Source organism: Ruficoccus sp. ZRK36 (assembly GCF_019603315.1).
Taxonomy (GTDB): Bacteria; Verrucomicrobiota; Verrucomicrobiia; order Opitutales; family Cerasicoccaceae; genus Ruficoccus.
The window spans coordinates 115,343-346,028 of sequence record NZ_CP080649.1; the positions used below are offsets into that span (position 1 = coordinate 115,343).

Consider the following 230,686-nt stretch of genomic DNA (forward strand, 5'->3'; position numbering starts at 1 on the left):
GTTCCGCGACGAGTCGAACTTCGCCGACGGGGCCGGAAGCCTCCTCGCGGGCAAGACCGTGGTGGTGGACTATCCCTCCCCCAACACCGCCAAGCAGATGCACATCGGCCACCTGCGCCCGATGGTGATCGGTGAGGCCGTGGCCCGCCTGATCGACTTCTGCGGCGCCAAGACCATCCGCGACAACCACATCGGCGACTGGGGCACGAACTTCGGCACCCTTATCATGGCTATCAAGCGTGAGGGCTACGACCTCGACGCCGCCGGGGATGACGCCCTCGCCCAGATCGAACGCCTCTATAAAGAAGGCACCTCACTGGAAAAAGCCGACGAGACCGGTGCCATCCGCGATCAATCCCGCGCCGAGCTGGTCAAGCTCCAGGAGGGCGACACCGAGAACACCGCGCTATGGGAAAAAATCGTCGCCACCAGTAACAAGGCCTTTGAGCGCATCTACGCCATGCTCGGCGTGCACCCCGACGTCACTCTTGGCGAGAGCTTTTACCGCGACAAGGTGCAGCGCATCTACGACGAGCTGAGCGAGTGCGGCCTGGCCGAGGAGAGCGACGGCGCACTAGTGGTCTTCCACCCCGAGCACCCGCGCTTCAATGAGCAGCCCTTTATCGTCCGTAAAAAAGACGGCGCCAGCAACTACGCCGGGACCGACCTGGCCACCCTGCTCTACCGCCGCGAGCACTTCGGCGCGGACGAGGTCGTTTACCTGACCGACGGCCGCCAGCGCGACCACTTCGAGCAGCTCTTCCTCACCGCCAGTAAGTGGTTCGAGAAAAAGGGCTACGAGCTGCCCAAGCTCTCCCACGTCTGGTGGGGCGCCATCCTCGGCAACGACGGCAAGGCCATCAAAACCCGCTCCGGCGAGCCAATCTACCTGGAGGCTCTCCTCAACGAGGCCACCGAGCGCGCCCGCGCCATCGTCGACGAAAAGAGCCCCGACCTCTCCGACGAGGAAAAGCAGACCATCGCCCGCGCCGTCGGCCTCGGAGCCGTCCGCTATGCCGACCTTTCGCAGAACCGCACGCAGGACTACGTCTTTGCGTGGGACAAGCTGCTGGCCTTCGAGGGTAACTCCGCCCCCTACCTGCTCATGGCCGTGGCCCGCGTGCACTCGATCTTCCGCAAGGCTGGGGCCGCCCCCGGCGACCCGGCCACTGAGGCTGAGGCCTCCTGCCTGGAAACCGAGGAAGAGCTCGCCCTCTCCCGCAAGCTGATGGGCTTCCCGGAGGCGATCACGCTGGCCGTCTCCGACCTGCGCCCGCACCACCTGTGCACGTACCTGTACGAGCTGGCCGGGGACTTCAGCACGTTCTTCAACGCCAACCGCGTCGTTGTCGATGAAGCCGATGTGCGCGCCCGCCGTCTCATGCTCTGCGCCCGCACCGTGAGCACCCTGGAGACCGGCCTGCGCCTCCTCGGCATCACCCCGCTGGAGCGCATGTGATAGGCAGGACAGAGTCCTGCACCTGTGATCCTCCGGATCACCCTGGCATTTTCAGGAGAAAATGCCATGACGCAGTTTTGGCGCCCTACGCATCATAGATTACAATACACTTTACCCAGATCAGGTGAGAGCGCATACTCGTGCCCATGCCTGTCTTCGAGTTGAAAGACCCCGCCGCCACTCCGCTCCCCGAGGACCCCTTTGAGCGTGATGCCCGCCTGCTCTGCGAAGGAAAGCTGATCAAAGACCTCCGCAAACGGAAGTACACCGAGCCGCTTATCTATGCAACCTATGCAGCGGTCGCTCAAGCCGTAGCCGATATCGAAAACGCATCTACTCCACACCTACCCGCTCATACGGCCACCTGGCGAAAGACCTACGCCGGAAAAAGCAGTAATATCTCCACGCTGGTCAGCCTATTCTCTCCGTTGGGCCTCCTCTTGGCAGCCAGTAAAAATGAAACGTACGAGTGTGAAACCATACACCATTTAGATCCACGACACAGTCATAACTACTGGCTCAGACGCCTGTGCACTCAGGCGGGTGCACTTATATTTGGGACTTCAACTATCCTATCAATAATCTTTGCCTTAATCGTACTTTTATCCATGGGCATTGAAGAGCAGATGAGCAGATACTCCGCTTCGGATGTCATTAGCTTGCTACTACTCAGCATATTAAGCGCCGTGGCTTATTATAAAATTCGCATACTGGCCCCACCCTCTCCTCTGCGTATGTACGCAGGAGGCACCTTCGAGTTGGTTAAGCTGAAGCGTGTGAAGGTGCCACAGGAGTAAACTGCCATCAGGCTCTAACCATCGCGCGCAAAAACATGAGAGCTCTAGGCAACCTCGTAAAGTTTATCTGGGGCGTCCTGTTGCCGTTTATCTTAGCCTACTTTATCTGGCTAAGCGGATTTTTCGTGACCGCATTCCTCACAGATTGGGTGCCCATGCGCGTACCTCCGGGCGCTCAGGGGATCAACTTCGGTTTCGTCTTTTACGTTCTGTTCGCTGCGGTCGCACTCCTATTGATTACCAGACTCACCATGAGCTGGATAACCCGCTACGCCACGGCATTCATCCTTGCCCTGCATATCTTTGCCTTGCCCTGGTTGGGCAGTGCAAATCCCGACTCGCTTGGGTATGCTGGTCTCACACATTCCGAACTCTACTGCTCGATGGCGACTACCTTTGCCGTCGTGCTGGGTCTTTTTCTGCTCGTTCTAAACCTGCCTTGCTGGCTTAAGCGTAACCCCACGAACTAACTCTTCACCCTCACGCACGACTGGGGCGGGCGTAGGCCTGGCGGTACTCGGAGGCGGACTTGCCGAAGAACTTGCGGAAGGCGCGGCAGAAGTTTTCCGTGTTCAGATAGCCCACATCGGAAGCGATAGCCTTGATCGGGTCATCCGTCGTGACCAGCGTGTGCCCGGCCACGCGCATGCGTTTCTGGATCAGGTACTGGTGCGGAGTTTCGTCCAGGTGCTGCCGAAAAAGCATGTGCAGGTGCGAGACGCTCACCCCCGCCGCCTCGGCCACCTCCTCGATTCCGATGGGGTCGGCGTAGCGGGCGTTCATAAAGTCCGTGGCTGCGCTCAACTGCGGGTTAAGCCCGTGCCCGCGCTCATGCATCCGGTATTGCTCCAACTCGAAGCACAAACGGCTCCACACGAGATTACCGATCACACGTGAGTCCATCCCGGCGTAGTGAAAGGAGTGGATCATCTCATCGGTAAACTGGTGCATGGCCTTGCGGTCACGCCACTGAAAGCACCGCGGCCAGTCCATGACATCGGCGCCGCTGCTCATCTGAAAGCGCGGCACCACGCAGTGGTAGTAGCTGTTTTGCGGGCTCCTGAAAATGGTTGAGTGCCCGGCCCGGTGACAGAAAACCGTAGCCTCTCCGTATAGCTGCTGCGACTCGTCAGGCCCGTAAACAGAGCCCTCGGTGATGATCTCAAAGTAGATCATACCCGGCAGGATTTGAGCCGGTTCGCGACAGCCGCCGAGTCCACTTTTAAACGTACCTATGCCGACCATCGCAGGGGGCAGTTTTTGCTCACACTTCATAGGTTTAGTCAATATACACCGAGGCCAACTGCATGTATACTAGCACATTCTTAGTTTTAGAAAAGTTTTTATCAAAACAAAGCTAACCCATCCCACCTATGAAACCTCAGATCACTGTCCAACTCTTTAGCGTCCGCGAGAACGCCGAAAAGGATTACGAAGGCACTATCCGCGCCATCGCTGACATGGGCTTCGGCTGTGTCGAACCGGCAGGCTACCCCGGCTCCAGCCCCGAAAAGGCCGCCAAGCTCTTCGCCGAGCTCGGCCTGCAGGCCCCGACCGCACATATCGCCCTGCCCATCGGCGAAAACAAGAACGCGATCATCGAGCAGGCGCTCCTGATGGGGCACAAGTACCTCATCACCGGCTGCCCTCCCGGGTTCAAGGAAAACTACACCTCCATGGACAAGGTCAAGGCCATGACCGAGCTGTACTGTGAAGCTGCTGCCAACGCTGCTCCCCATGGCCTCCAGGTCGGTTATCATAACCATGACTGGGACCTCGCCGTGATCGATGGCGAAAGCGCCTACAAGTACTTCCTGGCCAACACCCCCGAGAGCGTTCTGTGGGAAGCCGACCTGTTCTGGGTTGCCAAGGCTGGCCTCAACCCCGCCGAGTTCGTCGAGGAAATCGGCCCGCGCGGCCTCGCCCTGCACTTCAAGGACGGCGTCGTCTCCGACAAGGACACCTTCCGCGAAGCCAAGACCGAGAGCGGCAACGTCATGCTCGGTGACACCGCCCCCTTCCGCCCCGCCGGTGCCGGCGATGTCGATCTGCTCAGCGCCGCCAAGGTCTACAAGTACACCCAGTACGTCGCAGTCGAGCTCGACCGTTACGACGGCGACATGATGCAGGCCGTCAAGGAAAGCTACGACTACCTCACCGGCCAGGGCATCGCCCAGGGCAAGAAGTAGTCCGCGCTTCAGGCACGTTTTTATGCACCAGCGTCCGCCCTTACCGGCGGACGCTTTTTTGTCTTTTGATAAGGCACATTGGGGCTTCTCGCCCCAAGCCCCAGCTCAAGGCATAGCCTTGAGGATCCTCGATGCTGCGCATCGTGTCAGCGATTTAACATTGCTAGCACGTTCGTTGGCCAAGAAAACCGCGTTCATGGCATTTTCCCCTGAATACACCAAGGTGATCCGCAGGATCACGGGGGCAGGACTTAGGCCCGCCTATGCCAGCGTGGCCACGAAGGCGGCCAGATCAGCGAAGACGGCGACACCGTTTTCGTCGATATAGGTACGAGCCTTTTCGTCGAAGTCCTTCCCCGTGCGCACAGCGACGGGGTGGATACCGGCGTTGACGCCCGCTCCCCAGTCGCTCGTGCGATCACCCACCATGTAGCATTGCTCCGGGTCGAGCGCGTGCGCCGTGGTCATCTCGTGGATGAAGCGCGGGGACGGCTTACGGTACGCGCTGTCCTCCTCGGGATGCTCAGGCGCGATGCAAATATCGGTAAACAGGTCCTCCCCCAGCCCGAGCTGCTCCAGCATGTAGGCATTGCAGATATGCACGTCCTCCAGCGTGTAAATACCGCGCCCCACCCCGCTCTGGTTGGTAAAGAGAAAGAGCAGGTAGCCCAGCTCGCGCGCCTGCTTCAGCGCGTCCACCGCGTTGGGCAGCAGGTGGACATCCTCCGGCTTGTGCGGATAGTGGGTATCCTCAATGATCGTCCCGTCCCGGTCCAGAAAGAGTGCTTTGTTCATGTCAGGGGCTTATCCAACGCCTTTTCCAGAGGGTCGCAAGCATAGCCAATGAAAAACAACTCCGGCTGGAGCAGCCTAAGCCATCCGCAGGATCACAAGTGCAAGGAGTTAGTCCTGCCCTGCTAAGCGATTTCCCACTCGTAGGGAGCCTCGGAGAGCAGGTCGTAGCCGTCATCCAGCACCTGGACGACGTCCTCGATGCGGCAGCCACCCAGCCCCGGATAGTACAGGCCAGGCTCGACCGTGACGACGACGCCCTTTTTCAGCCGGTCGCCCACCGGGCTCATGCGCGGAGACTCGTGGATCTCCAGCCCGAGACCGTGCCCGGTACTGTGGATAAAGCCTTCCCAGACACCACGCGATTGGCCGGTGACGTAGCCCGTCTGCTTAAAGATCCGGTCCACTTCGGCATGGATCGTCTTGCCGTTGACGCCAGCCTTGATTCCCGCGAGCGCCGCCCGTTGTGCCTTGTGCACGGTATCGACGAGCTTCTTCTGCTCGGGCGAAGCCTTGCCCTTAAGAAAGGTGCGGGTCATGTCACCATGATAACCGCTGTGCATGATGCGCGGAAAGACATCCACGATGATCAACTCGTTGGCCTTGAGTGGGCCCTCGCCCACCGCATGCGGATCGCATGCCTGGTCTCCACCGGCCGCGATCACGTGGTTGGCCAGGCCGCCTTCCTCCATACACGCCAGCTGGATCAGCGTGCGCAGACGCTCCGAGGTGAGGCGCTTGCCCTTCAGCCACAGCTCGTCTCCGCGAATCTCCGCAGCTTCCAGCGCCTTGCGGACCGCGTCGATACCGACGGCGGCCACGCGGTTTCCCTCGCGGATCGCCTCAGCTTCGGCCTCGGTCTTGGTCTCGCGTTGCGGGAAAAACGCGCCCTCGATCGGCTGAATATCGAGCCCGGCCTTCATGAGCTTGAGTGCGAGCCCGGCCGGAAAATTCTCCGGCACGTGAAAGCTCTTCAAGCCACGGTCCTCCGCCAGCAAGCGGATGATCTCTGCCGGTCCCGGGCGGGTCGACTTGTAGATCTTCTTGGCGCGGGCCATCAGATCCTCATAGGGCAGGAGCGCATCCAGCGCAGATTGCTTTTCGGCACGGCCGAACTCCAGCCGGGAAAAGACGCCCAAACGTGTGCGCCCGACCTGCATAAGGATCACCGGATCGGGAACGAAGAACCCCGCGAAGTAAAGCGCATCGGCGCTTTCCTCGGTCGAGGCGTACAAGAGCTTTGCATTCGTCGCAGTCATATCTTCAGCTTGGCGGTGATTGCGGGAATCCCTCAATCATCGCCTGCCTCCTGTATCGCACGCCCGAGGCAAAACGCCAAGGCTAGAACGTGCGGATTTGTGCAAATGCAAGGTTAGCATAGCCCATACCCGAGGCACAGACAGGACGCTGGAAAACAGTCCGCGCACCAACTATAAGAGCAGGGCATTTCACGCATCGCTGTCTGTGATAGATAGGTGAGACCGGATACCTCGGGCGCTGGCATCAGCAGCATCTACCGATGCGACTCCGCACTTGCCGCCAGCGAGGCACATGGCCAGAGTCGTGTGCGTGAAAAACCTGCTTCCGATCCTGCTCATCGTGCTGGCCGCTCTCACCCTGGGGGCCTGCCAGGAGGACACAACCCAGCCCTCCGCAAACCTTTCCCAGCCCTCGCCGGTCTCGACGTGGTATCCGCTCACCCTTGACGACCAGATCATCCAGGCACAGTTCGCCGTCGATCGCCGCGAGCAGTCACACGGCCTGATGGACCGCGACAGCCTCGGCCAGAACAACGGGATGCTCTTTGTCTTTCCGGAAACTCAGCGCATGTCATTCTGGATGCGGCGCACGCGCATCCCACTCGACATCGGCTACTTCACCCCGGACGGCGTGCTGCGCGAGGTCTACCAGATGCAGCCGTACGATGAGACCGCCGTCCCCTCCATCCGCAGCGACCTGCAGTTCGCCCTGGAGATGAATCAGGGGTGGTTCGCGGCGCATGGCGTCAAGCCCGGCGACAAGCTCGATATGAACCAGGTCAAGGAAGCCCTCCGCGACCGTGGCTACACCCCGGCCAAGCTCGGCCTGTAGCGGCTCCGCTACATACTGAGCGGGACGTCCTCGTCCTCCAGCTCAGAGGGATCGAGCCAGCGGAAAGACACCACCTCGAACGCGCGCCCAAAGCCGCCCGGCACCGTCGGCTCCATCGGGTCGGTCCCGTCCATCTGCTGCGGCAGACGACGCACTGTGGCCTCACACCAGGCCCGCGTGACGGCCCCTCCCAGCACCGATCCAGCCTCACCGTAGGCACGCACGACAAAGGTGTCCGAGCGCACGGTGAGCATAGGAGCAAGGGCCTCCATCACATCCCCCTGGGTGAGGTACAGGTTTGAGCCTTCGGGGACACCTTCGTTGATCGCAGGCAGGTCCGTACCGCGTATCACCCCGACCTCGTCAATCGCCTCCTGCAGGAGCCCGGTGTTCACAAACTCAGCCACAGTGCCGAAGGGGCCGTGCGCCTTAACCTTGTCCACCACTGCCTGCACGACACAGTCCAGCTGAGCCTCGGCAACATCCGGGTCGAGTACGCGGCCACCGCAGGAGAAGGCACTCTCCAGGCTCGCTGCGTCTTCAGCGGTCCCCAAGGGGGTATCTGCCCACGCCCCGTAAAAGGGCAAGCGGAACCAGGCCGGAGGCGTTTCGGGTGCGCCACCGGCAACTCCCCACCCTCCATCCGGCTCTTCTGCGACTGCCGGCACCAGCCGCGAAGCTCCCAGCACCGAGCGCCACGCTTCGGTGGAGGTCGAGTTGAGGTTAAAGGCACCAGCCAGGCAAAGCTGCGCGGCATCATCCTGCTGCGGCAAGCCCCCAGAGGCAGTCAGGCGACGACTCCACTCACCCGTGCGCACGGGCTCCAGCCAGGGGTTCATCAATCGGCGAGAGGAACCCATCACAGAGGACAGCGGGCTCATGTAGTAATAATCGAATACACCATTGTAAGCTGCCGCACGCGGCGTACCGATGGCAAGCGCGGGCAGCCCGGGCACCTGTGCGAAGCGCAGCACCCCGACTGAAACCGGCTCTGCCACCGGCAAGTCAAACATTACGACCTGCCGCAGATCTTCATCTTCGTGTGAGCGCGCTTTCGGATCGTGAAACAGCTCATCATCATCAAAGGCGTTCAGGTGGTCGTCCGGATCGGTGCGGGTAAAAACCTCGTAGTCGACCAGGTCTTTGACTTTGCGCTTCTTTCCCTCTCTGTCGGTGTACGTCCCATCGCAGTCCAGCACGGGCGCACGCGGATCAAGCGCAGCTAGTAAGTCAGCCATCTCGTCCCCATCAGCCTTCAGTCGGTAGTGGTAGGCGATCGTGTACAGGCCGATGTTATAGTAGTCCATATTGTCATATGGATTCGAGAAAGGCAGGATTCCTTTACCGAGCGTCTTCTCAAACTCATCGAGTTCATAGCTGACCTCCTTGCCCTTCGTGGTCTTGCCGGGATTCGATTTTGAGCGGAAGTACTGCTTGTATTTAAAGTCGCCGAAATCCAGATCCTTGATTTCAAAAAACGGCGCTACCTCGCGGTAATCCGTATCTGCGCCACTGAAGGGAACGAACGAAATACTCACCCCTTTGGAGGGTGCGTCGGCCTTGACCTGGATCTTCGTGTTGTAGTCCGGGCGCGCCCCCCGCGAGTCGGACCAGCGCAGCCCATCACTTTGCCCCTGCAGAGACACTCCAGTCTGAAAACAAAACCGGCGGGCCACACCCCGCGGCTGTGAGCCAGGGTTTGGGGCCATCGCACGGTAGACCTCACCCGGTAGTAACACAGGGATATTCCCATCCTTACTCGGGGGGCTGATATCCAGCCAGCCGTTGATGTATCTTGCGTTGGTGTCTTCAGCCGCCCCTTTAAAGTTATCCAGATCATCCTCCAGATCGGGCACCTTGGAATCCCCGATCGCCTTGACCTCGATCTCGGGCATATTCTGGAAGACCACGACAATCGAGCGGTTCTTGTTGCCCTCCTCATCCCCGGCATCAGCCGGGAACGTGATCGGCACCGGATACGGGTTCCAGAACTCGACCTCGACGTGGTAGCGGATGCGCACGATCCCGTCCGACCATCCGTGAAAGAGCCCCATATACAGTACCACTTCGGTCGGGACGGGATAGAGGGCGTGGACGGGCTCGCCGGTCTTGATCTTATGCGCGGAGAGGTCGGCGGCGGGTCCGCTCGCGGCTGATATCGGGGTCAGGAACTGCTGGAGGGCATCGTTGACAAATCCGTCCCGGTAGGCGTCGTCGGAGAGGTTGATTTTGAGGCCACCGGTGGTGGGATTTTCCAGCACCGCGTAGGCACACGGCGTATAATCGTGAAAGGCCGCACGCGCGCGATGCGGCGCCACGCCCGCGCCGGAAGCGTTACTCAGCAGAGGGATTTCCCCGCGCGTGACAAGCTTGGTCAGATCCCCTTTCAAGGCATCGTCTACCAGGACATCTGCGCCGAACAGCTCCCTCAAATCAACCCCGGCAGGGGTCTGATTCTGCAGGGTAAGGGTTTCAAGATCCGAGAGCCCCGCCGCGCGTTTACGGCCCGCCGAGAGCGAGGCTTTTACGCCCTCATCGCCGACCCACCAGGCAAACGCGTGGGAGCTTCCGTCATCCTGCTGGAAGTGGACTTTTTCCACCCTCACAGCGGGAGCGCCCGCATCAGCATAGGCGGGCACGAGTACGACCGTATCGGCCGCTATCGTGGAGGCATTCGGTGCCTGCCCGGAGACGAGCCAGACCGGTGCCTGAGTGGGCATCGCAGCATCCCATACGCCGGTCCAGTAGCGATTCGACGCCGCTGTCGTACTCCCCAAGATCTCGGCCCTGGCCGTGAGGCGGCGATCGGGCCCCGCCGTCCGCTGGAGCGTCGCCAGCGCCTGCATCAGCCCCAGGCGCGCATTTTCGCGGGCGATCAACTGCCTTTTCGGCGTTGAAACCGCCGCGAGCTCGACTTGGCTCAGCGACGATAACGCGAGGCCCAGCGTCAGAATGAAACTCAGGAGCAACAGCGCTACCACCAGGGCAAAACCCTGCGCCCCGGCAGACACACCCTGCCGGTGAGCACCGTTTTCGCCAGTTGCGCGTAACATGATCCCCCCCGTTGTATTCGACGGCAGAGCCTAGGCTGTTAACCTCAGTTCCGTCGAGCGGGAAAGCCAGTCACTGGAAAATTTACATTATTTGAGACATAAAATCTCCCAAATACCGACAGTGACCGCCCTCAGCATCACTTCGCAGACGCCGGTTGCACACAGAGGCGCAGACGCTTCTGCGGGTCAAAGGTACGGCTGGCGAAGTCCGTCAGCTCATCCGCAGAAATCGCACGGATACGCTCGGCGTAATCACGCCAGCTGTTGACCGGCTGACCGTAGAGCGTATTCAGTGAGGCCTGCATGGCCCGCGATCCGATGGCTTGCAGCCCCTGGCGCTTCTGCACGATGAGCCGCGTGCGGCAGGCCGCGAGTTCCTCCGCCGTGACGCCGCCCGAGCGCAGCCGCTGCGTTTCCTTGTCATACTCGGCCTGCACCGCGGCGACAGCTGCCGGGTGCGTGCCCGCATAGAGGCTGAACAGCCCGCCATCGAGGCCGGGGGTGCGGGCCGCGCCCACGTAGTAGGCCAGGCCGGCCTTTTCACGGACGGTCTCAAAGAGGCGGCTCGACATCCCGCTGAGCAGCTCGTCCAGCAGCTCTCCGGTGTGAAAATCTTTCGAGCGCACACCCGCGTCGGGATAAGCCTCCAGCACGACAGCCTGCTCGCGCGGCAAATGCTCCACCACATCCCCCACCTCGGCGGGAACACCGGGCAGCGCGGGAACGAGCGGCGCAGGCTCACCCGAAAGCTGGGCCAGCAGAGGCTCCAACCTATCGCGGACCGCCGCCTCCTCAATGGCACCGCTGACAGCGATCACCACATTCGGACCACGCACGAGCTGAGAGCGCAACGTCTCGACTTGGGCCAGGGTGAGGGCTTCGAGTCCCTCGCGGGTACCCAGATAGTCATTGGCAAAGGGATGTACCCCGTAGAAACGACGGCGCAGACGGCGGCGTCCGTAGTCGAGGATTTCATCCTCATCCTCCAGTAGCGAGGAGAGCTGACCCTCCCGCTCGAGTGCGAAGGAGGAACCGGTCGGACGCAGGGCGAGAAGCGCATCCGTTATCCATGAGGCTGCCAGCGAAAAATCAGCCGGGAGCGCCTCCGCAGAAAGGCCAAAAGTGTTGTTACCGATAAACTCGCCAAAGGTGCCGCCCACGCGATCGACTTCGGTTGCCAGCTCGGCCGCACTCCGTCGCTCTGTATCGCGGGTCATCAGCGAGGCTAGCACCCCGCAGGCACCGGGAGCACTGACCGGGTCAAGCCCCGGTCCACCCAACATCGCCAGACGCAGATGAACCTTGGGCAGGGTTGGGTCCGACTGCACGAGGAGGCGGGCGCCGTTGGATAACGTCGTCTCGGTAAAGTCCGGCTGCGCGCGCACCGCCGAGGTTTTCTTTGAGAGGTTCGCGGCTTTCGGCTTGGGCTCCAACGTGACTTCACACAAGCCCGGCTCCACCAGATAGCGCCGGGTAGCCGCCTGGAGGTCATCCACACGCAGCGCCGAGAGGCGCGTAAAGTACAGGCGCGGGTAGTCCAGCTCACCCACCACAACCTCGGCCACTCCCAGCCGCGAAGCCTGCCCGGACATGGTCTTGCGGCCATTGACCTCACCGACGACAGCCTGCCGCACCGCCTTGGCCAGCGACTCAGCTGTAATGGCCTTGGGTAAATCCTTGGCCAGCACACGGCGGATCTCGGTCTCGACCTCCTCGCGCTTACCCGGTTCGCAGAGGTAGGACATCCACAGAAGCCCCTGCGAGCCAGGGTTCCAACAGCTGGCGTCGATGTGCTGGACGAGGCGTTTTTCCTCGCGCAGTTTCTGCCACAGGAGCGAGCTTTTGCCGTTACCGAGGATAAAGGCGAGCATGTCCAGCGCCGGGGCCGCCGGGTCCGCCAGACCGGGGATCTTGTACCCGGCCAGACCGCGCACGATATTGTAGTCGCCGCTCAGGCGCTCGGCCCGGGGAGCCAGCTGCGGAGGCTCGGCCGCGACAACCGGAGACGGGCTCAGACCCGGCAGCGCCTGCGCGAAGTATTGCCCCGCCAGCTCGTCCACCCGCTCTGTGGAGAGCGCTCCCGTCACCACCAGCACCATGTTACCCGGCTGGTAGCGGGCCTTGTAGTAGGCATAGAGGGCTTCGCGGGTCACCTGCTCAAAGAGTGGCCGCAGCCCGATGACCGGGAAGCGATAGGGATGCTCACGAAAGGCCGTGCGGGTAAAGGCCTGGAAAAGCTCACGGTCGGGATCGTCGAGCCCCATATCGATTTCGCGCAGGATCACATCACGCTCGGAGGTAAACTCCTCCTCGGGCAGCGTCGCCCGCAGGCCCATGTCAGCCAGGATATCAAAAGTTGCTTCGGCACCCTCGACTGGCGCATCGATATAGTAAACGGTTCGGTCGTAGGTCGTGTAGGCGTTGATGTGCCCTCCGATAGCGTGAGCCTCATGGCTGATGTCGAGCGGACCACGGGTCGGGGTCCCCTTGAAAAGCATGTGCTCCAGAAAGTGAGACAGACCGGCGCCGGTCCAGTCTCCCTCATGGACGCTGCCGGTCTTCACCCACAGCTGGACAGAGACCAGCTCCGCGGAGAAGTCCTCCCGCGAGACCACGGTGAGCCCGTTGGGTAAGGTGCGGCGGTTCACCGGTTGGCGGAAGAGATCGCGGAGAAGCGCCTGGTCGGGCGAAAGATTACGGGCTGGCTGACTCATGGTTACTCAAAAAATAAAAATGGGAGTGGCGCGGGCACATCCTTCAGCGCCCCGGTCTGGCCGATCAAACAAAAACCGCCGGGTGGCTTAAACCCGGCGGCAATAGAGTGGTAACTTAACTAACTGAAACTCACAGGGAGCTCCGGCTCATTAGTCAAATATCACGTGGCAGAGTTCCCTGCATAGAACAAGTTTTGCGTTTCACGCCATCTGTAACGACGGCTTCGTTAACCAGCACTCAGTTCTTGGGCTGTGCCATGTCGGGCGGAGGCGGGAAGAGCTTCAGGTATTCGCCGTAGCCCTCTTTCTCCAGATCGCCCAGCGGGATGAATCTCAGGGAAGCGCTGTTGATGCAGTAGCGCATGCCTTCCGGGCCGGGGCCATCGGGGAAGACGTGCCCCAGATGCGCATCCCCGGTTTTAGAGCGCACCTCCGTGCGGACCATCCCGTGCGAAGTATCCTGCACCTCGACGATCTCCTGCCCATCGACAGGCTTGGTAAAGCTCGGCCAGCCCGTGCCCGAGTCAAACTTATCCGTGGAGGCGAAAAGCGGCTCCCCAGAGATAACATCGACGTACAACCCCGGTTCGTGGTTATCCCAGTAGGCGTTCTGGAAGGGCGGCTCGGTCCCGCCCTCGCAGGCTACCGCGTATTGGACAGGAGTGAGTTTGTCGCGCAGAGAGGATTTATCGGTCATGGTCGAGGTTTCCGTTGAGGATGAGAGCGTACCCGTGGCGGGTATCGAAAGTTTTTCGGCCTTGGAGGCCGTTTCGTCCGAAGAGCCCCCGGTAAAGGGGCAAGAACCGGTGCCGCAGGTGCGGTTGGAATACCCGTAAGTCAGCCAGGCGGCCACACCCAGTATGATCAGGGGCCAGATAAGTTTACGCATGGTTTTTCCTGTGTCGCACAGCCAGGCATAACCTTACAAGCCAAACTCACGCCGAGGGGGTATGGACTCTACCGCTTGCGCTTGACGTGGAAACACCCCTGCTGATTAGCTGTCAGCCTGTGTTATGGAAAAGAAACGCGTCACTCAACTGGATGTGGCCAAGGTGGCCGGCGTCCATCGGGGGACGGTTTCGCTCGCCCTGAAGCACCACCCCAGCATCCCGCAGAAAACACGGGATCGCATAATAAAAATTGCCGAGGAGCTCGGCTACCAGCCCGACCCGCTGCTCTCCGCCCTCGCCGCCTACCGGACGCACTCCAGGCAGCAGCGCTCGTTTAAGGGGACCCTGGCCTGGCTCTTGATCCAGGACCCCGACAAGCCCATGGGCTGGAAGCACTCCCCCATCTACTCCCAATACTACGCAGGTGCCAAAGCACGGGCCAGCCAGTACGGCTACACACTGGAGGAATTCGAAACCCCCAAGAGTAAAAGCAGCCTGAAACATATCGCCTCCGTCTTTCGGGCCCGGAACATCTCGGGCGTGCTCATGTGCCCGCAGGCTCGCCCAAACGCGGCCGTGGACTTCGAGTGGGACGATTTCTCGTTCGTCACTTTCGGCTACACACTCAGCCAGCCAGCCCTGCACACCGTGTCAGCCACTCAGTACCGGGCCACTGTCCAGCTCATCAAAAAGATGCAGGCCTATGGCTACCGCCGCATCGGGCTGGTTTTCGATCACACCCACAGCGAACGCACCGACAACAACTACCTGGCCGGATACCTCGCAGCCCAGTATTCCAGTAAAGAAAAGCCGATTGTCTTTGATAACTACCGGGTGGAAGACTCGAAATTCCTGAAAATGCTACACAGCAAAGACCGCCCGGATGCCATCGTGTCAGGTAACGAGTCGTTGCATGAGTATTTGAAGAAAAATGGCATCCGCGTCCCCGAAGACATCGGCGTAGCCTGCCCGGTCCTAAGCAAAAAAGACGGCGATATGTCCGGCATCTTTGAGGACTCCTTTCACATCGGCGAGGTCGCCGTGGATAAACTGACGAACATGATCATGCGCAGCGAGCGGGGCATCCCCGAGCAGGTGCAGCGCACCCTCATCGAGGGTAAGTGGATCGAAGGAAAAACGCTCCCCGACAAAAACAAAAAAGCCTCGCGCAAGCCGCGAAAACGCGCCGCGAGCAAGACCCCAAAAGCCTGAATGCAGGCGTGGGAGATTCCATCACAGGTCGGATAGACGGACCTGAAAGAGTTTTGATCAGTCAACCCAATGATTTGACAGGACTTTTCCGAGATTGGCCTAGCCATCCCCAGTTAACATCGGCAACGTCGGCTTTTTAACCCAACGCATACAATTATGCCCCAGATTAAAAAAACCGGTATCGGAATCATCGGCTGCGGGAACATCGCCCAGGCCTACTTCAACGGCGCCAAGCTGTTTCAGAACCTCAACGTCGTCTCCTGTGCAGACCTCAACATGGAGGTCGCCAAGGCCAAGGCCGAGGAAAACGAGTGCACGGCACAGACCGTTGATGAGCTGCTCGCCAACCCGGATGTCGAAATGGTCGTCAACCTGACCATCCCCGCCGTCCACGCCAAAGTCAGCCTTGCCGCCCTCGAAGCCGGCAAGCACGTCTACAGCGAAAAGCCGCTCGCCATCGACTTGGATGAAGCCAAGAAGGTCATGGAAACGGCCGAGGCCAAGGGCCTCATGGTCGGCTGCGCTCCGGACACTTTCCTGGGTGGTGGTTACCAGACCTGCCGCAAGCTCGTCGACGACGGCTGGATCGGCAAGCCCATCGCCGGTACGGCGTTCCTCATGAGCCGCGGCCCCGAAGGCTGGCACCCGAACCCCGCCTTCTTCTACGAGCGCGGCGCAGGCCCCATGCTCGACATGGGCCCCTACTACATCACCGCTCTGGTCAACCTGCTCGGCCCGGTCAAGCGCGTCAGCGCCTTCGCCACCAAGGCCTTTGACGAGCGCATGGCCACCTGCAAGGAGCAGTTCGGCAAGATGCTGCCGGTCAGCGTCCCCACGCACAATGCCGGCCTGCTGGAGTTCCACAACGGTGCCGTCATCACGCTGACCGTGTCCTTCGACGTGTATAAGCACAACCACGGCCCGATCGAAATCTACGGCACCGGCGGCTCCCTCAAGGCTCCGGACCCGAACACCTTCGGCGGCCCGATCGAGCTGTGGACCCCCTCCACCAAGGAGTGGACCCCGCAGTCCTTCAGCCACCCGTACCTGCAGAACTCGCGCAGCATCGGTGCTGCCGACATGGCTGCCTCCATCGCCTCCGGCGGCAAGCGCAAGCACCGCGCCAGCGGTGCCCTCGCCTACCACGCCCTGGAGGTCATGCTCTCCTTCGAGAAGTCCTCGCTGGACGGCAAGCCGGTCGATATCGAGTCCCGCCCCGAGCAGCCCGAAGCCCTGCCGATGTATCTGCCCGAAGGCATGATCTAAGCAGCCCGGCGACTCGTACGGACATTCTTTGACGCCAAGAGCCTGAGGTGAGAAACCTCAGGCTCTTTTTTGTACTCAAATCCCTCGCCCAGACACCTGAACAGTCCCCCGCCTGAGCAAGTTACTGAAACAATTCAGCACTTCGCCCTCATACGCCTCCCCCAAAGCTACTGTAACAGTTCAGCACGCGTGTTTTTTATCAGTGAACACGTCTCCTCAAAGTCGCCCGAAAGCCAGCCCCTACACGAAAAAGCTGCCACGGTGAATCCCATGGCAGCCTGTAGCCGTACCTGAACAGCTAGGTCGAAGTGCCCTTAACTAAAGCCGCTCGATATAGACGTAGTAAGCGCCCTGCAGGAGTTGACCAGCCTCGTCGAGGAAGTACGCCTCCAGCACATCCTCACCGGCTTTCAGCTCAGCAGTGATCTCGGCAAAGACCTCACCGGATTTGACGGGGACGGTAGCCTCGACATCGCCGAGACGGATCTTTGCCGCCGAGGGGGCGATGATCTCGCAGGGCGCGCGGTCATCGTTGGCGACCGGAGCGTCGATGGACAGGTCGAGCTCTTCCGGCCAACGCTGGAGCTTGAAGCGGTACTTGCCGTCGGCCACGACCTTGACGTTCCAGCGGCCCGAGCAGGTCTGCGCGCGGATGATGTTCTCCTGCCGCCAGACCATATCGCCCATCACATCCATGGCATCCAGCCGCACCGGGTTCTCCTCCGGGCACCCCAGATACAGGGGGCAAAAGACCTTCAGCCCCTCCTCGACCTCGGCCCAGTAGGCCTCGTAGTCCGCCAGCATCTGCGCGGCCAGCTCGGGATGCTCGGCGGCCACATCTTTGCGCTGACCGGGGTCCTCGCCGATATGGTACAGCTCCCGGCCCTTAACCAGACGCCAGGGGCCGCGCATCATCGAGGTGTCCCACTTGCGGGGCGGCTCGGTATTCTGGCGAAAGTTGACGAAGATGTTGCGCTCCTCAGGGGCCGGAGCGTCCGGGCTGAGCTGTGCGCGGAAGGACTGGCCGTCGAAGGCGGTATCGGCTGGCGGCTCCAGTCCAAACAGCTCGATGAAGGTCGGCAAGAGGTCGATATAGTTGGCGGGCGAGGGAATATCCACCCCACCCTGCATGCCGCCCTGAGGCCAGCGGATGAAGAACGGCACACGGTGCCCGCCCTCGTAGACCGAGGCCTTTCTGCCGCGCATACCGGCGTTGTAGCCGCTGACACAGAACTCGTCTTCGTCCATCTGCATGCCGCCGGAGGTACCGTTGTCGGTCATGAAAATGAGCACCGTATTTTCAGCCAAGCCAGTTTCCTGCAGCATTCCCTCCAGGCGACCGACATTCTCGTCGATGTTCGTGATCATCCCGTAGAACTCCGGGTTGGCGATCTCGGGGTTACCCCGGTAGGGAGCGGCATAGCGGTCAGCTACCCGGTAGGGATCGTGCGGGGCGTTCGTCGCCAGGTAGCAGAAGAAGGGACGGTCCGCATCCTTGTTTTCGCGGATGTAGGCCATCGCCTCGTCAAACCACACGTCCGTACAGTAGCCGTTGTGCTCGACCGGATCGCCGTTGTGGAAATACGTGTCGTCGAAGTAGCTGTTACCCCAAAAGTCCGGCACCTGGCCGACGCCGCCACCCCTGTGCGCCACGACCTTTTCAAAGCCCCGGTCCTGCGGGCGGTACGGGTAGCTGTCCCCGAGGTGCCACTTACCGAAGAGGCCCGTCGCATAACCACTGGCACGGAAGACCTCGGGCATCAGCACCTGATCGGCACGCAGGATGGAGCGGCCCCAGGCGGTGGCCCAGGCTCCGTTGCGGGCCGGATAGCGCCCGGTCATCATCCCGCCGCGGGTCGGCGTACACAGCGGAGCGACGTGGAAGTCCGTCAGCCGGTAGCTGTCTCCATGGAGGCGGTCGATATTGGGCGTGTTGATCCACGGGTTACCGGTGCAGGCCAGGTCACCGTAGCCCTGGTCATCCGTCATGATCAGGATCACATTAGGTTTCTTCGCGGGGTCGGAATTCATACAAAAAAAATACCCCACGGCAAAGTTACCCGACAAATTGTTTTCAACCGTCGGGCATGCCGACCCGCCCACACACCTGTGTAAGCCCGTCAAAACTTTTTTATCAGGAGCCGCCTTGATCAGGGGCTGAAGAAAATTTTTCTGGGCAACCGCGGTCGTGTCTTCAAATTACGGAACGAGTCCGCGAAGGTTGGTTTTGAGGTCGTTTTTCGGGCTTCGAGGCGAGGCAATTTGCCGAATTGTCGAGCCGAGGACACGAAAAAGGAGCCAAAATCCAGCCAAGGGGACGACATGAGATAATTTGAAGACGCGACCTAGTCCAGCCGACTTACCTAGCTGAAGCCCCGCACGCACACCCCGTCCACCGTACCATCATGACACCCGCACCCGATACCTCCGCCATTAACGCCTTTCGCCAAGCCCGCTTCGGGATGTTTATCCACTGGGGCCTCTACGCGCTGCCGGGTGGTCGCTGGAAGGGCGAGATCATGGACTACATCGGGGAGTGGCTGCAGGCACGATTCCGCATCCCCAACGCCGAATACGCCCGGCTGGCCGAGCGCTTCGATCCGGTAGACTTCGACGCGGACGCGTGGGTACGCCTCGCCGCCGAGGCTGGCATCCGCTATCTGGTTTTCACGACGAAGCACCACGACGGCTTTGCCATGTACCACAGCAAGGTCAGCCCCTTTAACATCGTGGACGCCACGCCCTTTGGCCGCGATGTGCTAAAGGAACTCGCCGAGGCCTGCGCCCGCCACGGCGTCAAACTCGGCCTGTACTACTCGCACGCGCTGGACTGGGAAGACCCCGACGGGGCCGACCCCGGCCCGGACATGCACTCCAACTTCGGGATGAGCTGGGGCAATGACTGGGAGTATCCCGAGCGCAAGGAAAAGGACTTTGCCCGCTATCTGGAGCGCAAGGCCAAGCCGCAGCTCAAAGAACTGCTCACCGGCTACGGCCCGATCTTCACCCTCTGGTTTGACTGCCCGCTGGTCATCACCCCCGAGCAGTCCGCCGAAATTCGCCAGTGGGTGAAAAGCTTCCAGCCCGATTGCCTGATCAACAGCCGCATCGGACACGGGATGGAGGACTTCGGCAGCCTTGGCGACAATCAGCGCCCCACCGGTCGCTCCGAGTACCCACTGGAGTCACCCGTCACCCTGAACAAAACCTGGGGCTTCAAGTGGGACGACGACAACTGGGTAGAGCCACGCAAGATCGCCTGCGAGCTGGCCACCCTCATGGACAAGAACGTCAACTACCTCGTCAACGTCGGCCCTCAGCCCGATGGACGATTCCCGGAGGCGAGCGTGGACATCCTCCAGCAGCTCGCCCAGTGGCGCAAGGCCGAGCAGGTCACCATCCAGGGTGCTGGCCCCAACCCCTTTGCGCAGGACTTCCCGTGGGGCTGCTGCACCACGACTGACAGTGGCCTGCAGCTGTTCGTCACGAACTGGCAGCCGATCTTAAACATCCACGGGCTTCTCAGCCCCGTGCGTAGTGCCAGCGTGCCCTTTACGCAAGACGGCGACTCCCTCACCCTCACCCTCCCGCAGTCACACAGCCTGCTGCCCGTGATCCATATTGATTGCGGCGAACCACCCCGCGTGGACACACGCCTCATGCCGCAGCAGGGACGCCTCGACCTCATGCCCTCCCTGGCCGACATCCGCCATGGGGAGCCCACCAAGCTGGGCAAAGGCGCTAACCTCCTGGGGGCCGCTGCGGAGAAATTCGATGTCGATGCGCCCTGCTCGCTCGATGCCGGGGGTGCTCTCATGCACTGGCACCACCCCGGCGATAAATTAATCTGGCGCATCTACGTCCCCGAAGGCGGACGCTACCGCATCAGCGTCATAACGGAGAACCAACTGCACAGCGCCCCGTGGGTGGGCGGACGCGAAGTCGCCATCGGCTTTGACAACCAGACGCTGAAGGGCTGTCTCGGGGAAGACTCGGTCCTGAGCACCGAGTTTTACGCCAGCAGTCTCTCACAGGTGGGAGAGCTGGAGATCAGCGCCCGCACCGAGCACGTCATTAGCTTGGAGAACCTCGCGATCAGCACGCCTCAGGAGGCTCACATGAATCTCGTCGCGCTCCGCCTGGAGAAAATCGGAGACTGACCTCACCTGCCTTAGCGCGCACTCGCGTAGCCCGTGGCGGCAAAGGCTTCCTCATAAAAAGCCACAATCGGAGCCGGATCCGGCAAACCATGCGGGTGGTGTTTACCGCCGGGGATGGTGATCTCCCGGTAGTTGCCTCCCAGCGCCTTAAAGGTTTCGCGCAGCACGCAGGTGTTTTCCTCGTAGGGGACGGTCTCGTCACTGTCGCCGCACACATGCAGGACCGGGATTCCCGCCTGCACAATCGGGGCCAGCACGTCCTTTGACAGCGGTTGGCGTGCGTAGTTGCGGGCCTCGGCATCCGTCAGGCCATAGACAGCGAGCAGCTTGGCCCAGTCTCCGGGACCGCCGGGGCCAGCCCCCATGCCGCCCGGCCAGGTCCGAAAATCGCAGACCGGATTATCCGCGTACAAAGCGAAGACCTTCTCCGGGTGGGCCGAGGTGTAATTGTAAGCGGAGAGACCAGCCCGGCTCATGGCAAGAATCCCCATGCGGGGAGACAGACCGAGATCGGTGGTCGCCATCGTGTGCATGCGGTCAAAAGCCGCCACCGCGCGTGGGCAGCCGTAGTGGTCCGGCAACTCCAAAAAGGCCAGCACCCAGCCACGCTCCAGCAGCGCCAACTGCGTATTCGGAAAAGCCTCGAAGAACTCCGGCTTCCAGACCCACGGGTGTCCTGCCGCCAGCTCACGCGGCAAAACGAAGCGGCAGGGGATGCCCCCACACTCCAGCTTCCATTGTTCAAAACCTTCCCACTCGGAGCACTCGGCTCCGCGGGATTGAAAGAATTCACGCATGGCTTTCATCGGTCGAAGCCCATCTCGATACACCCCACACAGCTCATTGACAACCCCTCTCTTTAACTGAACCACATCTCCGCACAAAGAGATCAAACCTTAGCGCAAAAAGGCACTCAGAACGGCAGTACGCCCATCCCTGAGACAGAGAACCATACAATCCGCTGAGAATTATCCGCAGTTATGAGTTGAATCAAACGACGGAGGGCAGACAATAGGCCGTTAATTCTCTCTGTCCCCGGACGCATGACTGCTGCCCGCAAGAAACGCAAGTACGCTCACTTCAAGGCCGCCAACAGCCCGCGCGATGAACTCATCCATCCCGCCGCTGGCGAGGCCTCGGCCTATGCGCCTGTCCTGGACATTGTAGAATCACTCAGCCCCGCCGAGCTGCGTGAACGTCAGGAGCGCCTGGAGCGCTCGGCCCGCGACGTGGGCATCCACTTCGGGGTCGTCGAGGACGGTAAGCCCCGCGAAGCCGATTGGCGGCTCGATGTGCTGCCACGCATCATCGCCCGTGGCGAGTGGGAGATGCTGCGTGAAGGCATCCTCCAGCGCGCCCGCGCCTTTGACGCCTTTATCCGGGACATGCACAACGAGCAGGACATCCTGCGGCAGCGCGTGCTCCCACACGGACTCCCTCTGGGGGACCCGGCCTTTCAGCGCCCCTTGACCACCATCGATGTGCCCGGCGGCCAGTACTGCCACATCGGAGCCTTTGACCTCGTGCGCGGGGAGGATGGCCAGTGGCGCGTACTGGAGAACCACATGGCGACCTCCTTCGGGATGTCGCTGGCCATGCAAAATCGCCGCATGCTCGCGCAGGCCTTTCCGGAGCTGTTCCAGTCCATGGACATCAGCCCGGTGGCCCCCTTCATCACCCAGTTTTCCGAAAACCTCCGCGCCGCCTCTGGCCAGTCAAACCCGCACATCGTCCTGTTGACCCGGGGTGAGACGAACCAGGCGTACTTCGATGAGAGCTTTCTGGCCCGCCAACTCGGTATCGCCATGGTCCGCCCGGCGGACCTGCTCATCCGCGAGGGCCGTGTATTCCTGAAGACCATCCGCGGGCTGGAGCAGGTGGACGTCATCTACCGGCGGCTGGCCAGCGCTGCCATCGACCCGATCGCCTTCGCCGAGTCGGGCATCCCCGGCATCCCCGGCATCGTCAACTGCGTGCGCAACGGCACGGTACGCTTCGTCAACGCCCTGGGCTGCGGCGTGGCCGACAACCGCTCGCTGCTGCGGCATTCGCGTCAGCTCATCGGCTTTTACCTCAAAGAGCACGCCATCCTCGACTCGGTCCCGACCTACAACTGCGCCGACCGCGACCAGTTCGACTACATCCTCTCGAATAAGGATGACATGGTCCTCAAGCCGATCCAGGACTCCTACACCCTGTTCCGCTACTTCGGGGGCAAACAGCTGCCCGAGAAACGCAGCCGCCTGCTGCGTCTGGCCCGCAAGTGGCCGCACCTGTTCGTCGCCCAGCCTTATCTGCACCCTTCGCAGCTACCCTGCTACGGGCCGGACGGGTTCAAGTCGCACAGCGTGTACCTGCGAGTCTTTTTCCAGCTCGGAGAGAAACCCTCCGTGCTGCCCGGCGGGCTCACCCGCCAGAGCTGGGGCATGCACCGAGACAACCCGCTGACCATCATGTCCGAGGGCATGAAGGACACCTGGGTCCCCGCTCAGCCCTTTGAGTACGCCTCCACCCCGGACCGCGTCACACTCAACCCCGACGAGTACTCCATCAGCTCCCGTCTGGCCGAGGGCCTTTACTGGACTGGCCGCTATCTGGAGCGCATGCAGAACACCGCCCGCCAGCTCAACATCCTGGAGACCCTGCGCTGGGATCAGCTCGGCCGCGCCGCCCAGCGCAGCTACTGGCCACTGTGGAAAGCCGTGGCCGCCGCCAACGGCCAGAGCCAATGGTCCAAGCGCAAGAGCCCGCCCAAGGATACACTCGCCATGACGCGGGCTCTGGTCCTCAAGGCCGACGAGCCCTCGTCCATTATTTCCAGTGCCACCGCCGCCTTCCTCGGAGCCCAGCACATCCGCGACTCGATCAGCCCGGAGGTCTGGCAGGTATTGAGCGAGTTTTACTGGTTCCTGCAAGAGGCCGCGCGTACGCCCAAGGCTTCCCGCACCCGCCTGCGCGAAATCTGCCAACGCATCGTGGACGATGCGGCCCGCCTGGCCGGGACCGCCGACCGCACCATGCTTCATGACGACTCCTGGCAGTTCTTCCGGATTGGTTCCTTCATCGAGCGGGCTCAGGGCACCGCCACTGTGCTGTGCGAAGTGCTCTCCTGGGTCGCCGCCAACCGCGCCGAGGGTAACACCGACGAGGCCGACCTGACCTCCCTGCTGCGCCTGCTCACTTCTCTCGATGCCTACCGGCGTGAGTTCCGCTCCCGCGCCTACCTGGAGCGCGTGGTGAACCTCCTGCTGCAAAACGCCTGCAACCCCAGCTCGGTCAGCCACTGTCTACGCCAGCTGCGCTACGCGGTGAGCACCCTCTCCATCTCGGATGCCACCAATGCCCCCACCGCGCTGGATGAGTCGGTTAATAAACTCATCGCCAAGGTCGAGGGCCTGCCCCTGCAGAGCTTGATGCCCTCCTCCGTCCAGGAGCTGGACTCTGGACTGCTCGAATCCGCTGCCGGACCGCGCCCGGAAATGAAATTTATCCTCGAATCTCTCACTCGGGAACTAGAATTGCTGCATGACCGCTTCGAAGACACGTTCTTCAGCCATCAGACTGAGTTCTATCCCGATCGCCAGCTCCCGCTGGACTGGCAACCCGACGAGTAATGCGCTTCAAGGTCACCCATACCACCCGCTACCGGTACAAGACTCCCGCCTCGGAGTCTTACGCGGAGCTGCGCGTGTGGCCCCAAAACGGGCCGACGCAGAAAATACTCAGCCATAAGCTGGAGATCACCCCCGCTGTACCGGTGGACCACTACACCGATTACTTTGGTAACAAGGTCGAGTACTTCTCCATCCCTTTCCGGCACAACGAGCTCTCCGTCGACGCCGTAGGCGAGGTCGAAACCCATGAAGGGCCTGATCTGTCCCGCGTTCTGGAGACACGCGTCGGGGATGCCCGTCAGATCCTGGCCAGCCAGGCCATCAACACTTTTGACTTCATCCAGAACACCGAGCTCGTCCCCTACTACCGCATCAAGGACGAAGTGGACCGCCCGAACTTCCGCGATGCCGAAACCATCGGCGAGGCCATCCACGGGCTTAACACCTGGATCTACGAGAACTTCGCCTACTCGCCCGGCAGCACCGACATCGGCACCCCCCTGCCCACCGTGCTCGAGACCCGCCAGGGCGTCTGCCAGGACTTCGCTCATTTGATGCTGGCCATCCTGCGCATGCAGGGCATCCCGGCCCGCTACGTCAGCGGCTACATCGAGCCCTACGACCCGACCAAGCCCGGGGCCGAGATGACCGGGGCTGCCGCCAGCCATGCCTGGGTCGAGGTGTACCTGCCCGGCGGGCACTGGTACGGGCTCGACCCGACGAACAATCAGGCCGCCGGTCTGCGGCACGTACGCGTGGCCTCCGGGCGCGACTACAACGACGTAGCCCCGATGCGTGGTGCCTACAAAGGCGCTCAGGACCAGCGCCTGCAGGTTATTGTCACTCTTAAACGCCGCCGTCCCCGTAAAACCGTTTCTTCCCGATCATGATCCAGGTCGAAATCGAACACACCACCCGCTACCGGTACGACAAGCCGGTCAGCTTCGGCCCTCATCAGTTGTTCCTGTATCCGCGTGAAAACCAGGTTGTCCGCGCGCAGGACTTCAAGCTGGAGACCTATCCGGCCGCTCCCACCCGCTGGGTGCGCGACTGCTTCGAAAACGTGGTCGCGCGTACGGACTTCGGAATTCACGTCTCCGAGCTGCTGGAGTTCAGCGCCCTGATTCAGGTACGGCTGCGCATCGAGAACCCCTTTGACTTCATCCTCGACCCCCACGCCATGGCCTACCCCATGCGCTACCAGCCCAAAGAGGAGACAGCCCTCGGGGCCTACCTGCAGGAAGGTGTCAGTGCCGGAGCCAACCGCGTGCTCGACTGGTTCTACCACGCCGTCAGCAACCCCATGCGCTCGGACAACATCGTTTCCTTTCTTTCCGAGATCAACACGGCCATCTTTAAGGACATCACCTACCAGCGCCGGGATGAAATGGGCATCCAGACGCCGGACGAGACGCTGGAAACCCGCTCCGGCTCGTGCCGGGACATGGCCGTGCTCATGATCGCCCTCGTCCGCCAGCTCGGCCTGGCCGCCCGATTCGTGAGCGGCTATCTCTACGATCCGCCCCCCAAGGAGGGTGAGGAAGACCACTCCTTTAACCGTGCCCGCGGCTCCATGCATGCCTGGGTCGAGATCTACCTGCCCGGCGCGGGCTGGAAGGGCTTTGATCCGACCAACGGCATTCTCGCCAACCATTATTTCATCCCCACCGCCGTCTCCAGCGACCCCTACTGGGTCAACCCGATCCAGGGCCGCTACTATCATGACGAGGCGGTGGAATCTCACATGGAGGTAGAACTCAACATCCGGGAAATCACATGAAAAACACGCCGCAGACTCTCGCCGCCGCCCTCGAAGCTTTTTTCACTGCCCGCGACATTCACCTGACCATGGGCGGCGAGCCCACCTTCGTGCCCCTCCAGCCGGAGGCAGCCGAGTGGAACACTGCGGCGATGGGCGAGGAAAAACTCGGCTATGCCCGACGCTTTACCGGCGAGCTGCTCAAGCAGGCCTATCCCGGTGGCCTCGCCATGCAGGTCTTTGGCAAGCACTACCCCGGCGAACCTCTGCCGCGGTGGAACATGCTCACCCTCCACCCCAAAAAAGGCCCCGCTCTGTGGCCCTCACCCGAGCGCCTGCTACTGGACGATGTAGAAGGGCACAACGAGCCTGAGGCTGCCCGCGATCTCGTCAAAGCCCTTGCCGCCGAGCTCAAGCTCTCCGACTTTGCCCTGCCCTGCGCCGAACAGGGCGAGCGCAAAACCGCCGCATGGGTGCTCCCCCTCGACCATGAGGACGGCAAATGGATTTCCGCCACCTGGCCCTTCACGACACGCCAGCCGGTCAAGCTCATCCCGGGGGACAGCCCCGCAGGCTTGCGCCTCCCGCTTTCCGAGCTGTCCGAAGATACCCTGAAGCGTGCCCTCACGGTTGAAGCACGCCACGGCGCCCTGGAGGTGTTCTTCCCGCCGCTGGAGTGGAAGCCTTTCCGCGAGCTGGCCGGGATGATTTTTTCCATCGTGGAGAAGCAGGACCTGCACGAGCTGGTCTTCTGTGGCTATGCCCCCTCCGGCTGCGGCCCGACCGTGGAGAAGTTTTCCCTCGCCGCCGACCCCGGCGTACTTGAGGCTAATCTCCCCCCCTGCCCGGACTGGGAGACGTACCAGCGCTGTCTGGACCAGATGTATGACACCGCCGAGTCCACTGGACTGCGCGCGGTCAAGTACCACCTCAACGGCTCTGTCCAGGCCACCGGCGGCGGCTCGCACCTGTGCTTTGGCGGTCCCGACGAGAAGCGCAACCCCTTCCACCGCGACCCGGCCCTGCTGGCCTCCATCCTGCGCTACTGGCAGCACCACCCCGCTCTCGGGTACTTTTTTACCGGGCAGTACGTCGGCACCGGCTGTCAGGCCCCCCGCATCGACGAGAGCGGCACCCATGCCGCCTACGAGCTGGAGCTCGCCTGCGAGGCACTGGAATCCTCCCAGCCCGACCCCGAGCAGATCGACCGGCTCCTGCGCAACCTCCTGACCGACTCCAGCGGGAACACCCACCGCGCGGAAATCTGCGTGGACAAGTACCATAACTACGCCGCCCCCAACGGCAAGACCGGCATCATCGAGCTACGCGCCTTCGAGGTCTTCCCCACCGCCGAGATGCTTGGGCTGGCCGGGCTCTTTATCCGCACCCTTATCGCCCGCCTCGTAGTAGAGCCTTTCCGGGAACCGATGCACCGCTTTGGCCCCGAGCTGCACGACAAGTACTTCCTCCCCGCCGCCCTGTGGGCCGATCTGGGAGCGATCTGCCGCGACCTTAAAAAGCACGGCTTCGACTTCAAGCTGGAGTGGCTGCGCCCGCTGCTGGACTTCCGCTTCCCGCTGCGCGGCGAGCTCGATCTGGGCAAGGACGCGACACTGACCGTCCGGCAGGCCCTGGAGGCCTGGCCGCTCATGGCCGAGGAAAACATCGGCGGGCCCACCGTGCGCATGGTGGACAACTCCACCGACCGGCTGGAGCTTTCGCTCTCCGACAAGTCCCTGCTCGAAACTCACGCCCTGCTCTGCAACGGCGTAGAAATCCCCTGGCAGCGTATCGGTGGTCAATCCGTCTGCGGCCTGCGCTACAAGTGCGCCAGCGGCTGGCCCGCCCTGCACCCGCATGTGCCCATCCAGGCGCCGCTGCTTTTCCAGTGGATCAACCGGAAAACCCGCCGCATCGCCAAAGCCGCCCACTACTACTACTGGAATCCACACGGCCCCGTCTACCACGGCCGCCCCAAAGATGCCGAGGAGGCCACCAAGCGCTCGACCGAGCGCTGGCGCATCCTGCCCCCGACCGACGAAAAGGCTGACACCCGCGAGGCCCGGAGTTTCCCGGAAATGCGTTTTACCCTCGATTTGCGGCGGCACGCGCATTGACCCCGGCCCGGATGTGCGTTTTGATCTGCGCCCATTGATGCGGTTCCTGCTCCTCATACTCGCCCTCACGCTGCTTGCTGGCTGCGGTCGCCACCGTACGCCGGTGGAAAAAGCCAACGAGGAGGGCATCCTGCTCATCGGTAATGGCACCGACCCGAAGGACCTCGACCCGCAGATCACCACCGGGCTGCCCGAGTTTGTCGTGCAGACCTCGCTCTTTGAGGGGCTGACCACGCCCAACCCAAAGACCTCCGCCCCCGAGCCCGGCGTCGCCGAGAGCTGGACCGTCAACGCAGACAGCACGGTCTTCACCTTTCACCTGCGCCCCGAGGCCCGCTGGTCCAACGGCGACCCCGTCACCGCGCAGGACTTCGCCTTCTCCTACGAGCGCATCCTCAGCCCGGCCTTTGCCGCCGAGTACGCGATGCTGCTCTTCCCGATCAAAAACGCCCGCGCCTTTAACGCCGGGGAGGTCACGGACTTCTCAAAGGTCGGCGTCAAGGCACTCGATACGCACACCCTGGAGCTCACACTGGAGGGCCCGACGCCCCACCTGCCCACCGTTATCAGCCACAACGCCTACTTTCCGGTCCACCCGCCCACCATTTTAAAGTTCGGCAAGATGACCGACCGGCACACCCGCTGGACCAAGCCCGGCAACCTCGTCTCCAACGGCCCCTTCCAGCTCGAAGACTGGAACCTCAACGAGCGCGTCCTGGTCAAGCGCAACCCCTACTACTGGGACGCCGACACCGTGCGCCTCAACGGCATCGCCTTCCTGCCCATCACCAACCAGAACACCGAGGAGCGGGCCTTCCGCTCCGGGCAGCTCCACGTCACCAACTCCGTGCCCCTGAGCAAGCGCGACGCCTACCGGCTCGCGGACTCGCCCGACCTGCACATGGACCCCTGGCTGGGCACCTACTACTACCTGCTCAACACCGCACGCCCCCCCTTTGACGACCCGCTCGTGCGCGAGGCCTTCAACGCCGCCATCGACCGGCAGGCGCTGGTGGACACCGTCACCCGCGGCGGAGAGACCATAGCCTTCTCCATTGTCCCCCCCAACATGGAGCCCTACCAGCCCCCCGCCAGCCCGATAAGGGAAGACGTGGCGCACGCGCAAAAGCTCCTCGCCGAGGCGGGCTACCCCGGCGGCAAGGGCTTCCCCACGGTCGAGCTCCTTTACAATACCTCCGAGACACACCGCCCCATCGCCGAAGCCCTCCAGCGCATGTGGTACGACAACCTCGGGGTCGAGGTCGATCTGGTCAACCAGTCCTGGCCCGTCTACCTCGACCGCCGCAAAAAGGGCGACTACGACATCGCACGGGCCGGGTGGTTCGGCGACTTCAATGACGCCAGCACCTTTCTGACCATGTGGACCGCCGACTCCGGCCTCAACCACTCCGGCTGGGCCAGCCCGGAGTTTGACGCGCTGATCAAGCAGTCCGAGATGACCGGCGACCCCACCGAGCGCTTAAACATCCTCCGCGAGGCCGAGTCGGTCTTTCTGCGCGACATGCCGATCATCCCGCTGTACTACTACAACCGCATCTACCTCAAGCGCCCCGAGGTCAAAGGCTGGTACCCGAACCTGCTCGACCTGCACCCCTTCAAGTATGTGTATCTGGAAACGGATACACCGGCCAAGAGCGAATCCGGCAACTAAACAGTAATCCTTCATGCTAACCTTTGTCCTTAGACGTTTCCTCGAAGCCATTCTGGTGCTCTGGCTCATCGTGACGGCGACGTTCTTCATGGTGCGACTGGTGCCGGGTGGGCCGTTTGATGGCGAGAAGGACATCCCCGAGGTCACCCGCCAGCAGCTGGAGGCCTACTACGGCCTCGATAAACCGCTGCCCGTGCAGTACCTCAACTATCTCGGTAACCTCGTGCAGGGAGACCTCGGCACCACCTTTAAATATCAGGGCTGGACGGTGAACGAAATCATCGCCCGCAAGCTGCCCGTCTCCTTTGAGCTGGGGGCGCTCGCCATGGGCATCGCGCTGGTCATCGGCATCGGCGCCGGTGTACTGGCCGCCTGGCGGCCCGGTACCACAACGGACACCGCCCCCATGTCGCTGGCCATGCTCGGTATCTGCCTGCCCACGTTTGTGCTGGGGCCGCTGCTCATCCTTGTATTCGGATTAAAACTACACCTCGTCAATGTCATGGGCTGGAACCTGCCGCAGGACCGCATCCTGCCTGCGCTGACGCTGGGCCTGTTCTATGCCGCCTATGTGGCCCGCCTCACCCGTGCCAGCATGCTGGAGATTCGCCGTGAGGACTACATGCGCACGGCCCGCGCCAAAGGGCTGCCCGAGGCGCGCGTGTACCTGCTGCACGGCCTGCGCAACGGCCTCTCCCCCGTCGTCTCCTATCTCGGCCCCGCCCTGGCCGGGCTGATCAGCGGCTCCTTTGTGGTGGAGACTATCTTTAACATCCCCGGACTGGGCCGGTTTTTCGTGCAGGCCGCCCTCGACAACGACTACACCATGGTCCTCGGCTGCGTGCTCTTTTACGCCGCTCTCATCATCGTCTTTAACCTGATCTCGGACATCCTGCTGGTTTGGCTCAACCCCCGGAGGAAGCTCTCGTGAAGAACTTCGGGGAAAAAGCCGCGCCGGTGGCCGGACGCTCGCTGGGCGCCGATGCCTGGCGCCGCCTCTGCGCCAACCGCATGGCCATGGGCGGGCTGGCCTTTACCGTGCTGGTCACGCTGGCCTGCATCGTCGGCCCGTGGCTGCTGCCGCACGCTCCCGAGACGCAGGACCTCGCCCTCGGTGCCAGCGGTCCAAGCGCCACGCACTGGCTGGGCACGGACACCCTCGGGCGCGATCTGCTGGCGCGCATCCTCAGCGGCGGGCGCGTCTCGCTGATGGTGGGAGCCGTCGCCACGACAGTGGCCCTCGTCATTGGAGTCAGCTACGGGATCGTCTCCGGCTACGCCGGAGGCCGCACCGATCGCCTCATGATGCGCTTTGTCGAGATCATCTACTCGATGCCCTTCACGGTCTTCGTCATCATCCTGATGGTGGTCTTCGGGCGGCACCTGTGGCTGATATTCGTCGCCATCGGGGCGGTCGAGTGGCTGACCATGGCCCGCATCGTGCGCGGCCAGGTCCTCGCCCTGCGCGAGCAGGCCTTTGTCCAGGCCTCGCGCAGCCTCGGGCAGGGTCCCTTAAAGATCATGACCCGCCACCTGCTGCCCAACCTGCTGGGCGTGATCATCGTCTACGCCACCCTGACCGTGCCCGGTGTCATGCTGCTGGAGGCCTTTATCAGCTTTCTCGGGCTGGGCGTGCAGCCGCCGGACACCAGCTGGGGCGACCTCATCCGCGCCGGAGCCGAGAGCATGGAGGAGTACCCCTGGCTGCTCATCTATCCCAGCCTGTTTTTCTCCGCCACCCTCTTCTCGCTCAACTTCCTCGGGGACGGCCTGCGCGACGCCCTTGACCCCAGGGCTTAGTGTTCATGGGGGCTATGCGCCCCCATACCCCGCAGCAGGCGAAGCCTGCACTTTCGATGCTACGCATCGTGTCAGCGATACTAGTGTTTGGAATTGTCTGTTAACCGGGGCAGCGAACGCAGTGAGCGATGGGGCAGAGCCCCATCAATGCCACCGGGTGCAACCCGGGGGGCGCAGAGCCCCCAACGCAAAACTACTACCCCCACACAAGGCGGCAGCGGCAGATGGCTTCGGAGCCGCGGAGGGTTTCGACCACGGTCTCGTCCTCGGAGAGATCGTGACGCGTCAGGCGCAGCGCGTCCCCGAAGTAACCCTCGGCCAGATAGGTAATTTCAAAACGCCGGATGGCTTTCTCCCGGTACTCAGACAGGTCGAACACATCGAGGCTATGCTCGATGTACTTCACGCTGTTGAGGTGGCCGTTGATATCGATGTCGCTGTAGCCCACCGTGTAATCGCGCGCGGATACACCATCAGGTGTGCCAGCCGGGATCTTTTTCATGCGCGCAATCGGGCACTCGGTCTCTTCGCAGACATAGTCCGCGATGTCCGGACGCCAGGACGGGATGTTGACCGGCCGGCGGGTCTCCATATTGAGGGCGACCCACACGCTGCGGGCGTAGCCGATGGGCTGCCCCTGCTCACCCAGAAAGCGGAAGCAGCGCTGCGTGTAAAAGCGGGCCACCGCCTCCACCCAGGTTTCAATCGTCAGCGACTGATCCCGGTGCGGCGGCTCCAGCCACTCGATCGCCATCTTTGTCAGTACCCAGGCGACGCCGTCGCGTGAAATATGCTCGTACCCGAACCCGCGCTCGTGCGCGTGGCGGCTGGCTGCATGCAGGATCATCCCGCCCAGCAGCGGCATCGGAGCCCGCCCCTGAAAATCGCACATGTAGGACTGGATGTGAAAGGGGAAGGAACCGACTTTGGATGACATGGGGTGCAAAAAATAGAATGAGCGGCTGCTAAATCCTGGCCGGGACCCGGAGCTGGCGCAGGGCCTCGTAGGTCGCGATGCCCACGGCCGTGGAGAGATTGAGCGAGCGCAGTTCGGGATTATACTGCGGCAGGGTAACGCGGTTCTCACCGACCTCGGTATGAAGCCACTCGGGGCTGCCGTGCCCCTCGTTACCGAAGACTAAGCCGTCACCCTCCTCAAACTTCGCATCCCAGTAGACCTGTGTGGCCTTGGTGGTAAAAAGCCAGAGTCGCTTCGGGGCGTGTTCGCTGGCCCGGAATGCCGTCCAGTCGGCGTGGTGGTGAACATCGAGCGAGTACCAGTAGTCCATGCCGCTGCGCTTGAGGTGCCGGTCGGTGATCGTGAACCCCAGCGGATGGATCAGGTGCAGGCGGCACTTTGTAATCGCACACATGCGCCCGACATTACCCGTGTTTTGCGGGATTTCTGGCTGAAATAGGACGATGTGCAGCATCACGAAGAAGTTTGGGAAGTCCGACTGGACCAGTCAACAATAGCGTGCCTCATGGATAACGAGTCTTGTTTTTATCCACTGATTTCACAGATGAGCACAGATTTTTTCTTCATAAAAAATATCCGTGTTTCATCCGTGGCTAATTCGTCGTCTCAAAACAAATGAGAAGAGTATTGGCAGGGTAAGGCAGTACCGGGGCAGCGAGCCTTTGCGAACGATGGGGCGGAGCCCCATCGGCGATGCGAAGCATCACGCGTGCAGGGCTTAGCCCTGCCTACCGGCGGTAGCTGATGGCGCGCTCGGCCTCGCGCATCTGGTCCTTCTTCTTGATGTCCTCGCGCTTGTCGAAGAGCTTCTTGCCCTTGCACAGGGCGATCTCGAGCTTGATCAGGCCAGATTTAAAATACAGGCGCAGCGGGATCAGTGCCTGCCCACCGGCCTCCATCTCGAGCTTGAGGCGGTCGATTTCCTTTTTATGCAGGAGCAGGACGCGGGGCCGGGTCGGGTTGTGGTTCTCCCGGTTGCCGAACTCGTACTCCAGGATATGCGAGCCGTAGAGCGTGGGCACATCCCCACGGTCGATGCGGACAAAGGCGTCGTTGATCTGGCCCTTACCGGCGCGGATAGATTTGACCTCGGTGCCGGTGAGTTTGATCCCGGCCTCGAACTTCTCACCAATAAAGAAGTTACGCCCCGCCTTGGAATTGCGGACCTCGCGGTAGCGCTCCTGTTCTTTCTTTTTGGCTGCCATCGGTCAATCCGGGATGCAGAGGCCGCTCCGCCCAGTCGCCCAGACGGAAGAGTCTTTACGGGGTGTGCGAGGCCTCAGCGGCCCGTCATCAAGCTTCGCTTTCGGGGCGATACAGCTCGTAGTCGATCTTGCCCTCGATGACTTCGCGCAGCGCAATGTCTTCGGGTTCAAGCTTTTCAAGCGACTCAACCAGGGGCTTCATCCCGTACTTGAGCTGCTTGACACGGCGTGACACGACATTGATCAAAACGTTCGGATCGTCGATGACCTTCTGGGCCTCTATTAAGTATTCGTCTCTCAAACTAGTCCTCCTGTTGGTACCTGACTGGGGAAAAGCGGGAAAAAATGAACCCGCCACGCGATAGGCGCAAGCAAATTCTCACACCGTCCGAATTGCCCCTCAATCACTTTTGGCGTGAACTTCTGCCCACGGGCATCTATACCCGTCTCCGTATGAAACAATTGATGATTGGCTGGACCACCGCCCCCAACGATGTCGATGCCCGGCGTCTGGCCGAAGGCTTGACCCGTGAGCGGCTGGCGGCCTGCGTGCAGGTCGAGGGCCCCATCATGTCCCATTACCACTGGGAGGGCCGCGATGAAATGCAGCCCGAGTTCCGCCTGGCCATTAAATTTCCCGAAGAACGGGGGCAGGACCTCGTCGAATGGCTTCACGAAAACCACCCCTATCAGGTTTTTCAATGGGTCGCCCTGCCCGTGCCCGTCTCCACTCCCGAGTACATCCAATGGGCCGATGAAGTAACGCGCCCGCCCCGCCAGCAGCCACCTTTCCCGCCCCGCAGGTAAATTTTTGTTTGCCTTTGCCGCAGGAAACGCTTTGCTCCCTCTCTTTTTCAACGAAAGACCAGTCATGTCCCAGCATCCCAGCTTTATGAAAGGCGCTGCCGCCGCCCGCAAGAAACGTTCCGTGCTCAAGCGCTTTGAACGCGTAGACCTGCTGCGCGAACGCGGTGAGTGGAAAGAGGGCGACCGCGTCCTGGGCCTGAAGAAGACCAAGCCCGACGAATAAGCCAATACGCTTTTCAGCATTTTGCCCAAGCCCTTCCAAACGGAAGGGCTTTTTTCATGCATAAAGTTGAGCCGGGCCCGGCGGGGTCTTTTTCGTTTTGCCAGCTGCCAGCAGACAGCCCTGAATAAAGGCCAGATGGCCTTTATCCAATGCAACCTGCACTCTGAGGCGCTCGGCATGGCCAGCGCCATTAATGTTATCCTGCCCCAACAGACCACCTCGCAGGTCGGCCTGAAGGGCCGCAGCGGTAAAGGCCCCCACCCCACGCTGTGGCTGCTACACGGCCGCAGCGACGACCACACGATCTGGATGCGCCGCACCAGCATCGAGCGCTACGCCTCCGAGCTCGGGCTGGCCGTCGTCATGCCCAATGTCCATCTGAGCTGGTATCAGGACATGGCCTACGGGCCGCGCTACTTCACCTACCTCTCCGAGGAGCTGCCCCGGCTTTGCCGTGAATTTTTCCACCTCTCGGACCGCCGGGAGGACAACTTTATCGCCGGGCTTTCCATGGGCGGGTACGGCGCCTTTCTCCATGCCCTGCGCAATCCCCAAAACTACGCGGCTGCGGCCAGCCTCTCCGGCGCCCTCGACCTGCCCAGTCGCATCGCCGCCAGCCGTACCGATGGCAGCACCGTCCCCGCAGACATGCGGGCGGCATTCACAGATCCCGACGCCATCACCGGCACCGATGCCGATTTGCTCGCCCTCATCCGGCAGGCCAAGGAAAAAGGCACGGACCTGCCTGCCCTCTACGCCTGCTGCGGTACGGAGGACTTTCTCTACGCCGACAACCAGAGCTTTCGCCAGCACGCCTCTGATCTCGGCCTGCCCCTCTCCTACGAGGAAGGCCCCGGCACCCACGACTGGGGCTTCTGGGACCAGTGGATCCAGCGCGTGCTCGCCTGGCTACCGCTCTGCAGCTAGCCAGGGGGAACCGTTAGGTTTTATCGAGATACTGCCCGATCGCAGCGCGAGCATAAGAAACCACCGAGCATTCAATAAGACGAACTTATCAACCCGAGGCCCACCTGCCTCACCTTATTGAGACTTGGAATCGTTTAATTGCCTATTATTCAAGCCATCCGGGCAAGTCCGCCTGAAAGTGCGGAGATAAAAATATTGGTGCCTTTTTCCTTGTCGGCTCCATTTTATTCATTACTTTTGCTAATTAGCATTTTTAATCATGGAGGTGCTTTTCCTCACCCTCTTACTGAGCCTGATTCTGGCCGCGGTTTTTATTATTTTATTTTATCGCGACCGGAACCGTAACCGCTTCGCCTCCCCTGAGAGCGATGCGTTAATTCCGTTTGAGGAGGAGAAGTCCCGCCCGGCCAAGCCGAAATCTCCACCACAGAATCCGCCTGGGCCAACGCCCCCGGCCCACTAAGCCGAGCAATCTGTTTCTCTCTCCGCAATCATGCCCGCTAAGACCGTTACCGTAGAATACAACGACCGCATCGTCCGCTACTTCATGCTCGCCTCCATTTTCTGGGGGATCGTCGGGATGGCCGCGGGTGTCTTCATCGCCTGCCAGCTGAGTTTCTGGCAGCTGAACTTCGACACGTCGTTTCTGACTTTCGGGCGCCTGCGCCCGCTGCACACGAATGCCGCCATCTTCGCCTTTGTGGGGAACATGATGTTCGCGGGCATCTACTACTCCACGCAGCGGCTGTGCCGGTGCCGTCTGGCCTCGGATTTCCTCTCCAACCTGCACTTCTGGGGCTGGCAGCTCATTATCGTAGCGGCTGCCATCACGCTGCCGCTGGGCTTCACGCAGGGTAAGGAGTACGCCGAGCTGATCTGGCCGATCGACATCGCAGTAGCCGGCATCTGGCTGGTCTTTGCCGCCAACTTTTTCTGGACCCTCGGCATCCGCCGCGAGAAGAGCCTCTACGTCGCGATCTGGTTCTACATCGCCACCATCGTGACGATCACGATGCTCTACGTGGTCAACAACCTGGCGCTGCCCACCGGCTGGCTGCACAGCTACTCGATCTACGGCGGGTTTAAGGATGCACTCGTGCAGTGGTGGTACGGACATAACGCCGTGGCATTCTTTTTAACGACGCCGATCCTCGGTATCATGTACTACTACATCCCGAAGGCCGTCAATCGCCCCATCTACTCGTATCGTCTGTCTGTCGTTCACTTCTGGTCGCTGGTCTTCATTTACATCTGGGCCGGGCCGCACCACCTCCTGAACACCGCGCTGCCAGGGTGGCTGCAAGGCCTCGGGATGCTCTTCAGCCTCATGCTGTGGGCACCGAGCTGGGGCGGCATGCTGAACGGCCTGCTCACCCTGCGCGGGGCCTGGGACCGCCTCCGCACGGACCCGGTGATCAAGTTTCTCGCCGCAGGTGTCACCTTTTACGGGATGGCTACCTTTGAAGGGCCGCTCATGGCGGTCAAAGCCGTCAACTCCCTCAGTCACTACACGGACTGGACCATCGGCCACGTCCACGCCGGCACCCTCGGGTGGAACGGTTTCATGGCCGCGGGCATGTTCTACTGGCTGGCTCCTCGCCTGTGGAAAAACCGCCAGGGCAACGAGAGCGACCCGAAGTACTCGGGCACGAGCTGCGCCGGACTGTGGTCACCCGGCCTCGCCAACATGCACTTCTGGGTCGGGCTGGTCGGCATCCTTCTTTACATCGCAGCCATGTGGGTCGGCGGTATCGGCTCAGGCCTGATGTACAACGCCACCACCCAGGAAGGCACCTTGCTGGCCTACCCGAACTTTGTGGAAGTGCTTGAATCGGGCATCGTGCAGAACGCCTACATCCTGCGTGCCATCGGCGGGTTCCTCTACCTCAGCGGCTTCGGCATGCTGGCGGTGAATATCATCATGACCGTCCGCGCAGGCATGGCTGTCAACGGCACTATCGAGGTCACTGAGGAAGCCCACGGAGACGCCAAGGGCCGCTTCGCCACCTACCTCAACGCTCCGGTCCTGTACACCTTTGCGATGATCATCTGCTCGCTGCTCTGGATCTTCGGTGAGGGGCTGGTCCTGCTGGCCGGGCTTTTCGGCACGGCGTTCTTTGTCCTGATGGCGATTATCCACTTCGAGGTCAGCGGCGCCAAGTGGAGCCAGTGGTACGATCAGCTTCTGGAGCACACTTTCGGGTTTACGATTTTAACCATCATCGCGGCCGCCATCGGCGGAGCCGTCCAGATCATCCCGACCCTCTGGGTCGATCCAGCCCATAACCGCGAGGGGCGTATCCAGATCGAGTACACGCCACTGGAGCTGGCCGGGCGCGACATCTATGTATCCGAAGGCTGCTACAACTGCCACTCGCAGATGATCCGCACGCTCGTCCCGGACGTGATGCGCTACGGACGCGACCACGGGTACTCCCGCCTCGGCGAATCCATTTACGACCACCCCTTCCAGTGGGGCTCGAAGCGTACCGGCCCGGACCTCGCGCGTGAAGGCGGACCCATCGCCAAGGATCACCAGTACATGCGCATCGGTCTGCGCGACAACACCTGGCACTACCGGCACTTCCTCAACCCGCGCGATCCCTCACCGGGCTCGAATATGCCCAAGTACCCCTGGCTGCTTCAGCAGGACTACAGTAAGTCCGCCCTGCCGATGAAGATTAACGCCATGCGTAAGCTCGGCGTCCCCTACCCGCTCGACTACGGCGAGTCCGAGATCTACGAGCAGGTAAAAATCCAGGGCACGGAAATCGCTTCCAACATTATCGAAAAGGACCTGCGCGACCTCAACCCGGACTGGACCGACGAGCAGGTCAAAGCCCGCACCGCAGAGCTTGCTCCCGATCTGGCGGATAAGAAGATCATCGCCCTGATCGCCTATGTGCAAAAGCTCGGTGCCTTCCGCATGAAGGGCGAGGAGCCGGTCGAACAGGACTTTGAGGCCGTGGACGTCGTCTCCGAAATCACCGGTGAAGACGACCTCGACCCCACCGGCGACATCAAGGCCGACACCAAGAACTGAGAACAGCGAACGGAGAACCGAACAACAGGTAACCGCTAACCGGCTTCACCCATGTTTCACCGCATCACCTACGAGGACTGGACCAGTATCGTGCCGATCATCGGCTTCGTGCTGACCTTTAGCGTGTTTCTGGTCATCGTCGTGCGCGCCATCCTGATGAAGAAAAAGAAGCGCGACCACATGGCAAACCTCCCGCTGGAAAACGAACATTCTTCCCCCGATCATGGCTCAAAAGAAACCTGACATCACCCTGCGCGACCACGTCTACGACGGCATTCAGGAGTACGACCAGAAGCTCCCCAACTGGTGGCTGTTCACGCTCTACAGCGCCATCATATTCTCCGTGGGCTACTGGTTCTTCTATTTCCAGAGTAACGTCGGCATGACAGACGGCGAGCGCATCAACGCCGCCATGAACCGCATCGAGCGCATCAAGCTCTCGAACTCGATCGACGTCACCGACAACGACCTGTTCTGGAAGATGGAGGCCAACCCTGAGTTCGTCGCCGCCGGGGAGGCCACCTTTATGGCCAACTGCGCCGCCTGCCACAAGTCCGACCTCTCCGGGGACATCGGTGAGAACCTCGTGGACAACCAGTGGAAGCACGGCCACCTGCCCGAAAACATTTACGCCACCATCTACGACGGCGTTCCCGAAAAGGGCATGCCCACCTGGGGCGGCCTGCTGGGGCAGAAAAAGATCACCGAGGTCGTAGCCTTTATCCTCTCCAAGCACGGTGACCGCGAAAAGATGGAAAGCGAAGCCGTCGTCAAAACCGACTAGGCAGGGCCGAGTTCTGCACCCGTGATGTTGGTACAGCATTCTTTTGCAGAATGGCCTGCCCAAGAGCAGCTTTCATGATAGAGTAACCCCGTGGCTAAAGCATCCCCAGTCCGAGAATCCGTCACGAGCATCAACGTCGATGGCTCGCGCAACTTTCTGCGCCCGGCGGATGTGTCGGGGAAGTTCAGCCTGTGGCGGCGGATCAGCGGCATCGCTCTGATCCTCTTTTATGTGTTGATGCCGTGGATACCGATCAACGGCTACCCGGCGCTGTTCTTCGATGTCGCTAACCGGCGCTTTCACTTTTTCGGGTATACGCTGGCCGCGCAGGACATGTGGATGGCCTTCTTTTTTATCACGGGGTTGGGCTTCACACTGTTTTTGGTCACCGCGCTCTTCGGGCGACTCTGGTGTGGCTGGGCCTGTCCGCAGACGGTCTTCATGGAGCACGTGTACCGGCGTATCGAGCGCCTGCTGGAGGGCGACGCGCTCAGCCAGCGCAAGCTCGACAAGGTCTCGTGGGCCGACCCGGTAAAAATCCTTCGCCGCGGCACCAAGTACGTCTTTTTCGCCATCGTCTCGGTCCTGATCACAAACGTCTTCCTGGCCTACTTCGTCTCGGTCCCCCAGCTGTGGGGCTACATTCTGGATGGGCCGCTCGAGCACTGGGACAGCTTTCTGTTCGTCGTAGTCTCGACCCTGCTGCTGTTTTTCAACTTCACCTGGTTCCGCGAGCAGCTGTGCATCTTTATCTGCCCCTACGGGCGGCTGCAGTCCGCACTGATCGACGACGACACCCTCGTCATCGGCTATGACGACAAGCGCGGCGAGCCCCGCGGCCCGCCCAAGCGCGAGGGCGTGGGCGACTGCATCGGCTGCAACCGCTGCGTACAGGTCTGCCCGACCGGGATCGACATCCGTCAGGGGCTACAGATCGAGTGTATCGGCTGCGCCAACTGCATCGACGCCTGCAACACCGTGATGGACAAGCTCGGGCGCGAGCGCGGACTGATCCGCTACGACTCGCTCAACGGCCTCGCCGGAAAGGCCCGCAAGATCATCCGACCCCGCCTCTTTGCCTATCTGGCCCTGCTTGCGCTGGGCGCGGGGGTGATGACCTTTGCCGCCAGCCACCTCAAGCCTGGCAGTGTCAGCCTCGTGCGCATGCCCGGCTCCCCCTACGTGGTCGACCAGAACGACGTGCGCAACCAGTTCCTCATCCGCCTCATCAACAAGCGCAACGCACCGGTCGCCTACACCCTCACCATCGAGAGCAGCGCGCCGGGAGTGAGCTTCGCCGGGTTCGACCAGGCCGTCGAGCTGGCCCCCATGGAGGAGGTCCAGCGGCCGCTCGTACTCATGCAGCAGCGTGCTGACTATAAGGGCGAAAGCACCGTGACGCTGCACTTCAAGGGCGAGCCGGGAGAGTTTGAAGTGACCAAACAGGTAAACTTCCTCGGCCCCGACCCGCGCCTGATCTCTCCCTAGGGCCTGTTCAGGCAAACGGAAAAGATGGAAAAATGAGGGATTTTTCGAGGCTGGATTGCGGTTTTGAGACGAGGTGAATCCAGATTCATCGAGTCGAAAAACCTCGATTCCAGACCGAAAAGACTCATTTTCTGCCGCTTTGAGCGTTTACCTGAACAGACCCTAGGGAAAACGCTTTTGCCAAAGCCCAAAGAGGCCATCATCATTTCGTCCATGAGCACCGCGCCCACCCCCACAACCGCACGCCGCCGCAGCCTGCTGCAATCACTCTGGTTCTGGGTCGTGCTGGCCTTTCTCCTCCTGATCGGCGCATGGACCACGATCATCATGATCGCCACCAAAAACCGGCCTGCCAACGTCGAGCTGGAACAAGTGGAGCACACAGAGCAGACCGCCAGCAGCGCGGCGCCATAAGCACCCAAGGGGGCTGAAGGCCGATGGAGGAAGTCCACACAGCCAGCAAATCCCAGCGCCCCTGGCCGCTGCTACCCACGCTATGGGTGTATCTGGGCGGGACGCTGTTGTATAACGTCTTGGTCTATGCGCTCGATGGGCGCAATGAACCCCGCATGGTGTTGTTCCTCGGTCTGTCCCTGCTCTACTGGGGCCGCTTTGCGCTAGCCAGCGCGCTGCATGAGAAAAAGAGCCCGTACAAACTGTACTGGACGGTCATGCTGCTGAGCGGACCGATCGAAATCGTCGCCGAAATGTTGCTACTGCGCTGAAACTTGCGCTAAGGTGCGTCTCATTCGACCATCAGGGTCCTTTTAATTTCTCTCTGACGCATGGATATCTACGTCATCGACGGAGCGGCCACGGCCTTTGTTGCCGGGCTGCTGACCAGTCCGCACTGCCTGGGCATGTGCGGGCCGATCGGCTGCGCCGTGCTCCCGATGGGTAAGGCCGGAGGCGGATTGACGCCCGCCATCGCCGGTTACCATGCCGCGCGCGTCGTCGCCTACGCGCTCTTCGGGGCCGTCGCGGGTTGGATTGGCTCGGCCGCCCTCAACGTCTTTTCGGCGCAGGCGGCACGGATTTTCCCGTGGGTGATGGTCGCACTGCTGCTCACGCTGGCCTTTAGGCTCGACCGCTACATCCCCAAGCCCGCCATCTGGCACCGCACCTATGCCCGCGTGACCGCTAAGCTCCGCCAGTGGCCGCGTCCGCTGGTCGGCGTCGGGCTGGGGCTGTTTACGCCCTTCATTCCCTGCGGCCCGCTTTACCTGATCCTGACGCTGTGCCTGTTCAGTGGTTCTTCGGCCGTCGGCGCTCAGCTGGGGTTCGGGTTCGCGCTCGGGACTATCCCGCTCCTGTGGGCCGGGCAGAGCGGCTACTTCTGGCTGGGGAAAAGACTCCCGGCCAGCGGCCTGCGCTGGACGCAGTGCGGGATAGCCCTGGCAGCCGCCGCGCTCATCAGCTGGCGCATGCTTGCCAGCTCCGACGGCCTAAACGGCATGATCTGCCACTAGCAGGGCGCAGCCCTGCACCAGTGATGCTCCCGCATCACTGATGCCGCCGCCAACGCGGCTGTATGGGCAACAGAAGTTGACTCAACCCTAGCGGACTTTTCTGACCACATGGCCAAGCATAGATGTCGCTGCCAGTTTGCCTTTCCGATTCCAGTGGACACGCTGAAAAAGCCTTTGTGATCTTCGTGTTTATTTGTGTTCTTCGTGACCCATCCAGTTTATTAAAACACTCTCACCGTGAACGACTCCCCTAAGACTCCTGCCAGCCGCGAATGCACGCACTGTGGCACGCATTTTCGTCCGCACACACCGGATGAGCAGTATTGCTGCAAGGGCTGTGAGTTCGTGCACGGGCTGATCGAGGGACAGGGGCTGGATCAGTTTTACCAATTGCGGCGTGGGGCCTCAGACCCGGTCAAGGGCGTACCCTTCCAGCCCCGCGACTATGCCTGGCTGGAACCCCTGATCACCGAGGCAGAGACAGAGAACCCGCAAGAGCCTGCCCTCGTACTCGACGTGCAGGGCATCTCCTGTATCGGCTGTGTCTGGCTGATCGACAAGCTCTTTGACCGGCAACCCGGCGGACGCGGGATCGAGGTCAACGCCCAGCGCGGGCAAATGCGCCTGAGCTGGCAGGCCGGAGCGTTTGACGCGGTCGGGTTCTTGCGCGAGCTGCAGCAGTTTGGCTACCTGGCCGGACCCGCTACGGCCCGACGCGGGCACGACACGCACCGGCTGACCTCCCGGCTCGGCCTGTGCGGGGCCTTTGCCCTCAACGCCATGATGTTCACCCTGCCCCGCTATCTGGGCATGGAGGACGACTTTCCGCTGGCCCGCTGGCTCGACCTGCTCACCGTACTCTTCGCCACCCTGTGCATGGCCACCGGGGGCACGTACTTCATCACGCGAGCGGTAGCCGCCCTGCGTCGGGGTGTGCTGCATATCGACCTGCCCATCGCGCTCGGGGTCAGTGCTGCCTATCTCGGCTCCCTGGCTGGTTGGCTCAGCGGGCACCCGAGCCTGATCTACTTCGATTTCGTCGCCATCTTCATTTTTCTCATGCTGCTGGGGCGCTGGACCCAGGAGTATGCGCTGGAAAAGAACCGCAACCGCCTCCTCAGCGCCGACCATCGACCTGAGAATGTTACCGTCGAAACTCCCGGCGGTGAACGCGCCCCCGAACCTCTGGACAAGCTCCGCGCCGCGCAGCGGTTCTTCATCGAGCCGGGCGGGCTGGTGCCCGTCTGCGCCCGACTGGAGGGCTCGGAGGCGACCTTCTCGCTGGAGTGGATCAACGGCGAGTCCGAGCCGCGCATCATCCGTGCGGGTGAGCTCGTGCCTGCCGGCGCGCTGGCCAGCGGGATGACCGAGCTCTCGCTGGTGGCCGTAGAGACCTGGAAGGACTCGCTCCTGCGCCGCCTGCTCCTGATCAGCCAAAACTCTGGACGTCACGCTGTCCTCGAACGCGTCCTGAAGGTTTACCTCATCGCGGTGCTCACCCTCTCCGTCCTCGGCGGGCTCGGCTGGATACTGGCGGGCGCTGGCATCGTCAACGCGCTTCAAGTCTTCATCTCCGTGCTGGTCGTTTCCTGCCCCTGCGCTCTCGGGGTTGCCTTCCCCTTGGCCGGGGAGCTGGCCGTCTCCCGCCTGAGGCGCGAGGGGGTCTTCGTGCGCGAGGACAGCCTCTGGCAACGCCTTGGCCGCGTGCGGCATATTCTTTTCGACAAGACCGGCACCCTCACTCTGGAGGCACCACGCCTGCGTAACCCCGAAGCCCTCGCCACGCTCGATACGGAGGCGCGTGCAGCTCTCGGGCACCTGATCGAGCGTAGCCTGCATCCCGTCAGCCGTGCGTTGCGGGAAAATCTCGGGCAGGCCCCTGCCACGACGGCGGTGGATGACGTCGTCGATCACGCCGGGTACGGGCTGGTCTGGCATAGCGGTGATGACCGCTGGTCGCTCGGTCGGCCCGGCTGGAGCGGCGAAGCCAGCACGGCGGGCACCATCCCGCCGGATGCCAGCAATGCCTTTGACTGTGAGTTTCGTCGCAATGGCGCCATCGTCGCGGCCTTTGCCTTTGAGGAGGAGGTGCGCCCCGACGCCATGGAGGAGATAGCAGCGCTCCAGCAGAAGGGTTTCCAACTGCATGTGCTCAGCGGTGACCGCCAGCAAAAGGTCGGCAGCCTCATGGCCAAGCTCGGCCTGCCCGAGGCCAGCGGACTGGGCGGCCTCAGCCCCCAGCAAAAGGCCGACTGGATCGAGACCCATGCGCCTGACTCCTCGCTGATGATCGGCGATGGTGCCAACGATTCGCTGGCTTTCGATGCAGCCGCCTGCCGCGGCACCCCCGTGGTCGACAAGGGTCTGCTGGAGCAAAAGGCGGACTTTTATCTGGTCGGGCGCAGTCTGCGCGGGCTGGCTCGGCTATTCGAGCTGGCCCGGAGGCGTCGCCTGGCCGTCAGAAACGTTTTCGGGTTCGCCGTGGTCTACAACGCCCTGGCCGTCCTGCTGTGCCTGGCTGGCCTCATGAACCCCCTCATCGCGGCCATCATTATGCCACTGAGCTCGCTCGTTACCCTGAGTATCGTGGGGCTGCAGCTCGGTCGTGCCTGAGGTCCCGGCGGAGTCAGAGTCCTCGTCCTCATCCTCCATCCACTGCGGGGCCAAGGGCTTGGGGTCGGGATCGCTTTTACGGAAAAGCCCGTCCACAGCCTGCTCCTCAAGCTCTTCCTTGGAGACCTTTGCGCGACTGTAGCGCTCCTCGATCTGCTGGGCCGGCTGCGGCAGCGAGCCGACAGCGTTGGCGAGGTTGGCGATGGAGTTGGCCAGCTTGGACTCGGCATCGATCAGCAACTGCCGCTCGGCGTCGAGGTCCTGCTGCGCGGTGAGCAGGTCCAGCAAGCTGTTGATACCGGTCTCGTAGCCGATGGAAATCGCATCATAGGCCTGCTGCTGGGCGGCCACGGCCTCCTTGCGGGCATCGACCTGCTTGATGGCGGAGCGGAAGGCAAAGTAGTAGGTCCACACGTTTGAGACCACCTGAAGCTTCTGATTGATCACCGCCTGCTGCTGGGCGCGCAGGTCCGAGCGGGCCTTTTCGATGGCGTACTTCTTGTTAAAGCCCTGGAAAACATCCCACTCCAGCACGAGCGCCGCCTGGGCGTAAACCATCGGGTTATTGTACTGGTTGATTGCGTGCTGATAGGAACTCTCGGTCTGCAGGCTGAGCTCGGGCCAGAGGTCGGCCTTGGCCGCCTCAAGGTCGTACTCCGCCGAGCGCGTGGCCGCGTAGGCCTGAAGGATCTCGGGGCGCTGCTGGAGGGAAAGCGCGACCAGCGTGCTCACGCCCTCGTCGATCTCCGCAAAGCTGGGCGGCTCGTCGGGGGCCTGAATTTTCAGGTATTCGCCGACCTTGATCCCCATGGAGGCCGCGAGCTGGGCTCGGGCTTGCTCGATGCTCGCGTAGTCCTCTTCCAACTGCGCCTCGACGGCCTTCACTTCAGCCAGAGAGCGAAGCATGTCCTGCTTGTTCCCCAGGCCGGTGTCGAGTTTCGTTTTGGCGGCCTGATAGGTGGCCTTGGCGTTCTCCAGAGAAGCCTCCGTCGCCGCCAGCGAGGAGTTCGCAGCATGCAGATCGTAGTACGCGATCACGACCTGCTGGACGATGTCCTGGTAAGTCTGGTTGTAGGAGAAATTCGCGGCGTAGAGGGACTCGCGGGCGGAGTCTGCCGTGGCCGAGCGCTTGCCGAAGTTGAACAGCAGCCAGTTCATGGTCAGCGAAGGACCATAGGTGGTGGCGCGCTCCGTACCGGGCACGAGGTAGTTCTTCAGGTACTCGCGGCCGATGCTGCCGCTGACCGTTACCGTCGGATAGTAATCACTCTGGCTCTGCCCATAGGCGGCGGCTGATGCCTTGGCCTGGTACCAGGATGTCCGTGTCTCGGGGTTGTTCTCCAGCGCCACATCCAGCAGCGAGGGCAGGTCCATGGGCTTCGTGCCGAGCTGGGCCGAGGCCGATGTCGGACGGGGGCCGGGCACCGTCACCACACCACTGGGCAGGGCTTCGGAGGGCGGTTTCCACAGCTCACTGGGACGTCGTGAGACCTCCTCGTCAACATTCACACAGGAAGTCAGCAGGAGGCCGGCTCCAAGAGCGAGGACCCCGGCACTGAGGGGGAATCGGGTAAAACGCGTGCGAGTCATGGTCGTCACTGGCTGGGAGGAACAAAGGTGCGGATCGGGGCGGCTCATGCGTCCCCCTTCTGCTTATCGGTCTCGGAGGCATGCTCCTCGTCCGGCTCGGGAGGTACCGAGGTGTTGATGCGCTCGCCACGGTGGAAGAGCGGGATCTTGTCGGTCACCTTCTCCTGGAAAGCATCAAAGTACAGATAAAGCGCCGGGGTGATGTAGAGCGTGATCAACTGCGAGATGATCAAACCACCGACAATGGAGGAGCCCAGCGGCTTACGGGCGGCGGCGTCAGCGCCCCAGCCCAGAGCAATCGGAACCGCACCAAGCAGGGCGGCAGCCGTGGTCATGATGATGGGGCGGAAACGCTCCATACAGGCCTCGTGGACAGCCTCGCGGCGGTCCATGCCCTCAGCCTGACGCATGATGGCAAAGTCGATCATCATGATACCGTTCTTTTTCACGATACCCATGAGCATGAACATCCCGATCCCCGCGTAGAGCGAGAAGGTCTGGTCCAGCAAGAGCAGCGTACCCAGGCCACCGACGACAGCGACCGGCAGCGAGGTCAGCACCGTAATCGGGTGGATGTAGCTCTCGTAGAGAATACCGAGGATCACGTACATGACGAAGATGGCCACGATGGCCATAATCCCCATGCTCACGATCGTCTCGCGGAAGAGCAGCGCCTGCCCCTGGAACTGGGTCATGACGTCCTCAGGCACAACCTGATCCGCCGTCTTCGATATAAAATCGGTGGCGGAGCCAATCGGAACCGAGGGCATAAGGTCAAAGTAGATCGTGACCGAGCTGAAGTTGTTGAAGTGGTTAACAGCCAGCGGGCCGACATCCTCCCTGTAGCTGGCGACCAGATCCAGCGGCACCAGATTGTTATCGATGACAAAGTCCTGTGACTGGCCGATATACAGATCGCTCTGGTTGAGGGCACTCGGCATGTACAGTGCGCTGAGCTGACCGGGCTCGGCACGCCAGTCCGGAGCAGCTTCCACAATGACCTGATACTGCAGGAACGGGCTCTTGATCAGGTAGCTGTAGTTCAGCGAGTAGGCGTCCTTCAGGATCGTGGCGAAGTCCGTAGCGGTGACCCCGTAGACGGAGGCAATATCACGGTTGATATCCATCTCGATCTGCGGGTTGTTCAGGTACAGGTCACTCTGGACGCTGCTGAACATACCGCTCTGGTACATCGCGCCAACCAACTGCTGGGAGGCCTTGTAAATGCCGTCAGTGTCCAGACCGGAGAGCGTATAGGCGTAGGCACCGAGATTAGTGTTGGTGGCACCCGTACTGATTTCCAGCGAGGGCTGCGCACGCACGGCCGGGATGATCCCCGGGATCGTGGCCAGACCACCGTTAATCATCTGGGTGACCTCCTCAATCGGAGGGCGCTTGTCCGTGTCTACGAGTGAAATAAAGGCGATCCCGTAGTTGCTCTGGATAAACTGCCCCACCCCGGTCACGGTCACGAAGTTCTTGATGTAGGGGTTGGTGCGCAGGACCTCTTTCACCTTTTTCTGGTAATCCTGCATCATGTCGTCCGAGGCACCGGACTTGGCGATAAACACCCCCTGGATAAAGCCGCTGTCCCCGGTCGGGATAAAGGTCTTCGGCACCAGCATGAGGAACCAGACCACACCCGCCATACAGGCCACCCAGCACAGGGCGGAGATCCAACGATGCTTGAGGAAGAAATGCAGGGACGAGCCGTAGTACTTGAGCAGCCACGCCTCCAGGTGGTGCGCCACGCGCTCCATTGCTGTCTGGCTGTTCTTGTCGTGCTGCTTGAGCATGCGCGCGCACATCAGCGGCGTCAGCGTGAGCGAGACCAGACCGGACATGAGCACGGCCACCACAATCGTGATCCCGAACTCGCGGAAGATGCGCCCCATCAGCCCGGCCATAAAGACCAGCGGGATAAACACCGCCGCCAGCGACAGGGTCATCGACAGAATGGTAAAGCTGATCTCCTTGGCACCGTTGAGGGTCGCCTTTAGCGGCGTCTCACCGTAATCCTGCATACGCCGCACCATGTTCTCCAAGAACACGACCGCGTCGTCCACCAGGAAGCCGATGGAGAGCGTCAGGGCCATGAGGGAAAGGTTATCCAGCGTGTAGCCCAGCAGGTGCATGACCACGAAGGTCAGCAGCAGGGACATCGGCAGGGCCACCACCGGGATCAGGGTATCACGGGCGCGCCCGAGGAAGAGGAAGATGACCCCGCAGACCAGCACAAAGGCGATGATGAGCGTTTCCTGCACATCGTCCACCGAGGCCTTAATCGTCGTCGAACGGTCGTAAATCTCCTCGATGATGACCGAATCCGGGATCAGCTCCCGCAGCTCCGGGTAGAGCGCACGGACATCCTCAGTGATGGTCACGGCGTTGGCACCGTCGGCCTTCTGCACGGCCAGAACGACCACAGCGGCACCATCCGGGACGCCCTCCTGCCAGTAGTCCAGGGCGAGGTCTTCATCCTGGATACCATCCACAGCCTCGCCGATATCACGCAGAAAGATCGGGCGCCCGTCCTTGACGGCGACAATCAGGTCACCGTACTGCTCGGCATGGTCGAGCTGGGCATTGGGCTGGATGGTGTAAATCATCGTGTTGCCCTTGATCTGGCCAGCCCCGAGGCTATTCGTCCCCTGCTGGATGGCCGTCGTGATGTCGCTGAAGGTCAGCCCACGCTGATAAAGCTTTTCCGGGTCGAGCTGGATACGCACAGCACGGGGCGAGGCGTACACATTAACCTGAGAAACCCCCGGCACGATCTGGATGCGCTGGGCCACCTGCATGAATGCGAGGTCGTACAGGTCGCCCTCGGTCATGGTGTTCGAGGCCAGGCCGATATAGTAGATCGGCTGCTCGTTCGGGTTCGTCTTCTGGTAAGTCGGAGGGCTGGGCAAGTCCTGAGGCAGGTTACCCTGAGCGCGGTTGATGGCCGACTGCACGTCGGTGGCAGCCGCGTCGATACTCTTATCCAGCGAGAACTGCAGCACGATGCTGGTGTTCCCCTGGGTATTCGACGAGGTAATGATCTCGATCCCGTCAATCTGGAGGAACTGCTGCTCCAGCGGGGAGGCAACGTTCGCGGCCATGATCTGCGGGCTGGCGCCCGGGTAGCTGGCCTGAACCTGGATGACCGGGTAGTCAACGTTGGGCAGGTCACTGACGGGGAGCTGAGTGTAGCTCCAGATGCCAAACAAGAGGGCCGACAACGCGCAAAGCAGCGTCATCACCGGACGTTTGACGAAGGGTTCGGAAATGGATGCCATGGCTTAGAGTCTCAGGGCCGGGTTTACTTGGAGGTTTGCCCGGAGGCATCCTGCGAGGTTTTCTGTCCTGGCTTGTCCTTGCCGGCGTCACCGTAGCCTTCCAGTTGCTCGATAAAGGCGGCTTCTTTGGTGGAAAGTTTGTCGTGCTTCTTGAGCCCCTCGATCAGGTCGAGCGGCAGCTGCCCGGACTCTTCGATCTGCTTGTAGAGCTCGGGAGAGCCCTTGTCGTACTTCTTGAGGATCTCAATAACCCCGTCCAGCGTGGACTTGGGGAGGCGGTTTTGCTTCGGGTTGTCGCTGGCCACGATGACCTCGTTACCCGGCATGAGAAATACCTGCCCCTCGACGACCACGCGCTCGCCCTTGTTCAGGCCCTTGCTGATAACCATCGTGTTATCGGCCTGGAGCTGCCCGACCTCGATCGGTCGCTGCTCGACGGTGTTGTCGGACTTGATGACAAAGGCGTAGGCGCCCTGCTGGCCGTAGGCCACGGCCCCCTTCGGGACAACCAGTGCGTCCTGAAGGACCGTCATGATGATGCGTACGGCGATGGGCTGATTCGGCCAGAAGGCGTAATCGCTGTTCTTCATCGTGGCACGGAGGTTGATCGTCCCGGTGTTGGAGGCCACGAGATTACCGAGGATGGTCATGTCCGCGTCGCGCACGATTTTCTTCTCCATCGTGCCGCTACCGAGCGGGCTGACCTCGATGGTGAGCTTACGGTCGGCCTTGTCGTAATATTCCTGAATCTCCGGGAAAACCGTGATCGGGACGATAAAGTCCACGTAAATGGGGTTCATCTGCTGGATCGAGGTCAACTGCGTGTTCGCAGAGGCGTAGACCACGTTGCCCTTATTGACCTGATAAACGCCGATCATGCCGGAAACCGGCGCGGTGATCGAACAGTAGTTCAGGTTGATCTGGGCGGCTTCGAGGGCACCGGTGTTCTCCTGGACCTGCCCCTCCAGCTGGATGACATTGGCCTCCATCTGCTCGAAATTCTGCTCAGCGACGAGTTTCTGGGGCACGAGGGGGCGGCTACGCTCAACCTCGAGCTTGGCGATCTCCAGAGCGGCAATCGACTGCTGCAGGCGGCCTTTAGCCTCGGTCACCATGGCCTCATAAGGCGGCTGGTAGATCGTGTAGAGCAGGTCGCCCTCCTTGACGATGCTCCCCTGCTCGAAATGGATGTCCACGATCTGGCCATCGACCTGCGAGACGATGTTGACGCTCTGCAGGGCGGTGATCTTACCCAGCGAATCGTAGTACAGGGGTACGTTTTTAGCCTCTACCGTGGCGGCCGTTACCGTGCGCGCGTGGGACTTCTGCTGCGGGGGAGCCTCATCAGCGCAACCGGCGAGCAAAAGAGAAAGAGTAGTTAGAGAGATGGCCAGTCCTCCCAGGCCGGACCCGAACGTTTTTGACAGGTTCATAGATAGTGGAAGTTGTTAGTTCGCAGAACACCGCTCCCCTGTCAACATCAGGTATCTACTGGGGGTGAACAGTCCAGTTGTAAAAACTGCAATACGCCATAAGTTTACCTTGTCATTACGAAAATGCACTGTTAGCTCTACTAATGAATCTATGACGCAGTCACTCTCCATCAAGGACGCCAACGAAGCGGTAGCCCAAGTTGCCTACAAGTTGAGCGAAACAGTCTCCATCTACCCGATCACCCCTTCTTCGCCGATGGCGGAGCATTGCGATGAGTGGTCGAGCCAGGGTAAGCCCAATTTGTGGGGTGTGGTACCCGAGGTCACGCAAATGCAGAGCGAAGGCGGTGTCGCCGGTGCCGTACACGGCGCATTGCTCGGCGGGACGCTGACCACGACCTTTACCGCATCGCAGGGCCTGCTGCTGATGATCCCGAACATGTACAAGATCGCTGGCGAGTTGCTGCCGTTCTGCATGCACGTGACCGCCCGCAGCCTGGCCACCCAGGGCCTATCGATTTTCGGGGACCATAGCGACGTCATGGCCTGCCGCCAGACCGGCTTCGCCATGCTCGCCTCCAACAGTGTGCAGGAAGCCCACGACCTGGCCGCCGTCGCCCATGCCGCGACGCTGAAGTGCCGCGTGCCCTTCATGCACTTCTTCGACGGGTTCCGCACCTCGCACGAGATCAACACCTATGAGCCCCTCCCCGAGGAACTGCTCAAGGATCTGATGGACGAGCAGGCCATCTCCGGCTTCCGCCAGCGCGGGATGAGCCCGGACGATCCCTTTATCCATGGTACCGCCCAGAACCCGGACGTGTACTTCCAGGGCCGCGAAGCCTCCAACCCCTTCTACCATGCCCTGCCCGAAGCCGTCTCCGAAGCGATGGAGACTCTCGGTAAGACCACCGGCCGCCACTACAGCCTCGTAGACTATGTGGGCGACCCCGAAGCCGACCACGTCGTCGTGGTCATGGGCTCGGGTGCCGAAACCTGCGAGCAGGCCAGCGAATGGCTGAACAAGAACGGCGAAAAGACCGGCGTGATCAAGATCCGCCTCTACCGTCCCTTCCCGCTGCAGGCTTTCCTCGACGCCATCCCGGCCTCCGCCAAGTCCATCGCTGTGCTCGACCGCACCAAGGAGCCCGGCTCCCTGGGCGAGCCGCTTTACCAGGACGTCATCACCGCCCTGGCCCAGAGCAACATGCGCCGCGAGATCACCGTCATCGGTGGCCGCTATGGCCTCGGCTCCAAGGAGTTCGACCCGGCCATGGCCAAGTCTGTCTTTGACAACCTCAAGCAGAAGGAGCCGAAGCACGGCTTCACCGTCGGCATTATCGACGACGTGACCAACACCTCCCTGCCGATCGACGAGCACTTCGACCTGGAGTCGCCGGAAGTCTTCCGCGCGGTGTTCTTCGGCCTGGGTTCAGACGGCACCGTCGGCGCCAACAAGAATTCCATCAAGATCATTGGGGAAGAGACCGACAACTACGCACAGGCTTACTTCGTCTACGACAGTAAGAAGAGCGGCGCCATGACCGTCTCGCACCTGCGCTTCGGTCCCAAGCCCATCCAGGCCCCGTACCTGATCAAGAATGCGCGCTTCGTCGGCTGCCACCAGTGGCAGTTCATGCGCCAGTACGACCTGCTCAAGTACGCCGCCGAGAACGCGGTCTTCCTGCTCAACTCCCCCTATGGCCCCGAAAAGGTCTGGGACCACCTCCCCCGCGAGGTGCAGGAGACGATGATCCGCAAGAACATCCAGCTTTACAGCATCGACGCCTACCACGTCGCCAAGGAAGCCGGTATGGGTGGCCGCACCAACACGATCATGCAGACCTGCTTCTTCGCCATCTCGGGCATTCTCCCGAAGGACGAAGCCATCGCGCAGATCAAGAAGGCCATTCAGAAAACCTACGGCAAAAAGGGTGAGTCGATCGTTAAGAAGAACTTCGACGCCGTGGACGCCGCCGTGGCCAACCTTTACGAGATCCCGCTGCCTGCCTCAGCCAGCTCGGAGGACGTGATTCCGCCGACCGTCGCCAACGAGGCCCCGGACTTCGTCAAGAACATCACCGCCATCATGATGCGCGGCGAAGGCGACCGCCTCCCCGTCAGCAGCATCCCGATCGACGGCTGCTGGCCCACCGACACCGCCCGCTGGGAAAAGCGCAACATCGCCACCGAAATCCCGATCTGGGACCCGGAAATCTGTATCCAGTGTGGCAAGTGCGCCATGATCTGCCCGCACGCCACCATCCGTGCCAAATACTTCCCTGAAGATGCCGTCGAAGGCGCTCCGGAAGGCTTCCGATCTACCAAGTTCCGCAGCCGCAACAATCCGGGCAACAACTTCACCATCCAGGTCGCCCCGGAAGACTGTACCGGCTGCGGACTGTGCGTGACCATCTGCCCGGCCAAGGACAAGGCCAACCCGCGCCGCAAGGCCATCAACATGGAGTCCCACGAAGAAAACGTGGATCGCGAACGCGAGAACTACGACTTCTTCCTCGACCTGCCGGCCCCGCCGCGCTCCGAGCTGAGCCTGACCGTCAAGGACAGCCAGCTGCGCGAGCCTCTGTTCGAGTACTCCGGTGCCTGCGCCGGCTGTGGTGAGACCCCGTACCTGAAGCTGCTCAGCCAGCTCTTCGGTGATCGCCTCGTCATCGCCAACGCCACGGGCTGCTCCTCCATCTACGGCGGTAACCTGCCCACCACGCCTTACGCCAAGAACGCCGACGGACGCGGCCCGGTCTGGGCTAACTCCCTGTTCGAAGACAACGCCGAGTTCGGCTTTGGTCTGCGGCTGGCCACCGACCGCAAGGGCGACATCGCCCGCCACTACCTCAAGCTTTGCTCCGAGGAACTGGGCGACAACCTGGTGCGCGAAATCCTGCACGCCCCGCAGCAGACCGAAGAGCAAATCTTCGCTCAGCGTGACCGCGTCGCAGTGGTTAAAAACCGCCTCAAGACCGTTAACACGGACAACGCACGTACGCTGCTCGACCTCGCCGACTTCCTCGTCAAGAAGTCCGTCTGGTGTGTCGGTGGTGACGGCTGGGCCTACGACATCGGTTTCGGTGGGCTCGACCACGTGCTGGCCTCCGGCCGCAACGTCAACATCCTCGTCCTCGACACCGAAGTGTACTCCAACACCGGTGGACAGTCCTCCAAGTCGACCCCGCTGGCCGCAGTCGCCAAGTTCGCCGCCGGCGGTAAGGCCACGCCTAAGAAGGACCTTGGCATGATCGCCATGGGCTACGGCAACGTCTTCGTCGCCAGCGTCGCCATGGGTGCCAAGGATAGCCAGGTCGTACAGGCCATGGCCGAGGCCGAGAGCTTTGACGGGCCTTCGCTCATCATCGCCTACAGCCACTGTATCGCCCACGGCTACAACCTGAACTTCGGCCCCGAACAGCAGAAGAAGGCCGTCGCCTCCGGGCACTGGCCGCTGTACCGCTACGACCCGCGCCGCGCCTTCACCGGCGAGCCTGCCCTCAAGCTCGACTCGCCCCCGCCGAAGATCCCGCTGCGCGAGTACATCGAGAACGAGGTGCGCTACCGCATGCTCATGAACAGCGAGCCCGACCGTGCGACCGAGCTGATCCGCCAGGCACAGGAACGCGTGCAGGAGAAGAGCATCCGCTACCAGCTGCTCGCTTCCGCCTCAGCCGATAACGCCGAAGAGAATTAACCGATGAACCTGAAAACCACTTATCTGGGCTTCGAGCTGCCGCACCCCTTCATGGTCGGTGCCTCGCCAATCTCCGCCAAACTCGACCGGGTTCGCCTGGCTGAAGACGCCGGTGCCGCCGCCATCGTCATGAACTCTCTCTTCGAAGAGCAGATCGTGCACCATGAGGCCGGCCTGGAGGAACACGTCCTCAGCCACACGGAGTCCTTTGCCGAGGCCACCAGCTACTTCCCCGCCGCTCAGGACTTCCACCTGGGCCCGGACGAGTATCTGGAGCGCATCCGCGAGATGAAGCAGGCCGTGGACATTCCGGTCATCGCCTCCCTCAACGGCACGAATCTGGGCACCTGGATGGAGTACGCCAAGTACATGGAAGAAGCCGGGGCCGACGCTCTGGAGCTGAACCTGTACTACCAGCCGCGCTCCGAAGAGGAAACCAGCGAACAGGTCGAAAGCGGCCTGATCGAGGTCGTTGAAAAGGTGCGCCAGAGCGTAAAGCTGCCGCTGGCGGTCAAGCTCTCGCCCTTCTTCTCCTCGCTGCCGCACTTCGTCAAGCAGATCGAGGAAAAGGGCGCGAACGCCGTGGTGCTCTTCAACCGCTTCTACCAGCCGGACATCGACATCGAGAACCTCGAAGCCGTGCCCTCGCTCAAGCTCTCCGACTCATCCGAACTGCTGCTGCGCCTGCGCTGGCTCGCCATCCTGGCTGGCCGCTACGAGAAGCTCAGCCTCGGCATGACCGGCGGTGTCCACACCGTCGAGGACGCAGCGAAGGCGATCATGGCCGGTGCCGACGGTATCCAGCTCGTCTCCACCCTCCTGCGCCACGGCCTGCCCCAGCTCACCAAGCTGCGCGGCGACCTGTCCTCGTGGATGGAAGAGCACGAGTATGAGTCCCTCGAGCAGATGAAGGGCAGCATGAGCTATCAGCACGCCCCGAACCCAGAGGTGATCGAGCGCGCCAACTACCTGCGCATCCTCCAGAGCTGGGACGTCGAAGCCTAAGGGTTCATCCAAGCAAACGTTTTCCAATCAACGCCGGGCCTAACCGCCCGGCGTTTTTTTATGCGGGCATATGTGGCCGCACTCGCATGGATGGGGCTCGACCCCACAGGCCTTACATCGCCTCTAAGGTCTTCAACACGATAGCTTCGTCCGGGGCGAGAGTTTCGCGAATGCGGTAGAGCGTACGCGCGGTCTGGGCGTAGTCGGCCTCTTGCCCGGTGCGGCGGTGGTGCAGCTCGCGGATATAGCGCACCGCACGGTCGATGAGCTTGTTATTGGAGGGCTTGACCCAGGTCATGAGATTGCCCTCGTAGCGGCCGAGTCTGCCCATCACGAGCGTCGAGTGGGTGTTGAGGATGAGCTTGAGTAGCAGGTGCCGGTGCAGCAGCGGAGCCCCGGCAACGGGCAGGGTGTGGCGCAGTCCACCCAGATGCAGGGCAACGCCTTTCTCATCCGTGGTGACGCGGAATCGGTCAAAGGTCTCGCTGGCGCGGTGGAGGCGGGCCTTTAGGGAAATGTCAAAACCCAGCAGCGTCTCCAGTCCGGCCACAGCGCGGCACTCGTCCCACTCCAGACAGCGCGGCGCGCGATGCAGGAGCGTAGCCCATGCCTCGTCCGCGCTACGGGTCTGCGGCAGACACAGGTAGCAGAGGCTGGGCGGCTGATCGGGCAGACGGGTGTTCTCAAAGGCGGGCAGCGAAAAGGTCGGGGCGCGCTCAGTGGTATCGGTCAGCACGGTGATCCCGTAGTCGTCAGTCTCGTAGAGCACTTGTTCGCCCTCGGCGTAGCGGCGGGCTTCCTCGGCGGTAAATTCCTCAATAAAGCTCCAGTCCGTTTCCATCGCCAGCCGGGTAAATGCCGCCAGCGCGGCGGGAATCTTTTCCGGTGCGGCGTGATGCTCCAGGGCAAGGCCGGCGGCGAGCATCTGCACGGTGCTGGCCTGCATGCGGGTGCTTCCGGCCAGCGCCATCGGGCCGACGGTGAGGTTGAGTTTGCGAATGGTGGGGTTCTCAAGCACACGCCGCGAGCGTTCGGCCACGCGTGCAAGGACCGTATCCGGATTACAATACAAGAACCACGGCGCATGCCGCGAGAGCGTAGCTGCAGCTTCACAGGCCCCGATGACGAACGGCGTCTCACCACCCTCGGTGATGGCCAGCAGCAGGTCGTCTTCGGTAAAGCCCAACTCGCGCAACTGGCGCTCACCGTAGCCGGGGAAGTCCTCGAAGCCCTCCAGAGAGCGGATGAGCGCGGCGTCACCCCCGGCCATAAATCCGACCACGCGCCCGGCCAACTCCGGGAGCAGCATGCCCTCGCGGGAGAGGGTTTCGAGCGAGAGGGAGAGCCGCCCGGTAGCGCCGCAACCACACAGGTAAACGCTGCCGCCAGCGGCCAACACTTCGCCCACAGCAGTGGCCAGCTCGGTGATGCCACCTGCGTACTCGGCCATTTGCTCCAGGGCGAGCCGGTCCACTTCCTTGAGGGTGGCGATGGCGCGGGGCAGGTCGTGCTGAGCCTGCTCGGAAAGCGTCTCGGTGAGCGGATGCGGCTGCTCGGTCACGAGCTCGCCCAGTTTAAACTGATCCGCCATGGACAGGAATTCGTCTGCGTTCGCCGCTGTCTTCATGGAGTGTTGTGATTAACCACAAAGCCCTAAAGACACAAAGCAATATCTGCGTCCGGGGATTGATTCCCGGCGAAGGACACACCCAGAGGTCCCAGGCGTACCAGTATGATGAGGCAGAGGCCCATCATTGCTGCTCCAGCCGGAGCGTCCTGTGCGGTTACGCACCGCCGGACTGGACCGAGCGCTTGACGGCCTCGGTGTGGCGCACGTCGTCGCCCTCCAGCAGGTAGATGACGTCCTCTGCCACATTAGTGGCATGGTCGCCGATACGCTCCAGGGCCTTGGAGATAAAAATCATTTCGATGAGCTGCTCGGTCAACTCCGGCGTCTTGCGGATAGCATCGGTCAGCTCGCGGTAGTTCTGGCGGTGCAGGTCGTCGATCTCGCGGTCCTGCTTCGGCACCGAGTAGGCGACTTCGGCGTCCTCGCCGATAAAGCTGTCCATCGCGTTACGCAGCTGCTCGATCACCTTCTCGGCCATCTGAGGCACAGCGTAGAGGTTACGCGGCGGGTAGTTCTCGTGCATACGGCGGGCGTACTTGGCGATGGTGGTGGCTTCGTCACCGACCCGCTCCAGATCGTGGCAGGCCTTCATCGCCATAGTCAGAAGCCTCAGGTCAGAGGCAACCGGTGAGCGCAGCGAGATATAGCGGATAGCCTCACTGTCGATCGAGAGCTCCAGCTCATCGATACGGTCATCCATCTCGATAACCTTATCCGACAGCGAAGGGTTTCCCTCAACCAGGGCCTGGACAGAGAAACGGACGACCTCGATCGCACGCTCGCCCATCAGGACAAGGTTTTGCCTGATCTGTTTAAGTTCTACCTGATAAAAAGGGTGCATGAAGGTGTAGATTGCGGGGAGGATGGCGATGGACCACGCGGAAACAAAGTGAGAGGTGGCCGTACAGATCCGGCTCAGTCTCACAGTGCAAAGCAAAGCTGATGCCGGGTTTTAGGTAAAGATTCAACGAAATAAAGATGCACGGCCCGTAAGTAAACGCAATGGCCGTAATGTGAAATTGCCGTAACAATCAGGGATTCAGCCGGTTTTGTATAAAAGCGGACCGGGCAAATCTTAACGCCATATCCCTCGCGACAACAACCCCTCGCACACTGCAAAAGCCGGGGCGCTATTCCCCACCCTTGTCCGGGAGGAGATCGATCAACTCGTGCAGGGAGTGGAAGTACTGGGTGAAGTCCGCCCCACCCGGCGCAGCCCGCATTGTCTCCTCAAAGATGAAGCGCTTGCTGTTCTTGAGCTGCTGGACGCGGTCCTCGACCGTGCCTGCGGTGACCAAGCGGTAGACAAAGACGGTCTTGCGCTGGCCGATACGGTGGACACGGTCGATGGCCTGATTTTCCACGGCGGGGTTCCACCACGGATCCAGCAAAAAGACATAGTCCGCACTGTGCAGGGTGACCCCGGTGCCCCCTGCTCGCAGGCTGACGAGCATGACCGCGGCGTTTTTTGCCGTCTGGAAGGCCTCGACGGGTTTGGCGCGGTCAGCGGTCTTACCGGTCAGGGTGTACAGGTCCAGGTCGGGCAGCTCGATATCGAGCATATGCTTCACCCGGTCGAGGAAGGTCACAAACTGGCTGAAGACGACGGCCTTGTGTCCGTTGGCAACGACTTCGCGCAGACGATCAACGAGCGTGAGCAGCTTACCGCTCTGCTGCCAGTCGGTCTGCTTCATCCACGGCAGCAGCCCCGGATCACAGGAGACCTGCCGCAGACGCGTGAGCAGCGTCAGCAGGCTAAATGTATTCTCCGCGGTGTAGGACTGGAGGTTGTCGCCCATACGTGCCACACCCTCTGTCGCCAACTGCTGGTAGAGGCGGCGCTGCAGCTCGGTCATGGAGCAGACGAGGTCTGTCTCGACCTTGCCGGGCAGCTCCTTGAGGACCTTGTCCTTGGTCCGGCGCAGGACAAAGGGCGCGATCTGGACGCCGACCTTCTTCATGAAAGCCTCGGGATCGGCGGTGTACTGCTCCTCGAAGCGGCGGCGGCTGCCCAGCAGCCCCGGCATGAGGAATCGGAAAATCGTCCACAGGTCCAGGAAGCGATTCTCCAGCGGCGTACCGGTCATTGCCACACGGTGCTCGGCACGGATATTCATACATGCCTGGGTGACCTTCGCCTCCGGGTTCTTAATGTACTGGGCCTCGTCGAGCACCGCGTACCCAAACTCGATCTGATCGAGCTGCGACTTGTGGCGGCGCAGCTGCGTGTAGCTGGCGATCCAGAGGCACGGCTCCTGCGAGCTGCTGAAATCCTCGCCCTTGCGCAGGATGCGGCAAAGCTGGTCCGGGAAAAACTTGCGCAGCTCACTCTGCCAGACCGGTACGACACTGGCCGGGCAGACGATGATTGAGCGCTTCCCAGCTACCGGGTGGGCAACCAATAGCGAAAGGATCTGGAGCGTCTTACCCAGCCCCATCTCGTCGGCAAGGAGGCCGTGGCAACCGTTGCGGCACAAGTGTGCGAGCCAGTGGCAGCCGTAGCGCTGGTAGGGGCGCAGGATGGGCAGCAACTCGTCCTTGGTGGAGCGCGGCGAGCTCAGGCGCTTGCGCCAGCTCTCTAGCCGTTCGCTCAGGTCGAGTTTGACCTCATCACGCCCGAAAAGGGAACAGAGCAGGTAAAGCGGCAGCACACCGTTACCCTGCTGCATGAGAGAGGAACGCCAGTCGGCGAGGGCCTCGCTCTGACGCTTGGAGAGGCGGACCAGCCCCTTACCCTTGAGAAAGACCAGGCTCTCGCCACGGAAGAAACGCTGCTGCGCCTCACGCTCGGCGATGCGCTCGCCCTCGATCTCGAAGCGCCAGTTCAGCTCAAAGGCGCCGTTGTTGAGCTCGTGTGCCTCGGCGGCGATGTTCAGCTCGCGGATGCCGTTTTTCAGCGCCAGCGCGTCCGGCGTCAGCAAGCAGGCGAAGTATTTACGCCAGCGATCGAGCTCGTTCTTAAAGAAGCTGGGGACCTCGTCCAGGCGGCCCAGCTGGTAGCGGTTGGCGGCACTGGAGAAGCGGAAGCCCGCCTTGCGGGCGAAGTTGGCCAGACGAATAAGCTTTTCGCGGTCGGCGACGGAAAGAGCGTCGCCGCTGAGGGCATTCTCCCCCAAGGCCGCAACCTTGACGCCGTTATCGAGCCAGTGGACGGAAAAATCCAGCCCCTGCTCAGACGCACTGAAGTCGAGCTGGAGTTCACGCGTGGCACTGATACCCGGCGCGGGAGCATCGTCCTCCTGGGCGCTCTCCGCAGCAGGCTCGGTGGCGTTTGACTCGCCGTCGCCTTCGGGCTGCTTCTCGGGGGCTTTGCGCTCAGTCGGCAGGGGCGATATCTCCTCGGCAATCAGCTCCTCGATCTCGTACAGACCGGCGGCAGCCAGGCAACGCCCACGGATGTTATCCTCCGTCGAGCTGCGCACCTGAAGCTTGTTCTTGTGCCACTCGACAACGGCGTAACTCTCCTGATCGCGCCAGTTACCGTGGATAATAGCGTCATCGGCGGTGAGCTCGATTTCGCGGATGCCACCGTCGCGGTAACAGGCGCGCCCCTCACGCAGCTGGCCCTCGCTGAAGGTCCGCTCCCAATCCTGACAAAGCTTGCCAAACCAAGCCTCAAGGGCATCGGCAGAGTACAGGCGTTTGGCGGAGCGGCAATCCATGAGTCACATTCCAGCTATAAGGAACCGGGAATGGTAAGCCAGCTAACCGAGGCGAGGCAAGCGAAACCGGGGCAGTATTTTCGCACAGTATAACCATTCGTGCGGTTAATCGCCGATCAGCGTACGCGCTCCCCCACTAATCAGGGATGAGGCGTGCGATCCAGAATCCCCATGCCCCGCAGGCGAGCGTCCTGCGCCCAGTGGTAGACATCGAGATACTTATCAGCCGACTGCGTCCAGCTCAGGTCCGTACGCATGGCGTTTTGCTGGAGCATGCGGTAGTCATCGGGACGGTCGTACCAAGTCGAGCAAGCCCAACCAATGGCGTAGTAGAGCGCCTTGGCGCTGGCCTCATCAAAGCGGAAACCTGTACCCCGCTCGCGACCCTCCACGTATTGCTGGACGCTATCGACCAGGCCCCCGGTGGAGCGCACGATGGGCAGCGTACCGTAGGCCATCGAGTACATCTGGTTCAGCCCGCAGGGCTCGAAGCGGCTTGGCATCACGAAAAAGTCGGACCCGGCCTCCATCAGGTGGGCCAGCTGGTTATTGTAGCCGATGTAGACCCCGACCTTACCATGGAAACGCTCCTGCAGAGCCAGGAAAGACTGCTCCAGACCACCATCACCGGCTCCCAGCAGGGTGATTTGGACGTTCATCTCGCTCATGATCCATGGGACGATCTCGGCCAGCAGGTCGAGCCCCTTTTGATCAAAGAGGCGCGCGATGGCGCAGAAGATCGGCACCTTGGAGTCGTGCTCCAGACCCATGCGCTCCTGCAGTTTGCGCTTGCACTTGGCCTTACCGGAGAGGTCATCGGCGGAGAAATTGGCGGGCAGGTGCTTATCGGTGGCGGGGTTCCACTCGTCGGTGTCGATCCCGTTAATAATCCCGATCAAGTCCCCGGCGCGGTACTTGAGCACATGGTTCAGGCCGCAGCCATACTCAGGCCCCTGAATCTCGGCCGCATAGTTCGGGCTGACCGTGGTGATCTTTGTGCTGTTGTAGATCCCTCCCTTCATCATGTTCACCAGGCCCATCGACTCCAGATTATCGGGGCGGAAAACCTCCGGCGGCAGCCCGGCGAACTGGAGCACCTCGCGCCCAAAGATACCCTGGTGCATGAGGTTATGGATGGTAAAGACCGTGGCAGCACGCCCGAGCGGTGTGTTGTACTCCGTGGTGTTCAGGTAGACCGGGACAAAGCCCACCGTCCAGTCGTGGCAGTGGATGACGTCCGGGTACCACTGGCGCGAGTGGCAGTAGTCGATCGCGGCACGGCTGAGGAAGGCGAAACGCTCGTGGTTGTCGCTGTGGCCACCCCAGGGACCGGTGTAAATCTCGTGGCGGTCGTAGTACTTGCCGTACTCGATGAAGTAGACCTGCGCGTCAGAGCCGGGGTACGTCGTCTTCCACAGGCGAGTAAACTCCTCCTTGTAACCACCCAGATGGACCGAGAACGCGCCGGGCTCGGCCGTCCAGTCCTCCTTCGGCTCCAGAAAGCCGTACAGCGGTGTGATGACGCGCACGTCATGCCCGGCCCGGGACATTTCCTTGGTCAGAGCTCCAACGACATCGGCCAGGCCTCCGACTTTGGAGAAAGGGGTCACCTCAGGGGCGACTTGCAGGATTTTCAAAGGAGCTTTCGGCATTTAGGCGTAAAGGTTTCAGATTAATACGCTTAAGCCCCACGCTCGGCAAGTCTGTCTTCCTTGGATTTCATAAAGGCTAGAAAAACAGAATAAACGAGCGATATTCCTGGAATCAAAAGAAGTATGAGCGACCATTTTGACATACCAGTGTCTTGACAGCGTCCGTTTGCCAATACCGCCATAACGGCTACGATGCCGATAATACCGAGCGCCAGACCAACATGCACTCCAGACGTTGATTGAATCCCTAGTTGAAGGATAAGCAGGACAAAGTTGCACACCGCAATCGCACCAATATACGGGCCTCGCTTAATCCGATAAGAGAAGACCGAACGATCCTGTTCTGTTTCGGAATCGTTTGTTTCCTGAATTTCAAAATCTTCCGCTTCTTCTTCATCCTCATCGGGGGGAGCGATCTTAAAATTGAAGATCGGGAGGAGCACCAACAACGCGATAAAAGTCAGGCCCATGACCGAATACCCGGCAATGTCATGCACCGAAGCGAAGACGAAGTCCGGGTTTTCCGAGCCATCAGGAAGGGTGTGGGGATTGCGGAAAATGTCACCGTCGATAGCCCCCGAGCCGTATGCATAGGCCCAGCCGGTCAGGAAGATACTGCGGAAGATATTCGTGATAACCGCGAGGATCATCGACACGAAGACCATGAGCACCTTTTTCCAGAAGCGATCCAGAAAGACCGCCGCCATAAAGGAGCCCACGAAGATACAACCCGTGAGCGAACGCACGCCCGAGCAGGCATCGGCCACCCCGACTTCGCCCTTGGGGAGTTCGAGGATGTTGCCATTACGGATGACCGTGTAGCCGAGGAAATTAAACAGCGTGTAGACGATCTTCGTGACCCACTCCAGCAGGACGAGCTTCACGGTGGAGTCCATGTACATCACCATCGGAGCCGAGATGAGCCACGCCAGCGCCGGGAACAAAAACAGGAAGGTAAAGCCCAGTCGCTCCTTCCAGGACAGGATGCGGCCCTTGGAGTCGTCCCGCGCCACCATAAAGGCCAGCCCCAGCACGATGCCTCCGAGACCTGTGGCCATGAGCATACTGCCTTGGTTCGACGGTCCCTGTGAGGCCAGAATCAGCCCACCGAGCAGGAACATGAGCAGAGCCATCGTCAGCCCCAGATAAACGACCAGCTCGGTCAAACGCATCAGGAGCGAGGGTGGGGTCGAGGTCAGCTGATCATCGTTATCCCCCAGCAGGAGCGCCCGGATCTTCGGCCAGCGGTCATAGATGACATAACCCACGAAAATAGGCACGAGATAGCCGAAGCTATAGTCCTCCATCGTAGACCAGTAAAAAAGCTGATCGTAGATAACCAGTCCGACAAAAACCAACCCGAGCCAAAAGGCGAATTGGGTTGTCCGGGGCAGAGAGAAGAAATCGGCTTTCTTGGGCATGGGGATAAGACTTTATGATCACAGGATTTCCTCGCCTGGGGCAACCCGTAAATAGCGGAAGAAAATAACCGGAGGACGCAAAAAAGCTGTCCTCGGTCCGAGCCATGGACAAGATGAAAGCGTTTTGGTTCACAACGATATCGTCATCGCCGGAGGCGGCCTGGCCGGGGCCATGGCTGCCATCACCGCCGCCGAGAAGGCCACAGGTCAAGTCACCTGGCTGATTGCAGAGGAAGCCCCGCTGGCCGAGCTGCAACGCACCGGCAGCGATGCGCGGCTGGTCACCTGCTCCTGCGCTGACCCCTCCGAACTGCTCCCCTCCTATCCACGCGGTGGCCATGACGCCCTGCCCGAGCTCTACGCCTTTGGGCCAGAGCAGACCCAGGAGTGGTGCCACCACCACAACATCGACCTTTACGAAACAGCCGAGGGCACCCTGCGCCTTCCCGACGAAGCCCCCGACCTCCCTGCCCGCCTGATCGAGCTGGCCCGTAAAGCCGGAGTCGACATTCGCACGGGCGAAAAGCTCGTTGCCGTCGAGGCCAAGCCGCAAGGCGGGTTTTGGCTCACGGTGACCGCCGAGCGCACCGTACAGTGCGCACAGCTCGTGCTGGCGGGAGACCCGGAGAACATCCCGCAGGTGATCCGGGCGGCGACCAGTCTGGGCCACAGCGTAGAGCGACCGGTCCCCAGCCTGTTTCATTTCCTGATCGACGATCCCCTCTTCAAAGGCATGCGGGCCGAGCATGTTTCAACCGTCCGGCTTTTTCTACCTGCCCTCGGGCTGGAAACGACGGGGCCACTGCTTCTGGAGCCATGGGGACTAGCCGGGGAGAGCGTGCTGGAGCTTGCCTGTCTGGCCGCCCCTGAGCTGGCCAAGCCAAACGACCAGGCCCTGCGCATTAACTGGTGCGGACGCCTCAAAGCCTCTCGCCTGCTGGAGGAGCGTGTACGCCTGCACCCGCGTCAGCGCTTGATCTCCGAGCCGCTGGCCGAGCTGCCAGCTCCGCTCTGGAGCTACCTGCTCGAAGCCGCCGGGCTCGACCCCGACCGGCACTGGGGGCAGCTGAAAAAAGGCGAGCTGCGCAGCCTGCAAGACCATCTGGAGAACACTGAGCTGCACCTCGTCCGCAAGAAACTTGCCGCCTCCGAGCGCGCCCTGTGCGGAGGCGTTGCCCGCACCGAGATCGACTTTGAGACGATGGGCAGCCTCCTCGTCCCGGGCCTCTATCTCGTGGGTGATCTGGTCGATGTGGATGGGTTTGCCAACGGCCCGCACCGCCAATGGCTCTGGACCAGCGGCCACGCAGCAGGCAGGGCATGCCCTGCACCCTAAGTGCTTCGCGCCTGGATGGCATTTCAGGAGAAATGCCATGGAGAGAACCACCCCTACACAGAGGATAACCGCCTCTGCCCATGTCGCCGCGTTGGCGGCGGCATCAGTGATCCATAGGATCACGGGTGCAGGACTGTGTCCTGCCAGGTGCAACCTGGTGACGGAATTGTCACAATATCGCCCTTGCGGCCCAAGCCTTCCGCAGTCAGGAGTTTGTGACAATCCTCTGACATGCGCGCGGTCCTCACATCCCACGGCTCCACTGGAGATATTTACCCAATGATCGCCCTCGGCAGAGCCCTGCTTGAGGCCGGGCACGAGGTGGTCTTTGCCACCGCTCCCCTCTACCGGGCAGCCATCGAGCGCGCCGGTCTGGAGTACCGCCACCTGCCCCCGGACTGGGAGAAGGAGATTTTCATCGAGTTCATGCGCGAGCTCAACCGCGCCCCGCTGCCCCTGCTGCAACTGCGCTGGATCTATAAGGGTGCCCTCCCCTTCATGGGTGAGCTCATCGACGCCATGGACGAGGCCCTCAAGGGCGCGGACCTGCTGGTGAGCTCGTACTTCTTCCCGCAGTATCGCAAGCTCGCTGAACGCCACGGCATCCCCTTCGCGACTTTCGCCTTCTGCCACAACCTCGTGCCGACGTCGGACTATCCGCCCGAGGGCACCCCGGCGCTGTATAATTTCCCCCGACGCCTCCAGCAGCGCTGGAACCGCTTCCTGTGGCGCATCTCGAACCAGGTGGTGGACTTCACTGTCAACCGCACCGTGGGCGAACTCTATCAGCAAAAGGGACTCGGACGCTCCGAGGGCTTCCTGCTCACCCCGGCCGAGCTGTGCATGGTCGCTGTTTCTCGGGAGCTGATGGGCGGGATCGAGCACGACCCGCGTTTCAAGTTCACGGGGTTCCTGCGCTGGCAGTCCGAGGAGGCCCCCGAAGTGCAGGCCGAGCTGGAGGCATTCTGCGCGGGCGAGAAAGTGCCGATCATGACCTTTGGGAGCGTGGCTTTCGACGACACGCACACCATCATGAGCCGCTTTCTGAAGAACTGGCCACGCGGCAAAAAGATCATCCTGCAAAGTGGCTGGGCGGGTCTTTCGGTCGAGCTGGAGAGGCCCGAGATCAAAGTCGTCCACCAGATGTCTCATGACCAGCTTTTCCGCTTCGCCTCTATGGTCATCCATCATGGTGGAGCGGGTACGACGGCCTCTGTGCTGCATGCAGGGGTGCCGAATATCATCATCCCCCACATCGCCGACCAGCAATGGTGGGCAAGCGAGGTCGTCCGCCTCAAAGCTGGGCTCTGTCTGGGCAAACGCAAGTGGCCCGAGAAACTCCCCTCCTACGTGCGCAAGATCGAGAAACACGCCGAGTACGCCGAGCGCGCCCGTGAAGTAGCCGACACCCTCGCCCACGAGAACGGCCCCACCTACTCCGTACGCCTGCTGGAAGACTTCGTCCGCACCCGTGCCGAGCGCGCCGCCCACGGCAAACGCACGGCGTTTGATCCGAACTAGGGGCTCCCGCCCCTACGGCACTTCGTGCCTACCCCATCAACAGACGAGCCAACCACAACAGCAGGATAAAGTCCTGCACCTGTGACCAAGGCTCGCCCTGCACCTGTGATCCTACGGATCACTCATGGGTTTACCGGAGCCAACGAGGGAGACACTGTGCACCCCCTGCCAATACTTGGTTCTTTAGGCTCTGGCGGGCAGTTGCTGGCCTTCGAGGAGCTCGTCGAGGTGGCGCAGGGCGTGGTTGATCTCGCGACGCCACTCGGCGATCTTTCCCTTCGAGAACTCGACGCGCTCGGTCACGCCTTTCTGCACCTGGTAGTAGCAGCTGGCGAGCTCCTCCTGCTTGGTGTGCAGGTAGTCGAGCGAGGAGCGCATCTTCGCGCAAGCAGCCTCGGTCAGGTCCGGGCTCTTAAAGTAGGCCAGTCCCTTGTCCATCCGGCGACGGGCCTCGGACAGCTCGGCCAGGAGGATTTTCGCATCGGACACCCGGCGGAGATTATAGGTCATACCGACCTTTGAGAGCAGCCAGATGGCCCACTTCGTCGGGTCAAACTGCCAGGGCTTTACGCCATTACGGTAGTCATGCTGAAACTCGTGGTGGTAGTTGTGGTAGCCCTCCCCGTAGGTAATGAAGGCGATCCACCAGCTATCGCGCGCGCTGTGCTTGCTGGAGTACGGCTGCTTACCGAAGTAGTGGCAGGCGGAGTTGATGCAGAACGTGGCGTGCTGCACGATAACCGTGCGCAGGACACCGACCACGAGAAACCCGCCCAGCGCGGCCATCCACGAGCCATAGTAGAAGCCGCAGAGCGCCGCAGGCAGGATAATACCGACGACCAGCGCGATCCAGTGCACATTACGGTGCTGCCAGAGAACCCACCGGTCCTTGCGCAGGTCGTTCACGTTGTCCATCGGGGGCTCAGGGCTGAGCTTGAAAAGCAGCCAGCCCACGTGCGCGAAAAAGAAGCCGTTGTTGATGTTGTACGGGTCGTCGTCGTGGTCTACGTGCTTGTGGTGACGGCGGTGGTCCGAGACCCAGTCCAACACGGAGTTCTCCCAGGCGGCCGCGCCAAAGAGCAGCACAAACATCCGCACCGGCCACTTAGCACCAAAGGACAGGTGCGCAAACAGGCGGTGGTAGCCAAGGGTGATGCTAAGACCCGTGGCGATCAGGTAAAAGGCGAACAGCGCGGCCATGAAGCCACCCATCCCCTGGAGGATGAGGTAGGCGGGAGCAGCCGTCACGGCCAGCAGGAGCGTAAGGCTCAGAAAGACCGTCGTCGGCCAGGAGACACGCTCAAGGGGGATGTGCTTAAAACCCATCATAGGATGTCAGAGATCAGAGTGTAAGAATAAGGGGGAATGCGAGGGATCGCTGGGGATGCTAAGCGCCTCGCTACAAAAGAATTTATAAGCAAAGCTCAAAAACGTCATCAGCGCAACTCAAACCGACCGCTTGCCGGGCTGGAAGTTGCCAAAAATCGAAGCGACCGGACACAAAAAACCTCCGTCCCAGAGTGGAACGGAGGTCTTGGAAATTGTTTAACTCGCTGAGCTTAAACTTCTTTGAAGACCAGAGTGACGTTGTGGCCACCAAACCCGGAATTGTTGCTGATGGCAACCTTGACCGGGGCCTCACGCATGGCGTTGGGCACATAGTCGAGGTCACAGTCAGGATCCGGCGTGGTGTAGTTGATGGTCGGAGCAATCTTCTTCGTCTGAAGCGTCTTGCAGGAGACCGCAGCCTCCACACCACCAGCGGCGCCCAGCAGGTGACCGGTCATCGACTTCGTCGAGCTGATCATCAGCTTGTTGGCGTGCTCACCGAACGCCTTCTTCAGGGCGATGGTTTCAAACTTGTCGTTATACGGCGTCGAGGTGCCGTGCGCGTTGACGTAGTCCACCTCTTCCGGAGTAATACCGGCGCTCTTGAGCGCATTGGTAATGCAGCGGGCCAAGCCCTTACCCTCAGGGTCAGGCATGGTGATGTGGTGGGCGTCACAAGTGGAAGCGTAACCGGCAACCTCAGCGTAGATGCGGGCACCGCGGGCCTTGGCGCTTTCCTCGGTTTCGAGGATCAGCACACCGGCACCGTCACCCATGACAAAACCATCCCGGTCCTTATCGAAAGGACGGCTGGCCTGCTCAGGGCAATCGTTGTACTTCGTGCTCATGGCGCGCATGGAGCAGAAACCGCCGAAACCAAGCTCGGTGATGGCCGACTCGCTACCGCCTGCGATCATGATGTCCGCCTCGCCGCGCTGAATCACGCGAAGGGCCTCGCCGATGGCATGAGCCCCCGTCGAGCAGGCGCTCACGACCGACATATTCGGGCCGCGGGCCTTCATCTGGATCGCTACAATGCCGGAGGCCATGTTAGCGATCAGCGAAGGAATCATGAAAGGCGAGAGCTTGCGCGGACCCAGCTCAAAGAGTCGCTTGCTCTGCTCCTGAATGGTAATCATCCCACCGATGCCGGAGCCGATGATGACACCGGCACGGTCGGGGTCCCAGGACTCGGGATCGAGCCCGCTGTCCTTGACGGCCAGGCACGAAGCAGCGACCGCGAAGTGTGTGTAGCGGTCGTTGCGCTTGGCTTCCTTGCCGTCCATGTAGTCCTCGATATTGAAATCGCGGACTTCGGAAGCGACTTGGGAAGAATAGGTGGAGACGTCGAACTGCTCCAGACGACGCACGCCGCTTTTACCGGCGAGCAGGTTCGTCCACAACGTTTCGATGTCGTGGCCGAGCGAGGATACAACCCCCAGCCCGGTCACCACTACTTTGGAGACTGGTTTATCCGATTCCATTCAGGGCAATAACAACTGGATCCTAGGGAAGGGTCCGTGTGTGCGAGATGGGCAGCCTCAGGAGGCTTGCTTTTCCTTGATGTAAGCGACGACGTCGCCCACCGTGCGGAGCTTTTCCGCGTCGGACTCGGGGATTTCGCCCTGGATCTCGTCCTTGAATTCTTCCTCAAAAGCCATGACGAGCTCGACCTGGTCGAGTGAGTCGGCACCGAGGTCTTCCATAAAGGAAGCTTCGGGAGTCACCTGCTCTTCATTCTTGTTGAGCTGGTTGACGATGATTTCCTTAACGCGTTCTTCGATCGTTTTGTCGGCCATATTCTTGATGGTATAAGTAAGTTAGCAGTTGTTTACATCGCCATGCCGCCGTCAACCGTAAAAGTTTGACCGGTGATGTAGCCAGCCTCCCCCGATGCGAGGTAGGTGACCATGCTGGCGATTTCTTCGGGTTGTCCAAAGCGTTTGAGCGGAACAAGCTTTTTAGCAGCTTCAGAGACTTCCTCGTTGAGCGCGGCGGTCATGTCCGTGGCGATAAAGCCGGGCGCAACCGCGTTGACCGTGATGCCCCGGGAGGCAACTTCGCGGGCCATGGACTTGGTCAGGCCGAAAATACCGGCCTTGGCGGCGGCATAATTGACCTGTCCAGGGTTCCCCATGATCCCGACGACCGAGGAAATATTGATCACGCGGCCCCAGCGCTTCTTCGTCATCGGACGAAGCAGCCCCTTGGACCAGTAGAAGCAGCTGGAGAGGTTCGTGGAGATGACCTCGTTCCAGTCCTCGTCGCTCATGCGCAGCATGAGGGTATCGCGGGTGATCCCGGCGTTGTTGACGAGGATATCTACGTTTTCGTGCTCCTTGATGAGCGATTCGCAGGCGTCGGCTACCATGGCGCCGTCGGAGACGTCCACGGCCAGTGCGGAGGCCTTGCCCCCCTGGGCCTTGATGGCGTCGGCAGCAGCGCCGCAGGAGGATTCGTTGCGGCTGACGCACACCACGTGCACGCCCTCGGCCGCAAGGCCTTCGGCGATTGAGCGGCCAATTCCACGGCCTGCTCCTGTGACCACGGCCACTTTGTTGTCAAATGTCAGCTTCATTCAGCAAAAGGGTAAACAGGCGACTGTGCCCGAGCCGCCCGTCAAAGCAAGCAAAAACCTGCCACGAAAACCCCGCGCACGCATGCAAGGCGCATCAGGGCTCACAAACATCCGCATGCCAGAGCCTTACGAGCACACATCGCCGGGGTCGATAAGGATTGATTTGTCACACGCCGTGCCCATAAATCGGGGGCGTGGACAGCCAACCGGATTACGTCGTCGATGTGTTTTTCCTGATCCACTGGATGCTGGCCATTGTCGTCACGCTCCGGATCATCATGCGCCGCAACTCGGTCGGGGTCGCCCTAGCCTGGTTGACGTTAGTTTTCTTCCTGCCGATGGCTGGCTCCATCCTCTATATAATCTTTGGGGAGATCAGTGTCGGCCGTGCCCGTACCCGGCGAGCCTTGCAGCTCATCCAGCCCTTTAAGCAGCTGATCAACGACCGGCAAAAGCGCTTCACCCTCGACTGGTCGCAGCAGAGCGAAGCCTCCCGGCTGCTCGCCCGCCACGCCTACAATACGACCAACCTCCCCACCCTGCCCGGTAACGACCTCGAACTGCTCGACAACTGCCAGGACATCCTGCGCCGCATGATCGATGACATCCAGCAGGCCACCCACCGCGTGCACATGGAGTTCTACATCTGGCACCTCGGGGGGATCGCAGACGAGGTCATGGCCGCCGTCATTGAGGCCCGCAAGCGCGGTGCGCACTGCCGCATCCTGCTGGACTCCATCGGCAGCCACGATTTCCTGAAAAGCGAGCTGTGCAAAAAGGCCCGGCAGGCCGGGGTCGAAATCGCCGAGGCCCTCCCCGTGCGCTGGCTGCGCAACTTTTACCGCCGACAGGACCTGCGCCTGCACCGCAAGATCGTCTGCATCGACGGAGAGATCGCCTACACCGGCAGCCTCAACCTCGTCGATTCGCGCCACTTCAAGACCAAGGCCGGAGTCGGCCAGTGGGTGGACAGCATGGTCCGCGTCAAAGGCCCCGTCGTCGAGGCGCTGGCAGTCGTCTTCCTCGCCGACTGGAGCATCGAGACAGGCATGAGCTTTGACCAGATCACCGAGGAAGGCGGGCTCAAGGAGCTCGACGAGGCCGGCGAATCTTTCGTCCAGGTCGTCCCCTCGGGGCCGGGCTTCTTTAACCAGTCCAGCTACCAGAGTATCCTGACCGCCATTTACCTCGCGAAGAAGGAGCTGGTGCTGACGACCCCGTACTTCGTGCCGGACGAGGCCGTGCAGATCGCACTGGTCTCGGCCGTCATGCGCGGGGTCAACGTCACCCTCATCATGCCCGAAAAGGTGGACTCAAAGCTCGTCCACCACGCCAGCCGCGCCTACTTCGAGGAGCTGCTGGAGGGCGGCGTACGCATCGCGCTCTTTACCGGCGGGCTCCTGCACTCCAAGACCGTGACGGTGGACAACGAGATCGGCCTCATCGGCTCGGTCAACCTCGACCAGCGCAGCCTCTGGCTCAACCAGGAGGTCACGCTCTTCGTGTACGACAGCGAGTTCGCGCAGCGCCTGCGCAAGGTCCAGCAAAGCTACATCGACAACGCCGATATCCTCCACCTCGCCGCCTGGAAGAAGCGCCGCTTCCACCAGCGCCTGCTGGAGAACGCCCTGCGCCTGACCGGGCCGCTGCTGTAGGCGAAAGATTTTGTTTTAACCGCAAAGACGCAAAGAGCACAAAGGTAAGAGCCTAATATTTAAGCAGGAGGGATCAATGAGCAACAGGCTAAGTTTTCCGGGCATACTGATGTTTGTGCTGCTGGGAATGAGTTTACCTCTTAGCGGGGCGGCTCCGCGCGAGGAATTCATTTCGATTTCCTTGTACACGATGAACGTCAAGCTCGACCTTCGACAGTACAAGAACGTTTTGGATGAATCCAAGGCAGGCTTCTTGTTACTCGATGCGGATGTTGTGAACAAAAAGGCCCTGCTACTGCTGTACGATGAGTCCAATAAACAGACTTATTGTGGTTGGGTCGACGAAGCCATGTTTGTCAATTCCGCCCCGGCGCTCAAAGGCCGCTCCGGCCTCAAATTATTAAAGGTAACAGAGAACTCTGCGACCTTTGAGATACGTTTTGCGCGTTAGTGGAGACCGTTGGCTAATAAGGTATGCAGGCCGACATCATGAGCGGGCAACCGCGGTAACGGTTATCGTACAGTAACAGCATTTGCTTTGCGCCTTTGCGTCTTTGCGGTTAATTAATCCCCTTTTCCATGTCCACTGAACCGACACCGCTTTTATCCGTCGAGGGCTTGGCCGTCATGCGCGGCGACACCCACATCCTGCGCAAGATCGACTGGCGCGTCGAACCGGGCCAACACTGGGCCATTCTCGGGGCCAATGGCTGCGGCAAGACCTCTCTGCTCTCGGCCATCACCGCCTACCTGACGCCCTCCTCCGGCGAGATCGTCTTCGACGGCGACGCCTACGGCGAGACCGACTGGAACGATGTGCGCCTGCGCATCGGGATCGTCAGCAACGCCCTCACCCGCCGCATCCCGCCCGGCGAAAACGCCCTCACCACCGTGCTCTCCGGACAGACCGCGCAACTCGGCTTCTGGACGCGGGATAAAAAAGTCCCCGTGGACAAGGCCCTGCGCTGCCTCGGCAAGCTCGGGGTGCGCCATCTGGCCGAACGCCCCTGGGAAGTCCTCAGTCAGGGCGAACGGCAAAAGGTCTTCATCGCCCGCGCCCTCATGGCTGACCCCCGCCTGCTCATCCTCGACGAGCCCTGCGCCGGGCTCGATCCGGTGGCTCGGGAGAACTTTCTCGTGCGTCTGCGCAAGCTCGCCACCCTCAAGCGTGGACCGGCTATGATCCTCGTCACCCACCACGTGGAGGAGATTTTTCCGGAGATCAGCCACGTGCTCGTCCTGAAGAAGGGACGCGTGCTGGCCGCTGGCCCCGTCGCGGAAACCCTTTCCTCTGAAACGCTCAGCGCGGCCTTCGGGGCCCCTCTCACGCTGGAGCGCGACCGCTACGAGCGGCTCAGGTTGCAGTTCGCTCAGAGCTAAGGGCTGCTCCGATACGGCATTTTTCGCACAACGCAGGCGGACGCAGCGTTCCCGCGCGCTCGTTCATTATTTTTACTAATTTAAAGCAGACTATTAATTAAATAGACTTTTCGTCGATTTTTAGTGAACCTAAACGGTTTAATATCGCTCTAATAGCTAAGATGAAAACGACCAAAGTCATCGTCCCCTGGAAAGGGGGCCTGCACTTAAGACCGGCGGCGGACATTGTGAACACCGCCAAGCAGAGCCGTTCGTCCATGACCCTGCGTCTTGGCGAAAAACGCGCCAGCCTGCGCAGCATTGTCAGCCTCGTCATGCTCTGCGCCACGATGGGCACACCTCTCGTGCTTGAAGCCCAGGGCGAGGACGAAGAACGCGCCTCCAAGGCGGTGGCCCAGCTCTTCGCCAAGGATCATATCGAAAATTGATCGGACCGCACGGGGGACTGGGTCCCTCGAAGCTCCATCAACACCTCAACGGTGGAACGGGCAAACCTGCCCGCTGGCTTGCGTGTGTCAGGAAACGGGATTGATTACGACTGAGCAGGCATGTCCCTGATCCGTTTCGCAGTTCTCACCCTGCTGGCCGCCACCCTGAGCGCCGCGTGCGCCCGTGAGCAGTCCGCGCCCACCCGCCAAACCGTTTCCGATATGACCGATCTCCCCGCCCATGCCCAACAAGCGATCTTTGCCGGTGGCTGCTTCTGGTGTACCGAGGCCATCTACGCCCGCATCGATGGCGTGCTTAAGGTCGAGTCCGGCTACATCGGGGGCGACGTCCCCAACCCGACCTACCAGCAAGTCTGCACCGGTACCACCGGGCACGCAGAAGCCATTCGCGTGAGCTTCGACCCGGAAAAGGTCAGCTACGAGCAACTGGTGAGGCTGTTTTTCGCCGCCCACGACCCGACCACCCTCAACCGCCAGGGAGCCGATGTCGGCACCCAGTACCGTTCGGCCATCTTCACGCTGGACGACGCCCAGGCCGACACCGCCGAACGCGTCAAAAAGGAAATCGACGCCTCCGGGGAATTCTCGCGCCCCATCGTGACCGAGATCACCCCCGCGACGACGTTTTATCCCGCCGAGGATTACCATCAGGACTATTTCGAGCGCAACAGCTCGGCCCCCTACTGCCAGGTCGTCATCGCCCCCAAGCTCAAAAAGCTCGGACTGGAGTGAGTGGTTTGCTTGGGGGTTATGCACCCGCAGCAGCCACAGGCTGCACTTTCGATGCTGCGCATCGTATCAGCGATTACTGAAACCAGCTACGCTGGTTTCAGTAATCGCTGAGCAAAGCATCCAAGCCGCGTTGCCACCAGAACAAGTCCTGGACCTGTAATGCTGTCGCATCACCTTGCCTCTGCTAAGGCAGAGGCGAGAGGAGGCCAAGTGGTTGATTAACCCGTTGCCGGGGCAGCGAACGCAGTGAGCGATGGGGCAGAGCCCCATCAATGTCCTGTGCGGTCACGCACCCCGGCGCAGGATGAGCGAGAGGAGGGCTTTGCGGTCCTCGAAGCCACTCAGCCAGAGCAGTCCAAAGTACGCGGCAGCCGAGACCGGGATGATCACGAGCACGGTGATCACATCCGCCCATTTACCGGGCGCTATCCACTGACTCAACACCTGTGCGAGCTCCCAGGTCAGCACTCCCATAACCACTGCTGCCAGAACGATCCGGACAAGGCCGTTGACCAACCTGGCCCCGGAAAAGACCGTCAGCTTGCGGGGCAGAACAGCAGCCAGCCCGACGGCCTGCACACCGGCTGAGACGAGGTTCGCCACGGCGAGGCCGACCGTCCCCAGCGGCCGCATCAAGATCAGGCTGAGCACGAGGTTGACCACGAAGGACACGACCGCGATGCGCACCGGCGTACGCGTGTCTTTCATCGAGTGGAAGCCGCGCGTGGCCATGGTTGCCAGTCCGTAGAAAGGCAGGGCGCAGGCAAAAACCGCCAGCACCGGCACCGTCTGGTCCACGTCGAGCGCGTTGAAGCGCCCCCACTCAAACAGCAACCCCAGCACCGGCCCGGCCAGCACGGCCAGCCCGACAGCTGCAGGCACCGTGATGGCGAGAATCAGCCGCAGGCCCTCGCCATAGAGGCGGGCGATCCCGGGCTTGTCATCGGTGGCGGCCATCAGCGCCAGATTTGGAAAGATCACCGTCGCCACCGCGATGGCGAACACCCCCAGCGGGAGCTCGACGAGGCGGTTGGCCAGGTACAGGGCGGTCACACCCGTTTCGTTCAGGCCAAAGGCAAGCAGACGCGAGACGAGGACATTTACCTGCATCACTGCTGCCCCGGCCACGGCGGGGAGGAAAATTTTGTTTAGCTCGGTTAAACGCTCGGCGGGAGAAAAATCGAAACGCGCGCGCCAACCCTCACGCCTCAGTGCCACCCACGGCACAATCAGCTGCACCGCACCGCCGACCAACACCCCCGCGCACAGCGCCAGCGCCAGCGGGTAGCCCTTCAACCCCATCCCCCAGCCGCCGATGGCCAGGGTCGCAATCATGGCGAGGTTGAGCCAGACCGCCGTGAGCGCATGCACGGCGAAGCGCTGGAGCACATTGAGCAGGCCGCCCATCAGCGCCGCCACACAAACCAGCACCATATACGGCAGCAGCACCACGCCCATGGCGCAGCCCTTTTCCCACTGCTCGTGGTCGACCTGCAGCGTCTCGGCCAGCCCGGCGTGCCGGATCAGTACCCAACCGATCCCGAAGCCGAGCATCCCGACGGCGCTCAGCCCCAGCAGGACGACCAACGCACGCGAGAGCACCCGATTCGCAAACCCGAAGGCCGGCCCCTTGCCCTCCTCTTTCAGGGCCCCGGAAAAGATGGGGATCAACGCCGAGCTGAGTGCCCCCTCCCCTAACAAACGGCGGAATAGGTTTGGCACAGTAAATGCAAAAATGAAAGCTGAGGAGGTGGCCGACAGCCCTAAAAAGCCCATCATCAGGATATCACGCAAGAGCCCGAGCAGTCGGGAGCCAAGCGTCGACACGGCGACGATGAGGATATTTTGCAGGTTTTTCGCCATTGATCCGCAGAGTCTAGCACATTAGTGATAAACACTTTCCCAAACAGAATTTCCTCATCATGTCACTGATTAACCGCTTATCCGTCCGCTTGCAGAACCACCCCAAGCGCGTTGTATACCCCGAGGGAACGGACCCACGCATCATTCAGGCCGCCCGGCAGTACGCCACCCGCGGCCTTGGTGTACCGATCCTGCTCGGAGACCGGACCCGCATTAAAATCAATGCGGCCCGCCTCGACATCAAACTCGATGGCGTCAAGATTATCGAGCCCGGCCGTTCCGACGAGCTGGAAGATTTTCTCACCAAGTTCCAGGGGCTACGCCGCTTCCGGAACCTCGACAAGCAGTCCGCCAAGGACTACATCGTCAACAACAACTACTTTGCCACGCTGATGCTGGCCACGGGCCGGGCCGATGCCATCGTGTCCGGTGCCACCATCAACGCCTCCAGCGCCCTGCGTCCGCTCTTCCAGATCATCCCAACGCAGGACGACGTGCAGACGGCCTCCTCCATGCTCATCCTGGAAAAGGAAGACTCGCGCCTGGGCATCGACGGTGCGCTCTTTATGGCGGACTGCGGTGTCATCCCCGAGCCGACCTCCGAGCAGCTGGCGGACATCGCCTGCACCACAGCCGGCCTCGCCTGGCACCTGACCAACGAGCGTCCGCGCGTGGCCATGCTCGCTTTCTCCAGTAAGGCCAACAAGGACAAGCACGCCTCCATCGCCCGCATGAAGGCGGCCACCTCTCTGGCCAAGGACAAAGCACGCGACCACGACATGCCGGTCGAAATCGATGGTGAGCTGCAGGCTGACGCCGCGCTGGACCCCTTTGTGGCCGAGCAGAAAGAAATCGGCGGCTCCGTCGCCGGTCAGGCCAACGTCCTGGTCTTCCCCGACCTGAACAGCGGTAACATCGCCTCCAAGCTCGCCCAGATGGTCTCCGGTGCGCGCTCTTACGGGCAGATCATTACCGGCCTGTCCAAGCCCGCTGCCGAGATCAGCCGCGGTGCCAGTGCGCACGACATCTTTGGGGCCACGGTCATTGTTGCCGCTCAGGCGGTGGACAAGAAGTACCTCTACCCCACGGATTAACGCTCACACCGCGGACCCGATGTTTGCGCCCGCTGCGGGCACAGACGACTCTCCAACTATTCTGCCATGGCCAAGAAGAAAATGACCCACTCCCCCTTCGTGGAACCCGACGAAACCGAGCTGCTCGCGCGCCCGCGCAACAAGAGCACCAAGCGTATCTTTGTCGCGGCCACCCGCCAGAACGACGGTAAGACCACGACCTGCCTGGGTCTTTTCGCCGCGCTGCGGCAGTTCTCCGACCGGGTCGGATTCATCAAGCCGGTGGGCCAGCGCTTCATCGAGGTCGAGGGGCAAAAGGTGGACGAGGACTCCGTCCTGCTGGAGAGCATTTTCCATGTCGGCCTGCCGCTCATGGCCATGAGCCCGGTCGCCATCGACGGCACCTTTACCCGCCGCTACCTGAAGGACCCCGACGACTCCCTCAAAGTCATCGTGGACAAGATGAGCCGCGCCTTTGACCGCACTGCCTACGAGAAGGACTACGTCATCATCGAGGGCAGCGGGCACGCCGGCGTAGGCGCAGTCTTTGACATGTCCAACGCGCAGGTGGCCAAGCTCATGGGCGCCAAGGCCATCATCGTCTCTCAGGGCGGGATTGGCCGCCCCGTGGACGAAGTCGCCATCAACAAGGCCCTCTTCGACAAGTACGGCGTCGAGGTCATCGGAGCGATCCTGAACAAGGTCATGCCCGACAAGATCGACCTCATCCGCGAATATGCCGGGGCCGGACTCAAGCGTCTCGGAGTGCCGCTGCTGGGCGTGCTGCCGCTGCAAAAGCGTCTCGCCGCTCCAAACCTTTCCCAGATCGTGGACGAGATCGGTGGCCGCTGGCTCAACGGTCGCGAACAGGCCGCCAACGAGCGCATCCTGCGTGTGGTTATCGGTGCTATGACCGCCAAGGGCGTCATCGACTACCTGCAGCCGGGCGTGCTAATCATCACCCCCGGTGACCGCGACGACATTATTTTCTCAGCCATTGCCAGCGCCGGACTCTCCGGCAAAAAAGTGGTCTCGGGCATCGTGCTGACCCGCAACATCCTCCCTCATCCCAAGCTGATGGAGATGCTCGCCCGCACGAATATCCCGACGGTTATCTGCAGCGAGGAGAGCTACGCGGTCGCCTCACGGATCAACTCCATGACGGTCAAAACTCAGCCGCAGGACCACGACAAAATCCCCATCATCAACAACCTGGTGATGGACAACGTGGACATGAAAAAGATCATCGAGGCCTTCGAGCCCGGCCGCGCCTAACAAACGCCCGGCGTTTGATCCGACTCCGGCTGAAGCAGCAATGAGGACTTCGCCCATCTCAGGACCGCGGCCAAAAACCTCTTTTTGTAACATTTTTTAGCTTCAGGTCAGGGGCACATGTTGTAATAGTTAGAGCATGCGCCGTCTCCTCCTCTGCCTGCTTGCATTAGCAGTTCCCCTGTCCGTCTCTCTGCGGGCCGACTTTACCTATTCCGGAGCCGAGATGGAATTCTCTGGTGGAACAGTCACCGCATCTGACTATGTATTAGGCCCAGATGTAGCACTGAATATCGACCTTGAGGAACTTGGCTGGGTCTGGGACGAAGAAACCGGGACCTGGATACCTCCGGAAACATACGCAGACGGATCGGTTTGGTTCACTTATTCTGAGGGAGAAGGCTACCTTAAAGTGGAAGGAGGTCACCTCATTTTCGTCATTGGCTCAAACGACGAAGAGGCCCCCTCCGACGATACGAACTCAACCAGCAGCGGCGCTTACCTGCCCGCCGATAACAACCCGGCCGACCACCATGTCAGCGATGAGGAATTCGACGCCTACTGCGCCGCCTGGCAAGCCGGTGAGGACTGGCCCGAGCATGGCGGACTGATCCCGATCGACTTCGTCACCCGCACCGCCTGGATCTACTGGGAGTACGATGGGGACTACACGACCAACACGAATACCGACCCCAACAGCTCCGGCTCGTACCAAGGTGTTTACGCTGAGACCACCGATTGGGACTCTGTGTGGAACAATCTGAATTTCACTGCTATCGGGGGAACCATAGTCGACTGGACCGCTACCCGCGTGCTGTGCAACTTCGATCTGCCGGAAGGGGCCACAGCCTGCGCCATTGAGCTGTCACTGCCGGAGGGTTGGGTTGCCCTGCCAGAGGGCGATGGGGGCCTGAGCGTGATCAGCCTGAACGAGATCACAACAGGAACCGTCAATGCACAGCAGCACACCGTGCGCTGGGGCCCGTACCGCACAAGTGAAATCCCGACCAACATCGGGACCTTCCTCATTTCGATGAACGGCGATGTTCTCCCCGAGACCGATGATCTGGACGGCATTGCCTCCTTTGACGGCACGGACACCGCGCTCACCAGCTACGAACTGGTCGAGCCGTCGCTTTACGTTTACTGCAATACCGATGAAGCAGCCGGGCGGGACCCCGCCCTGCATGCGGGTGGAGCCTTGCTGGAAAAAGCTCTCGCGGGCCGGGGCAATCGCCCTTCCGAAGATTTCTCTCCGGTCTTCAAACCATTCATCAACGACGAAGGCCAGCTCAGCATGCGCTGCACCTTAACCCGCGACGTTATTTACCCGGAAATGGGCTTCGTCATCGAGCGTAAGACCAGCCTGGGAAGCACCGAGTGGGACGAGGTCCCGGTGGAGTGGACCCTTATCGAGCAGGATGGGCGTAAGCTGGTATTTGAGACGACCTTTGCCTGTCTTGACAGCGGCCAGCCTGAATACCATCGAGTCCGCGTGACTGAAAACGCCGAAGTGGCCGTCAGCCTACCTCGCACGTTTGAGTAAATCACTCACCCCAGTGTCACATGGGGTCACCTCATGGCACCATCAGTGATCCGCAGGATCACAGGTGCAGGCTTTGCCTACCGCGAGGTTTGGGGGCGCGCAGCCCCCATCATCACGCGCCCAGTGCCGCGAAGGTACCGCGCAAGCGCTCGGCGATTTCCGGGATGGGGGTCTCGGCGATTTCCTCCAGCGGGATGCGTACGGCGGGCGTCTGCGGCAGCTCGGTCAGGGGCTCACTGATGCACAGGTCGCGGTTGGCGGCCACCTCGTCGATGCGCCCGGTAGGCGTCGTCAACGGAGCGCGCTTGAGCAACTCGGGCTGTTCGCGAACCAGCTCCAGAATGGCCAGCGTGGCGTCGGCCAGACGGTCGAGCTCGGCGCGCGTATAGCTCTCGGTCGGCTCAAACATGATACCGAGCATTTCCGGCCAGGCGACGGTTGGCGCGTGGAAGCCAAAGTCCAGGAAGAGCTTGCCGAGGCTGGGCATGATCGATGTCTTCGCGACACCGGCAGCCTCCACCGTGGCGAAGTCCTCCGCCGTGAGCGTGAGGATAAACTCGTGCATGCGAGGCAGCTCTCCGGTCCCGGCGGGCAGAGTGGCGTACTGGCCACGGGTGCGCTCAAAGAGGTAGCGGGCCGCCAGCACGGCGGTAGCCGACATACGGCGGATGCCCTCGCCACCGAGCCGCAGCAGGTAGGTGTAGCAGCGGATCTTGTGGCCGAAGTTCCCCCAGTGCCGATGGAAAGAACCGATCGAACGCGGGGCCTTGACCGGCGCGTAGCGACCATCGGGCGCGCACTCGACCTGATGGCCCGGCAGGTACGGCAGCAGACGTCCACTGACGGCGACAATCGCATCACCCGGACCCCCTCCACCGTGCGGGATCGTCCAGGTCTTGTGCAGGTTGTTGTGGACGGCGTCCACGCCCATCGCCCCGAGGTTTACCCAGCCGGCGATGGCGTTCATGTTTGCTCCGTCCATGTAAACTAGTCCGCCAATGGCGTGGATCTTGTCGGCGATAGTTTTAAAATGCGTCTCGAAGATGCCACTGGTGTTCGGGTTGGTAATCATGACCCCGGCGATACGCTCGCCGTAGGTGCCGATGACCTCGTCGAGCTGGGCCAGGTCGATCTGGCCGTCGTCTCCGGCCTCCAGCAGCACGATTCCACCCTTGGGGGTCACACCGGGGCGCGGCGTGTAGCCCGCCATGGCGGCGGTGGCAAAGTTCGTCCCGTGGGCCGAACGGGGGATCAGGATGACATCGCGGCGGTGGTCGGAGTGGTCGCGGTGGTAGGCCTGAAACAGCTTTAAGCCGACCAGCTCGCCCTGCGCACCGGCCAGCGGCTGCGTGGTGAGCCCGGCCAGACCGGTGATACCCTTGAACCATTCCTGAATCTCAAAGAGCAGCTTGAGGCAGCCCTGCACATCGTCGATGGGGGCCTGCGGGTGCGCCTGGGTAAAGCCCGGCAGCGAGGCGGCCTCGTCGTTGACGAAGGGGTTGTACTTCATCGTGCACGAGCCCAGCGGGTACGGGCTGTCATCGGGGCTGACGTTGAGAGCGCCGAGCTTTTTATAGTAAGCGAGCACCTCATCGTAGCCAAAGCTGGGCAGGCCAACGGCACCTTCGCGCAGCGCGGAGGCGGGGACGTCGGGAAGCTCGACCGACTTTTTAGCCGGGCCAAACTGCGACTCGAAGAACGCCACCAGATTTGTGATCCCGGCGTGGATGTCCGAGAAGGAAAGTTTGAGCAGATTCTGCCCACCCTTGACGCGGCGGCTGGCATCCACGCCCAGGTGCAGCCCGGCCTCGCGACCAGCACGGAGCACATCCTGCACGGGGCGGTCGAGCTTGAGCGTAAACTCGTTATAGAATGGGCTCTCCGGGTAAAGCAGCTCCACCCCCTCCAGCGCGCAGAGTGCGCGGGCGGCTTCGCGGGCACGTTCGCGGGCAGCCGAAGCAGCCTCGGCCATCCCCTCTTCACCGCGCTCCAGCACGGAGGCACCGGCCACCGTGGCGATAAAGGCCTGATTGGAGCAAATGTTCGAGGTCGCCTTGTCCTTGCGGATGTGTTGCTCGCGGGTGGACATGACAGCCACGCGGCAGTCACGCCCCTCGCCGTCGCGGCCCTTGCCCACGTAGCGGCCCGGCGTCGCACGCACGTGGTTGGAAATCTCGCTGTTGTGGCGCACGGCGAACAGCCCCAGACCGGGTCCGCCGAAGTTCGGAGCCAGCGCCAAATGCTGGGCCTCGCCTACTACGATATCCGCCCCGGTCTCGCCAAAGGCCGTCGGAGGCTTCAGGCCACTCGTGCCCAGCAGCATCGGGTCGATCATGGCAATGGCGAGCACCCCGGCCTCGTGGGCCAGGTCGGTCAGCGCGTCCACATCCTCCAGGAGGCCCAGATCATTGACCTGCGGGAAGGCAATCCCGGCCAGCGCTTCACCGGTCTCGGCGACAAGGCTTTTCAGGGCTTCGATGTCGAGGGCACCGGTCTGCACACTGCGCGGAGCCCAGCGGATTTCGACTTCGGTGTCGGCGGCGAGGGTTTCCAGCACCTCACGGTCGCCGGGATAAATGGCCTCGGAGACGATGACCACGCTGCTCTTGCGCTTCAGGCGGATGGCCGCACAGGCAGCCTCAAAGAGCGCGGTCGAGCGGTCATAGAGGGAGGCGTTGACGGCCTCAAAGCCGGTCAGCATCCGCATCAAGCATTGATAAATCCAGTGGCAAAGCAGGGTTCCCTGGCTGCGCTCCGGCTGGTAGGGCGTGTAGGCGGTGGTCAGGTTACGGATCGCACTGACCTCGGCCACAATCGGCATCTGGCGAAACTGCGGCAGCCCGTCCCCAATGTACGACTCGCGGATCAGGTTCATGTCGGCCAGCTCACCCAGGCGGTCGAGCAGGTTCTCGTGGGCCTCGGCCTCGGGAAGCAGCAGCGGGCCGGAGAATTTCACATCCGTAGAAATGTGCCGAAAAAGGTCGGCAAGGTCTTTGGCTCCAACAGATTCCAACATTCCCTGAATGTCGGCTTCGGAGGCGGGGATGTAGTCGCGGGCGTGTTCGCGGTCAGTTTTGGCCATGGAAAAAGGAAAAGAGCGGTTTCAGGATTGTCTGACAATCAGACAATCTCCAGCATGGGTGATAGCAACCCTATTCTGCGCAGAGCGGGCGGCGTTTGCGTAAGCCTCCGGGCGGCAACGAAATATTTTTGCCGTCGGAGATGAGAACGAACGATGCGGACGCTGCGCAGGAGCCGGGAAGCGAGAAAACTGAAATCCGACTTTGCCTTTGCCCAGCGGCTGGGCCACAACACTGACACACACTTGCCATGTCCGACCTGAAGCAGACTCCGCTCATTGATTTTCACAAGAAACTGGGAGCACGTTGCGTGCCCTTTGCCGGCTGGGAAATGCCCGTCAGCTATGCCGGGATCATAGAGGAGCACCTCGCCGTGCGCCAGGCCTGCGGGTTCTTCGACGTGTGCCACATGGGCGAGTTTGTTGTGAGCGGGCCAGAGGCCGAGAAATTCCTCGACGAGGCCCTGACCAACCGCATCGCTGGCACCCCTGCGGGTAAGGCCGTGTACTCCCCCCTCTGCGCCGAGGATGGCGGCACGATCGACGACCTCATCGTCTACCGCGAAAGCGAGGAGGACTTTATCGTCGTGGTCAACGCCTCGAACATCGACAAGGACTTCGCCCGCTTCGAGGAGCTGGCTCCCAGCTACGCGGTGACGCTGACAAATATTTCCGACGACACCGGGCTCATCGCCGTACAAGGCCCCAAGGCCACCGCCCTCGTACAATCCCTTGCTCCGGAGCTCAAACTCCCCGGACGCTTCCGGCACATTCAGACCACCCTCGGCGAGATCAACTGCCGCATCTGCCGAACCGGCTACACCGGTGAGGACGGGGTCGAGATCATGTGCGCGGCCCAGGACGCCGTCGCCCTCGCGGAGCTGCTGACCGCGACCGGAGAGAGTTTCGGGGCGCAGTGGTGCGGGCTGGGTGCCCGCGACAGCCTCCGTCTGGAAGCGGGCTACCCCCTCTACGGCCACGAGCTGAGCGCGGAGATTTCCCCCGTCATGGCCGGGCTTGGCTGGGCGGTCAAGCTCGACAAAGAGCGCTTCAGCGGGCGTGAACCTCTCGCCGCTCAGGCCGCCGACAAGGCGCTGGCCGGGGTTAAGTTTTTCACCCTGGAAGGTCGCCGCATCGCCCGCGAAGGCACCCCGGTCCTCGATGCGACCAATAAGGAAGTCGGCAAGGTCCTCTCCGGCACCATGTCCCCGGTCCTGAGCAAGCCCATCGGCTCGGCCCTGCTAGAGGCCGGAGCGCAGGCTCCGCTGCGGGTTGAGCTGCGCGGTCACCGGGCCGAGCTGGCACTGGCCAAACCGCCCTTGTATAAGTAAACCTCACCGGCGGCTTGGCAGCATTAACGGCTGCCGACATATCTCGCTCCTTGATCGGGGAGCCGCGTTCGCGCGCCCACTTGAACAGTTCCAATAAAATAAGCGGGCTGAACTTAACTGTGAGAGTATCTGTCGTGGGTTTTTCCATTGCCATTACGACTGCAAACGAATCGGTTTCCCGGACCAAACCAACGCAATGAAAGACGCTACCCGTATCTTCAAGCGCCACGAAGGTGGCCCCCTCCTGCACATCAAGGACTTCCCCGGCAAGGCCCAGATCTACAACCCGGCCCCGGTCCAAGTCGGTGACGAAACAGTCCTGCTTGTCTCCGTGGTCGAGCACGCCGCCACCCATGGCTTCGGCCGCGATGTAGGGCAGACCCGCGTCGCCCGCTCCAAGGACGGGATCAACTTCGAGCTCTCCGAAAAGAACTTCATCGACACACAGGCGGTCGGTGAGCCCTGGGAGCGCTACCACCACTTTATCGACAACCGCGTCACCAAGATCGACGACTGGTACTACATCATCACCCCCGTGATGGTAAACGGCTACGATGCCCCGGTCGGCATGCTCGGCCGCACACAGGACTTTGTCTCCTACGAGCGCATCGAGATCATCACACAGCCGAAAAACCGCGGCGCCTCGCTTTTCCCGGAGAAGATCAACGGCAAGTACTACAAGCTCGACCGCCCCGGCGGGGGTGACGGCGGCGACGGCGACATCTGGATCAGCGCTTCGCCGGACCTCGTCCACTGGGGCGAGTTCAAGCCCGTGCTGGCAGCCGGTTACCGCTTCTGGAACGTGCAGAAGATCGGCCCCACCCCGCCCATCAAGACGGAGCACGGCTGGCTCGACATCATCCACGGTGTCTTCACTCCTGCGGGCGGCACCTACTACTATATCGGGGCCATGCTGCTCGACCTGGACGAGCCGTGGAAAGTCATCGGCAAGACCAACAGCTACCTGCTCATGCCCGAGGAGCCCTGGGAACAGCACGGCAACTGCGACAACACGGTCTTCCCCTGTGGAGCCATCGCCGACTACGATCAGGACCGCATCCGCCTCTACTACGGGGCCTGCGACTTCGCGATCTGTCTGGCCACCGGCTCCTTGAGTGAAACCGTCGACGCCTGCCTGAAGGGCCTGTAAACACACCAGCTCTCATACAAGGGGCATAGCCCCGCCCAGCGATGAAGCATCCGGCCTGCAGGGCTTGCCCTGCACTTTGGTCTTCACGCCGGGGCGATTTTGGTTAATCTGGGCGGTTTCCCATCTTTTCCATGCACAAGAGCACCCGCATTGTTATCACCGGCCTGGGGCTGACCGCCCCCAATGGCAATACCCTGGCCGAGTTCCGGCAGAACCTTCTTGGCGGCGTCGCCCGCCTGCAGAACATCGACATCCGCCACATGGGCCAGGTGCACGCCGGGGTGTGCGACTTTGATCCGCTCAAGTACCAGAAGCGCAAGGAGCTACGCAACGGCACCCGCGCTGGCAGCGTCTCGATCTACTGCGCCCGCGAAGCCATTGCTGACAGCGGCCTGGATCTGGAGAGCCTGGACAAGAGCCGCGTCGGCGTCTACCTCGGCATCACCGAGCACGGCAACGTAGAGACCGAGAACGAGATCTTCAACATCTCGCAGTTCGACTACGACACGAAGTTCTGGACGCACCACCACAACCCCCGCACCGTGGCCAATAACCCCGCCGGGGAAGTCACGCTGAATCTCGGCATCACCGGACCGCACTACACCATCGGTGCCGCCTGCGCCGCCGGCAACGCCGGCCTCATCCAGGCCGCCCAGATGCTCATGCTCGGTGAGTGCGACCTCGCCCTGGCAGGCGGCATCAGCGAGAGCATCCACACATTCGGGATTTTCGCCGGGTTTAAAAACCAGGGCGCCCTCGCCGTCAATGAGGACCCCAACAAGGCCTCCCGCCCCTTTGACCAGGACCGCAATGGTATCGTGGTCTCCGAAGGCGGCTGCATCTACACCGTTGAGCGGCTGGAGGATGCGCAGGCCCGCGGCGCAAAGATTTACGGTGAAATCGCCGGTTGGTGCATCAACTCCGACGCTACCGACGCCGTTCTGCCCAACCCCGAACGTCAGGCCCAGTGCATGCGCTCCGCGCTCGCACGCGCCGGGATGGAGCCGGGGGACATCTCCATCGTTAACACCCACGCCACCGCCACAAAAATGGGTGACATCCAGGAAATGACGGCGGTCCGCGAGGTCTTCGGGGGATGTGAAAACACTTGGGTTAACAACACCAAAAGCTTTATCGGACACGCCATGGGCGCTGCCGGGGCACTTGAGCTGGCCGGAAACCTGCCTGCCTTCGAGGACGGCGTCGTCCATCCCACGATCAATGTGGATAATCTTGACCCGGCATGCGAATTTCCCACGCTGGTCCTGAACGAGCCGAAAAAAATCGGCAGGGTTGACAGCATCCTGAACAACTCTTTCGGTATGCTCGGTATCAACTCCGCCCTCATTATCAAACGAGTTGCGGCCACCCAGTAAATTGACCAAGGAACATGACCAAAGACGAAATCAAGCAGATCGTGCTGGATATTATCGCTGAAATCGCGCCCGACGAGGATCTCTCGGACGTCAAGCCTGACGTGCGTCTGCGCGACCAGCTCGACCTGGATTCCATGGACTTTCTCGACATCGTGATGGAGCTGCGCAAGCAGCATGGCATCGAAGTGCCCGAAGAGGAGTACCCAAAGCTGGCCTCCCTCGACAGCTGCGCTGACTACCTTGAGCCGAAATTCGCGGCTCTGAAGGCCTAGTCGCGCTTTCCCCCGCCTCCCGTTAAGCGGCCACCAGGCCGCATGACGGGAGTTTCACGTTTATATCCCCCAATCGGAACCAGCGCTTGGCTGAGCGATACGACACGATCATTATCGGCGCGGGCTTTGCCGGACTCTCCGCGGGCATTCGGCTGGCCCAGTTCCAGCAGCGCGTGCTCATTCTGGAGGCCCACACGCTGCCCGGTGGGCTCAACTCGTACTACTTCCGCGGCAAGGGGAATCTCTACAACAGCGGGCTGCACACGGTCACCAACTTCAACGCGAAGAACCGCCGTTGGGGCTTTGGGCTGATCTGCCGTAATCTCGGCATCGATCCGGCGGACTTCCGGCTCGTCCCGCCCAAGCACCCCTCCGCCCTGCAAATGCCGCAGGGGGAGCTGCTCTTCGGTAACGACCTGGAGCTGCTCCGCAGCTCGATCCGGGATAAATTCCCTGATGAGATCGACGCCTTTGACCGCTTCTGTGCGGACCTGAAGACACCCCGCGACCCCGCCGAGCTCCAGCGCGCAGGCAGCCGGGAGCTTTTAGACGGATACTTTTCCGACCCCCTGCTGATCGACCTGCTGGAGCTGCCCGTCTACATCTACGGCGGCTACCGTGAGGGGCAGATCGACGCCGCCACCTACGGCACGGTCTTCCGGTCGATCTTTCTGGAGGGCTGTGGCTCACCGCCCGACATCAAGCACGTCCTCGACCTGCTGATTGCCCGCTTTAAATCGCTGGGCGGCACCTTGAAAACCCGACGCCGCGTGGCCCGGATCGTGACCGAGGATGGAGCTTTCCGTGGGGTCGAGTTGGCCGATGGCACTCAGATCGAGGCCGACGCCTGCCTCTCCTCCGCCGGTCTGGCCGAAACCGGGCAGCTGGCCGGGCAAGCCTGGGGCAAAAGCGGCGATCTGTCCGTCTTTGAAACGGTCGTGGCCATGAACCGCCCGCTGGACGAGCTCGGCGTTGACCGCACCCTGCTCATGGTCTGCCTGGAGCCGGAGTTTCACTGGCGTGCCCCTGAGGGCCGTCAGGAGTACCTGCACCTCACGCTCGCAGCGTCCGACAACTACCTTTTTACCGACACGCCTGATGCGCACCATCTGAAGATCGGGTGCTTCCAGAAAGGCTCGCTCTGGCTCGGCCTGGATGAGGAAGGCTACCGGCGCGAAAAGCTCCTGCTGGAAGAAAAGATGCTCAACGAACTGACCAAGCGCTTCCCGGCGCTGCTGGACGAGCCGGTCCTCCACCATGAGTCTCTCAGCCCCAAAACCGTGGTGGACTACACCAGCCACCTCAACGGCGGCATCTACGGCGGCAGTGTAAAAACTTTTGATGGTTCGACCCCGATTCAGGGTCTGTACGCGATCGGTAATGATCAGGCCGGGATCGGTATCATGGGCGCGCTCACGAGCGGCGTGATCGTAGCCAACTACAAAGTGGTTCTGGCCGGACAATAGTTGAAAAAAAAGGCCTCGGGCCGGAATTTTTTAGGGACCTAAGCCTCTAGTGAGCAGTCATCTAGTTTGCGAGGAGCAAATATAGATTGAAACCCACCATAAAAATGACTATTGCTATCACAATGTAACGCATGGGCCACGACTTAGGCGCCTTCTTTTTACTGGAATCGTTTGGCTTCTCCATAAATTGCGATTAATTAGCTTTATGAGCAGTTTTACTAGAAGGGTTTTCCTTCCAGAAAATGGCAAGAAAAAGGCTTAAGGGCATTTGATGTATTACGATAAGTAGGGTATAAATCCTAGAAAAATAGCTCAAGGCATGGGCCTATTTGATGAACGCAAACTCGCTGGACTATCCAAGGTTATGCCTTGGCCGTACTTGCTGTGCCAGCGTTCAGGGGAGATCGTCTATGCCAACCGCCATTTTCAGCGCCTGCTGAACGCCTCATACCCCCTCAGAAACGGCCCATCCGTACCGGAACTTTTCGAGTGCGTAGGCGGCGGAAACAGCGTGGCCGAGGAGTTGGCATGTACCATCCCGGGACGCGCCAGCCATGGTAAGTGGCAGCTCATCGACGAGCAGGAGAAGCTGATTTTCGAGGTCATGGTCGAGCAGGACCCTGACGATGCGGACCTGCTCTGGGTCATCGTGATGGAGAACCCGGTCATCAACGACCAGATCGTCCTCGGCAGCCAGAGCGAGCTGCGCCTGCTCCAGATCCTGATGGATCACACCCTGGACTACGTGTACTTCCAGGACATCCGCGGGCACTTCATCATCGCCAACCGCGCCTTTCAGCGGCTGATCCGCACCCCCCACCCCGGCTACGAGATCGGGCGCAAGCTCTCGGACTTCGTCAACGAGAAGACCGCCATCGCCTCCGAGGAGGTGGACCACGAGGTGCTGACCAGCCTGCAGCCGATCATTAACAACGTCAGCTATTTCCAGCTCAAGGACGGGCCGGGCCTCTGGCTGCAGTCTACGAAGATGCCGGTCTTCGACAGCAACAACAAGCGCCTCGGCGTCGTCTGCGTGAGCCGCAATATCTCCGACTCCGTCGAGCAGGAGCGCAAGCTGCGCGAGGCCATGACCCGCGCCGAGCAGGCCAGCCGCGCCAAGAGCGACTTCCTGGCGAACATGAGCCACGAGATCCGCACCCCGATCAACGGCATCATCGGGATGGCCGAGCTTTCGCTCGATTCCGACCTGGGCCCCGAGCAGGAGAAGTACGTCCAGACCATCGTTAATTGCAGCAACACCCTGCTCTCCCTCATCAACGACCTGCTCGACTTCTCGAAGATCGAGTCCGGGCAGCTTGAGCTTGAGGAGATCAATTTCAATCTGGTCACGCTCATGGAGGAGTGCCTCGACCAGTTCGTCGCCCAGACCCGCGAGAAGGGCATCGAGCTGGCACTCCAGATCAGCCCCGACCTGCCCGCCCATGTGCGCGGCGACCCCACCCGCTTCCGCCAGATCCTCAGTAACCTGATCAGCAATGCGGTCAAGTTCACCGACGAGGGCGAGATCGTAGTCTCGGCTCAGCCGACGGGAGAAGAGGACGGCTTGTCACGCCTCAGCTTCACCGTAGCCGACACGGGCATCGGCATCCCCGATTGCCGCAAAGACGCGATCTTTGACAGCTTCACCCAGGCAGACTCTTCGACCACCCGTAAGTACGGGGGCACCGGGCTGGGCCTGTCCATCTGCCGCCAGCTGGCGGAGATGATGGGCGGCATGATCAGCGTGGACAGCTGCCTGGACAAAGGCTCGGCCTTCACGGTGGAGATTCCTTTCCAGACCTTCAAGCGCCGCGATAGCGTCCCCCGTAAGCAGTTGAAAAAGCTGCAGGGGATGCGCGTCCTGATCATCGACGACCACCAGACCAATCGCACCATCCTCTCGGAGCTGTGCAAGAACTGGGGGCTCGATGCCCAGGAAGCTCAGGGCGGCCTGCAAGCACTCGAAATGCTGGAGCGCGCAGTCGAGATCGGTAAGCCCTACCAGCTCATCCTGCTCGACCAGCAGATGCCACACCTGAGCGGGCTCGAAGTCGCCGGGCTGATCGTCAACCGCCAGCAGCTGGCCGGTGCTAAGATCGTCCTGCTGTCCTCCTCGCTCAATCAGGACGAGACCCGACGCGCCACAAAGCTCGGCATCCAGCGTTTCCTGAGCAAGCCCATCAAGCAATCCGTATTACTGGAGGCCCTGCTTGAGCTTTTCGAGCTCTCGACCCCGATGCGTCAGCATCCCTCGCGCTCGGTCAGCACCCAACTGCAGCAGCAGCCGCAGACCGAGAGTGCCATGAAGCCCATGCGCATCCTGCTGGCCGAGGATAACCCGATCAATCAGGAGGTCACCCTCCGACGGCTGAAAAAGATGGGGCACGACGTCACCCTGGTGGAAAATGGACGGCTCGCTGTCGAAGCCTGCCAGGCCGTGCGCTTTGACCTCGTTCTCATGGACGTGCAGATGCCCGAAATGGACGGCATCGAGGCCACCCGGCGAATCCGCGATCTGGAGAAACACCGTGGCTCACGCACCGTAATCGTTGCCATGACAGCACGGGCCATGTCCAGTGACGAGGCCCTGTGCCTGGAGGCGGGCATGGATGCCTACATCGCCAAACCCTTCCGCGCGGCCAAGCTCCAGGCGGTGTTTAACTCCATCGCAAACGGCCTCGGGCAGACCGCGAACGATGCCGACCAGTGTGCGCCCTCGCAGGCTTGCGATCTGGACCAACTCTTTCAGGAGCTCTCCCCCGAGGATCGGGAAGACCTCCACTCGGCCGCTGAGATCTTTCTACAAAATTACCGCACGGACTGGGACCGACTCCAGCACGCCTGGCAGAAGGGCGAGTTCCCGGAGATCAATCACCTCGCCCACAGCATCAAAGGGGGTGCCTTGATTTTCCAGGCCCGCCGCCTGAGCAAACTGGCGGAAAGCCTGGAGCTGGCCGCGCTCAACTCTGAGTCCGAGACCATCGTGACCCTTATGCCCGCCTTGGAAAAAGAGCTGGAGAGCTTTGCAAAACTTCTCCGCGCCTACCTCGGCAAGCGTAAGGTCTGATCCCTTCCGAATAAACGGCAGCGGAGGGGGAATTTCGGCTTCTGACTTGCGGGGCCACGGGGTGCCCGTAGAGTGATGAAAGTGGCTGCAACACTCGCCACGATACACTTATGGCCGACCCGACAAATCCACTCGCCGCACCAGTTACCCAGACGGAAACTGAGGTAGAGTTGCCATGGCTGGTCATCGTGCGTAACGACCCGGTCAACCTCATGGAGTATGTCGTCATGGTCTTCCGGCGTGTCTTCGGATACGATCTGGAAAAGGCCCGCAAGCACATGCTCGAAGTCCATGAGCTCGGGCGCTCAGTCCTGTGGTCCGGGGAGCGCGAGCAGGCCGAGTCCTACGTCTACCAGCTTCAGGAGTGGCAGCTCAGTGCCTGCCTCCAGCGCGACGAGGGCGAGTAAAACGCCCCCACTCTGGCCCGGCGACTGCTCAACTCCGGCTGAGCCTTGCCATCGGGCATGATCTGCTTTCAGTATTCATAGCCTGACACGCTACGTCCCGCACCATGCCTGAAATCCATCTGCACGTCAGTCCCATCTTCCTTACTACCTTCCGCGACCTCGTGGAGGGCTTCACTCGCCATGTCGGCGTGCAGCTCGCCGTGCAGGCAGATGGTCCCGACCCCGATGATGAAGACCTGATGGAAGCCTGGCGGGAAGGTCTGCTGGAGACCGTCCGCGACGACTGCGCGCAGCTCATGCTGCTGCTGAACGACTCCGGCCTCGGGCAGGATAAGGTCGTGCTCTCAGAAGAGGCCGCGCTCAGCGTCTTGCGAGCCTGCTCAGCCGTCCGCCTGAAGATCCAGCAGCTGTTCCTCAAGCCCTACGGGGACGAGCAGCTCGAAGAGGGCGAACTGGACTTTGACGAAATGAGCATCGAGCTGCAGCAGGTCTACGCCTGCTACATCTTTCTGGCTGGACTGCAAGAGGTACTCATCCAGGAGCTGTAGGGGCGAGCGCCCCTCATTGTCCTGCGCTACCGTGCCCTGCGCGCCGACTCACCCGAAGGAGGCCATCAGGCGCTCAAGCTCGGCGGCCTTGGCTTTGTTTTCAGCTAAAGTCTGGCGGACGCCCTCGACCACTTCGGCAGGAGCCTTACCGGTGAACTTCTCGTTCCCGAGCTTCGCCTCTGCGCCACGGATGGCACCCGCGAGCTTTTCCAGCTCCTTACCCAGACGCTTCTTCTCGGCCTCGGTGTCCACACTGCTGGCCAAATCCAGATAGAGCGTGCCGAGCGCCGTGACGGAGGCCGGAGCATCCTGCACATCATCGCGCGGCTCGATACCAGCTGCCCCGACGAGGCGCTTGAGCTTCTCACCGTGGCTCTCAACCACCGTGCGGTTGGCTGCGTCGCCGACGATGTAGAAGGTCACGTCGCGCTTGGCGGCGAGGTTGTACTGGGCCTTGAGGGCGCGTGCCTTTTGCACGAAGTCACGCAGCGCCTCGACCTCCTCCATCGCGCTCTGATCGAGCGTGACGTTAGCAGAGAGGAGCTTGGCCTTCAGTTCCGTGCCGGTACCGGGAGCATAGTTCTGGATGAAGTCATCTTCGCCTGCCGCGTAACCCATGTCGTGCCAGAGCTGTTCAGTGATGAACGGCGTCAGCGGGTAGAGCATGAGCAGCAGCTGGCGCAGGCACAGGTCCTGGATGGCGAGGCAGTTGGCCTTCAGCTCGGGGTCCTGCATCTTGGTCTTGGAGACCTCGACGTACCAGTCGCAGAAGTCCGACCAGAAGAATTTGTAAATCTGCTGCGTGACGGCGTTGAACTCGTACGCGGACAGGTCCTTGTCGTAGGCGTCGAGCGTTTCGACCAGCGAGCCAAGGATGGCGTGGTCGTCTGCATCAAACTTCGCCGGCTCGAGGCGAGCAATAATGTCCTCCAACGAACCAGCCGCGGATGCCCCCTCCTCCTGTTGCATGAGGCGGAAGCGGCAGGCGTTCCAGAGCTTGTTGCAGAAGTTGCGGCCCTGCTGCAGCGGCGGGCACTCGGTGACCGCGCCGGTCTGCGGATCGGTGGTGAAGTCGAAGAGCACGTCCTGGCCCTTGGGGGCGATCATGAGCATGCCGAGGCGCATCGAGTCGGCGCCATAGAGGGCGATCAACTCCAGCGGGTCGGGCGAGTTACCGAGCGACTTGGACATCTTGCGGCCCTTGCCGTCGCGGATGATGCCGTTGAAGTACACGGTCTTGAACGGTACATCGCCCATGAACTCCAGACCCGCCATAATCATGCGCGCCACCCAGAAGAAAATAATATCCGGCCCCGTCGCCAGCGCGGCGGTCGGGTACCAGAAATCCAGTTCCTTCTTTTGCAGCTCGCTACCCTCCGGCCAGCCGAAAGTCCCAAACGGCCACAGCCAGCTGGAGGCCCAGGTGTCGAGCACGTCCTCCTCCTGATCCCAGTTTTCGGGGTCGGCGGGGCCGTCCACGGAGACGTGGACGAGCTCGGGGTTTTGAAAGTCTTCGTCGGTGAGCTTGGAGCGGTCGAGGCCCTTCTTGTACCACACGGGGATGCGGTGGCCCCACCACAGCTGGCGGCTGATGCACCAGTCCTGGATGTTGTCGAGCCAGTGCAGGTAAACCTTTTCCCAGCGTTGCGGGTAAAACTTGATCGCCCCGGAGCGGACGGCCTCCTTGGCCTCTTCGACCTTCGGGTACTTGAGCCACCACTGGTCGGACGGGCGCGGCTCGATCGGCACATCGGCGCGCTCGGAGAAACCGACATTGTTCTCGTACTTCTCGGCCTCGATGAGCAGGCCCTGAGCCTCCAGCAGCTTGACGGCGAGCTTGCGCGCCTCAAAGCGGTCCTTGCCGTGCAGCTCGGGTACCTCGGGGCAGTCCACCTTACCATCGGCGGTGATGACGATCGGCGCGGGCAGGTTGTGGCGCTTGCCGATGTCCCAGTCCGCCTGGTCGTGCGCAGGGGTGACCTTCAGCACGCCGGTCCCAAACTCGCGGTCCACGTGCTCGTCCGGCACGAAGGGGATCTCCGCGCGCGGGAACGGCCGCACCGCGTGCAGCCCGTGCAAGTGCTTGTAGCGCTCGTCCTCGGGGTGGATGGCCACGCCGGTATCGCCCATGATAGTCTCGGGGCGGGTGGTGGAAATCTCGACGTACTCGCCGGGGCGCTCGGCGATCTCATAGCGCATCTTGTAGAGGAAGCCCTGCTGCGGCTTCATGATGACCTCCTCGTCGGAGAGGGCGGTCAGGCTGACCGGGCACCAGTTGACCATGCGCTTGCCGCGGTAGATCATGCCCTTTTGGTAGAGCTCCACAAAGGCCGTCAGCACGGCGCGGCTGTAGCCCTCGTCCAGTGTGTGGACGGTGCGCCCCCAGTCACAGGAGGCTCCGAGCTTACGCAGCTGCTTAAGAATAATGCCCCCGTGCTCGTCGCGCCATTCGCAGGCCTTTTCGACAAATTTCTCGCGCCCGAGGTCGTGGCGAGTCTTGCCCTCCTTGCGCAGTTCGCGCTCGACGCGGGCCTGCGTGGCGATCCCGGCGTGGTCGGTGCCGGGCACCCAGACGGCGGCCTTACCCTGCTGGCGCGCGCGGCGCGTGAGGATGTCCTGGATGGTGTTGTTCAGGATGTGCCCCATGTGCAGGACGCCCGTCACATTCGGCGGCGGAATCACGATCGAGTGCGGCTCAACGGCGGAGGTATCCTCCGGCAACACTCCCTTGAAGCACTTGGCTTCCTCCCAGGCGGCATCCCACCGGGCTTCGACTTCCTGCGGTTCGTAGGCTTTGGCAATCTCGGACATCTTTTCTGTTCCTTACGAAAAATTGAAACCGGCCATTGTGCCCGCCAGCCGCTCTGGGGCAAGCGCGGTTTTTGGACAGGTTACACCTGCTGGAGGGCTTCGAATACCGTCCGTCGCTTCGCAGGGACTAGAGTCGTCTAGAGCTGAAAGTTCGACTTGATCGGTACGTCGATGTCGGTGGGGTGCTCGACGGCGGCGATGATACCCGCCTCCAGCCCGGCGATTTGCGTCTCCAGCGCCATGCTGGGCAGGCCGAGGTTTTCGTCGAGTGCGGCAGTGGCCGGTAGCGAGGGCAAGTGGACCCACCCGGCGCGGATAGGCAGCTTGTTGACCGCGATGTGGTGCAGCACGCCGTACATGAGCAGGTTACAGCCAAAGGTGCCGCCCGTATCCGAAATGTCTGCCGGGATGCCCGCCTCCCGCATGGCCTTGACCATGGCGCGAATGGGGAGCGTGGCGTAGTAGGCGGCGGGACCACCGGGCACAACGGGCTCACCCTGGGGGCGCTCGCCCGCACTATCCCCCATCCCGTAGCGGGTCGCGTCGATCAGGTTCTGGCCCAGGCGCTCGACCGTGATCAGCCCCCGCCCGCAAAACTCCCCCATCATGATCACGACGTCCGGCTTGAGCCGGTCGATCTCCGCCGCGGTAAAGGGGATCATCTCCTTAAAATAGTTCGGCGGGGTCACCACCGAGACTTGCGCCCCGGCGAGCGTTTTTCCTTCAAAGGCGTGAGCGACGAGGCCGGAGGGGTTGGCATCGCTACCGGCCCAGGCACCGAATCCGGTGAGGAGAACCTGTGTCATGAGTGATCCTTGGCAGAGGTGAGAGAGGTTGAGAGACCCCAGATGAGTAATCTTCAGCCACCTAAAGGGCAAGATTTATGCGCCTGCACGATTTCCCCGTTGAAATCAGGCATGCCATCTGCGTGATTAATCAGGTTTTGAGCACAACCTCGCCAGATCCACTCATCCGCCGCATCCGACAGCACGCCGAGAAGCGTCTGCAGTTTGTACCCGGTTCCGGCGCTGGAGAGCGTTTGCCCAAGCTCAAGGAGTACGCCCGACTGGAGCGCGAGATGCTCCAGCGCTACCACCGCAAGGGGGACTCGGGGCTGCGCGTCGCCAAGGCCCGCTCCATGATGGTCGATGTGCTGCTGCAGCAGCTTTTCAAATACGCGACCGAGACCTACAAGCTCGAGCACGGCAAGCTGCCCTGCGAGGTGGCACTCGTCGCGCTCGGTGGCTATGGCCGTGAGGAGCTGTGCCCGTTCAGCGACATCGACCTGATGTTCCTCTACCCCAAGCGGGTCAACAAGGACCAGATCAAGCCCCTCCAGGAGGCCCTCACCAACGACATCCTCTATCCGCTGTGGGACCTCAACCTGAAAGTCGGCCACTCCTCGCGCACGATCAAGGAGACGCTTGAGGAGGCCAAGGTCGAGGACCAGTCCAAGAACGCCCTGCTGGAGGCCCGCCTCATCTGCGGCTCCGAGCGGGTCTTCAGCAAGTTTACCCGCGAGTATAACAAGTTTCTCGAGCACGAAGACCCCACCCCCTACGTACGCCTGCGTCTGGAGGACCAGGCCGAGCGCCGCAAAAAATATGGCGGCACGGTCTTTTTGCAGGAGCCGGACATCAAAAACGGTGTGGGCGGGCTGCGCGACTACCAGAACATCCTCTGGATGGCTCGTGTCCGTCTGGGCGAAGGCTCCCTCGATGCCCTTGAGCGGCGCCACTACCTGAACGCCCAGGAGCGCAAGCACCTGGAGAACGCGTACAATTTCCTGTTGCGGGTCCGCAACGAGCTGCACTTCGAGAGCGTCCGACCGACCGACCTGCTGAACCTCGAAAAGCAGCCCTCCATCGCCTGGGCACTGGGCTACCGCCGCGAGAACATCTTCCGCCGCGTGGAGTGGTTCATGCGGGACTACTACTCACACGCCAACCGTATCTATACCCTCTCGCGCCTGCTGGAGCAGCGGCTCGCCATCACCGGTATGCCCGGTAAGGAAAAGCTCACCATGCGCGATGTCATCCACTCGCGCCAGATGAGCCGACAGAAGCACTTCGACGGCTTTATCCTGCGCGACGGCGTCATCAGCGCCGAGCACAACGGAATCTTTACGGAAGATCCGGACCGCCTGATCCGCGTATTCCGCTACAGCCAGCAGCACCGGGCCCAGCTGGAGATCGAGCTACAGAGCCTCATCTCAAACTCCACGCAGCTCATCACGCCCCGGATCACCCACGCCGAGTCCCCCAACCGCACCTTTCGCTCCATCCTGCAGGAGCGCGGCCAGGTCCACCCCACTCTTTCGCTCATGCACGAGCTGGGCGTACTCGGGCGCTTCATCCCGGAGTTCGGCGAGCTGACCTGTCTGGTCCAGCATGAGTTCTACCACCGCTACACAGCGGACATCCATGTGCTCAACACCATCCATGAGCTGGATAAGGTCTTCGAGGGCGAAGGCGAGCTGGTCGCCCCCTACCGGGAGGCCATCCGCCAGGCCGAGACACCCGGCCTTCTTTACCTGATTTTACTGCTGCACGATCTGGGCAAAAGCGACGGTGTGGAAAATCACTGCGATCGCGGAGTAACACTGGCCAAACCCATCCTCAAACGCATGGGGGTTTCCGAAAAGTTCAGACCGTTAGTTTTATTCATAATAAAAAATCATCTCGAAATGGCACGATTCTGGCAGCGGTTCGATGTAGATGACCCGAGGACGATCGAATCGTTTGCCGAGTTGGTGGAAAATGAGGAGGCGCTGCGACACCTTTTCGTCTGTACCTACTGTGATGCACGCGGGACGGCCGAAAGCCTCTGGAACGAATACAAGGACTCACTCCACCGCCCACTCTATCGGGCGAGCCTCGACCTTCTCCACGACGAGGAAGCCGTGGCCCGCAAGACCAGGGAACACATCGAGATGATACACAAAAAACTCATTGCTGACAGCTTACCCGACATCCCGGAGGACCAGATCGAAGCCCACTTCAACCTCCTTCCGGAGCGATATTTCCTGCATAACAGTGCCGCCGACATAGAGCTGCACCTGCGTATGATCAACAACCTTCTGGGCCAGATCACCGAGGCCGAGTCCGTCGGCTCGCTCGTGCCCATGGTGGACTGGAGAGACGACATCGACCAGGGCATGAGCATCGTCAATGTCGTGACCTGGGACCGGGCCGGACTTTTTTACAAGCTCGCCGGTGCCCTCACCGTGGCAGGGGTTAACATTCTCAGCACCAAGGCCATCTCCCGTGGTGACCATATCACGATCGACACCTTCTATGTGGTTGATCCCTCCGGCGGCGTTGTCACCAACCCACACGCACGCGAAGTTTTCGAGAAAGAGCTCAACGACGCCCTCCTGACTAACAAGGACCTGATGACCGGCATCCAGGAAAAGGCTCGCCAGGCCAGCCGCGCCAAGATGTACGAAACAGACTCGCGCCTGCGCGCGCCCATCCCGGCCACCGTTGACATCTACCACGAGCTTTCCCTCCACCGTACGATTGTCGAGGTCCAGACCAATGACCACATCGGTCTGCTCTATCAGCTCTCAAAGGCGATCTTCGACCATGGGTTCGACATCACTTTTGCGCGTATCTCCACCGAGCGGACGGCCGCATTGGATACCTTCTATATCGAGCGCATCAGCCCGGAGAACAAGTCGGACACATCCAGTCTCGTCGCGCTGCGCGAGACGCTCAACCGCATCATCTCCTGCGAAGACTTCCAGGCGGTGATCTGAGAGATGCCGGGTGACATCCGACAAGACTGGCCCCGGGAATTGGCATTGCCCCACGCATGATTTCTCTCATGCTGAACCCGCATTGAAGACCGCTCAGGAAGACCGCTCCGTGCTCGACTCACTCTATCGGATCAGCAGCCTCGTCAGCCAGACTGAGGACCCGCGTGAAGCGCTGGAGCTCATAATCAAGAACCTGCTGGAAACACTCGGGGCCACCAGCGCATCCATTGCGCTGATCAACCCCGACACCAACCGCCTTGAGATCGAGGTCTACCGTGGCCTGCCCAAGTCCTCCGAGGAGATCAAGCTCGCGCTGGGCAGCGGTGTGACCGGCTGGGTCGCCCTGCATGGCCAGCCCGTGCTGATCGAGGATGTGCGCTTCGACCCGCGCTACATTACCCTCAAGCCCTCCATCCGCTCCGAGATGGCCGCCCCCATGATCCTGCAGGGGCTCACCGTTGGCGTCGTCAATGTGGACAGCGAGCAGGTCGCCGCCTTTGACGAGGAGGATCTCAAGCTACTGGTCCTCCTCACCTCCGAAGCCACGAAGGTCGTCAGCCGCCTGTGGCTCATCAACCAGCTCAAGGAAAAAGCCGGCCAGCTTCAGGCCCTGATCAGCGCTGGGCAGCAGCTCGTAGCCACCCGCGACCAGCCCACCCTCCTTCAGGGCATTGCCCGGGAAGCACGCCGCCTGATGGACTGCCGCTACTGCTCGATCATGCTGCTCTCCGACGACATGAAATCCCTCAAGATGGAGGCCCTTGAAGGGCCAGGGGGCGAAGTCGACTACCGCGAGACACTTGATCTGGAGCAGAGCACACTCGGCGTTGCCCTTAAGCGCAACAAGCAGATCAGCGTGGGCGACCTGGCCCGCACCGAGGAGCACCACTTCGTGCGCTTCGTGCAGCAGGACAAGCTGCGCTCCATGCTCAGCACGCCCATCGTCGTAGGCGAGGAAGTGATTGGCGTCCTCAACGCCTACACCGACATTTCCCACCGCTTCAACAACGACGAGAAACGTCTTTTCGCCACCCTCGCCTCCCTCGGCGGTGTGGCCATGGAAAACTCCCGCTTGTACGCGCGGGTGTTTGCCACCGAGGAGAGCCTCCGCCGTAATGACCGCCTGACCACTCTCGGGCTGCTGGCTGCGGAGATCGCCCACGAGATCCGCAACCCGCTCACCGTGATCAAGCTGCTCTTCGAGGCGCTCGACCTGCAATTCCCGCAGACCGACCCACGCCAGCAGGACGTTGCCGTGATCGGGGAGAAAATCGTCCAGTTGGAGGAAATTGTCAGCCGTGTGCTCAACTTTGGTAAAAGCCGCTCCGAGATGCACGCCCCGCAGGACCTGAAAAAGCTCGTCGAGGACAGCCTCGTCCTCCTGCGCCTGAAGCTTGAGCAGTCCAAGGTCCACCTGGCCTATCAAACACCCAACGAGCCGCTCATGGTCGAGGTCCACAAGGGCCAGATCCAACAGGTCATCCTCAACCTCGTCATCAACGCGGTCGAGGCCATGCCCGGTGGAGGCATCATCAGCATCCACATGGAGGTCATTGACACCCCGGAGCGTCCTCTGGCCGCGGTCACCCTCAAGGATACCGGCGGGGGCATCCCCGGCCCGATCCGGGAGCGCATTTTCGAGTCCTTCCTCACCGGCAAGTCGCAGGGAACGGGCCTCGGGCTGGCCATCTCCCGCCAGATCCTCAAGGCCCACCGGGGCGAACTCGAACTGGTCGAAACCGGCTCAGAGGGTACGATTTTCCGTTTCACGCTGCCCCTCATGCACAAGCATTGAATCGCTGAACGGCAACAACAAGCCCCCCCCTTAGCTTATGAGTAAGATACATCTGAAGCATCTCTGTTTACTCTTGGTACTCATCTCTGCCGCTCTCTCCGGCTGTCAAAATACGGAGGAGCTAGACTGGCTAGAGGGCTCCGGCAGTCACAGCGACCCGCTGAGTCCAGACTACCCTGGGGGCATTAACAACCCCAACAATCCAGCCAACCCGAACAGCCCGCTGAACCCGAACAACCCGGCAAATCCGGACAGCCCGGAAAATCCGATGAATCCAATGAACCCCGCCAGCCCGACCTATAATAACGGGCTTTAACAGCCGGTAAAGGGAGGCGGCCTCTTAAGCCCCATCCTTGCCTTTTAGCCGGGATCAACTACGGTATGAGAATGGTGTTAAGCCAAGCATCCAGATCTACCCGCAGCCTCTTGCTCATCCTGACCGTCAGCCTGATTGGCGGGCTCACAGCTCATGCACAGGATGTGACGGGTGCGTTTTCTGCCAACACCCGCCCTGCCTATAAAGAGGAGCTGACCGGTGTCTGGGAAATGACCTTTCAGCGCTTCACCCATCCGGTCGAGGACGACCCGCAGATGACGGCCCGCTATCAGGTCTTCTCCTTCGGGGAAGATGGCGTCTTCAAAAACATCACCGCGACCCGCCGCGTCAGCAATGAAGACCGCGAGACCTTTCTCGCCATCATGCCCGAGAATACCCACTGGGAGATGCCCAAGGATGGCCTGCTGGTGATCCGGCGCTCCCAGCTCGATGCCGACGGCGTCCAGGCCTTTGTCGTAACTCAGGGCTTCACCGATGAGCTCCTCTCCGGCTCTCCCGCCCTCAAGCGCGGAGACGTCGTGCTCATCTATCAGGACAAGTACGGCAACCCGTACCTGCGCCGCTACCTGCGCCTCATGCCGCTGGAGCAATAGCCCGCAGGCTACGCTTTTTGCAACCGCTGGGCGACGTCCTTGGCGAAATAGGTGAAAATGATGTCGGCTCCGGCACGCTTGATCGAGAGCAGCGACTCGTCACGGCAGCTTTCCAGATCGAGCCAGCCTAGCTGGGCGGCGGCGTGGATCTGGGCATACTCGCCGGAAACCTGATAGGCGGCCACCGGCAGATGAGTGTTACCGCGAAGCTCACGGATAATGTCCAGGTACGGTCCAGCGGGCTTGACCATGAGCACGTCCGCACCCTCCAGCTCGTCCAGCTCGGTTTCGAGCAGAGCCTCACGGCGGTTGGCCGGGTTGAGCTGGTAGGTGTGCTTGCCCAGCAGGTTCGTCCCGGCAGCAGAGGCGCTGCCCACCGCATCGCGGAAAGGCCCGTAGTAGGCCGATGCAAATTTAGCCGAGTAGGCCATGATCGCTGTCTCGATCAGCCCGGCATCGTCCAGAGACTCGCGGATCGCCTCCACACGGCCATCCATCATGTCGCTGGGGGCGACGAAGTCCGCCCCCGCCTCGGCACACAGCACGGACATTTGACGCAGGATCTCGACCGTCCCGTCGTTATCCATATCGGTGCCTTCTTTATTAAAGATACCGTCGTGGCCGTGGTCGGTGTACGGGTCCAGCGCAATATCGGTAAAGATAGACAGCTCGGGCACGGCCTGCTTCACCGCGCGAATGGCGCGCAGCACGAGTGTCTCCGGGTTGAGCGCCTCGCTACCGGCAGCATCCTTGAGCGCGGGCTCGATACTCGGAAACAGCGCAACGCCACGAACCCCCAGACGGTGAAGCTCCTCGCACTCGCTCACGAGGTCTTTAATAGACAGACGCTGCTGCCCCGGCAGTGAGCCGATGTCCTGCGGCGTGCCCTCTCCATCGATAACGAAGAGCGGGTGCACCAGGTCCGCCGTGGTAACAGCGGTCTCGGTGACCAGTTCGCGAATAGCTGCCGTGCGGCGTAGGCGACGGGGGCGGCGCGGGAGATTAAGTCGGCGCATGATAGAGCATTCAAACACTTGCATCCCTCACGGGGCAAAATCATTTTTCACCCCTGTGCAGGTAACATCCCCTCGGCCCACACCCGCACACGTCTATTTATAAAAGATGTACGCCCCCCAAAAGATCCCTGCACGTAGAAACACATAGCTAGCCGCGAGGCCCGGCAGACAGGTTACTGAACACGTACAAAAAAAAGACGAAAAATGTACGCATTTCCCGCCTTGACTCCAGCGACCCGACCCCTACTATTTCGCGCTTCCTGTGTTCTTATACAGTTTCATTGTTGATCCTCGCGTGCTGCGGGAAACGCTCGCTGTCCTTTGACAGCCGAGAGCTTCCAGACGGCCACCACACCTCGCGCGCACCGCTTGCAGAATCAGCACAAATCATTCATTTTCAAACCCTTGCCAGAGTAGCTCAGTGGTAGAGCAGAGGACTCATAAGCCTTTGGTCGGCAGTTCAAATCTGCCCTCTGGCACCAATTTTTAAGTGGGCTCCGCCCGAGCGGATGTTCCCACCGCGTGACAAAGTCCCCCCCGACATGCAGCTTCCTGACCAAGCCCCCTTCAGTCTTGAACAACGGCAGGCCATCGAAGGCGCGATCAGCGCCCTCTCCTCCGAGCAAAATGCCTGGCTGAGCGGCTACCTCGCAGGCGTCGGGGGTAATGCACCCGCCCAGCAGACCGCTCCAGCCCCTGCCGCTGCGGTCGCAGCTGCGCCCAGTAAGGGCATCCCGCTGACGATTCTGTTCGGCACCGAGTCCGGCAACTGTGAAGAGCTGGCCGACCGGGCCCGCGACATGGCCCAGACCAAGGGATTCCTGCCCACCGTCAAGGACATGGGCAGCATCACACCCGAGCAGCTGGCCAAGGAAAGCAATGTGGCCGTCATCGTCAGCACTTGGGGTGAGGGCGAGCCGCCTGACGGCGCCAGCACTTTCTACAAAGCCGTGATGGACGACAGCTGCCCGCGGCTTGAGAAGCTCCGCTTCGCGGTACTCGCTCTCGGTGACACCTCCTACGAGCATTTCTGCAAGATCGGGCGCGACTTCGACCAGCGCCTCGAAGACCTCGGCGCCAAGCGCTACCACTCCCGCACCGATTGCGATGTGGACTACGAGGAGCCCTACCAGAAGTGGATCGACGGCGCCCTCAAGGCCCTCGGTAAAGTCGCCCAGCCTGAGCCGGCACGGGCCGTCGTCATGAACGGCACCTCCTCCAGCAATGGAGCAGCCGCCGCCCAGACTGCACCGACGCCCAAGCCTGCCGCCAACGGCCAGATCTACGGCAAAAAGAATCCTTTCCCCGCTCGCCTCAAGGAGCGCATCCTCCTCAACGGCACCGGATCGATCAAGGAGACCTGGCACCTCGAGCTCTCGCTCGAAGGCTCCGGCCTCAGCTATGCACCCGGTGACGCCCTGGCCCTCATCCCCGCGAATCCCGCGGATGTCGTGGATCAGATCATGGATACGTGCTGCTTTGACCCGCGCGAGCGCGTCAGCGGTAATGCCGGTAGCGAAGTCACGCTTCGCGAGGCCCTCACCCGCCACTACGACATCACCGGGCTGAGCAAAAACATTCTCCGCAAGTACAACGACAAGGCTGCTTCCGAAAAAATCACCAAGCTCCTTGATGACAACAGCAAGGAAGAGCTCCACAACTACCTGTGGGGCCGCCAGATCATCGACATGCTTGAGGATTTCCCGATCAAGGGCCTCAGCGGCAGCGAGTTTGTCTCCATCCTTCGCAAGATGCCCCCGCGCCTGTACTCGATCGCCTCTTCCTTCCGGGCCCACCCGGATGAGGTGCATCTGACGATTGCAGCCGTCCGCTATGAAGCTCATGGCCGCAAGCGCAAGGGCATTGCCTCCACATTTATCGCTGACGACCTGCAGGCCGGCGGCACCGTTCCGGTCTACACCCACTCGAACAAGAACTTCCGCCTGCCCGCCGACTCCGACACCCCGATCATCATGGTCGGCCCCGGCACCGGCATCGCCCCCTTCCGCTCCTTCATCGAGGAGCGCGCCATCAACGGCGACAAGGGTGCCAACTGGCTCTTCTTCGGCGACCAGCGCTACAACTACGACTTCCTCTACCAGCTCGAGTGGCAGGACTACATCAAGAAGGGTGTCCTCAACCGCCTCGACGTGGCCTTCTCCCGCGACCAGCCCGAGAAGATCTACGTGCAGGACCGCCTGCTCGAAAACGGCAAGGAACTCTACCGCTGGCTCGACGAGGGCGCACACTTCTACGTCTGTGGTGATGCCAGCCGCATGGCTCATGACGTCCACAACGCCCTGCTGAAAATCGCCCAGACCGTGGGCGGCAAGTCCGAAGATCAGGCCCAGGAATGGTTCGAGGACCTGCGCAAGCAGAAGCGCTACCAGCGCGACGTCTACTAAACCGCGCTACAGCGTCCATTTTCCACCCCGCTCCGGGAACGGTGCGGGGTTTTTATTGTCCGTCGCGAGAGCCACAGGGCGCTCATCCGCGTCCATCCGGCCAATCCCCCGTTTGTTACCCATCCCTCCTAACCTCTCCTTGATCGAAAATAACGCCCTCCCCGAAGCAGGGAGGGCGTCAACGAAAACGGTTTATGAAAAGTTAGAACTTACTGCTCCTGTACGTCAAAGACAGTCGTCAGGGTCATTTCCTTGACTGGCTCGGCCGACTGCAGGACCAGGCATTGGTGATCACCTTGCTTGAAGTCTAGCGTGCGATCCATAAGCGGCTGGAGGCTCTGGTCCAATTCGCAATCCGCCTCAAAGGTCACGGTCAGATCACCGGCGACCAGCTTTCCGGGCGTCAGGACAGCCTCATCACCGGGGGCGATGATACCACTCATATCATTATATTTGTCTTTGAGTTCGCGCAGGGGCAACCCCAGGTGCCAGCGAAATAAGGCGATCTCGGGCTTGGTGAGGACGACTTCATCACGGACTTCCAGTGTATTCTTCGTCCAGATAATCGTACGGATCCATTTCTCGGCTGTCGGGTAGACCTGGCTCATGTCAGCCTCGGCCTCACCGCCATTTTCATCCATGTAGATCACTTCCAGCGGTGCTGCCCGGAACTCGTCCTTCTTCGGCTGTCCGACGGCCTCGCGCTCTTCAATCGTGGCCTTCATCGGGTCAATAATTCCCACCTGCAGCACGTTGTGCCCTGTGATGGTGCGGAAATACTGGAGCACGTCCTGGTAGCTATAGCTGATCAATGCCGCCTCAATGAGCACCGCACGGCCATTGACGATAAAGTTCACACCCCCACGGTCCATGTGGTCGTGAAAGTCCGTCTCGGCCCCTCCGCGCATCCATAGCCCTGAGGCTTTCTTGTCCCAGCTGTCGCGCCAGGTCAGCATCTGCATCTTGGGGTAGTAGGCGTAGGGGGCCGGCTCTTTCATCCCCTTATCCGACATCGCTTTTACGATCATACCGTTCAGCGTCCGCGTCATGGAGTACTCGTACACGTCTTTCTCCGCTTGTGTCTTACACACCCAGAGGGCAACCGGATCGTTCAGCAGAACGGCCAGATCCGCAAAGATATCGATGTAGTTTCTGAGCGAGAAACGATAGCCGTAAAAATTGTCGAAATTGTTGATCGTGTAGTCATTGGGCTGGATGTGGTGCGCCAGCCACGTCCCATAGTTACTCATGAACGCATTATCGGCCAGGCGGCGATCCCCTACCATCAGAGAACTGCGAACAGCCGGCATCAGCAGTTTCATCGTCGCGATCGAGTACGACATCCCCTCGACAAACTCACCCTGTTCGCCCTCGGCGTTAAAGGTTTCAAGCAGACGCTGGATACCGTATTCGTACTCTTCGCCATACTCATCCAAACCGAGGTACGCCGTAGCACCGACCAACCCGGAGAGCGGGATCACCCACTGGTTGCTGAAAACTGCCTTCGCCTTGACGAACCAGCCCTTTTCGGACTTCCAGTCGTCGACGACATACTTGATCTCGCGCTTGAGCAGCGCGTCCATCTTCGCCTTGAGGTCGGCCGGTATCGCCTCGGGGGGCAGTGAGTCGATGAAGACTACGCAGGCCAGCATACCGCGACCGGTCGCCATCCATACCCCATCATCAGTATACTTACCATGCTTCCCATAGGAGCTCCATCCGGGGCGCTGCAGCGGGTCCCAGGTAGTCAGCTCCTCCATCTGCTCAAGGGCATGATCAAGGAAAGCTTTGTCGCCACTGAGCACATACGCTGAGGCCATACGCTCGCATCGCGAAAGCACGGCAGCGGTAACCATGATATCCGTCCGTGCCAGCGAGAACTGCAGATACTCCTCCGTGTAGCGGTTATCCCAGCCCAGCTTGTTATCCTTAATATCCGCCAATGTCATCGGACGGCGGATGATCGGCTTCTCCAGGAGCCAGCGGCTCTTTTTGACAAACTCATCGCGCGCCTCAGCCATGGCCGGATCATCGTGGATGCGCTTGAGCAGCTCATAGCGGGAGACCAGCTTATTATCTTCTCCCAACGGCTTGGCAGGGGCAACGCCCGGCGCTTCATTCACATCATCTGCGACCGCTTCAGGGGATACCTTTACAGGCTGCGGGGGAGCAGCTTTGGCTTGCCCGGCTTCCGCAGGAGCGTCGCTGGTCGTTGGTGCCGCATTGGCAGCAGCAGGACGTGTACATTGAGGAAAAACAAAGCCGGCAGCGGCTACCAAACAAAGGATAAGAAGTTTACGGGGCATGGGCCATTCGGGTGTGGGTTAATCTGGGTGCGTTCCCTGCATAGGCCGCCGCATACATATCCATCGCCTCAGCCTGCACCTAAGACAGGCGGGCAATGGTCGCACGCAAACGAGATCGGGGTGAACACAACGAGTATAGCGTCTCAAAACGCTGCTAACCCGACAAAACAAACATATACGAACGCGTTCAAACGCAAAATCTCCACGCACGTAGCCATTTCTCGTGAACCTGTTCAGCGACGCCGGGATGTTCACTCACGCGAAGTGGACCACCGCATCGAATCTCAGCAGTTGTTGGAGGTATCGGGGTGCATCCACCACAGTTGCTCCCAGGCGGTGCCGTTCGTGTTCTCACACTTTGGGCCCGGTGTGCTCCGCCCGTTCTCGACATACTGCGTCAACAGCGCGCGGAGGCGGTCGATGACCACCGGGTTTTCGGCATAGACGTTGCGGCGCTCACCGATGTCGCTTTGCAGATCGTAGAGTTGAACAGGAGGCAGACCTTCGCAGTCCGAACCCGGCTTGGGATCACTCCAGCCGCCGGAGCCAGCGCACATTTCGAGCTTCCACTGCCCATAGCGAATCGAGAAAGAGCCATCAATGGAGTGATGAACCGTCGCCTCACGCAGCGAGCCGTCCAGTGGCTTTCCCTCCCACAGCGGCAGGTTACTTACGCTATCCTCCCCCGCTCCTCCGGGCAGAGTCACTCCGAGGATGTCCGTGCATGTCGCCAGAAAGTCTACCAGACAAATCGTCTCGCCACACGTCGCCCCCGAGGCAATGCGTCTGGGCCATCTCACCAGCAGGGGGATACGATGCCCTCCCTCGTAAATATCCGCCTTGTGCCCGCGGAAGATATAGCTGGGGTTGTGTCCCGCAGTTGCCAACTCCTCAAAGTTAGCCTGCGGAGAACACCCATTATCGGACGTGAAAACCACGATGGTATCTTCAGCCACACCGCAACGCTCCAATGCATCCATCACTTGCCCGACGACATCGTCCACATCCAGACAAAAATCCCCGTAGGCATTGGTCCCGGATTTTCCCTGAAACTCGGGCCGTGGCAAAATCGGTGTATGCGGAGCCGGTAACGAGAAATACAGGAAGAACGGCTGTTCGCCGGCAGACTTCTCTTCGATATATCGGATGGCTTTCCGGGTAAACGCCGGCATCACCTCTTCATGCGCAAAGTTCGGGGCGATGGGGCCTTCACGCCAAAAAGCAGGCGCCGGGCTATCGGGGGTCACACGATCGGGAGCCGCCGTCACGTATTCGTTTTTCAAATACACATACGGTGGCATATCGAGAGATCCGCTAATGCCGAAAAACTCGTCGAACCCGACATCAGTCGGGCCACCGCTGATAGGCTGCGTATAGTCCACGGTTCCATCTTCACCCCGAGCCCAGTCCCAGCCCAGGTGCCACTTACCGATACAGGCAGTCGCATATCCCTGCTCCCGCAGGCATGAGGCTACCGTCATGCGATCAGATTCGATCAAAGGGCGATCATAGCCGTCTGTGACACCACGTTTGAGCCACGAGCGCCAATTGTAGCGACCGGTCAGGATGCTGTAGCGCGAGGGCGTACACACTGCTGAGCTCGAGTGAGCATCGGTAAAGCTCATGCCATTCGCAGCCAGCCGATCAAGGTTCCGGGTGCGGATCTTACTGTGTTCGTTCAGGCACGACAGATCGCCATAGCCCATGTCATCCACGAGGATGTATAGAATATTTGGTTTCTTCATGTCAGGGGCATGCGCACAGGAAAAATCACAAACCCCAGTGCACCAGTCCTCGTTTATAGTTCACGCCTTCACAGGTATAAAGCCAGCACTCATGCACACATACTAGTCACATTAACAAAAGCATACAGCGCCACGACGCCCGCCTCGTTTCCGACAATACCCTTGACGAAATAACCCGCCCAGACTCTGTTTACACAGACTAGTTACCATGCAAAAAAAGCGTGTTACCCAAAAGGACGTTGCCTACGAGGCAGGTGTGCACCGGGCCACGGTATCGCTCGCAGTCCGTAACCACCCCAGCATCCCGGCAGAGACACGAGAGCGCGTCATGCGTGCCGCCCGTAAGCTCGGCTATGCCCCGGACCCAATGCTGTCCGCTCTGGCCATGTACCGGAGCACGATGAAAGATCACACCTTTCAGGGGACACTCGCCTGGCTCGCATTTACCGACAAGCGCTTCCCCTGGAACAAGGAAGGCCTCTTTTGGAACTATTACCAGGGAGCCCTTTCGCGCGCCAAAGAGCATGGTTTCAAGCTGGAGCGTTTTGAGTTTGATCCCCACGAGATTAAAGCCGAACGCCAGGCATCCATTCTCAGGGCCCGTAATATCCGAGGCATCCTGCTCGCCCCACAGACTGAGCCACGGAAGGTCGTGGACTTTATCTGGGATGATTTTTCGTTCATCACCTTTGGCTACTCACTGCTGAAACCCGAGCTGCACACCGTCTGCACGACCCAGTACCGCGCCATGGCACAGATCATGAGCACCCTGCACGAGCGAGGCTATCGGCGGATTTCGCTGGCGATCAACATGGAGCACAACGAGCGGACCGATAACAACTACCTCTCGGGCTACCTGACTGCGCAGTACCGCATCGGGGAGCCCCCACTCGTCCACGATGAAATCTGGAGCGATACCGATGCCTTTATCAAACGGCTGCGCGAAGAGAAACCGGAAGCCGTCGTCATCGGTAGCCCTAAAGTTCTCACGCTGATGAGGGAAAACGGGTTTCGAATCCCCCGCGACTGCGCGGTCGTTTGCCCCGGTCTATCATCCGACGAAAGCAAAATCGCCGGTGTCGTCGAAGACGCCTATCACATCGGTGAAGTCGCGGTGGATCACCTCACGCGTATGATCATGCGTGGTGAGCGAGGCATTCCCCAGAAAGTTCAACGCGTCCACATCGAGGGCATCTGGAAGGACGGCCCAACCATAGCCCCCGCCAAGAAGCGAACCAGGCGTAAAACGACCTCCCCTGCCCCCTTACGCTGATAAATCGTCCGCACGGGCTGACTCTCATCCCCGGTAGATACTGATTAGTCTGTGTAAATACCCATACCCTTCCATGCCTCTCTCCATGAGGGTAGATTATGGGGGATGCCAAAGATTTCCCCAGAGCACGAATCTGCGATAGCTCTCGAAACCCCTGCCGATAAATCACGCGTCCTGGTTGCCATCTCTCCGCGCGACTACGACCGGTTTTTTCCCGGAGGGATGACACTCGATGCGGGCAGCTGCGACCTGCGCATTGCTGCCCCTCAGCAGCTGGAACCGGGCAACTGGGTGCAACTGCTTCGGGAGTATCAGCCGGAAATCTTGATGACTGCCTGGTCCACGCCTCCCCTGACGCGTGCCATCACAGCCGAGGAGTGGCTCAGTATCCGCTACGTCTGCCACTTATCCGGATCGGTTAAGAAGCTCTTGGACATCGACCTGATCGAGCGCGGCATCAGCGTGACAAACTGGGGCAGCATGATCACCCCCTGCGTGGCGGAGCATGCACTCCTGCTCATCCTCGCCTGCTGTCGCAAGGCCACCCTGTGGCAAAACTTTCGGCAGTTCTCGGGTCCGTCCCCGGAACGCGCGCGCTATCTGGATGACTTGCAAACGATGAGCCTGCAAGGTCGGCGAGTCGGCATCCACGGATTCGGAAAAATCGCCCGGCATTTAATTCAGCTGCTCAAGCCCTTCGGAGTACGCATCTCGGCCTACTCCACCCCTTTTCCTGCTGAGACCATGCAGGCACTGGGTGTGCAGCCGCAGCCTGACATTGATACCCTTTTCGCTAACAGCGACGTGCTCGTCGAGTGCGAGGCCCTGACACCCGAGACCGCTAAAAGCGTGACGCGTGAACGCCTTGAGAGGCTGCCCGACGACGCCGTCTTCGTTAACATAGCCCGCGGCGGCCTCGTCGATGAAGAGGCCTTGATTGACGTAGCCCGCAGCCAGAGGATTCGCATCGGGCTCGACGTCTACGCACGCGAGCCGCTCGCGCCGGCCTCCCCCCTGTGGGACATCCCCGGTGCCATCCTCTCGCCCCATATCGCAGGCCCCACCCACGATGTTTACGCGCAGTGCGGCAACTTCGCCCTGGAGAATATCCAGCACTATCTCAGGGGAGAGCCGCTGCAGAGTGTCATCGACGCGAATACCTACCAGCTCTCGACCTGAAACGACTCGTTCTTTCATTCCAACTAACCCTAACGACAAAATATCCCATGAATAGATACTGCCCAAAACTCACCGCTCTCATGATCTCCGCCGGCTTCGCCGGCTGCCTCCCGCTGACCTCCAGCGCGGAGGTCCTCTACTTCGAAAACTTCGAAAGCTATACCCCCGGCAGCACCATCACGACTGCCAGCGCATACTGGTCATCTGATTACACTGGCAATGACATCTACTTCGAGGCGCGCGACGACAGCAGCGACCTCTTCGGCAGCAGCGGTAATCAGTACGGCTATCTGGCCGATACCAGCGTCACCAACAACCAGAGCTTCTCGGAGGCGATCACGCCCTTTACCGGAACGCAAACTGGGCAGCTTGACTTCTCCTTCTATGATCCCTCCGGCGACCTTTTTAACGGGCAGGGCTTCCTCGTTCGGATCGGCTCCGGTAACGGCAACAAAAAGACAAGCTTCGGCCTCTTTGTCATGGATGGCGAGCTGGTCTGGGCTTCCGGTAATGGCGTCTGGCTCAACACCAGCCAAACGACCACCTACGCCATGGATACCGCGAATACCGTGTCGGTCGTCTTTAACAACAGTAACGATCCTCTAACCTACGGAGACCAGACCGTAGCCTCGCACTGCATGGATGTCTACCTCAACGGCGTCCTGGTTGGTGACGATTGGGGCGGAGCCGGTGAAGATCCGACAGGGACTGCTATCGCAAACGTCAACTTCACCGCAAAATCCCAGGAATCCAGTGCCACGGACTTTGCGGGTACGATCTATCTGGACGACATCCGGGTGGACTCCTCCATCAACATCCCCGAGCCCTCCTCTTCAGCCATGCTGTTCGCTAGTCTGGGCGGCGCGCTGTTCGTACTGATCAAGCGCCTGCGTCGCGCCCGCGCTTGAGAACCGCTCGCCTCAGTTAACAAGGGGTAGCGTTTACCCCACCTTTTGTTGCCGCCTCGGCGACGCACAGAAAGACATCAACCCCGCCGGGTTGTTAGTTGGAATGGTTACCCGTGGCTTCGGTGCTCGCCTACCAGCGCCGAAACTTCGGGTAATACTATTTCCAGTACCACGGTGCGCATGCTACGCATAGTCGGTAGAGTGTGCAGGCGACCCCTCTCCTCATATACGATTGACGGGGCCTGGCGGCACTTCTTTAGTCAGGGCATCGCGCGCCACATCTGCTTTGCGAGCGATGAGATACGATCAAGCATACTGACCGTGCTCAAATAGCCTCCACTGATTATAATGGTCTGCGACCTGCTCCCGCTCTGCCGATGACTGCCCCGCATAAACATCCAGCACTACGCCTACTTCACGCTCCGGGTCTATGGATCTTTGTACTGGGTATCGCACTGGCGGCCTGGGTCGGGCAGATCGCCTCCCCCCACTGGTACATCCAACAGGCATCACTCGGAGACACCGAGCAGAACAGTACTGATGCGATCGATGCTTCGGACTCACTGCTGTGGGAGCTGCGCGGAAAGTCCGTCACGGAGCTTCCGACCGCCAAAGCCGAGCGCGTACGCGTCCAGCAGGCGAACGGACAAATCGAGATTTTCTCACTCAGCCCCCATCAGCACTGGGGCTACTGGTCCTTTCTGCCAGCGGTCATGGCCGTGGCGCTATGCTTTATCACCCGTGAGCCGATCACTGCGCTAACCGGCGGCATCATTACCGGTGCGCTTTTGATGTGTAAGTTCGACATCACCGGAGATGTTGTCATCCCCGCACTGGCCACCAAGAGCGGAGCGGGCATCCTCATCCTGTACCTGTGGTTTCTGGGCGGCATCATGGGCATCTGGTCGCGTAATGGCGCGGCCCAGGCCTTCGCCGAGTTGATGACGCGGCGCTTCGTGCGCGGCCCGGTCAGCGCACGGCTGGTGGCCTGGTTTCTCGGGGTGCTCTTCTTTCAGGGCGGCACGCTCAGCACCGTCCTCGTTGGCACCACCGTACGCCCTGTCGCGGACAAGGAAAACGTCAGCCACGAAGAGCTTTCCTACATCGTGGACTCGACCGCCTCCCCGATTGCCATCCTGCTCCCCTTCAATGCCTGGCCCTTTTATGTGCAGGGCCTGATCTTTCTCTCCGGAGTCGGGTTTCTGGCCACGGAGGCAGACCGCACGAACTTTTTCATGAGTTCGATTCCGCTCTCTCTGTACGCATGGGCGGCTGTGATCTTCACGCTGCTAATGTGCTTCGACAAGCTCCCCTTTCTGGGCCGCTCGATGAAAGAAGCTATCGCACGCGCACGGGAAACGGGTGAACTCGACCGGCCCGGTGCCCAACCCCTACTGGCCAAGGAACTCGAAACAAGCGATCCGCCCGCAGATTACCGCCCGAGCGTATGGGAGTTTTTCATCCCACTGGGGCTGATCATCGGTGTAGCCGTCGGAACGCACTTTCTGCTCGGTTCTCCCAACGTCCACTGGGCTTTCGGTGCAGCTCTACTGGTGGCGTTCGGGATAACACTCGCACGCGGCATGAGCCTGGAGAACGCCATCGGCGGCCTCACACAGGGCCTCAAGGGCGTCGTCTACGGCTCCGTCGTGCTGCTGCTGGCCGTGGTCATCGGGCGCGTCAGCCAGGATACCGGCGGCGGCTACTACCTGATGGACGTATTCGCAGGCTCGGTTCCTTTCTGGCTGCTTCCGGTGCTGTGCCAGGTCCTCACGATGTTTATCGCCTTTTCCACGGGGACGAGTTTCGGGACCTTTGCAGTCTCCCTACCGCTTGTCATGCCTCTGGCCTGGGGCACCGCCATGGCGGCCGACCTCGTCCACCCCCAGCTATATCTGACGATCTGCTTCGCAGCCGTGATCAACGGCAGTGTCTACGGTGACCAGTGCTCGCCCATCTCAGACACGACGGTGCTCAGCAGCATGGCCACGGGTTGCGACCTGATGGACCACGTAAAGACCCAGATCCTCCCGGCCTCTGTCGCGGCGCTGTTTGCAGCGATCGGCTGGAGCATCGCCGTCTTTTTCGCCGCTTAACCACTCTCCCTGCAGATAAAAAAAGCCGCCCACAACGGGCGGCCTGAAAAACCTTACTGTCCATCCCCATGGGGATGCAGCGTGCGGTGAAATTTACATTTTCTTCAGCTCGAAATTATCGAGCAGAAACTCACCCGTGCTCTTGCCGTAGGAGAGGATGTAGATGGCGGCAGAAGTAGCATTGGCAGGCACATCAAAGTCCAGCTTGTAGCTCTTCCACTTATTGCCGGCGACACTCAGGCCCTTGCCGACCGGGTCGGTACCCTTGGAATTACCGGGGCGGTTGATCGCCTTCTTGGAGGCATCGAAGAACACAACATACACGCCGCAGCCATTGCCGCTGACAGTCTTGCCCTGGTAGAGGAGCTGATACTTGGCACCACTGTCGACCTGGAAGCGGTCAGAGGCAATAAAGGCACCCTTAACAGCGTCAGGGTCCATGATCTGCAGAGCGGAAGAGCTTCCAGGGGCACCCTCGGACGAGTTCTTCACGGTGATGGTGTCGCGGGTGCTGGCCTTCCAGCCCTGCATCCCATCTTCAAAACCGGGGTTGTTAATGGCCGATGCAACCATCGGAATCGCCAGTGCGAGTGCCAGGAGGCACGATTTGGAGGTTTGGGTAAACATGGCAGAAGTTATTTCAGATCGGCCAACATTGATCAAGACCGGGTTTGTCACGGCACGCACGATGCGCACAAGACCCGGCTGAAAAGCCGCTCGTCAGCTAGCGTTTCGGCCACTGATCTCGCAGAGTCGGAAAGTTCAAACATTTGAACCACACATATGCATGAACCCATGCGGATTCCAAGAGGATCCTTACGCGATGGAGCAGCGGGGAGCGAGCGCTCCTCGCGCACTACTGGACAGAGCTGGGCGGGATTTCGCGCCAGCCGACCAGGGTCAACTCTCCCACTCCACTGGTCCCCGATGAGCTGTCCGAGTCGCTGTGTTCGATGTTACCCAGGTTCACGTCATAGTAGAACTCAGCACCGTTGGTGACCTCGATGTTATTAGCGACGATGGCTCCCCGGAACTGGGACTTGGGCCGTCCACCCACCCCGGCGATTCTCACGGTGGAGTTGGGGGCATTAATGACACCGGTGAAGACGTCAAAGTTGTTCAGCACCACGTCCTGGCTTCCCTTGGCAATAACCTGAAACTGCGCGGGATACTGCTGAGCGATTTCGTCGGCATTGATGTGGATATTCTCACCGGCCATGATGACGAGAGTCGCGCCCGGCTCGATCACGACGTCGGCACCCAGATTGAGATTGCGGGTCGCATCGATGACCACATCCCCGACAACCGTAATCGTCGTGTTCTGATTGGTGTTGATGCGCTCGGTATTGACCCAGGTCGCCTGATTCCAGGAGCCCAGGTTGATGCTCGAATTATTCTGCCAGTAGTTCTGGTCCATCGACTGCACAGCGTAGCCATCGGTGGTCGGATAGTCCGGGTCAGTGATTTCCGCATCAAAGTCTCTGGACATCCGGTTCGGGTCGACGCCGTAGGTCATACCCGAATCCGGCCCGATGACAGTCGCATTCTGCGTCGGGTCATGATGGTGAGAGTTTGAGTAGCCGATGACTCCCCCGCCGCTGCGGACGGAGCCATGGATGTAGGCGTTGTTGATGTTGATCGACCAGTTGTTGTTCGAGACGCTGGCGATGACCACCGCATAGCCGGTGTTCTGCCCAAAGTACGGGACGCCATAATCGTTATCGCTATCGTAACTGGCCACCTTCATGCCGGGATTATTGTGATTCAGCCGGATGCCGTTCTTGGCCACCAGTCCATAGCTAAACAGCCCTGAGCCGGTAGAAGACTCCGTAGCGGCTTCGCTGCGCACTTCTTTCACCTTCAGCTCAACAGCGCTCTGTACCAGCCGCCCATCAACCTCAATACCGGTCAGAGCGGTAATGGTGTAGACATCATCGCTGTCCAGATCGATGGATACGTCGGTATTAGCGGTGTAGCCCAGGGCGACTTCCTGGCTGAAAGTCTTTTTCCAGACATCAGTGCCCTCTGAGAGCCAGCCATCCGAGCCGAGATCATTCTTGGAGATCGCATGCATGGCCAGTTCCAGACCCGACTCGGAAAGATGGAAGGCAGACTGCCCCAATCCGTAGCTCATAGTGTCCTCGTACTCGCTGACAAGGACCTTGGTCTGGCTGACGATGATCAGTAAGGCGGCAGCGGCAAAGATCAATGTAACTAGAATAGCCGATCCGCGTCGATTGGGTAGAGTTTTCATGATTACAATGTCCTGTTTCTGAAGGTGACCATGGCCGTCTCCGTATCGACAGACTTGGTCCCATTGGCACCTTCACGTTCTGAGGTGAGTTCGAGCTTGGCGGCGTTCATATCGATCTGCGTCGTGGTTTCATCCCCGAAGCGATCGTAGTAGGTAAAGGCTACGGCTGTGACGTTATCGACTAATGTCCGACTCGTGTCGTTCGTGATGGATTTGGCCACGAAACCGCTGTTCGCGCTGTCGTACCAGTAGCGGATGCGCTCGGTGCTGCCATCCATCCGTGTCGTGGTGAATTCAAAGACGGTAGCTGTCGTCTGGTGCACATCACTAATACCCCGTACCGCCTTGTGCACGGTCTCAAAGGCGTAGAGCAGCGTTTCCGACTGGTCACGGTGCTCCAGCGAGGTCTTCATGCTCTTGTTGAAGGAGTAAAAAGTCGCGTACGACCCAGCCATCACGAACGACAGGATCGCCACAGCAACCATGAGCTCGGCCACGGAAAACCCCCGCCGCCTGCATGGGCCACCTGTGCGCCCCAGCCTAGTTGGCCGTGCTAAACTTTTTATCTGAGAGTCCATCTTCTGTAAAAACTGCCTGACTGTGGATCAGGTAGGATTCACCGTTATAGGTCCACTGGACGACAACAGTGACCCGGATCGCTCCGTCGTCCCCGTCCAGATACTGCAAAAAGGAATCCACCGTGTAGGTGACGCTGTTCTGGGCTACCTGTGAGGTGCTGTGGGCAACCGCTTCGCCGGAAGTTGCCACCGTGCGCCCGAGCAGGCTGTTCAGTTGATCTGCGTTTGCCGAGGTCCCCCCCGAGTCTATGCGGTCGTCCATCTGGTCGAAGGTCAGCGTCCGGTAGCCCTCGATCGTCGCATTCAAGTGCGTAAAGCCCATTCTCATCCCGTCCGAACGGTATGAAATCTTCCTCAGTTGGGGCAGCGCCGCGATGCAGCCGAGCAGCACCACACTCAGGATCGACATCCCGATCATCACCTCCATCAGCGAGTACGCAGAAGCCACCCCTGAAAGCAAGGGTCTGGATGCTGTCGCCTGAGCAGATTTCATAGAACAAAGATAAGGTCAAAGTCGGATTTATGACATAAGTAATTACCCCTATTCTACATTAATCGTCAATGCATATTGCGGCTTAAGCCTGTTAATAAAATGGTAAAACCGCGAAATCCTAACCGGCCTCAATCCCTTTATGTATGCCGCATCAAGGCCGTATGGCCCTACCGAGCCGGGCATGCAGAACCCCTCAGGTCGGGGCACGTCAAATGATGCAGCCCACGCAGGGGCCCGGGCGAGGCATCAAGCCCCGAGAAAAGGCTCTGCCTGCGGTCTAAAATGACCTCTCCAGTATGCGAGAATCAGGCCTGATCCGCCAGATGACGACGGGCACGGCCCATGGCCATGAGCGGGAAGTAGTGGCGGTACATGTTGTAGTTGATCATGAACCCACGGGCCAGCTCACGCCCCTGCGAGAGGGCATCGGTATTCCCAGCGAGCCGAATCCGCTCGCCCACTCCGTAGCCGGGGAAGCCGGTACCGGTGTACTCCAGCTGCTCCCAGGTCCCGTCCTTTTGGGTGCGCAGCAGGTAGTCGAGCCCGCGCTGAATCGCTGCATCGTACTCGTGCGTGTCCATCGCCAGCAGGGCCATCAGCGCCCATCCTGTCTGGCTGGGCGTGGTCGTACCCACCCCGCGCAGGGAGTCGTCCATGTACGAGCCGCAGCTTTCACCCCATCCTCCGTCCTCGTTCTGCCGTTCGAGCAGCCACTGAGCACACTTGCGGATGCGCGGGTCGTGCATGTCAAAGCCCACCGCCTTCAGGCCGGGCAGAACCAGCGCTGTGCCATAAATATAGTTCACCCCCCAACGGCCAAACCATGGGCCCTCGGGCTCCTGCTCAGCCATGATGTAGTCCACCCCGCGCTTCACGGCCGGGTCTTCCATGCCGTAGCCCATGAGGCCGAGAGCCTCCAGCTTGTGGCCAGTCAGGTCGGCACTGGGCGGGTCGAGCACTTCTCCGAAGTCACAGAAGGGAATCTGCGTGAGCGCCTTGGTATGGTTGTCCTTGTCGAAGGCGCCCCAGCCGCCATTGGTGGACTGCATGGCGCGCAGCCAGGCCTCTGCCCGGTCAAAAGCGCGGTCGATGCGCGCGCGGTAACTTTCCGGGGCCAGTTCCTTCATCTGGCAAAGCACGGTCAGGGCGACCGCCGTATCGTCCAGGTCCGGGTAAAAAGTGTTGGCGCGCTCAAAGGCCCAGCCCCCGCACTCCACGCCCTTGACGGTCATGGCCCAGTCGCCCTTGCACAGGACTTGCTTGTCGAGGATGTACTCGAGCGCGTCCTTGAGGGGTGGATAGCTCTCCCAGGTTTCTCCGCAGTCGAGAATCGCCTGCATGGCCAGCATCGTGTCCCAGATCGGCGATTCGCTGGCCTGGATAAAGATCATCCCATCACGCTCGTAGGACCAGTGGTTATTCCAGGCATTGATGCCTGCGGCCATCACCGGGTGCTCCCGGTTGTAGCCCTCCGTATGCAGCGCCAGCAGCGCGTAGATCCAGGGCGGCTGGATGCCCCCCCAGGCCCCGTCCGCATCCTGATGCTTGATCACCCACTCCAGCGCGAGCTTAATGGAGTTCTCCCGACCGGGCTTCCAGGGCAGGCCTTGCCAGAAGTGCAGGACCTTGTCCGCCGTGCGGAAAAACGTCGGCCAGAATCCCGACAGGCGCTTCGGGAAGGAGAAGTCGAAATTCTCGCGCCCCTCCGGGTAGAGCTCATCTAACCGGCGCTCCGGGGCCAGGGGCACGACCGGGCGGCGCACCGAGACGATGCTCATCGACATAAAGGTCGCGCGGGCCCACTGGGCGAACTGGTAGATATTAAACGGTGCCCAGAGCGGAATACGGATGATCTCCGGCGGGATCACGGGCAGCGTCTCCCAGGGCCACTCACCGATCGTAGCGAGCCAGAAGCGGGTAAACATGCGCGCCTTCTGCATGCCCCCGTGGGAGAGGATCCACTCGCGGGCCAAGCGTGTCGGCTCTTCATCCGGGCCCATCCCGGCACTGCGCAGGGCCGCATAGCACTCGATCGTGGTATTAATATCCCCCAACTCGGCACCATAGTAAATGTCCCACGAGCCGTCTTCACGCTGTTTGTGGATGATGCCCTTGATGATCTTGTCGTACTTGGGGTCATCGGTACGCTCCAGGAAGTGCATAGCGAGCACCCACTGCGCCTCCATGCAGCAGTTTGACTCCAGCACATCGTTCCAGAAGCCTTCAGACTTTTGTTCACGGGCCAGCCAGTCGAGTGCGCCTCGGATACCTTGATCAAGAGAGAGTGTCATAATAAATGGATACAGTTCAAAATGTTCAGATGGACCTATTTCTTTCGGGAGGCACGTGTCGCCTTAGCCGCAGGCTTGGCAGCTTTCTTGGATTTCTGTTTCGGTGATGGGAGAGTGGCCATAATCTCAGCGTAGAGCTCGGTCCATTCATCCTCCTTCATGGACATAAAGCCAAAGCTGCGCAACACGAACGCGCCCTCCATCGCCATAAATGCGATACGGGCCTGCCGCCCCTCCGGCGTGCTCAGATCGAGCGGCTGCAAATGTTCACGGTACCAGGTGCGGGCAGTCTCCATGTGCTCCGGGCTCTGCAATAGCATGGCCATGAGGCCAGCCGCTCGGGCATGAGAGTTCTTATTGATGCTCGCGGTCGCCTCGACGTAGCCGCGTACGGCAGCCACAGGGTCAGAGGCGGGAGGGGTCCGCTCATCGATCTCATCCTGAAACTGACGGCACCAGCGCTCCACCATCGCATCGATCATGCCGCGCTTCGACCCGAAGCAGTACTGTACGCCGCCTTTGGTGATCCCAGCAGCGCGAGCCACCGCGTCCATACTCAGGTCCGCTGCCCCGTGCGTGAGCACGATCTGTTCGGCAGCGTCCAGCACGGCATTACGGTCGATATTCTGTTGTCGGCCCATTTTTGATTCCGTACGTATGTATTGAAAAATAGAGTGGCAAGCAGAATTTATCGCGATGCGCCATAATTCCTGCGCCCAAGTAAAGGGACGAGAATTCGGGCTGGCCCTCCTGTGAGCCGACTCTCAGGATGCGGCTTTGTCCTGATGGCCACCTTAGCGAAAGTTCTCCGATTAAGCTCCGCCCTCCTGCTGGCGGCAGGGATGGGCACGCTGTCCGCCCAGAGTGAGACGCCCCCGCCAGCTACGACGAGCAGCCGTGCTGACAACCCACCGGCAGCCGCCACCGATCAGGTGCGTGTGGTGTACTTCTATCAGGTCGGGTGTGGTGAGTGTGAGCAGGCGCAGGCCTCACTGGAGGAGCTCCAGGCTGCGATGCCAGAGCTCGTTATCGAGAAGCACGACATACGTAACACCGCCGCCATGCGCTTAAACGAGGCGCTGTCCGAGCACTTCGGACTCCCCGAAAACCAACGCCTGCTGGCCCCGGCGGTTTTCACACGGGCCGGTGCACTCGGGCGCGAGGAGATAGACTTTGTCTCGCTGGCCGAGCTGCTGGACCGCACGCTCTCCACCCCACCCTCGGACTGGTATCCAAGCATGGATACGGAGCCCACCGCGCAGACCGATCAGAGTATCCGCCAGCGCTTTGAGCACATGACTGGCTGGATCGTGCTCGTCGCGGGCCTACTGGACGGGGTCAACCCCTGCGCCTTTGCCACCATCCTGTTCTTCCTTTCGTACCTGCATGTGGCCAAGCGCACGCCCGCGCAAATGCTGCAGGTCGGCCTGGCTTTTGCCCTGGCGATCTTTCTCACCTATCTGGCGCTCGGAGCCGGGTTCGCACAGGCCATCAGCCACGCGTCCGCCGTGCGTGCCATCGCGAATATTTTTAACTGGGTACTGGCCGCCGCCGCACTGGTGCTCGCTATCCTCTGCATCCGGGACGGCTTCCTCTGCCTGCGCGGACGGCTGAACGACACGGCCCTCAAGCTGCCCCTGTTTCTGCGTAAACGCATCAACGCCGCCATCCGTCACGGCACCCGGCACCGCCGTATCGTGCTGGCTGCCTTCGGGGCCGGTGTGGTCGTCTCCGTGCTGGAGCTGGCCTGCACCGGCCAGATCTACGCCCCGGTCATCCTCTACATGTACCATACCGGCGCAGAGAAAACCGCGGCCCTGGGCTATCTGGTCCTCTACAACCTCGCCTTCACGGTGCCCCTGCTCATCGTCATCGTGCTGGCGTTTTTCGGGCTGAGCAACGAGCGCCTGACCGCGTTTTTCCAGAGGAATGCCGCGCTGGTAAAGTTCGCCACCGGCGGTCTCTTTCTGCTCATCCTCGCCCTGCTTCTGAGCACGATGATTGCGTTTTAGAATAGCATAGCAGCCGCTCTGGAATCCGGCAGCTATTTCTCGCAACCCTTGGGCAAATCATCCTCCTCGCCCGTCACGTAGCTGCTTCCCGAGGCCAATCTCTGCGACGCATCCCCGGTCAAGTGCAGCGCCTGCGCGGGGAGCGCCAAGCGGATACCTGCCGCCTCAAAGCGGCTCAGAATCTCGCGGTTAACGCGCTGGGCATGCTCCTGAAACTCCCAGTAAGCAGGAGGGTGGTACCAGTAGATGACCAGAATGTTGAGCGAGGCAGGGTTAAACTCATTGAAGAAGATGCGAGGCGGGAAGCCCGGCTGGTTGATCTCGGTATTGATGCGGCGAGTCTTGTCCTCCAGTTCCGGGTTGGCCTCGATCTGCTCCTGACTGTGCGGCACCTCATGCACGGCGAGAACCTCCCGCAGGATGTTCACCGCCTCCTCGGCCTTCTCAGGAGAAGTGTCCAGCGGCAGCGCCAGATTTACCAGACGTCGGATATAGGGGCGCTGAGTGACGTTCACAATATCGGCCCGCGCGACATCCTCATTCGGGATAACTGCGACGAGGCCATCGAGCTGGCGAATCCGCGTCGAGCGCAGCCCGATCTCCTCCACGACCCCATCGTGCCCGCGGATCTGGATGCGCTGCCCCACCCTGAAAGGCCGGTCCAGCAGCAGCATAATGCTCCCGAAGATATTACGCAGGGACTCCTGCGCCGCCAGCGCAACAGCAAGACCCGTCACCCCGGCCCCGGCCAGAACCGTCGCCAGCGTGAACCCCATCTTCTGGAGCCCCTCAAGCAAGACGACCGCGGCCACCACGATGCTGGCCAGCCGCAGCCCGAAGCGCACGAGGTAAGCATCTACTCCACGCCTGTCGAAGCGCGGGGCCAGAAAAACGATATCGGTCAAGATGCTCCCTCCGGCGAAGATCATCGCAACTACACAGAGAAGCACCGTCCCCTGCTGGATGTAGTGAACCGTGGCCAGAACCGTTCCCGTCAGAAAAACATCCTCACTGAAGAACCCGCTCAATCTCGTGACCAGATAGATAATCAGTAACGGAATAACCAACCACAAGAGGCCCGAGAGGACACGTGGCAAGCGCCGCGACAGCACCTTGATCAAGCGGTTCACCAGCCAGACCAGCAGCACAGCGGCAAAGGTCAGCACAACCACGATCGCGAGCTGCCATACGCGCATACCCCACACGCCCCGGCGTGTCCACTCCGGCAGAGACTGGATCAATCCATCCGGGATGCCGGGACCCGGTGTGTTAAAATACGCCTCCCTCAGTCCGGCAAATTCCGGGTACACGAAGGAATGGTGGGAAACGCCCTCGTACATCTCTTTGGCGTTCAGCACCGTGTAGAGTGAGAACTGGAAGCGCCCCTCGAACTCTCCCGAATCCACATAGACAATCTCGATCGGGCTCCCGTACACGTTCCAGATACCGGGAAAACCATCTCTCATCTCCTGAATGGCTTCCGCATGATCCGGCAGGATGTCCGCGGGCGGCAGGTCGAAGCGCGCGATCGCATCACGCAGATAGACAGCAGCCTCCATCCCAGCATCTGTCCGCAGCGAAGGCGCGATTTCGCGCAGGTCGAACAGGTTGACGATCTGCTTCTCCAGATACTTCAGTCGTGGCTCGTTCTCGTAGGTAAATCCGTTTTCCTGAATCTCCTGGCTGAACTCATCCATCAGCAGCAGCATAGACTCCCAAGTCTGGCGCGGGCTCGTTAGCCGGGCAAAGTTTACGGTCTGACGGTAGTCACGCACACTCTCCCGGGCACCCGGCACAGAGATCGCGGGCCGCCGCCCCGCTGCTGGAGTCGGCGCACTGGCACCAGAGGGCTGCGCCTCCGAAGGAGCGGCCGGAGCGGCTTCCTGCTGCCCGGTATCCGTGGTATCACCCGGAGAACTCGGCTCATCCTGAGCCGCCAGACTCGCGCACAAGAGTCCCGAGAGGGCTAATGTCTGTATAAACCGCAAATATCGACTCCAAGCCATTATACGTTAGGGCTATGCAATATCCACACCAGGTCAAGCAGACCGGCGTAAAACGACATAGGCTTAAAAACAAAAAGTCGCAACAGACTCAGGATTCGCGACCGGCGGCCAGCTCCAGCAGGGAACGTTCGCCGAGGTCCTGTACGGCCCGGACAATGGCCTGTCCGACAAAATCCATCGCAGCAATCGCCTTCAGCCGCTCACGCACTTGCGGGTACTCCTCCACGGTAAAGAGCAGGCTGTGCAGCTTGCAGCCCTCGGCCAGTGCCACCAGCACAACATCGTGCGGATCGGGAATCTCCTCAGCGTCGAGCGCAAGCGCGCGGATGCGGTCCACGACGTTGTCGTAGCTCTCGCCATCGGCGATAGGATGCAGCAGCGGGCGTTTAATCCAGAGAAAGGAGTTATCGCGCTGCGTCAGCACGCCCTGATCGACAAGACGCTGCAGCGTGCGGGAAATCAGCATATGCCCCTGCAAAGCCAGACGGGCCAGCGCCTGGCGCAGCGGCACGCGATCCTCGCCCTCACGGATCGTCTGCAGGGCGGCATCGAGAAACTGGCTGCGCTTGAACTTGGTCTGCAGGATCACCACCGCGTCCGGCTCCGTATCGATCACCTCCTGGAAAGACAACTCAAGCAGGAGGGCCCCAGCCAGTGACAGCTCCAGCGACTTGCGCGGAAGCGGGTGAAACTTACCCGTGCCCGGATCGAGCGCGAGCAGGACGAGTTCTTCAGCGAAGGTCATACCTGTTCGGAGATACTATTTGCGATTGGGAGCGTTGACCTTGGAGGTGCCAGGTTCGGGCGTTTCCTCTGTCTGCCCCTCCTGCTGCGCCTTCCATGCGAGGTAGTCCTCGTAGGTCACCGGATGATCAATCGGCTGATCGGACTCGATCTTAACCCAACGGTTAGTACCGGGCACCTGCACCGGATACTCGTAGGTCGTCTCCTCGTAGCCCACCAGGAAGTTTTGCATGTCCTTGCCGTCGGTCGCGATCCCCTGAGAGATCGGGGATTCGCAGCCGCCCATGAATAAAGCCCCGGCCGCAACCAGGCCGACTATCCAGAGAGAGGGGATTTGCATATCACAGGAACTTACATAGAGGATCGTCCCCTGCAATCCTTTTGCGCTTGCCAAGCGCTCAGAGCATGCTTTTCTTGGTCCCCTTTCGCGGGTCGGTAGCTCAATCGGTAGAGCAGTGGCCTTTTAAGCCATTGGTTCTGGGTTCGAGTCCCAGCCGGCCTACCAAATACCCCCCAGTTTCCGCAAGGCCTTCCTGTAAAGGAAGTTTTAAAAACCCTAGCTTTGGGCAATCAGGGCAAAAAGCCTTTACATTACGGGTATTATACGAAACCGTTTTGCAATAACCAGAGTCGGTATACCACCGGCGAGGGTCCGCCACAGGCCCTAAAATAACTCGCCAGCAGACTCTATTTGTGCTTTTTTGTCTACCAATTGCTCTCACATGAAGAAAGTTGTAATCGTTGAGGACCAGACCGCTGTACGGGAAATGATTTCCCAGATCGTTCAGTCTGATCCGTCCTTTGAAGTGGTCGCCGAGCCCGGCGACGGTCAGGAAGCCTACAACCTCGTCATGGAGCTGAAGCCCGACTTCGTCATCCTTGACGTCATGCTTCCCGGCCTGAATGGCGCAGAAGTGCTCCGGCGCTTTGCCAAGCACCTGAAGAACACACGCGTGCTCGTCTTCTCCGGCTATCAGAACCCTTCACTCGTACGGGAGCTGCTGCAGGCAGGCGCCCATGGCTTTGTCGAAAAGTCCGCCCCCCTGAGCGAGCTGAAGAAGGGGATCGAGATCGTCGCCAACGGCGGCAGCTACTTTGGCCCCGAGGTCGCGCAGATGCTGCGTGAAGCCGTCCTGAACCCGAACTCCTCCAGCCGTAAGGGCGTCGATGTCCTCACTGCCCGCGAGCGGGAAATCCTGCAACTGATCGCCGAAAGCCACAGCACCAAGGAAGTCGCACAAAAGCTCAACATCAGCGTGAAGACTGCGGAAAACCACCGTACGAACCTGATGAAGAAGCTCGACCTGCACGATGTGGCCAGCCTGACCCGCTATGCCATCCAGCAGGGGCTGATCGAGGGCGTCGCCCCCTCCACTCCGGAAGCCTAGCGGCTCCCCCTCCCTCCCAGCACGCCGGATAAGTCCTCAGGGACCACCGTCTACTTCTGTTGACAAGTAAGCAGCGGTTGACACATCAAGCCCAGCTAGGGGCGCACGGTTTAGCACGTCTGCCGTAAACGCTCGGCAAGCAGCTCAATCAAAGCCGGATCTTCCCCCAGAAGGCGCGTCCGGTATGTCTTCAACGCGGGAGCATCTGCCTCAGCCCGCGCACAGATCTGGGCAATATCCCCACCCGAGCCCGCATGGCGACCCGGTTGTAGAAACAGCATGCTCACCACGACCGCCTCATCGCGCCAGCCCGGCCGGTGCAGCAGTTTTTCCAGTAAGGGCTCATTAAAGGCATAGCGTTCACCCTCACGCCGCTCCATCGAGCAAGGGGCCACCGCCTCGATACCTTCTCCCAATAAATCGGCCAGGCGATGGGCAATGCGATTGCGAACCTGCGTCACGACCTCGACCGGCGACCCATGATCCACGAGGGCCACCCGGGGGCTCTCCAGTTCCTCTGATTCCATTAACTCGCGCACACCGCGCGCCAGGATACCAGCCACGACATCATCCCCCGAGCCATCCTCCGGGCATAGGCACGGTGCCAGGTGAACCCGCAGATCCGGCACCTTCGCCCGCCAAGCGGAGGCCTGCTCGGGGATGTACTGCGTGATCGCCCGACTCGGCCCGAGGAACAACGGGATGACATGAAACTCCCGTGCGCCACGCGCGACGTGATGCTCCAGAAACGACAAAAATGTCCAGGCCCCCTCCCCGCCGAGGAGCTGCGGGTCGACACGATCTGCATGCATCAGGGAGACCGGATGCACCTCGGTGCCCGAGGCGTTTCCAACGGATTTTGCCAATGCACGCAGACTTAAGGTTGCCTCCGGCCGCAATGAGCCATTATCGACTAAAAGGTAAAGCGGGCTTGTCATGGTTTTTCACGTCTTTTAACATCTGCGTTACGAAATTCCTTGCCCATACATTAAGATTCAAACATCAGTAGGAATCAAATGAAGAAGGTCAGTCTTTATCTCGTCAGTCTCAGCCTCAGCGCTTTCATGTTCACCGGGTGTGAATCCGACCCCGAACCCTCTCCGGACGATACTCTCTCCGCCACCGTCGGAGGTCCCCGTGAGGACTGGATCAATCCAGACGAGATCAGCCCCGCCACCGGCGACTCCCTGGAGATGCGCGACCCGAACTTCAGTGGCATGAACGGCGGCCTCGCTCAGGGCAACATCATGGCCTCCGTCCAGTTCGGCTTCGATGAATTTACCGTCCAACCCTCCGAATACGGCAAGCTCGATCAGGTCATCCAATACCTGAACAGCAACCCCGGCGCACGCGTGATCTGCGAAGGCCGCACCGACTGGTACGGCACCAACGAGTACAACCTCGGCCTCGGTGACCGCCGCGCCAACGCGGTGAAGGACTACCTCGAGCGTAAGGGCATCGCCGCCACCCGCATCGAAGTCCTCTCCCTCGGTGAGCTCGACGCGATCCAGGACCTGCCCAAGACCGACCCGGGCGTCATCGGTGACCGCCGCGTAGACGTCATGCTGGTCGAGTAAGTTTTCACACACACACCTTTTTCAAAGAAGAACGCCAGACGAGTCCGTCTGGCGTTTTTCTTTGTCCTGAACCTTTAACCAGGCAGAAAAACTTATCTCTTATAAGAGATGAAATGGCGAACCCGAGCCTGCATGACTCAGCCCGGCCCTTAATGACTTAACAAAACCCTCAGCCTTCGGACCTACTCCCCGAAAGCCATGCGGCGCAGGATGCTCTGGTAGGCATCGATGCCCTTCATCATCATGTCGATCTCGAAGCTCTCGTTGGGGGCGTGCAGATTATCACGCGGGGTAAACAGGCCGATCATGAGCGAATCCAGCCCGGTCTTGTCCTTGAGGTCGCGGATGATCGGGATGCTTCCGCCCTCACGCAGGTAGAGCGGCTTCTTCCCAAAGGCTTCCTCGATGGAGACCTCGGCCGCTTCACAGGCGGTGGCGAATACCGGTGAAAGGTCCGGCGCGGTGTTCGGGCGACCGGCGGGGGCCACGTAATAAGGGCTACCGCCCTTGTCGACTTTGACATCGATCTTCACCTGCGGCGGGCAGCGCTCCAGCAGCGCAGTCTTCAGCTTGGCGACGATGTCGGCCTCGTCCTGGTCGGGCACGAGGCGGCAGGTGATTTTAACAAAGGCCTTGGCGGGGATGATGGTCTTGCTCCCCTCGCCCTGATAGCCGCCGCCGATACCGTTAAACTCCAACGTCGGGAAGAAGCGTACCAGCTCCAGCGCGGTCGCACCGTGGGGATGGATAAAGCCCGGCACACCGAGAATCTCCCGGTACTGCTCCTCGGTCACGGGCAGCTTGGCCAGCTCCTCACGCTCCCAGGTCAGCGGCTCGACCACGGCGTCGTAGAAGCCCGGCACGTTCACACTTCCGTCCTTGTTGTGAAGCGAGGCACACAGCTCCGTCAGTGCCTGCACCGGGTTGAGCACCGGGCCGCCGTTGACGCCCGAGTGCAGGTCCAACTCCGGACCGGTCAGGGTGACCTCCATACCGAGCATGCCGCGCAGGCCGGTCGTGATCACGATCTGCTCAGTGCCGGGGCTACCGGTGTCCGAGAGGAGGATCATGTCGGCCTTGGAGAGGCGCTCGCCGTATTTTTCCAAAAACCCGAGAAAGCTCGGGCTGCCCATTTCTTCCTCACCCTCGATCAGGTACGTGATGCGCAGCGGCAGGTCCGGGTGCTCATCGAGCAGGCGCGAGAGCGCAGTCATCTGCACTGCCTGCGGGCCCTTGTTGTCAGCGGTACCGCGACCGTAGAGTCGGCCATCGCGCACCTCCGGCTCAAAGGCCGGGCTCTTCCACAGCTCAAAGGGGTCGGCGGGCTGCACATCGTAGTGACCATAGATAATCACATGCGGCACGTCCTCGCGATCGGGACCACGCTCAGCGAGCACGATCGGGTGCTTCGGGGTGGCCACCTCCTCGACGGCAAACCCCAGCTCGGTCAGTGCGTTTTTAACGTAGTCGCGCGCGCCCTTCATGCCCTCGGCATAGGCCGAGTCGGTAGACACACTCGGGAAGCTCGCGTACTTGGAGAGGAAGGGGATCGGATCAATGGCCATAGGAAATAAAACGTTAACGTTAAGTTAACACCCCCTCCCCCGAACGCAATCCACGAAGCACGCATCATGAGTCCTACCGCAAAAAAATCCCCCACTCTTCCGAGCGGAGGATTTTTTTAAAGGACGCAAAGGCATCAGTGACCCGGAGGGTCTCTGGTCCAGGACTTCGTTCTGGCGCCCTGCCTAGTGCTTAAAGTGGCGCTTGCCGGTGAAGACCATGGCCAGGCCGCGCTCATTGGCGGCTTTGATGACCTCCTCGTCGCGGACGGAGCCGCCCGGCTGGATAGCGGCGGTGGCACCGGCCTCGGCGGCGGCGATCAGCCCGTCGGCGAAGGGGAAGAAAGCGTCGGAGGCGACAATCGAACCCTGCAGGGAGAGCCCAGCCTGTCCGGCCTTCCACACGGCGATCTGGGAGCTGTCCACGCGGCTCATCTGCCCGGCACCGATGCCCAGCGTGCGCTCGGCAGAGGCGTAGACGATGGCGTTGGACTTCACGTGCTTGACGACTTTCCAGCCAAAGCGCATGGCGGCCCATTCTTCATCGGTGGGCTGGCGCTCGGTCACGACCTTCCAGTCAGCGGGCTTGTCCGGGTAGTGGTCGCGGTCCTGAAGCAGGAAGCCGCCGACGACGGACTTGACCTCCTGCAGCGAATCGGAGCCGAGGAAATCGCGGGCGATCATCAGGCGCAGGTTCTTTTTCTTACCGAAGACCTCGCGCGCGGCGGGCGTAAACTCGGGGGCGATGATGACTTCGCAGAAAATGCCGGCAATGATCTTGGCCAGATCGGCGTCGATCGTGCGGTTGGAGACGATGATGCCGCCGAAGGGGGCCTGCTTATCCGTCTCAAAGGCCTGCTCCCAGCAGGTAACGAGCTCCATGTCGCTGGCCACGCCGCAGGGGTTGGTGTGCTTGAGGATGCCGACAGTGGGCTTCTCAAACTCGCCGATCAGGTATGTGGCGGCGGTGATGTCGATGATGTTGTTATAGGAGAGTTCCTTGCCCTGGAGCTGCTCGAAGCACTCGTGGAAACGGCCGTAGAGCGCGGCCTGCTGGTGCGGGTTCTCACCGTAGCGAAGGCTTTGGGCCAGCGGCATTTCGAGGCTCAGGCGCTCGGGCAGACCGATCTGGGCACTCTCCTCGACCTGCTTCTCCAGGTAGGAGGCGATTGCACCGTCGTAGGAGCTGGTGCGCTGGAAAACCTTGAGGGCGAGCTTGCGGCGCAGGAAGGTCAGCGCATCGCCACCGGTGGCGAGAGCTTCAAGCACGGGCGAGTAGTCGTCAGCGTCACATACCACGGTCACGCTGGCGTGGTTCTTGGCAGCGGAGCGGAGCATGGAGGGACCGCCGATGTCGATGTTTTCGATGGCTTCCTCAAAGGTGCAGTCACGGCGGGCCACGGTCTCCTCAAAGGGGTAAAGGTTCACACAGACCAGATCGATCATGTCGATACCGTGCTCCTTGGCCTGGGAGAGGTGGTCGTCCTTGTCGCGGCGGCAGAGCAGCCCACCGTGGACCTTCGGGTGCAGGGTCTTGATGCGACCCTCCATCATTTCCGGAAAGCCCGTGTACTCACTCACGTCCGTGACGGGGAGCCCCTGCTCGCGCAGAAGCTTGGCCGTCCCCCCGGTGGAGAGGATGCCGTAGCCCTGTTGCTCGACGAGGCCCTTCGCAAAATCGACGAGGCCGGTTTTATCGCTGACCGAAATTAGCGCCCATTTACTCATCCGAATTACCCTGCCCCGCCGCGCCGCCGGGGCAAGTCAAAACCGGATACTCTGACCACGCACCTCGATTTCGGCGCGCCTCTTATTTATTGGCATAAATATGCCATTTAAAACTCGACACCGAGATTTGTATGTCTAGAGTATGAAGCGGCAAAGCTCGGAAGCGGTGGTACTGCCCGTTTCCGCGCCTCCCGCCAAAACTGTAATAGCGATAGCCAATCTCCCGGGCCCGTCTTCTAGCCTGATCGACGGGTCCGGGCTTTTTTTTGGAGAATTACGCCCCAGCTCGCGTGAGAACGCCTAGGCCTTGTTCCCGCTCTGCCCGGCCAGCAGATGAGCAAAGATACCGTCCTGATCCGCCAGTTCGTCGAAGGACCCGCTCTCCTGCACACGCCCCTTTTGCAGGACGACGATACGGTCTGCGGTACGAACCGTGCTCAGGCGGTGCGCGATGGTGATCACCGTACGTCCCTTGGAGAGGTTTTCCAGTGCCGCCTGGACCTGGCGTTCGCTCTCGTAGTCCAGCGCCGAGGTCGCCTCGTCGAGGATGAGGATGCTGGGGTTGCGCAGCAGAGCACGGGCAATGGCGATACGCTGCCGCTGCCCACCGGAGAGGCTGACGCCCCGCTCGCCGACCTTAGTCTCGTAGCCCTGATCAAGCTGGCGGATAAACTCATCCGCGTAGGCCAGGCGGGCTGCCTCGTAGACCTCGTCCATGCTGGCAGTCGGACGACCGAAGCGGATGTTGTCCGTGATCGAGCCGGACAGCAGCAGACTGTCCTGCATGACGATGGCACAGCTCCGGCGGAACTTGCGCATGGCGATGCGCTGCTGCGGCATACCGTCGATCAGGATGCGCCCTTCGCGCGGGGCATACACCCCGAGGATGAGGCTGACGATCGTGCTCTTACCCGAGCCCGAGGGACCGACAAAGGCCACGTGCTCGCCGGGCTTGATAGTGAGCGAGAAGTGCGTGAGCACATCCGGCTTGTCCTTCTCGTAGGTGAAGCACACATCGTCGAAGGTGATCTCCCCGCGCATGTGCTTGAACTCATACCCGCCGTTCCACTTCTCCACGTAGCCGCTGTCGAGTAGCTCGCGGATGCTGCGGTAGCTTTCCTCTGCGAGGAAAAACTGCTGGCTGAACGCCGTTAGCTGGTTGATCGGGCGCAGGATGATCGGCAGGGAGGCCTGGAAGGCGACCAGCGTACCGATGCTCGCATGACCGGAAATCGTGAGGATCGCGCTCATGGCGATAACGGCCACGGAAAGTGCCTCGGTCAAAAAGTAGCTGTATGTGCCCAGGTTCTGGTTGAGCCGAATCTGCCGCTCGCGCCCCTCACGGAAGCCCTCACTGTGGCCGCTCATCTGGGTGTCCACGGCATGCTCCTCGCCCAGGCTGCGCACCAGCCGCAAGGCGGAAATATACTCGCTGGCCGCCCCCGTGAGGCGCTCGCGGGCCACACGTACGCTGTGGTTGGTTTGCAGGATGCGCTTCATGAAAATCCAGCGCATGGCGAAGATGATCGGCACCACGCAGACGATGACCGCCGATAGCAAGGGGTTAAGAAAAACCAGAATAATGGTCAGGCAGCCGGCGTAGGCCAGGTCGGGCATGATCGTATAAATGATCGGCACCAGCGCGCCCTCGACCTGCTGCGTATCAAAGGCGTACTTCGAGAGCAGCCGTCCCGTCTTGGTCCGGTCCAGAAACCCGAAGTGCATGAACTGCAGCTTGTGGAATATACGCGCCCGCAGATCCAGCACCATACGCGGGATGCGGCGAGCGACGAGTGAGCTGCCACTGACCGCAATCACGGTATGCAGCGCCAGCAGGCAGACAATGACCCCCGCCAACTGGAGCACGACGGTGATCTCCTTGGCGGCGAGTGCGTAGTCGATGATCGCCTTGGCGATGATCGGGATCGGCGCGATGGCCAATGTGCGCAACATCGTAAGGGCAACTACTCCTACGAGGCGCTGGCGTTCACTCCAGATAAATTCAATCAGGCCGCCCTTATTGCGACCCTGCGGGGCATTGGCTTTTGCTTTCATCGTCGGCAGCTCTTAGGCTGCCCGTCGAGGCCATTACGAGGGCGCTTAGACACAGGTTAAAGGATTTACTATCTAGCGCCGGGGAACGGTTTCGACCCTCCTTTACGGTCTTAAAATGCCTCTGCCTGCCTGTCAAAGGCAAGCCCTTTCTCCCACGAAATGCCCCTCGAACGCGTTTTATGGGCTACCGGTGCCGGACACTCAGTGGGCAGTCCACTGCCGGCAGCGCTGATTGTGAACATTCGCAAATGTAAAATCAGCGGCAACCGTTTCCGCATCTGCAAAAACGCGTTGCCGGGCGGCAGGCGGTTCTCCACACTTGCCCCATGACCCATCTGGAACGCCTGGAACACTACCTTAATCAGGAACCGTCCATCGACGATAGCGCCTTCGTACACCCGAGCGCAGTCGTCATGGGCGCGGTCACCCTCGCCCCCAAGAGCAGCATCTGGCCCTGCGTGGTCCTGCGCGGCGATATTAACACGATCGAAATCGGCGAGGGCAGCAACGTGCAGGACGGCTCCGTCGTGCACCTGGCGGATGACTTTGGGGTCAAGGTCGGCAAGTACGTCACCATCGGCCACATGGCGATGATCCACGCCTGCACGATCGAGGACGAGTGCCTGATCGGCATGCATGCCACCATCCTTGACGGGGCCGTCATCGGCGCCCGCTCCATCATCGGCGCGGGTGCGCTGGTGACCAAGAACACCCACGTACCGCCCGGCTCGCTCGTGCTCGGCTCCCCCGCCAAGGTCGTCAAGACCCTCTCCGAGGAGCAGCAGGCAGGCATCCGCCACTGGGCCGAAAAATACGTCGAGGTCGGCGCCTTCCATAAGGCGAAGCTCAAACAGCAGTAGCTTTTCCTGGGCTTACGCAGCCCAGACCTGCGGCAGGCAGAGCCTGCACTTTCGATGCTACGCATCGTGTCAGCGAATAGTGAAACCAGCTTAGCTGGTTTCACTATTCGCTGAGCAAAGCATCAAAATTGGGTACCCGTTTTTAGAGAAACTGTTGCTGAGGCAGGCACGCAGGGCCGTAGGGGAAGGGTCCTTTATCGTCCCGCGCGGTCACGCACTGGGACAGCGACGGAAAGGAGCGATGAGGCCAAGCCTCATCAGTGCCCGCGGAGACACTCCGCCGCCGCTGCGACTTTGAGGGCGGCTAGGTGAGCGCGCACGCGCACGTCGAGGTCTTGGTCGCTGGGAGCTTCCAGCGTGTAGACCTCCGGGCAAAGTCCTTCACCCAGATAAAGGGCCTCGGCCCAGCCGCCGTCCAGGTCCTCGGGAGTGACCGTGCCCGGCGCGCTCGTGATCAAACCATCATCAGCGCGGCGGTCCTCAATGACCGGGGCACGGTCGATGCCACAAATCGGCTCAACGGCATCCAACATCTTACGACCCAGGCCGGGACGGTTACCCTCAACATGTTCATAAATATAGTACCCGGCGCTTTCCCAATCCTCATGCAGACAGACCGCGAGCGCGTAGGTATGGCCCAGCGCCTGGAGGCAGTCTCGATGCGCACGCATGTGCGGCGAGTTAAATGCCCGGTAGTCGCGGTTGAGGTCGCCGTACTGCGGGTGCTCACGGGTATTGGCACGCAGGCCTTCAGGATTTAGCAGCGGAAAGGCCACCACCCCAACACGGGCGGGCAGGAGCCCTTCTTGAAGGAATGCCAGCAGCGCAAGCGCCCCCGCCGGCTCATCTCCGTGAATCCCCGCCGAAAGATACAGCCATGGTGCGCCGGGGGCCGGTTCACGCCAGGCATACGGCAGGCTTAGCCCCTCGGACTGGCCGAACGTACCCGTCCGCAAACCCGCCTTCTGGGCGGCAGGTTCCCAGTCGCGTTCAAATTCGATGAGATTAAGGGCGGGTCCGGTATAGGCCATGCTGTGTAATTTCGCGTTTGTATCTTCAGAGAAATCCTGTCCTTGTCAGTTTCAAGTCGAAGCCAACAATCCTCACCTAAGGCTCCCCTATGAGCAAACCTCTGTTTCGCTGTCCGATCCTGCTGGGGTTTACCCTGCTCGTGACCTGCGCCCTGCCCCTGCACGCACGTGAGCTGCTTGCCCAGGAAAAGCTCCAGCAAAAAGAAGGTGCCAGTACGGCTGGTTCTGTGTCCCGTACGGATGCCGATGGCACACGTATGGGCACCAAAAACCCGATGCTCACCCCCGAGCAAAAGCAGGACCTGGTCAAGGTGGCCAAAGATAACAAAACCTCGGCAAACGAAGAGCGGCTGCGCGAAATGCTCCGGGAGTACGCGGAGCGCTTTCCGGGCCTGATCGGAGCGGTCGGCGTCACTCTGCGCAACGAACCGGGCGATTTTAAAGAAAAACGCAACGCCGCCATCTGGCAGTATGCCAGCGTCTCCAACATCAGCAGCATCACCGCCCAGCCCAACCCACGCGTCGCTCTCATCGATCTGGTCACCTACACGACCCGGGCCAAGAACTACATCAGCGGGCCCGCTGGAAAAGAATTTCTCGGCACGTACCAGTCACTCTACGCCGAGGTGATGGATACCGCTGACAAGTGGGCGTGGTGGCTGGCCGACAATGCTCTGGACGACAAGAACTATGATATGTTGCACCAGGAGATCGTCCAGTGGTGCGACGAAAACCCCATGACCTACTTCATGGGACGGGAAAATATCGGCGTGCTCGCCGGGGACCGCTTTGTGACACCCCCCTCCGAAAAGCTCAGCAGCAGCATCTTTTTCAGCGGCATCGAGGACGGCCTCGACAATACCCTGAGCGAGCTTCAGCAGGCCAACCGCACCCTGCAGAACTTTTACTCTCTCATGGAGTGGATGCCTGTCTACGTCTACTGGACCGGCGAAATCGCCCTCTACAACATGCTCGAATCCGAGGGTGGCCAGTCTTTCCTCTCGGTGCTCAATGGCATGGATGAGACCCAGCTGCGCCTCAACCAGACCGCCGAGTACTTCTCCACGCTCAACGACTTCTTCCAGCCCTTCTCCGAAGAGATCAAAAAGCCCGAGTACCAGGATGCCCCTGCCAAGCTGTTCGCGTTGATCGAGGAGGCCAGTGATATGAGCGAGCGGCTGGACAGACTAGAGCAAAACCTCAACACCCTGCTCACGGACTCTGGCGGGGAGCCCCTGAGCGAGCGGCTGGCATCGATCGACGAGAGCATCGAGAACCTGTCGAGTGCCGCTGAGATGCTCCAGAAGCTGGAGCCTGTGATCGACGACATCGAGCAGCCAGAGGCAGTTGTCTCCAATATAGAGGGCATGATCCTCCGCCTCATCATCGTCTTTTTCGTCTGCCTCTTTCTCTCCCAAATCGCAGCCGCCTGGCTGGTCGAAAAAATCCGTAAAAAAACCAAATAAAACCTCGTTTGGTCATTTTTATGATACACCCTTTTCAATTGACCCAATCACAGTATAACTAAAGAATCACAGCCTATGAAACTCACACCACTGGTTATTCTCTCTCTCGCTCCGTTCCTGCTGCAGGCAGAAACGCAACTCGATAAGGAACTCGCTCAGGCCAAGGAGATCATCTCCAACTCCGACGACGTTCTGGCAACTCTGCAGTCTGATGAAAAGACCGCCATCCCCGGTGAAGTGCTCGCCGAGGCCGAGGCCGTCCTCATCGTAAAGCTGGACTCGGCTATGGTCGGGATCGGTGGCTACGGTGGTGCCGGTATCGCGATGGTCAACAACATCGACAACTGGAGCCCCCCGGCCATTTTCACCGTTGGCGGTGGTAGCCTAGGGATCGAGATTGGCGCGACCGAAACTCACATGGTCGCCGTGTGCATGACCAAGAAGGCCCTGCGCGAACTCGGCAAGGACAGCATCCGCTGGGGTGTAGGCCTCTCCGTCAAGGCTGGCCCGGTGGGCGGCACTCTCGGTGCTACCGGCTGGAAGGATGCCGACATCCTCGTCTACCGCGTGAAGAAGGGCTTCGCCCTAGGCGTCTCCTTCAACGGCGGCACGCTGGACTACAGCAAGAAGCTCAACGCTGCTCTCTACAAGGAGCCGAACATCACCGCACAGGACATCTTCGGGATGAGCGTGCCGATGCCTGCTGAGGCTGTGGACGTCACCGAGGAACTGCGTAAGCTCTCCTTCGAAGGCACCAGCCTGTCCAAGTAAGCGACCATCGCTTTGATCTTTCGACCCGCCGGATAAACTCCGGCGGGTTTTGTTTTTTACAGACCGCCATTTTTTCTCCAGCATGAGCGGTTTTCACACCACCTCAGAGATACGACCCATGTCCGACGTCCGCGTACGATTCGCCCCCAGCCCGACCGGCTTCTTCCACATCGGCAGTGCCCGCACCGCACTGTTCAACTGGCTGTATGCCCGCCACACCGGCGGCACCTTTGTCCTGCGCATCGAGGACACCGACTCGGTCCGCAACACACCCGAGGCCCTGCAGGCCCTGCTCGATGGCATGCGCTGGCTCGGACTGGACTGGGACGAAGGCCCCGAAAAGGGCGGCAACTTCGGCCCCTACTTCCAGAGCGAGCGCACTGGCATCTACGAGGAGTACCTCGCCAAGCTGACCGCCGCAGGCCGCACCTATGAGCAGGACGGCGCGGTGTATTTCAAGCTCCTGGGCGAGCGCTACACCGAGTTTGACAAGTACAAGAACGCCGAGCTGGAAAAAGTCCGCAGCGAGCCGGTCGTGGTCGAGGACGCCGTACGCGGCCGCGTCGAGCGCACGGTCGAGCAGGACTTTGTCATCCGCCGCAGCAACGGCGACTTCGGGTTCCACTTCGTCAATGTGGTGGACGACCTGGCGATGAACATCACCCATGTCATCCGCGGCGAGGACCATCTGTCCAACACCGCTCGCCACATCGAGATTTACAAGGCCTTCGGAGCGACACCGCCCGTCTTCGCCCACATCCCGCTCATCCTCAAGAGCGATGGGCGCGGCAAGATGAGCAAGCGCGAGTCCGGCGCCCTGATCGAGGAGTACGTCTCCCGGCACTTCCTGCCGCAGGCCGTGCGCAACTACCTGTGCCTGCTCGGCTGGAACCCCAAGGACGACAGCGAGGTCATGCCGATCGATGAAATCATCGAGCGTTTCGACTTCGCCGGGATCAACAAGGACGGTGCGCGTTTCGACGAGCAAAAGCTCGCCCACATCAACACCGAGTACCTGCGCGCCCTCCCGCTGGAAACTTTTGTCTGGATGGCCGCCCCCGTGCTCGAAGCCGCCAGCCTGATCTCCGAAACCACCGACGAGGACTACCTGCAAAAGGTGCTCGGCCTCTGCCAGCCCAAGGCTCGCTCCCTCGAAACCATGCCCGAGCTGGTCGTCCCCTTCTTCAAGGATGAAGTCGAGTTCGACGAAAAGGCCCGTGAAAAGATTTTCAAGAAGGGCGACCCCGCCGCCCGCCTGGCCGAGCTGCTGCCAGCGCTGGAAGCCATCGACAAGTGGGATGAGCCGAGCCTCGAAGCCGCCTACGGCGCTGTCGCCGAAGCTAACGAACAAAAGCCGACCGCGTACTTCCCGATTTCACGGCTGGCCGTCAGCGGCCAGGGTGGCGGCGTCCCGCTCTTCGGGCTGCTCGAAGTCCTCGGCCAGGAACGCGTCCTCAGCCGCATTAAAGCGTTTGTCTGACCGGCAGGACAGAGTATGCCTTATGGCCACACCGCCCCCACTGAATGGACTGGCCTCGATAATCACCGCCCCATTGGGTGAGAGTAATGACATACAACAAATTGAACTTTTGAGGGCGTCGTAGGAGTATGCTCATGAACAAGCCTGAGCTCGAGTGCTACATGACCGACCGCACATTGCAGGACGGCCTAGAAAAACGAGCCCGCGGGAAGCAAAAGCTTATCCTAATTTCACTTCTTTTGGCCATTCCGCTGGCATTTGTTTCCAAAACAATGCCCAGTAAGTTCAGTGAATGCTACACATATGGACTGATCATCTCCTATCTGGCATTTTATCTGTACCTGATATTAAGACGCAGGCCGAAGTGTAGCCAATGTAGAGAAAAGATGAGCTCTGTCAAAGTGCCTGTCCCAGGTGGAGTTGATAAGATATACTATGTTTGTGAAACCTGTAAGTCGAAGGCGGATTCCTTCATTTCAGTGGGAGACTAATCACCCATTTACGATTCACTGGGCAGAGCACCAAAACTGTGTCGTCCCAGTTTTGGGATAATCGTGTAACAGGAGTTGGCACGTAGTGCCGTAGGGCAAGGCTCCTAATTGTCCTGTGCAGTCACGCACCGCAGGTCCGGGGCACTCCGCACCGGGAACGATTAATACGTTTCTTCGGGCTCGGGGCGGGTACCGGCGATGGTGTCGATGCGCGCCATCACCTCTGAGCTGAGCAGGTCGAGCTCTTGCACGGCCTTGATGTTTTCCTCCAGCTGGCTGACCTTGGAAGCCCCCATGATCGCGGTGCTCACGTGCGGGTTTTTCAGGCACCAGGCAAGGCACATCCGCGGGAGGGTCGTCCCGAGCTCATCGGCCAGCTTCGCCAGCTCGGCCACCACCATGCACTTGCTCTCAAACTCCGGCCCTTCGAAACGCGAGCGGAGCCACTCCATGCCCTTGACGGAGAGCCGGGTGTCGCCGGGGTCACCCTCCAGGTACTTGCCCGAGAGTAAGCCCGAAGCCAGCGGCGACCAGACCGTCGTCCCCAGACCGGGGCCATCATAGAGGGGACCATACTCGACCTCGACGCGCGCGCGATGAAAGAGGTTGTACTGCGGCTGCTCCATGACCGGAGCATAAAGATTGTACTCGCGGGCGGCTGCGTGGGCCAGCGCGATGTCGCGGGCGCTCCACTCGGAGGTGCCCCAGTAGAGGACCTTGCCCTGCCGGATGAGGTCCGTCATAGCGGCAACGGTTTCCGCAATCGGTGTTTCCGCATCCGGACGATGGCAAAAATACAGGTCGAGATAATCCACGCGCAGGCGCTTGAGCGCAGCATGGCAGGCCTCGGTCACGTGCTTGCGGGAGAGGCCGCGCGTCGTCGGCAGAGACTTACCCTTACCGCCACCCCAGAAGACTTTGCTGGAGACGCAGTAGCTTTCACGGTCAAAGCCGAGATCCTCCAGCACCTTGCCCATGACCCTCTCGGCTTCACCACCGGCGTAGGCCTCGGCATTATCGAAAAAGTTCACCCCACCCTCATAGGCAGTCTTGAGGAGATTCTTGGCGGTACCTTCATCGATCTGCTGCCCGAAGGTTACCCACGCCCCATATGACAAGGCGCTCAGTTTTAGTCCCGTCTTTCCTAGTCGCCGGTATTCCATGCCTCCAGTTTCTTGGGCATTTACCGGCGAGGCCAGCATGAAAAAAAGATAGACGGCTAGGATTAAATGATTTACCCAATTACGAGATTAAGGGATATCCCCTATGCCCATAAATTTACAAATAGCGTGCTGGGAGCGAGACCGACTCCACATAGAAGCGATCCGATTCGCGGTCTATATGGTGGAAAAAGGCAATACCTCTGCGCTAGCCTCCGACCGGGAGGACAGCTGCTGCCAGCACGTGCTGGCTACCGATGATGACGGGCGCCATGTGGCCACAGGTCGGCTCGAGTGCGACGGACGACTGAGCCGCATCGTGGTGCTGCCAGAGTTTCGCCAGCACAGACTCGGCGATGATGTCCTGAGCTTCCTGATTGATCTGGCTCGGGAGCTTGGCCTCGAAACCGTTTACGCAGATGTAGACGAGCGCCACATCCCTTTTCTGTTGGAGATGGGCTTTGTCGAAAAGGCTCCTCCCACGCTACCACCGGGCGCACACCGCCGGCCTCAACGCTATATGGAGATGAACCTCGACACGTGAAGCTCAGATCCGGAGTCGTTGATTCAAACCAAGCTGATCGTGGTACCGTTGCGGCGAACGGTTCTCAGGCCTCGAAATCGTATACCAGCACGCGCTTCGCCACGCTGCCGACATAGGTCTTCAGAAAGTGCTGGTGCAGCGGATGGGTCTGGTAGGCGGCAGCCACTTCGGCGTTCTCGAAGTCCATAGAGATCGCCATGGAGAAGCTATCGTCCACCGTAGCGCGAGGGCTGGGCACCGGAGCGCCAAAGCGAAAGTTCTGAACCCCCGGGATATCGGCCAGCGGCTTTGCACCCTCCAGAAGCTTCTTCCGGCTTTCCTCCACCGGCTTATCGGACCAGAAAACAACAACGTGCGTAATCATGTCGGGCAGCAAAACCACTCCACCCCCTTCTGGCAAGGCCGGGCTTAGGAACCGGCCATGAGGGCCGATAGGCAAAGAGCGATTTCATTTGAAGAATCACGCTCACTAGATATTCTAAAATAATGAAAACTCTCTGGACCCGTCTTCTCGCTCTCGGACTTCTCACTTCCGGACTCTTTCTGGTCGGCTGCCAGCCGCCTCAAGTCCAGTACTACCCGCTGAACAACCCGGTCGGCTCAGGGACAGCCGATACCGCAGCCGTCAGCAAGGCTCCGGTAGCCGCAGCCGATGTGGTCATCTACGTGGCCAAGCAGCCTTTGCAGCCTTATCATGAGCTGGGCATCCTCGCCTTTACCAGCGCATCAACTCAGCCCAACGAAGCCAACATCTATGAGATGTTCCGCCAAAAGGCCGCTGAAATCGGCGCCGACGCCGTCATCATCCTGCCCTCGCGTGAGCAGAACGAAAGCTTCTGGCAGAGCACGGGCTACCCGTACGACTGGTACTATGGCTACGGCTATGGCAATGTCGGCTACAGCTCCGGCTACTCGACAGACTACACCACGTTCCGCGGCCTGGCGATCCAGCTGGAGAAACCCAATTCCTGAGCTTTTGCCCAGCCTGTGAGCACCACCGACTCCTTGCACTAGGCGGCAGACATAGCCCCGTCTATCGGCTTGCGCGTACCGCAAACGGCCAAAAACACGGAACAAGTGCAAGGCAGGGGCGTCTGAGCCGACACACGAATCATGCGTAGCGCGTACACACTCCTTATCTGCAGTTTGCTCTGGGTAGCACTGACGGGCTTCACCCGTCCCACGGTACCACAGCATACCCAGATCGAGCTGGTCAGTGCGGCAGAGAACCTGACGCCCGGCTCTACGACCTGGCTGGCGCTCAAGATGAAGGTCGATGCAGGCTGGCACATCTATTGGGTCAATCCCGGTGAATTCGGAGAGCGGGTAAAGATCGGCTGGAGCAACCTGCCACCGGGGATCACGATTGGAGACCTGCGCTGGCCTGCCCCCCACCTGTATGAGCAGAGCGGCATCATCAACTACGTGTTCACGGGGGAGACCTTTCTGCTCTTCCCGGTCACGGTGGGCAAAGATTTCCAGTCGGATACTGTCACGCTTCAGGGGCATGTCACCTGGCTCGAATGCGATGAAAAGGAATGTGTCCCCGGCAAGGGCAACATCTCCCTCACCCTCCCGGTAAAGCCGGGAGCATCGACGCCCTCTAAATGGGCCGCCACGCTGGAAAAAGCCCAGACCCATTGGCCGCAGGACCTTTCCCAGAACTGGGAGGTAGACGCCCACGCCACTGATAACGGATTTATCCTGACCCTGATTCCGCAGGAAAACGCGACTGCCGACCCCGGCGAGGTTTACTTCTTTTCGCGTGAGCCGGTCATCGCACCGGCCGAGCCCCAGGTCTTTGAGAAAAATCCCGGCGGCACCTACACACTGAGCCTGGTTCGCTCCGAGTATGCTCCCGACAAGGTTGACCGACTGGCCGGTGTCCTCGATGCCAAAAACGGTTGGCTGAGCGAGGGAGGCCCCACGGCGATGGCAGTCAACACCTCCGTGGATCAGGATGCTCCCATCGCGGCGACGATTCCGACCTCGCCCTCCAGCACGATGCCCTTTGCCACGTTGCTGGGCTTCGCCTTTCTGGGCGGCCTGATCCTGAACCTCATGCCCTGCGTCTTCCCGGTGCTGGGCCTGAAGATCATGAGCTTCGTCAAGCAGGGGGGCGAAAGCCGCGGGCGCATCTTCGCACACGGCGTCCTCTACACCGCCGGCGTGATGCTCAGCTTCTGGGTACTGGCCGCTGTGCTGCTCTCCTTGCGAGCCGGTGGCGAACAGCTCGGCTGGGGCTTCCAGCTACAGTCCACCGGCTTCGTGCTGGCCATGACCGTCGTGTTGCTGGCCTTTGGGCTGAATATGAGCGGCGTCTTCGAGGTGGGTATGTCCGCTGTCGGTGTGGGCAGTAACCTCACTGCCAAGCCCGGCCTGACCGGTTCGTTTTTCTCCGGCGTGCTGGCCACGCTGGTCGCCACGCCCTGCGCGGCTCCGTTTCTGGCACCGGCACTGGGGGCCGCCCTTGCCCTGCCGACCACCGAGTCCGTCCTGCTCTTTACGGCCATCGGCTTCGGCCTGAGCTCCCCGTACCTGCTATTCAGCCTGGTGCCGCAACTGGCCAAGATGCTGCCCCGCCCCGGCGCGTGGATGGACAGTTTCAAGAAGTGGCTTTCGTTCCTGCTCTATGCCACCGTCGCCTATCTGGTGTGGATTCTGGCCGGGCTGGTCGACTCGGAGCGCTTCCTCAACCTGCTGATCTCGCTGGTCGGCGTAGCGCTCGCCTGCTGGCTTTACGGCCACTACGGCGCTTTCGGGCGTAAGCTTCGCGGGCTGGGTATCGCCGGTGCTGCAATTGTCCTGGCAGGCTCACTGGCGGTCGGCTACTACAATCCGCCGAAGACACTCGAATGGCAGAAATGGTCGCCCGAGCTGGTTGAGAAACTTCGCAAGGAAAAGCGGATCATCTACGTGGACTTCACCGCCCGCTGGTGCACGACCTGCCAACTGAACAAGCGCGTGGTCTTCGGGTCGGACGAAGTGCTCGACACGATGAAGGACGATAACGTCGCCCTGCTCAAGGCCGACTGGACCTCTCAGGACCCCACGATCACCAACGCACTCTCGTCCTTTGGCAAATCCGCCGTCCCCTTCAACATCATTTACTCGCCGCATCTGGAGAAGCCCATTGAGCTACCCTCGCTGCTCACTCCGGACATCGTCCTGAAGGCGCTGGATAAGGCCGCCGCCCAGTAAAGTGTGAGTCGCATTCGCCAGCGTTGGCATGTCCTACCCTGCGCTGTAACAACGATTTAACAGGGCCACGTCATTTCATGATGGCGTGCGCAGCCTAAAAGTCTTTAATCCGGCTGCGATGGCACTGGTAAACAGCCTCGCGGGGAGAGCGACGGATACCGACCTGCCCCGCTTGGTAGGTCATAACCACTCCATTGCTTCCAACCTTGCGCTAGAGCAGGTCCAGGCAGCCTTCGCCAAGCACCGCTTCAAGTTCGCTGCGGTCACCGAAAACAACCGTGCCATCGGCCTGTGTTCACGGGACAAGATCAACGAAAAGCTCGGCTCGCGATTCGGTTTCTCCATCTACTCAAAGCGTCCGGTGCGCGACCACATGCTCTCGCACCCGGAGATCGTGCCCGTCACGGCGGACATTCCCACCGTCCTGAAGAAGGTCTTCTCCCGACCGAGCGAGCGCTTTTATGAGGATATCCTGGTCGTCGATGAGCGGCAGCACCTCGTCGGCCTCGTCTCGGTCGACACGCTCATCCAGCTGCAAAATCTGCTGCTCGGCGAGAAGATCCACCAGTTGGAGGAAAATCAGCTCACCCTGCGCGAGCAAAAGGCCAAGCTCGAGTCCCTCACCGACCAACTGGAGGCTGCGAATTCCGAACTCTCGCTCGCCCGCGATGACGCCCTTGAAGGCACGCGCCTCAAGTCCGAGTTTTTGGCCAACATGAGCCACGAGATCCGCACCCCGATGAATGGCATCGTGGGTATGATCAGCCTGCTCATGGAGACGCAGCTCAACGAAGAGCAGCAGCACTTTGCCATCACGGTGCAGAAGAGCGCCGACGCCCTGCTAAACATTATCAACGAGATCCTCGACTTCTCCAAGATCGAGGCGGGCAAGCTTGAGATCACTCTGGAAGACGCCCCCATACGCGAGCTCATCGAGGAGATCATGCACATCCTGGCTGAGGCCGCCGCGCACAAGAAGCTGGAGCTCATCCTCGACATCGACGCAGACGTACCCGAGTGGCTGCGTACCGACCCGCTGCGCTACCGGCAGGTGCTCATCAATCTGCTCGGCAATGCGATCAAGTTCACCTCCAACGGCGAGGTCATCGTAAAAGTCCGTATCGAGCGCGACCCACAGCGCGGCCTCTTTCTGCGCACCGAGGTTCATGACTCCGGCATTGGCATTTCCGAAAGCGACCAGGAGCGACTCTTTCAGGCCTTTATCCAGGGCGATGGCTCGACCAACCGCAAATACGGCGGCACCGGGCTGGGCCTAGCCATCTCTCGTAAGCTTGTCACCCTGATGGAGGGGTTGATGGGCTGCGAGAGCGTTAAAGGCCAGGGCTCGACGTTCTGGTTCTCACTTCCACTGGGTGGCACCGGCCCAGCCACACAAACGCCGAAGCACCGGCTCCCGGCGCAGCTGCGCGCACTCGTCATCGACGACCACCCTGTCGCGCGCGACGTCCTTTGCCGCCAGCTCGCCCTGCTCGGCATCAGTGCCCAGAGCGCAGAGGGCGGCACGACGGGGCTGCGCATCATACGCGAAGCCTATCAGCGCTCCGAGCCTTTCGACTACGTACTGGTAGATCTGGACATGCCCGAGATGGATGGCCTGGAAGTCTCCCGCCAGATCGCGCAGGACCCCGACCTCGATGAGCTGCGGGTTATCCTGCTGACCACCGTTGGCCAGGCGTCGAATCGGCGCAAGTTCAGCGAAAACGGCGTCAACAAAACCCTCTATAAACCGATCTGCCCCTCCGATCTGGAGAACACCCTCTTTACCCTCAAGCCAGACCAGCCCGCAGGTGCCCGGCTGGTCGAGGTGGAGCCCGACGCACACACCCATCAGCCACTCCCCGAGCTGGAGCCCATGCGCGTACTACTGGCCGAGGACAGCGAGGCCAATCAGGAGGTCACCATCCGCATCCTGGAAAAGCTCGGCTGCGAAGTCTATCTGGCGGTTGACGGCAACCAGACCCTCGACCTCATGAGGGCCGGTGAATTTGACTGTGTCCTGATGGACTGCCAGATGCCCCGCATGGACGGCTACGCCGCCACCAAGGCCATCCGGGGCGGCTTTCACGGCATCCGCCAGCGAGACATCCATATCATCGCCATGACCGCACACGCCATGCAGGGCGATAAACAGAAGTGCCTACAGGCGGGGATGAACAACTACCTGAGCAAGCCCGTCACCCTGCACCGCGTGGCCGAGGCGCTGCACAATTATCAGCTGGGACGCCTCTAGGGCACTCAAGTCATCGGGGTATAATAACACACAGGGTGTTGACCCCACCACAAACTCCCCTAACGTAGAGGTCCTCATCCCGCGTTAGAACTGATCCATTCTCTCATCTATGAAGACTCCGTTCACCCCTCTGCGCTCGCTCCTGCTCGGAGCAGCCGCCCTTCTCGCTGGGCTCTCCACCGCCCAAGCCTGCACCAGCCTGCTGGTTAAAACCTCTGACGACGATTACGTCTATGGCCGCACGATGGAGTTTGGTTTTGAGCTGGAGTCCAAGGTCGTCGTCGTGCCACGCGGTCTCAACTTCACCGGCACCGGTGCCAAGAAAGGGCAGGACGGCCTCAAGTGGACCGGCAAGTACGGCTTTACCGGCATGAACGCCGCCAACCAACCGCTGGTCTGTGATGGCCTGAACGAAAAGGGTCTCGCCGCGGGTATCCTGTACTTCCCCGGCTACGCCGAGTACACCAAGCCCGCCGATGCCGACCCGGCCAAGAGCATCGCCCCGTGGGAATTCCTCACCTGGTGCCTGAGCAGCTTTGCCACGGTCGACGAGGTCAAGGCAGCAATCAATGAGGTCCAAGTCATCGGGGTCAAGTTCCCGGCATTCGGCTTTGTAGCACCTTTCCACTACACCCTGCACGACGCCAACGGAAAATCCATCGTGATCGAGCCCATTGGCGGCACCCTGAAGGTCTATGACAACCCCTACGGCGTACTGACGAACTCACCCACCTTTGACTGGCACCTGACCAACCTGCGCAACTACACCAAGCTCTCGGACGAGAACGCGCCGCCTCTCAAGATTAACGGCAACGAGATCAATTCCTTTGGCGAGGGCTCCGGCTGGCTCGGCCTGCCCGGTGACCCCACCCCGCCCTCACGTTTTATCAGAGCGATGGCCTTTAGCATGTCGCCCGTCCCCGTGTCCAATGGCCCCGAGAGCGTACGGCTGGTCGAGCACATCATGAACAACTTTGACCTGCCCCGCGGCATCATCCGCGACAGCAAAAGCGACGTCGCCGACTACACACAGTGGACCGTCATCGCCGACATCGCCAACCGGGTCTACTACGTCAAGACGTACAACAACCAGCAGCTCCAGGCGATTGATCTGAACAGCTTCGACCTCGACGCCAAGTCACCGATCGTTGCCGCCATCGCTGATGAGCTGAAGGCTCCTGCCCTGACTTTCTCCAAGTAAGGACCGAGCGCTTACATCATTCTTTTCCCAATCAAAAGCCGCCCCTTAACCGGGCGGCTTTTTTGTGCTCCAGGCAGAAGCACATGGGCCACAGAACCATACGGCCTGTCCATCATTCACCTACTCAGCATAGGCCATCCGCTGATGCAAAGGAGAGGACAGGTGTTTCGCTGGCGTAAACAAACACGCCCAGATTCTCTTTATTGATAAACAAATGCAGACATTTCGTAAGTTTCGGAGCATGCCTAATCTGGACACTCCCGTCGGCTGTACTTACTGTTTTAGGCTTCAGTACGTGGTTCACCTATAACAAACACTGCCATGCCCCCTGCCTTGCCAGCAACTTTGCCCGCCCTCGAACAGCTTAAAAAACAGCTCACCGGCACCCTCAGCACCGGCCCCGTCCTGCGCAAGCTTTACGCCACCGATGCCTCCGAGTACCAGGAGTATCCGCAGGCGGTCGCCTTCCCCGAGAACGAGGCGGACATCGCGACGCTGATCCGCTTCGCCGCCCGGCATAAGATCGGGCTCATCCCGCGTACAGCAGGCACCTCGCTGGCCGGGCAGGTCGTCGGTGGCGGCATCGTGGTGGATGTCGGCAAAAACCTGAACCAGATCATCGCCTTCGACGAAAAGAAAGGCCACGTGCGCGTGCAGCCGGGTGTCGTCCGCAACGAGCTCAACCAGTACCTGCAACCGCACGGCTACCTCTTTGGGCCGGAGACCTCGACCGCCAACCGCGCCATGATCGGCGGCATGGTCGGGAACAACTCCTGCGGCTCAAACTCCGTCGTCTACGGTTCAGCCCGAGACCACCTGATCTCGTGCCGGGGCTTTCTCTCCGATGGCTCGGAGGTGACATTCAAAGCCTTGAGCACGGACGAATTCTACGAAAAGTGCGCCGGGCCCAAAGACTCGCTGGAGGCCCAGATTTACCGCGCCTGCCGTGACCTGTTGGGCAATCCCTCCAACCGCGAACTCATCACCCAGAACTTTCCCAAGTCCAGCATCCCGCGCCGCAACACCGGCTATGCGCTCGACCAGTTAATGGACGCAAACGTCTTCGACCCGGACTCGGAGAAGCCCTTCAACCTGTGCCAGCTCATCGCCGGCTCCGAGGGCACGCTGTTCTTCGGGGTAGAGTTCGAGATCAGCCTGAACCCGCTGCCACCCAAGCACAGCGCGCTGCTTTGCGCCCACTTTATCGACGTGGATCAGTCGCTCCACGCCGTCCTGCACGCGCTCCCGCACCAGCCCTTCGCCGTCGAGCTGCTCGACCGCCATATTTTGGAGGCCACCAAACGCAACCGCGAGCAGGCCAAGAACCGCTTTTTCGTCGAGGGCGACCCCGGCGCGATCCTCGTCATTGACATCCGCTCAGACGACGAGACCGAGGTGGACAACCACCTGACGCAGATCATCGCCGAACTCCAGCAGGCCGGGCTCGGCTACCACTACCCGGTCCTCAAGGGCCCCGACCAGGCCCGCATCTGGGAGCTGCGACGCGCCGGTCAGGGGCTGATGAGCAATGTGCCCGGTGACGCCAAGCCCCGCGAGATCGTCGAGGACACGGCGGTGGATGTACACGACCTGCCCGCCTACATCGGCGAGTTTGACGCGCTCATGCGCGACAAGTACAAGATCGAGTGCGTCTACTACGCGCACGCCGGCTCCGGCGAGCTGCACACCCGCCCGATGTTTAACCTGAAAACACCCGAAGGCCTAAAAACCTTCCGGGGCGTGGCCGAGGACATCGCCGCTCTTGTCAAAAAGTACAACGGCTCCCTCAGTGGCGAGCACGGGGACGGACGCCTGCGCGGCGAGTTCATCCCCTTTATGGTCGGCGAAGAGTGCTTCTCGATGATGCGGCGGATTAAGGAGACCTTTGACCCGCAGGGCATCTTTAACCCCGGCAAGATCATCGACACGCCGCCGATGGACACCAGCCTGCGCGTCTCCCCGGACACCCCAAACCCGCAGTACGACACGATCTTTGACTTCTCCGATACGCTCGGCGTGCTCCGCGCCGCCGAGCAGTGCAACGGCTCCGGCGACTGCCGCAAGGGCCACCTGGCCGGCGGCACCATGTGCCCCAGCTACATGGCCACGCGCGAGGAAAAGCACACCACCCGCGCCCGTGCGAACATCTTGCGCCACACCCTCACCCACCCCCGTGACGCGCTCAAGCCCTTCGACTCCGACGAGGTCAAAGAGGTCATGGACCTGTGCCTGTCCTGCAAGGGCTGTAAGTCCGAGTGTCCCTCCAACGTGGACATCGCCAAGCTCAAGGCCGAGTTCCTCCAGCACTACTACGATGAGCACGGCACCCCGCTGCGCTCTCGCATGATCGCGAACTTCACACTGTTCAACAAGCTGGTAGACGTCGCCCCCTGGGGGTGGAACCTGCTATTTGGGACCACCCCGATCCGCCGCGTACTCAACCGCATCAACGGCTTTCACCCGGACCGCACGATCCCGATGCGGCACAGCACGACCGTCACCCGCTGGCACAAAAAGCAGCCCGCGCCCGCGCCGGCCAAGCGTAAGGTGTACCTGTTCTGCGACGAGTTTACCGAGTACAACGACGTACCCGTCGGCCAGAAAGCGATCAAGCTCCTGCAACGTCTCGGCTACGAGGTAATCATCCCCAAGCATGGCGAGAGCGCCCGAACCTGGCTCTCCAAGGGGCTCATCCGCAAGGCCGCCACGATCGCCGAGGAAAACGTCAAGCTGCTCGCCCCGCTCGTGACTGGGGAAACCCCACTCATCGGCATTGAGCCCTCGGCCATCCTCGGATTTCGCGACGAGTACCCGGATCTCGTCCCTGACGAGATGAAGCCCACCGCCCGCGCCCTTTCGAAGAATTGCCTGCTTTTCTCGGAGTTTATCCAGCGTGAGATCGAGGCCGGACGCATCACCGCAGACGCCTTTACCGACGAGCCAAAGACGATCCACCTGCACGGCCACTGCTTCCAGAAATCCCTAGCCTCGGTGGAGCCGACGGTGAAAGCGTTGTCATTGCCCAGCAACTACACCGTCGAGGTCATTCCCTCCGGCTGCTGCGGCATGGCCGGGTCCTTCGGCTACGAGAAGGAGCACTACGAGGTCTCGATGAAGGTCGGTGAGCTCGTACTTTTCCCTGCCGTGCGCGCTGCCGCCGAGACGGACCTCGTGGCCGCTCCCGGCACCTCCTGCCGCCACCAGATCCACGACGGCACCGGCCGCACCGCCCAGCACCCGGCCGAGATTTTGTTCGACGCCCTCCGGCTGGAGCAGCAATAAGGGGCTCCGCCCCTACGGCACTGCGTGCCTACCCCCAGTAACATCTCATTCGTAGAAATAGTGTTGGTCCAGTTTGGATGCGTTGCTCAGCGCTTACATAGCATAGAAAGTGCAGAGTCCGGCTGGAGCAGCAATCGCCTGCCGCGGGCCCGGGCTGCGCAAGACCGGAAAATCAAGGGATAGACGGATTGAACAATCCTCGCCGGGTGTGGTCTATTATAAGCAAGACTGACGCGTGAGTAACAATAAAGGTTTCTGGAATATGCTGCAGGAGGTGCGATCATGGATCGTGCTCATGCTGCTGCTTGCCGTAATCACTGCTGCCGGGCTGGCGGGGCTCAAGCTCACCCGTGCGCAGATGGCCGAGGATATTTACCGCGACCGACTGGGTGACCTGGCCGCCGACTATGCCAAGCTGCGCGACCAGTACGAGCGCGCACTCAGCCAGTCCGTTGTGACCGAGCTGGAGGTTGACGACGGCCAACTCACGGTGCGCTACCTGCGCGGCGACGGTGAGCTCGCCACCGTACCCACCCCCCTCGATACTTCGCGGGAAATCTTCGTGGACTTTTATGTCGCTGGAAACCGCGTAGGCATCCGGAGGCTGTTTGACAGCTCCATGCCCCCCGACCAAGCCCTCGTGCTGGACGAGCCCTGGGACACCATGGCGGCCGATGCTCCGCCGACCACCTTTGGACGGGCCGTGTACCGGCGCCTCGGCGAAGGACGCTGGAGCGTGACCATGACCGGTAACGGCTCCCTAGGTCTGGAGAAGCTGCCTGCCGGGCACCGCTCATCCCTGGTTCCCCCGCCGCCACTGATCGCACCGGAGGCCCCTGTCATGGCCAGCGATGAGGCCGTGGAGGAGATCACCGTAGCGGATATGGTCGGCTGGCTCAAGGAACAGGCTGGTTTCTCTGAAGAGTAGCCAACGCCTGCTAAAACAAAACCTGTCCCTCTCATGACAAAAAAAGGCGGAGCCGTCGTGGCCCCGCCTTTGAGAAAAATAATGGTAGAGAAATACCGGGGCGCTTATTCGCCCTCGGCCTGCTGGTCCAGCAGCTCGATGAATGCCGCAGCCTGCTTAGAGACCTTATGGTCGCCATGGTAGACACTCTCGCGGGTCATGCCGGCGGTGCCGTAGTAGGTGTCGGTAGCCTCCTCGTCGTAACTGCACTGGGTGCCCTTAAAGGCGGCGGAAGCTTCCAGCCCGGTAGCCGTGACATAGTAAAAGATGTCAGCCTGGCCGAGAGCGTTGTTCTGCTTGGCAGAGGTATCCGAAGACCAGCTATCCGAGGCCGAGGCTGAGCTCGGGCCACCGACAGCCTTGGCAGTACCGCCCCAGTTCGTATCGTCGCTGCTGAGGACTTCGAGGCCTTCGTCATTCATGAGGAACATCAGGATCGTGGTCTCGCCGCCACCGATCTGCGCGCCGAAGCTACCGGAGCCCACACTGTAAAAGGCCGGTGCGCTCCATTCGCCGTCTTTGCGGATCATGCCAAAGCCTTCGCCGCCCTGAGCGCCGATGACAAAGCTGCCTCCGACCATCTTACAGAAAAAGATACCTTTGGCCTGTTGGAAAAGCTCGGGCGGGATCGCCTTTTTGTCGTCGATCTGATAACTCGTCAGCCAGCCACGGGCATCGGTGAGGAGTTTGTTCAGATCAGCAAGGCTTTCATCGGCACGAAGCGTGGATGAAGCCGAAAAACATAAGAGAAGGACAGAGAGAGAAGATAGGATTTTTTTCATAACTGCCGGAAGTATAGACAGTTTCCGCACAAAATGCAATCCGCGGCTGGTGTTTTAACCTACTTGGCCGTCTCTGTAAAACGCTGCTCCCGCACCAGGGTGATCTTGATCGATCCGGGGTACTGGAGCTCGTCTTCCACGCGCTGGCGGACCGTGCGGACGAGTGAGCGGGCCTGAATGTCATCGACCTGATCCGGGCAGACGATGATACGGATTTCGCGCCCGGCCTGCACCGCGTAGGCCTCGGCCACGCCCTCAAAGGACAGGGCAATGTCTTCCAGCGCCTTAACACGCTGCACATAGCCGTCCATCGAGTCAGTCCGTACACCGGGGCGCGTCGCTGACAGCGAGTCGGCCACCTTGAGCAGCCCGGCATAGACACTGGTGGCATCCACCTCACCGTGCGAGCACGCCACCGCGTTGACCACTGTGGCCTCTTCGCCATGGCGCTGCAGGAGCCGCGATGCCGATACGGCATGGCTGCCCTCGTACTCGTGGTCGATCGCCTTACCGATATCGTGAAAGAGTCCGCAGCGCTTCGCGATGTCGGGGTCGAGCCCCAGCTCGGAAGCCAGCAGGGAACACAGGAACGCCACCTCGATGGAGTGCTCCAGCGTGTTCTGGTTGTTGGAGAGGCGGTAGTTCAGCTTACCGATCAGGCGCACGACCTCGGGGTGTACGCCGCCCATCCGCAGCTTGACGAGGGCATCCTCACCCAGCTGGATGACATGGTCAGCCATCTCACGCTCGACCCGCTCCACCGTTTCCTCGATGGAGACCGGGTGGATGCGCCCGTCGCGGATCAGATGCTCCAGGGCTAGGCGGGCGACCTCGCGGCGCACCGGGTCAAAGGACGATACCAGGATGGAGCCAGGCGTCTCATCGATCATCAGGGTAACCCCCGTAGCCCGCTCGAAAGCTTTGATATTGCGGCCCTCACGGCCGATGATGCGGCCCTTCATCTCCTCGTTGGGGATGTCGATGATGGTCGCGCTAAGCTCATGCGAGGGGGTACTGGTCATGCGCTGCATGACATCGACGAGGATGCGGTTGGCCTCTTCACGGGCTTCCTCCTCGCTATTGAGGATCATCTCACGCTTGATCTGGCGGATCTCGCCCTCGGCCTGTGTCCGGGCCTCTTCACGCAGGAGCTCTTTGGCCTCCTCGTTGGAGATATCGGCGATGCGTTTGAGCAGGGTCTGGTAATTATCGGCGAGATTCTCGTAGCGGGCCTGCTCAGACTGGGCATCGGTACGGATCTTCTCGATCTCGGCCTCCTGATGGCTCAGGCGCTGGCGGGCGCGGTCCACCTCTCGGCGGCGTTCTTGCAGCTCCTCCTCCTCGCGAAGGATCTTCTGACGACGCTCTTGAAGGACGGCCTCACGCTCGACCCGCTCCTTTTCAAAGTTCAGGTGGGCATCATTCAGCGTCTCGCGGGCGCTCAGCTCGGCTTCCTTACGGGCGTGCTCCAGGATGTCATGTGCTTTCTCGCGGACGCTACCCAGCCAGATACGGGCGACCGTCCAGTCAAAGACCACAGCAATGATTGCCCCAATAAAGAGGGCGATGAAAATCTCCCAAGAGAACATAATCTCAGCTCAACCCCGTACGAAGAAAAGTTGATTCAAGTTCATCATTTAGCACCTGTCAACGGGGAACGTACGCTCAACGCCCAAGCGTTAGTGGGGTCAATGGCACCCCCATCCTGAAGCCCTTAGCCGGGAATTAACTGGCACAAAACGAGCCCGGCCGGTACTATTCCTCAGTGTAAGAGGCCGCCGTTAAAGCGCGCCTGTTGGCAGATTTAGGCTTTTCAGGCAGGTCGCAGAGTGCCTTATTTCCCTATGGAGCCTGTCGAGTCTCCCCTTTCCTGATGTCTTCCCTCATTTCAGCTCTCAAACGCCTGCCACTGCGCCACTTTGTACGGATCAGTGACGAACACCGCAGCGACTGGATTTCGCCGGTGTGCATCCTGCTGCTGGGGCTGATCGGGGTCTTTTTCATCTACTCGGCGCAGAGCTACAGCGGAGGTAGCTCCTGGAAGATGCAGATTCTGTGGCTGGTGGTCGGATTTATCGCCTACGGGGTCATTTCGCTCGTCAACTACAAGTTCTTCCTCGAAAACGCTCACCTCTTTTACTGGCTCGGGGTATTACTGCTGGTGCCGCTGGCCCTGCAGGCGATTATTCTGGACCTGCACAGCGCGCTATCGAGCATCCCGGCCTTCAGGCTGCCCTTCGTGCAGACACGTTTCGGGGCGACGCGGTGGCTGGACTTCGGGCCCTTCTCACTGCAACCGGCGGAGGTGGCCAAAGTCAGCACCCTGCTGATGGCCTCCAGCGTGCTGGCCCGCTCCGAAATCGGGACCCTCAAAGAATCCATAAAGGTCTTGCTAAAAGTGGGTTTTACATTTTTTATCCCCGTGTTTCTGATTTTTCTGGAGCCGGACTTGGGCTCCTCGTTGGTCTTCGCACCCATGGCCTTCGCCCTCCTTTACGTTTCCAATCTGTCCGAGAAGTTTTTCCTGACCATCTTCGGGCTTTTTCTGCTGGCCACACTGGTAATCGGTGTGGACGTATATCGTTATCAGCAGTTTATGAACGACGAGGAGCTTTCGTTCATGGAGGACAAGGGTGCCTACGAGGAACATTCCTTCGTCCCGCTCAAAGATTACCAGCGCAACCGTATCCTGGCCTTTGTCGCCCCGCAGGTCGTTGACCCCAAGGGTAACGGCGTGGCCTGGAACCTGAACCAGTCTCTCATGGCCGTCTCTGGTGGCGGCCTGTATGGGAAAGGCCCCGGCCAAGGCACTCAAGCCAAGCTGGGCTACCTGCCCCCGACGGTTGCTCCCAATGACTTCATTTTTTCCGTCTTGGCCGAGGAATCAGGATTCCTTGGCTCGATGGTTGTTATCATCCTTTTTGCCATTCTGATCGCCAACGGTATCCGCATCGCGGGTATCGCACGCGACCGTTTTGGCATGCTGCTGTCCGTCGGCGTCAGCATTATTTTCATGGTCCACATCTTCGTAAATATCGGTATGACAATAGGCCTGATGCCGATCACAGGCCTGCCTCTACCGTTCATCAGTTATGGTGGCTCCTTTGTTTTAAGCTGTTGTGTCCTGCAAGGTTTTGTTCAAAGCGTTTACCGCTTCCGCAAGGACTTCTCATGAGAAGCTCAACCTCAGACCCGCTGCGCACCCACGGACCGGTTTCCGCGCGGACCACACACCAGCCACACAAAGGGCGCCCCGCCAACCCTCAAGGCAATACGCCCAATGAAAAGTTCATCACCCACCGACAAAAACAGTGTAGATAACGAGCTGCGCTCGCCCCCCAAAGAAGAAGTCGTCGAGTCTATCCCCCGCGACCAACTCAAAAAAGAATCCGCCGCCCGCGCCAAAAAGCGCCCCGTCCTGCAAAAGATAGCCCGCGTGCTCTCCGGCCAGAAAGAAACTCCCTACCGCGAGCTCATCATCAATGCCGAGCCGCTGGAAACCCGTGTCGCCCTCCTCGTGGACGGCGTCCTGGAAAAGTTCGAAGTCGAGCGCTCCGGTGACAAGCGCATGGTCGGTGCCGTCTTTGCCGGTAAGATCCAGAACCTGGAGCCCGGCCTGAAGGCCGCCTTCGTGGACATCGGCCAGCCCAAGAACGCCTTCCTGCACTACTGGGACATCCTGCCCGCTGCCAACGACGACAAGGCGATCGAAATCGTCCGCCAGAACGAAACTGCCGAGCAGAAAAAGCGCCGCTCCCAGAAGCCCACGCTTAAGGACATCCCCAAGCTTTACCCGATCGGCACGAATATCGTCGTGCAGATCACCAAGGCTCAGATCGGCACCAAAGGCCCCCGTACCACGACGAATCTCGCCCTGCCGGGCCGTTTCCTCGTGCTGATGCCTTTCTCCGGCCAGTGCGGCATCTCCCGCAAGATCGAGAGCAAGCAGGAGCGTGACCGCCTCAAGCAGATCCTTGGCAAGCTCACGCTCCCCGAGGGCATGGGCATCATCATCCGCACCGCCGGTGAGGGCAAAAAGCTCCGCTACTTTGTGCGCGACCTGCACATGCTCCTCAAGAAGTGGGAGAAGATCGAGGAGGGCATGAAGGCCGGTAAGCCTGCCCTGCTCTACCAGGAGCCTGACATCATCGAGCGCACCGTCCGCGACTTCCTCACCGAGGACATCGACCGCGTGCTGGTGGACAGCGAAGACCGCCACAGCGCCATCCTGGACAATATCAGCGAGGTCTCGCCCCGCTCGCGTAAGAAGATCGTCCACTTCAAGGACGACATCCCGATCTTTGAGCGCTTTAACATCGAGCGCCAGATCGAGCAGACCTTCCAGCGCACCGTCCCGCTCACCAGCGGCGGCGAAATCGTTATCGACGAAACGGAGGCCCTCGTGGCCATCGACGTCAACACCGGCTCCCACAAGGGCAAGGACAAGGGCGGCAAGGACTTCATCGTCAACGCCAACCTGGAGGCCGCCTCCGAGGCTGCCCGCCAGATCCGCCTGCGCAACATCGGCGGCCTGATCATCCTGGACTTTATCGACATGAAGAACAAACGCGACCGCAAGGCCGTGTTTGACCGCATGCGCCGGGAGATGGCCAAGGACAAAGCCAAGAGCCACGTCCTGCCGATCAGCCAGCTGGGTATCATGCAGATGACCCGCCAGCGGCACGCCGAGAGCCACGCCAGCGGCATTTACACCACCTGCCCGTACTGCTCGGGCAAGGGCATCGTCAAGAGCTCCCGCACCATGAGCGTGGAGATTCAGCGCAAGCTCGTCAGCGTCATTCGCCACCTGCGTAACACCACCTTCAAGCGCGGTGAAACCATCGAAATGGCCATCCTGCTGCACCCGACCAACCTCGAACGCCTCCGCAACGAGGACGAGGAACACTTGATCGACATCGAGCAGGCGTATAACGTAAGCCTTTCATTCAAGTCCGACTACAGCTACCACGTCGAAAACTTCCGTATCGTGGATCCCACCAGCGGTCAGGAACTCAGATAGAAAGGATTTCAGCGCTATGAAACCTCGCAACCTGCGCCACCGGCTCGAAAAAGCCGCCAAACTGCTCGTGATCGTACAAAAGTACTTTCCCGAGGTGGACTGCCAGTTTGCCGATGAAAAGGGCGCCCATGGACACCTCATGCTCAGGCTGTCCATGGGCACGGACCCGGCCAAACTGGGTCGCGACCTGGAGGGCCGCGGCTTCGCCTTCACGCGTACCCGCAACCCATGGCTCGGCGCTATGACCTATCGCGGCCGCAAGGAGGACCAGCCGGACGTCATCATCGAGGTGGAAATTCACGCGAACCGGCTCAACCCGGCTACTGAAATCGCCCCTGAGCCCTGGACGTTTAAGGAGGGTTAAAGACCCTAACTTTTCAGGAATCTGAACTGAGTTGGCGCCTTAAAGCGCTAACAGGTTTGCACTTATGCACATCAAGTGATGTGTTTAGGGGAAGATTCCGCCATGCCCAAACCTACGGTTCTAGTCGTTGATGACATTGAAGGTGTCCACGAAATGCTGGACATCATACTTGGTGATGCCGGCTACCAGGTCGAGCATGCCATGAACGGCCGCGAAGCGCTCATCACCTACCGGGAGCAGCCCATCGATGTCATTTTCACAGACATCGAAATGCCCGGCATGAGTGGACTGGACTTGCTGCGCACCCTCCGTGAGCTCGATGAGGATGCGGTTGTCATCATGACGACTGCCATCAGCTCCAAGCACTACGCCATCGAGGCCCTGCGGCTGGGTGCCTTCGATTATGTCGAGAAACCCTACGATGAAGATGAGCTGACAACCATCATGGGCCGGGCCATCAAGCATCGACGCAAGCTCGTCGAAGCCGACGACAAGAACACCTCCAACCCCGGCACCCGGCGCGAGCTGGAGAGGCTCCGTCACGATTTAAAGGCTCGGGAAAGCGAGTTGGCCAACCTGGGGCGCAAAGCACAGGAGCTTGAAGAGCGTCTGCATCAGCGGGAAGAAGAGCTTAAGGATCAAAAGGATTCCCAGCGCTCCCTGAATAAGCGACAACAGGACCTCGAACTGCGGGAGGGCGCACTCAGTGCCATGGATGAAACGCTCAAAGAGCGCATGCAGGCCCTCAAAAAGATGCAGAAGGAGCGCCAGTCCGGTGGTGAGCTCACCCCCGAGGCAGAGCAGGCACTCAACCGTCTGCGTAAAGAGCTGGAAGGCCGTGAAGCCGAGCTGGAGCAGATGCAGCTCACCATGAGCGAGAGGGAGCAGTTTCTGCGTGAGAGCGAGGAGTCCCTCCTCGAAAAAGGCCAGCTACTCACAGAGATGGAGGCGGAGCTTGAGCAGATGCGCGAAGACCTTGATCAGCGCCAGCGCTCCAGCCAACACTCCCCTGAGGACCTCAAACAGATTGAAAGCCTCAAGGGTGAGCTGGAGAGTAAGCAAAGCGAGATCCTGGAGGCAGAGGAAGCGCTCAACCGACGCGAGGAAGCCGTCCGGCGCGCCTCAGCACTGCTGAAAGCCCGCGAGCAGTTCTTGCAGGAGAGTGAGGATATCCTCTTCGGAGTCGGCAAAGAATGACGGCAAAGCCCCGTTTCGGTTTGACCTCCCCCCCTCACTGACGCGCTAATACAGGCAGTAGCTCCAATTACCAGACTGCCTACCGATGCATATCCTGATCGCTTTCGATAAATTCAAAGACTGCATGACGGCGCCGGAGGCCTGTCAGATCGCTCAGGAAGTCATTCTCAAGCTCCACCCGAGCTGGCAGGTCACGATCGCCCCCCTCACTGACGGAGGAGAAGGGTTCTGCGAAATCCTCACCCGATCAGCCTATGGGAGTATTGAGCGCGTTCCGGTGCTCGGCCCTCAGCTCGACCCCCAGACCTCCCAGATCGGCTACGTGGATATCGGGCGACTAGGTGCACGCGTCCGCGACATCCTGCGCCTGCCCTCCGAGGGAACGCTGGCCGTCATCGAGATGGCACAGGCCAGCGGTCTGCAGTCCGTCCCCGAGGGACAGCGGGACCCGTGGCTCGCCTCCTCCTATGGCACTGGCCAGTTGATCGCCGAGGCCGCCGACGCCGGCGCAATGGAGATCCTGCTGGGTATCGGCGGCAGCGCCACCAATGACCTCGGCCTGGGCGCACTTGAGGCAATCGGACTCCAGCTCCTCGACGCAAAGGGAGCTCTGATCGACCACGCCACCCCGCGCGACTGGTCACGGGTCGCGCAGTTGGAGGGAGACATTTGGCAGCATATCCCCCGTATCAATATCGCCTGCGACGTGGAAAACCCCCTGCTGGGTGCCAACGGAGCCACGGCCACCTATGGGCCGCAAAAGGGCATGCGCTACGAGGACTTTACCGCACTGGAGGGAGCCGTCTCTGCCATGGCTCAGCGCATGTGCAGCTATTTTGAAAAGCCCGCATCCCTGATGGAAGCCCCCGGCTCAGGCGCAGCGGGCGGCATCGGATTTGGGCTGCAGACAGCCTGTAATTCGCGAGTGGTGAAAGGCTTTGAACTGGTCGAGTCCTGGCTCCAACTGAAGGAAAAGATCGCCGCCGCGGACCTCGTTATCACCGGAGAAGGCAAATTTGACGCCAGCTCGCTCCAGGGCAAAGGCCCCGGCTCAATCCTGCGGGAAGCCGCGCGCCAGCATAAGCATTCCAAGATCATGGCCGGGCTCGTTGAGAGCAAGCTCGAGCTGCCCCCGAAAACCACCGCGGACGTGCTCGCGCCTGCCGGTTATACCAAGGAGCGCTCGATTTCCGATGGGAAGAAACTCTTGGCCCGTAAGCTGGTCGAAGTGTTTTCCAAGTAAGGAGCCACGACCATGACTACGGACGAGCGACACGAAGAGCTCAAGCGCAAGGTGCATGAACGCATCCGCCGCGTGAAGCGCCTGCTGCGCCCCCTGCCCCGCCGCGCCACTGTCCACCGCTATCCCTTTCTGAAGTGGTTCGCCCAGACCGCACGCAAGCGCTCCTACCTGTGGTCATTCCGCCGACAGAACATTGTACCCGCGATATATGTCGGATGCATTCTCTCACTGATGCCGATCTACGGCGTGCAGATCCCCTGCGCCTTTGCGCTGGCCCTGCTCATCCGTGGAAATCTGATGATCATGGTGGCCACCCAGTTCATCACAAACCCGGTCACCTTCGTACCGCTCTACACGGCAGCCTGCTTCATCGGGCTGGAGATCCTCTTTCTGCTCGGTGTCGATATACCCGGCGGCTCCGTCTGGGAGTTCTCGGGTACGATCGCCTCGCACTTGAAGGAAATGGTCAGCGGCCTGCTCGGGCCGAACCATCCGCGGGCCACCATGTCCTCGCTCATCCAGAGTACCGGCATGAGCGGACACGCGCTGATCGCCCTCGCCCTGAAGGCGACCATCATCGGCGGAGCCATGCTGGGCACCCTGATCGGATTCGCGATCAGCCTGACCTACCAGCTCATGGCGAACTACTACGAGCGTAGCGGCCGGGCGATTCAGCTCCAGTTCGAGGAGTTTGCCCGTCAGGCTAAATTAAAAATCCACCTGCCCGGCAAAGGCAGCGACAAAGACACATCTCCCCCTGATGATTCTCAAAGTTAAACCTTTCCTCCGCCTCGCTCTCCTCTCCCTGGCCGCCCTCCTGGGGATGCCGAGCACTCACGCCGCCCCGCAAGTCCTTCTCGGCATCGACGTCCTGGAGGCCCAGGACTTTCAGGCCCTCAGCGGCATGCGGGTCGGATTACTCACCCACGGCGCAGGGGTGGACGGGCGTGGCGTGCCGACCTGGAAGGTCATGCACGAGCACCCGGCGGTCAACCTCGTCGCCCTCTATGGGCCTGAGCACGGGATCGACGGCAAGCACAAGGCCGAGAAATACGTCCCCAACACCACACACGCAGAGACTGGCCTCCCCGTGTATTCACTTTATGGCCCCACCCGCAAACCTGCTCCAGAGATGCTTCAGGGGATCGATATCCTCGTCATCGACCTGCAGGACGTAGGCGTGCGCAGCTACACCTATGTGAGCGCCATGCGCCTGGCCATGGAGGCCTGCTTTGAGCAGGGCATCCCCGTCATGGTCCTCGACCGCCCCAACCCACTGGGCGGTGAGAAAGTGGACGGACCGCCTCTGGATAAACATCTGATGTCTTACGTGGGCTCCTTCCGGGTGCCCTATGTTCACGGACTGACCATCGGTGAGCTGGCTATCATGGCCAAAAAAATACCCGGCTGGATGGAAGTCAGCGAAGACGTCCAAAAGAAGGGCAAACTCTACGTCATCCCGATGAAGGGCTGGAAGCGCTCCATGCTCTGGCCCGATACCGGCCTGCGCTGGACGCCAACCTCCCCCGCGATCCCGGACTTTTCCGCTGCCGTCGGCTACTCCATGACTGGCCTGGGCTGCCAGCTCGGCGGCTTCCGCCATGGCTACGGCGAGGGCTACCCGTTCCGGCTGATTAACTACTCCGGTAAGTCCCCTGACCAGATCGCCACCACGCTTAACTCACTCGCCATCCCCGGTCTCTACCTGCAGCCGATGCCCGAGGGCAGACAACCCGGCGCCTACGCTGCCGTGACGAACTGGGACAAGCTGCGCCCGACCGAGATCAGCTTCCAGATGATGCGCCTGGCCTGCGACTGGTCCGGCGGTAACCCCTTTGCGGAGGCAACTCCGGCCCAGCAGCGACTCTACAAGATCCATGTCGGCTCCGAGGACTGGTGGACCGAAATCTCCACCCGTGGCAGCCGTGCCCGCGTGGACAAGTTCCTCGACGAGTGGGAGGCACGCGCCCGGCAGTTCCAGCAGTGGAGCCGCAATTACTGGATCTACAAATAAGCCCTACTCGGTAAAGAGGTCGGGCAGGTCTGCCCACTCCGCGTCGGGGTCCTCGGCGATCTTCTTGATCTTGGCCTCCATTTCAGCCCACATCTGGTCGCCCTCGATCTCATAGCTGTGGCCCCAGAAGTAAAAGACCTGCGCCTCGGAAGCCTTCGCTTTCTCGTAGAGAGACCAGAAGTTTTCGCTCAGGAAGTGACAGTCAGCATGAAACTGCAGGGGGTTCTCCACCGGCATGCAGGGCGTGGCATTCTTCGTCGTACGCGCGTAGACATGCCCGGCATCGGCCACGACCTGTGAGGTCGCATCGTCATAGTCACCATATGGATACGCAAAGCCCAGAATCGGCTGCTGGAAAAGATCCTGTAGCCACTTGCGAGCATCCACCACTTCAGCCCGCCATTGCTCCAGCGGGATCTGCAGGGTATGCGGGTGCGTCATGGTGTGGTTGGCCACAGTGAAGTCCTTGTAGGCATCTTTGAGCTCCGAGAGGGCCAGGCGGTACACATCCTTCGCAGGACTCCGATGATGCCAGCCGTCACGCTCAGCCTTGTGAAGCTTGGGGTTGAGGTTAAAGGACGCCTTCGCCCCGTACTTACGCAGGATCTCCATCAGCGGAAGATCATCGTGAACACCGTCATCCCAGCACTGGACCACTTTAAGCATAGTCATCCTAAAAACACCCGTGCTCCTCTCGCCGCAAGAGCAAAACCCCGCACAATCCAGTACGGTCGTGGATACGCGAGCACCTTCTCGGGCGCATTACAGTAGGTTAACCCGCCACGATCTCGCGCCTGCGGCTCCTGTGCGCAGCAACATCCGGAGATTCAGCCCTTCAGCTTCTGCCGGGCCGGGCTATAGCAGGTGGTGCGGCCGCCGATTGTTTCGCGCACCAGCGGCTGGCCGGTCTTCGGACAGGTGCCGCCATCCTCCCACCGGTGTGTAAACAACCAACTCGGCGGCGGCTCACCCCAGTCCGTACCGATCACCTGCATGGCATCGGCACACACCTCGCGGATCGTTGCATAGAGCTTACCTACTTCACGCGCACTGAGCTGCCCGGCACGCGTGGACGGATGCAGGGCAGCCCGCCACAGGATTTCGTCCGCCATCCAGTTACCGATACCGGGAAAACGCTCCTGCATGAGTAGGACGGCCTTCAGCGGTGAGCGTGCCCGACGCTTTAAAAACTGCTGTAGCGCCTCCTGCGTAAACGCATCCGAGAGCAAATCCGGCGGCAAGGCCTGCCACCACTCCGGTAGCTCCGGCCCCTGATCGAAACGCACCCGTCCAAAGAGCCGGGCGTCATAAAAAACCAATACATGCTCGGGCAGCTCCAGCACGAGATGATCGTGCTTACCCGGCGCGTAAGGGCGGGGCTCGCAAAAAAGCTTACCCGTCATCCCCAGGTGAACCCCCAGCCACGCACCTCCACTGAAGCCGAAAAGCATCTGCTTACCGTGCGCGAGAGACTGCTCCAACACAGCCCCCGTCAACGCGCGCTCCAAAAGCTTAGTATCACAATCACGAAAAATCCGCGCGGCAGGATGCAGACGCACACGCCCGACTTCCCCCCCGATCCCGGGGTCCCACTGCTTACGGTAGTACTCGACTTCAGCCAGCTCAGGCATGGTCAAATATTATATGACTTTTCCCGCGAAGTCACGCGAAGGGACGCGAAGATTTTCCAGCCAACAAACCATTTTAACGAGTTGGCCGTTGCTGGGGTAGCGACTGTAAGGAGCGTAGGGGCGCAGCCCCTCAGTGCCAGCGGGTGCCACCCGCTACTCCATGGGGTGCATGTCGAGCAGCTCGTCCGCACTCCAGGCACCGGACTTGTCGGCGATGGAGGCGCGCACTTCGGCGACCAGCTCCTCAGAGATTGCCGGAGCTTCATTGCTCCATGATTGGCGGACAAAGGTCGTGATGGCCGAGATGTCACGGTCATCCCAGTCCAGGCCGTTCTCGCCATAGGAGGGCATGTTACCGTTGTAGGTGTTACCCTTGACCTCCACCGGGCCCTGCAGGCCGCGCATGACGATCTTCACAAAGCGTTCAGGCGCGCCGACGACCCAAGGGGAGCCGTCCAGCGGAGGGAAGGCACCGGGGACACCATTACCGTCGGCCTGGTGACAGGTCGCACAGTTATTGGAGAAAAGCCGGTCGCCACGCTTGATCGGGTCGAAGGCTACCTCACCCTGCTGACCACCCGAGCCGGGCCGCCAGTCCGCACTAAAGACGTCGGGGCGGAAGTCACCGTTGTACTTGGTAAAATACATCCCCGTCCAGAAGAACAGCACGCCAAAGCACACCATCAGCGCCAGCGGGACCGGCGTGAAGCCCTCTTCGGGCTCGCCGTTTTCACGTTCCAGCTGCTTATGGACATGGACCATCTCCTCGTCGCCATAAGCGGCCGCCTCATGCTGCTCGTGCCCGGCCCCTGGGGCCGGTTCATGGTTGTGGGAGGAAGGCTTTTCCTGGTCGCTCATGGAGGCTATTCGGAGAAACGGGATTCAGGCAGTTCGTAGTTGAGCTGGAGGCTCATCAGGTAGGCCACGAGTTGCTTCGCGCGGTCGGTCGGGACGATCTCATAGCCGGCGGGCGGCTTCTCGCCGGGGAAATTATCCGGGATATTGAGAGCGTCGGGGCTCGGCGTATCACCGACCTTGCGCGTCTCGTAGAGAAAGCGGAAAGGCGGCATAATAGAGCCGGGAGAAGTGAACTGCGGGTTGTAAAGGTGGAGGTGGTGCCACTCAGCACTGGGCTGGCGCATGCCGATGGACATCAGGTCCGGGCCGGTACGGGAGGTCCCCAGGAGCACGCGCTGCTGGAGGATGTAGTCACGCGGCACGGTCTGGCGGTCGCCCCAGCCACGCTCAAAGTCTGCCCCAAAGCCCTTACGGCGCACCTGCTGGGAGTGGCAGTACAGGCAGCCCATCGAGATGTAGAGTTCCTTACCCTGCTGGGCCAGCCCCACGCTGGGGATAGGGAAAGTCTGCTCGTCGGGCTGATTAACACCGGCCACGAGCTGGTCGGGCTTGCCGTCACCGTCCACATCGAGTTCCACAAAGGCACCGGGGATCTGCTCACCGGAGTTGGGGTCATTGACAAACTCCGTCACCGGCTCGAGGTGGCCGTACTGGATCAAGCTGCTGAGGATCAATCCACTAAAGGAAAACGCCAGGCAGAAGAAAATCCCGGCAAAGAGGAGTGGCAGGTTCTTCATTAGCGGACCTCCTCCTCGTGTTCGTCTGCCAGCAGCGTGGGGCCTTCCTGGGCACGGGAGGACTTACCGCCCGCGAGCATCCAGAAGAAGTTAACCAGAAACGCCAGGTGCCCGATGCTCAGCAGGATACCTGAAAGCGAGCGCGAGAACAGCCACGGCACCAGAGCCGCTACGATCTCCAGAAATGCGTACTTGGGCTTACCGTCGGCATCGAGAGCGATCATCATCTCACCCTGAATCCAGCCGCCCACGTGCAACACCACCATCATAATGGTGATCCCGATCGCCGCGCACCAGAAGTGCGTGCGGATGAGCGCCGCCGAGGGCCACTCACGGTTGAGGATGCGAGGCATCATGAAGTAGATACCGCCAAACATCGTCATGGTGAAAAAGGCGTAGACCCCGTGGTGAGCGTGTCCGACCGTAAACTGCGTGAAGTGCGTGATGACGTTGACGTCCCGCAGGGCCATGGCCGAGCCGGCCAACGAAGCCAGCGTATAAGACATGCCGCCGAAAACAATGAAGCGCAGTGTCGGGCTACACCAGACCGCACGCCAGTTACCCGCCGCGGTCATGTGGTGGTTGATGGCCGTGACGACCACCGGAATGACCATCATGATACTGCCGACGATACCCGCTGACACGAGCCAGACCGGAATCGGTCCGCCGATCAGGTGGTGAACACCGGCCCAGTTGTAGAACAGCGCCAACGACCAGAAACCGAGCACAGACAGGTAGTAGCTGTGAATCGGGCGGCCCAGGACCTTGGGCAGAAAGTAGTAAATCGCTCCCAGCCCCATCGGCGTGAGCCACAGGCCCAGCACATTGTGCCCGAACCACCAGTTCGTGATGGCCTGCACGGTCCCGCGCGCGGGCACCCAGAGGATCATGGTCTGGGCGATGACGTACAGCCACGGGAACCAGAACAGAGCACCCAGGATATACCACTGGGAGACATACACATGCCCCAACGCGCGGAAGCGGAACATGATCACGCCCCAGACGGCCACGAGGATGTAGGAAACAGCCAGCAGCGGAGCAACCTCCATCGGCATTTCCAGCCACTCGACGCTCGTCAGGCCACCGGTCAGGATACCGATAACCCCAGCCGTTACCCCGATATTCCAGAAGGCACCGGCCACCACGAGCAAGCCCCCGTGCTTCACGGAGACCTTACAGAGGCGTGCCATGATCCAGAGGGCCACGGCGAAGATCGCATTATTACCCCAGCCGAAGGCCATAGCGTTCAGGTGGGCAGAGCGGGCGCGCCCGAAGGTCAGCCACTCGACGTTACCGAGGAACTCAGGGTTGTGCAGCTTGATTGAGGCGACGAGTGCAAAGAGCGTACCTGCCTGCAGCCAGAGGATGGCCGAAATGACAAAGAGGACCACCGGCACGCGCATCTCGCGGTCGATCTCGCTCAACTGCACCTTGAGCGGGACCCCTGGCTTGTTCCGGGGGTCGATAGAAGTGAAAAAGGATAATAGCGGGCTCATGCTGTCCGGCTCAGTCTTTCAAAGGTGTGGCGTGGGCGTGGCCCGTTTTCTTAGCCTTGGCGCGGCTGCTGCGTTCGAGTTTGCGGCGCATCTTGTCAGCTTCGCCGGGAAAGTAATCGGTATGCACGCCCTCGGGCTCTTCTTCATCGAAGATTTGCCGTGAGGTTTTTTCGAGCTTTTTGAACTCACCGTGCTTCACGGCCCAGTACAGGGCGCCGACCGCTGAGAAGAGAAATACACATCCCAGCGCCGCGATGAAAATCAGATAACCGCTCCACTGCTCCATTTATTTAGCCTCCTGGGTGCCCTCCCCGGACGCGTTCTGGTCAGACTTTGCGTCGCCAGAGGCAGCGGCTTCGGCGTCAGCAGACTTGGCATCTTCCTTGGCCGGTTCGGACTCGGCATCCTTCGCGTCTGCCTTGGCTTCATCTTCAGTTGCAGCCTTGTCCTCACTGGCGGGGGCCGGAGCGGCGGTAGAGTCAGCGGCCGGGAAAATCCCGTCCGGCTTTTCAGCGATTTCCTTCACTGCCAGCTGCATGGCCAACTCAGTCGGCACGCGTGCGATGCCTGCCTTCTGGTCCACCCAGGCGTACTCGGTGGTCAGGGCAGTCTCCTTGGCGTTTACGTCCGCGACCTTAGCGAGGCGGTTGTCGATCGTCTGCTGATCGACGGGAGCAGGACGCTGCATGTAGACATACGCGATCAGGATGATGGCGAAGAACAGCAGCATACTAGCCAGCGCCCCGAAGATGGAGAACAGGTAGTTGGAGTGACTGGTTTCCGGTGCCGTGTTAGACATGATTACTGAACGCTGGAAATGGACTCGCGGATGCGCGGATCGTGAATGGGGATCGGGTACGTCTTGGCCATGCTGCGCAGGGCAGCCCACAGGACGATCCCGCCGACACCGATCCAGGCCGCCAGGTCGAAGAGCATGTAGCCCGTCAGGAACGGCGAGGTGACATAGCCCAGGACGTTGTCCGCAGGCTTCTGGGTCGGAGCGATGTTAAAGTACAGGTCCACGATCGCGAAGACGAGGATCCATACGCTGATAAAGACCATGTTGCGCGGGATCACCTTGTTCTTGTATCGCAGCAGGAACAGGAACGGGAAGAGGAACATGCAGAAGATCAGCGTCAGGCCGACCCACCACCACTGGTTATAGGTGCCGTCAGCGTTGAGCTGGCGCAGGTTGTACCAGAAGGTTTCCTCGGGGATGTTCGCGTTGTAGATCAAGAAGAACTGCGAGAAGCTGACGTACGCCCAGAAGATGGTGAAAGCCAGGAAGATGCACGCGAGCATGTAGTAATGGCTCTCGTTGAGGATACCCTTAAGGCCGCCTCGTGTGCTGAGGAAGAACAGCGTGATAACCGTCACGGCCAGAGCAATACGCATCGAGACCGCGAAGAACCAAACGCCGTACATGGTCGAGAACCAGTGGTAGCTCAGGCTCATCAGCAGGTCGAAGGCCGAGAAGGTCAGCGCCATCGGCACGAGGAACATACCGGCACCGGACCACTTGCGGCACGCGATGTAGTGCTTCGGGTCGGGATTCAGGTCGTTGGTAAAGGAGTGCTGACGCAGCTTGTAGGAGAACCAGCAGAAAATCCCGAAGTAAATGCACAGCCGCACGATGAAGAACGGCAGGTTTAGCAGACCGGCCTTGTGCAGGTAGAGCGGGTCGTCACCGACACGCACCGGATGAGCTCCGGCCAGCACGTTGTCCAGATTAAGCCATTTCCAGAGGACACCGGGGTTATCCCCGATGAAAAACGGAAGCGCCACCATCGGGATCAGCAGCAGGAACATCCACGGGAACGCGGCCAGGAAGTGCTCCAGCTGGCGGCGAATGATCGTGGACCAGCCCGCGTCAAAGATGTACGAGATCTGTACCAGCATGAGCATGCCGATCAGCATGCCGAACCAGAAGCTGTAGCCCAGCAGCCAGCTCATGACAGGGCGGCCGTTGGGGGTCTCTTCATTGAGGCCCATGACCATACCGATAATTGCCACGGCCAGGCCGAGGATACCGATGATCAGGAAGATCGTAGCCAGTGGCTTGCGACCGCCGGAGGTGGCCGCTGCGGCGGGCACGGATGCAGTTGCGGCTTCGCTACTCATTATAATCCAAGCTCCGGTTTAAATTGTTCAGGCACATCCTCGATGCTGGTCTGCTGAGCCAGCTGGAGGGCGCGCACGTAGGCGATGACGGCCCAGCGCTCCTCGGGGCGCAGCTTCATGCCGTATGCGCCCATCAGGTTCTTGCCGTGTGTGATGGTGTTGAAGATCTCACCCTCGGCCATGCCGCGAATGCGGGCATCGTGGTAAGTCGGGGTGGCAGCCATACCGAACTGCTTGGTCACACCGTTACCGTCACCGGCAGCACCGTGGCAGACGGCACAAAAGATGGTGAACTTCTGCTGGCCCAGCTGCATGAACTCGTCGGTGACCTCCACGGGGAAACCGCGGACCCACTCGCCGTCTGCATCCTTACCGGAGTACATGGGCGGGTTCAGGCTGACCGGGTCGACGTAGTCGGCGCTGAAGACTTCCTTCATCTGGGAGCCATAGCCACGGCCAACCGTACCGGGAACAACCGGGCGGTCATTGCGACCATCCGCGAAAAACTTGTTTTCTCCCTGGGGCAGATACTTGGCCTGCCAGTCCATGTCCGGAAAGACATAGATCGGCTGGCGGGTGCTCTTGGCCCCGCGGAAGCCCAGGATCGAGACAACGGCTACGACCCCGAAAATCCATATGGCGATAAAGTAGCGCATCAGGCTTTCAAGACCTCCACTTTGGTGCTGCCGAGCTCTTCGAGCATGGAGCGCGTCTGCTCCAGGTCGAACTTCGGGTCAGCTTTTTCAATGACCAGGAAAAACGTATCGTCCCCGCACTTGATGTAGTCCTCGTACTCGAAGACCGGGTGGTTGTGGCGCGGGAGCAGGTTGGTGGCAAACATCCCGAACAGCGTCCCGAAGGCCGAGAGCAGAATCGTCAGCTCGTACATGATCGGGAACGGAAAGATCGGGCTCCAGAAGGGCTTACCGCCGACGATCAGCGGGTAGTTAAAGCCATTCATATACCAGGTGATCAGCATACCGGTGCAAAAGCCCGTCACCCCGCCAATGGCGGTAAAGATCGGAACCTTCGAGCGGCCGATGCCCATCTGGTGGTCCAGGCCGTGAACCGGGAACGGCGTAAAGCAGTCGAACTTCTTGTAGCCGGCTTCCTTCACCTTGCCCACCGCCTCGTAGAAGGCAGGCGTCTCGGTGAACTCAGCCAGAATGCCGTACGTGTCGTGCTTGTGCTCAGCCATTAGTGGTGTCCTCCCCCGGTGGTTGAATGCGGAACGGCCTGTGTGCCGGTGCCATGCCCGTGGGCGTCGCCCTGCTTCATCACAGCCTTGATCTCACCCATGGGCATCATGGGCAGGAAGCGGAGGAAGAGCAGGAACAGCACGGAGAACAGACCGAAGGTGCCGAAGAAGGTAAAGATGTCGATGATCGTCGGTGAGTAGTAACCCCAGCTGGACGGCAGGAAGTCGTTGGCCAGCGAGGTGACGGTGATCACGAAGCGCTCGAACCACATCCCGACGTTCACGAAGCCACAGATGATCCACACCAGCGCGGTGTTTTCGCGGACCTTCTTGAACCAGAACAGGTGCGGGGTGATGACGTTGCACCCGATCATGATGTAGTAGGACCAGGCGTACTGACCGAGAGCACGGTTGATAAAGGCAAAGCCTTCGTAGGGGTTCGCACCGTACCAGGCGATGAAGAACTCCATCATGTAGGCGTAGCCGACCATCGAGCCCGTCGCCAGGATGATCTTACACATGCAGTCGATGTGGTACTGCGTAATCAGGTTGTGCAGGCCGAATACCGAACGCACCGGCAGCATCAGCGTGAGCACCATCCCGAAACCGGAGAAAATAGCACCGGCCACAAAGTACGGCGGGAAAATCGTCGTGTGCCAACCGGGAAGCTGGGAGGCCGCAAAGTCAAAGGACACGATCGTGTGCACGGAGAGCACCAGCGGCGTGGACAGACCGGCCAGCAGCAGGTAGGCCATCTCGTAGTTGCTCCAGTGGCGGTTACTCTGGCGCCAGCCCATGGCAAAGGCACCGTAGGCCCAGGACTTGATCAGCTTACCGGCCTTGGCGGCGCGGTCGCGCATCGTGCCCAGGTCGGGGATCAGCCCCATGTACCAGAAGAGCACCGAAACCGTACCGTAAGTCGAAACCGCGAACACGTCCCACTCCAGCGGGGAGCGGAACTGCGGCCAGATCCAGTTGGCATTCGGGAGCGGGAAAAGCCACCACGCGAACCAGACGCGACCGACGTGGAAAAGCGGAAAGATACCGGCACAAACCACGGCGAAAATCGTCATCGCCTCGGCCGCACGGTTAATGGACACGCGCCACTTCTGGCGCAACAGGCAAAGAATGGCGGAGATGAGTGTCCCGGCGTGACCGATACCGATCCAGAACACGAAGTTCACGATGGCCCACCCCCAGTTAATCGGGTTAGCCAGGCCCCAGACCCCGACACCGGTCGTAACCAGCCAGGTCAGGCCAAAGAGCGTGAAGGTCGCCATGAAGCCGGCCACGCAGAACATGATCCACCACCAGCGGGGCGTCTTGCCCTCGGGGATGCCGCAGATCTTTTCCGTGACCCAGTGAAAGTCCTTGCCGCCAGTGACAAGCTCCTTGCGCGGCACATCCACCGGCTGGACCTTGGCCAGCAGCTGCTCCCGCGACTCGGCGTCGGAGGCAGTGTAGGACATGTCTGGTGAGATTTCGGCCATTCCTAGAAGTTTGAGAGTTTCAAAAGTGAGTAGTGAAGTTTGTGCGAATTAGTGGTGATCGGCAGGCGGTGTTTCCGAGCTCTTGTGAGCGGCTGGTGCGCCCCCGTGCGGGACTTCCACGCCGACATCGTGCCCGGTAGGCAGTGTGTCGTGGGCTTCGCCGTGCGAGGCGTCGCCATGAGCGGCACCATGCTCGCCATGGGCATCCCCGTGGCCACCACCGTGACCGTAGCGGTGCTCATACTCAGCGCGGCTGAGCGGCTGCTTGTAGGCGTCCGGCATGGCGGGGTTCGGGTTACGCAGGCGGGCCAGGTAGGTCGTACGCGGACGCACATTCAGATAGCCCAGGACAGCGTAGTTGCGCTTGTTCTGCGTCTTGATCTTGGAAACCTTGGATTCCGGGTCGGCCACGTCACCAAAGACGATTGCCTCGGTCGGGCAGACCTGCTGACAGGCGACCTTGATCGTACCGTCGGGGACCTTGACGTCGGGGCTGGCCCCGGCTTTGACCTTCTGGTTGATCTTGGCCTGCTCGATGCGCTGCACGCAGTAGGTGCACTTTTCCATCACGCCGCGCATGCGGACGGTGACGTTCGGGTTCTTCTGCATGCGGGTGAGCTGGGAAGCCTCGGTCTTGTACCGGTCGGTCCCGAGCGGGCCCTTGTAGAGCTCGCCGCGCTCGCGCTTGTTGAAATCAAAGAAGTTGAACCGGCGGACCTTGTACGGGCAGTTGTTCGCGCAGTAACGCGTACCCACGCAGCGGTTGTAGGCCATGACGTTGAGGCCCTGCTCGTCGTGGACGGTCGCATTGACCGGGCAGACGCTTTCGCAGGGAGCCAGCTCGCAGTGCTGACAGGCCACGCCCATAAAGGAAACCTGCGGGTCCTCGGGGATCTCCGTGGTGGGGAGCTTCGGGTCGACCGAGTAGTAACGGTCGAGGCGCAGCCAGTGCAACTCGCGTCCACGCAGGACCTGGTCCTTACCGACGATCGGAATGTTGTTCTCGCTCTGACAGGCGATCACGCAGGCGTTACAGCCGGTGCAGGTGTTGAGGTCGATACTCATGCCCCACTGCTGTTCGGCCTTGAACTCCGGCGTCTTGTACATGGAGCCACCGCGCGGGATCTCGCGCACGACCTTGTCGAGCGGGTCCTTGCGGGCGTTACCCAGGACGGGCGGTGAGTGCGCCTCGGCTCCCATGCGGGAGGCGAATTCCGGGTCGTGCTCGAACTCGGTGTTCGTGCCTTCACGCAGAATGGCGCGGCCCTCCATGGACCAGTGCTGCTGGGTATTGGCCAGCGGGTAAATCTCTTCGGTCACGGCGATGCTGCCCCCCAGGGCGAGCGCGCGTGAAGCCAGTGTCGTCAGCGGGTAGGCATCGAAGCCGATCCCCGGCCCGAAGCCCGGATAGTTGGCCAGACGGGTGCCGATGCGACCGGTCTTACGGCGACCAAAGCCAAGGGCGATGACCACGGTGTTGTCAGCGAGGCCGGGCTGGATATGGATCGGACCGGTAATGGTCTTACCACCAACGGTGAGCTTACCCACCGGGGCCTGCTCCTGGCCGCGCTTGAACTGATTGGCGTCCATGTGGAGCTGGCCGATCTTGTCCATGGTGATCGGCTTCGGCGTGACGCCGAGGTGCTTGGCCAGCTTCGGGCTGATGGAAATGGTGTTGTCCCAGGTGAGCTTGCTCATCGGGTCCGGCACTTCTGCCAGCCAGCCGTTGTTATTATAACGACCGTCGTAGAAGTGCGAGCTGGGCACGATACGGACTTCGAGCGCCTCGGGGCTCAGGGCCGCAGCCTTGAGCTTGTCGCCACTGGCCGCCATGCCTACGCCGACCCACAGGTCACTGGCAGGGAGCTTGGCAGTCTTGTAGGCGCTGTCCTTGAGGACACCCTCGGTCAGCCAGGCATTGAAGGAAACGTCGTCCTTCGTGTCGGAAATGCTGGAGAAAGTCTTGCGGACACGGCCGTAGCCCTGGTCACCATTACTCTGGCCGGTGTTGATGACTTCGAGGAATTCCAGCTCGGTGAAGCCATCGAAAAGCGGCAGGATCATCGGCTGCACCGGTACGTAGACACCATCCAGCGTGCGGCCATCGCCCCAGCTTTCCAGATAGTGAGTAGCGGCCACGGTGAGGTCGGCCAGCTCGCCAGTCTCATCGGCGTAGTAGCCGTAGCGGACAACCTTGCCCGCCTTCTGCTGGAGCGTCGGCCAATCCAGATCACCCGGAGCATCGTAGGCAGGATTGCCGCCCATGATGACGAGCGTCTTGACCTCGCCCTTGTTTAAAAGCTCAGCCACGGCATCAATACCGACAACGTCCTTCTGCTCGGGCAGTTCAACGTAGCTGACGGTATGCCCGGAGGCCTTCAGAAACTCATTGATGGCGGCGACCATAGTGTGGACGCCCATCGGCAGATGCGGTCCGGCCACCACCAGCGACTGGTGCTTACCGGCATAGGCAATCAGGTCCTTCACACACTCGGTGATCCAGGAGGCATCGACCTCGAGGGAGCCTGCCTGCTCACGCAGCTTGGCAGCCACGTCTTTTTCCTCACCAGTCTGCTCGGCGACCTCTGCCAGCACCAGTGCGGTAAAGGCCGGGATTTGGCTGGTGGCGATACGCAGGCGGTGGTCAGCCTGACCACCGGTGATAGTAAAGTTCGACTCAGCCGCGTAGAGGCGGCTCATCTTTGGCGCATCTTCGGCCTCATCGACCTGACGGCCCTTGCCGAATCCACGCAGGTTACCGAGATGGCCCGGCTCTGTGCCGAGGAAATCCGAATCCAGCGCGAGCACACGCTTGGCCTGGGAAAGATCGTAAACGGGCTGGATGCGCTTGTCGGCGACCTTGGACAAGGCCCGCGAAGGAGCGGAAGTATCGACAGCCTCGTACTCGGCCCAAACGGCCTCGGGCATCTTTTCGCGCAACTCGGCGACGAGTGCGGCGCGGCTGGGAGAGGTGGAAGGCTCGACGAGGAAGACCAGCCCCTTGCCCTTGTTCTTGGTGTAAGCTTTATTCAGCTCACTCAGAGAGGTCAGCACGGACGCGCGGTCGAGCTGGCGGCCCCCCTTGGCCTGGCTCTTCTGGAGGCGGTCCGGGTCGTAAAGATCAAGCACGCTGGCCTGCGCATAGCCGGTGGTGCCGCCGCCGTAGGGCTTGTAGCTCGGATTGCCCTCGACCTTGGTCGGGCGGGCGTCATGGGTTTCCACGACAAGCGGGATATTCCCATGAGGATCGGGCTGTGAGCTGGCGTAAAACATCGGCACGCCGGGCACCATGCGCTCGGGCGACTTCGAATACGGCAGGATGTGCTGCTTGGGCTGGCGGCAACCGGCCAGGCCGAGGCCTGCCAGCGCGGCGGAGGCGCCCATCAGCTTCAGAAAGGTGCGGCGGTCGGACTCTGTGGTCTCGGAGGCTCCTTCTGGAAATTCACGCTCCAGGAGCACGCGGAATTCGGGCGTGTCGGCCAACTCATCCGGACTGCGCCAGTAGCGCGGGCCGGCCTGTTCGCGTGCGGTGGGCTCGGGGTGCTGTACTTTGCGTTTCATCGGTGGCAGCCGGAACAGCTCTCAGGCGGCTGAACCTTCCAGTCGTGGACAAATTTTTCGCCCATTTCGAGCTGGGCGGTGGCGCTCTCTGGCTTCCAGTCGAGGTTGTAAACCTCGCTGGGCGGACGGAGGAAATTCTCGGGGTTGCGGTGGCAGTCCAGGCAGAAAGCCATGCTCAACGGCTGCTGCTGTGAGACGACTTCCATCTCGTTGATCTGCCCGTGACACTCTACGCAGCTGACGCCGCGGTTCACGTGCACCGAGTGGTTAAAGTAGACGTAGTCGGGCGTATCGTGAATGCGTACCCACGGCACCGGCTGCCCGGAGTCAAAGCTCTCGCGGATGGGAGCCAGACGCGCGTCGTTTGCCAGCACCTGATTATGACAGTTCATACAGGTGTTCGCGCCCGGCACATTTGAGTGCTCCGAACGGTCCACATAGGTGTGGCAATAACGGCAGTCGAGGCCAAGCTGGCCGACGTGCAGGTTGTGGCTGAATGCGACCGGTTGGATCGGTTGAAAACCGACCTCGGTCCACTTCGGCGTCGCGTAGTAGGTGACACCACCTACTACCGTCCCCAATAACAGCAGCACACAGGCCACTATTTTCAGGGGCGCCGTATTGGTCCATTTTGGAAAAATGTTGGCCATACGTTCGTGCTAAAATAACCGTAGCGAACTCAGGCCCGGGAGCTTCCGCGGGAAACAGCCATCGGCGCCTTGCGGGCGGCCATTGGCAGTTTCACCTCGCCGTTACCCTTTTCCCGCGCCTGTGATTCGGAGCGGGGAAAAAGGGCCGCGGCTAGAGCGGCAAGTCCCAATCCCTTGAGAAAAGTCTTACGTGTCGTTGATGTGTCCCTCATTTCAACGCTGCTTATGAAAGGTGAAAGCTCTGCTTTAGCAAAGAAAAAAATGGAACAAATTCAGAAAACTTATTTTTCGGCTTTTTCATAAGTAATTGTTTTGTCGTCTATTAGAAAATTAAATGCCACGGCCCATTGCATTATCCCACATACTCCATGTCCTCCACACGGGCTGAGCGAGCAGCCCGCCATGAGACGAACAGGCTCGACCCGAGCATAAGTAGCGCAGCGGCAACTGGATGCAGGATACCGGCAGCCGCCAGCCCCATTCCCAGCACGTTATAAGAGAAGGCGAAAACAAGGTTTCCGCGGACGGCCTGACGGATACGGCGGCACGCCCGAATCGCAGCTGGCAGCACACGGAGATTTTCTCCGGCCAACACCGCCGAAGCCGTGGCCTTGGTCAGATCAGCGCCTGCGCCCATGGCAATTCCGCCCGAGCTGACGGCCATCGCGGCCGCGTCATTGACCCCGTCTCCGATAAAAATCACCGATTCGTCACGTGCTTCACAGTCTTTCACGAACTCGACTTTGTCCGCGGGCAACATCCCGCCACGCACCGTGACCCCGGCCAGTTCGGGCCAGCGGGGCTGGGGATCGCCACTGACAATCGCCAGATTAACGCCTAGCGTGCGCAGCTCGCCCATCACAGACTCCGCATCGGCCCGGAGCTTCTCCTCCAATGCGGCGATAGCCGCAGGCCGCCCATCGCAGGCGACATAGAGCAGACGCTTCGCCTGCGGGCTTTCAGCGGCTTCCTTGATAAAGGACTCCCGAACCTCGGCAGGCATCAAGTCCAGCGCACCGATCAGCAAGGCGTGGGAGACGCCGTCCGCCCCCTGCACGGTAGCGCTCAGCCCCTGTCCGGGGATGAGCTTCGAGTCCGTCACCTGACAGGCAGCGACTTCGCCCGCATCAGCTCCGAGGGACTTCAGCGGCTCGGCCACGGGGTGGCGGATGGGGCGCTCGGCGGCCTCGATCCAGGCACGCAGCCTTGCACCGTCAAAGTCCCCCAGCGTCCGGAACTCTGCCAGGGCGAGGCGTTCGCCAGAGAGCGTCCCGGTTTTATCAAAGACCAGGTGCCGCGCGCTGGCCATCGCATCGAGAAAATCCCCAGAGCCACAGACCAGACCGAGGCGGGAAAGATTCATCAACCCGCTCCACACTGCAATCGGTGTAGCCAGCCCGAGCGCACAGGGGCAGGCCACCAGCAGCACGGCCATGGCATCAAAGAGCGCCTGCTGCCACGGAGCAAAGGCTAGCCAGCCGAAGAAGGTCGCCGCCGACACCAGAATGACAAAGGGCACAAAGTAACGCGTCAACCGGTCGGCCTGGGCCTGAAGCCGCGAGGGGCGCAGGCGGGCCTGCTCGATCGTGGCGAGGATGGCATCGAGCTTGCGAGAGCCACTCAGAGCACGGGCCTCGATCTCCAGAGTCGCGTCCACCGCGTAGCTGCCCGCGAAAACATCATCCCCCACCCCACGGCGGGCCGGTTCGGTCTCACCGTTAATAGCGGTTTCGGCCACATAGCCCTCGCCGCTCAGGATACGGCCATCGACGGTGACCGGTTCGCCGGGTGCGACCCATACACGCTGCCCGGTCTGGAGCTGGGAGAGGGGCACGAGCTTACGCCCCTGTGGCCCGCAGGCGGGCACCCACGCCAGTTCAAAGTCCGTCCTCAGCCGCTGGGCCGCTTCCAGAGCCTTCGCGCGCGAGCGGGCGCCGAGGGTTTTACCGATGGTGTAGATCGCCAAGACGATGGCCACCACCTCATAGTAAAGACTACCCGTGCCCGTCAGGCTGGAGAGCAGCGAGCCACCAAAGGCCCCGAGCATGGTCAGGGTGAAAAGCGCGTCCACCGTCAGCCGCCCCTTACGAAGCGCCCGCCAGGTCTCCGCAAACAGCGGTGGCCCGAGCAGGGCCATTACGATCACGGCTGAGAGAAAGAGTGCGCCGTTCAGGAGCCAGTAAACCGGTGAGCCAAATTCCGGGCGCGGGTCGGCGGTATTATACCCCAGTCCGAAGATCATCCCCTGCCCCGCAATGACGAGTGCGATGGCGACCTTTAGCCACGTCTTGCTCCAGTTCTCATCCCCTACCGACAAGCCCGGAGCCTCGTCATCATGACAACAGCAGGAGACGTCGGAGATAGGAGCAAGCTGGGCTGAAGCTGGCAATGCGAGAGAGATGATTCGGATTATAGGTCGTTATAAAGAAAAAGCAAGCGGTCGAAAGCTTAGGTAGCGAAAAAATGCTACACATCGCTCTCAAGTGAGAGTCTCTCCTCCATGCATCAGACCGAACGCGAAGGCAAGCCCATGAGAAATTTTAGGGTCACGGGGCCTGCTACAGCCTGCCCAGTGGCATGAGGCGGGAGGCTGCTGGGTTGAGCTGGGAGTTGTGCTGGTCAGTGCGCGCATCGTAGCTGCGCAGCAGATTCCAAAAGCGCGGGCTGTGGTTCATCTCGGTGACGTGGGCCAACTCGTGCAGGATAACGTGGTCCTGCAGATTCGGACGCAGCAGGACGAGCCGCCAGTTCAGAGAGATCGTGCGGCTGCTGGAGCACGAGCCCCAACGGCTGGACTGGTCGCGCACGGTGACGCGCCCGATCGTCAGCCCATGCTCGGCGGCGAGGTCGCGCGTACGCTTCTCGACCGCTTCGGCAGCAAAGGCCCGCACGAGGGCGACCAGTTCGGCTTCCCGGTCCTTATCAGCACGCAGGCGCAGCTGGATCTCCCCGGTCTGCGTATCATAGATATAGAAAGGCTTGGCGCGGGTGAGCTGGAGGCTCAGCCGCAGGACATGCCCGAGCCCGTAGAGGCGCGGGTTGGCCTCCAGATACTGGGTGAGTGAGCAGCGCGACGGGTTTTGCTTAAAATTCTCCTCCAGCCAGGGCCCCTGTGAACGCAGGAAGGCCATTGCCTCGGCCATGGGGCAACGCCAGGGCACGGAGAGGACCGCGTGGTTGCGCAGCCCGATAGAGAGTTTGATGTGGCGCGAGCCTTTATAGCGACGCACCTCATAGGGGACCAGCACGGGGCCCTGCGAGGTCTCGACTTCGGTGAGCTTCAGATTGTCAGCTTTTAGCGGCACGGGCTTCGGTCTGGTCCTGGACGGTTTGCGTGAAACGCCGCAGAGCCGACTCCGGATCAATCCCGGACAGACGGCAGGCCGCAGCCAGCTCAAAGAGCCGTTTACCCGCCTCTTCTTCGGTAAGCTGAGCGGAAAGCGTTTCAATCGCGTGTTTATCCACGCTGGCAGGCGCGGGCAATTGCTTTTTGACGATCTGCTTGTAGACGTCGCGGGCGGTCAGCAGGGCGCTCAGGCTCGGGGGCAGATGCTTAAAAAGGCCTTCGCTCTGCACGCCGTTCTTTTTCTCCTGCGCCTTGATCTGGTCCCAGGTCGTCAGCACGGCCTCGGAATCCTTCAGATCGAGGTCCCCAAAGACATGCGGGTGGCGGCGGATGAGCTTCTCGTTGATCTCGGCAGCCACGGCTTCGAGGTCAAAGTATCCGGCCTCCTCGGCCATCTGGGCATGCATCACGACCTGCAGCAGCAGGTCGCCCAACTCTTCACGCATGTGAGGCATGTCGAGGCGGTCAATGGTTTCCAGCAGCTCGGCGACCTCCTCGACCAGACAGTCGCACAGCGACTGGTGCGTCTGCTCGCGGTCCCACGGACAGCCATCGGGAGCACGCAGGCGGGCAACGGTGCGGCGCAGCGCAAAAAGCGCGCTTTCGCCGGACGCTGTTTCCGGGGAAGGACTGGCAGAGGTCTCGCTCATAGTATGCTCCAACCTGTACGTTAATGGTGCAAAGGCAAACAAACCCGACGCTTTCATGGCTAAAGTCGCAGCCATCAACCGCTTTTTACCGACCGGAGGGTACATCATTTAGGCATTGAAAAAGTGCTTTCCGACGGGAAGGCTTCCCACTTTGCCCGGTCACAGGCCGGACTCTCCCACTCCCAGTCTTCAACCATGGACAAGTTGACCGAAATCATGGCGCATAAGCGCGAGGAAATCGCTCCCCGCCTGCGCCCCGTGAGCGACGCCGAGCTGGCCCGCTTCGGCGACCGTGCCCCCAGCGGCCCCGGCTTTATCGAAGCCCTGGCCGAGGCCCCCGGCCTGGGTGTGATCGCCGAGATCAAGCGCCGCTCGCCCTCCGCCGGGCAAATCGCCGAGCTGCCTGCCGCTGAGGAGCAGGCCCGCAAGTACCTCAATGCCGAGGCCGACGCCATCTCCGTCCTGACCGACGAGAAGTACTTCGGAGGCACCCTGAAAGACCTCTGGGCGGTGACGGACTTTATCGGTGACCACCGGCGCTCCACCCCGTGCCTGCGCAAGGACTTCATGGTCCACCCGCTGCAGGTACTTGAGGCCGCCGAGGCCGGAGCCCGCTGCATCCTGATCATCGTACGCGCCCTCAAGGACGACGAAATCAAGCGCCTGCGCGACGCCGCAGACATCGCCGGGCTGGACATCCTCTATGAGATCCATACGGAGCCAGAGCTGGAGCGCGCATTGCGCTTCGGACCGGAGATGATCGGCGTCAACAACCGCGATCTGGCGCGCTTCCGCACCGATCTGGCATTTTCCGAGAAGCTCATCCCGCAGATCCCCGATAACATCCTCGCTGTCAGCGAGAGCGGGATCTTTACCCCCGAGGACGGATACCGGGTATTCGAAGCCGGGGCCAAGGCTGTTTTGATCGGAGAAGCACTGATGAAACTCGACGAGCCCGAGGAGCTGGTCGAGGCCCTGCATAACGCGGGCTAATTGTTACAATTGTTACAATTGTTACATCTGTGTTGTTTTCGTTTCGAACCCTAAAAGTTGGATTGCTTCGTTAAAATCTCTGCCTCAAAAAGTCTTGGTCTATGACTAGAAATCTGTCGGCTGGTTTTCCTGCAAAGACAGAGAAACTGCATCCCGAGGGAGGGCGCACCCGCGCCACCAATCCCGACAGGCTGCTAACAAGAGTTCTGTTCCATGACCCGTTACGCTCTGCAGGCCATTACCAAGCAATGAACCTGATGCTTTCCAGCCTGTCGGCGCGTAGCCGTTACTACGCTCTACTATCCGCGCCTGGCGCACAACTGTCTCACTATGTCTGAATTCTTTATGATCCTCGGCTTCGCGCTGGCGGCCTATGCCATCGTCGCGAACGACTCGATCCAAACGCTCGGGACCTACCTGTCCTCGAATGCCAAACGTCCGTGGTGGATCCTCTGGATATGGATCTCCGGCATCATGGTGGTCACGGTCACCTGGGGCTGGATGGCCAACGGCGGTGACCCGGCCTTTGGGCGACTGGCTGCCAAAAAGATCGAGATGCCGGCCGCCTTCACCTGGCTCTTTGTGCTGCCGCCCCTGGCCCTCGTGATCCTGACGCGTATGGGCATCCCCGTCAGCACCTCGCTGCTCGTCTTGACGGGCTTTAAGGCCCTGGTAGCCGCCCAGCACGGCAAGAGCACCGCTGGCGCCATTGACCTCTTTGAAACCATGATGCGCAAGTCGCTGGTCGGCTACGGCATCGCCTTCGTGCTCGGTCTGGTCATCTGCCTTTTCATCATCAACCGGATGGAAAAACGGATCTATGAGGAAGGCGAACACCACAACAGCCTTCACCCATTTTGGACCGTATTCCAGTGGGGGTCGACAGGGTTCCTGTGGTCGATGTGGCTCGTCCAGGACCTTGCTAATATCTTCGTCTACCTGCCCCGTCAGCTGACATGGTGGGGGCTGGCGCTTTCGCTGGGTGGCATGGTCCTGCTGCAGGGCTACCTCTTCCGCGAACGCGGCGGTAAGATCCAGAAGATCGTTACCTCAAAGACCAACACGCTGGACGTCCGATCGGCGACGTTCATCGACTTGATGTATGGGCTCGTGCTGCTGTTCTTTAAGGTGGACTACATCCCGAAGCTCTTCGCTGCCGCCGGCCTGCAAGTGCCCTGGCCTCAGAAGATGCCGATGAGCACGACCTGGGTCTTCCTCGGTCTGCTGGCCGGACGTGAAATCGCCCTCGCCCTGCGCATACACCACCGCAAGAAAAAGAAGCTCACCAACATCGTCTTCTCCGACGCCGGTAAGGCCTTCTTCGGCTCCGTGGTGGCTATCGTGCTGGCGATGTTCCTGCCGATGCTGACCCCCTTCACCAGTGAGGGAGAGATCCCCCAGCCGAAGGCAGCCATCGAGCAGTCTGTCGATGCCACAACGGCCCCGGCGGTAGAGGTACCTGCCGCCACGCCTTCCACTGAGCCAGCGGCTAAGTAAGCCCCTCTAAACGGCGCTTTCAGGAAGCTAAATTTCTTGAGCCTGCGGACGATGGCAGAAATTGCCTGACACCCGCAGGCTCATTTTGTTTATAAAGCTACCGGTGATCCGCCTGACGCGGAAGCCGCACCACAATAACCACACCATCAAGAAACACCCATCGGGCATGCTAACCCTGTCTCAGACCCGCGAACGCCTTCAGGCGCTTGGCATGCACCCCAGCAAAAAGCTCGGGCAGAACTTCCTCGTCGACCCCAACATCGTCCGCAAATCCCTGGAGCTGGCTGAAATCCGGGCCGGGGATGCCGTGGTCGAAGTCGGCCCCGGTCTGGGCACCCTGACCGACGGGCTCCTGGAGAGCGGAGCCGAGGTCTACGCCGTAGAGCTGGACCACCGGCTCGCCCCCGCCCTGCAAGAACGCCTCGCCAACGAATCCCGCTTTCACCTGACCGAGGCAGACGCCATGGACAAGCCGCGGGCGGACTTCCCCGGCGATCGCCCCTTTAAGATCGTCGCCAACCTCCCCTACGCGATCTCCACCCCATGGATGGAGCAGATCCTCGCCGGGCCGCTGCCGCAGCGGATGGTCCTGATGCTCCAAAAAGAGGCCGCCGACCGCTTCACCGCCGAGCCCGGTGGTAAGAACATCGGCGCGGTCAGCCTCTTCCTCGCTGCCGCCTACCGCCGCCGACCCGGCCACGCCGTGGCGCGCTCATGCTTTTACCCGGCCCCGGATATTGACTCCGTGCTGCTGCACCTGGAGCTGCGGGAGGATCCCTACTGCTTCGACGCCGCCACCCGGGGCCTCATGCGCAAATTTTTCACCCAGCGTCGTAAGCAGATCGGCGCACTCGCCCGACAGGCCAAGCTACCCGCCCTCAATGGCTGGCTCGATGCGCTTGAGGCCGCCGGTACGCCCCCTAGCCTGCGCCCGGAGGCCCTGCCCCTGGAGGCGTGGATAACTCTCGACCAGACGCTACGAGAGGACGCCTGAGACAGGCTGACAAAAAAGCCGCGACCCTCGTTGAAGGTCGCGGCTGAAAGGATGTTTAAAAACGTTTAGCCGGGATTGTATCCGTCGCGCGAATACTACCGACGGCGGCGCAGGCCGAAAACCAACAGGCTAAGGGCTGCCAGACCGAGCAGGACGGAGGTGGAGCGAGACTCCGGAATCGCGACCACGGAGTCCCAACTGGTACCGACGCGCAGATCATCAATGTAGACATCGGCACCGGCGTCATTGAAGTAGGTACGCACCCCAATGCCCTGGAAACCTTTCGAGCCCTCACCCGGCGTGGTCACCGTAGCAGTGATGCTGGAGGAGGTGGTGTTTTCATCGCTGGTCGTCGGATTGAGCCAAACCGTTGTGGTTTCGTAAACACCAGCCGTAGAGTTCCAGCCGGTATACTTGACCACAGCCAGATAAGTCTGACCATAGTTGAGGACCGTCTCGACACTGCTGTCATCCCCATTATTGCGGGCCTGAGTCTTCGAGTTGGCTCCGTTGACAAAGAGCAGGTTGTCGTTGATGGCATCGTAGTTCTCGCCTTTAGCGGCCATCGTGATGGTATTATTACCACCAGCCTGACCGGAGGTTTCGCCTTCTGCGCCCACCACCTGGAAAAGGAAGCTCACGTAGTAATCCTGCCCCGAGGTATCAGCCGAGGTGAAGGCGGCACGCTGCGTGGCGTTCTGCGTGTTGCCACCGGTGAACATCAGGGAGTTACCTCCGCCCAGCGTGTGGCCTTCCAGGTCATAGGTCAGAGATTTGCTGGAGACCTCAACCGTGGCCAGACCCGAGCCATTCGTCCAGGAGTAGGCCCAGCCGGTGCCGCCGTTCTGGCCACCAATGGCGGTTCCACTGGTGTAAGAGTCGAAGTCGTCGATCGCCACCAAGTCGGCTTGAGCCGCCGGGGCAATGCCGCCCAGCAGAGCCACGGTGAGGGCTGCGGCGGAGATGAAGTGCTTTCGCTGAAGTTGTTTCGCTTTCATGGGATGATGAATCGCAGGGGTTATCTTTGTATCCTGCCGCTCAAACGGCAGACGAAATAGACGCAGGAATGATTGCGTGAGTGGAATCTCACCCATCCAGGTGTGGACTGACAACAGGCGCATAGCTCAACTCGTTGAGCCAGGTCACAATTCTCGCTTCGTTAGGAAAAACGAGTCCGCGCCGTGGGCTTGCCTTTACTTTGCAGGTGTGTCGGCAGCGTCTGAAGTACTCTCGGCCTCCGGCACCGTGAAGGTGGTCGTCATCGACAGCGACGTAATACCCTCGGGGAAGCTCAGCTCCAGGGTCGCATGCTCGCGCTTGAAGGAGCGGAACTTGATCGTATGGTCCCAACGCTGGCCAGCCGTCACCTCGAAGGGCTGGTCGGACTCGATGTCGATCAGGACCTCCGGTGTTTCCAGCACATCCGTCCCCTCCGGGCGGGGAGCATCCTGATTCTTCCAGGAGCCGATCCAGGCCGGGTACTCCTGACGGTCTGCAGGGACACGGATACGCGCGGTGCACGGGTCCGGCCGCTCAATGACAGGTGCCTGCTGCCCGGCGAAATGCCAGGTCAGCTGAGGCTTTAGCGGGGAGCCGCCCTGGGTCGTGCTAAACGCGTCGTTGACGATCAATTCGTCCACCGTCCAGGTAACTGTGCGCTCATAGTCCGGGAGGGCCGGGTAGGCTTGCCCGAGGTTCACCCGCACCTCGGCACCGTCGGCGTCGGCATACTCGACCGCGATGTCAGCGGGGGCCTTGCGCGGATTCGACTGCTCTTCCAGTCGCATCACATTGTGCCCGAGAGCTGTATCGAAATCGGTTTTCTTCTCGGGTAGGGCGTAGCCGGGCGTACCGCTTTCGATCAGCACCGGCTGGCCGCGCACGATGAAGTTCACGTGGCCACGGTCATAGTTATCGTGAAAGTCTTCGCCATCGCCACCGCGTACCCAGACACCGCTGGCGTCATTCTCCCAGCTGCTGCGCCAGACAAACATGCGCGTGCGCTCAAACAGGCCCCATGCGGGCGGCCAAGGCAGGCTTTTGGAGTTCAGGTCGATCCCCATCACCAGCAACCCGAAGAAGTCATAGGTCGGGCGGCCCGTTTCACTGATCAAAACCTTTACCAGGCCCTTGCTGCCGGAGAGGGCGGCCAGACGAGTGACCTCGGTCCGTGCGCCGGTGTAGTGCTTGCGCTGGCCGGGGAAAACGTCCGAGGCGTTGACGTAGTTGCTGCCCGGCTGGAAGTACAGGCTCAGGTAATCGGGGAAGTTCTTGAAAAACGCGCTCTGGGCAAACTCGTCATCCCCGGCCACCTCCATAAAGTGGCTGGCCAGAAAGAGAGAAATACTTGTCCAGGTCATGGCGTAGGTGTAGCCCTCGCTCATCGAGCCGTCATCGCCGACCACGGTCATGCTCTTGCGCAGGCACTCGACCCCGAAGTCGAAAATATCCTGATACTCCTCGCGCCCCAGCATGACAGCACCCGCCACCATACCACTGGCCGGAACGACCCACTGGTTCGAGTTCACGGCCTCCTTGATCATGTACCACGAGCGCTTGGCTTCCCAATCGGAGCGCGTCAGCTCGATCTCTTCGCGAACGCGTTCACGCACGGCCTGCTCCAGGTCCTCGGGCAGCGTCCCCTCGGGTAAAATCTCGTCCATGATGGCCAGCCCCTGCAAGAGGGCCCCCGTGGAAAGCCATACGCCGTCACCCTCCTCCGGGAGGCGGTTCACCCGGCTGGCGATGGTCCAGCCCGGCCGTTGAAACGGCTTCCAGGTGACGACTTCACGCAGCTGCTCGATCAAATGCTGCTTGCAGGCTTCGCTATCCGTCAGGCGAATGGCAGCCGCGAGCAGAGGCAGCTCCTCCAGCATGCGCCGGGCGGTGCCGGTGTCCGATGAGGCCAGGGCGAAACGCTCGGCGTAGTGGTTGACCTCCTCGTCCGTCGCGTCCCATTTGAGGCGGTTGCGCATGACGGCCTCCCCTTTGACGCGGGCGTCAGCCACGCGCACCTCTTCGCTCCGGCCCATGTCCTCCATGCTGTAGGAGCGGACCATGACCGGCCCTGCGGCGACAGCCTCGGCGCGCTCCAGTATCTGCTGGACCACATCGTTCGAGGCGTAGGGGCGGAGGGTATCAAGCTGCGCGCCAAATGTCTCGGCAGAAGCAGCGGAAAGAACGGGCGAAAGGGAAAGGAATGCCACGCATACGGCGGCGAGCAACGGGGACTTCATCGAGGGAAAACAATGCATGGGACAATCAGATTTGCAAATCAAGCACCCCGCAACCGCAGACCCGTTAAACTCGTTGAGTCTGGAGATGTTTTGGACAATACCGCTCCCGCCTCAGTCGCGGGGTCGCCCCCTACTCGCGGCAACCCGACTCTGCCACCGCCGTGAAGCGTCCCGTCGCCTCAGTCAGCTTCTCGCGGGCAAGCGCCCCGAAGCTGAGGCGGGCGAAGTTCTTCGGCTCGCCCTCGGCCACGCATAAATCACCGGGCACATAGAGCACGCCGTTGGCCAGACAGGCTTCGCAGAATGCCGAGCCCATCGAGAGGTCCATCCCCTCGGGAGCGCGCAGCCAGTAGTACAGGCCGCCTTCGGGCTGCTGCCAGCTCCAGCCCCTCTCCCGCAGGGTAGAGCCCTCCAGGGCCTCACCCATCAGGCGGGCCTTTTCGCGGTAGTTTGCGCGCACGCGCTCCAGATGGCCGGGGTACTCCCCGGCAGCCATCACGTCCTCGATGATGGCCTGGTTAAAGTTCGACGTGCCAAAATCCTGATGCCCCTTGAGCCAGAGCATCCGCTCCAGCCACTGCGGGTGCGAGCAGACGCCGTAGCCGACCTTCAGCCCGGTGGCGAAGGGCTTGGTAAACGTCCCCAGATACAGACGCGGCAGGTGCTCAAACTCGGGCAGGCTAAAGATACTCGGGGCCGGATACGGCTGGGAGAACCACAGCTCGCGGTAGGCCGCGTCCTCAATTACAGGCACGGAGACGGCGTGATCGATCAACGCGCGCCCGAGAGCCCGCTTTTCTTCGACAGGGACGCTGCGCGAGGAGGGGTTGCCGAAGTAGCTGTTCAGGTAAAAGGCCTTGATGCGCTCTGCGCCATACTCACGCTTGAGCTTGAGGAAAAAGTCCGGCAAGCGGCTGAAATCCGTCCCTCCATCAGGCAGGGCGGGCAGCGAAACCGGACGAATACCCAGCCCGCGGCACAGCTCCAGAAACACAAAGTAGGTCGGCTGCTGCACGAGGACGATGTCCCCCGCATCGCAGAGGCTCTGCATGGCCAGGTAGAGCGCCTGCTGGGAGCCATTCGAGATAAAGACCGACTCCGGGCTGAAGCGCTCGGATGCGACCTCGCCACGGCTGGCGTTGAGCCAGTTAGCGACCTCGATCAGCAGACCCGCACGGCCCCTGTTCGTCCCATACTGCAGGTAGTCAGGCTCGCGCAGCTCGCTCCCCATCCGATTCACCGCACACTGGACAAGCTCGACCGGTAAAGTGATATTATCGGTAAAGCCGGCCGCCAACGAGAGCAACTCAGCGTTGTCGAGGGCCCGGTGCATCAGGTCCGTGATCACCGGCTCGGTAGCCCGACGGCCCAGTTGCGAAAATGACAGGGAATGCGAACACTCTTTCACGGCCCAGACCATGACGCCCCACCCCAACCCTGACAAGCGGGAAGCTAGCCCACCCCGGAACGCCCCGGCTAAAAGCTTGCGACGCCTGCTGACATGCGAAATCTTTCCCTCTCCCTTTCGTACCCATAATCCCGTCCTCCACGCCTTGCAGACCGTCGTCGTTTTTTTCCTCGTTTTCGTGCTCGTGCTCTATGCCTGCATGGCATTGTTCGCGCTGTTTTTTGCCCACGGAATGATTTTCCGCCCACCGGCGCCGACCTATCAGGCTGACGCGCCGGGTGTATTCATGCTCCCCCTGGCCAATGGCAACCGGATCGCGGCCCGATTTTACCCCAATTCGCAAGCCGACAAGTTTCTGATCGTAAGCCACGGCAACGGTGAAGACATGGGCAGCGACCTGGAGCTGCCCGAGCGTCTGCGGGAAATGGGGTTCAACGTAGTCGTCTACGACTACCCCGGCTATGGTGCCAGCGATGGTCGCCCCAGCGAGCAGGGTTGCTACGAGGCCATCGAGACCGTCTACGACTGGCTGCTCAAGGAGCAGGGAGCCACACCGGAGCAGATTGTGCTCTTTGGGCGTTCGCTCGGGGGCGGCCCCACCGTCGAGCTGGCCACCCGCAAGCCCGTGGCAGGCGTCATTCTGGACGGGACCTTTACCAGCACTTTCCGGGTCATGACCCGCGTACGTCTGCTCCCGTGGGACTGCTTCAACAACATCGCCAAGATCGACCGCATCGGCTGCCCATTACTGATCCTGCACGGCACCGCTGACCGGACGGTGCCCTTCTGGCACGGAGAGGCACTCTTCGCGCAGGCCAGCCAGCCCAAGACACGCCTCTGGGTGGAGGGAGCCGGTCATATCAATTTGATTGAAGTAGCCGCCAAGCGTTATTCTGATGCGGTCATCAACTTCAGAGAAAGCCTGAACCATGAGTAAAACCGCCCTCATCATCCTGCACGAAGGCTTCGAGGAGATGGAAGCCATCGCCCCGATCGACATCCTGCGCCGTGGCGGCATCGCAGTCACCGTCGCCAGCCGCGAGTTTCACGCTACCGTCAAGGGCCGCAGTGACATCAGCGTAAAGGCTGACATGCTGCTGGATGAAGCGCTCAAAAGTACCTACGACTGCCTGCTGCTACCGGGTGGCCCCGGCGTGGCCAAGCTGCGGGAGGATCGCCGCGTGCTCGACGCCCTCACCCGCTACCAGCAGGAAGGCCGCCTCATCGCTGCGATCTGTGCCGCCCCGCTCTGCCTGCTCGATGCCGGGCTGATTCCCGGCCGCCCCTACACCTCCCACCCCGCCACGCAGGGCGAGCTCCCCGGCCGCGACACCTCGCGCCCGGTCGTCATCGACGGAAACATCATCACCTCGCAGGGAGCGGGCACCGCTACCGCCTTTGCGCTGGCCGTACTGGCACAGTTGACCGACAAGGCCACCGCCGACGAAGTCGCTGCCAGCATCTGCCTGTCCAACCCACAATAAACGCTCGCCCCAGCCCCGTCGTGCTCGAAGAAGAATTTCCCTCCCCAGGTCCAAAGACATCAGGCGAAAAAGCCGTCCAGTGGCACATCATCGCATTTGGCCTGCTGTCCATTCTGCTTTTCGGCGGAGCCGCCAGCTTTTCGGTCCCTTATCTGGGGGCGCTGGGCTGGATCGGCATGGTCATCTACTTCTGGCACTGCTCGGATCTGAACGACCACAGCACAAGGCCCCGGCTGACCTACCTGTGCTACATCGCCCCCGTGTTGATATGCATAGCCGTATACATCATCGGCATCTGGCACCCGCCGGTGGAGGAGATCGAAGAAGGCGGCGTCACCTATCTGCTGCTGCATGAGATCCGCAGCTGGCTACCGGTGACCACCCTCCCTCTCGAAACCTGGTCGGCCATATTTCTGGCCAGCGGGATCTATATGGCCGCGCTAAATATGCTGCTGGTCATCTCCGTCGAGGATGTCACCCGGCGCATTCTACTGATCCTCGGCATCTGCGTCACGATCCTCGCAACCATCGGCTACCTGCAAGCCATCCTGAAAAGCGACAACCGTTTGCTGGGCTTTATCTACGTCCCCACGGGCAGCTATTTCTCGGTATTTCCGCACCCGCACGGCTGGGCCTCGTTTGCGCTGCTCTGGACTGGTGCCATGATCGGACTGGGCTCGCACTACATCCGGCACATGCGCTTCCGGGTTTTCCTGGACCGCGGGGGCATCTGGTTTCTGGTGGCCGTGGCTATTCTTATCTCGTCGGTTATTTGTACCGGGACAGGGCTGCACCTGCTGTGCCTCAGCTTCCTGCTGAGCCTGGCCTGCTTCGACACCTTCAGCAATCTCCGCTCACGCAAGAAGCTGGCCAAGCTGCTGTTCTTTGTGGCGGGTTTTGCCATTCTCGCGGGGGGTGTCGCGCTCTTTGCCTATCGGCTGCCACTGGCGACACAGAGCCTGTTCTCCATAGACATGATCCCCAGCGTCGGCCTCAGCTGGCAGGAACAGTACCTCATCTACAAGGACACCTGGGAGCTCTTTATGGACAAGCCCGTCTTCGGCTGGGGCGCTGGCTCGTTCCGCACGATGATGACCTTTTATCAGGAAACCGAGCTGGGCACCAGTGTCTACCAGGCCGCCCATAATGACGCCCTCCAACTGCTGGTCGAGTATGGCCTGCTGGGCGCGCTGGCCTGGATCATTGTTCCAGCCATCGTCTTTATCCGCTTCCTGCGGCTCAAGGCACAACGGCCGCTGAGCTGGTACCTGTTCGGGACCTGCACCCTCGGGCTGATCCTTGCGATGGCCGGTTTCCCGTTCCGCTTCCCGGCCTTCGCGTTTTCCTTCCTGCTGCTGTGGTTTCTGGCCTACCGCTGGTCGGTCATCCCCCACCTGAAGACCTCCGACATCCTGCGCCCGCAACTGGTCTTCACCAGTGACCGCCTCCCGCACCAACGCGCGCACTCAGGCAAGCACCGCCGATAAGGTTTACGATGGTGAGTGAAGCGCGCAGGAGTGCCAGAGCCGCCTGAAACAGCTCTGGCGCTGCGCGGCTAAAGAAAGCCACCCTCCGGAAAATCGCGACGGGCTTATTCCGTCTTCTCGGTCTGCTGCAGGTCCTCAAAGGTAATCGCCGGAGCCTTCATCGGGTCACGGAAAAACACCGGGCGCATCTCTTTGTCGTCAATGCGGGCCAGCAGGATGCCGTGGCCCTTGACCTCGAAGTTACCGTCCGCATCGGCAAAGGTTGTGCCGAGCGCGCCCTTGTAGCAGACGACCTGCAGGTTCATCGAGTTATCCATCTGGAAACGGTCGAACTCCTGCTCGGCGGTCAGCTGACCACTACCGCCCGCACTGGATGAGCCGGATGAAGCGCTCCGGTTGGCCCGGAGAATAGCGCGGCGGCGCAGGGAGTCATAGCGACGGACAAGGCGCTGGTAATCCTGCATGTACTCGCTGAATGAAGCCAGCCAGTTAATGTCGGCCTTGGCCTGAAGGACACGCTGCTCGTTACTGGACTCGGTCTCACGCACAAGCAGCTCGTAATCGGAGCGCATGTTCTCGCCGATCTGGTTAAGCCCGGTGATCATATTTCCGAGCGTCAGCGCAGCGATGGGCTTGGCGTAGCGCTCGTAAAGGGATTCACGGCTCTCAAAATCGCGCAAGTCGCTGTTCACAGTGAAAGAAGACGTCATCCGGGGCGGCACCTCCTCCTGCAGACGGGTCAGCATCTTTTCAAGGCGCTCGCGATCACGGTCACTCATCAGGTCCAGCCCGTCGCTCTCGGTCTCACCGGGGGCAGCGGCAGGCTCTTCATCCGCCTCGGGCTCGGGCGGGGCCAGCATCTCAGAGTAGAGCTTGTGCTGCTGACTCAGGAGCATAATCAGCTCCGGCGTCAGCTTATCCAAAACAATGATCTCAACCGTCGACAAATCGACATCCGGCATATCCTCCAGGACAAGCCGCCCGCTGGTGTAGGGCACCACTTTGGGGGCCGGGGGTGCGGGCGGGGCCACTTCAACAGGGGCAGGCTGCTTTTTCGAGCAACCCGCAGGTAATACGGCCGCGGCGGCCAGGCTGACAAAACACAGGAGGCGGAGGGGTGTATTCATTTTTCGGATACGATTTCAACGTTAATTTGACCGATCAATTCAAGCAATTCGAGACCGATTTCAGAGATAGAGGTTTCCTGGAGGGATGACGTCATCAAGGCCAGGCGTGTCGGTGCGCACTCGGACTCACGCATCGCCGCGTCAAAGTCCACCCACTGACCATCCAGACGAAACTGGGTCCACATGTGGTAGCCCATGACGTTTTCGCGGGCCTTACCGTCCACATCGACCATCCGTGGCAGATAGACCAGGCCAGCGACGACCCGCGTAGGCAGCTGCCACACACGGCCGAGGGCGGCCAGCAGCACGGCATGCTCACTGCAGTCACCCTGCGGGTCGCGGGCGACCTCGCTGGCCGTGGCAAAGCCCACAGTCAGATTTTTATCCTCGATGTAATCAGAAACGAATACACGCAGGCGATCAGCCAGCGCGACCGGGTCCGCATCCGCATCCTGAGGAGCGGCCCTCTTGGCCAGCTCGATGACCTTCTCGTCGTCCGAGTCCAGGATCAAGTTCGAGCTGCGGTACTCCGCAAAGGCATTCGGCCCGAGCTTCTCCATCTTACGCGCCAAGCCCTCATGGTCAGCCCGCGTCACGGTGACATTAAACTGCCCCACGCCGAGGCGCTCCACCTTCTGGTAATCGCCCTGCGGCAGGCTCAGGTCCGGGTCGGCCCCATCCACGCTGACATGGTAGACCACTTCGGTCGCATCGGCGGGGATCGCCTTGTTGAGCTGAACCAGATTGGATTCAAAAATTTCCGCCGGGGCAAACCCTGTCAGCGCTGTTTCCTCGTCGCAGGAGATCATTTCCATCGGCATCCCCATGATCGAGGCCGAGGTTTTCAGCACCCGATAGTCTTCATCGGTCCAGATCGTCGTGCTGAAGTCCGTAGCCCCCAGCTGGATGTCCATCTGGGCTTTCCAGGCGGTAACGGTGCGCTGGCCGAGCGCAAGCTCCTCCTGACCGATCACACGATAATCAACATCGACGGCGGCGTCCGTCGTCAGGGAGGGGCTGTACATCTTTGCGCTGAACGACTGCCCGGCCTCCAGAGGTGTGTCCAGGGTGCGCAGCATGAGCCCCCATGTCATCAACGCGCCAGCGGGATAAGGCAGCTCGCGGCGTTGACCGCGCCCCTGCTGGCTAAGGGTGAGCGTCAGCGTCCCGTCCTGAATCTCACCACTCTGGACAATCGGCTGGCCTGCCATGGCGACCTCCACGCTGAATGCCTCCGGCTCTCCGGCGAGGGTTTCAGTCGTTTTCTCCAGGGTTTCAAAGACCATCGGCACGGCCCCTCGGCGGATCTCCATGTAGGTCTTTGTCTCAGTCATCACATGAGAGCCATCACGCGTCAGGCTGAGCCGGGAGTAGCCGACCTTGTTCCCCAGCAGATAGACCTCCATCCACTCTTCCGAGAACAAGCCCTCTGGTGGGTCCTGCGGATCAAAGGGCAACCCAGCCTGAGCAACAGGGGGTAGCAGGACGAGCAGGCAAACGGCGAGCAGGGCTTTCATCAAATCCATCATTGTAAGGACAAGCAGAGCCGTTAGACTAAGTGTTCGCATCCTCACCGCAATGCTTTATCCCGCCGTCACACGTCTACCTGTAACAAAAAGCCATGCCTGAACATTTTGATTATATCGTCATCGGAGGCGGCAGCGCCGGCTATGCCGCCGCACGCACCGCCCGTGAAACCCGTGAACGCGTCGCCATCGTCGATGCGGCGGACACGCTGGGCGGGCTCTGCATCCTGCGTGGCTGCATGCCCTCCAAGACCCTCATCTACTCCGCCGAGATCCTTCATCTGGCGAAGCTGGCCGACCGCTTTGGGCTGAACATCCCCGTGGCCAAGGCCGACATGCCGCGCCTGCACCAGCGTAAGCTCGACACGATCGCCGAGTTCGCCGAGTACCGGCAGGAGCAGCTCGCCTCGGACCGCTTCACGCTCTACCGCAGCAAGGCGAGCTTCACCGGTGCACGCGAGCTGACGATCGCCGATGGCACCGTCCTGACCGCAGACAAGTTCATGATAGCCACCGGCTCATCGGTCGCCTGGCCCCCCGTGCCCGGCCTGAAGGAGTCTGAGCCCTGGACCAGTGACGACGTGCTCGAGCTGGACCACCTGCCCGAGTCGGTCATCGTGCTCGGGGGCGGAGTCGTCGCCTGCGAACTGGCGCAGCTGTTGCATCGCCTGGGCTCCCGCGTCACGCAGATCCAGCGCAGCCCGCACATTTTAAAGGAGCATTCCCCCGAGGCGAGCACCGTGATCGAGGAGGTCTTCCGAGGCGAGGGCATCGAGCTGATCACTGACACGCAGCTTCAGCAGGTCGAGCGCACGGAAAAGGGCTTCCGCGTGACCTTCGAGCATGCGGGCAAGACCATCGTCCGCGAAGCCGCTCACTTACTAAACGCGCTCGGCCGCAAACCTGCCACCGATGGCCTAGGACTGGACAAGGCAGGCATCGAGCTGCGCAAGTCCGGACACATCGTGACCAACGAGCTCCAGCAGACGACCAACCCCGATGTCTATGCCGCCGGGGACGTCGCCGGGCCGCACGAGATCGTCCACGTCGCGATCCTGCAAGGCGAGTTGGCCGCACGCCACGCCACCGGGCGCACCGCACAGCCCGTTGACTACGACGCGCTCGTTTCCATCGTTTTCACCGACCCGCAGATCGCCTACGTCGGCATCCCGGAGCCCGACCTGAAGGAGCGCGGCATCGACTACGTAAGCGCGGACTACCCCTTTGACGACCACGGCAAGTCCATCCTCATGGAGGCCAAGCACGGCTTTGTCAAAATCCACGCCGAGAAGAGCACCGGGCGCGTCGTCGGTGCCGAGTGCGTGGGCAAGGACGCCTCGGAGCTCATCCACAGCCTCGCCGTCGGCGTCGCCCTCAAAGCGACCGCCGCCGACCTGCTAAAAACACACTGGTACCACCCCACGCTCTCCGAGATCTGGACCTACCCGCTCGAAGACGTGCTGGATGGATAGACTTTTATGGGAGCTACGCGCCCCCATACCCCGCGGCAGCCGAGGGCTGCACTTTCGATGCTGCGCATCGTGTCAGCAATTACCTTAAGCAGCGACGCTGCTTAAGGTAATCGCTGAGCAAAGCATCAAAACGGAGTCCCACCATTGTAGAAAGTGAAGTGGCTCATTGAATGTCAAATGGCGAACCTGTACCAGAGAACACCCCACTCTATGCCGTAGGAGTAGCCACTTTCAGGGCTTCATCGACGGTGAACTTCTTTTCGTAGAGGGCCTTGCCGACGATGACACCGTCGAGATTGGAAAACTTCTGGGCCATTTCAGAATAGACCACCAGGTCGTGCAGATCGCTGACTCCGCCCGAGGCGATGACCTGGATCGGCACGGCGCTGAGCATTTCCTCCTGCCCCTCGAAATTCGGCCCGACCATCATGCCGTCAGTGCTGATGTCGGTGTAAATGATCCGCTGCACACCGGCCTCGGCCAGCTTCTCGGCGAAGCTTATGGCGGGCATATCGGTCACCTCGACCCAGCCGCGCACGGCGACCTTGCCTTCGCGGGCGTCGATACCGATGGCGAGGTTTTCCGGCCAGCGCTTGACCAGCTCCTCGACAAAGGCGTGGTCCTTGCAGGCACGGGTACCGACCACAATGCGGCTGACACCGGCGGCCAGCAGGGCCTCGGCGTCCTCCAGCTCACGGATACCGCCTCCAAACTCGACCTTCAGGCCCAGATCGGCAATGCCCTTGACGACGTCGAAGTTCGCGGGTTTGCCCTTAAAGGCCCCGTCGAGGTCCACCACGTGCACCCACTCCGAGCCAGCAGCCTTAAAAATACGGGCCGGCTCCAGCGGGTCGTGAAAATACTCGGTTTCCTGGTCTTCAAGACCCTGTGTCAGGCGGACGCAGGCGCCGTGTTTGATGTCGATTGCGGGATAAATCCTCATAGTGTTCCGGGGTAAAGGGTTAAGAGGTATAAGGCCGTCCAGCAGATTGCCCATCAAAAAAACATTTTGCGATAGGCGTCTTTTTGGACATTTTACTCCCCTATGGCCAAAAAACAAACGACAGTCCCCTCTTTTCTCAAAGCCCTGCTCGATGCACGCTCGCCTACCGGCGCCGAAAACGAAGCTCAGGACGTGCTCGAAAAGTACCTCAAGCCCGCCGCTGACAAGTACGAAAAGGACCGCATGGGCAACCGCATGGCCACGCTCAACCCCAAGGGCGACCCCACGCTCATGCTCGCCGGCCATATGGACGAACTGGGCCTGATCATCCGCTATATCGACGACAAGGGCTTTGTCTACTTTGACGTGCTCGGCGGCCATGACCGCATCATGATCCCCGGTCGGCGCGTCGTCGTCCTGAGCAAGAAGGGCGACGTCACCGGTGTCACCGGTAAGCGCGCCATCCACCTCATGAGCCCCGAGGATCGCAAGAAGGTCCCCGAAATCCACCAGATGTGGATCGACATCGGTGCCAAGAGCCGCGATGAGGCCCTGGAGCGCGTCTCCATCGGCGACCCGGTCGTCTACCAGCACAACTTTGAGCTGATCTCCGGCACGGTCGGCGCTTCGCGCGCCTTTGACAACAAGAGCGGCTGCTACGTGGTCAGCGAAACCCTGCGCCGTCTGGCCCAGACCAAGAAGAAGCTGACCGCCAAGGTCGTCAGCGTCGCCACCACGCAGGAAGAAATCGGCACGCGCGGGGCCGTCACCTCCAGCTACGCGATCAAGCCGGACTTCGGGATCGCCGTGGACGTCGGTCACGCCACCGACCACCCGGACTGCGACCCGAAGCAGTACGGCCTGCAAAAGCTGGGCGGGGGTCCGATCATCGGCCGTGGCCCGAATATCAACCCCTTTGTCTTCGAGCGGCTGGTCAAGTGCGCCGAGAAGGAAAACATCCCCTACCAGATCGAGTGCGAGCCGCGCCCGACGGGCACCGACGCACGCGCCATCCAGATGGCTGGCGAGGGTGTCGCCGCCGCCGTGGTCTCGATCCCGCTGCGCTACATGCACACGCCCAGCGAGGTCGTGGATCTGGCTGACGTGGAAAACACCGTCAAGCTGATCACCGCCTTTGCGCTCAGCCTCAAAAAGAGCGAAAAGGGCATCTGGTAAGCCAGCCCACCAGCACCGGTTTTACTCCCCCATCTGGGGACAACAAAAGCCCGCCGAATTGGCGGGCTTTTTTATGTCGGGAAATAGAACCGGGAAAAGAAGTCCAGGCCACTCAGTTCATATTCATCTCAGGACGCGGCTGCATCTCTGCGAACTGGGGAGCGGGCTTGCTGTTGGCCATGACCTGGAGAATCCGGTGGCTGTAGGGGGCGAGATTGATCGAGATCGTGACGTTACCGAAGACACCTGAGCCGATCGTTTTCGGGCCACCGGGCTCCTTGTTCACACCGGGCTGCTCCGGGAAAAGCTTCGAAACTGTGATCATGATGCCCGCCAGCTTCCACTCACCGTTGGTTTCGGTAAAGAGCGCGCCGCCGTTGTCATAGGAAACGGCCTGCGCCTCGAAGGTCGTGCGGGTGGCCGGGTTTTCCGTAAAGTCAGTGATGATCAATGCGCCCAGCTTGGGGTGCGGCATGACGTTAGACACGAGGTTCGTACCCCAGCTGATGATGCTGCCTTCGTTCGAGAGGACCCCTCCGGCATTGGCCTCGCCACGGGTCGGGACCTCTGTCCATGTGATCGGTTGCGCCGTTTTATCCACATACCAGTAGGTCACATGGTCTTCACAATCGCGCCCGGCTCCGACCATGATGACGTTTTCACCGGGGCGCGGCGTTTGGCTGATCATCGGCAGTACCGGCATCTCCGGGGCGTTTGCCAAGCGGAACAGGCGCAGCTCCGTATCGGGAAATTTATAATCGTTCACGCCGTCCCACTCGTAGGTGACACCGTCGAGCGTGAAGGTCTTGGCGGGCAGGTGGCGGGCCGTCAGGACCCAGCCCTCGCCCAGATAAACACCTGAGGCCGAGCCATTGAAGCCAACACGATCAAAGCCCGGATCGGCGGGCTCACCATTGAGCCCGGTCGGTGCGGTGCGATTGCCCCCCGGATTTCCGCTGTTGACCAGCGCACATACAGGTAGCGCAGCGGTCAGCATAACCGCCAAGAATAGATTACAGGTACGCATACAGAATGCGCGTTCCTTCTATATGAGGCCGTCACCCCACGCAATCAATTAGTGCAAAGACAGGACGCAATAAGCCCATCTTTTATTTTGTGCGTATACGAAAAGCGTATCAGGCAGCTGGCTCGTCGGCCTCGCTCTGCTGACCACGGCGCTTGACCTGCGGCTTGCGGGTACCCCGTACGACCGGACCGCTGATGATGACCTCCTCGATGGTGTCGTCCTGCGGGATGTCGTACATGATCTCCAGCATGATCTGCTCCATGATAGCGCGGAGGGCGCGGGCACCCGTCTTGAGCTCGAGTGCTTTCTTGGCGATGGCGGCAACGGCGTCCTTGGTAAAGCGCAGCTGCACATTTTCCATCGAAAAGAGCTTGGAGAACTGCTTCACGAGCGAGTTGCGCGTGTTTTGCAGGATGTGCTCGAGGTCAGACTGGGTCAGCTCGTTGAGCACGGAAACCACCGGCAAGCGGCCGATGAACTCCGGGATCATGCCGTAGCGGACGAGGTCCTCGGGCTGAACAAGGCCCATCAGGGCATCGCGCCCCTCGACCCGCTCGGACTCAGCCTGCCGGTCGAAACCGAGGACTTTCTTCCCCGCGCGGTCAGAAACGAGTTTTTCCAGGCCGACAAAGGCCCCACCACAGATAAAGAGGACGTTAGCGGTGTTGAGCTGGATGTACTCCTGGTTCGGGTGCTTGCGCCCACCCTGCGGCGGCACGTTACACACGGTGCCTTCGAGGATCTTCAGGAGAGCCTGCTGGACACCTTCACCGGACACATCGCGCGTGATCGAGACGTTGTCGGTCTTGCGGCCGATCTTGTCGATCTCGTCCACATAGATGATCCCGCACTCGGCCTTGCGCACGTCAAAGTTAGCCGACTGCAGCAGGCGCAGGACGATATTTTCCACGTCCTCACCCACATAGCCAGCCTCGGTCAGCGTGGTGGCATCGGCGATGGCAAAGGGCACATCAAGCAGCTTGGCGAGGGTCCGCGCGAGCAGGGTCTTACCGCTGCCAGTCGGGCCGATGAGCAGGATATTGCTCTTCTCGATCTCGACATCATCGAACTCCGGGGCCAGCGAGACCTCGGACTTGTTCATGATGGACTGAAGGCGCTTGTAGTGGTTGTAAACGGCTACCGAAAGAACCTTTTTGGCGTGGTCCTGACCGATGATATAATCGTCCAGGTGCTCCTTGATGGCGACGGGCTTGACCAGGTTGAACTGCTGGCCCTGGGGCTCAGGCTGAGCACCGCCCTCTTTCAGCTCGCGGTCGATAATCGTCTTACAGACCGTGACGCACGAGTCACAGATGTACACCCCGGCCGGTCCCGCAATCATCTTGCGGACTTCGTTCTGCGACTTACCGCAGAAGGAGCAGAAGGTCATCTTTGTGGATTTAGCCATAACAACAGGGAGTCTGTTTATCGACAGACGAAAGGAAGAGGTTTAGGAAAAAACCGCGATTGTGCAACTGCAATAACCGCGGGCGGCGGAACGCCAAGCCTCGCTTACTGGGCGGGCTTATTTTCGATCACCTTGTCCACCAGGCCGTAGGAGCAGGCCTCCTGTGCGGTCATGTAGTAGTCCCGGTCGGAGTCCGCGTTGATCTTATCCTCGGTCTGGCCGCTGTGCTTGGCCAGGACAGTGTTGATCGTCTGGCGCCAGCGCAGGATTTCCTTGGCGGCGATAGAGATATCCGAAGTCTGACCGGTCGCGCCGCCGGTGGGCTGGTGAATCATCACGCGGCTGTTGGGCAGCGCGTAGCGCTTACCCTCTGTGCCAGCGGCCAGCAGGACGGTAGCCATGCTGGCGGCCATGCCGACGCAGTACGTGACCACGTCGCAGTGCAGGAAGTTCATCGTGTCGTAGATGGCCATACCGGCCGTGACACTGCCACCGGGCGAGTTGATGTAGATGTGGATGTCCTTTTTCGGGTCATCCATCTGCAAAAACAGAAGCTGGGCGACGACAGCATTAGCCACCTCGTCGTAAATCGGCGTGCCGATAAAGACGATGCGGTCCCGCAGCAGGCGGCTGTAGATGTCATCGCGACGCTCGTTACGCCCGTCGCGCTCGGTAATAAAGGGAATGATATAGCTCACTGGTATTTCGTTGCTGGGCCTTTAGGGGCTCAGTGCGAATGCGAATGAGCCTCTTCCGGTTCGGTTTCCGTAACGGTAGCCTCCTTGACCAGGAAATCAAGCGCCTTGTTAACAAGGATGTTGCGCTGCATCTCAACTACACGCTGGCGGTCCTTCTGCAGCTCCTTGACGAGGTCGTCCGGCTTCTGCTGGCGGGACATAGCCTCCATGTAGATAGCGCGGTTCAGGTCTTCGTTCTCGACCTTGAATTCTTCCTTCTTGGCCACCTCGGTGAGGAGCATCTGTGCCTTGACGCGCTTTTCAGCGGCTTCACGGGCACCCTTGTAAAGCTCGTCCTTGCGCTCTTCGAACTGCTCCTGAGTAGCGCCCTGGGCCATACCGCGCTGCATAAAATCGCGCAGGAGGTCCTGGGTTTCGCCCTCTACGAGGCTCTCGGGCAGCGGGAACTCAACCTTTTCGGAGAGCTTGGTAGCGGCCTGCTCGCGCTTGGCCTGCTCTGCCTGCTGCTCCTTCTGCGACTTGATGTCGTCGCGGATGCGGTTGTTAAATTCTTCTTCGGTCTCGACCTGGAAGGTCTTGAGGAACTCTTCGTTGATCTCGGGCAGGATGCGCTCACGCACTTCATGCACCTCGATGTGGTAGCTCACGGTCTTACCCTTGAGGGCTTCGATCTCGTACTCTTCCGGGAAAGTTTCCTCGGCGTCCTTCACGTCACCGGCCTTCATGCCGACGATACCTTCGACGACAGCCTTGACGCCCGGGCCATGCTCGGCACCGGCTTCTTCCCAGGTGTTCTTCTGGGTGCCGAAAATCGGCTGGTCAGGGGCGAGGTCGGCCACCAGTTCGTCGCCGATCTTACCTTCGTAGGAGACCTTGACGTAGTCGCCCTTCTTGGCGGGCTGCTCCACGACATTGAACTCAGCACGCTGGCCGAGGATGTGGTCGCGGGCATGCTCGACCTCATGGTCGGTCACGTCGGACTTGGGGACGCTCAGCTCCAGACCCTTATACTCGGGCAGCTCGAACTCGGGCTTGATGTCCAGGGTGAACTTGAAAGCAGTGTCGCCCTCTTCGGGGAACTCGGGATCTGCAAGCTCAACCAGGCTGATCACATTCAGGCCGGAGTCCTCAAGCGCCTTGGAATAGGCCTCGCTAACGAGCTTTTGACGGACTTCCTGCTGGATTTCCTTGGCGTAGCGCTTTTTGACCATCGCAGTGGGGGCCTTACCGGGGCGGAACCCGGGCAGGCGGGCCTGCTTGGCAAAGTCAGCCAGGAGGCTGGCTTCTTTTTCGGCGATTTCATCGCGTGTCACGGAAACCGTGACGAGCTTGCGGGTGTCGTTGATATCTTCGACTTGTATATTCACGGGAATTGCAGGATCGTTGAGCAAAAGATGCCGGATATTGCCCAGGTTTTGCTCCGGGTCAAGGCCTGAGTAACACCTGAGCGCCTTCAATTTACTATACGGCCATGACATTATCCCATAAGAAGCTGAGCACGTGGTACCTGCAACTGGCCCAACTCATGGAGGCCGGGATCGGACTGCCGACCGCCTTGGAGTCCACCAGCGGGCCACCCGCCCACGACCGCCAGCGCATGGCTGCGGCCCTGCACACCGGGCAGGACATCGAGCAGATGCTCAGTAAGGCCCCCGACTGGCTCCCCACTGCCGACCGGCAGTTTCTCGGGGCTGCGGCGCTCACTGGCCGATTCCCCCAGACCCTCGCCGGGCTGGCTGAGCGCCACCGGCGCATCGCCTCGACCCAGCAAAAATGCCTGCTCGCCTGCGCCTATCCGCTGGGTATCCTGCATCTGGGGGTCCTCGCCCACGCTATCCTGAGCCAGATCAACAAGCAGGGAGGCTTTGTTTTTAATCTCCCCCACTTTCTCATCAATTTGCTGCTCCCGCTGGGCATCCTCTGGGCACTCTTTTTCCTGGCCGCCTTTTTGGTAAAAACCGGTAGCCCGATTATCACATTCCTGATGGGGCTGTTGCCGGGACTGCGGGGCTATTCACGCTCTCAGCGCATCGCCGACCTGTCCTTTGCCCTGAAAAGCTTCGTCGAGGCCGGACTGCCCATCGGCGAGAGCTGGGCACGCGCGGGAGCTATCACCGGGGACGCCCGCCTGAACCGCGCCGCTCAAAACATCTGCGAAGCCATCCGCCGCAGTGAGCAGCCCAGCCGCCACCTAGCTTCCAGCGGCTGCTTCCCCGCAGATTTTATTTCGCTCTATACCAGCGGTGAGCAAAGCGGACAGCTCGACACCACGCTCGGTGCGATCGGCCGCCGCTATCAGGACAAGGCGAACATGGGGCTCAACGTCGCCATGATCCTCTACCCGACCCTACTCTTCGCCATCGTAGCTGTGCTCGTCGTCATCCAGATATTCAGCTTCTACGCCGGATACTTCTCTCGCTACGACGAGATTATGAGTGCGTGACCGCACTGGACAATGATGGGGCTCTGCCCCATCGCTCCTTTCAGTCGCTGCCCCGAATTAATGGTGCGACCCAGTTTTGATGCTCTGCGCAGCATCGAAAGTGCAGGCTAAAATGCTGGTCCAGCCGGACCTGTTGCGGGTCTGGGCCGCATCAGCCCAGAGAAAACTCTCCTAGCCGAGGCGCTTACGCCAGGCGGCTATCCGGGCGACGGTTTGCTCGGGCCCGGGCATACCGGGGCGTTCGCGCAGGCTGAGGGCACGCTTGAGGTCAAAGACATCCACCCAGTCGGCGTCAAAGGCCGGGTTGACCTTTTTCACCGCGTCAAAGGGGAGCTGGTTGAGCGGCACGTTCTGCTCCTCGGCCATACCAACCAAAGTCCCGATGGCGTGGTGTGCCTCACGGAAGGGCACTTCTTTCGCCACGAGGTAGTCGGCCAGATCCGTTGCCAGCAGGAGCGGGTCGGAGACCGCAGCCGTGCACTTGTCGGCACGCACCGTCATCCCGGCAAGCGTGCCAGCCAGCACCTCAAGGCTGATCATGAGCGTATCAAAGGTGTCGAAGACCGGCGGCTTGTCCTCCTGCAGGTCGCGGTTGTAGGTCAACGGCAGGCCCTTGGAGAGCGTGAGCAGCGTCTGCAGGTTACCCTGAAGGCGGGCCGATTTGCCCCGGAGCAGTTCCAGCGAGTCCGGGTTCTTCTTCTGCGGCATCAGGCTGGAGCCCGTCGTAAAGGCATCGGAGAAGCGCACGTAGCCGAACTCCGCGCTGTTCCACAGGATACCGTCCTCCGAGACGCGGGAAAGATGCACGCCGCAGATGGCCCCGGCGTTGGCGAACTCGATAAAGAGGTCACGGTCGGCCACGGCGTCCATGCTGTTGGCGGTGAGGCGCGGCTCGCCGTTCGCATCGACGAAGCCCAGCTCCTTCGCCACGAAAGCGCGGTCGATGGGCAGAGTGCTCCCGGCCAATGCACCCGAACCGAGCGGGCAGATATTGGCGCGCTCGGCCAGCGCCTCAAAGCGCTCCAGGTCACGCCCGAACATCTGCGCCCAGGCCAAGAGATGATGGGCCATCGAGACCGGTTGAGCCCGCTGCAAGTGCGTATAGCCGGGGATCACGATCTGCTGGTTGGCCTCGGCCTGCTCCACGATGACACGCAGGAGTTGCTTCAGTTGGGCGGAAACTTTACCGCAGGCGTCACGGAAAAACAGGCGCATATCCGTGGCGACCTGATCATTACGGCTGCGGGCCGTCTGCAGGCGCGCCCCGGCAGGGGTCTTTTTCGTGAGGGCCTGCTCGATATTCATATGAACATCCTCACTGGCGATATTGGGAACGAGCTCGCCCGACTCGATGTCGGCCAGCACAGCGTCGAGCCCGTCACGCACGGCCTGCAGCTCGTCCGCACTCATCAGGCCGATGTGGTTCAGCATGGCTGCGTGGGCCTTACTGACCTGCACGTCAAAGGGTGCCAGACGCCAGTCGAAGGAGATCGACTCGCTAAAGCGCTGCATCAGTTCTGCGGGGCCGTCCTTGAACCGCCCACCCCAGGTCGCCTGTTTGTTTTCGTTCGCCATAATCAAAGCTCTAGGCATGCCACAGCCACGCGCGAAAATCACGCTTTTTATCTGATTGCCCAGGAATGGTCCATACGCTCACGCACCGCGCATTTGCGGGACACAGCGGGAGCAGATGAGGCCAGCGCCCCTGACGGGTGCCTTACTTCCCGGGTGTACGAGAGCGAGGGTTGCTGGATGTGCCGCCCACGCCACCGCTGGTGGGGTTGAGCGAATCGAGCAGCTCTAGCCGGAAGTCAGCCGCGTTCGGGCTGGGAGAAACGCCGGATACATAAACGGTCTCGCGACCCTCGACCTGGCTGGTACGCCACGGCGGAGCAGCGCGGGTGACCTGCATACCGTCCTTGTCGAACCACTGGAAGCGGTAGAGGAAGCGATGGTAGCTGTTGGTCTTGTTCTTCAGCTCGACCTGGATCTTCAGCAGATTACCGCTGACCGTACTCTGGATGACGTTTTCTATCGAAACGATGTCAGCCAAACTGGGGTCGGTGACCACCTTCTTGGCAGCAACGTAGTCGGGCGTCATTTCCGGGTTGGCACGCTCGACAGTGTTAACCGTATCGCAACCGCTCAGGACGAGCGCCAGCAGTGGGAGGAGAAGGAGTTTTTTCATACAGAGAGAGCCTCGCCCCCGTGGCATAATAGCTCGCCGTTATCACGAGCCCAGCCACCACATGGAGCATTGGGTGAACGATAATGTACGCCAATTACCCTTAACGATTCTGCCCAAAACGTCAATCGTAAGGAGCGCTTGGTCCGCGGCTATTCGGAGACCTTGATGGTGACTTCAAATACCTTGGCCGGGTCCGAGTCCTTCTCCCAGGGGCGCAGATACTCAAAATGCAGGGGCGCCTCCCCGGCTTTGCTCGCGGTGAAGGTCCAGCTTTTGAGCGTAGGGGCTCCCAACATCGCGGGAGCGCCATCGTTCATCGCGGTCTGATGGTCCGAGGTCATATTCTGCGTATTACCTCCGCCCTGACGGAGCACGCTCTTGTAAGAGTCGCTCAGCTCCCAGCTGTATCCCGTCGAGGCATTGGTAGGCAGGCTGACGACAAAAGACTCGCCCACCTTGAGCAGGAGGGTGCTGCCGTTACTGCCCAGGCCAATCGTATCACCGTCGGAAAGGCTCTGGGTAGAGCCAGCACCACTTTGGCAGGCACTGAAGAAAAACGAAAAGAGAGAGAGGAGACAGAAGGAGAGGATGTACTTCATGCCGCTATCATGCTTTACCCCAGCCTTTCGGCAAGGCGAAAGCCCCATGAGCCGAACGCTCAAACAGCGCACTACTTCGAAGGACTAGCAGCCTCTTCTCCGGATTCACCCACCGGGAAATACCGCTTCAGAAAAGCCGTCACGGCCTGCCAATACCCTTCATGGTCGGGCGACTCAGCCCATAGCGCGCGTGAGCCATGGACGCCGCCGCGCTCGGGGATGTAGGCAACCCTGTCCTCGGAGTAAATCCCCTGATAGATGTGGCCCCAGAGGCGTTCCTCGTGGTGCGCTGAAGCAATAAAAACCGGCATCTCCAGCGTACGGCTACTCTCGGCGATCCAATTGTTCGGCTTGCCGAGGTGGTTAAAGTACTCTCCCGGCGAGAAGGCGATGACGCCCTGAACCAGTCGGGGACGGTCTGCGGCCATCTTTAGCGCCAGCGAGGCCGAGTAAGAGCTCCCCCACAGGATCAAGTCACCGCGTGCATAGTGGTCACGGGCATAGTAGATCGCATCCAGGATGTCCGTTATCGCGTCCAGATAGGTCGGAGATTGACGGGCCTCCACCGCCTCGCGGGCAGTTTCATTGATGACCGTTCGCACGCCGCTGCCGCTGCGCAAATCCACCGCCATGCAGTTATACCCCATGGCCACCAGCTTCGGCGCGATCTCCCGGTACTCCCCCCGGCTGTATCCGGCCTGATGCAGCAACACAATAAAAGGGGTCTGCGGGTCATCCTTGTCCGCCCAATAAACATCCGCCGTGATGTCGATCCCGTCAAAGGCATCGAATCTCACCGTCTCGTAAGCTGCCACCACCGGCAGGCACGCCAGCAGGACCACTATGGATAGAAAGGTTTTCACGGATGAGACATTTCTTACCACTCCTGTTGCCACACGCAAGCGCCGAGCCCACCAACCTTACCCCATGCTTCAGGATTAAAAAAACGACATCCAGCCCCGACCAGGAGTCTCCATGATCATTTGCAAACAGTTAGCCGTTGACACCTCGGCGGGGTTTTACGATTTCATACGCCCAATAAGCTAAGTTTATTGGATCCAATATGACACCTAATCGCATCACTCTATTCGCTATTTTTCTGGCCATCACCATCCCGGCCTCAGCTGCGGTCTACACGACCACTCTCATAGGGGTCACGAGCTATAACGGCTCAGGCTCGGCTCCCAACTTTAACGCAGAGTTCCCCGTGGGCTCTGCCTGGTCGGCCACCCTGCAGTGGGACACCGCGGCAACCCCTCTCTCCTCGACCTCGACCCAGGCGCAGTTTCGCCTGACGGAATTTGAGCTCACCCTCTACGGAGAGAACGAAAACTTCACGACAGCGGCGGTTGAGGACGCGGCCTTGTTCACCATAACGAATTATTCAGGCGGCAGTGGCGACTACCACAGCATCCAGTTCACCACCAATTATGGCACCGAATACCTCACGGATAGCACCATTTTGGATAGAACCTTCCTGAGTCTCAACATTACGCTGGAGCCGATCATCCCTAACGGTGCGGCCAGCCTGACGGCACCGCCCGCAACGCTGGACCCCTCACTCTATGACCTCGAGAACTCGCAGACCGGGCTCAAGGTTTACATGGAGAACCTTGGCTGGCAGAACCTGCCGCTGACAGGCACCATCGACGCTATCCCCGAGCCGAGCACCTATGCACTGATGGCTGGCGCCGTCATCCTCGGCTATGCTGCCCTGCGCCGCCGCAAGGCCCAGTAGTCGCCCTCTCCTTTTCCCATTTTGCAGCCGGTTGTTCCCATGCGGGGCAACCGGCTTTTTCGTCAGTAAGTCAAGCTTGTCGTCGGCGTGCGCACGGTTCACAATGTCGGCTTATGTCGATTACCCGCGAATCCTTTGGTAAACTTCGTGACGGCCGCGAGGTCGAGAAGTTCACCCTCACCAACAAGAACGGCGTGCGCCTCTGCGTCAGCAACTACGGGGGCCTGCTGCTCTCCCTGGAGGTGCCGGACAAGGACGGAAACATGGCTGACATCCTTCTGGGTAAAAAGGGCATCAAGGGCTACATCGCCGGACACCCCTTCTTTGGAGCGATCACCGGGCGCGTAGCCGGGCGCATCACCGGGGGGAAGTTCACCCTCGACGGTACCACCTATGAACTGGAGAAAAACAACGGCGAGAACGCCCTGCACGGCGGCACCGACGGCTTTGACAAGCAGGTCTGGGAGCCGACCGCTCTGGAAGAAGACGGCGCCTCCGTCCTCAAGCTCCACTATCTCGACCCGGACGGCCACAACGGCTTCCCCGGCAACCTCGACGGCACCGTCACCTACACCCTCACCGACGACAACGAACTCGTCATCGACTACGCCTTTACCACCGACAAGGCCACCCCGCTGGCCGTGACCAATCACGCCTACTTCAACCTCAAGGGCGAGGCCAACGGCAACATCCTCGGGCATGAGTTCCAGATCCTGGCCGACTCCTACGCCGTCGCCGACGGCGAAATGACCCTGACCGGCGAGGTACGCAGCGTCGAGGGCCAGGCCAACGACTTCCGCCAACCGGTGATCCTGCGTGAGCGCATCGCCGGCATGCACAAGAAGCACGGCGACAACTACTTCTTTGAAGGTGGCCGCACCGACGAGCCCCGTCTGGTGGTCCGCATCCGTGAGCCCGAGAGCGGCCGCGTGCTGGAGTGCCTGACCACCGAGCCCGGCATGCAGCTCTACACCAGCGCCATGATCGAGGAGGAGGTCGTCACCGGCAAACACGGCGTCTACCAGCTGCACGCGGGCTTCTGCCTGGAAACGCAGGCCTGCCCCGAAGGCATCAACAAGCCCGACACCCTCGGTGACATCGTCCTGCGCCCCGGACAGGACTTCACCTCGCGCACGATCTTCCGCTTCTCGGCAGAGTAAGTGCGGCAGGTGCGTGACCGCACGGGACATTGAGGGGCGTCGCCCCTACGGCACTGCGTGCCTACCCCTGTTATTAATCGAATCAAGACCAAAGCCTCCGCACATGCGGAGGCTTTTTTGTGGTCTTGAACGGTGCCGGCAGACGAAGGCCACGAGTCCGTTGATTCTGCACTGGCCTATCCATGGTCGGTCGTTCAGCATGCCCGAAACGCAGGCTTCCCGTGCTCCGCAGATTCGTCCGCCATCATCCGTTTATCAACTGGCTGATCGTCATCCTGACGCTGGGCTGCCACGGCTTTATTTGGGCGTTTATGCTGATGAAGGACGCCAACCGCCTCAACGGCGGGCCACGCATCCCCCTGAAGCTGCTGGTGTGGACCTTTCTGGCCTGTACGGCCGTGTGCCTGAGCGCGTTTTTCACGGAGAAAATCTTTATCAAGGACGAGATCGCGGGCGGGCAGGAGCATTTCTCCCTGATTTTGTTGGTGGTCGCGGTTATCACGGGCACCGCGATGCTCTTCATCGTCTGCTATGGGCTCGTCGGGGTGACCAAAACGCTCCGCGCCCACGGCATAAAGCCCCTCCCGGCACCCATAGTAACCGTCATCCTCACCTGTGCCTACATGGTCTCCCTGCCCTTACTCCAGCACCAGCTGAGACGTGCAGAGGGAATGAAGCAAGCAACCCCAGACGTCTGACGCCAAAAAACACGTTGAAGGCGACTTCCATTGCCCCAGAAACCAAGCGTAAATAAGAAGTCTAACTGCCTGGTTTGACATCCCTTGAGCAGACTTTCCCGGAAAATGCTTTTCATCCGGCGAAATTCTGCAAGGGTACCCGGTTAAACATTTCTCTGATGCCCAAGCGTACCGATATCGACACTATTCTCATCATTGGCTCCGGCCCCATCGTCATTGGGCAGGCCTGTGAATTCGACTATTCTGGCACCCAGGCCTGTAAGGCCCTGCGCGAGGAAGGCTACCGCGTCGTCCTCGTGAACTCCAACCCGGCCACCATTATGACCGACCCGGAGTTCGCCGATGTGACCTACATCGAGCCGCTCACGCCCGAGATCCTGGAAAAGATCATCGCCCGCGAAAAGCCGCAGGCGCTCCTGCCCACCCTCGGGGGGCAGACCGGCCTGAACCTGTCGCTCAAGCTCGCTGAGCTGGGCATCCTCGACAAGTACAACGTCGAGCTGATCGGCGCTAAGCAGGACGCCATCGAGCGTGGTGAGGACCGCGAGAAGTTCCGCCAGATCATGATCGAGATCGGCCTGGACATCCCGGACAGCCACACCGCCCACACCATGGACGAGGCGCGCGACGCTGCCGAGAAGATCGGCAAGTACCCGCTCATCATCCGCCCCAGCTACACCCTGGGCGGCACCGGCGGCGGCATCGCCTACAACAAGGAAGAATTTGAGCAGATCGTGTCCTTCGGGCTCGACGCCTCCCCCGTGACCGAAGTCCTCGTCGAGGAGTGTCTCCTCGGCTGGAAGGAGTACGAGATGGAGGTCATGCGCGACCACAAGGACCAGTGCGTGGTCATTTGCTCGATTGAAAATCTCGACCCGATGGGTGTCCACACCGGTGACTCGATCACCGTGGCCCCGGCCATGACGCTGACCGACAAGGAGTACCAGCTCATGCGCGACGCCTCCTTTGCCGTTATCCGCGCTATCGGCGTGGAGACTGGCGGCTCGAACATCCAGTTCGCGACCGACCCGAAAACCGGCCGCATGGTCGTGATCGAGATGAACCCGCGCGTCTCCCGCTCCTCCGCGCTGGCCTCGAAGGCCACGGGCTTCCCGATCGCCAAGATCGCGGCCAAGCTCGCCGTCGGCTACGCTCTGGACGAGCTGCGCAACGACATCACCCGCGAGACCCCGGCCTCCTTTGAGCCGACCATCGACTACGTGGTGACGAAGATCCCGCGCTTCACCTTTGAGAAATTCTCCGGCGCGGACAAGACCCTGACCTCCTCCATGAAGAGCGTGGGCGAGGCCATGGCTATCGGCCGCACCTTTAAGGAGTCCCTGCAAAAGGCCCTCCGCTCGCTGGAAATCGGCGCCCGCGGCCTCGGCGGCGGCGGCAAGTTCGGCGACACCGACCTGACCGACCTGGAAGTCATCCGTGGTGGCCTGGCCCACCCGACCTCCGAGCGCCTCTTTTACGTCCGCTACGCCTTCGTCAACGGCATGACCCTCGAAGAAGTCGAGCGCTACACCAAGATCGACCCGTGGTTCCTGCATCAGATCAAGGGCATCGTGGACCTCGAAATGCAGATGATCCGCAGCGGCTTCAACGGGCTCACCCCGGAAACGCTGCGTGAGGCCAAGGAAGCGGGCTTCACGGACAAGCAGCTGGCAGAAATCCTCGGCACCAAGATCCGCAACATCAAGAAGATGCGCGAGGACAACAAGATCAACACGGTGTACCGCCTGGTTGATACCTGTGCCGCCGAGTTCGAAGCCTTTACCCCGTACTACTACTCCAGCTACGGCGACGAAAACGAGATCACCCCCTCGGACAAGAAAAAGATCATGATCCTCGGGGGCGGGCCGAACCGCATCGGCCAGGGGATCGAGTTCGACTACTGCTGCGTGCACGCCTCTTTCGCCCTGCGCGAGATCGGCTACGAAACCGTCATGGTCAACTCCAACCCCGAGACCGTCTCGACCGACTACGACACCTCGGACCGCCTTTTCTTCGAGCCACTCACGCTTGAGGACGTCCTCGAAATCTACAAGCAGGAAGGCTGCTCGGGCGCGATCGTGCAGTTTGGCGGGCAGACCCCGCTCAACCTCGCCACTGAGCTCCAGAACAACGGCGTCAACATCATCGGGACAAACCCCGACATGATCGACGCCGCCGAGGACCGTAAACTCTTTAAGGACATCCTCAACCGCATCGGCCTGCAACAGCCGATCAATGCCATCGCCAACACCTCCGAGGAGGCCTACGAACTGGCCGGCCAGATCGGCTTCCCGATCCTGCTCCGTCCGAGCTTCGTGCTGGGTGGCCGGGGCATGTTCATCGTCTACGGCATGGACGAGCTCAAGCAGGTCGTCCGCAACGCCTTTGACGCCGCCCCCGGTAAGCCTGTCCTGCTGGACAAGTTCCTCGAAGACGCCATCGAGCTCGACGTGGACGCCATCAGCGACGGCGAGACAACTGTCGTCGGCGGCATGCTCGAGCACATCGAGTTCGCCGGTGTCCACAGTGGTGATGCCGCCATGGTGCTGCCGCCGCACACGCTGGAGCGTAAGATTCTCGAAACCGTCCGCCAGGCCACCTACGCCCTGGCCAAGGAGCTGCAGGTCGTCGGCCTGATGAACGTCCAGTACGCGATCAAGGACGGCGAGCTCTACGTCCTGGAGGTTAACCCCCGCGCCTCGCGCACGGTGCCCTTCGTCTCGAAGGCAATCGGCGTGCCGCTGGCCAAGTTCGCCTCCCGCGTCATGGCGGGCGAAAAGCTGGTAGACATCGGCTTCACCGAGGAGGTCATCCCCCACTACTGGGCGGTCAAGGAATCCGTTTTCCCGTTCGCGCGCTTCCCCGGCGCCCCGATCACGCTTTCCCCGGAAATGCGCAGCACCGGTGAGGTCATGGGCGCAGACTACGATCTGGGCATCGCTATGGCCAAGGCACAGATGGCCGCACAGCCACCCCTGCCGCTCGAAGGCAACGTCTTCATGTCCGTCAAGGACGCCGACAAGCCCCGCGCGATCAACATCGCCCGCCAGCTCGTCAGCCTCGGCTACAAGATTTTCTCCACCTCTGGCACCGCCGACATTCTGGAGGAGAACAACGTAGAGGTGCAGCGCCTGTTCAAGCTCAGCGAAGGCGCCCGCCCGAACGTGCTGGACATGCTCAAGAACGACCAGGTGGACCTGATCATCAACACCCCCTCCGGCCAGATCCCGCGCGTGGACGAGAACGTCATCCGCTCGGAGGCTGTCATGCGCCGGGTGTGCATCATGACCACCATCACCGGTGCCGAGGCTGCCCTCGAAGGCATCAAGGCTCTGATGAACCGCCCGCTCGAAGTCCGCTCCCTCCAGGAGTACGCCCGCGAGCTCTAAGGCACGACCACACGACGATTCTTTGATTCACGTTGGGGGCAGGACACTGCCCCCAATTTTTTTATATACGGAGCTGGCGAAGACACGCCCTAGCGCTCGACGCGGATATAGACAGTGTCGTTACGGCGGACTTTGTCCGGTACCGGGAGGGTGATTTCCTCGCCGGGCTGAGCTTCGGTGAGCACGCGCTCCTCCAGCCGCATCTCCGGGCAGGAGAAAGCGACCACCCCGGTCGTCGGCCCGAGCACCATCACCTCTGCCCCAGCCTTCAGGCCCTGATTCTCCACACGCACATGGGCGACCCCGGACTTGGAGTAGTAGTTGAGGACGCGCCCGATATGGAATTTCTTCCGGGAGGCTGAGCTGCCCGCAGACTCACTCCAGGCGTTAAGCGGTTGCCCATGGTAAAAGCCCTCGGAGAAGCCCCGATGGTAAACGCTGTGCAGCCGCTCCATCTCTTCGGTTTTGATAGCATCGAGCTGGGCTTCCCAGGCCTCATCAGGGGCATCGGGGCGGCTCATACAGTGGTCAAGCACCCGCCGGTAGGCAGCCGTCACCAGCGAAACGTACTCGGGGTTGCGGTTGCGACCCTCGATCTTGTAGCTGTGCACCCCGGCCTCGATGAGCTGCTCGATAAAGGGCAGCGTACACAGATCCTTCGGGCTCATGACGTAGTCACGCCCGAGGTCAAAGGCCAGATCGCCGTCCTTGGAGGAGACGCTGTATTCGCGGCGGCAAGGCTGCAGGCACTCCCCCCGGTTGGCGGACTTGCCGTACTGGTGGTAGGACATGAAGCACCGGCCGCTGATGGCCACGCACATCGCCCCGTGGGCAAAGGTTTCGAGCTCCAGATGCTCCAAGCCAGCCTCGTCGAGCTCCGTGCGAATCTGGCGGATCTGCTCCAGCGTGCATTCACGGGCGAGGACCGCACGGTTCACCCCCAGGCTGTCATGGTAAAAGCGCAACGCCGCGGTGTTGGCGACTGAGGCCTGCGTAGAGAGCATCACGGGCAGCCCATGCTGGCGCGCGGCGAGCAGGACGGCTGGGTCCCAGGCGATAATAGCATCCACCCCCGCCTCAGCGGCACGAGGAAGCAACTGGTCGAGCACACTGCGCTCGTCCTCATAGACGATGGTGTTAACGGTCAGGTACGCCTTCGCTCCGGCCGCATGCGCCTGAGAGGTGATATCCGGCAGGTCGGTATCCGAAAAAGCCGACTGCGAGCGCATGTTGAAGTTATCAGCGCCAAAGTAAACCGCGTCCGCCCCTGCCTTTAAGGCAGCCGTCAGGCAGGTGAAGTTCCCGGCAGGAGCCAGCAGCTCCAGCTCGGGACGCCGTAAGGTGGCGCCGCTATCCAATGATCCGTCCATCAGACCCATTTAAACGCGAAAACACCCTTTCTAGCAAGCGCGATGCACTGGCTGAAAAACGTCTCCGATCAACCGCTTGCCATCAAGACAACGGCCGATCCCACCAAGATCGCCTTGCGGGCGACTACTGCTGGTTGTCCTGATCCTGGATGATATTCTTCGTATCCATGTCCGGCAGGATATTCTGTGTATCCATGTCAGAGGTCGGATCGTTGCTCATGTCCGGCAAGATGTTGTTGTTCATCTTCGGCAGCGGCTTCTGGGACATATCGGGCAGGATATTCGTGTTCATATCGGCAATGATGCCGCCCACTCCGTCTTCCTGGTAGTGGTTGACCACCTTATCGAGCATCTTCTTGTCCTTGGTCACGGTCAGACGCACCGTGCTGTTGTTCGCATTGAACTGATAGAGATCGTCCTGCCCGTCCTCGATGCGCAGACCATCCTGCTCAAAGCGGACGATGAGCCAGCGCCCCTTGTCGAGGTCACTCTTGATCACACTGCTGACGTCCACCAGCTTGAGACCGGGCTCGGCGGTCTGCTCCAGCACATTGTTGGCGCGGTGGATTTCGTTTGCCTGAAACTGCTGTGTCCGGCTCTTGTCGGAGTCTTTGTCCTTAAAAGTACCGATGTACTCAACGCGTAGCGGGCGGGGCTTACCCACGACCTGCAGCAGGACAAAGCTCAGGACGACATGCTCCCCCTTCTTGGAGGCTTCCTTTAGCTCCTCGCGCAAATCATCGCTCTCCAGATCGAAGTAGGCAAAGCCCTTCATGGTGGGATTACCCGTATCACCATAATCATACGGAACGTTTGCGCTGCCTGCAACAAACTGGGAAAAATCAACCGCGCCGAAACGATCAGCGGCATTACTCTGGCTCTGCATAGAGCAGACCTCCGCAGCTTCGAAGTAGTCTGAGGCTGAGGCTGAGGCCGTGAGTCCGAGTACGAGTAGAGAGTAGAAAGACGCTTTTAGGAACATAATATCTATCGGGTTAGGTGTTCACGGACAAATAATTACCATAAGTCCCTGCCCGGCAATGCAATTTTGCCCGATCAAAAGCTGCCGTGTCGGAGCGTTGGCAAGAAATTAGCTTTACTTGACACCTCTCCTTGACAATCTTAACCCCACCGTTGTAATAGTTGCACCTTATATGGATTTGAAAGACAGAGCCAACAATGGCAACGAAGTCACCCGTGTTCTGAAGGTGCAGAACAAAATGGGTATCCATGCACGGCCCGCTGCCATGATCGTGCGTATCTCTAACAAGTACGAGAGCGTGGAAGTGTGGGTCGAAAAAGACAGCGACCAGATTAATGGGAAAAGCATTATGGGGCTGATGATGCTCGCAGCCGGTCAAGGCTCGGAGCTGAAATTCATCGCCTCAGGCCCCCAGGCCACCGAATTGCTGGATGAGCTCGAAGAGCTTTTCTCTCGCAAGTTCGAAGAAGCCTAAGCACCTGAAGATTTGAAGATTCCCCCGGCGGGAATCAGATTTTACCCTATCTGCGGCGGGCGGATGGATATTTTTGGCGTGCAAGGTGTTCCTCACTAGCAACTTCAATCACGTATTATGACGCTATTACCGATTTGATCGATAGCCATTAATCGTCTTGTCTATTTTTACTCCATAGCCATACTTAGGGCCTACAACCTAATCGGTTGCCTTCAAAACACCCACCTAAATGGAGTAACACCCCCGCCCCAGGTGATTATTTTATTTATGTTCATTGCTGAACTCAATGGCCCCCCAGTTGCGAGTAAGCACGCCGACCAAAGGCATGCCCTTTAGTGTCCAGCCACGCACCAAGTCGGCTGGTACACGACGCAAGCGACCCGGATTCACCCTGGTCGAAATCATGGTCGTTGTGATTATCGTGGGATTGTTGGCAGCGATCGCTGTCCCGAATATACGCAATGCTCGTATACGCTCGCAGAACAGCTTCATCATGAACGGGTTTCGCCAGTTCAAGTCTGCCTTCACCATCTACAACATGGAGCATGGCACATGGCCATCCGATGTTAACGAAGGGATACTGCCAGATGAAATGGAGGGGTACCTCAAATCGTACGACTTCGAAGCAGAACTCCCCGTGGGCGGTCAATGGGACTGGGAACAAGGAGTCTTCGACATCATAGCTGGCATATCGTTACGGGACGCAAATGTATCCGACGAGCAGATGACCATCATAGATCAGGCGCTCGACGACGGCGATATAGAATCAGGCAACTTCCGCGTAGTGGATGATGGTGCCTATACCCTGATCCTGGAAGAATAACCGCCATACAGGCTTTGGGATTGCCTGACACCACAATGACGGCTCAGCTTCTGCCAGTATGAAACTGGCCAGAAACGGCACAGGCCCGGAACTATTCGAGAGTCTGCAGGGCGAGGGCGTCAGCGTGGGCACCCCGAGCGTTTTCGTGCGTCTGTCTCTGTGCAATCTGCACTGCCGCTGGTGTGACACCGCCTACACCTGGAACTGGGAGGGAACGCCCTACCCTCACGATGCCGACACGGCACAGCATGCCCGTAAATATCGGCGCGAGGAGGAAATCATCGAGTTAAACACCCGCGAGGTCGTCCAGCACATCCTCAGCTATAAAGCGCGTAACATCGTGCTAACCGGGGGGGAACCCCTTGTGCAGGGACGTGAGCTCGCGGCCCTCGCCACCCAGCTTCGCGAGACAGACCCCGGCTATCGCTTCGAAGTGGAGACCAACGGCACACTCACGCCCCCTCCCGCGCTCGATAGCCTTGTCGCCCAATATAACGTCTCCCCCAAGCTCGCCAACTCCGGTAATACAGCACCCGAACGTGAAAAGTCGGAGGCTCTGGGCTTTTTCGCCAGTTGTGACCGTGCGTGGTTTAAATTCGTGGCGGCGACACCGCAGGATCTGGAGGAGATCCGCACCCTGCAGAGCCGTTACCATCTGCCCGCCGAGCGCATCCTGCTCATGCCCGAGGGAACGACCTCTGCCGCTCTTTACGAGAAAATGCGCTGGCTCGCCCCCCTGTGCCAGCAATACGGTTATCGTCTGGGCGACCGCCTGCATGTCCACCTCTTCGGCCAAAAGCGCGGGGTATAGCGGGCCCCACCCGGAGTGGCTCTGCCTTAGCGGAGCCATTAATGCCACCGGGTGTAACCCGGCCGCGTCCTGCCTACTCTTCGTCCTTGAAGAGGTCGCCCATATTCTGGGCATAGAAGGCCGATAGCGCCATAAAGATGGCCTCGGGGTCAGTCAGTCCGGCAACTTTCTTGGCCAACGCCTGAGCCTCCTTAAAGTTCATGCGGCGCAGCAGGTACTTGATCTCGGGCAGCGAGGTCGGAGCCACACTGATGGTATCCGCGCCCAGCCCGAAGAGCAGCGGCACATAGATCGGGTCAGCCGCCATTTCACCGCAGACCCCTACCGGGATGTTCTTCTTGCGGGCCACAGCCATCAACTGGCTGAGGGTACGGATGACCGCCGGGTGATTCGGCTGATAGAGGTGGGCGATCCGGTCATTGACACGGTCGACCGCCAGCAGGTACTGGATGAGGTCGTTTGTACCGACGCTGAAAAAGTCGCAATGCTCGGCCAGCAGGTCCGCCACCAGAGCTGCACCGGGGATCTCGATCATACTGCCGACGCGGACATTCTCGTCGAAGGCCGCATGCCGATGACGCAGCTCTTCCTTGGCCTCTTCGAGCACGCGGTTGGCCTGGATAAGCTCCTCCACGCTGCTGATCATCGGGTACATGATGCTCACGTCCCCAAAGGCGCTGGCGCGCAGGATAGCACGCAGCTGGTCCTTGAAAATATCGGTATGCTCCAGGCAGAAACGGATGGCCCGGAAGCCCATGAAGGGATTTTCCTCATCCTGAGTGTAATTCAGGCTGCTGACCATCTTATCACCGCCCAGGTCAAGGGTACGGATGACAATCGGATGCGGCTGGATAGCCTCCACGGTCCGGCGATAAGCCTGATACTGCTCTTCCTCAGTCGGGAACTTGTCCGCCCCGATAAAGAGCGACTCGGTACGGTAAAGACCGACGCCTTCACCCCCGTTAGCAAGGACAGCCCCGCACTCTTCCGGCCCGCCGATATTACCGCAGACCTTAAAGGTGACACCGTCCTGCGTCTTGGCAGGCATGAGGCTGCTCTTTTCAAAGGCCTTCTGGATATTCAGGCGCTCCTGCTTGAGCCTGCCATAGCGGAAAAGCGTTTCCTCGCCGGGATTGATGATGACAGTGCCGTCATAGCCATCCACCAGCACATAGTCACCGCTGGCCAGACGCTTGGTGATGTCGTGCAGGCCGACCACAGCGGGGATTTTCAGCGAACGGGCCATGATGACCGCGTGGCTGGTGCGGCTACCCGCATCGGTAACGACGGCGATGACCTTGCTGCCCTCCAGCTGGGCGGCATCGGAGGGGGAGACATCCTCGGAGGCGACGACGCGCTCCGAAGTCAGCTCGTAAAGATTCTGGGCACTCTGCCCGAGGAGGTTTTGCAGGACGCGGCGCGTGACGTCGCGGATGTCCGTCATGCGCTCCTTGATGTACTCGTCGTCCAGCGCGGCAAACACCTCGATGTACCGCTGGGCGACCTCCGCATAGCAATGCTCGACATTGTAGTGCGTATCCTGCACCTGACGGATGGTCTCATCGATGAGAGCCGTATCCTCAAGCACCAGCAGGTGCGCATCGAAAATCTTGGCCTCGCCCTCGCCCAGACGCTCGGCCACCTCGTTACGCACACGCATGATCTCCTTGCGTGTTTCCACCAGGGTTCTCTCGAAACGCTCAATCTCCCGCGGGATGAACGTAGACTCCAGCTCCAGCACGGGAATCTCCAGGTCGCGCTGATGGATAACAAAGACCTCTCCATGGGCAACGCCGGGCGAAGCGGCGACCCCCTGGATAATTTCCTCTTTTTTGTTAGTACGGTCTGTCATTACCCTTTTTCAGCGGCTCAGGTGTACAGCTATTTCCGTGCGAGAAAACCATGAAGGCAAGGAATTTCTGCACCCCACCGAGGCAGGGGCAAACGTCCCTCAGAGCGTGCGGGCCGCTTGTATAAAGGCCTCAGGTCCCCAAGCCTCCGCAATTGCCTGCCTAACCGAGGACAGCTTTTCCTCACTCACCCCGTCGGTCAGGGCAAAACAGGAGCTGCCGCTACCGCTCATCAGGCAGGTCAGTCCCAAGTCCGTCCGCAGCTGCTCCAGGAGGACCGGGAGAGCCCGATGCTTCTCAAAGGCAACGCTTTGCATGTTATTGTAAAACGGGAATTTAGACAAATCCGGGGCCGATACCCAGTCACTCAGACCCGCCTCAATCTGCGTAGCATCGGCGTAGACATCACCCCGGGCCTTCATCCTGCCATAGGCCCAGCCAGTCGCCACTCCGAAGGGGGGCTTAAATAAGAGCAACCCTATGCCACGTAACGCCTTACCGGCCTCATCCGGGAGTATTTCGAGCCGTTCGCCACGACCGCGCATGACGACTGGCCCCTCCTGCAGGAAGAGCGGGCAATCCGAGCCCATCTCAGCGGCGAGTTCAGCCAGTTCCGCATCGTTGAGCGGCTCCCCGGTGAGGCGGTTCATGGCCCGCAGCGCCGAGGCGCCGTCGCTACTGCCGCCACCGAGCCCGGCCCCGTGGGGGATCCGCTTCTCGAGGTCAAAGTCAAAGCGCCCCTTTACCCCCGTCCTGGCCCGGAAAAGCTCGGCCGCACGCAGCACGAGATTGGTGTTGTCCGTGGGGACACCGGGCATCTCGCAGCGGAGTGTGTCGGGCCCCTCCGCCTGAGGGTCGTAAATAGTTTCCAGCGTGTCGCCAAAGTCCAGCGGCGCAACCACACTGACCAGCTCGTGAAAGCCGTCCTCACGCACTCCGGTGATGGCGAGCAGCAGGTTGACTTTGGCCGGGGCAGCGAGCGTCAGTTTATCAGCAGTCATTTTTAAATCGAAAGAAGTTGGCACACTGTCGGCTATGCGTTCAGATGAAAAGCCATTTATGAGTCAGCCCAGAGAGGATTGTAAACTGATACTGGCCCTCGACGTGCCCACACGTGAGGATGCCTTCGCGATGCTCGACCGCTGCGGCGATGAGCTCAGCTGGGTCAAGATCGGCCTGCAACTGTTCGTCAAGTACGGCCCGGACTTCGTCAGGGAGGTAGCCGACCGCGGCTACCAGGTCTTTCTCGACCTCAAGCTGCACGACATCCCGAACACCGTGGCATCCGCCGTACGCAGCCTCAAGGGCCTGCCCATCGGCATGCTGACGCTCCACTCCATGGGCGGCCAGGAGATGATGAGCCGCGCCGCCGAGGCTGCCGCAGAGATCAACCCGGACCTCACCCTGCTGGGCGTGACCGTGCTCACCTCCATGAACCGCACGAACCTCGCCACGATCGGCTTTGACGATGACCCCGAGGCCATGGTCCTGCGCCTGGCCCGCCTGACCAGCGAATCCGGCCTGGGCGGACTGGTCTGCTCCCCGCTGGAGCTGCCCATGGTCCGTAAGGAGCTGGGGCCGCAGATCAAGATCATCACCCCCGGCGTGCGCCCCGAGGGCGCCAGTGCCGACGACCAGAAGCGTATCCTCACCCCCGCCGGTGCCCGCGCCAAGGGCGCGTCGTTCATCGTGGTGGGCCGCCCCATCCTGAAGGCCGACGACCCCAGCCAGGCCATCACACGGATTCTCGCTGAGCTGCGCTAATCCGCACAGCCTGCAAGTTGACCGCTTTTCCGCCATCCATTCCTTAGCCTGAACCACACTTGCTCCCATGTCTTACGCAGCCATTTTCCTGTGTGCCGGTAGCGGTACGCGCATGCGCGGGGCCGTGCAGGATAAAGTCCTGACCCCGCTCAACGGCCTGCCCGTCGTCGCCCACTCGCTGAGGGCTTTCCATCAAGCAGACATCATTGACGAGATCACCGTCGTCTACCGCGACGAAGAGCAACGCCAGGAGATCGAGCAGGTGCTCGCCGCAAACAACCCCGCCCAGTACCCGATTCACTGGGTTGAGGGGGGGCGCGAGCGCCAGGATTCGGTCTTCAATGCGCTGACCGAGCTCTCCCTGCTGGTGGACTATGTTTTTATCCACGACTGTGCCCGACCGCTCGTCCACCCCGAGGCCCTGCGCAAGCTCCGTGACGCCGTCAAAAGCGATAATGCCGCCGTACTCGCCCACAGGGTCACCGACACGATCAAAAAGGCCTCCACCAAGCGGTCCGTGCGTAAGCGTAAGCTGCGCGACGTGCCCCGCTCCGGACTCTGGGCCATGGAGACCCCGCAGGCCTTCCAGCGCGAAATGATCGTCGAGGCCTACCGCCGCCTGCGCTTCAATAACCTCTCCGTCACCGACGACACCGCCGCCCTCGCCTACCAGCACATCGGCGTCACCCTCGTCGAGAACGAGTGGCCCAACCCGAAAATGACCGTGCCCGGCGACCTCGACTACCTCGAGTTCCTCATGAATAAGCGCGGCGCGTGACCGCGAGCTTGTTTTTGCGGGCTTACGCAGCCCGCGCCCGCGGCAGGCCAGGCCTGCACTTTCGATGCTGTGCATCGTGTCAGCGATTACGGGAAACAGAGAATCTGTTTGCCCGTAATCGCTGAGCAAAGCATCCAAACTGGATCACCCCACAACCATTGGGACGGACACGTGATGGGATGAACCTCAATGACGATTAAAGGCTGAGCCAGCATTCGCTAAGAGGGCATCGGGGTAGCGACTGCAAGGAGCGTAGGGGCGAAGCCCCTCAGTCGGATCAAACGCCGAGCGTTTGCCGCGGGTGCGGGGCGCGCAGCCCCGCAAAAATCACGCCTTTTCCAGCATGACGACCGCGTGGGCGGCGATGCCCATGCTGCGGCCGAGGTCGCCGATTTTCTCGTTGGTGGTGGCCTTGAGGCCGACCTCGGTCGTTTCGATCTGCATACTGGCGGCCAGAGCGCGCTTCATGGCGTCGAGGTGGGGAGCGATCTTCGGCTCCTCGGCGATGAGGGCGATGTCGCAATTACCCACGCGGAAGCCGCGGCTGTGCGCCTCTTCGACGGCCTTGCGGAGAATATCCTGCGAGTCCATCCCCTCGCAGCGCGGGTCGGTATTGGGGAAAAAGTGGCCGATGTCGGGCAGGCCGAGCGCACCGAGCACAGCGTCGGCGAGTGCGTGAGTCAGGCAATCGGCATCCGAGTGCCCATCGAGGCCTTTGTCGTGCGGGATTTCGACCCCGCCGAGGATCAGCTTGCGCCCTTCGGCGAAGCGGTGGATGTCGTAGCCCAGTCCGATACGAAATTGACTCATGCGGCCCATTGAGGCCGAGCTCGCCCCCATTGGCAACCCTGTTCAGGGAGAGCTGCCCCGAAACTGCCCTCAGCACTTCTGTAGCAAGCCCTGATCGAGGAAGCTCAGGGCGTCATCCGGGGTGACAATGAGGTGGTCGAGCAGGGTCAACCCCACCGCATTGGCGGCCGAGATCAGACACCGCGTCAGGTGCAGGTCCTCCGAGGAGGCCTTGAGCTGGCCGCTGGGGTGGTTGTGGGCCACCACGATAAAGACCGCGTGCCGCGCGAGCGCCGCCTGCATGACCTTGCGCGGGTAAACGGTGGTACGGTCCGGCACCCCCTCCTCCAGCCGCTGCACACCGTCGGGCAGGAGCTGGTAGCGCTTGTCCAGATAGGCGACCTCGAAAACCTCGTGTCGCAGCCCGCCCAGGCGCGCTCGCCAGAAGTCAATCAATTCGTCCACCCCGTCCAGCAGTGAGCGCGCCTCGGCCCGTTGGCGGAGGTACAAACCCGCCGATTCCCGGATAATGCGCAGGGCGACAGGAGCGACTTCACCGATCCCCGCGATCTCCCGCAGCTGCTCCGGCGATGCGTCGAGGATGCCCCTGACGGAGCCGAAACGCTGAAGCAGGGCCTTGGCGGGGGCCTTCACGTCGCGCCGGGGGATGCACAGCGTCAACAGCACCTCAACGATCTCGTGGTCTGCAAATCCGTCGAAACCGGACTTGAGAAAGCGTTGACGCAATCTGGCGCGGTGGCCCTCTCCCGGCGTAGCTGGTTTCATCGGCTTCCCAGCCAAGTCCAAGCCACGCCGGAGGTCAACTGAAAGCACCTCCCCGCGCTTGCCTTTTCGCTGAAATCGCCGTAATTTCGTAATCATGTGCGGCAAGCTCTACGCCACCGCGAGTTTAGTGTTTATGCTCTGCTGGGCAACGGCAGCGCATGGGGCAGACGTTGCCCCCGGAGACAGCTACGAGGACATGATCTCCGCTCTGGGCCAACCGCAGGGCTACTTCGAGCTGGATGATAAAACCCTGTACCTTTATCGCGCCGGAAAAGTCACCGTCGTCGACGGCACCGTGGCGGTGGTTGAGCTCAAATCTGCTGATGAACTTGCCCGCGAGGAAGAGCTCAAGGCCGAAGCCGCCCGCCAATGGGAAGCTCACAAAGAGCAGAAAACCGCCAAGCGCATAGAAACCGGGGAGCGCATCAAGGCGGACAAGCTGTCCGACCCGGATTTCCTCTCGCAACCATCCGGCGACCAGCTCGCCTACTGGAAGCGCTTCCAGCGCGACTACCCCGAGGTCTCAGTGACCGAAGTCGTCAACCCGCTGGCCGAGCGCTTCACCCGCGAGCAGGAGGAGTTGGCCAAGGCTGAAAACCAGCTCAAAGCCCAGCAGCAGAAAATCGACACGCTCCAGCAGCAGGTCGCACAGGCCGAGAAAGACGCCCAGCAGGCAGAGCTCAATGCCCAGCGCCAGAGCAGCTACTCCGCTTTTTACGGCACCGAGTATCCGGCCTACTACTACCCCTACCCGCAGAACCGCGTGGTCATCGTGGGCAGTGACGGTAACGCCACGGTCATCCCCTCCAATCCCCGGCCCGTGTACCGGCGCAGTGGAGTGCAGGTCAACGGCAGCATCGGCAGCGTAAACTTCCGCTACTCTTCGGGGAATAACTACCCCTATGGCTGGTCTGCTCCCGGTGGCTCCACTGTCATCGTGCGCACTCCTCAAAAGCCCGCGCCTCCTCCCCAGTAAAGCGGTTGCAGCCTCGTCCGCTTAACGACGATATGGGTTTTCGCTCGCAGCCGGAAAGGGTCCTCCCTTAGGCTGTTCGGCAATGGAGAAAATCGTTTGCTTTGGCGAAGTTTTGTGGGATTGCCTGCCCAAGGGCCTTTTCCTCGGAGGCGCGCCGTTTAATGGCGCCTGCCATCTGCGCAAGCTCGGCTGCCGTCCGATCGTGATCAGTGCGGTCGGTGACGATTTCCTCGGCGAGGAGACACTCCAGCGCGCCCAGGCACAGGGGCTGGATACCTTCGCCTTTGGTATCAAAAAAGGCCTGCGCACCGGTGTGGCTAAAGTCGTCCTCGATGACAAGGGCTCCGCCAGCTACGTTTTCCCGGAGCCCTGCGCATGGGACCGGATCGAAATCAGCGACTCCGCCCGCGCCGAACTCTCCAGCGCCAGCGCCATTCTTTTCGGCTCGCTGGCCGCCCGTAGCGAAAGCAATGCCGAGCTGATCGACAGCATCCTCAGCGAGACCCACGCCCTGCGCATTTTCGACGTAAACCTGCGCCCACCGCATGACGACCGCAAGACCGTCCTCGCCCTCGCGCAAAAGGCGGATGTCCTCAAGGTCAACGAGGACGAGCTGGCTGTGCTCGCCGGAAAACCCTTCTCCCCCGATGATCTGGAGGACGCCGTCAAGGCGGTGATCGACAATACCGGCGTGCGCAAGCTATGCGTCACCCTCGGCTCAAAGGGCGCGGCGTTTTATGATGGCCGCCGCCTGCTCACGGCCGAGTCACCGCCGGTCGAAGTCCGCGACACCATCGGTGCCGGAGACGCCTTTACTGCGGCCTTCATCGCCGGTCTCGTGCGTGGCGATTCCCCGCAGGAGCTGCTTGAGCGCGCCTGCCGACTGGGGGCCTATGTCGCCAGCTGCGACGGCGCCACCCCGGACTACGACTCCTCGATCCTCCAGGGCTAAGATACCCAAGCGAGAGGGGCCAGCTTTCAGCGCCCGTCACCACCGAGGCGATAAATAGCCACGCCGTCAGTTCGTGGTTGAATTCGCTACCGTAGCCCGCCTTACTAGGGCCACTCGCTGCCCAGGATCGGATTGAGAATTTTACGCGTCAAAGCCCTTGCCCGCTGGCTGGTTACTCAAAACCAGCTCGATTTCTTTCCCCTGCGCAGGCACCTCCGGGGCTATGGCCCGAGTGCCCTTAAAGGCGACTTCCGGGCCGGGCTGAATGTCGCGTTGCTGGCCTTCCCGCAAGGCATGGCCTACGCCATGATCGCCGGGCTCCCCATCCAGTACGGGATCTATGGCTCCGCGATAGCCGCCATCGCGGCCACGTTCTTTGCCGGTTCGCGCTTCATCACGCTGGGCCCGACCAATGCCACCTCCGTCACACTGGCCAGTGCTTTTGCAGCGATGGAGATCATGCATCCGGAGATGCGGGCTCAGTACATGCCACTGCTGCTGCTCCTGATCGGACTCCTCCTGATCGTGGGTGCCTACCTGAAGGTGGCCAACCTCATCCAGTACATTTCGCGAACCGTGGTGGTCGGCTACATCACGGCGGCAGCGCTACTGATCATCGCCGGACAGCTCAAGAACGTCTTCGGGATCAAGTTCTCACCCGGCGAAGAGGCGATCACCTTTTTTGACAAGCTCTACCTGACGATCAAACACCTGCCTGAGCTACATCCCGAGTCGCTCATCCTCAGCGTACTGACGCTCGTCCTCTATTACCTGCTCAGCCGCAAGCTCCCAAAGCTGCCCAATGTCGCCATCGTGCTGGTAACGATGTCCGCACTGGCAGTGGGTGCCGATGCCATCGCCACTGCACGAGGGACTCCGCTTCACTTTTCCTGGCTGCAGTCCATTGATGCCTCCCAGTGGAAGTTCACCCCGCCGGAGCTGAATTTCGACGCTATTAGCCAAGTGGGTAACATGGCGCTGGCCATTGCCCTGCTGTGTGTGCTGGAAGGCACCTCCATCGGTAAGTCGCTGGCCGCCCGCGCCGGGGAGCGCCTCGACGCCAACCAGGAGATGTTCAGCATCGGTGTCTCAAACATGTGCTGCGGATTCTTCAGCGGGATGCCCGCCTCCGGCTCGCTCACCCGCTCGCAACTGAGCTGGAGCAGCGGCGGCGTCACCCCGATGGCGAGCCTGCTCAACGGCCTGATCGTGGCCGGTGGAGCCTTTGCCATCGGGCCATTCATCCGCTACGTCCCCCAATCCGTGCTGGCCGTGCTGGTCATCACGATCGGCCTCTCGCTCGTCAACCGCCGTGCGATCAAGCTTGTCTCCCGCACGACTCAGGGCGATGCCATCGTGTTTTTCTCCACCCTCATCGCGGGTCTGCTTGTCCCTCTGGATACGGCGATCTACTTCGGCGTCGGCCTGAGCATCATCCTCTTCCTCCGCAAGGCCGCCTCCCCGGAGCTGGTCGAGTACGGCTTTACCGATGAGGGGCAGCTCACCGAACTGGAGGAGAAGGCCACCCGCCGCGACCCGGAGATTTCCATCATCCATGTCGAGGGCGACCTGTTCTTTGGGGCGGCGGAAATCTTCCGCGACCAGATGCGCCGCGTCTGCGAGGACGCCAACCTGAAGATCGTCATCGTGAAAATGCGCAACGCACGCCACCTCGACGCCACCGCCGTCATGGCGATTGAGGAGCTGCTCAAGTTCATGCACGAGCACGACCGGCACCTGCTCTTTTCCGAGTGCAAAAAGGACGTCATCCGGGTCTTTAAAAACTCGGGGCTGCTCGACGAACTGGGCCGCGGCCACGGAGTCTTCCCCGACACCCCGCACAACCCGACCAAGTCCACCGCCAACGCCCTCAAGCGCGCCATGCAGATCATGGGCGGCCAGCAGGCGGACATCAAAATCTACGTCAATCCCGGCCGCAAAAAGCGCGAATAGCCGCCGTACCGATCAGGCTGGTTGCTGCGCCCTTTAGCTGAGGACGCGCTTGATCAACAGCCGCACGAGGTAGACCAGCAGGCCAATCGGCCCAAGCACCCAGCAGGCGATCAGCTCGCCGGGGATACGCAGCCCCACCCGGCAGGCATGCTGAAAGAGGACGAGCCCCAGAAACAGGTGCATAATCTGCAACTGGCACCACAGGATCAGGAAGCCCATCGGATGCAGCACCACAGACTGCGCCTCGGTGTAGCCGATGCCCCCCGGCCAGACCATCCCGCCCAGCTCCCACGTCTGGTAGTACAGATACAGCAGCGGGATCAGCAGAATCGTCGGTGCAACCATCGGGTGGCAGATGCGCCGCACGACCTGCGAGGAGGGGAAAAATATAACCGCCAGCCAAAACGGTACAGGCATCGCAAGGATCAGCCAGAAGCCCCGCGTCAGGCGCTCCCCGGCCAGTAATTCAATCGTCCACCCCGGCATATCCGTTTTTTAAATATCACTCCGCCCACCAGGGCAAGCCCTGGACCCGTGATCCTTCGGATCACCAATGACTCCACTAACATGGAGTCTGGGATAGATTTCGGGTTCTTACAGGATTAACATTGGGAGCCGAGACACGATAAACCCCAATGACGATTAAAGGCTCGTGCGGAGCACGAGCCTTTAATCGAAAGTGCAGGGTCCGGCTGGACCAGCAATCGCCTGCCGCGGGTGCGGGGCGCGTAGCCCCACAAAAAAGACATCTGCGTTAATGGGCGTACTTGACGCCACAGCCGTAGGGCTGGGTGCTGGCCTGCGAGACGGGCTCACCGGCAGTAGCTTCAGCCATGGCGGCGTTGACGTAGTTGGTGGCGGTCTTGATGTCAGCCGGATTGGTCGAGCGGACGTTGTCGATCGCCCCGTGGTAGACGATCTCGCCCTCGGGATTGATGATAAAGATCTCGGGCGTACGCTTGGCGCCATACTCCTTACCGACCTTGCCCGTCGGGTCCAGCAGCACGGCTGTCGCCTTCGACTCCATCTGCTTGGCAGTCTTCTGCGCATCAGCCGGCGTCTCATAGCCCTGCGTGCCGGGAGCGGAGGAGACGATGCTCAGCCAGACGGCCCCGTCACCGGTTTGCTTGGCCTGGGTGGCCTGCATATTGCCGGTGCCGTAGTGCTTCTTCACGTACGGGCAGCCATGGTTGAGCCATTCGAGGATGACGAACTGACCCTTGAAATCAGAAAGAGTGTAGGTTTTACCATCGGCCCCCTGGAGACTAAAGTCCGGGGCAGCATCGCCGGGCTTGGGAGCGGCGTGCGAGAGGTTGGCCATGCCCAGCATGCTGAGCAGAATCAGAGAGTAAGTGAGGATCTTCATAGTCGATTGGGTGAGTGGTTAAGCTTGGAACAGGCAGGAACGGGAAAGTTCCCTCAAAAAACTTTGCTGTCAAATCCCTTGCTCAATCCACAAAGGCGGTTTACCTAGGCGGAATGGAAAACGACCCGGTCTGGGAACAGTTACGACAGGATGCCGAGCAGGCCGCCAGCAAGGAACGCGCGCTGGCCAGCCTGTTCGAAGAGGTCGTGCTCACCCAGGACAGCCTGGAGAGTGCGCTCGCCGTGCGTCTGTCCCGTAAGCTCGCCTACCACGCCACCCCCGAAGGGTACCTCAAGGAAGTTTTCTGCGAGTGTTTCCGTGACAACCCTCAGATCGGTGAGCGCATCCGTGCCGACATCACCGCCATTAAGGAACGTGACCCGGCCTGCCGGAACTACCTGGCCCCCCTGCTCTACTT

Annotated in this window: 185 protein-coding genes, 2 tRNA genes and 1 pseudogene (2 of these 188 cut by a window edge); 101 read left to right on the top strand and 87 right to left on the bottom strand. The window is 60.7% G+C overall.

Translation table 11 applies throughout. The features are described 5' to 3' along the window. The 3 genes from argS to K0V07_RS00510 form a co-directional block, all read left to right on the top strand. Window positions 1-1,459, top strand: partial view of an arginine--tRNA ligase gene (argS, locus tag K0V07_RS00500; protein ID WP_220622577.1) — the 3' portion only. 317 nt of this gene lie to the left of the window's left edge; the window shows 1,459 of its 1,776 coding nt (coding positions 318-1,776); its start codon lies beyond the left edge, outside the window; its stop codon occupies window positions 1,457-1,459. Window positions 1,460-1,605: 146 nt separating this feature from the next. Beyond that, window positions 1,606-2,256, top strand: coding sequence for a hypothetical protein (locus tag K0V07_RS00505; protein WP_220622578.1), 651 nt, complete (start codon window positions 1,606-1,608; stop codon window positions 2,254-2,256). Window positions 2,257-2,507: 251 nt separating this feature from the next. Then, window positions 2,508-2,726, top strand: a complete 219-nt coding sequence (locus K0V07_RS00510) for a hypothetical protein (protein ID WP_220622579.1) — start codon at window positions 2,508-2,510, stop codon at window positions 2,724-2,726. Between the two features lie 10 nt (window positions 2,727-2,736). On the opposite strand, the gene K0V07_RS00515 is transcribed toward K0V07_RS00510, so the two are convergent. Then, window positions 2,737-3,531, bottom strand: coding sequence for an AraC family transcriptional regulator (locus K0V07_RS00515; RefSeq protein ID WP_220622580.1), 795 nt, complete (start codon window positions 3,529-3,531; stop codon window positions 2,737-2,739). 98 nt (window positions 3,532-3,629) lie between these two features. Between K0V07_RS00515 and K0V07_RS00520 the strand changes: the two genes are divergently transcribed. Further along, window positions 3,630-4,445 (top strand): sugar phosphate isomerase/epimerase, encoded by an 816-nt coding sequence (locus K0V07_RS00520; RefSeq protein ID WP_220622581.1) that lies wholly within the window; start codon window positions 3,630-3,632, stop codon window positions 4,443-4,445. A gap of 261 nt (window positions 4,446-4,706) precedes the next feature. Here K0V07_RS00520 and K0V07_RS00525 read toward each other — a convergent pair whose 3' ends face one another. Next, on the bottom strand, window positions 4,707-5,240 hold the full coding sequence (locus K0V07_RS00525; RefSeq protein ID WP_220622582.1) for an HAD family hydrolase: 534 nt from the start codon (window positions 5,238-5,240) through the stop codon (window positions 4,707-4,709). Window positions 5,241-5,362: 122 nt separating this feature from the next. Further along, complete coding sequence (locus tag K0V07_RS00530; RefSeq protein ID WP_220622583.1) at window positions 5,363-6,496, bottom strand: M24 family metallopeptidase; 1,134 nt, start codon at window positions 6,494-6,496, stop codon at window positions 5,363-5,365. Window positions 6,497-6,806: 310 nt separating this feature from the next. On the opposite strand from K0V07_RS00530, the gene K0V07_RS00535 reads away from it, so the two are divergent. After that, a complete protein-coding gene (locus tag K0V07_RS00535; RefSeq protein WP_220622584.1) occupies window positions 6,807-7,328 on the top strand; it encodes a DUF192 domain-containing protein in 522 nt (173 codons plus the stop codon). Window positions 7,329-7,336: 8 nt separating this feature from the next. Here K0V07_RS00535 and K0V07_RS00540 read toward each other — a convergent pair whose 3' ends face one another. The 3 genes from K0V07_RS00540 to msrB form a co-directional block, all read right to left on the bottom strand. Next, the gene (locus tag K0V07_RS00540) at window positions 7,337-10,381 is read right to left on the bottom strand and encodes a hypothetical protein (RefSeq protein ID WP_220622585.1); all 3,045 of its coding nucleotides are present in this window, start codon (window positions 10,379-10,381) and stop codon (window positions 7,337-7,339) included. Between the two features lie 137 nt (window positions 10,382-10,518). Next, a complete protein-coding gene (locus K0V07_RS00545; RefSeq protein ID WP_220622586.1) occupies window positions 10,519-13,095 on the bottom strand; it encodes a pitrilysin family protein in 2,577 nt (858 codons plus the stop codon). Between the two features lie 238 nt (window positions 13,096-13,333). Beyond that, entirely contained in the window at window positions 13,334-13,792 is a 459-nt protein-coding gene (gene msrB / locus K0V07_RS00550) for a peptide-methionine (R)-S-oxide reductase MsrB (RefSeq protein ID WP_345778165.1), read from the bottom strand. 316 nt (window positions 13,793-14,108) lie between these two features. On the opposite strand from msrB, the gene K0V07_RS00555 reads away from it, so the two are divergent. Continuing rightward, window positions 14,109-15,197 (top strand): LacI family DNA-binding transcriptional regulator, encoded by a 1,089-nt coding sequence (locus K0V07_RS00555; RefSeq protein WP_220622588.1) that lies wholly within the window; start codon window positions 14,109-14,111, stop codon window positions 15,195-15,197. Between the two features lie 156 nt (window positions 15,198-15,353). Next, window positions 15,354-16,463, top strand: coding sequence for a Gfo/Idh/MocA family oxidoreductase (locus K0V07_RS00560; protein WP_220622589.1), 1,110 nt, complete (start codon window positions 15,354-15,356; stop codon window positions 16,461-16,463). A 318-nt stretch (window positions 16,464-16,781) separates the two neighbouring features. Here the strand turns inward: K0V07_RS00560 and K0V07_RS00565 are convergent, their stop codons facing one another. Further along, window positions 16,782-18,494, bottom strand: coding sequence for an arylsulfatase (locus K0V07_RS00565; RefSeq protein WP_220622590.1), 1,713 nt, complete (start codon window positions 18,492-18,494; stop codon window positions 16,782-16,784). 374 nt (window positions 18,495-18,868) lie between these two features. On the opposite strand from K0V07_RS00565, the gene K0V07_RS00570 reads away from it, so the two are divergent. After that, window positions 18,869-20,623, top strand: a complete 1,755-nt coding sequence (locus K0V07_RS00570; RefSeq protein ID WP_220622591.1) for an alpha-L-fucosidase — start codon at window positions 18,869-18,871, stop codon at window positions 20,621-20,623. A gap of 11 nt (window positions 20,624-20,634) precedes the next feature. On the opposite strand, the gene K0V07_RS00575 is transcribed toward K0V07_RS00570, so the two are convergent. Next, entirely contained in the window at window positions 20,635-21,420 is a 786-nt protein-coding gene (locus K0V07_RS00575) for a hypothetical protein (RefSeq protein ID WP_220622592.1), read from the bottom strand. Window positions 21,421-21,666: 246 nt separating this feature from the next. On the opposite strand from K0V07_RS00575, the gene K0V07_RS00580 reads away from it, so the two are divergent. Genes K0V07_RS00580 through K0V07_RS00610 form a run of 7 tightly spaced genes read left to right on the top strand, consistent with a single transcriptional unit; the run spans window position 21,667 to window position 31,585 of the window. Further along, window positions 21,667-24,237: a circularly permuted type 2 ATP-grasp protein gene (locus K0V07_RS00580; protein ID WP_220622593.1), complete on the top strand. Its 2,571-nt coding sequence runs from the start codon at window positions 21,667-21,669 to the stop codon at window positions 24,235-24,237. Beyond that, window positions 24,237-25,127, top strand: a complete 891-nt coding sequence (locus tag K0V07_RS00585) for a transglutaminase family protein (protein ID WP_220622594.1) — start codon at window positions 24,237-24,239, stop codon at window positions 25,125-25,127. Before K0V07_RS00580 ends, K0V07_RS00585 begins: the two co-directional genes overlap by 1 nt. Further along, window positions 25,124-26,017, top strand: coding sequence for a transglutaminase family protein (locus K0V07_RS00590; RefSeq protein WP_220622595.1), 894 nt, complete (start codon window positions 25,124-25,126; stop codon window positions 26,015-26,017). The genes K0V07_RS00585 and K0V07_RS00590 overlap by 4 nt, the downstream gene beginning before the upstream one ends. Further along, window positions 26,014-28,113 carry a transglutaminase family protein gene (locus K0V07_RS00595; RefSeq protein WP_220622596.1) on the top strand — a complete coding sequence of 700 codons (2,100 nt, stop codon included), beginning with the start codon at window positions 26,014-26,016 and terminating at the stop codon, window positions 28,111-28,113. The genes K0V07_RS00590 and K0V07_RS00595 overlap by 4 nt, the downstream gene beginning before the upstream one ends. A gap of 37 nt (window positions 28,114-28,150) precedes the next feature. After that, entirely contained in the window at window positions 28,151-29,785 is a 1,635-nt protein-coding gene (locus K0V07_RS00600; protein ID WP_220622597.1) for a peptide ABC transporter substrate-binding protein, read from the top strand. A gap of 13 nt (window positions 29,786-29,798) precedes the next feature. Next, window positions 29,799-30,716 carry an ABC transporter permease gene (locus K0V07_RS00605; RefSeq protein ID WP_220622598.1) on the top strand — a complete coding sequence of 306 codons (918 nt, stop codon included), beginning with the start codon at window positions 29,799-29,801 and terminating at the stop codon, window positions 30,714-30,716. Then, window positions 30,713-31,585 (top strand): ABC transporter permease, encoded by an 873-nt coding sequence (locus K0V07_RS00610; RefSeq protein WP_345778166.1) that lies wholly within the window; start codon window positions 30,713-30,715, stop codon window positions 31,583-31,585. Before K0V07_RS00605 ends, K0V07_RS00610 begins: the two co-directional genes overlap by 4 nt. A gap of 196 nt (window positions 31,586-31,781) precedes the next feature. On the opposite strand, the gene K0V07_RS00615 is transcribed toward K0V07_RS00610, so the two are convergent. The 4 genes from K0V07_RS00615 to K0V07_RS00630 form a co-directional block, all read right to left on the bottom strand. Then, a complete protein-coding gene (locus tag K0V07_RS00615; RefSeq protein ID WP_220622599.1) occupies window positions 31,782-32,522 on the bottom strand; it encodes an acyl-ACP thioesterase domain-containing protein in 741 nt (246 codons plus the stop codon). 28 nt (window positions 32,523-32,550) lie between these two features. After that, window positions 32,551-33,018 (bottom strand): tRNA (cytidine(34)-2'-O)-methyltransferase, encoded by a 468-nt coding sequence (locus K0V07_RS00620; protein ID WP_220622600.1) that lies wholly within the window; start codon window positions 33,016-33,018, stop codon window positions 32,551-32,553. Window positions 33,019-33,292: 274 nt separating this feature from the next. Then, on the bottom strand, window positions 33,293-33,769 hold the full coding sequence (smpB, locus tag K0V07_RS00625; protein WP_220622601.1) for an SsrA-binding protein SmpB: 477 nt from the start codon (window positions 33,767-33,769) through the stop codon (window positions 33,293-33,295). 88 nt (window positions 33,770-33,857) lie between these two features. Beyond that, window positions 33,858-34,070 (bottom strand): DNA-directed RNA polymerase subunit omega, encoded by a 213-nt coding sequence (locus K0V07_RS00630; protein WP_220622602.1) that lies wholly within the window; start codon window positions 34,068-34,070, stop codon window positions 33,858-33,860. Between the two features lie 152 nt (window positions 34,071-34,222). On the opposite strand from K0V07_RS00630, the gene cutA reads away from it, so the two are divergent. From cutA to K0V07_RS16465, 12 genes are all read left to right on the top strand, one after another. After that, entirely contained in the window at window positions 34,223-34,576 is a 354-nt protein-coding gene (gene cutA / locus K0V07_RS00635) for a divalent-cation tolerance protein CutA (protein ID WP_220622603.1), read from the top strand. A gap of 64 nt (window positions 34,577-34,640) precedes the next feature. After that, window positions 34,641-34,799, top strand: coding sequence for a small basic protein (locus tag K0V07_RS00640; RefSeq protein WP_220622604.1), 159 nt, complete (start codon window positions 34,641-34,643; stop codon window positions 34,797-34,799). 135 nt (window positions 34,800-34,934) lie between these two features. Continuing rightward, window positions 34,935-35,726, top strand: a complete 792-nt coding sequence (locus K0V07_RS00645) for an alpha/beta hydrolase family protein (protein ID WP_220622605.1) — start codon at window positions 34,935-34,937, stop codon at window positions 35,724-35,726. Window positions 35,727-35,985: 259 nt separating this feature from the next. Then, window positions 35,986-36,189: a hypothetical protein gene (locus K0V07_RS00650; protein WP_220622606.1), complete on the top strand. Its 204-nt coding sequence runs from the start codon at window positions 35,986-35,988 to the stop codon at window positions 36,187-36,189. A 30-nt stretch (window positions 36,190-36,219) separates the two neighbouring features. Beyond that, a complete protein-coding gene (ccoN, locus tag K0V07_RS00655) occupies window positions 36,220-38,769 on the top strand; it encodes a cytochrome-c oxidase, cbb3-type subunit I (RefSeq protein WP_220622607.1) in 2,550 nt (849 codons plus the stop codon). 51 nt (window positions 38,770-38,820) lie between these two features. Further along, window positions 38,821-39,012 carry a cbb3-type cytochrome c oxidase subunit 3 gene (locus tag K0V07_RS00660; RefSeq protein ID WP_220622608.1) on the top strand — a complete coding sequence of 64 codons (192 nt, stop codon included), beginning with the start codon at window positions 38,821-38,823 and terminating at the stop codon, window positions 39,010-39,012. Next, window positions 38,993-39,553, top strand: coding sequence for a cbb3-type cytochrome c oxidase N-terminal domain-containing protein (locus tag K0V07_RS00665; RefSeq protein WP_220622609.1), 561 nt, complete (start codon window positions 38,993-38,995; stop codon window positions 39,551-39,553). The genes K0V07_RS00660 and K0V07_RS00665 overlap by 20 nt, the downstream gene beginning before the upstream one ends. Before the next feature lie 90 nt (window positions 39,554-39,643). Next, window positions 39,644-41,041: a cytochrome c oxidase accessory protein CcoG gene (gene ccoG / locus K0V07_RS00670; protein ID WP_220622610.1), complete on the top strand. Its 1,398-nt coding sequence runs from the start codon at window positions 39,644-39,646 to the stop codon at window positions 41,039-41,041. A 177-nt stretch (window positions 41,042-41,218) separates the two neighbouring features. Then, window positions 41,219-41,455: a hypothetical protein gene (locus K0V07_RS00675; RefSeq protein ID WP_220622611.1), complete on the top strand. Its 237-nt coding sequence runs from the start codon at window positions 41,219-41,221 to the stop codon at window positions 41,453-41,455. Between the two features lie 23 nt (window positions 41,456-41,478). Beyond that, a complete protein-coding gene (locus K0V07_RS00680) occupies window positions 41,479-41,766 on the top strand; it encodes a hypothetical protein (RefSeq protein ID WP_220622612.1) in 288 nt (95 codons plus the stop codon). Between the two features lie 60 nt (window positions 41,767-41,826). Next, a complete protein-coding gene (locus tag K0V07_RS00685; protein WP_220622613.1) occupies window positions 41,827-42,510 on the top strand; it encodes a sulfite exporter TauE/SafE family protein in 684 nt (227 codons plus the stop codon). Between the two features lie 237 nt (window positions 42,511-42,747). After that, window positions 42,748-45,123 carry a heavy metal translocating P-type ATPase metal-binding domain-containing protein gene (locus K0V07_RS16465; RefSeq protein WP_345778159.1) on the top strand — a complete coding sequence of 792 codons (2,376 nt, stop codon included), beginning with the start codon at window positions 42,748-42,750 and terminating at the stop codon, window positions 45,121-45,123. 237 nt (window positions 45,124-45,360) lie between these two features. Here K0V07_RS16465 and K0V07_RS00700 read toward each other — a convergent pair. The 3 genes and pseudogenes from K0V07_RS00700 to K0V07_RS00710 form a co-directional block, all read right to left on the bottom strand. Continuing rightward, window positions 45,361-46,761, bottom strand: a pseudogene (locus K0V07_RS00700) (TolC family protein); the annotation flags it as partial. Continuing rightward, window positions 46,758-49,994: an efflux RND transporter permease subunit gene (locus K0V07_RS00705; protein WP_220622615.1), complete on the bottom strand. Its 3,237-nt coding sequence runs from the start codon at window positions 49,992-49,994 to the stop codon at window positions 46,758-46,760. The gene K0V07_RS00705 and the pseudogene K0V07_RS00700, both read right to left, overlap by 4 nt. 23 nt (window positions 49,995-50,017) lie before the next feature. Then, a complete protein-coding gene (locus K0V07_RS00710; RefSeq protein ID WP_220622616.1) occupies window positions 50,018-51,427 on the bottom strand; it encodes an efflux RND transporter periplasmic adaptor subunit in 1,410 nt (469 codons plus the stop codon). Window positions 51,428-51,578: 151 nt separating this feature from the next. Between K0V07_RS00710 and nifJ the strand changes: the two genes are divergently transcribed. Both nifJ and K0V07_RS00720 read left to right on the top strand, forming a co-directional pair. Beyond that, the gene (gene nifJ, locus K0V07_RS00715) at window positions 51,579-55,127 is read left to right on the top strand and encodes a pyruvate:ferredoxin (flavodoxin) oxidoreductase (protein ID WP_255568054.1); all 3,549 of its coding nucleotides are present in this window, start codon (window positions 51,579-51,581) and stop codon (window positions 55,125-55,127) included. A 3-nt stretch (window positions 55,128-55,130) separates the two neighbouring features. Then, on the top strand, window positions 55,131-56,132 hold the full coding sequence (locus K0V07_RS00720; RefSeq protein ID WP_220622617.1) for a dihydroorotate dehydrogenase-like protein: 1,002 nt from the start codon (window positions 55,131-55,133) through the stop codon (window positions 56,130-56,132). 112 nt (window positions 56,133-56,244) lie between these two features. On the opposite strand, the gene K0V07_RS00725 is transcribed toward K0V07_RS00720, so the two are convergent. The 5 genes from K0V07_RS00725 to K0V07_RS00745 form a co-directional block, all read right to left on the bottom strand. Beyond that, entirely contained in the window at window positions 56,245-57,759 is a 1,515-nt protein-coding gene (locus tag K0V07_RS00725) for an SIS domain-containing protein (protein ID WP_220622618.1), read from the bottom strand. A 157-nt stretch (window positions 57,760-57,916) separates the two neighbouring features. After that, complete coding sequence (phoU, locus tag K0V07_RS00730; RefSeq protein WP_220622619.1) at window positions 57,917-58,687, bottom strand: phosphate signaling complex protein PhoU; 771 nt, start codon at window positions 58,685-58,687, stop codon at window positions 57,917-57,919. A 205-nt stretch (window positions 58,688-58,892) separates the two neighbouring features. Further along, entirely contained in the window at window positions 58,893-61,424 is a 2,532-nt protein-coding gene (locus K0V07_RS00735; protein WP_220622620.1) for a DEAD/DEAH box helicase, read from the bottom strand. Window positions 61,425-61,564: 140 nt separating this feature from the next. Then, the gene (gene glgA / locus K0V07_RS00740; RefSeq protein WP_220622621.1) at window positions 61,565-63,076 is read right to left on the bottom strand and encodes a glycogen synthase GlgA; all 1,512 of its coding nucleotides are present in this window, start codon (window positions 63,074-63,076) and stop codon (window positions 61,565-61,567) included. Between the two features lie 29 nt (window positions 63,077-63,105). Beyond that, window positions 63,106-64,497 (bottom strand): archaeosortase/exosortase family protein, encoded by a 1,392-nt coding sequence (locus tag K0V07_RS00745; protein ID WP_220622622.1) that lies wholly within the window; start codon window positions 64,495-64,497, stop codon window positions 63,106-63,108. Between the two features lie 124 nt (window positions 64,498-64,621). Here K0V07_RS00745 and K0V07_RS00750 point away from each other — a divergent pair, with 124 nt between their 5' ends. Continuing rightward, window positions 64,622-65,833, top strand: a complete 1,212-nt coding sequence (locus K0V07_RS00750) for an aminoacetone oxidase family FAD-binding enzyme (protein WP_220622623.1) — start codon at window positions 64,622-64,624, stop codon at window positions 65,831-65,833. 231 nt (window positions 65,834-66,064) lie between these two features. Further along, window positions 66,065-67,354, top strand: a complete 1,290-nt coding sequence (locus K0V07_RS00755) for a glycosyltransferase (RefSeq protein WP_220622624.1) — start codon at window positions 66,065-66,067, stop codon at window positions 67,352-67,354. A gap of 183 nt (window positions 67,355-67,537) precedes the next feature. Here K0V07_RS00755 and K0V07_RS00760 read toward each other — a convergent pair whose 3' ends face one another. The 4 genes from K0V07_RS00760 to fabG form a co-directional block, all read right to left on the bottom strand. After that, the gene (locus tag K0V07_RS00760) at window positions 67,538-68,683 is read right to left on the bottom strand and encodes a fatty acid desaturase (protein WP_220622625.1); all 1,146 of its coding nucleotides are present in this window, start codon (window positions 68,681-68,683) and stop codon (window positions 67,538-67,540) included. Window positions 68,684-68,913: 230 nt separating this feature from the next. Continuing rightward, window positions 68,914-70,167 (bottom strand): beta-ketoacyl-ACP synthase II, encoded by a 1,254-nt coding sequence (gene fabF, locus K0V07_RS00765; protein WP_220622626.1) that lies wholly within the window; start codon window positions 70,165-70,167, stop codon window positions 68,914-68,916. A gap of 57 nt (window positions 70,168-70,224) precedes the next feature. Further along, complete coding sequence (acpP, locus tag K0V07_RS00770; protein WP_220622627.1) at window positions 70,225-70,482, bottom strand: acyl carrier protein; 258 nt, start codon at window positions 70,480-70,482, stop codon at window positions 70,225-70,227. A 32-nt stretch (window positions 70,483-70,514) separates the two neighbouring features. Then, window positions 70,515-71,261 (bottom strand): 3-oxoacyl-ACP reductase FabG, encoded by a 747-nt coding sequence (gene fabG / locus K0V07_RS00775; protein WP_220622628.1) that lies wholly within the window; start codon window positions 71,259-71,261, stop codon window positions 70,515-70,517. Between the two features lie 194 nt (window positions 71,262-71,455). On the opposite strand from fabG, the gene cls reads away from it, so the two are divergent. The 5 genes from cls to msrA all read left to right on the top strand — a co-directional run bounded on the left by cls (window position 71,456) and on the right by msrA (window position 75,477). Beyond that, window positions 71,456-72,916 carry a cardiolipin synthase gene (gene cls / locus K0V07_RS00780; protein WP_220622629.1) on the top strand — a complete coding sequence of 487 codons (1,461 nt, stop codon included), beginning with the start codon at window positions 71,456-71,458 and terminating at the stop codon, window positions 72,914-72,916. A 76-nt stretch (window positions 72,917-72,992) separates the two neighbouring features. Continuing rightward, window positions 72,993-73,367 carry a hypothetical protein gene (locus tag K0V07_RS00785; protein ID WP_220622630.1) on the top strand — a complete coding sequence of 125 codons (375 nt, stop codon included), beginning with the start codon at window positions 72,993-72,995 and terminating at the stop codon, window positions 73,365-73,367. 128 nt (window positions 73,368-73,495) lie between these two features. After that, complete coding sequence (locus K0V07_RS00790) at window positions 73,496-74,296, top strand: ABC transporter ATP-binding protein (protein WP_220622631.1); 801 nt, start codon at window positions 73,496-73,498, stop codon at window positions 74,294-74,296. 161 nt (window positions 74,297-74,457) lie between these two features. Continuing rightward, window positions 74,458-74,724: an HPr family phosphocarrier protein gene (locus K0V07_RS00795; protein ID WP_220622632.1), complete on the top strand. Its 267-nt coding sequence runs from the start codon at window positions 74,458-74,460 to the stop codon at window positions 74,722-74,724. Window positions 74,725-74,946: 222 nt separating this feature from the next. After that, window positions 74,947-75,477: a peptide-methionine (S)-S-oxide reductase MsrA gene (gene msrA, locus K0V07_RS00800; protein ID WP_345778167.1), complete on the top strand. Its 531-nt coding sequence runs from the start codon at window positions 74,947-74,949 to the stop codon at window positions 75,475-75,477. Window positions 75,478-75,762: 285 nt separating this feature from the next. Here msrA and murJ read toward each other — a convergent pair whose 3' ends face one another. After that, the gene (murJ, locus tag K0V07_RS00805; protein ID WP_220622633.1) at window positions 75,763-77,340 is read right to left on the bottom strand and encodes a murein biosynthesis integral membrane protein MurJ; all 1,578 of its coding nucleotides are present in this window, start codon (window positions 77,338-77,340) and stop codon (window positions 75,763-75,765) included. A gap of 59 nt (window positions 77,341-77,399) precedes the next feature. Between murJ and K0V07_RS00810 the strand changes: the two genes are divergently transcribed. The 3 genes from K0V07_RS00810 (at window position 77,400) to K0V07_RS00820 (ending at window position 81,231) form a co-directional block, all read left to right on the top strand. After that, window positions 77,400-78,434, top strand: a complete 1,035-nt coding sequence (locus K0V07_RS00810; protein ID WP_220622634.1) for a phosphate acetyltransferase — start codon at window positions 77,400-77,402, stop codon at window positions 78,432-78,434. Between the two features lie 66 nt (window positions 78,435-78,500). After that, on the top strand, window positions 78,501-79,688 hold the full coding sequence (locus K0V07_RS00815) for an AAA family ATPase (RefSeq protein ID WP_255568056.1): 1,188 nt from the start codon (window positions 78,501-78,503) through the stop codon (window positions 79,686-79,688). A gap of 136 nt (window positions 79,689-79,824) precedes the next feature. Next, a complete protein-coding gene (locus tag K0V07_RS00820; protein WP_220622635.1) occupies window positions 79,825-81,231 on the top strand; it encodes a hypothetical protein in 1,407 nt (468 codons plus the stop codon). A 112-nt stretch (window positions 81,232-81,343) separates the two neighbouring features. Here K0V07_RS00820 and gcvPB read toward each other — a convergent pair whose 3' ends face one another. After that, entirely contained in the window at window positions 81,344-84,313 is a 2,970-nt protein-coding gene (gene gcvPB / locus K0V07_RS00825; RefSeq protein WP_220622636.1) for an aminomethyl-transferring glycine dehydrogenase subunit GcvPB, read from the bottom strand. A 248-nt stretch (window positions 84,314-84,561) separates the two neighbouring features. Between gcvPB and gcvT the strand changes: the two genes are divergently transcribed. The 8 genes from gcvT to K0V07_RS00865 all read left to right on the top strand — a co-directional run bounded on the left by gcvT (window position 84,562) and on the right by K0V07_RS00865 (window position 93,927). Further along, entirely contained in the window at window positions 84,562-85,641 is a 1,080-nt protein-coding gene (gene gcvT, locus K0V07_RS00830; RefSeq protein WP_220622637.1) for a glycine cleavage system aminomethyltransferase GcvT, read from the top strand. Between the two features lie 196 nt (window positions 85,642-85,837). Next, window positions 85,838-86,791, top strand: coding sequence for a glycoside hydrolase family 130 protein (locus K0V07_RS00835; RefSeq protein ID WP_220622638.1), 954 nt, complete (start codon window positions 85,838-85,840; stop codon window positions 86,789-86,791). A 131-nt stretch (window positions 86,792-86,922) separates the two neighbouring features. Continuing rightward, window positions 86,923-88,167: a beta-ketoacyl-[acyl-carrier-protein] synthase family protein gene (locus K0V07_RS00840; protein WP_220622639.1), complete on the top strand. Its 1,245-nt coding sequence runs from the start codon at window positions 86,923-86,925 to the stop codon at window positions 88,165-88,167. A gap of 14 nt (window positions 88,168-88,181) precedes the next feature. Then, entirely contained in the window at window positions 88,182-88,439 is a 258-nt protein-coding gene (locus K0V07_RS00845) for a phosphopantetheine-binding protein (protein WP_220622640.1), read from the top strand. Window positions 88,440-88,525: 86 nt separating this feature from the next. Beyond that, window positions 88,526-89,905: an FAD-dependent oxidoreductase gene (locus K0V07_RS00850; RefSeq protein ID WP_220622641.1), complete on the top strand. Its 1,380-nt coding sequence runs from the start codon at window positions 88,526-88,528 to the stop codon at window positions 89,903-89,905. 364 nt (window positions 89,906-90,269) lie between these two features. Beyond that, window positions 90,270-92,972 carry a response regulator gene (locus K0V07_RS00855; protein ID WP_220622642.1) on the top strand — a complete coding sequence of 901 codons (2,703 nt, stop codon included), beginning with the start codon at window positions 90,270-90,272 and terminating at the stop codon, window positions 92,970-92,972. Window positions 92,973-93,082: 110 nt separating this feature from the next. After that, window positions 93,083-93,379: an ATP-dependent Clp protease adapter ClpS gene (clpS, locus tag K0V07_RS00860; RefSeq protein ID WP_220622643.1), complete on the top strand. Its 297-nt coding sequence runs from the start codon at window positions 93,083-93,085 to the stop codon at window positions 93,377-93,379. Window positions 93,380-93,483: 104 nt separating this feature from the next. Next, window positions 93,484-93,927 (top strand): hypothetical protein, encoded by a 444-nt coding sequence (locus tag K0V07_RS00865; RefSeq protein WP_220622644.1) that lies wholly within the window; start codon window positions 93,484-93,486, stop codon window positions 93,925-93,927. 48 nt (window positions 93,928-93,975) lie between these two features. On the opposite strand, the gene K0V07_RS00870 is transcribed toward K0V07_RS00865, so the two are convergent. Beyond that, a complete protein-coding gene (locus tag K0V07_RS00870; RefSeq protein WP_220622645.1) occupies window positions 93,976-96,738 on the bottom strand; it encodes a valine--tRNA ligase in 2,763 nt (920 codons plus the stop codon). A gap of 137 nt (window positions 96,739-96,875) precedes the next feature. Continuing rightward, complete coding sequence (gene pcp / locus K0V07_RS00875; protein ID WP_220622646.1) at window positions 96,876-97,544, bottom strand: pyroglutamyl-peptidase I; 669 nt, start codon at window positions 97,542-97,544, stop codon at window positions 96,876-96,878. Between the two features lie 77 nt (window positions 97,545-97,621). Here pcp and glnD point away from each other — a divergent pair, with 77 nt between their 5' ends. The 4 genes from glnD (at window position 97,622) to K0V07_RS00895 (ending at window position 103,223) form a co-directional block, all read left to right on the top strand. Further along, window positions 97,622-100,498: a [protein-PII] uridylyltransferase gene (gene glnD / locus K0V07_RS00880; protein WP_220622647.1), complete on the top strand. Its 2,877-nt coding sequence runs from the start codon at window positions 97,622-97,624 to the stop codon at window positions 100,496-100,498. 82 nt (window positions 100,499-100,580) lie between these two features. Further along, entirely contained in the window at window positions 100,581-102,293 is a 1,713-nt protein-coding gene (locus tag K0V07_RS00885) for a GAF domain-containing protein (protein WP_220622648.1), read from the top strand. A 37-nt stretch (window positions 102,294-102,330) separates the two neighbouring features. Beyond that, complete coding sequence (locus K0V07_RS00890) at window positions 102,331-102,609, top strand: hypothetical protein (RefSeq protein ID WP_220622649.1); 279 nt, start codon at window positions 102,331-102,333, stop codon at window positions 102,607-102,609. Window positions 102,610-102,719: 110 nt separating this feature from the next. Next, complete coding sequence (locus tag K0V07_RS00895; protein ID WP_220622650.1) at window positions 102,720-103,223, top strand: hypothetical protein; 504 nt, start codon at window positions 102,720-102,722, stop codon at window positions 103,221-103,223. A gap of 8 nt (window positions 103,224-103,231) precedes the next feature. Here the strand turns inward: K0V07_RS00895 and hemB are convergent, their stop codons facing one another. Then, complete coding sequence (gene hemB / locus K0V07_RS00900; protein WP_220622651.1) at window positions 103,232-104,239, bottom strand: porphobilinogen synthase; 1,008 nt, start codon at window positions 104,237-104,239, stop codon at window positions 103,232-103,234. Window positions 104,240-104,646: 407 nt separating this feature from the next. On the opposite strand from hemB, the gene K0V07_RS00905 reads away from it, so the two are divergent. Together K0V07_RS00905 and K0V07_RS00910 are read left to right on the top strand one after the other, a co-directional pair. Then, a tRNA-Met gene (locus K0V07_RS00905) sits at window positions 104,647-104,721 on the top strand. Between the two features lie 60 nt (window positions 104,722-104,781). Next, window positions 104,782-106,644 carry an assimilatory sulfite reductase (NADPH) flavoprotein subunit gene (locus K0V07_RS00910; protein WP_220622652.1) on the top strand — a complete coding sequence of 621 codons (1,863 nt, stop codon included), beginning with the start codon at window positions 104,782-104,784 and terminating at the stop codon, window positions 106,642-106,644. A 209-nt stretch (window positions 106,645-106,853) separates the two neighbouring features. Here K0V07_RS00910 and K0V07_RS00915 read toward each other — a convergent pair whose 3' ends face one another. Both K0V07_RS00915 and K0V07_RS00920 read right to left on the bottom strand, forming a co-directional pair. Then, window positions 106,854-108,767 (bottom strand): heparinase II/III family protein, encoded by a 1,914-nt coding sequence (locus tag K0V07_RS00915; protein ID WP_220622653.1) that lies wholly within the window; start codon window positions 108,765-108,767, stop codon window positions 106,854-106,856. Window positions 108,768-109,234: 467 nt separating this feature from the next. Beyond that, the gene (locus tag K0V07_RS00920) at window positions 109,235-110,695 is read right to left on the bottom strand and encodes an arylsulfatase (RefSeq protein ID WP_220622654.1); all 1,461 of its coding nucleotides are present in this window, start codon (window positions 110,693-110,695) and stop codon (window positions 109,235-109,237) included. A 208-nt stretch (window positions 110,696-110,903) separates the two neighbouring features. On the opposite strand from K0V07_RS00920, the gene K0V07_RS00925 reads away from it, so the two are divergent. The 4 genes from K0V07_RS00925 to K0V07_RS00940 all read left to right on the top strand — a co-directional run bounded on the left by K0V07_RS00925 (window position 110,904) and on the right by K0V07_RS00940 (window position 116,151). Further along, entirely contained in the window at window positions 110,904-111,968 is a 1,065-nt protein-coding gene (locus tag K0V07_RS00925; RefSeq protein ID WP_220622655.1) for a LacI family DNA-binding transcriptional regulator, read from the top strand. Window positions 111,969-112,073: 105 nt separating this feature from the next. Continuing rightward, window positions 112,074-113,147 (top strand): hydroxyacid dehydrogenase, encoded by a 1,074-nt coding sequence (locus tag K0V07_RS00930; RefSeq protein WP_220622656.1) that lies wholly within the window; start codon window positions 112,074-112,076, stop codon window positions 113,145-113,147. Window positions 113,148-113,194: 47 nt separating this feature from the next. Then, window positions 113,195-114,055 carry a PEP-CTERM sorting domain-containing protein gene (locus K0V07_RS00935; RefSeq protein ID WP_220622657.1) on the top strand — a complete coding sequence of 287 codons (861 nt, stop codon included), beginning with the start codon at window positions 113,195-113,197 and terminating at the stop codon, window positions 114,053-114,055. Between the two features lie 377 nt (window positions 114,056-114,432). Beyond that, entirely contained in the window at window positions 114,433-116,151 is a 1,719-nt protein-coding gene (locus K0V07_RS00940; RefSeq protein WP_220622658.1) for a Na+/H+ antiporter NhaC family protein, read from the top strand. A 93-nt stretch (window positions 116,152-116,244) separates the two neighbouring features. Here K0V07_RS00940 and K0V07_RS00945 read toward each other — a convergent pair whose 3' ends face one another. From K0V07_RS00945 to K0V07_RS00970, 6 genes are all read right to left on the bottom strand, one after another. Next, window positions 116,245-116,778, bottom strand: coding sequence for a carbohydrate binding domain-containing protein (locus K0V07_RS00945; protein WP_220622659.1), 534 nt, complete (start codon window positions 116,776-116,778; stop codon window positions 116,245-116,247). Between the two features lie 229 nt (window positions 116,779-117,007). Then, window positions 117,008-118,405: a hypothetical protein gene (locus tag K0V07_RS00950; RefSeq protein ID WP_220622660.1), complete on the bottom strand. Its 1,398-nt coding sequence runs from the start codon at window positions 118,403-118,405 to the stop codon at window positions 117,008-117,010. Window positions 118,406-118,407: 2 nt separating this feature from the next. Further along, window positions 118,408-118,881 (bottom strand): hypothetical protein, encoded by a 474-nt coding sequence (locus K0V07_RS00955; protein WP_255568058.1) that lies wholly within the window; start codon window positions 118,879-118,881, stop codon window positions 118,408-118,410. A gap of 64 nt (window positions 118,882-118,945) precedes the next feature. Continuing rightward, window positions 118,946-119,476, bottom strand: a complete 531-nt coding sequence (locus tag K0V07_RS00960; RefSeq protein ID WP_220622662.1) for a hypothetical protein — start codon at window positions 119,474-119,476, stop codon at window positions 118,946-118,948. Window positions 119,477-119,781: 305 nt separating this feature from the next. Beyond that, window positions 119,782-121,767 (bottom strand): squalene--hopene cyclase, encoded by a 1,986-nt coding sequence (shc, locus tag K0V07_RS00965; protein ID WP_220622663.1) that lies wholly within the window; start codon window positions 121,765-121,767, stop codon window positions 119,782-119,784. Between the two features lie 35 nt (window positions 121,768-121,802). Next, the gene (locus K0V07_RS00970; RefSeq protein WP_220622664.1) at window positions 121,803-122,408 is read right to left on the bottom strand and encodes a TetR/AcrR family transcriptional regulator; all 606 of its coding nucleotides are present in this window, start codon (window positions 122,406-122,408) and stop codon (window positions 121,803-121,805) included. A 144-nt stretch (window positions 122,409-122,552) separates the two neighbouring features. Between K0V07_RS00970 and K0V07_RS00975 the strand changes: the two genes are divergently transcribed. Beyond that, entirely contained in the window at window positions 122,553-123,779 is a 1,227-nt protein-coding gene (locus K0V07_RS00975; RefSeq protein ID WP_220622665.1) for a cytochrome c biogenesis protein CcdA, read from the top strand. A 32-nt stretch (window positions 123,780-123,811) separates the two neighbouring features. Here K0V07_RS00975 and K0V07_RS00980 read toward each other — a convergent pair whose 3' ends face one another. The 3 genes from K0V07_RS00980 to K0V07_RS00990 all read right to left on the bottom strand — a co-directional run bounded on the left by K0V07_RS00980 (window position 123,812) and on the right by K0V07_RS00990 (window position 126,869). Continuing rightward, window positions 123,812-125,731 carry a mechanosensitive ion channel domain-containing protein gene (locus tag K0V07_RS00980; protein ID WP_220622666.1) on the bottom strand — a complete coding sequence of 640 codons (1,920 nt, stop codon included), beginning with the start codon at window positions 125,729-125,731 and terminating at the stop codon, window positions 123,812-123,814. 142 nt (window positions 125,732-125,873) lie between these two features. Beyond that, complete coding sequence (locus K0V07_RS00985; protein WP_220622667.1) at window positions 125,874-126,530, bottom strand: GPP34 family phosphoprotein; 657 nt, start codon at window positions 126,528-126,530, stop codon at window positions 125,874-125,876. A 15-nt stretch (window positions 126,531-126,545) separates the two neighbouring features. After that, window positions 126,546-126,869: a hypothetical protein gene (locus K0V07_RS00990; protein WP_220622668.1), complete on the bottom strand. Its 324-nt coding sequence runs from the start codon at window positions 126,867-126,869 to the stop codon at window positions 126,546-126,548. Between the two features lie 89 nt (window positions 126,870-126,958). Here K0V07_RS00990 and K0V07_RS00995 point away from each other — a divergent pair. Further along, window positions 126,959-127,034, top strand: a tRNA-Lys gene (locus tag K0V07_RS00995). Between the two features lie 217 nt (window positions 127,035-127,251). Then, window positions 127,252-127,917: a response regulator transcription factor gene (locus K0V07_RS01000; protein WP_220622669.1), complete on the top strand. Its 666-nt coding sequence runs from the start codon at window positions 127,252-127,254 to the stop codon at window positions 127,915-127,917. Between the two features lie 110 nt (window positions 127,918-128,027). On the opposite strand, the gene K0V07_RS01005 is transcribed toward K0V07_RS01000, so the two are convergent. Then, a complete protein-coding gene (locus K0V07_RS01005; protein ID WP_220622670.1) occupies window positions 128,028-128,783 on the bottom strand; it encodes a CbiX/SirB N-terminal domain-containing protein in 756 nt (251 codons plus the stop codon). A gap of 150 nt (window positions 128,784-128,933) precedes the next feature. Between K0V07_RS01005 and K0V07_RS01010 the strand changes: the two genes are divergently transcribed. Then, a complete protein-coding gene (locus tag K0V07_RS01010; protein WP_220622671.1) occupies window positions 128,934-129,494 on the top strand; it encodes an OmpA family protein in 561 nt (186 codons plus the stop codon). 182 nt (window positions 129,495-129,676) lie between these two features. On the opposite strand, the gene K0V07_RS01015 is transcribed toward K0V07_RS01010, so the two are convergent. The 3 genes from K0V07_RS01015 to K0V07_RS01025 form a co-directional block, all read right to left on the bottom strand. Further along, complete coding sequence (locus tag K0V07_RS01015) at window positions 129,677-131,059, bottom strand: M20/M25/M40 family metallo-hydrolase (protein WP_220622672.1); 1,383 nt, start codon at window positions 131,057-131,059, stop codon at window positions 129,677-129,679. A gap of 183 nt (window positions 131,060-131,242) precedes the next feature. Then, window positions 131,243-132,784: a bifunctional phosphoribosylaminoimidazolecarboxamide formyltransferase/IMP cyclohydrolase gene (gene purH, locus K0V07_RS01020; RefSeq protein WP_220622673.1), complete on the bottom strand. Its 1,542-nt coding sequence runs from the start codon at window positions 132,782-132,784 to the stop codon at window positions 131,243-131,245. A 300-nt stretch (window positions 132,785-133,084) separates the two neighbouring features. Beyond that, window positions 133,085-134,839 (bottom strand): ABC transporter ATP-binding protein, encoded by a 1,755-nt coding sequence (locus K0V07_RS01025; RefSeq protein ID WP_220622674.1) that lies wholly within the window; start codon window positions 134,837-134,839, stop codon window positions 133,085-133,087. A 326-nt stretch (window positions 134,840-135,165) separates the two neighbouring features. On the opposite strand from K0V07_RS01025, the gene K0V07_RS01030 reads away from it, so the two are divergent. Then, window positions 135,166-135,699 (top strand): gamma carbonic anhydrase family protein, encoded by a 534-nt coding sequence (locus tag K0V07_RS01030; protein WP_220622675.1) that lies wholly within the window; start codon window positions 135,166-135,168, stop codon window positions 135,697-135,699. 257 nt (window positions 135,700-135,956) lie between these two features. Here the strand turns inward: K0V07_RS01030 and K0V07_RS01035 are convergent, their stop codons facing one another. Next, on the bottom strand, window positions 135,957-136,730 hold the full coding sequence (locus K0V07_RS01035; RefSeq protein ID WP_220622676.1) for a succinylglutamate desuccinylase/aspartoacylase family protein: 774 nt from the start codon (window positions 136,728-136,730) through the stop codon (window positions 135,957-135,959). Window positions 136,731-136,819: 89 nt separating this feature from the next. On the opposite strand from K0V07_RS01035, the gene K0V07_RS01040 reads away from it, so the two are divergent. The 3 genes from K0V07_RS01040 (at window position 136,820) to K0V07_RS01050 (ending at window position 140,447) form a co-directional block, all read left to right on the top strand. After that, window positions 136,820-138,196 carry a hypothetical protein gene (locus K0V07_RS01040; RefSeq protein WP_220622677.1) on the top strand — a complete coding sequence of 459 codons (1,377 nt, stop codon included), beginning with the start codon at window positions 136,820-136,822 and terminating at the stop codon, window positions 138,194-138,196. Window positions 138,197-138,271: 75 nt separating this feature from the next. Beyond that, complete coding sequence (locus tag K0V07_RS01045) at window positions 138,272-138,967, top strand: lipid-binding SYLF domain-containing protein (RefSeq protein ID WP_220622678.1); 696 nt, start codon at window positions 138,272-138,274, stop codon at window positions 138,965-138,967. A gap of 118 nt (window positions 138,968-139,085) precedes the next feature. Next, window positions 139,086-140,447: a glutamate--tRNA ligase family protein gene (locus tag K0V07_RS01050; RefSeq protein ID WP_220622679.1), complete on the top strand. Its 1,362-nt coding sequence runs from the start codon at window positions 139,086-139,088 to the stop codon at window positions 140,445-140,447. 652 nt (window positions 140,448-141,099) lie between these two features. Here K0V07_RS01050 and K0V07_RS01055 read toward each other — a convergent pair. Next, the gene (locus tag K0V07_RS01055; protein ID WP_345778168.1) at window positions 141,100-142,101 is read right to left on the bottom strand and encodes an aldo/keto reductase; all 1,002 of its coding nucleotides are present in this window, start codon (window positions 142,099-142,101) and stop codon (window positions 141,100-141,102) included. Window positions 142,102-142,279: 178 nt separating this feature from the next. Here K0V07_RS01055 and K0V07_RS01060 point away from each other — a divergent pair, with 178 nt between their 5' ends. Further along, window positions 142,280-142,642, top strand: coding sequence for a GNAT family N-acetyltransferase (locus K0V07_RS01060; RefSeq protein WP_220622681.1), 363 nt, complete (start codon window positions 142,280-142,282; stop codon window positions 142,640-142,642). Between the two features lie 64 nt (window positions 142,643-142,706). Here K0V07_RS01060 and K0V07_RS01065 read toward each other — a convergent pair whose 3' ends face one another. After that, window positions 142,707-143,006 (bottom strand): Dabb family protein, encoded by a 300-nt coding sequence (locus K0V07_RS01065; RefSeq protein ID WP_220622682.1) that lies wholly within the window; start codon window positions 143,004-143,006, stop codon window positions 142,707-142,709. Window positions 143,007-143,128: 122 nt separating this feature from the next. Here K0V07_RS01065 and K0V07_RS01070 point away from each other — a divergent pair, with 122 nt between their 5' ends. The 6 genes from K0V07_RS01070 (at window position 143,129) to K0V07_RS01095 (ending at window position 153,505) form a co-directional block, all read left to right on the top strand. After that, entirely contained in the window at window positions 143,129-143,614 is a 486-nt protein-coding gene (locus tag K0V07_RS01070) for a hypothetical protein (protein ID WP_220622683.1), read from the top strand. A gap of 141 nt (window positions 143,615-143,755) precedes the next feature. Further along, entirely contained in the window at window positions 143,756-145,843 is a 2,088-nt protein-coding gene (locus K0V07_RS01075; protein WP_220622684.1) for a thioredoxin family protein, read from the top strand. A 118-nt stretch (window positions 145,844-145,961) separates the two neighbouring features. Continuing rightward, a complete protein-coding gene (locus K0V07_RS01080) occupies window positions 145,962-148,094 on the top strand; it encodes a response regulator (RefSeq protein WP_220622685.1) in 2,133 nt (710 codons plus the stop codon). A 109-nt stretch (window positions 148,095-148,203) separates the two neighbouring features. After that, window positions 148,204-149,295, top strand: a complete 1,092-nt coding sequence (locus K0V07_RS01085) for a choloylglycine hydrolase family protein (RefSeq protein ID WP_220622686.1) — start codon at window positions 148,204-148,206, stop codon at window positions 149,293-149,295. A 321-nt stretch (window positions 149,296-149,616) separates the two neighbouring features. Then, on the top strand, window positions 149,617-152,577 hold the full coding sequence (locus K0V07_RS01090; RefSeq protein ID WP_220622687.1) for an FAD-binding and (Fe-S)-binding domain-containing protein: 2,961 nt from the start codon (window positions 149,617-149,619) through the stop codon (window positions 152,575-152,577). A gap of 235 nt (window positions 152,578-152,812) precedes the next feature. Continuing rightward, the gene (locus K0V07_RS01095; RefSeq protein WP_220622688.1) at window positions 152,813-153,505 is read left to right on the top strand and encodes a hypothetical protein; all 693 of its coding nucleotides are present in this window, start codon (window positions 152,813-152,815) and stop codon (window positions 153,503-153,505) included. A gap of 104 nt (window positions 153,506-153,609) precedes the next feature. On the opposite strand, the gene K0V07_RS01100 is transcribed toward K0V07_RS01095, so the two are convergent. Together K0V07_RS01100 and rny are read right to left on the bottom strand one after the other, a co-directional pair. Beyond that, window positions 153,610-154,326, bottom strand: coding sequence for a lipid-binding SYLF domain-containing protein (locus K0V07_RS01100; protein WP_220622689.1), 717 nt, complete (start codon window positions 154,324-154,326; stop codon window positions 153,610-153,612). Window positions 154,327-154,385: 59 nt separating this feature from the next. After that, on the bottom strand, window positions 154,386-155,915 hold the full coding sequence (rny, locus tag K0V07_RS01105) for a ribonuclease Y (RefSeq protein ID WP_220622690.1): 1,530 nt from the start codon (window positions 155,913-155,915) through the stop codon (window positions 154,386-154,388). A gap of 284 nt (window positions 155,916-156,199) precedes the next feature. On the opposite strand from rny, the gene K0V07_RS01110 reads away from it, so the two are divergent. From K0V07_RS01110 to K0V07_RS01140, 7 genes are all read left to right on the top strand, one after another. After that, complete coding sequence (locus K0V07_RS01110; RefSeq protein WP_220622691.1) at window positions 156,200-157,501, top strand: FtsW/RodA/SpoVE family cell cycle protein; 1,302 nt, start codon at window positions 156,200-156,202, stop codon at window positions 157,499-157,501. 105 nt (window positions 157,502-157,606) lie between these two features. Further along, window positions 157,607-159,346, top strand: a complete 1,740-nt coding sequence (locus K0V07_RS01115; RefSeq protein ID WP_220622692.1) for an Rne/Rng family ribonuclease — start codon at window positions 157,607-157,609, stop codon at window positions 159,344-159,346. A 16-nt stretch (window positions 159,347-159,362) separates the two neighbouring features. Then, complete coding sequence (locus K0V07_RS01120) at window positions 159,363-159,710, top strand: hypothetical protein (protein ID WP_220622693.1); 348 nt, start codon at window positions 159,363-159,365, stop codon at window positions 159,708-159,710. Window positions 159,711-159,812: 102 nt separating this feature from the next. Beyond that, window positions 159,813-160,907 carry a response regulator gene (locus tag K0V07_RS01125; RefSeq protein WP_220622694.1) on the top strand — a complete coding sequence of 365 codons (1,095 nt, stop codon included), beginning with the start codon at window positions 159,813-159,815 and terminating at the stop codon, window positions 160,905-160,907. Between the two features lie 85 nt (window positions 160,908-160,992). Then, window positions 160,993-162,150 carry a glycerate kinase gene (locus K0V07_RS01130; RefSeq protein ID WP_220622695.1) on the top strand — a complete coding sequence of 386 codons (1,158 nt, stop codon included), beginning with the start codon at window positions 160,993-160,995 and terminating at the stop codon, window positions 162,148-162,150. A 12-nt stretch (window positions 162,151-162,162) separates the two neighbouring features. Next, window positions 162,163-162,927 (top strand): DUF2062 domain-containing protein, encoded by a 765-nt coding sequence (locus tag K0V07_RS01135; protein WP_220622696.1) that lies wholly within the window; start codon window positions 162,163-162,165, stop codon window positions 162,925-162,927. Further along, window positions 162,911-164,164, top strand: a complete 1,254-nt coding sequence (locus K0V07_RS01140; protein WP_255568060.1) for a DUF1343 domain-containing protein — start codon at window positions 162,911-162,913, stop codon at window positions 164,162-164,164. The genes K0V07_RS01135 and K0V07_RS01140 overlap by 17 nt, the downstream gene beginning before the upstream one ends. 3 nt (window positions 164,165-164,167) lie before the next feature. Here the strand turns inward: K0V07_RS01140 and K0V07_RS01145 are convergent, their stop codons facing one another. From K0V07_RS01145 to K0V07_RS01220, 16 genes are all read right to left on the bottom strand, one after another. Then, window positions 164,168-164,830 carry a polysaccharide deacetylase family protein gene (locus K0V07_RS01145; RefSeq protein ID WP_220622697.1) on the bottom strand — a complete coding sequence of 221 codons (663 nt, stop codon included), beginning with the start codon at window positions 164,828-164,830 and terminating at the stop codon, window positions 164,168-164,170. A gap of 161 nt (window positions 164,831-164,991) precedes the next feature. Beyond that, window positions 164,992-165,795, bottom strand: coding sequence for a DNA-formamidopyrimidine glycosylase family protein (locus K0V07_RS01150; protein WP_220622698.1), 804 nt, complete (start codon window positions 165,793-165,795; stop codon window positions 164,992-164,994). Window positions 165,796-165,948: 153 nt separating this feature from the next. Further along, window positions 165,949-166,653: a cytochrome c gene (locus K0V07_RS01155; protein WP_220622699.1), complete on the bottom strand. Its 705-nt coding sequence runs from the start codon at window positions 166,651-166,653 to the stop codon at window positions 165,949-165,951. Window positions 166,654-166,658: 5 nt separating this feature from the next. After that, window positions 166,659-167,390 carry a cbb3-type cytochrome c oxidase subunit II gene (locus K0V07_RS01160; RefSeq protein ID WP_220622700.1) on the bottom strand — a complete coding sequence of 244 codons (732 nt, stop codon included), beginning with the start codon at window positions 167,388-167,390 and terminating at the stop codon, window positions 166,659-166,661. Next, window positions 167,390-168,886: a cbb3-type cytochrome c oxidase subunit I gene (locus K0V07_RS01165; RefSeq protein ID WP_220622701.1), complete on the bottom strand. Its 1,497-nt coding sequence runs from the start codon at window positions 168,884-168,886 to the stop codon at window positions 167,390-167,392. Before K0V07_RS01165 ends, K0V07_RS01160 begins: the two co-directional genes overlap by 1 nt. Before the next feature lie 10 nt (window positions 168,887-168,896). Beyond that, entirely contained in the window at window positions 168,897-169,172 is a 276-nt protein-coding gene (locus K0V07_RS01170; protein ID WP_220622702.1) for a hypothetical protein, read from the bottom strand. Continuing rightward, window positions 169,173-169,685: a hypothetical protein gene (locus K0V07_RS01175; protein WP_220622703.1), complete on the bottom strand. Its 513-nt coding sequence runs from the start codon at window positions 169,683-169,685 to the stop codon at window positions 169,173-169,175. It lies immediately after the preceding gene. A gap of 2 nt (window positions 169,686-169,687) precedes the next feature. Then, on the bottom strand, window positions 169,688-171,007 hold the full coding sequence (locus K0V07_RS01180; RefSeq protein WP_220622704.1) for a hypothetical protein: 1,320 nt from the start codon (window positions 171,005-171,007) through the stop codon (window positions 169,688-169,690). Then, window positions 171,007-171,663 (bottom strand): cytochrome c, encoded by a 657-nt coding sequence (locus tag K0V07_RS01185; protein WP_220622705.1) that lies wholly within the window; start codon window positions 171,661-171,663, stop codon window positions 171,007-171,009. Before K0V07_RS01185 ends, K0V07_RS01180 begins: the two co-directional genes overlap by 1 nt. Beyond that, window positions 171,663-172,205, bottom strand: coding sequence for a DUF3341 domain-containing protein (locus K0V07_RS01190; protein WP_220622706.1), 543 nt, complete (start codon window positions 172,203-172,205; stop codon window positions 171,663-171,665). Before K0V07_RS01190 ends, K0V07_RS01185 begins: the two co-directional genes overlap by 1 nt. Further along, window positions 172,205-173,674 carry an NrfD/PsrC family molybdoenzyme membrane anchor subunit gene (gene nrfD / locus K0V07_RS01195; protein ID WP_220622707.1) on the bottom strand — a complete coding sequence of 490 codons (1,470 nt, stop codon included), beginning with the start codon at window positions 173,672-173,674 and terminating at the stop codon, window positions 172,205-172,207. Before nrfD ends, K0V07_RS01190 begins: the two co-directional genes overlap by 1 nt. 69 nt (window positions 173,675-173,743) lie before the next feature. Further along, window positions 173,744-177,256: a TAT-variant-translocated molybdopterin oxidoreductase gene (locus tag K0V07_RS01200; protein ID WP_220622708.1), complete on the bottom strand. Its 3,513-nt coding sequence runs from the start codon at window positions 177,254-177,256 to the stop codon at window positions 173,744-173,746. Beyond that, window positions 177,253-177,906, bottom strand: coding sequence for a cytochrome c3 family protein (locus K0V07_RS01205; protein ID WP_220622709.1), 654 nt, complete (start codon window positions 177,904-177,906; stop codon window positions 177,253-177,255). The genes K0V07_RS01200 and K0V07_RS01205 overlap by 4 nt, the downstream gene beginning before the upstream one ends. A 352-nt stretch (window positions 177,907-178,258) precedes the next feature. Continuing rightward, window positions 178,259-180,295, bottom strand: coding sequence for a heavy metal translocating P-type ATPase (locus K0V07_RS01210; protein ID WP_220622710.1), 2,037 nt, complete (start codon window positions 180,293-180,295; stop codon window positions 178,259-178,261). Between the two features lie 169 nt (window positions 180,296-180,464). Then, complete coding sequence (locus K0V07_RS01215; RefSeq protein WP_220622711.1) at window positions 180,465-181,211, bottom strand: YgjP-like metallopeptidase domain-containing protein; 747 nt, start codon at window positions 181,209-181,211, stop codon at window positions 180,465-180,467. Further along, on the bottom strand, window positions 181,195-181,902 hold the full coding sequence (locus K0V07_RS01220) for a MazG family protein (RefSeq protein ID WP_220622712.1): 708 nt from the start codon (window positions 181,900-181,902) through the stop codon (window positions 181,195-181,197). The genes K0V07_RS01215 and K0V07_RS01220 overlap by 17 nt, the downstream gene beginning before the upstream one ends. Before the next feature lie 195 nt (window positions 181,903-182,097). On the opposite strand from K0V07_RS01220, the gene K0V07_RS01225 reads away from it, so the two are divergent. The 3 genes from K0V07_RS01225 (at window position 182,098) to rsmA (ending at window position 185,386) form a co-directional block, all read left to right on the top strand. After that, window positions 182,098-182,895 (top strand): indole-3-glycerol phosphate synthase TrpC, encoded by a 798-nt coding sequence (locus K0V07_RS01225; RefSeq protein ID WP_220622713.1) that lies wholly within the window; start codon window positions 182,098-182,100, stop codon window positions 182,893-182,895. A 330-nt stretch (window positions 182,896-183,225) separates the two neighbouring features. Further along, the gene (locus K0V07_RS01230) at window positions 183,226-184,392 is read left to right on the top strand and encodes a hypothetical protein (RefSeq protein WP_220622714.1); all 1,167 of its coding nucleotides are present in this window, start codon (window positions 183,226-183,228) and stop codon (window positions 184,390-184,392) included. Between the two features lie 166 nt (window positions 184,393-184,558). Beyond that, window positions 184,559-185,386 (top strand): 16S rRNA (adenine(1518)-N(6)/adenine(1519)-N(6))-dimethyltransferase RsmA, encoded by an 828-nt coding sequence (gene rsmA, locus K0V07_RS01235; protein WP_220622715.1) that lies wholly within the window; start codon window positions 184,559-184,561, stop codon window positions 185,384-185,386. A 95-nt stretch (window positions 185,387-185,481) separates the two neighbouring features. On the opposite strand, the gene K0V07_RS01240 is transcribed toward rsmA, so the two are convergent. From K0V07_RS01240 to K0V07_RS01250, 3 genes are all read right to left on the bottom strand, one after another. Further along, window positions 185,482-186,384, bottom strand: a complete 903-nt coding sequence (locus K0V07_RS01240; protein ID WP_220622716.1) for a hypothetical protein — start codon at window positions 186,382-186,384, stop codon at window positions 185,482-185,484. A gap of 195 nt (window positions 186,385-186,579) precedes the next feature. Continuing rightward, entirely contained in the window at window positions 186,580-188,640 is a 2,061-nt protein-coding gene (locus tag K0V07_RS01245; protein ID WP_220622717.1) for a heparinase II/III family protein, read from the bottom strand. 112 nt (window positions 188,641-188,752) lie between these two features. Next, the gene (locus tag K0V07_RS01250) at window positions 188,753-190,030 is read right to left on the bottom strand and encodes a PLP-dependent aminotransferase family protein (RefSeq protein ID WP_220622718.1); all 1,278 of its coding nucleotides are present in this window, start codon (window positions 190,028-190,030) and stop codon (window positions 188,753-188,755) included. A gap of 10 nt (window positions 190,031-190,040) precedes the next feature. Between K0V07_RS01250 and K0V07_RS01255 the strand changes: the two genes are divergently transcribed. The 3 genes from K0V07_RS01255 to K0V07_RS01265 are packed head-to-tail and all read left to right on the top strand — an operon-like array spanning window position 190,041 to window position 193,001. Beyond that, on the top strand, window positions 190,041-190,967 hold the full coding sequence (locus tag K0V07_RS01255; RefSeq protein WP_220622719.1) for an alpha/beta hydrolase: 927 nt from the start codon (window positions 190,041-190,043) through the stop codon (window positions 190,965-190,967). Beyond that, entirely contained in the window at window positions 190,960-191,514 is a 555-nt protein-coding gene (locus tag K0V07_RS01260) for a DJ-1 family glyoxalase III (RefSeq protein WP_220622720.1), read from the top strand. The genes K0V07_RS01255 and K0V07_RS01260 overlap by 8 nt, the downstream gene beginning before the upstream one ends. Before the next feature lie 20 nt (window positions 191,515-191,534). Further along, the gene (locus tag K0V07_RS01265) at window positions 191,535-193,001 is read left to right on the top strand and encodes an O-antigen ligase family protein (RefSeq protein ID WP_220622721.1); all 1,467 of its coding nucleotides are present in this window, start codon (window positions 191,535-191,537) and stop codon (window positions 192,999-193,001) included. Window positions 193,002-193,105: 104 nt separating this feature from the next. Here the strand turns inward: K0V07_RS01265 and K0V07_RS01270 are convergent, their stop codons facing one another. Both K0V07_RS01270 and K0V07_RS01275 read right to left on the bottom strand, forming a co-directional pair. Next, the gene (locus tag K0V07_RS01270) at window positions 193,106-194,128 is read right to left on the bottom strand and encodes a hypothetical protein (RefSeq protein WP_220622722.1); all 1,023 of its coding nucleotides are present in this window, start codon (window positions 194,126-194,128) and stop codon (window positions 193,106-193,108) included. Beyond that, window positions 194,125-195,645, bottom strand: coding sequence for a transglutaminase-like domain-containing protein (locus K0V07_RS01275; RefSeq protein WP_220622723.1), 1,521 nt, complete (start codon window positions 195,643-195,645; stop codon window positions 194,125-194,127). Before K0V07_RS01275 ends, K0V07_RS01270 begins: the two co-directional genes overlap by 4 nt. Before the next feature lie 104 nt (window positions 195,646-195,749). Between K0V07_RS01275 and K0V07_RS01280 the strand changes: the two genes are divergently transcribed. Next, window positions 195,750-197,126 carry an NAD(P)/FAD-dependent oxidoreductase gene (locus tag K0V07_RS01280; protein WP_220622724.1) on the top strand — a complete coding sequence of 459 codons (1,377 nt, stop codon included), beginning with the start codon at window positions 195,750-195,752 and terminating at the stop codon, window positions 197,124-197,126. Window positions 197,127-197,334: 208 nt separating this feature from the next. Here the strand turns inward: K0V07_RS01280 and hisA are convergent, their stop codons facing one another. After that, window positions 197,335-198,069 carry a 1-(5-phosphoribosyl)-5-[(5-phosphoribosylamino)methylideneamino]imidazole-4-carboxamide isomerase gene (gene hisA / locus K0V07_RS01285; RefSeq protein ID WP_220622725.1) on the bottom strand — a complete coding sequence of 245 codons (735 nt, stop codon included), beginning with the start codon at window positions 198,067-198,069 and terminating at the stop codon, window positions 197,335-197,337. A gap of 102 nt (window positions 198,070-198,171) precedes the next feature. Between hisA and K0V07_RS01290 the strand changes: the two genes are divergently transcribed. Beyond that, window positions 198,172-199,245 (top strand): M42 family metallopeptidase, encoded by a 1,074-nt coding sequence (locus K0V07_RS01290; RefSeq protein ID WP_220622726.1) that lies wholly within the window; start codon window positions 198,172-198,174, stop codon window positions 199,243-199,245. A gap of 112 nt (window positions 199,246-199,357) precedes the next feature. Here K0V07_RS01290 and K0V07_RS01295 read toward each other — a convergent pair whose 3' ends face one another. The 4 genes from K0V07_RS01295 to tig form a co-directional block, all read right to left on the bottom strand. Next, window positions 199,358-200,272: a hypothetical protein gene (locus K0V07_RS01295; protein WP_220622727.1), complete on the bottom strand. Its 915-nt coding sequence runs from the start codon at window positions 200,270-200,272 to the stop codon at window positions 199,358-199,360. A gap of 109 nt (window positions 200,273-200,381) precedes the next feature. Then, window positions 200,382-201,680, bottom strand: a complete 1,299-nt coding sequence (gene clpX, locus K0V07_RS01300; protein WP_220622728.1) for an ATP-dependent Clp protease ATP-binding subunit ClpX — start codon at window positions 201,678-201,680, stop codon at window positions 200,382-200,384. Between the two features lie 104 nt (window positions 201,681-201,784). Beyond that, window positions 201,785-202,378 (bottom strand): ATP-dependent Clp protease proteolytic subunit, encoded by a 594-nt coding sequence (locus tag K0V07_RS01305; protein WP_286653044.1) that lies wholly within the window; start codon window positions 202,376-202,378, stop codon window positions 201,785-201,787. A gap of 29 nt (window positions 202,379-202,407) precedes the next feature. After that, a complete protein-coding gene (gene tig, locus K0V07_RS01310) occupies window positions 202,408-203,745 on the bottom strand; it encodes a trigger factor (RefSeq protein ID WP_220622729.1) in 1,338 nt (445 codons plus the stop codon). 104 nt (window positions 203,746-203,849) lie between these two features. Between tig and K0V07_RS01315 the strand changes: the two genes are divergently transcribed. Continuing rightward, window positions 203,850-204,821 (top strand): type II secretion system F family protein, encoded by a 972-nt coding sequence (locus tag K0V07_RS01315; protein WP_220622730.1) that lies wholly within the window; start codon window positions 203,850-203,852, stop codon window positions 204,819-204,821. A gap of 171 nt (window positions 204,822-204,992) precedes the next feature. Here the strand turns inward: K0V07_RS01315 and argH are convergent, their stop codons facing one another. The 4 genes from argH to K0V07_RS01335 form a co-directional block, all read right to left on the bottom strand. Continuing rightward, on the bottom strand, window positions 204,993-206,396 hold the full coding sequence (gene argH / locus K0V07_RS01320; RefSeq protein WP_220622731.1) for an argininosuccinate lyase: 1,404 nt from the start codon (window positions 206,394-206,396) through the stop codon (window positions 204,993-204,995). A gap of 142 nt (window positions 206,397-206,538) precedes the next feature. Continuing rightward, the gene (locus tag K0V07_RS01325; RefSeq protein WP_220622732.1) at window positions 206,539-207,009 is read right to left on the bottom strand and encodes a YcfL family protein; all 471 of its coding nucleotides are present in this window, start codon (window positions 207,007-207,009) and stop codon (window positions 206,539-206,541) included. Between the two features lie 149 nt (window positions 207,010-207,158). After that, on the bottom strand, window positions 207,159-207,608 hold the full coding sequence (locus K0V07_RS01330; protein WP_220622733.1) for a protease inhibitor I42 family protein: 450 nt from the start codon (window positions 207,606-207,608) through the stop codon (window positions 207,159-207,161). 71 nt (window positions 207,609-207,679) lie between these two features. Continuing rightward, on the bottom strand, window positions 207,680-208,471 hold the full coding sequence (locus tag K0V07_RS01335) for an alpha/beta fold hydrolase (RefSeq protein ID WP_220622734.1): 792 nt from the start codon (window positions 208,469-208,471) through the stop codon (window positions 207,680-207,682). A 200-nt stretch (window positions 208,472-208,671) separates the two neighbouring features. On the opposite strand from K0V07_RS01335, the gene K0V07_RS01340 reads away from it, so the two are divergent. The 4 genes from K0V07_RS01340 to carB all read left to right on the top strand — a co-directional run bounded on the left by K0V07_RS01340 (window position 208,672) and on the right by carB (window position 214,593). Then, the gene (locus K0V07_RS01340; protein WP_220622735.1) at window positions 208,672-209,346 is read left to right on the top strand and encodes a PEP-CTERM sorting domain-containing protein; all 675 of its coding nucleotides are present in this window, start codon (window positions 208,672-208,674) and stop codon (window positions 209,344-209,346) included. Window positions 209,347-209,459: 113 nt separating this feature from the next. Further along, complete coding sequence (locus K0V07_RS01345) at window positions 209,460-210,506, top strand: aldose epimerase family protein (protein WP_220622736.1); 1,047 nt, start codon at window positions 209,460-209,462, stop codon at window positions 210,504-210,506. Window positions 210,507-210,727: 221 nt separating this feature from the next. Then, window positions 210,728-211,204 carry a hypothetical protein gene (locus K0V07_RS01350; protein WP_220622737.1) on the top strand — a complete coding sequence of 159 codons (477 nt, stop codon included), beginning with the start codon at window positions 210,728-210,730 and terminating at the stop codon, window positions 211,202-211,204. A 158-nt stretch (window positions 211,205-211,362) separates the two neighbouring features. Beyond that, window positions 211,363-214,593, top strand: coding sequence for a carbamoyl-phosphate synthase large subunit (carB, locus tag K0V07_RS01355; RefSeq protein WP_220622738.1), 3,231 nt, complete (start codon window positions 211,363-211,365; stop codon window positions 214,591-214,593). Window positions 214,594-214,682: 89 nt separating this feature from the next. Here the strand turns inward: carB and K0V07_RS01360 are convergent, their stop codons facing one another. Both K0V07_RS01360 and K0V07_RS01365 read right to left on the bottom strand, forming a co-directional pair. Next, window positions 214,683-215,963, bottom strand: a complete 1,281-nt coding sequence (locus K0V07_RS01360; RefSeq protein ID WP_220622739.1) for a U32 family peptidase — start codon at window positions 215,961-215,963, stop codon at window positions 214,683-214,685. A 124-nt stretch (window positions 215,964-216,087) separates the two neighbouring features. Further along, window positions 216,088-216,945: a hypothetical protein gene (locus tag K0V07_RS01365; RefSeq protein ID WP_220622740.1), complete on the bottom strand. Its 858-nt coding sequence runs from the start codon at window positions 216,943-216,945 to the stop codon at window positions 216,088-216,090. A gap of 172 nt (window positions 216,946-217,117) precedes the next feature. Here K0V07_RS01365 and K0V07_RS01370 point away from each other — a divergent pair, with 172 nt between their 5' ends. The 3 genes from K0V07_RS01370 (at window position 217,118) to K0V07_RS01380 (ending at window position 219,054) form a co-directional block, all read left to right on the top strand. Continuing rightward, window positions 217,118-217,420 carry an HPr family phosphocarrier protein gene (locus K0V07_RS01370; protein WP_220622741.1) on the top strand — a complete coding sequence of 101 codons (303 nt, stop codon included), beginning with the start codon at window positions 217,118-217,120 and terminating at the stop codon, window positions 217,418-217,420. 286 nt (window positions 217,421-217,706) lie between these two features. Continuing rightward, entirely contained in the window at window positions 217,707-218,243 is a 537-nt protein-coding gene (locus tag K0V07_RS16630; RefSeq protein WP_345778160.1) for a prepilin-type N-terminal cleavage/methylation domain-containing protein, read from the top strand. Window positions 218,244-218,301: 58 nt separating this feature from the next. Beyond that, the gene (locus tag K0V07_RS01380) at window positions 218,302-219,054 is read left to right on the top strand and encodes a 7-carboxy-7-deazaguanine synthase QueE (protein WP_220622742.1); all 753 of its coding nucleotides are present in this window, start codon (window positions 218,302-218,304) and stop codon (window positions 219,052-219,054) included. Between the two features lie 73 nt (window positions 219,055-219,127). On the opposite strand, the gene ptsP is transcribed toward K0V07_RS01380, so the two are convergent. Further along, window positions 219,128-220,906, bottom strand: a complete 1,779-nt coding sequence (gene ptsP, locus K0V07_RS01385) for a phosphoenolpyruvate--protein phosphotransferase (RefSeq protein ID WP_220622743.1) — start codon at window positions 220,904-220,906, stop codon at window positions 219,128-219,130. Between the two features lie 99 nt (window positions 220,907-221,005). Continuing rightward, complete coding sequence (gene ispE / locus K0V07_RS01390) at window positions 221,006-221,905, bottom strand: 4-(cytidine 5'-diphospho)-2-C-methyl-D-erythritol kinase (RefSeq protein ID WP_220622744.1); 900 nt, start codon at window positions 221,903-221,905, stop codon at window positions 221,006-221,008. Window positions 221,906-221,963: 58 nt separating this feature from the next. Between ispE and pyrF the strand changes: the two genes are divergently transcribed. Both pyrF and ispD read left to right on the top strand, forming a co-directional pair. Continuing rightward, complete coding sequence (gene pyrF, locus K0V07_RS01395) at window positions 221,964-222,668, top strand: orotidine-5'-phosphate decarboxylase (protein WP_220622745.1); 705 nt, start codon at window positions 221,964-221,966, stop codon at window positions 222,666-222,668. 67 nt (window positions 222,669-222,735) lie between these two features. Continuing rightward, window positions 222,736-223,446 (top strand): 2-C-methyl-D-erythritol 4-phosphate cytidylyltransferase, encoded by a 711-nt coding sequence (gene ispD, locus K0V07_RS01400; RefSeq protein WP_220622746.1) that lies wholly within the window; start codon window positions 222,736-222,738, stop codon window positions 223,444-223,446. 327 nt (window positions 223,447-223,773) lie between these two features. Here ispD and ispF read toward each other — a convergent pair whose 3' ends face one another. Further along, a complete protein-coding gene (gene ispF, locus K0V07_RS01405) occupies window positions 223,774-224,256 on the bottom strand; it encodes a 2-C-methyl-D-erythritol 2,4-cyclodiphosphate synthase (protein WP_220622747.1) in 483 nt (160 codons plus the stop codon). A 69-nt stretch (window positions 224,257-224,325) separates the two neighbouring features. After that, window positions 224,326-225,021 (bottom strand): DNA repair protein RadC, encoded by a 696-nt coding sequence (gene radC, locus K0V07_RS01410; RefSeq protein WP_220622748.1) that lies wholly within the window; start codon window positions 225,019-225,021, stop codon window positions 224,326-224,328. Between the two features lie 94 nt (window positions 225,022-225,115). Here radC and K0V07_RS01415 point away from each other — a divergent pair, with 94 nt between their 5' ends. The 3 genes from K0V07_RS01415 to K0V07_RS01425 all read left to right on the top strand — a co-directional run bounded on the left by K0V07_RS01415 (window position 225,116) and on the right by K0V07_RS01425 (window position 228,902). Further along, a complete protein-coding gene (locus K0V07_RS01415; protein ID WP_220622749.1) occupies window positions 225,116-225,997 on the top strand; it encodes a hypothetical protein in 882 nt (293 codons plus the stop codon). Window positions 225,998-226,079: 82 nt separating this feature from the next. Further along, window positions 226,080-226,949 carry a carbohydrate kinase gene (locus tag K0V07_RS01420; RefSeq protein ID WP_220622750.1) on the top strand — a complete coding sequence of 290 codons (870 nt, stop codon included), beginning with the start codon at window positions 226,080-226,082 and terminating at the stop codon, window positions 226,947-226,949. 132 nt (window positions 226,950-227,081) lie between these two features. Next, window positions 227,082-228,902 (top strand): SulP family inorganic anion transporter, encoded by a 1,821-nt coding sequence (locus K0V07_RS01425; protein ID WP_220622751.1) that lies wholly within the window; start codon window positions 227,082-227,084, stop codon window positions 228,900-228,902. 33 nt (window positions 228,903-228,935) lie between these two features. Here the strand turns inward: K0V07_RS01425 and K0V07_RS01430 are convergent, their stop codons facing one another. Next, window positions 228,936-229,388, bottom strand: a complete 453-nt coding sequence (locus tag K0V07_RS01430) for an abscisic acid-deficient protein Aba4 family protein (protein WP_220622752.1) — start codon at window positions 229,386-229,388, stop codon at window positions 228,936-228,938. 268 nt (window positions 229,389-229,656) lie between these two features. Beyond that, window positions 229,657-230,268, bottom strand: a complete 612-nt coding sequence (locus K0V07_RS01435) for a thioredoxin family protein (RefSeq protein WP_220622753.1) — start codon at window positions 230,266-230,268, stop codon at window positions 229,657-229,659. 113 nt (window positions 230,269-230,381) lie between these two features. Here K0V07_RS01435 and cysE point away from each other — a divergent pair, with 113 nt between their 5' ends. Continuing rightward, a protein-coding gene (gene cysE, locus K0V07_RS01440) for a serine O-acetyltransferase (RefSeq protein ID WP_220622754.1) crosses the window boundary here: on the top strand, window positions 230,382-230,686 show its beginning. 475 nt of this gene lie beyond the right edge of the window; the window shows 305 of its 780 coding nt (coding positions 1-305); it begins with the start codon at window positions 230,382-230,384; its stop codon lies off the right edge, out of view.

Excerpts from the sequence above, each read along its gene's own strand:
- K0V07_RS00685 (WP_220622613.1), top strand. The coding sequence starts at position 41,827 with ATGGATATCTACGTCATCGACGGAGCGGCCACGGCCTTTGTTGCCGGG.
- K0V07_RS01055 (WP_345778168.1), bottom strand. The coding sequence starts at position 142,101 with ATGGAATACCGGCGACTAGGAAAGACGGGACTAAAACTGAGCGCCTTG.
- K0V07_RS01180 (WP_220622704.1), bottom strand. The coding sequence starts at position 171,007 with ATGAGTAGCGAAGCCGCAACTGCATCCGTGCCCGCCGCAGCGGCCACC.
- K0V07_RS01120 (WP_220622693.1), top strand. The coding sequence starts at position 159,363 with ATGAAACCTCGCAACCTGCGCCACCGGCTCGAAAAAGCCGCCAAACTG.
- K0V07_RS01255 (WP_220622719.1), top strand. The coding sequence starts at position 190,041 with ATGACGCCCCACCCCAACCCTGACAAGCGGGAAGCTAGCCCACCCCGG.
- K0V07_RS01230 (WP_220622714.1), top strand. The coding sequence starts at position 183,226 with ATGTCTGAATTCTTTATGATCCTCGGCTTCGCGCTGGCGGCCTATGCC.
- K0V07_RS00820 (WP_220622635.1), top strand. The coding sequence starts at position 79,825 with ATGCGCCGTCTCCTCCTCTGCCTGCTTGCATTAGCAGTTCCCCTGTCC.
- K0V07_RS01150 (WP_220622698.1), bottom strand. The coding sequence starts at position 165,795 with ATGCCTGAGCTGGCTGAAGTCGAGTACTACCGTAAGCAGTGGGACCCC.
- K0V07_RS01155 (WP_220622699.1), bottom strand. The coding sequence starts at position 166,653 with ATGAGCGACCAGGAAAAGCCTTCCTCCCACAACCATGAACCGGCCCCA.
- K0V07_RS00720 (WP_220622617.1), top strand. The coding sequence starts at position 55,131 with ATGAACCTGAAAACCACTTATCTGGGCTTCGAGCTGCCGCACCCCTTC.
- K0V07_RS01080 (WP_220622685.1), top strand. The coding sequence starts at position 145,962 with ATGGCACTGGTAAACAGCCTCGCGGGGAGAGCGACGGATACCGACCTG.
- K0V07_RS01315 (WP_220622730.1), top strand. The coding sequence starts at position 203,850 with ATGACATTATCCCATAAGAAGCTGAGCACGTGGTACCTGCAACTGGCC.
- K0V07_RS01090 (WP_220622687.1), top strand. The coding sequence starts at position 149,617 with ATGCCCCCTGCCTTGCCAGCAACTTTGCCCGCCCTCGAACAGCTTAAA.
- ispE (WP_220622744.1), bottom strand. The coding sequence starts at position 221,905 with ATGACTGCTGATAAACTGACGCTCGCTGCCCCGGCCAAAGTCAACCTG.
- K0V07_RS00870 (WP_220622645.1), bottom strand. The coding sequence starts at position 96,738 with ATGTCCGAGATTGCCAAAGCCTACGAACCGCAGGAAGTCGAAGCCCGG.
- K0V07_RS00600 (WP_220622597.1), top strand. The coding sequence starts at position 28,151 with ATGCGGTTCCTGCTCCTCATACTCGCCCTCACGCTGCTTGCTGGCTGC.
- K0V07_RS01245 (WP_220622717.1), bottom strand. The coding sequence starts at position 188,640 with ATGCATTGTTTTCCCTCGATGAAGTCCCCGTTGCTCGCCGCCGTATGC.
- K0V07_RS01435 (WP_220622753.1), bottom strand. The coding sequence starts at position 230,268 with ATGAAGATCCTCACTTACTCTCTGATTCTGCTCAGCATGCTGGGCATG.
- K0V07_RS00650 (WP_220622606.1), top strand. The coding sequence starts at position 35,986 with ATGGAGGTGCTTTTCCTCACCCTCTTACTGAGCCTGATTCTGGCCGCG.
- K0V07_RS00945 (WP_220622659.1), bottom strand. The coding sequence starts at position 116,778 with ATGTTTACCCAAACCTCCAAATCGTGCCTCCTGGCACTCGCACTGGCG.
- K0V07_RS01065 (WP_220622682.1), bottom strand. The coding sequence starts at position 143,006 with ATGATTACGCACGTTGTTGTTTTCTGGTCCGATAAGCCGGTGGAGGAA.
- radC (WP_220622748.1), bottom strand. The coding sequence starts at position 225,021 with ATGAAACCAGCTACGCCGGGAGAGGGCCACCGCGCCAGATTGCGTCAA.
- K0V07_RS01110 (WP_220622691.1), top strand. The coding sequence starts at position 156,200 with ATGTCTTCCCTCATTTCAGCTCTCAAACGCCTGCCACTGCGCCACTTT.
- K0V07_RS00785 (WP_220622630.1), top strand. The coding sequence starts at position 72,993 with ATGAGCAACAGGCTAAGTTTTCCGGGCATACTGATGTTTGTGCTGCTG.
- K0V07_RS01330 (WP_220622733.1), bottom strand. The coding sequence starts at position 207,608 with ATGAAGTACATCCTCTCCTTCTGTCTCCTCTCTCTCTTTTCGTTTTTC.
- K0V07_RS00565 (WP_220622590.1), bottom strand. The coding sequence starts at position 18,494 with ATGAATTCCGACCCCGCGAAGAAACCTAATGTGATCCTGATCATGACG.
- K0V07_RS00710 (WP_220622616.1), bottom strand. The coding sequence starts at position 51,427 with ATGAACCTGTCAAAAACGTTCGGGTCCGGCCTGGGAGGACTGGCCATC.
- K0V07_RS01420 (WP_220622750.1), top strand. The coding sequence starts at position 226,080 with ATGGAGAAAATCGTTTGCTTTGGCGAAGTTTTGTGGGATTGCCTGCCC.
- msrA (WP_345778167.1), top strand. The coding sequence starts at position 74,947 with ATGACCGATCTCCCCGCCCATGCCCAACAAGCGATCTTTGCCGGTGGC.
- nrfD (WP_220622707.1), bottom strand. The coding sequence starts at position 173,674 with ATGTCCTACACTGCCTCCGACGCCGAGTCGCGGGAGCAGCTGCTGGCC.
- K0V07_RS01170 (WP_220622702.1), bottom strand. The coding sequence starts at position 169,172 with ATGGAGCAGTGGAGCGGTTATCTGATTTTCATCGCGGCGCTGGGATGT.
- K0V07_RS00660 (WP_220622608.1), top strand. The coding sequence starts at position 38,821 with ATGTTTCACCGCATCACCTACGAGGACTGGACCAGTATCGTGCCGATC.
- K0V07_RS00515 (WP_220622580.1), bottom strand. The coding sequence starts at position 3,531 with ATGAAGTGTGAGCAAAAACTGCCCCCTGCGATGGTCGGCATAGGTACG.
- acpP (WP_220622627.1), bottom strand. The coding sequence starts at position 70,482 with ATGGCCGACAAAACGATCGAAGAACGCGTTAAGGAAATCATCGTCAAC.
- gcvPB (WP_220622636.1), bottom strand. The coding sequence starts at position 84,313 with ATGGCCAAAACTGACCGCGAACACGCCCGCGACTACATCCCCGCCTCC.
- K0V07_RS00950 (WP_220622660.1), bottom strand. The coding sequence starts at position 118,405 with ATGAAAACTCTACCCAATCGACGCGGATCGGCTATTCTAGTTACATTG.
- K0V07_RS00840 (WP_220622639.1), top strand. The coding sequence starts at position 86,923 with ATGCACAAGAGCACCCGCATTGTTATCACCGGCCTGGGGCTGACCGCC.
- K0V07_RS00975 (WP_220622665.1), top strand. The coding sequence starts at position 122,553 with ATGGCCACCTTAGCGAAAGTTCTCCGATTAAGCTCCGCCCTCCTGCTG.
- glgA (WP_220622621.1), bottom strand. The coding sequence starts at position 63,076 with ATGCCGAAAGCTCCTTTGAAAATCCTGCAAGTCGCCCCTGAGGTGACC.
- K0V07_RS01260 (WP_220622720.1), top strand. The coding sequence starts at position 190,960 with ATGAGTAAAACCGCCCTCATCATCCTGCACGAAGGCTTCGAGGAGATG.
- K0V07_RS01075 (WP_220622684.1), top strand. The coding sequence starts at position 143,756 with ATGCGTAGCGCGTACACACTCCTTATCTGCAGTTTGCTCTGGGTAGCA.
- K0V07_RS01370 (WP_220622741.1), top strand. The coding sequence starts at position 217,118 with ATGGATTTGAAAGACAGAGCCAACAATGGCAACGAAGTCACCCGTGTT.
- K0V07_RS01225 (WP_220622713.1), top strand. The coding sequence starts at position 182,098 with ATGGACAAGTTGACCGAAATCATGGCGCATAAGCGCGAGGAAATCGCT.
- K0V07_RS01270 (WP_220622722.1), bottom strand. The coding sequence starts at position 194,128 with ATGAATACACCCCTCCGCCTCCTGTGTTTTGTCAGCCTGGCCGCCGCG.
- K0V07_RS01025 (WP_220622674.1), bottom strand. The coding sequence starts at position 134,839 with ATGAAAGCAAAAGCCAATGCCCCGCAGGGTCGCAATAAGGGCGGCCTG.
- K0V07_RS01325 (WP_220622732.1), bottom strand. The coding sequence starts at position 207,009 with ATGAAAAAACTCCTTCTCCTCCCACTGCTGGCGCTCGTCCTGAGCGGT.
- K0V07_RS00760 (WP_220622625.1), bottom strand. The coding sequence starts at position 68,683 with ATGATGGGTTTTAAGCACATCCCCCTTGAGCGTGTCTCCTGGCCGACG.
- pyrF (WP_220622745.1), top strand. The coding sequence starts at position 221,964 with ATGAGTCAGCCCAGAGAGGATTGTAAACTGATACTGGCCCTCGACGTG.
- ispD (WP_220622746.1), top strand. The coding sequence starts at position 222,736 with ATGTCTTACGCAGCCATTTTCCTGTGTGCCGGTAGCGGTACGCGCATG.
- K0V07_RS00990 (WP_220622668.1), bottom strand. The coding sequence starts at position 126,869 with ATGCAAATCCCCTCTCTCTGGATAGTCGGCCTGGTTGCGGCCGGGGCT.
- fabG (WP_220622628.1), bottom strand. The coding sequence starts at position 71,261 with ATGAAGCTGACATTTGACAACAAAGTGGCCGTGGTCACAGGAGCAGGC.
- rsmA (WP_220622715.1), top strand. The coding sequence starts at position 184,559 with ATGCTAACCCTGTCTCAGACCCGCGAACGCCTTCAGGCGCTTGGCATG.
- K0V07_RS00540 (WP_220622585.1), bottom strand. The coding sequence starts at position 10,381 with ATGTTACGCGCAACTGGCGAAAACGGTGCTCACCGGCAGGGTGTGTCT.
- K0V07_RS00665 (WP_220622609.1), top strand. The coding sequence starts at position 38,993 with ATGGCTCAAAAGAAACCTGACATCACCCTGCGCGACCACGTCTACGAC.
- K0V07_RS00680 (WP_220622612.1), top strand. The coding sequence starts at position 41,479 with ATGGAGGAAGTCCACACAGCCAGCAAATCCCAGCGCCCCTGGCCGCTG.
- K0V07_RS00505 (WP_220622578.1), top strand. The coding sequence starts at position 1,606 with ATGCCTGTCTTCGAGTTGAAAGACCCCGCCGCCACTCCGCTCCCCGAG.
- K0V07_RS00585 (WP_220622594.1), top strand. The coding sequence starts at position 24,237 with ATGCGCTTCAAGGTCACCCATACCACCCGCTACCGGTACAAGACTCCC.
- ptsP (WP_220622743.1), bottom strand. The coding sequence starts at position 220,906 with ATGACAGACCGTACTAACAAAAAAGAGGAAATTATCCAGGGGGTCGCC.
- K0V07_RS01030 (WP_220622675.1), top strand. The coding sequence starts at position 135,166 with ATGACCCATCTGGAACGCCTGGAACACTACCTTAATCAGGAACCGTCC.
- K0V07_RS00745 (WP_220622622.1), bottom strand. The coding sequence starts at position 64,497 with ATGCCCAAGAAAGCCGATTTCTTCTCTCTGCCCCGGACAACCCAATTC.
- hisA (WP_220622725.1), bottom strand. The coding sequence starts at position 198,069 with ATGAGGATTTATCCCGCAATCGACATCAAACACGGCGCCTGCGTCCGC.
- K0V07_RS01045 (WP_220622678.1), top strand. The coding sequence starts at position 138,272 with ATGAAACTCACACCACTGGTTATTCTCTCTCTCGCTCCGTTCCTGCTG.
- K0V07_RS00755 (WP_220622624.1), top strand. The coding sequence starts at position 66,065 with ATGCGCGCGGTCCTCACATCCCACGGCTCCACTGGAGATATTTACCCA.
- K0V07_RS01360 (WP_220622739.1), bottom strand. The coding sequence starts at position 215,963 with ATGGACGGATCATTGGATAGCGGCGCCACCTTACGGCGTCCCGAGCTG.
- msrB (WP_345778165.1), bottom strand. The coding sequence starts at position 13,792 with ATGACCGATAAATCCTCTCTGCGCGACAAACTCACTCCTGTCCAATAC.
- K0V07_RS00595 (WP_220622596.1), top strand. The coding sequence starts at position 26,014 with ATGAAAAACACGCCGCAGACTCTCGCCGCCGCCCTCGAAGCTTTTTTC.
- K0V07_RS00640 (WP_220622604.1), top strand. The coding sequence starts at position 34,641 with ATGTCCCAGCATCCCAGCTTTATGAAAGGCGCTGCCGCCGCCCGCAAG.
- K0V07_RS00890 (WP_220622649.1), top strand. The coding sequence starts at position 102,331 with ATGAGTAAGATACATCTGAAGCATCTCTGTTTACTCTTGGTACTCATC.
- K0V07_RS01240 (WP_220622716.1), bottom strand. The coding sequence starts at position 186,384 with ATGAAAGCGAAACAACTTCAGCGAAAGCACTTCATCTCCGCCGCAGCC.
- K0V07_RS01115 (WP_220622692.1), top strand. The coding sequence starts at position 157,607 with ATGAAAAGTTCATCACCCACCGACAAAAACAGTGTAGATAACGAGCTG.
- glnD (WP_220622647.1), top strand. The coding sequence starts at position 97,622 with ATGCGCCTGCACGATTTCCCCGTTGAAATCAGGCATGCCATCTGCGTG.
- K0V07_RS01010 (WP_220622671.1), top strand. The coding sequence starts at position 128,934 with ATGAAGAAGGTCAGTCTTTATCTCGTCAGTCTCAGCCTCAGCGCTTTC.
- K0V07_RS01415 (WP_220622749.1), top strand. The coding sequence starts at position 225,116 with ATGTGCGGCAAGCTCTACGCCACCGCGAGTTTAGTGTTTATGCTCTGC.
- K0V07_RS01430 (WP_220622752.1), bottom strand. The coding sequence starts at position 229,388 with ATGCCGGGGTGGACGATTGAATTACTGGCCGGGGAGCGCCTGACGCGG.
- K0V07_RS01380 (WP_220622742.1), top strand. The coding sequence starts at position 218,302 with ATGAAACTGGCCAGAAACGGCACAGGCCCGGAACTATTCGAGAGTCTG.
- K0V07_RS00545 (WP_220622586.1), bottom strand. The coding sequence starts at position 13,095 with ATGAGTCAGCCAGCCCGTAATCTTTCGCCCGACCAGGCGCTTCTCCGC.
- K0V07_RS00520 (WP_220622581.1), top strand. The coding sequence starts at position 3,630 with ATGAAACCTCAGATCACTGTCCAACTCTTTAGCGTCCGCGAGAACGCC.
- K0V07_RS00925 (WP_220622655.1), top strand. The coding sequence starts at position 110,904 with ATGCAAAAAAAGCGTGTTACCCAAAAGGACGTTGCCTACGAGGCAGGT.
- K0V07_RS00835 (WP_220622638.1), top strand. The coding sequence starts at position 85,838 with ATGAAAGACGCTACCCGTATCTTCAAGCGCCACGAAGGTGGCCCCCTC.
- purH (WP_220622673.1), bottom strand. The coding sequence starts at position 132,784 with ATGAGTAAATGGGCGCTAATTTCGGTCAGCGATAAAACCGGCCTCGTC.
- shc (WP_220622663.1), bottom strand. The coding sequence starts at position 121,767 with ATGACACTCTCTCTTGATCAAGGTATCCGAGGCGCACTCGACTGGCTG.
- K0V07_RS00510 (WP_220622579.1), top strand. The coding sequence starts at position 2,508 with ATGAGCTGGATAACCCGCTACGCCACGGCATTCATCCTTGCCCTGCAT.
- K0V07_RS00930 (WP_220622656.1), top strand. The coding sequence starts at position 112,074 with ATGCCAAAGATTTCCCCAGAGCACGAATCTGCGATAGCTCTCGAAACC.
- K0V07_RS00795 (WP_220622632.1), top strand. The coding sequence starts at position 74,458 with ATGAAAACGACCAAAGTCATCGTCCCCTGGAAAGGGGGCCTGCACTTA.
- K0V07_RS00725 (WP_220622618.1), bottom strand. The coding sequence starts at position 57,759 with ATGAAGACAGCGGCGAACGCAGACGAATTCCTGTCCATGGCGGATCAG.
- K0V07_RS01165 (WP_220622701.1), bottom strand. The coding sequence starts at position 168,886 with ATGAGCCCGCTATTATCCTTTTTCACTTCTATCGACCCCCGGAACAAG.
- K0V07_RS01060 (WP_220622681.1), top strand. The coding sequence starts at position 142,280 with ATGGTGGAAAAAGGCAATACCTCTGCGCTAGCCTCCGACCGGGAGGAC.
- K0V07_RS00615 (WP_220622599.1), bottom strand. The coding sequence starts at position 32,522 with ATGTCATCCAAAGTCGGTTCCTTCCCCTTTCACATCCAGTCCTACATG.
- K0V07_RS01200 (WP_220622708.1), bottom strand. The coding sequence starts at position 177,256 with ATGAAACGCAAAGTACAGCACCCCGAGCCCACCGCACGCGAACAGGCC.
- murJ (WP_220622633.1), bottom strand. The coding sequence starts at position 77,340 with ATGGCGAAAAACCTGCAAAATATCCTCATCGTCGCCGTGTCGACGCTT.
- pcp (WP_220622646.1), bottom strand. The coding sequence starts at position 97,544 with ATGACACAGGTTCTCCTCACCGGATTCGGTGCCTGGGCCGGTAGCGAT.
- K0V07_RS01070 (WP_220622683.1), top strand. The coding sequence starts at position 143,129 with ATGAAAACTCTCTGGACCCGTCTTCTCGCTCTCGGACTTCTCACTTCC.
- K0V07_RS01345 (WP_220622736.1), top strand. The coding sequence starts at position 209,460 with ATGTCGATTACCCGCGAATCCTTTGGTAAACTTCGTGACGGCCGCGAG.
- K0V07_RS00935 (WP_220622657.1), top strand. The coding sequence starts at position 113,195 with ATGAATAGATACTGCCCAAAACTCACCGCTCTCATGATCTCCGCCGGC.
- K0V07_RS16630 (WP_345778160.1), top strand. The coding sequence starts at position 217,707 with ATGGCCCCCCAGTTGCGAGTAAGCACGCCGACCAAAGGCATGCCCTTT.
- K0V07_RS01085 (WP_220622686.1), top strand. The coding sequence starts at position 148,204 with ATGAAGACTCCGTTCACCCCTCTGCGCTCGCTCCTGCTCGGAGCAGCC.
- K0V07_RS00705 (WP_220622615.1), bottom strand. The coding sequence starts at position 49,994 with ATGGCATCCATTTCCGAACCCTTCGTCAAACGTCCGGTGATGACGCTG.
- rny (WP_220622690.1), bottom strand. The coding sequence starts at position 155,915 with ATGTTCTCTTGGGAGATTTTCATCGCCCTCTTTATTGGGGCAATCATT.
- hemB (WP_220622651.1), bottom strand. The coding sequence starts at position 104,239 with ATGCGCCGACTTAATCTCCCGCGCCGCCCCCGTCGCCTACGCCGCACG.
- K0V07_RS00645 (WP_220622605.1), top strand. The coding sequence starts at position 34,935 with ATGGCCTTTATCCAATGCAACCTGCACTCTGAGGCGCTCGGCATGGCC.
- K0V07_RS01130 (WP_220622695.1), top strand. The coding sequence starts at position 160,993 with ATGCATATCCTGATCGCTTTCGATAAATTCAAAGACTGCATGACGGCG.
- clpX (WP_220622728.1), bottom strand. The coding sequence starts at position 201,680 with ATGGCTAAATCCACAAAGATGACCTTCTGCTCCTTCTGCGGTAAGTCG.
- K0V07_RS00530 (WP_220622583.1), bottom strand. The coding sequence starts at position 6,496 with ATGACTGCGACGAATGCAAAGCTCTTGTACGCCTCGACCGAGGAAAGC.
- K0V07_RS00605 (WP_220622598.1), top strand. The coding sequence starts at position 29,799 with ATGCTAACCTTTGTCCTTAGACGTTTCCTCGAAGCCATTCTGGTGCTC.
- K0V07_RS00940 (WP_220622658.1), top strand. The coding sequence starts at position 114,433 with ATGACTGCCCCGCATAAACATCCAGCACTACGCCTACTTCACGCTCCG.
- gcvT (WP_220622637.1), top strand. The coding sequence starts at position 84,562 with ATGTCCGACCTGAAGCAGACTCCGCTCATTGATTTTCACAAGAAACTG.
- smpB (WP_220622601.1), bottom strand. The coding sequence starts at position 33,769 with ATGGCAGCCAAAAAGAAAGAACAGGAGCGCTACCGCGAGGTCCGCAAT.
- K0V07_RS00865 (WP_220622644.1), top strand. The coding sequence starts at position 93,484 with ATGCCTGAAATCCATCTGCACGTCAGTCCCATCTTCCTTACTACCTTC.
- K0V07_RS01035 (WP_220622676.1), bottom strand. The coding sequence starts at position 136,730 with ATGGCCTATACCGGACCCGCCCTTAATCTCATCGAATTTGAACGCGAC.
- K0V07_RS01205 (WP_220622709.1), bottom strand. The coding sequence starts at position 177,906 with ATGGCCAACATTTTTCCAAAATGGACCAATACGGCGCCCCTGAAAATA.
- K0V07_RS01000 (WP_220622669.1), top strand. The coding sequence starts at position 127,252 with ATGAAGAAAGTTGTAATCGTTGAGGACCAGACCGCTGTACGGGAAATG.
- K0V07_RS01125 (WP_220622694.1), top strand. The coding sequence starts at position 159,813 with ATGCCCAAACCTACGGTTCTAGTCGTTGATGACATTGAAGGTGTCCAC.
- K0V07_RS00575 (WP_220622592.1), bottom strand. The coding sequence starts at position 21,420 with ATGCGTGAATTCTTTCAATCCCGCGGAGCCGAGTGCTCCGAGTGGGAA.
- fabF (WP_220622626.1), bottom strand. The coding sequence starts at position 70,167 with ATGGAATCGGATAAACCAGTCTCCAAAGTAGTGGTGACCGGGCTGGGG.
- carB (WP_220622738.1), top strand. The coding sequence starts at position 211,363 with ATGCCCAAGCGTACCGATATCGACACTATTCTCATCATTGGCTCCGGC.
- K0V07_RS00985 (WP_220622667.1), bottom strand. The coding sequence starts at position 126,530 with ATGACCTTCGCTGAAGAACTCGTCCTGCTCGCGCTCGATCCGGGCACG.
- K0V07_RS00815 (WP_255568056.1), top strand. The coding sequence starts at position 78,501 with ATGGCCAAGAAGAAAATGACCCACTCCCCCTTCGTGGAACCCGACGAA.
- cutA (WP_220622603.1), top strand. The coding sequence starts at position 34,223 with ATGAAACAATTGATGATTGGCTGGACCACCGCCCCCAACGATGTCGAT.
- K0V07_RS01185 (WP_220622705.1), bottom strand. The coding sequence starts at position 171,663 with ATGCGCTACTTTATCGCCATATGGATTTTCGGGGTCGTAGCCGTTGTC.
- K0V07_RS00590 (WP_220622595.1), top strand. The coding sequence starts at position 25,124 with ATGATCCAGGTCGAAATCGAACACACCACCCGCTACCGGTACGACAAG.
- K0V07_RS01135 (WP_220622696.1), top strand. The coding sequence starts at position 162,163 with ATGACTACGGACGAGCGACACGAAGAGCTCAAGCGCAAGGTGCATGAA.
- ispF (WP_220622747.1), bottom strand. The coding sequence starts at position 224,256 with ATGAGTCAATTTCGTATCGGACTGGGCTACGACATCCACCGCTTCGCC.
- K0V07_RS00620 (WP_220622600.1), bottom strand. The coding sequence starts at position 33,018 with ATGCTGCACATCGTCCTATTTCAGCCAGAAATCCCGCAAAACACGGGT.
- clpS (WP_220622643.1), top strand. The coding sequence starts at position 93,083 with ATGGCCGACCCGACAAATCCACTCGCCGCACCAGTTACCCAGACGGAA.
- K0V07_RS01275 (WP_220622723.1), bottom strand. The coding sequence starts at position 195,645 with ATGAAAGCCCTGCTCGCCGTTTGCCTGCTCGTCCTGCTACCCCCTGTT.
- K0V07_RS01100 (WP_220622689.1), bottom strand. The coding sequence starts at position 154,326 with ATGAAAAAAATCCTATCTTCTCTCTCTGTCCTTCTCTTATGTTTTTCG.
- K0V07_RS00735 (WP_220622620.1), bottom strand. The coding sequence starts at position 61,424 with ATGGATTGCCGCTCCGCCAAACGCCTGTACTCTGCCGATGCCCTTGAG.
- K0V07_RS01175 (WP_220622703.1), bottom strand. The coding sequence starts at position 169,685 with ATGTCTAACACGGCACCGGAAACCAGTCACTCCAACTACCTGTTCTCC.
- K0V07_RS00970 (WP_220622664.1), bottom strand. The coding sequence starts at position 122,408 with ATGGGCCGACAACAGAATATCGACCGTAATGCCGTGCTGGACGCTGCC.
- K0V07_RS01290 (WP_220622726.1), top strand. The coding sequence starts at position 198,172 with ATGGCCAAAAAACAAACGACAGTCCCCTCTTTTCTCAAAGCCCTGCTC.
- K0V07_RS00525 (WP_220622582.1), bottom strand. The coding sequence starts at position 5,240 with ATGAACAAAGCACTCTTTCTGGACCGGGACGGGACGATCATTGAGGAT.
- K0V07_RS01295 (WP_220622727.1), bottom strand. The coding sequence starts at position 200,272 with ATGCGTACCTGTAATCTATTCTTGGCGGTTATGCTGACCGCTGCGCTA.
- K0V07_RS00810 (WP_220622634.1), top strand. The coding sequence starts at position 77,400 with ATGTCACTGATTAACCGCTTATCCGTCCGCTTGCAGAACCACCCCAAG.
- K0V07_RS01040 (WP_220622677.1), top strand. The coding sequence starts at position 136,820 with ATGAGCAAACCTCTGTTTCGCTGTCCGATCCTGCTGGGGTTTACCCTG.
- K0V07_RS01015 (WP_220622672.1), bottom strand. The coding sequence starts at position 131,059 with ATGGCCATTGATCCGATCCCCTTCCTCTCCAAGTACGCGAGCTTCCCG.
- K0V07_RS00790 (WP_220622631.1), top strand. The coding sequence starts at position 73,496 with ATGTCCACTGAACCGACACCGCTTTTATCCGTCGAGGGCTTGGCCGTC.
- K0V07_RS01280 (WP_220622724.1), top strand. The coding sequence starts at position 195,750 with ATGCCTGAACATTTTGATTATATCGTCATCGGAGGCGGCAGCGCCGGC.
- K0V07_RS00845 (WP_220622640.1), top strand. The coding sequence starts at position 88,182 with ATGACCAAAGACGAAATCAAGCAGATCGTGCTGGATATTATCGCTGAA.
- K0V07_RS00920 (WP_220622654.1), bottom strand. The coding sequence starts at position 110,695 with ATGAAGAAACCAAATATTCTATACATCCTCGTGGATGACATGGGCTAT.
- ccoN (WP_220622607.1), top strand. The coding sequence starts at position 36,220 with ATGCCCGCTAAGACCGTTACCGTAGAATACAACGACCGCATCGTCCGC.
- argH (WP_220622731.1), bottom strand. The coding sequence starts at position 206,396 with ATGGCGAACGAAAACAAACAGGCGACCTGGGGTGGGCGGTTCAAGGAC.
- K0V07_RS01140 (WP_255568060.1), top strand. The coding sequence starts at position 162,911 with ATGATTCTCAAAGTTAAACCTTTCCTCCGCCTCGCTCTCCTCTCCCTG.
- K0V07_RS01365 (WP_220622740.1), bottom strand. The coding sequence starts at position 216,945 with ATGTTCCTAAAAGCGTCTTTCTACTCTCTACTCGTACTCGGACTCACG.
- K0V07_RS00910 (WP_220622652.1), top strand. The coding sequence starts at position 104,782 with ATGCAGCTTCCTGACCAAGCCCCCTTCAGTCTTGAACAACGGCAGGCC.
- K0V07_RS00855 (WP_220622642.1), top strand. The coding sequence starts at position 90,270 with ATGCCTTGGCCGTACTTGCTGTGCCAGCGTTCAGGGGAGATCGTCTAT.
- K0V07_RS01145 (WP_220622697.1), bottom strand. The coding sequence starts at position 164,830 with ATGCTTAAAGTGGTCCAGTGCTGGGATGACGGTGTTCACGATGATCTT.
- K0V07_RS00570 (WP_220622591.1), top strand. The coding sequence starts at position 18,869 with ATGACACCCGCACCCGATACCTCCGCCATTAACGCCTTTCGCCAAGCC.
- K0V07_RS00560 (WP_220622589.1), top strand. The coding sequence starts at position 15,354 with ATGCCCCAGATTAAAAAAACCGGTATCGGAATCATCGGCTGCGGGAAC.
- K0V07_RS01220 (WP_220622712.1), bottom strand. The coding sequence starts at position 181,902 with ATGAGCGAGACCTCTGCCAGTCCTTCCCCGGAAACAGCGTCCGGCGAA.
- K0V07_RS01190 (WP_220622706.1), bottom strand. The coding sequence starts at position 172,205 with ATGGCTGAGCACAAGCACGACACGTACGGCATTCTGGCTGAGTTCACC.
- K0V07_RS01340 (WP_220622735.1), top strand. The coding sequence starts at position 208,672 with ATGACACCTAATCGCATCACTCTATTCGCTATTTTTCTGGCCATCACC.
- K0V07_RS00555 (WP_220622588.1), top strand. The coding sequence starts at position 14,109 with ATGGAAAAGAAACGCGTCACTCAACTGGATGTGGCCAAGGTGGCCGGC.
- K0V07_RS00960 (WP_220622662.1), bottom strand. The coding sequence starts at position 119,476 with ATGAAATCTGCTCAGGCGACAGCATCCAGACCCTTGCTTTCAGGGGTG.
- K0V07_RS00580 (WP_220622593.1), top strand. The coding sequence starts at position 21,667 with ATGACTGCTGCCCGCAAGAAACGCAAGTACGCTCACTTCAAGGCCGCC.
- K0V07_RS01160 (WP_220622700.1), bottom strand. The coding sequence starts at position 167,390 with ATGAAGAACCTGCCACTCCTCTTTGCCGGGATTTTCTTCTGCCTGGCG.
- K0V07_RS01050 (WP_220622679.1), top strand. The coding sequence starts at position 139,086 with ATGTCCGACGTCCGCGTACGATTCGCCCCCAGCCCGACCGGCTTCTTC.
- nifJ (WP_255568054.1), top strand. The coding sequence starts at position 51,579 with ATGACGCAGTCACTCTCCATCAAGGACGCCAACGAAGCGGTAGCCCAA.